Below are 210,000 nucleotides of genomic sequence, written 5' to 3' on the forward strand. Positions count from 1 at the left end.
CTAGCATGGGAAAAGAAGTAATCCTTGGAGCAATTGCTGCAACTCTAATTATCTTAATCTTTTTACGCAATTTCCGAACGACACTCATCGCTGTTGTCAGTATTCCATTATCTATTTTATTAACACTCTTTTTACTACACCAATCTAACATCACACTTAACACTCTAACACTTGGTGGTTTAGCCGTTGCAGTTGGACGTCTCGTCGATGATAGCATCGTTGTCATTGAGAATATTTTCCGCCGGTTACAAAAGGAATCTTTCTCTAAAGATATTATTCTCGATGCAACGAAAGAGGTCGCCGTCGCAATTACTTCTTCCACCTTAACAACGGTTGCTGTTTTTCTACCTATCGGCCTCGTATCAGGAGTAATCGGAAAATTAATGTTACCTATGGTATTAGCGGTCGTATATTCTATACTATCGTCCTTAATCGTTGCACTAACAGTTGTTCCACTTATGGCTTTTTTACTACTCAAAAAAACAAAACACAAAAAGCCAAGTTCTTCACCACGATATACGGCTACATTAAAGTGGGCTCTTTCGCATAAATTCATTATTCTACTTACTTCTTTTTTATTATTCGCAGGATCGATTGCTGCATATGTATTACTACCGAAAGCGAATATAAAATCTGAAGACGACACAATGTTATCTATTAATATGACTTTCCCAGCTGATTACGCTCCTGAAACACAAAAACAAAAAGCCTTTGATTTCGAAAAGAAGCTACTTTCCAATTCAGATGTAACGGATGTTATTTTACGAATGGGATCTAGCACAGAAGATGCACAATGGGGGCAAACGACGAAAAATAATCTTGCCAGTATATTTGTAGTCTTCAAGAAAGGCTCTGATATTGATCAATATATTAAAGAGTTAAAAAAAGAATATAACGCTTTTGAACCCGCTGAACTTGATTATATAAAAACGAGTTATTCAAGCTCTGGCGGCGGCAATAATTTGCAATTCAACGTAACAGCCACTAACGAAACGAATTTAAAAAAGGCTGCTACTATCGTCGAAACAAAACTAAAAGATATGGATGATCTTTCTAAAGTAAAAACGAATTTAGAAGACTCTAAGAAAGAATGGCAAATCCATGTTGATCAAACAAAGGCCGAACAACTAGGATTAACACCAGAATTAGCAGCTCAACAAGTAGCATTCCTTATGAAGAAATCACCTATTGGTGAAGTTTCAATCAATAACGAAAAAACTACTATTATGATAGAACATAAAAAAGAAAGCATTACGAAACAAGAAGACATTTTAAACACAAACATACTATCACCTATTAATGGACCAATTCCTTTAAAAGACATTGCAACTATTTCAGAAAAGCAACTTCAAACAGAAATCTTCCATAAAGATGGAAAAGAAACCATTCAAATTACCGCAGAAGCTTCAAATGAAGATTTAAGTAAGGTAAGCGCAGAAGTGAACAAAGCGATAGCCGACTTAGATTTACCTAGCGGAGCCAAAGTAAATATCGCAGGCGCCACTGAATCTATGCAAGAGAACTTCACAGATTTATTCAAGATTATGGGGATTGCAATCGGGATTGTATATTTAATTATGGTTATTACCTTTGGACAGGCGCGTGCTCCTTTTGCAATCTTGTTCTCCTTGCCATTAGCTGCTGTCGGCGGTATTTTAGGATTAATCATTTCAGGAACACCAGTTGATGTAAATTCCTTGATTGGCGCATTAATGTTAATCGGGATTGTCGTTACAAACGCTATCGTATTAATAGAAAGAGTACAACAAAACCGAGAACACGGTATGGAAACAAGAGAGGCCTTACTTGAAGCAGGTTCCACTAGATTACGCCCAATTATTATGACAGCTATTACAACAATCGTCGCTATGCTACCACTCCTATTTGGTCAATCACAAGCAGGAAGTATGGTATCGAAAAGCTTGGCAGTCGTTGTCATCGGCGGTTTAGCAGTCTCAACTGTCCTTACATTAGTAGTCGTTCCTGTAATGTATGAACTATTAGATAAAATCGGGAGAAAAAGACGCTCTCGTAGAAAAATAAATACTTCTACAGAAACACCTGATATTTAAACGAAAAAGCGTTATCTTCACGAATGAAGATAACGCTTTTTTCTCTACCTACTTATATAATTCATCATTTTTTCTGCATACCGCTCTAGAGGTTCACTAGAATTCACAATAAGATATTCACTATTTAGAGGTCTTTTACTACCATTTAACCACTTTTTAAAAGCTACTTCCGACTCTACCTTTTCAATTTGACTGACCAGACGCTTACGTGTTTGTAGTCTCATATTAATCTCTTCCATATCATTCAGATAACACTCAATATATTTATATTTCACACCATGTTTATTAGACAGCTTAATTCCTTTTTCAACCATCCCTTCATATAAAGTGAAACTTTAATCAGTGGGGTTTGTTCATCCCCACTGATTATTAGTTGAACCAATCGGGCTTTTACGGGCAGTTAATCCCCCACCTAACTTCTTTGCTTTCGCTGAATTTTGAGGTGGGGGTCTTACTGCCCGTTAAATGCGGGATAGACATGGACTATCCAATATCACACTATGTCCTTGTTCTAAATATGAATCAATCAATGCCCATTCAGCATCATACGCAAGTCCACCAATAATCGTTGATTCAATACCTTTCACTTCTAGTGATCTTAACAATGCTGATTTCAAAACGTCATGATCTACAATTATAGCACCTGTTAACTCCCCTATATACTTAGAAACTGTAGATTTTCCCGATCCTGGAAAACCTGACATTTGCAGAAAAAACAAATTAAACCCACTCCCTCATTTTCATCTTTTTATCCCACTATTTGTGAGCAGTAAAACCCCACTGTTTAAAATTTCACTTTATCTATATAACGAATTACAAATTCAACAATCGCTATACCTTTTCCTTCTATATTAAAACGCAAAAAGAACCCCCTACTTATAAATAGAGAGTTCTTCTTTATAACTTATGCCGCTTTTACCTTCTTCGTCGTTTTACTTTTTCTTTTCGCTCCTGTAAAACGTTTGTGCAATATAGATGCTACTAAGCGTGAAATAACATTGAATAGCAATACCATAATAATTAATACAGCTGCAGACTTTGTCGCAATTAACTTCGCATCCGGAATAATTCCTTCAGAATTTAACTTCCAAATGTGAACCGCTAACGTTTCAGCTGGTCTAAATGGGTTTAAAGGATGAGCAGGACTTGAGAAGTCCGCTGCTGAATTTAAAATTGGAGATGTTAAACCCGCTGTATAAATTAATGCCGCCGCTTCACCAAATATACGACCTGCCGCTAAAATAACACCTGTAATAATTTGTGGTAGTGACGACGGAATAATAATACGAGTGATCGTTTGCCACTTTGTTGCACCTAATCCAAGACTCGCCTCTTTCACATTAGAAGGAACCTCTGAAATCGCATTTTCACAAACACGAGTTAAACCTGGCAAGTTTAAAATTGTTAAAGCAAGGGCACCACCCATTACTGTGTATCCCCATCCTGTCATTGTAACGAACACTAACAAACCGAATAAACCAACAACAATAGAAGGTAAAGATGCCATTGTCTCAATACATAAACGAACAAAGTTTAAAAAACGTCCTTGTTTTGCATACTCTGCTAAATATATTCCAGCGCCTAATCCGAGAGGAATAGATATAATAAGCGTTATAACAAGCATATAGAAAGAATTGAATAACTGCGGACCAATCCCACCACCAGCTCTTGTATTACTTGGTTCTCCAAACAAGAAATTAGGATCCCAAAAACCCCATCCCTTTTGTAAAATCTCAAACACTAAGAACACTAGTAAAGCTACAACTAAAGCCGCAACCGCATAAAAGATACCTGTCCAAACTTTATTTACCGTTCTTGCATTCATTATTATCGCTCACCTCTTTGCCCAATTGCTCGAATTACTAAAATAAACAGGAATGAAATAACAAGTAAAATCATTGCTAAAGTCCATAGCGCATTGTTCCAAGCAGTTCCGTTTAATGTATTTGTCATGTCCATTGTCAAAATACCAGTTAACGTTGCTGTCGGGCTATATATGCCTTCTGGTAATTTAACCGTATTCCCAATTACCATTTGAACCGCTAATGCTTCACCAAAAGCACGCGCTAAACCTAAAACAATACCTGTTAAAATCCCCTTTTTCGCAGCAGGAACAATCACTCGGCTAATCGCTTGCCATTTCGTTGATCCTAAACCATAAGAAGCTTCTAAATAATCAAATGGAACAGAGCGTATTGCATCAGAAGCGATACTAGCAATAGTAGGCAAAATCATTATACTTAATACAACAATACCTGCAATTAAACTAAAGCCCACTCCTCCAAACGAATCACGTAATAGCGGTACTAAAATTGTAACCCCTAATAATCCGTATACAACCGAAGGAATACCAACTAATAATTCTAAAACAGGCTTCAATACTTTATTTCCAAACTTCGGCGAAATTAAATTCATGAATATAGCAAGAGCTATAGCAATTGGCGCACTAATAATAACCGCACCTAACGAAACCACCGTTGAACCTACAATAAAAATTACAGCCCCGAAAGTTCCCTCATCAGCATTTGGACTCCATTTTGTCGATGTTAACATTTCAGTAAACGAGATACCACTTTGCGTAAATGATTGAATTCCTTTACCGCAAATAAATGCAATAATAGCTAATGTAACTAAAACAATAAAAATACCACAAAACGTAACAAGTGATCTTCCTATATATTCACTTTTCACGTAATTAATTTGTTTTTTCCCCTTCATCACAGGACAGACCCCACTTCATAAATTGAAATGAACAGGACTGGCCTTGCAGCCAGCCCCATAAATTTTATTACTTATTTAATTTAGACATTGGAATATAGCCCATATCTTCTACTTGCTTTTCAAAATCTTTACCTTTTACATAGTCAATGTAAGCTTTTGTTGCTTCTTTTGCCTCACCTTTCGTTACCATGTACTCGTAAGACCAGAATGGATATTTACCAGACGCAATGTTTTCAACTTTTGGTTCAGCACCATCAATTTTCACTGTTTGTAGCGCACCTTTTTTCTCGCCAACCATGTAAGACATTGCTAAATAACTTACTGAACCTGGAGTAGAGTTAATCGCTTGTTCTACTGCACCGTTAGAATCTTGTGTAGTACCAGTTCCATCATTAATTTTCGCGTCTTTCATAATTGTTTTTTCAAATGTAGCACGTGTACCAGAAGAAGCTGGACGGTTAATTACGTTAATTTTTTCATCTTTCCCGCCTACCTCTTTCCAGTTTGTTACTTTTCCAGTGAAGATATCTTGTACTTGTTGTACTGTTAAATTATCAACTTTTACATCTTTATTTACGACAAGTGCGAATGCAATACCCGCTACCTTGTTATCTACTAATTCTTTCGCCTTATCAGCATCTTTTATTTTATCTGCAGATGGAACATCTGAGTTACCAATTTGGACCGCACCAGAAGCTACTTGGTTAATTCCAGTTCCACTACCGCCACCTTGCACTTGAATAGAAACGTTTGAATTTTTCTCCATAAATTTCTTTCCAGCTTCCTCTGCAAGAGGTTGAAGTGCTGTAGATCCTGCAGCTGCTATCGTACCTGACAATTCTTGTTTTGCATTATCGCTTCCTTTAGCATCTTTACCTGACGTCTCTTCTGCTTTTCCACATCCCACTAATGAACCCGCTACCACTAAAGCTGCTAAAGAAAATTTAATACCCTTTTTCATGACCATGTCTTGTACCCCCATTTGGATTATCACTTTTCACATTTATCTACTTCTTTCGAACACAAATTCATTGTAGGACAATAATATTATGTGAGTGTTAAGCAATTTTTAATTTTAAGTAAATGACGATAATACCCCTTAAAAACTAGGAATCCCAACATTTATAGTTGAAGAACCCAACAAAATCCACACTAATTAGGCTGCAATGTAAATTTATTCTTAACAATGTAAATTCAATGTAAATATTTTTCACTCTTTTTTCCTTTTAGTTAAAGTTACATTTACAATTCCGTTGTATTTTGTTACTTTTACGCGCCTAATTTATGTACATTACACAGAATTTCAGTAATATTTTTTAGTACAACTAAATAAATTGGAACAATTCTAAAAATAAATGAATATTTTTAAAGTACCAATTGACAGCATCATCCAATGTAGTCTACTATATTACTAACAAAAAGTTTACCTAAGGAAACTTTTTAAACTTAAACTAACAATACAGAGATGAGGTAACTTTTATGGTATCGGCTAATAAAAAACCACTTTCCGAATTTAAGACTGGAGAGTTTGTACAAATTGAGAAGATACAATTAGAAGGAACTATGAAACGACGTTTATTAGATTTAGGATTTATCCCCGGCGCAACAATTAAAGTATTACAACGCAGCCCACTTGGAGATCCGGTCGCTTATCAAGTAAGCAACACAACTATCGCACTACGCAAGGAAGAAAGTTCCCTTATTTTCGGGGTATTAATAGGAGATGATTTCAGATGAGCAAATATCGCATTGCTTTAGCTGGCAACCCAAATACCGGGAAAAGTACATTATTTAATACTTTAACAGGTTTAAAACAACATACTGGAAACTGGACGGGAAAAACTGTTTTAAAAGCTGAAGGAGAATATGAACATAACGGTAGTAAATATACATTAATAGATTTACCTGGGACTTACTCACTATATTCAAATTCTGCGGATGAAGAAGTAGCAAGGGATTATATTATATTTGAAAAACCAGAAGTAACTGTAGTTGTTGTAGATGCAACAGCAATGGAAAGAAATTTAAATTTAGCACTTCAAGTGATGGAAATGACGAGTAACGTAGTCATTTGTATTAACTTAATTGATGAAGCTGAGAAAAAAGGCATCGTTATCGATGAAAAAAAATTAGCAAAATCACTTGGTGTACCTGTAGTTAAGATTTCCGCTCGTAACCGAGTAGGCATCGGTCATTTACTAAATGTCATTGCTAAAGTAGCAAATAAAAAGCTAATTCCAGCACCAATTAAAGTTACTTATAGTGAAAAAATTGAAAATATGATTCGAGAATTAGAACCACAAATTTATAAAGTATTCGGTGATACGTATCCAGCACGTTGGATTGCATTACGTATATTAGATGGAGATAAAAATTTCTTAACTGCACTTGAAAAACATCATAACGAACCACTTGTAAGGGAGGTCGTAATCAATGGAATCTCACTCAGCCAGTAAAGCTCTTCCATTAGACTATATTATTCAACACGCTCAAACACTTTCAAAAGAAGATATACGAGATGATATTGTCGGAGATATTTATCGAACATCTGCAAGCATCTGTAAAGAATCTGTTCAATATACAAATACGGATAAATTATATCGTTCTGAAAAACTAGATAAAATTTTCACATCTCCAATATGGGGATTCCCAATTATGCTCGGTATTTTATCTATCATTTTTTATCTTACAATCGCTGGTGCTAACGTACCATCTGATATGATTGCTGAGTTTTTCGGATGGGCCGAAGGATATTTAACTTCTTGGTTCCAAGCAGCACACGCACCTGAATGGTTACATGGCATTTTAATACTTGGTTTATTCCGTGGTATCGGCGCTGTTATTAGCGTTATGTTACCACCTATGGCCATCTTTTTCCCTATGTTCGCACTATTAGAAAACTATGGATACTTACCACGCGTTGCGTTTAATATGGACCGCTTATTCAAACGCTCTGGTGCACACGGTAAACAATCTTTAACAATGGCAATGGGCTTTGGTTGTAACGCTGCAGCTATTATGTCAACACGTATTATTGAATCACCACGTGAACGTATGCTTGCAATCTTAACAAATAACTTCGTACCTTGTAACGGTCGCTGGCCTATGTTAATTTTAATGGCCTCATTATTTATGGCTGCTGGTTATACAGGTAGTATACAAACACTTGTTACTGCCGGCGTTGTAGTTGGAATGGTTGTAATTGGTATCGTTATGACATTAACTGTTTCTTGGGTACTATCAAAAACAGCTTTAAAAGGCGTTCCAACTCACTACACACTTGAGTTACCGCCGTACCGTAAGCCAAAGGTTTGGAATACAATTGTACGCGCAACACTCGATAAATCAGTTTATGTTTTAAAACGAGCTGTTGTTGTAGCTGCCCCTGCGGCTGCATTAACTTGGTTACTAGCTAATATTTTCATCGGTGACACAAGCTTACTTATGTATTTTGTAAATTTTCTAGATCCATTTGCTAAAATGTTAGGACTTGACGGCTTTATTCTAGCTGCGTTTATTCTTGGACTACCAGCGAATGAAATTGTTATCCCGATTTTATTAATGTCTTACTTATCAACCGGGGCTTTAACTGAAATAGATGATTTTAATCAAATTAAAAATTTATTCTTAGAAAATGGTTGGACTTGGTTAACAGCGTTAAACACAATGTTGTTCTCACTTCTTCATTTCCCATGTGGAACGACACTGGTTAACATATATAAAGAAACAAAAAGTGCAAAATGGACATTCTTATCATTTGCAATCCCTACCGTTATCGCCATCGTTGTGACATTCCTCTCTACACAATTGGTACATTGGTTAGGGCTTGTATAAAGCAAAGCATACATAGAAGGTATCCCCTTCACATATGCTTTGCACGAAAGAAACCTGAAATCATTCAGGTTTCTTTTTTTGCACATCAGCATTCCAAGGCTGCGCTCCATACGTTGTGAGTTTCTTATGAATAAAGTATATAGCGCCTGGAAGAATCGCCATTAATATTGTGCAACTAATTCCTAATCCAGTAAACAACTTCCATCACCTTACTTTACTCTTTTTGGTAAAGCTGAACCCGTATGTTCAATTGTTGGATGAACATGAACAGTAACCTCAGCATCACTAAAGTAATTTTCACCTTGATCCCAATTCTTACTTATTTTTTTCCACTCTTTATAATTATGCCGCTTATACACTTCCCCTAATTCTAATACATCTACCTTATATTTTTTTTGAACAAGCTGAACGGATTTTCGGATGCGCGTCTCCATTTCCTTCGAAATATCCTTCTCTAAACGTTTTTCATTCAAGACCTTTTTATGATCACTAAAGTGTAACTCAGCTATTGTACCTTCCAAAAATAAGTGAATATTAAACTTTGGTTTTGTAACATTTGTTGTAGATACTTTAATTTTCCGACGCAACTTATGAATTTCATATGTAATAAGTTGATTCTTTTTGCGGATAGTAAAAAAACCTCCAATTTTTTTACCTACTATATAATTCATTCCTAATGTTTCTTCCCCATTCAAACTACCTACACACTTATTATCCTTCCCACGAAACAACGCTGCCCCGTTCATTTGTACACCTTGCTTTGTTAATTCAAGAATAGGTAATACGAAGCTTCGGCTCGCAATCATCTTTTCCTGAACCTCACCAATTCTTGCAGCCTCAATCATTTGGGCATTTTTCGGAGGATGTTCAGCTAACATATCAATATACTGTGCCGGTAAATTTTCAGGTTTTGCACTCTGTTTTAAAATAGATTCGGCATTCTTCTTCGAAACAAACAAACGAATATTTCTCCTCATTTCATGATCGCGAATATATACATCTAACGTATTTTGCAAAACATACGGATTCGCCAGTAATTCTTCCGAAAAAATAATCACTTGTATATGCGGAAAAAATAATGTTCGACTAATTTTTTTAGCAATAATTCGGATTTGCTCAAAGACACTATCTGCTTTCGCACTCACATTAATATAATTTTCACTATCTCCACCACCTTGTCCCCCTTGTTGCGCTAGCTTACTGGGAAGCACCATCTGATACGTCCCTTTCATAATCGGATTCGATTTCTTTTTTTTCACGATATCATAGGCTGCACCTACTACAAATCCTCTTTCTTCTATTTCTTCTAGCTCAGAACACCCACTGATAGATCCAACTAAAACCATAAGCATTATAATTTTAAGAAGGTGTTTCATTTCTACCATTCCTTCTTCTTATTTTATATACAATAAAAACTAACAAAGGTGCTAACACGACAAACCCCATATCTATCCAAGCTAAATAAGTTCCATAATTTGATAAAGCATTTAAACTACTAGGCATCATATTCACCATAAAAATAATCGGGGCACTTACAAAAATGAAAATATGTTTCTTCACTTTGGGAAACATAGCGCAAAATAATAATGATGCGACATCATAATACATGGCCGTAGTGTTATAAATAGTAATAATCCAAGTTGTAAAAAAAATTGCATCAAATCTTTCTAAAAACCCTCCACCAATTTCAATTTCTTTCCCTAATTCAATTGTTGGGTACGTCAATCCACGAGTTGTCATATACGTAAAAACACTAATACAAGTTACATAAATTAAAATGTACGACAACACATTTACCATTACCGCTTTCGCAACTGCCATTGGTGCTTTTTTTGCCGCCTTATCATTCAGCAACACAGCATAAAACAGAGCTACTTCAAATCCAATAAACGTAAAAATAGAATTTTTAACTCCAACAGCATATTGACTCACTTCCGTTTGAAAGGCTGGTAGTAAATTATTTATTTCCATTAAATTTATATTCAATAAAGAAAGAAGCACTATCGCAATTAAAACAATAGGTAAAAATAGAACATTTAACCTTAATAAAGCTGCTCTAGATCCTGCTATTCCATAAATAACAACTAATAAGAAGAAGAAAGACAGTAGTTGTATTGGTGTATCACTAAACAAATACGTTTGGGAAATAATTGAAATCATTCGCGATTCATATGCTGTCAACGCAGCAAACGTTAATACTAAAACGCTGCTAATCGTGTATGCAACAGGCTTTGTCAAATGCGCACTCGTATATTGAACAAAGTTTTGTTTCGGGAATAAAATAGCTACCCTCGTTACAAACCAACCTAAAACTGCACACACCAATCCACCCAAAAGCAAAATAATCCAACCGTCCGAAAATAAAGTTTGGTTAGCGATATCTCTTGGCATAGACAATGCTCCTATACCAATAATGGTCGAAGATACCGCAAACCCAATTTCCCGAGATCCAATCTCTTCATCGCCATACTCAAATGGTTTCAATTATTCTCGCTCCTTTGGACGTATTGTAGAATCCTTCGTTTGTAAATATTCCGGTCTCTCTTTCAACATTGATTTCGGCAAACGAATAAGCTCTTCTTTCCAATCTTTATAGAATGCGGGAGCAATTGGAGTTGTATACGGCACACCAACACTTGTTAAATTTGTAATATGAACAGCAAGCGCAATAAGAGCTAGAATGATTCCATACAACCCAAAAGCCGTTGCTGCTAATACAAAGACGAAAAGTAAAATTCGAAACGTAATTGTGATGCTATACACTGGAAGTGAAAATGTAGCAATAGCTGTAACCGCAATAATGATAACTAAAAATGGATTTACAATTCCTGCATTCACCGCTGCCTCTCCAATTACAAGACCACCTACAATCCCAATTGTTTGTCCCATCGGTTTCGGCAACCTAATTCCTGCTTCTCGTATTAACTCCATCGTTAATGCCATCATTAACGTTTCAATATAGGCAGGAAAAGGAACACCTTCTCTTGCTCCAGCAATCGAATAAGCCAATTTAGAAGGAATAAGTCCTTGGTGATATGAGACAAGCGCTACATACATCGCTGGCATTAAAATTGCAACTATACCAGAACCCATCCGCAAAATTCTTAATAAAGTCCCTATTACCCAACGCTCATAATGATCTTCCACAGATTGAAAAATATCAACAAACACTAGCGGAGCTATAAGGGCAAAGGGAGATCCATCCACCAAAATAGCTGCCTTTCCTTTCGTTAATGAGGCCACAATATTATCAGGCCTTTCCGTATTCAAAAACTGCGGAAACGGCGACAAATTATTATCTTGAATTAATTGCTCAATTGTACCCGTCTCAAAAACGACATCTGTCACTATGGATTGAAGACGCCGATCTAGCTCTTTTACAATGTAAGGATTAATAATGTCTTCTATATATACTAAAGTCACCTCTTTTTGGGATCTCTTTCCCATAATATAAGATTGAAATCTCAGCTTTGGGTCACGTAAACTACGGCGAATTAATACTTTATTCACGTTAATATCTTCATTTAATCCAATTCTCGGTCCACGTATTAAATCTTCTGTTACTGGCGGTTCTAAACTTCTTTTTTCCCAAGCCCTACTATTAATTACGATAGCGGTTTGAATATTATCAATTAATATAACTGTATCTCCCGCTAAAATCGCATTTATAATATCCGGCAACGTTGTCTTCTTACCAACTTCTGCAATAGAAATAAAGCGATCTAATAATGTTTGAACAACAGCTTCGTCTTTTTGTATCTCTTCATATTGAAGCGTACGAACTACATATTTATAAACGTTATCCTTATCTGTTAACCCACATAAAAAGACAACAGCACAACGTGTAAAACTACCAGCAAGGGCAACTTCCCTAATTGTCAAATCATTAGGCGAACCTAACTCATCTCTAATTTCTCTCATAACTTCAAATAAGTTACCTTTTAGCTTTAACAAATCCCCCACCTAACTTCCTTTTCAACAAGTTTTTAGTTAGATTCCGCTAATAGAAGAAAATATATACAAAAAAAGAGCTATCTCTTTTCAAAGATAGCTCTAGCATACGAATTACTTTTCTACTATTATATTATCTTTCTTTATAGATACATTTTTAGTGAATCCGCTAACGATAAACATCACAATCATATTCATTAACAGCGCGACTATACCTACATTTAAATCTTTTATATATTGAGGGAAACCCGGAAACATCGTAGCTATAGTTGAACCAGATAAAGTAATATACGCAACCACTAATAACCCAATCCCCATCCCGGCAATTGCCCCTTGCTTCGTAATAGTCTGACGTGGAAACAAACTACATACAAGTGCCGGGAAAAGTTGTGTCACTATACTATATCCCATTAAAAGAAGTGCTCCTATCGTTTCTCCACCTTTAAAAGTAAACAAAACAGCTACAAGCGTTACTACAGGAACAAATAATTTCGCTACTTTTGCCACTTGTCGATCCGAGGCAGATGGGACCATTGTTCGGTAAATATTTTTCGCTAATAATGTAGAAGCGGCCATGACAAGCATAGAACCTGGAACTAATGCCGTTAAAACTCCAGCACTACCAATAATCCCAATAAACCAAGGATCAAAAGTTTGAAGAGCCAGACGGAATAACGAAAGGTCTACATCCCCTCCCTTTAATCCAGGAACTTGCAAAATAGCTGCGAACCCTGCAAAGAACACGAAAAGTAAAACTAAAGAGTACAGTGGCATAATGGCCGCATTTTTACGAAATACTTTTTCATTTTTTGCAGAGAAAGCAGAGGCAAATGTATGGGGCCACATATAGAAACCGAGAGCTGTTAATACAATAGTAGAAACAAACCAAGAAATGCTCATTCCTTCATCAGGTAAAGATAAAAATCCTGGTTTTGCTGCTTCTACAGCTTCAAACATCGGCTGAAATCCTCCGTAATAATGGTATGGTAAATATATACCTAAAAACATAACGATAAACAGGATCATAATATCCTTCAAAGCGGCCGTCCAAGCAGAGCCGTGTATACCTGAAACCATTACATATATCGTTATAACAATTGCGCCAATCCACACTGCGATAACTGGTGATACCCTTCCGTAAGACGCTTCCGAAACAATAATTCCTAATCCTTTTAACTGTAAAACAAGGTATGGGATAATCGAAATAACCCCAATGATAGAAACGATAAGGCCAAGTGCCTGACTCTTATATTTCTTCACAAAAAAATCTGGCTGCGAAACTAGATTATGCTCTTTTGCATACTTCCAAACTGGTGGTAATAAAAAATAAGATAAAATATAAGCTAACGCACCATAACCTAAAATATAAAAAGTAGGTGCTCCTTTACTATACGCCCATCCACTTCCACCTAAAAATGTGAATGTCGTATAAATTTCACCTGCCATAAGAAGAAAAACAAAAATAGTACCAAAGCCTCTTCCTCCAACTGACCATTGCTCTAAATTCATATCTTTTCCATGTTGCGCCCGAATTCCCAAAAATAGTGCGAGAAACAAAAATAAAATAATGATAAGTAATGCGGTCATTTTACATCCCCCTTATTAGCAGGATCAAATACGTACACAATCCCCATACAAAGAGATGTAATAAGCACTGATAATAATATCCAAAATAATAAAAATGGCATCCCTAATATGTAAGGAGTAACTGAATTAGCAAATACGGGGCCAACAACTAAACAAAAAACTGGAATAAGCGCTAATACGTGTATTTTCTTCATCTCATTCTCCTTTACTTATGAAATTCATAATCGATGATACAAAGACTTGCACGCCAATTGGTAATGCATCTTCATCAATCATAAAACGAGGATGATGGTGAGGATATATAATTCCTTTCTCTTTGTTTCCTGCTCCGATAAAAAAGAATGTCCCTGGTGCTTTTTGTAAAAACGCTGAAAAATCTTCTCCAGCCATCGTCGGCTGTAAACGAGTAACTCGTTCTCTTCCATAAAGCTGTAATGCTGTTTGCTCAATAATCTCTGTCACTTCATAATCATTTACTACTGGACGATATCCATATTCATAAGAAAACGTATATTTCGCTCCGTAAGCTTCCGTCACATGCTTTACAATCTGTTCAATTCTTTTCTCTGTTTCTTCTCGCAACTCATGTCTTAAACTCCGCACTGTCCCTTCAATCTCCGCTTGTTCTGGAATCACATTATGAGTTGTCCCAGCGTGAAATTGCGTAACAGATACTACAAGAGAATCTAACGGATTCGTGAGGCGAGAGACAATTTGCTGAAGTTGCGAAACCACTTGTGTACCAATTGCAATACTATCAACTGTTTCATGAGGGATTCCAGCATGTCCACCTTTTCCTTCTATTATAATTTTAAAAACATCTGGAGCAGCCATTGCGGGACCATAAATTACACCTACTTTTCCAACCTCTAACGATGCCCAAAGGTGAGCACCAATAATATAATCGACCCCTTCCATTACACCCGCTGCAACCATTTCCTCTGCACCGCCAGGAAAGTTTTCTTCAGCATGTTGGAATAGAAAACGAATCTCCCCTTTAATTTCCTCTCTTGCTTCTACTAACTTATGTACAACTCCAAGTAATATCGCTATATGTCCATCATGGCCACATGCATGCATTACACCCGGATATGTAGAAATAAAGTCAAACTCATTTTCTTCATGAATAGGAAGAGCATCCATGTCAGCACGAACCGCAATGGTTTTACCAGGCTGCTTACCAATTAATCTTGCCATTACACTATATTTAGTAGGTCTTAACACTTCTAAATGTGGAATTTTCCGAAGTATGTCGAACACAAACTGTGATGTTTTTTCTTCTTGAAAAGATAACTCTGGATACTTATGAAAATGCCTTCTCCACTCAATCAATTGATTTTTCGATACAACTAGTTCCTTCGCTACATCCATTTCTCTTCTCCCCTTCTTCACCAAGTTAAATGTTATTATAACGTGAATTGTTAACTTTTAAAAGAATCTTCCGAATTTTCTATCATAAATACTTAAAAATAAAAAGCCATCGAAATGATGACTTTTTCATTATTATAAAATAGTAATCGCTTGTTTCCCCATTTGCTCCCACGCTTTCTCAAACTCTGCTCGCGGAACGGCAAAACGCGGATTATTTTTTAGAGGATCATTTACATATACAAAGTTTTGATCGTATCCAACTACTACTACACTATGCTCAAAATATGTAATTTTCACTTCCCCAGAACTTGTATTCCATGTTTCAAAACTACTTTCAGCTAGCGGCTTAAATGTTGTATTAATAATAACCCATACTGGAGAACCAGAACTAATTACCTTATATAGATCTTTCACATCTCTATCTGTTAAATTAATTACTTTTTCAGAAACATATTTTTCTGCTAAATTAAAGATTGGTTTATTGTATACACCATATCCTGGTTCAGCTTTCGTATAAATATTTCCAACAAATCCCTCATACGGATTTCCACGCAAACCATTTTGTTCAAATGGAACTCGATGAATTTCACTAGCAAGTTGCATCTTATCTACTTGCACACCTTTATATTGTAGCAACATAGCTAAGCTTGTCACTTCACATCCACGAGGTAATTCTGGTAACTGCTTTATAAACGGAACATTTTCAATCATAGCCGCTTCTTTCATTTCAGATAGAAAATCTAAGCGTAGCACTTGTGCCTTTTGTATAATCTTATCCTTCCCTATAAAAAACGCTGCAGCAAATATAATTCCAAAAACAAAAAGATATTTTAACTTTTTCATTTTAAACAAAACTCCATTAATTATTATTTTACAGACATACCCCTTACCATTGTACCTTTCTTCTTGCTAGTTTGCTAGAAAGATTCTGTGAATTATTGTTCATAACTACATCGTTATAAAATTCTAATTATTTTTAATAAAAAGAAAAAACAATATACTTTTTAGCAACATTTTGCTAAAATCAAAATTATTAACATGGTGAAGATATCACCTTGTTAATAAACACATTCTTAGAGTATTTAGTCATAGTTCGTTTTTTTACATACTTCATTCATTTCATAGCAAATAAACTGAGTATGTGTCACATCCCCCACTAATGATTAAAAACTCAGAATGAAAACCAGTTAACACATATAAGAAAATAACGGGGTGAGGGGCATATGAATCAACAAGTAGAACAAACAGATTTAAAACGTACAATGAAAAGTAGACACCTATTTATGATTGCACTTGGTGGTGTTATCGGAACTGGCCTATTTATGGGATCTGGTCAAATCGTCCATAACGCCGGCCCTGGTGGTGCTATTCTTGCATTTTTAGTCGGTGGATTTGTTATGTATTTAACGATGTTATGTCTTGGTGAATTATCCGTAGCTATGCCAGAAGCAGGTTCATTCCAAAGCTATGCAAGCAAATTTATTTCACCTGGTTTTGGTTTTGTTGTCGGTTGGATGTATTGGTTAAATTGGGCTGTTACAGTTGGAGTAGAGTTAACAACTGTAAGTATTTTAATGAAACGATGGTTTCCAGACGTTTCTTCGTGGATTTGGTGTGTTACATTTGCGGCAGCACTCTTTCTTGTAAACGCTTTATCAGCAAAAGCATATGCAGAAGCAGAATTTTGGTTCGCAAGTGTAAAAGTCGCAACTATTGTTGTTTTCATCGTACTCGGTGGTGCAGTTATGTTCGGTCTACTAGACTTTAACGGAAAACCAGCTCCAATGCTTCACAATTTCACTGAAAATGGCGGCCTATTTCCAAATGGTGCATTAGCTGTTCTTCTTACAATGATTACAGTAAATTACTCCTTCCAAGGAACAGAATTAATCGGAATTGCTTCAGGAGAAAGTGAAAATCCTGAAAAAACAATTCCTAAAGCAATCAAAAATACCATTTGGCGCACACTATTCTTCTTCGTCCTAGCAATATCAGTTGTTGTAGGTTTACTCCCGTGGCAAGAGGCTAATCTAGTCGAAAGTCCATTTGTACTTGTATTTGATGTAGCTGGTGTTCCATATGCAGCAGACATTATGAACTTTGTTATTATTACAGCTGTATTATCCGTAGCCAATTCTGGTCTATACGCAAATTCGCGTATGCTTTGGGCGATGGCAAAACAAGGAATGGCAAGTCCAGCATTTACGAAATTAACTAAAAAAGGTGTACCACTAAACGCATTGATTTTCAGTCTAATCTTTGCAAGTCTATCCCTATTAACAAGTGTATTTGCAGCAGATACTGTCTTTTTAGTTTTAACATCTATCGCAGCAATGGCTGCTGTTGTCGTTTGGATGTCAATTGCGGCTTCACAGTTTTTCTTCCGTAGAAACTTCGTGAAAAACGGTGGTGACATAAATGATTTAAAATATCGCACACCACTTTATCCGCTCGTTCCAATTGTAGCGTTCTCACTCAATTTTATTACATTTGTTAGTTTAGCTTTCATTCCAGATCAGAGAATCGCTCTTTATTGCGGCATTCCATTTATGGTCATTTGTTACATTTTATATCAAGTGAAATATAAAAAAATTGTCACATTTGAACAACAACAGACTATTTCACAAGAAATAAACTAAATATACGAAATATTCAGCTATCTTTCTTATGATAAGATAGCTTTTTTCTATTTCTTGGGTATCCTGGTATAACTTTATTTATCTTAAAATTTTCACAATCGCATTTTTCTCTGGAAAATAGTTTACAATGTAATCAAGTTACAAATGATATTCACCTTAAAAAGTGTGCATTTGTGTCTATTTTTTAACAATATCTCAAAAACTATTGCCTTCTATAAATTAATAGGTTTATATTGTTTTATTGGCATAGTTTCAATCCAAGGAGAAAGGAGATTTTCAATCGTGCAACTAAAGAAAGCGTTTTGGAAGTTGGCTTCGCTTCTTCCGTTATCATTACTTCTGTTCCTCGGTGGCTGTGATAAAAAACTCGCAGTATTAAATCCGCAAGGACCTGTTGCAAAAGCACAGTATGATTTAATTGTTTGGTCATTCTTGCTTATGTCATTAATTATCGCAATTGTATTCATCTTGTTTACAGTCATCTTGATTCGTTATCGTGAAAAACCAGAGAATATGGACTATGAGCCACCTGAACAACACGGTAACACATTATTAGAAATCATTTGGACGCTTGTTCCTGTTATTATCGTTATCGCATTATCGATTCCAACAGTAAAAGCAACTTATGCTTCGGAAGAGGTTCCGAAAGAGTCCAAACATATTAAACCAGTGGAGATTTATGTTACATCTGCAAACTGGAAATGGTTATTCAGTTACCCAGAGGAAAAAATTGAAACCGTTAACTATTTAAACATCCCAGCTGGTGTACCAATTCAATTCAAACTGACTTCTGTCGGCCCAATGAATGCTTTCTGGGTACCAGAACTTGGTGGTATGAAGTACACAATGGATGGCATGATTATGGACCTTTATTTACAAGCTGACAAACCAGGTTCTTACCTAGGTCGTAGCGCGAACTTCTCTGGTGAAGGATTTACTCACATGGAGTTCGAAGTTGAAGCAAAAACTAAAGAGAAATATGACAAGTGGGTTAAAGAAGTACAACAAACTGCTCCTAAACTAACAGAAGATAAGTACAACGAAATTGTTAAACCTGGTGTAGTTGGTCGTATGACATTCTCTAGCCATCACTTAAGTTATGTAGATCCAAAATCACTTGAATATTGTGATTACAACTACTACAAAAACAAAAAATAATAGCTATAATTCCAACAGATTGGAGTGAACACAGTGAAGCTTGATGAATTCTTTGTCACAGGTGACCCGATTATTTACGGTGCAGACGCTTCTATCGTTCTTGTGACATTAGCAATCATTTTCGTACTAACTAAGTATAAAAAATGGAAATGGCTTTGGGACGAATGGTTAACAACTGTTGACCATAAAAAGATTGGGGCCATGTATATTATCTCTGCGGTTATTATGTTATTCCGTGGTGGTATGGACGGTTTAATGATCCGTGCACAGTTAACATTCCCTGAAACAACTTATTTAAACGCTGAACACTATAACGGAATCTTCACAACACATGGTACAGTTATGATTCTTTTCATGGCGATGCCATTCGTTATGGGATTAATGAACCTTGTAGTACCATTACAAATTGGTGCTCGTGACGTTGCATATCCGTTCTTAAATGCTTTAAGTTTCTGGTTATTCTTTGTCGGAGCAATGTTATTCAACATCGCTTTCGTAATCGGTGGTTCTCCAGACGCTGGGTGGACTTCTTACTTCCCAATGGCAGGTACAGAGTTTACTTCTGGTGTAGGAAATAACTACTACGCAATTGCATTACAGATTTCAGGTCTCGGTACGTTAATGACAGGTATTAACTTCCTTGTTACTATCTTAAAAATGCGTACACCTGGTATGACTTTAATGAGAATGCCAATGTTTACTTGGTCAATCTTAATTACAACGATTATCATTATTTTCGCTTTCCCAGTATTAACAGTTGCTCTTGCATTAATGACATTTGACCGTCTATTCGATGCTCACTTCTTTACGATGGCGAGCGGCGGTATGCCAATGTTATGGGCCAACCTATTCTGGGTATGGGGTCACCCTGAAGTATATATCGTTATTTTACCGGCATTCGGTATTTTCTCTGAAATCATTAGTACATTCTCACGTAAACGTCTATTCGGTTACAGTGCGATGGTATACTCAATGGTTGCAATTTCTTTACTAAGTTTCGTCGTATGGCTTCACCACTTCTTCACGATGGGTGCAGGTCCAGCGGTTAACTCATTCTTCTCGATTTCGACAATGGCGATTTCGATTCCAACCGGGGTTAAGATCTTTAACTGGTTGTTTACACTGTATAAAGGACGTATTCGTTTTACAGTTCCAATGCTTTGGTCATTGGCATTTATTCCAAACTTCGTAGTCGGTGGGGTTACAGGGGTTATGCTTGGTATGGCAGCAGCTGATTATCAGTACCATAACAGCTACTTCCTAATCGCTCACTTCCACTACGTATTAATCGCAGGTACAGTATTCGCTATGCTTGCTGGATTCACATTCTGGTATCCAAAAATGACTGGTCATATGTTAAATGAACGCCTAGGTAAATGGACATTCTGGATCTTTATGAGCGGATTCAACATCTGTTTCTTCCCAATGTACTTCTTAGGTTTAGACGGTATGACTCGTCGTATGTACACTTACTCTGAAAGTCTTGGATGGGGATGGCTAAACCAAATCGCATCTGTTGGTGCGGTAATGATGGGTATCGGCTTCCTACTTCTTTGCTACAACGTAATTTGGAGTGCTCGTCACGGTGAACGTGACACAACTGGAGATCCATGGGACGGCCGTACACTTGAATGGGCAACTCAATCTCCTGTACAACATTACAACTTCGCGAAACTTCCTGAAATCAAAGAAGCTGATGCTTTCTGGTACATGAAAAAACGCGGAGAAACAGTTACACCAGCAGCAGAAGACATCAAACCAATTCACATGCCAAGTAACTCTGGTGTGCCTATTATTGCGTCTGGATTCTTCGGTCTTGCAGGTTTCGCATTAGTATTTAGCTGGTTCTGGCTTGCAGCAATCGGCGGCATTGGTATTTTAGCTTGCTTAATCTATCGTTCATTCGATTACGATGAAGGTTACTATATTAGTGTTGATGAAATTAAAAAATCAGAACATGTAGCATGAGAGGTGAAATGATATGGCGGCTTTAGATAAAAGCTTACCTTTGGAATATCAATCCGAACAAAGCAGATTGAATATCCTAGGATTCTGGATTTTTCTTGGGGCTGAAATTATGCTGTTCGCAACACTTTTCGCCTCTTATCTAGTACTTGCTGGTCGTACGGCAGATGGCCCAACACCAGCACAACTGTTTGAACTTAAAACGCTTTTAATTCAAACATTACTACTTTTAACAAGTAGTTTCACATGTGGTATCGTGATTCACGAAATGCGTAAGCACAACCAAAAAGCAATGCTTGGATGGTTCGTCCTTACATTACTTTTAGGTGCAGGCTTCCTATTCTTCGAGATTGAAGAGTTCATTATGTATATTGGTGAAGGCGCAACAATTCAAACAAGTGCTTTCCTATCTGGATTCTTCGTTCTTCTTGGAACGCACGGAGCCCACGTAACAGGCGGTATCATTTGGGCAATTTGTGTTATTATCCAAATTTTAAAACGAGGTTTAACACCAGTTACAGCTCGTAAAGTATTCATTATCAGCTTATACTGGCATTTCCTTGATTTAGTTTGGGTCTTTATTTACACACTAGTTTACTTGAACGGGATGGTGGCGTAAATGGGTCAAAATAACAACCAAGCAAACGGGCATGCGCATAGCGGATTCCCTTGGTCACACGTTTTCGGATTTATTTTATCGCTTGCACTAACGTTTCTAGCGTTATACGTGGCACTTTATACAAACCTGCCACTATCAACGATCTTAACTACCATTATCATAATGGCTGTTGCGCAAGCGTTGTTACAATTAATTATGTTCATGCATTTAAAAGAAGGAGAAGGAAGAGTTCAAGTTCTTACTATGATTTACAGTTTCTTCGTTGCAACTGCAACAGTTGGTTTAACTGTATGGATCTTCTTCTCAATGTAATGTACATGAAAAGACTGCTGAGAAATCTCAGCAGTCTTTTTTTATTCCCTCCCCTATTACATCCACATTACGGAATTAACAACAGAATCATGAAAAATATACTTATTATGACAAATGTTAAGAAAACTCTTTCTTTATGAAATCGAATCCATATACGTTGCTTTTCTACCTATTATATGGCTAAATAAGTACTATATTTATTTGAAGGGAGAGAACGCAATGGAACATCACACTTCTGTTCTATCACTTATGGTTGTCGTTGCAATCGCGTTTTTCGTTCCCCTTTTGTTACAACGCTTTAAATTAAAAGCACTTCCTGTCGTCGTTGCAGAAATCATCGCAGGAATCTTTGTAGGTAAAAGTGGGTTTAATATTATTGAGCCAGATATGTGGCTTCAAGTCTTATCGACACTAGGATTTATCTTTCTTATGTTTTTAAGCGGTTTAGAAATTGATTTTTCTATCTTTAAACAAAAAGGGAAAAAGAATACGACAAACGAACCAAACACATTCCAAGCAGCAAGTGTTATCTTCTTATTTATTTTCATCTTATCTTATGCCCTATCATTACTATTCGTATGGTTAGGATTTGTAGATAATGCAATGTTTATGACTTTAATTATTTCAACAATCTCTTTAGGTGTTGTCGTACCAACATTAAAAGAGAATAACCTAGGAAAAACAGCAATTGGACAAATCATTTTATTGGTCGCTGTTATTGCGGATTTAGTTACAATGATTTTACTTGCTGTATTCGTCGGATTAAATTCCGAAAGCGGCCAAAGCATGTGGCTCCTTCTTCTTCTATTCGGCGCTGGTATTATTATTTACTTCGTTGCAAAACGTTTTAAAAACATTCCATACTTAGATAGCTTAAAAGCTGGTAGTGTACAAATTGATACAAGAGCTGTTTTTGCACTCATCTTAATATTAGTTGGGTTATCTGAATCCGTTGGAGCCGAAAATATTTTAGGTGCCTTCTTAGCAGGTGTACTCGTATCATTATTATCACCAAATGAAGATATGGTTGAAAAACTGGATTCTATCGGATACGGTTTCTTCATTCCTATTTTCTTCGTAATGGTTGGTGTAAATTTAGAGGTCTGGTCTATTTTCAAAGAACCTTCTAGCATGCTCATGATCCCAATTTTAATTGTAGGACTCTTTATTTCAAAACTGATACCATCACTCGTTTTACGAAAATGGTATCCACGTAATATCGTACTAGGAAGTGCCATCTTATTAACATCGACACTTTCTTTAGTTATTGCAGCTGCACAAATTGGTGAAAAACTAGGAATCATTAGTCCAAGTTTATCTGCCTCCCTTATTTTAAGCGCAGTTATTACTTGTATTTTCGCACCTATATTATTTAAAAAGATGTTCCCAAAAGTGGAAACACCAAAACCAAAAGTTTCAATTATTGGTGCGAGCAGAATTACCCTTCCGTTATCACTTGATTTAAAACGAGAAGATTATGACGTAACACTATATATGATGCGTCAAAATAAAATAAATGATGAGGAAGCGAAATCGCACGACTTCCCTATTGTGAAATTAGATGACATCACAATTGCATCATTAACCGAACAAACAGCATTTCATGCAGACCGCGTTGTTGTTGCAACAAGTGATGATGAACAAAACTTACTATTAGCAGAACATGCAAAAGAACTAGGTGTTGAACATGTTATTGCAAGTGTAGAAGATCCGCTTCTACAGGAAAAAGCAACACAAGAACATATCGCCGTATTCTCAACCATTAACTCTACACGTATTCTATTACGTGCATTAATTGATAAACCGAGTCTCGTTCGCTTAATTACAACAGCAAACGAAACAGTCCGTGAAGTTGAACTACGAAGCAATAAATATAACGGCGTTGCACTTCGTCGCCTTCCGTTTCTAGGTGATGTACTAGTCATTCAAATTTATCGTGGGAATAAAGCATTAATCCCGCATGGTGATACAAGACTACAACACGGTGACACATTACTTGTAACAGGCTCAAAGGAACATATCGATACACTAAAAAGCATATTAGAATAGAAAAATGCCCCTTACATAATTAAGGGGCATTTTTTCCATTGCATATGGTAAAATGTTACTATCACATATTATGAGGATGGATTACATTATGTCTATTATAACTTTAGCTCTCTTATTATTAGCAGAAATACTCGTTGCCATTATTCTCATCGGTGTTAGTATTGAAATTTGTAGTTACGGATGGAAAAGATCAAATGGAATAAAATACTCTTGCCTCTTACTTTCACTCCTTCTCGGAACCGCTAGTATACTCGGACTTTTCGCCGCACCTGCCTATTTCTTTATACAATTAACAGAAAAAGCCTTATAAGAAAGGATGTTAATATGATTACCGTGAAAAATATTGATGGATCTGAAACTTACGTATTACGTCAAAAAATTTTGCGCCCGAATCAAACATTAGCAGATTGTAAATACCCTTCTGACTATGAAACAGATACCTTTCACTTAGGCGCATTTATAAACGATCAACTTATTAGTATCGCTTCTTTCTCAAAGGAAATGCATCCCGACTTACAAGCAGGTATGCATTATCGTCTACGAGGAATGGCCACATTGCCTGAGTTTCGAAACAACCACGCTGGAAGCTCCTTAATTCAGAAAGCAGAACAAATCTTACAAGAGCGTCAATCAAATATATTATGGTGTAATGGCCGAATTACTGTGTCTGACTATTACAAGCGCTTAGGCTTCCAAGAACATGGTGAAATCTTTGAAATTGAACCAATTGGCCTTCATAAAGTACTGTATAAAAGAATATAAGAAAAGCTTTCCGCAATACGGGAAAGCTTTTCTTATATTTCAATCTTCACTTTTTATCTTTTTCATATATATGTATATAAACAGACTAGGAACTAAAAAACAAGCAAACATAATAAGTCCTGTCATACTAATTTCCTTTATCGAAATATCTGGTGTTACAACGATACAAATAGCTAAAATCCCAATAATAATACTTACAGGAATTAATAATAGTTTCATGAAATAGCTACGTGATACTCCCCCTGTATGCTCATACACTTCCACTGAATTTTTCAGATTTAAAAAGTTAATAACTACAATCCCACCCATAAATACCATTAATAAATCCGAAACACTTTCATATCCTGCATCTTGCAAAACGTAGCGATAAAAAACAATACCTAGTATGAAAATATTTTGTAAGATGAAAACTAATCTAATATGTTTTAACCCCTCAATCATTAAACGTTCATCTTTCACAATTTTCATCGAATCACTCCTTTTCCTCCCAAAACAAATCATTCAAAGTTTTATCCACTGCATAACAAATTTTCAAACATAAATCTAAAGACGGATTGTATTTGCCCTTCTCAATTAAACTAATCGTTTGCCTTGTAACGCCTACTTTTTCTGCTAATTGTTGCTGTGTTAAATCTAACTGAACACGCGCGACTTTTATTTTACTTACAGCCATTCATGTTCCCCCTCCATCCATATCGTAACATATATATTCCATTAAGTAATTTATATTTTGCGTGACTGATTATAGTTTCACTTTATTATACACAAAAAAGGAGCCCCTCATAAGAAGCCCCCTCTCCTATATTATAAGAATAAATGACATCCAAATAAAATTGTAAATAAGTAGAGTAACGGATGTACCTCCATCCCTTTCCCTTTCACAATTTTTAAGACTGGATACACTAAAAATCCAATTGCAATTCCATTCGCAATACTAGACGTTAACGGAATACCAACGAAAATTAAAAATGCTGGTAATGCATCTTCAAATTCATTCCAATTAATATCACGAATACTTTGTGCCATTAAACTACCGACAATAATTAATGAAGGAGCTGTAATAGCGGCTACACTTGATAAAGAAGCAATAACAGGGCTAAAGAATGCCGTTATAATCGTTAGGCCGACTACTACAATACCTGTTAATCCCGTTTTACCACCTGCAGCAATACCAGCTGAAGATTCAATCGTCGCTGCTGTTGGGCTTGTCCCAAAGATAGAGCCTGTAGTACCGCCAATTGCATCCGCAATAAATGCTTTACCAAAACGTTTCTCTGTATTATCTGTAATTAAACCTGCTTGTTTAATTAAACCGAGTAATGCTCCTGTTGTATCAAATAACAGTACAAGTAAAAATGAAAATACAACGCCATATAATCCGTATTCAATTACATCTGAAAAGGCGTTAATTGGATTTGAAACGATAATCCCCTCTGGTAAATGAGGCATCGCAACAATTTTATCCGTAAACTTCAGCTGCCCTGTAAAGAAGGCGATAATTCCTGTCACAATCATACTAATAAATAATGCACCGCTCACACGCAATGTCATTAATACCGCCGCTAAAATCAAACCAATTAAAGTTAAAATAACGGCTGGAGAATGGAAATCACCAATCGTAACTAAGTTAGATGGATGATCAACGATAATTCCAGATAGACGTAATCCAATAAAAGTAATAAATAACCCAATTCCACCTGCAATTGCATGTTTTAAACTATCAGGAATTGCGACAATAAGCTTTTGCCTAAATGAAGTGAAAGATAATAAAAGAAAAATGATACCTGTTACAAATACTGCTGAAAACGCAATGACATATGTAATCCCCTCTGCCTGTTGAACGACAGAATAAGCAAAATACGCATTCATTCCCATAGCTGGAGCAATAACAATTGGATAGTTAGCTAAAAACGCCATACATAGCGTCCCTACAACAGTCGCAATAATAGTTGCCGTAAAAGCTTGATCAAATGGTACACCTGCATCAGATAATATTTTCGGATTGATGACAAGAATATACGCAAATGTAAAAAAAGTTGTGATGCCAGCTAAAAGCTCTTGCTTCACAGAAGTGTTATATTTTTGTAATTGAAACATGGTTATGTACCCTTCCTACATCTGAATTATTATCACACATTCTTTTCTTACTAGTATGTGAGAAAATATAATACTTAATCTTAACAATCAATAAAAAGAAGAGTCAATATATTCGCTAATAGTTCGAATTTTAAGTTTAAGTCTGACAAGTACAGATGTAGTACAGTTAATAATGATTATTTTTGTAGCATAACAGATGGAAATGTTTTATAATTTGAAATAGTTAAATATTTAGTAAACGCATTCAAATATCGTTCACTCTACAAGGGGGATTCTTCTTATGCAGCACACAAACAAATCTGGAACTTTAAACCGAGGTTTAAAAGAACGACATATTACTTTAATGTCACTCGGTTCAGCTATTGGCGTTGGACTATTTTTAGGATCTGCTTCTGCTATTAAACTAGCTGGTCCTTCTATTTTACTAGGCTATATGATTGCTGGACTCGTTATTTTTTTCATTATGCGAGCACTCGGAGAAATGGCAATTGAACAACCTGTTGCTGGCTCTTTTAGTAAATATGCATATGATTATCTTGGACCACTAGCTGGCTATATTACCGGTTGGAACTACTGGTTCTTATGGGTTGTTACTTGCATGGCTGAAATTACGGCTGCTGGCATTTACATGCAGTACTGGTTCCCAGATATTCCGCGCTGGACTTGGGCTTTACTCGCTCTATTATTAATGAGTGCTTTCAACTTTTTATCTGTAAAAGTATTTGGAGAACTTGAATTTTGGTTTGCTCTCATTAAAATTGTCACAATTATCTGTATGATAGTAGTTGGGGCTGGTATTATTTTATTTGGCTTCGGAAACGGTGGTATCGCTACTGGCATTTCAAACCTTTGGTCACATGGTGGCTGGTTCCCAAATGGTTTTTCTGGGTTACTCCTCTCCATGCAAATGGTGCTATTCGCTTATTTAGGCGTTGAATTAATCGGCGTTACAGCGGGTGAAGCGCAAAACCCGAAAAAAACACTCGCAAAAGCAATCGATAACGTATTTTGGAGAATCTTACTGTTCTACGTTGGGGCTCTATTCGTTATGATGGCAATTTATCCATGGAACGAACTTGGTGAGAAAGGAAGTCCATTTGTATTAACATTCCAGCAAATCGGTATCGCAAAAGCAGCAGGGATTATTAACTTTGTCGTATTAACAGCAGCTCTTTCTTCTTGTAATGGTGGTTTATTTAGTACAGGCCGCATGCTGTATACATTAGCTCAACAGAAAAAAGCTCCGGAAAGATTCGGTCGTTTAAATAAAAATGGCATTCCAAGTCAAGGAATTGTAGCAACAGCAATCGTTTTACTCGTTGGTGTTATATTAAACTATCTTGTGCCCGCAAAAGTATTTACATGGCTCACTAGTATTTCAACTTTCGGGGCAATTTGGACTTGGGGTATTATATTAGTCGCTCAAATTAAGTTCCGTAAAAGTTTGCCGACGCAAAACAAACAAAAGTTATCGTATAAAATGCCTTTATACCCATTAAGTTCATATTTCTCACTTGCTTTCCTTGCACTCGTATTATGTATAATGGCGTATTCAGAAGATACAAGGATTGCATTAATTGTTGGACCAATTTGGCTTATCGGTTTAGCTGTCGTGTATTACATGAAAGGTTTTCATAAAATTGATGAAACACCTAATTCAAAAATTAGTTAAGCAAAACATCCCTTCCTTATTACTTGGAAGGGATATTTTTATGCCTATATAAATATTTCTCAACAAATTTCACGGTATTTTTACAAATTTTTAATATTTTTTATGTTTTCCGTCTTTATTTTTACAGAAAAATAAATTACATTATTAAAGCACATATATTTATTATTAGGGGGATTCTTCTATGAAGAATAAAAAATGGATTACATTTTCTTTAGCAACAGCAATTACACTAAGCATAGGGGCTTCGTTCATACCATCTACTTATGCCGAAAGCTCTGTAGACCCAGCTCCTGAAATTGCTGCAAAAGTTGTAAATCAAAACAATGGGAAAAAAGTATTATTCGATAATACACACGGTCAAACTGCCGGGACTGCTGACTGGGTTATCGATGGTGGCTTTTCTGATTTCGGAAACGGCATTGCCCAAAACGGCTATCATGTAAAAGAACTACGTAAATCAACACCGATTACATACGAAGATTTAAAAGACTACAATGTGTTTATCGTTCCAGAAGCAAATATTCCTTACAAAAAATCTGAACAAGATGCTATGTTACAATACGTGAAAAATGGCGGTAGTATCTTCTTCATTGCCGATCATTATAATGCAGATCGTAATAAAAATCGTTGGGACTCTTCTGAAGTATTTAACGGATATAGACGCGGTGCTTGGGATAATCCAGCAAAAGGAATGTCTAACGAAGAAGCCAATTCACAAGCTATGCAAGGAGTAGAAAGCTCTGATTGGCTATCTGACAACTTCGGTATTCGCTTCCGCTATAATGCAATCGGTGATGTTTCCGCTAAAAATATTGTATCACCTGAACAATCATTCGGAATTACAGAAGGGGTTTCATCTGTAGCAATGCATGCTGGTTCTACTTTAGCAATTACAAATCCAAAACTAGCAAAAGGACTTGTTTATCTTCCAGAAAACCCAGCAAAATGGAATAACGCTGTTGATAGCGGTGTGTATAACGGCGGTGGTGTTGCAGAAGGTCCTTATGCTGCTATCGCAAAAGTAGGGCTTGGAAAAGCTGCCTTTATTGGAGACTCTTCTCCTGTTGAAGATGCTACGCCAAAATACGTTCGTGAAGACTCTGGCCAAACAAAGAAAACTTACGATGGATATAAAGAAGAAAACGATGCGATTTTACTAGAAAATATCGTAAATTGGCTATCGAATAAAGAAACATTTACAAGTTTAGACCAAGTAAATGGTTTACAACTTGATTTACCTACCACTTTACAAACATTTGAACAACCAAGCTTATCAACTGAGCCACAACCTGAACCTTGGAGTGCGCCAAATGCAGGTTATCAATGGTTTAATACAAATACTTTTAAACCTGGTTCATATGGCTATAACGGTGCAGTAACAGCAAATGACTACGTAGTTACACACCCTAGCACTCTACCAAACAATGAAGTGTTCCAAATCAAAATTCAAGTAAATAACTTATTACCAAACACAACATACAATAATTATTCTTTAGGTATATTCACTACTGGCGGTACACAAGTAGCAAAAGTTCAAAATACAAACGGCACTTGGCCATCTACTTTCGGATATAGTAGTGCATTTTCTTTCACAACAAACAGCTTAGGTTCTACTGAAAAAATTGTGAACGTACAAATCGATCCAAATACGACTGGACAAGCAACACTTCGTCTACGCCAAAATACGACAGCGAAATATAGTGAGACTGTAACGATTAATAAGAAATAATGAAAAAGGCAATCCGGATATGGATTGCCTTCTTCTCATTTCTCTTCTTTTGAGAAAAACATTCTTGAAATAACGATGCCTATACTTCCTACGATTAAGAATAACACTGCCCTAATCATCATTGAAACTTCTGGTAAGTCTAGAAGAAATAGCTTTCCTATCGTTACGACTAACACGACTAAGCCGGCATATAATATTTCATTCATATTTTTATTCCTGCCAAGCCAAACTGCAAATAATGCATACACCATCCATAATAACGATACAGATACACTTATTATGCTTCCATCTGTGGACAAAACTTCACCGATTCTAGTAATTGTAATAAATACAATCACCATAAACCAATAGAGTGCTATAGAATACATATACTTGCCAAAGCTCGCTAATACTTCTTTCGCTTGTCTCATGCAATAATAGAACGTTCCTATTAAAATAAGATGAGCAACAAAGCCTGCCGAAATAAATTGATCAAACGGGCTAAAAATCGTCTGTATCATTCCAATTGCGTAAACCGTCGCACTAACATACAATTTTATCTGTTGTTTTCCTTTAATAGAAGTAAACATACCGAGGAAGCCTTGTAATAATAGTACAATCGCTGCATTCACTAAACTATACTCATATAAAATCGCTAAACTAAAGGCCCCCATTGCGAAACCAAATAAAAGATTTGTAAATGTAGAATGTCTATTCTTCCTATATTCAAACACGAACATAATAGCGTGCACGAGTGCACTTATCATTAATCCCCATGTTGTAAATTCATGTATTTTTGAAATGGCTAATATAAAGAAGACTGCATTCGCACTAAATATCGCCAAGCGTGGCTCTACTATAAAACTTCTCTCCGTAAACATATGCCAAAATAATAGTAAGTGAATTAAACCATAAACTACTGTTAACTGGACTTGCAAATCCTCTACTAACATTGACATAACAGCAAAGAAGACAAAAAGAACAATAGCAGCAACAACATAAGAAATCATATATAAATACTGATAACGATTTTTCAACGCATACCATAATAAGCTGAGCGTTAGTATCGTCTCATATCCAAAGAAAATATACGGATTAGGAGTTGTACTATTTAATAAGAACGGCACGAAGAAAGCTCCTACCGCTACAAAGATAGTAAGATATTCCGATTGATACCTCTTCGCTATATAAATACCTAAAATGACCCATGCGATATTACATAGAAACGCGACACTCGCTGGAATAAATCCATATAAATAATGTGCCGCAAATGTCGTTAAAACTATACCCGTAATACTTCCTCCTGCTAATACTAACCCTAACGCTTGCCGCTCGCGTTTAATTTGAATATCCCCTATATAATAAAAACCGATTGATAGGACAATACCAAACACAATTCGTATTGCTGGTGTTAATAATCCCGCATCTACCCCTGCTTTAAATAACCAAATTACTCCAAGCAACATAATACCGACAAATATGCGCGGTAACCAGGTTTGGCAAAACTTAATAATATTAAATGGTTCTCGTTTAAAAGCAGATATATCCACTTGTTTTACCTCACGTTCTTGCACAGGTTCTTTTATTGTAACTACTTCTTCTTTTTGTTTTTCTTCCGTCACCGTTTCAATATATTCTTTCTTTTCCTTACTAACATGTTGCTTAGCATTTTCTGCTTCTATTTCTCTTTGTTTGGCTTTCAATTCAAAAAGTGCTTCTTGAATCGTTTCAATTGCCGTTTCGAGTGCTTCTATTTTCTTATTCAAATCCTCCTTCATACGCTCCCCCCTTATCCGTTCAAAACCTATATATTACCAATTACCTTTATCATACTCTTAGTCTATTCATTTTCAATACTATTTTTCCAAAAAAGAAAGGTGTTTTCCGAAATTGGAAAACACCTTTCTTTTTATTTATAATGATACTAACAATTACACTAAGGCAGAAACCTACAAGTGCTGAAGTAATGCTTGCTAAAACAAATTATTACTTTTCATGTATACAAAAGCCTGTTTATCCGCTTATCTTTTATCAATTTTTGCTGCAATCCGATTTCCAATGAATTGGACAGATTGGACAAGAATAACAAGCATAAGTACTGTAACCACCATAACGTCGGTTTGGAAACGATAATATCCAAATCGAATTGCTAAATCACCAATACCGCCTCCTCCAACAACACCTGCCATTGCAGAATAAGAAATAAAACTTACTGTTAAAACGGTTAAGCTTAATACAAGACCCGAACGTGCTTCAACGAGTAATACTTTCCGTACAATTTGAAGCGGCGTTGCTCCCATTGCTTCCGCAGCTTCAATTACTCCTTTTGGCACTTCACGTAATGCCTGTTCTACAAGTCTTGCAAAATACGGAATTGCTGCTACTGACAAAGGAATTGTTGCAGCAATTGGACCAATTGTTGTTCCTAATATGGCTCGTGTAAGAGGTACAAGAGCCACTAATAATATAATAAATGGGAACGAGCGAATAATGTTTACAATCCCGTTTAAAACACGATGAACAATGTTCTGTTCCAGAATTTGTCCTTTACTTGTAAAATATAAAATAACACCTAAAGGAACACCTAAAATAATTGCTGCTCCAACAGAAAGTCCAACCATTAACAATGTTTGCAAAAGTGATGTCCCAATCTCTGGAAGCAATGGGATGATGTTATTGAACATGTGCAATGCTCCCTTCTTGCTCTATGCCTAATAAAAGTTTCGCAATTTCTGAGGTTGGTTTTAATTGTTGATCATACAAATCAAATGATTCAACAACTTCTCCATCTTCCATAATTGCGACTTTATTACAAATTTGTTTAATGACATTCATTTCATGCGTTACGATTACAATTGTAACGCCTAATTCTCTATTTATTTTTTGTAAGAATTGCAAAATAGAAAGTGTTGTTTTCGGATCAAGCGCCGATGTTGGTTCGTCACAAAGTAATACTTTAGGGTTATTTGCTAATGCACGAGTAATTGCTACCCGTTGTTTTTGTCCGCCACTTAATTGTGAAGGAAAATGATGTACTTTATCACTTAAACCAACAATCTCTAAACATTCTCTTACACGATTTTCTCTTTCTTCTTTCGAAACTGATTTTAGCTCTAATGGTAAAGCGACATTATCTAATACATTTTTATTATGAAGAAGATGAAAATGCTGAAATATCATACCAATCGATTGTCTTGCCGTTCGCAAATCTTTCTTAGATAACTTTGTTAAATCATTTCCGTTCACAATGATTGCACCTGAATCTGGATTTTCCAATAAATTCATTGTACGTAACAATGTAGACTTTTCGGCACCACTTAATCCGGCAATCCCGTATATATCATATTCTTCAATTTGCAAAGAGACTGATTTCACCCCGTGAAATAAGCCTTCTTTCGTTTGAAAGGTCTTATTTACATCACGTAATGTTATCATTTCACTCACTCCTTTTCACTTGATTTAAAAGCATCTTCTGCTAGTAACGAAAGCGTTACATCATCCATTGGAGGGTTGTGCAAACCAGCTCGAACATTCAAATAATAGCGGTGTAATGGATTGGTTTCAGATAAGCTTTTAGCCCCTACAATTCGCATCGATTTATCAACAACTGATATCGCTGTATTTGTCGCAATATATTTTGCTGCTGCTAGCTCCGCCTGTAATGATTGTTTATCTTCTACATCATCATATTTTTTTGCGATTTGATATACAAACGTACGAGCTTGTAAGAGTTCTAGCTCTAACTCTCCTACTAACCTTCTAACATTAGGAAGCAAACTAATCGGGTGAGTTAAACTATTCGGTTGATATGATTTTGCAAAATCAATTGCATAATTTCTTGCGGCCTGTGCGATTCCTAAATAGCATGCTGGTATATGAAGTAACCATCCAATTCCTTTTGGTTTCGTCTTTGAATCTTTTATATCGGTTAAATACTTATTAGCAATCTCTACATTTTTTAATACAAGATCATGACTAGCGGTTCCACGCATCGCAACGCTATCCCATGTCTCTTCAATAAAAACGCCTTTTTCATGTCTTGGGATTACAAATTCTCCAATTTCTTCGCGCCCTTCTATGCTGGCTGATATGATGAAATAATCAAGTACAGGAGCCATCGTTGTAAAAGTTTTTCTCCCGTTTATTAGCCACTTATCACCCTTTTGAACAGCTAATGTTTCTGGTTTTCCACCACGCGTAGGACTCCCTGTATTTCGCTCTGTTGCAGCTCGGTTAAAAAGAGCACCCTTTTTTACTTCTTCACAAAGCCAGGAAAACATGTCAGGTTTCCACGACCGATTTTCAGCAAGTTCCTTAATAATTCCAAGATGCCACCCAATTGATAAAGCTGTCGCACCATCTCCTTCGGCAATCTTTTCTTGAAATAAAACAAAATCATATAAAGAAATAGATTCTCCTCCAACATCTTTTGGGAGTGTTAGTTTTGTATAGCCAATATCCTGTAAATCTTTCATATTTTCAAAAGGAAAAGAACCAAGCTCACTTAGTTGATGCTCTCTTCCTGCAAACTGTGGAATTAACTCCTTTAGCTTTTCTAATACAAGCAGTTGTTTTTCTGTTTCTACATACGTGATTGCCATATTGAAGCCTCCTTTTACTTTAAATAATCAGGTAAAACAAAACCGTTAAACTGTTCTTCAGATTCAATCATTTTTTTAAATTCTGGTGAATGATATGCCTCAATTAAATCTTTAACAAACGCTTTCTCTTTATCTTCATCACGAACAGTAACGATGATTCGGTGTTGTGATGGTGTTTTTTCTAATTCAAGCGCCTCTTTTAATTTATGTCCTGATGAAATAACAAGATTTCCGTTAATAATACCGTAATCTAGATCCTTCATAGCTCGCGGGATTTGTGGCGATTCAAGTGGAACCAGTTTGAAATTTTTCTTTTTATACGTCACGTCTTTTTCAGAAACCGTTAAAATATTTACATTGTCCTTTAACTTCACCCAACCAATTCCTTCTAAAATTCGTAATGCACGCTCTAAGTTAACAGGATCATTGGGTACTCCTATTTTCATACCATCTTCCAAATCATCTAATGATTTATGTTTTTCAGAATATACACCTTGGGGTGCTGAAGGGACTTGTATTACCCCTTTAATTTTCGCATTATTTTCTTTTGCGTAAGATTCCATAAAGGCAGTGCTTTGAAATATGTTTGCATCAATATCTTTACTTGTTAACGCTGGATTTGTTTCGTTTGGCGAATTAAACTCAACAATTTTAACTTTATATCCCTTCTTCTCTAAGTACGGCTGTATTGCTTTTTTCACCTGATCACTATACGGACCAGGTGTAAACCCTAAACTAATTTCTTTTTGATCCCCCGTTGTTGTTTGTGTGCAACCTGTAATAACAAACAAACTGCATACAATACTTACAAGTGCTAAAAATAAACGTTTCATCTCTTTTCCCTCCTAAATAAAAAAACAACCTTACATATAAGAAGGTTGTCGTTTTCTCCCTCTTATCTACTCGGAATTAGCACCTTGTTATTTTGTCAGGTTGCTGAAGCTTCATTGGGCCGTTCCCTCCACTTCTCTCGATAAGATTATATTGAATTGTTCCCCCTATTGTGCCACTATTCCGATTTAATTACAAGGTTTTTTTACGTTTTTTTCCATAAAATATAAAAGAACGCATCCAATAAAGCATATTAACCCTACAGGAAAAAGCTTTCTTTATCATTCCAACCTAGTAAATTGTTATACGCACATACACTTTTACCTGTTATTTTGCTTTAATAGTAATAACATCGAGCTATTCACTTTCAATACTATTTTTCAAAAAAGAAAGGTGTTTTCCAAAATAGGAAAACACCTTTCTTTTATTTCTTCTTATTTAATACAACACCAATACAAGCACCTATAATAGCTGGAACAATCCACCCAACACCTTCCATATAAAACGGAATGTATTTCAATACTGATGTCCACTGATTCATCATCACATTTTTATTGAAAATATCAACTGCACTAAACACCGCTACAATTCCAACAGTTACTGTATATACGTATGCATACTTCTCAATATACTTATGGAATAGCCCTAAAATAATAAGCGTTAATGCAACTGGATAAATAAATCCAAGAATCGGTACTGATACTTTTAAAATTTGTGTTAATCCTAAATTAGCTAAAATCATACTAACCAAACTTAATATAAATGCCCAAACTTTATAAGCTACTTTCGGAAATGCACTTGCGAAAAATTGACTACAAGATGTAACAAGTCCGATTGACACACATAAACACGCGATCGTAAAAATAAGACCTAATAAAACGACCCCGCCTTGCCCAAATAATGTAGTCATCACTTGCGCTAACACTTGCGCGCCATTATCAAATGTCCCCAATGAACCACTCATTGAACCGACATATCCAAGTATGACATAAATAATAGATAATAATAGTCCTGCACCAATTCCAGCAATACTCATATATTTCGCTAAACCTTTATCATCTTCAATACCTTTTGCACGAAGAGCATTTGCAATCACAATCCCAAAAATTAAAGCTGCTAATGCATCCATCGTTAAATATCCATCTAAAAACCCTTGGAACATAGGCGCTTGTCCATAATTTCCAGCAGCCTCTTTCACACTACCTACTGATGTAAACATGCTTTTTATAAAGATAAGAGCAATCATACCTAATAATAACGGTGTTAAAACTTTTCCGAACAACCCCATTAATTTAGACGGTGATAAACTTAACCAGTACACAATACTAAAGAAAATAACTGTGTAACATAATAAGACTACGCTACCCGCTTCCGGAAATAGCTGACCCGGTCCCATTTCAAAAGCTAGACTTCCTGCACGCGGAATACCAAGGCCTGGTCCAATAAATACATACACGATACACGGAAAAATAATGGCGAATGAAGAATGAACTCTACCCGCTAGCGTTTGAAAACTTCCTGCTTTTGCAATCGCAATAACTCCCAATATCGGAAGACCTGTTGCTGATATAATAAACCCTACTAATGAAATCCACACATGTTCTCCTGCTTCATACCCAAGAAAAGGTGGAAATATAAGATTCCCCGCTCCAAAGAACATCGAGAATAACATAAGACTAATAAGTAAAATTTCTTTTTTCTGTAACAATTTCATTTCTTTCTCCTTCTTTAATTTCATCTTTTATGAAATCAATTTCACATATAAAAAAGTGCAATAAACCGCTTCTTTACAAAGAAAACATAGTCCATAGTCTAACATAAAAGAAACACTCATTCTATAGCTATATCCCTTTTCCAATTTCTTCTGAAAAATCAACCTTTATTGACTTATAATAGTTAATAAAGTAAAATATTAAATGTACAAAATTATTAACTTTGTTTTTGTTTGTGTCAGGAGGAAAATAACATGGAATCAGCGATACAACTAGAAAGAGAACAACAAAGAAAAAAGAAACATCCTCCAGGTTTATACTTACTCTTCTTTACAGAAATGTGGGAAAGATTTAGTTACTATGGATTACGAGGATTATTAACATTATATTTAACGACAGCTTTAGTAAGCGGTGGTCTTGGGTTTAGTCCTGGATGGGCACTCTCTATTTACGGATTTTACACTGGAGCCTGTTATTTCACACCGATGATTGGTGGATACTTAACAGACCGTTTTCTAGGTAGACGAAAAGCGATCACAATTGGTGGTATAACAATGGCAATCGGTAACCTTACACTATTTGCCTTACAAAACCAAGTCGGCCTATACCTCGGATTAGCGCTTATTATTATCGGTAATGGATTCTTCAAACCGAACATCTCTACACTGGTTGGGGAATTATACGAAGAGAACGATCCAAAACGTGATAGTGCATTTACCATTTTCTATATGGGTATTAATGTCGGATCATTTTTAGCTCCACTCGTTTGCGGATTTTTATCAGAAAATTTATTCAAAACAACGGTTGATGGCGTTGTACATTACGGATTCCGTTACGGATTCTTAGCCGCTTCAATCGGAATGATCATTGGACAAATTTTATTTACAACACTATCCAATCGCTTCCTTGGTGATATCGGTAAAAAACCAACTCGCGATTTACAAACAACAGATGGACAACCATCAGTAGGAGATACACCTTTAACAAAAAAAGAAAAACAACGTACTGCAGTTATCGTCATTTTAACATGCTTCGTTGTCTTCTTCTGGGCTGGCTTTGAACAAGCTGGTAGTTCATTAACATTATATACAAACAAATTTGTAGACCGCTCTGTGTTCGGATGGGAAGTTCCAACATCTTGGTTCCAATCGGTCAATCCATTATTTATTATTTTACTTGCTCCAGTTATTTCGGCATTATGGGCAAAACTTGCAACTCGCAAGCGCGGGGATTTAAAAATCCCAACTAAAATGGGACTTGGTATGATCTTGCTCGGTATCGGTTATATCATTCTCGTTATTGCTACATTAAAAACAGGTAGTGATGAACATAACATTACAGAAAAAGCAAACTTACTATTTATCGTCTTTACGTATCTTTTCCATACGTTAGGTGAGCTATTCTTATCACCTGTTGGACTATCAATGGTTAGTGCGCTTGCCCCAGTAAAACTTGCTTCTTTATTAATGGGAGTATGGTTAGCAAGCTCAGGAATCGCTAACATTTTAGGTGGACAACTTGCAAGCTTCACAACTTCACTTGGATATGCTGAAGTATTTACAGTAATTGGCGCTGTAGCAATTGTATTAGGCTGCGTTTTATTACTAATTTCTAAGAAGTTAGTGAAATGGATGGATTAAAAAAGATGAGGGGAAATCCCTCATCTTTTTTATGCATTCTTACCTTTTTCTATCGCTTGTTCGTACAGATTTTTATGTTCTTTATATTCACTTGGCACAAAATTCTTATAGAAGAATGCAAGCCAACTGTCTCCTTTTTTATATCCTTCTTCTCTAATTTCTGCTGCTTTTTTATTTGATTTAAATCCTTCAATAAACCATTTCTTTAACGATTCATTTTTTTCATATTTAGCAGGAACTTTCAAATCATAGTTTTCAAATGCATACTTATAGCCAGCCTTTTCTACTGCTTTTTTTGTAGATTTATAACCCTTTTCATAAGCTGTTTCATACGCCTTCACGTACACATCTTTCTCTCTATTTCCGGGGTTCTTTCCGGCTAATTCCTTACCTGCCTTTTCCCCTAGTTCAGCTTGCTCTTTTTCAATTTTTTCTGTTCTTTCTTTATTCCCTACTTGGAAACCTTCTGCAAAATTCGGCTTAAACTCTGGAGCAATTTGACTATCTTCCATCGTCTCTTGTGCTAAACCTTGCTCTTTTCCTTTTTCAAAATTCGTTTTCTTCTGCTCTTCTAAAGACCAAGATGCAGCATAAGCAATTTTGAATGCTTCTTTATATGTATCTGATTTTCCAGCTAAATGTGATTCTGCATCATTTTTCCCTGCTTTAAAATCAATCTCTCCATTTTTTTGTCCCTCAAGCTGTCCTTTTTCCATATCAGCTTGACGTTGTGCTTCCTCTCGCTTACGTGCTTCTTCCGCTTTTCTTTGTTCTTCAGCTACACGTTGTCTCTCTGCCTCTGCTTTTCTTTGTTCCTCCGCTACACGTTGTCTCTCTTCTTCAGCTTTACGCTGCGCCTCTGCAGCACGTTGTTTTTCAGCCTCAGCATTGCGCTGTGCTTCTGCTTGTCTTTCAGCTTCTACAGCACCATTATTATTTTGACTAGGAGCTGGACTTGTTGCACCACTACTAGAAGCTGGCTTATTGTGATAATGATATTCCCCGTACTGCAATCCCCATTTTTCACAATTTGTACGACACGTATGTCCCCCATTAGCATCTGTACGTCCTGGATGCGCATAGGCTGAAATTGGAGCTACCAATAACGCTACACTTGTTGTTAAAAGAAGTTTCTTCACCTGTTGTTTCACTCTTATTCCTCCCAAAATCTTGAATTCTAACTTTATTATACATAAATAGAAAAATACTTAAATACCAACTAAAATATTCTATTATTTCTCAACATTAGTAAAAAAGAAGGTCAACTCTTTAGAGAGTTGACCTTCTTTTTTATTTCTTCGCCTTCGTTCCTACTAAATCACCAGCAACAACATAACGTTTAGAATTATCTTTTACAGATACACATGTAATAAGTGTTATCTCATCTTTCCCATGATCTTCAACAACCTCCCATTTATCAGGAGTTACTTCAGATACACCAGTAACCGCATATTCATATTCGTTTTCATTATCATACAAATAAATTTTATCACCTTTTTTTAGAGACGCTATATCACTAAATAAAACACCTTTTTTAGACATGTTATGTCCTGCTAATGCATAATTCCCTTTTCCCATTACTTGATTTTCTTTTACTGTTGCTGCACCTGATAATAGGTTTTTCTCAGTAGAAGACTTTAAAACAGGAAGTTCTAATGAAACACTCGGAATCGAAATACGACCAATTACTTGTTTCTTATCTAAAGATGCGTTCGCTACTTCTGCCAAGTCTGGTTGATTAATTTTCGAAGCATCTACAAATTCTGTCTCATGTTTTTCATAATCCATTTTTTGAACAGCCTGTACATTTTCAGTCTGTTTCTTTTCAGCTTGATATCCATCATAAAATGGTTTGCCGATTAATACACCACCTACAACAAATAGGAGGATTGCTACTATACTATAAATTCTTTGCTTATTCATATACAATTCCTTTCCGTTACAAAATCTTACTCTATTTAAAATGATAAGATAATATTGCTATATGTACAAGTGTAAGCTGAAAAGAAACCTTCTTGCTGATGCAAGAAGGTTTCTTTTTAAGCGATTTTATTTCGATATAAAGATACGTGGAAAATTGTCATTTGAATAAAGAAAATACTAAATGCAATATATATTGGATATGCAGGAACATATAGATTAGCAATTGGAGAAAGCGTTAAAAAACCAACCGCACAAGGCAACACGTACCATAGTGACATAAATGTAGTACGACAAGCCTTTTCTGTAATCGCCTTTTCCCGCTCGTCTTCTTGAGGAAATAACAGTGGAAACATCCAATATGATAGCTCTTTATATTTTTTCTTTTGAATTTTATAAAGAACAGTCGATACAATACCAAATATTAAAAGCAATCCTATTGGCATTAAACTCACCGAAACTTCAAATGGTACCCTCTTCGTTTGAATAAAATTAGCAACTTCGATAGTAAAATAATACAACTCAATAAATGCCCAACCTGCTAATACCATTAAAAGTACATTCAACATATAGGAAAATACAAGTCTATTCATCCTCTTCCCCCTCCTTATTTAAAACAAACACATCTTCCATCTTGAGCTCGAACACATCGCAAATCGTAAGCGCTAATAACAATGACGGAACATAATCCCCTTTTTCAATTGCCGCGATTGTTTGTCTCGTCACTCCAACCTTTTCTGCTAATACACTTTGCGAAAAATTAAACCGAGCTCTTAATTCCTTCACTCTATTTAAAATGGTCAAATTTACCACCTCTCACCATCATTGTATGCTATCCTTAACAAAATGTAAACTCAACTTAACATTATTTTCACAAAAAAATCCAACTTTACGTATTGTAAAGTTGGATTACATATTAATTTAAAATTTTAACTTTAACTGTTCTTCTACCCCACTCATTAGCTTGAGCTGAATTTGGCATTAATAGATCAATGATATGCCCTTTTATTGCACTACCAGTATCTCCAGCAATTGCAGTTCCATATCCTTCTACATATACAGTAGAACCTAATGGGATAACAGATGGATCTACAGCAATTAATTTCATGTTTGGATTTGCAGTTAAATTATGTCCTAACTTAGATTTTACAGTTTCACCCGGTTTATAGCCATTTTCAGATGGATCAGCTGTATAAGCCGTTGCTGTTACGTAAAATTCTTTTCCACCTTGAGCTGGTTTCGTATCAGGCTTAGACTCTGTTTCTGTATTTTTCGCTACAGCTACAGGTTCAGCTGGTTTACTAGCTTTTTCCTGCTTTTGCTTTTCAGCAATTTCCGCTTGCGCTTTTGCTAAAGCTTCTTGTTCAGCCTTTGCAGCTGCCTCCGCTTTTGCACGCTCTTCTGCTGCAATTCTTGCTGCTTCTTGCTCACGAGCAATCGTTTCTTGTACTGCCTTCATGTTTGATTCGATTTTAGCCTTTTCTTCTGCAGCTAAATTAAGTTGGCTTGCAACCTGATTATATTTAGCTTGAACTGTTTGTAAGTTAGCTTGACGCTTTTTCAAGTTATCTTGCAAATCAGCTTGTGCTTTTGCTAATTTTTGTTTGTCTACTACTAAAGATGCTTCTTTTTCGTCAATTGTTTTCTTGTCTGCTTCAATTTGACGAAGATCTTGTTCCTGTAGACGTAAAATTTCTTTATCAGCTTCTAAAATAGTAGAAACTGCGTTCATACGTTGTAAGAAATCTGCAAAGTTTTTTGACTCTACTACAACTTCTACTACTAAACTTGTATTTGAACTGTTTTGAACAGAAACCATACGTTTTCTCATAATATCTTTACGAGCAAGGACTTTATCCTCTAAAACGACAATTTCTTCCTTTTTTTGCTCAATCTGCTTATGTGTTTCATCAATTTTACGTTGAATAGCAGCTTGATCCTCTTTATTTTTTGCAATTGTATTATTTAAATTATGTAGTTCGTTTTCGATACCTTGAATTTCTTTACTAACAGCTTGCTTCTCTTGCTCTTTCTTTTGCATTTCTGCATCGTTTTGCTGCAATTGCTGTTGCATGTTGTTAAGTTTCTCGTCGTTTGACTCTGCTTTAACAGCGACTGTACTAGAAAGACTTATAATTCCTGCTAATACTAGACTACTGATTCGCTTAAAATAGTTCATAATCCGACTCCCTTCTTATACAGTTATACATGATTTATTTTACAGTTTGTTTACAATACCATTAAATACAGTTTATTTTTCATGACGAAAAAAAGGGAATTATGCATAAAATGTAATAGATTCTTAAATATTTAACAATTCCTATATTTAAAAATTATAAAAGATGCTAAAATCCAAATATAGAGAAAATATAACTTCTAAAGGCGGTTGAAATAAATATATGTTTACTAAAAAGAAATCACTCCAACATAAAATTGATCAATTAGAAAGTCGTATACAAGAACTAGAAGCAGAATTAAAACAAAAGGATATCGAACAACAAGAGACTATTTCTTCTATCCACGATCGTGTACAAAGCGTTGTTCAAGAGCATCAACTTGTAAATAACCAGCACAATACACTTCAAAATTTAGTTCAACAATTAAGCTCATGTTTCGAAAATGTTTCAACACGCACGACACATTCCAATGAATTAAATAATGAAATGTTACAAAAAGAACAAAGCTTAATTCAATCTATTGAAGAAATCATTGACTGCTCTAATGAAGGAAAAGAATCTGTTCACCGTTTACTTATTGTAATTAACAAATTAGGCGAACAATCTCAACGTACGTCTAATAGTATGAATCATTTAAGTGAACGCTCAAAAGAAATCGAGCAAATTGTAGAAGTCATTCAAAACATTGCAGCACAAACAAATTTACTTGCTTTAAATGCAAGCATTGAAGCTGCACGTGCTGGTGAACACGGTAAAGGATTCGCTGTCGTTGCCAATGAAGTAAGAAAATTAGCTGAAAGTACAGCTGAAAGTACAAAAAACATTGGCAACTTAACGAAAAAAATTCAAGAAGAAATTGAAAAAGCATACGATAATACAAAAGATAATTTGCATTTAGTCGATGAAGGTGTAGAAATGAGTGCCGATACAAACGCTAGAATTGAAAATATTTTAATTATGATTCAAACGTTACAAAACGGTGCTACTAATGTTATTAAAGCTATTGAAAATCAAAAGTCTTGTAATGATGATATATTACGAGAATTCGCTACTACACAACAAATGTTCCAAAAGTTAAATACTACTATTATGAATCACATTCATGATGCTGAGAAAGTCGATGTTCAATTAACGAAAAGTCTTGAAGAAACAGCAGTTTCTCATTAATAATAAAAATCCCTTATACTGCTATAAGGGATTTTTATTATATTTCGAATATTTATTTCTTCTCAATATTCATCCGTATCTTTGTTATAATGGACAAGTTGTTTCTTTCGACTATTAAACAAGGAGGTTATTATGGAACAATTTTACTACATTTTAAAATATTTAATTCTTGGTCTGTTCCAAGGACTAACAGAACCGATTCCGATTTCTTCAAGTGGTCACCTCGTTTTAGCACAGCATTTGCTAGGACTAAAAATCGAAGGGTTTAGCTTTGAACTACTTGTTAATTCAGCTTCATTATTAGCTGTATTACTTATTTATAGAAATGATTTAATTCGTCTAACGAAGAATGGTCTATCTTATATATTTACAAGAGCAGAAGATGCAAAATCAGATTTCTTCTTTATTATTTACCTTGTTATTGCGACCATTCCAGCAGGTGTTATTGGTGTTTTATTTAAAGATTACATCGATCAATACTTAAAAGGTGTGAAAATGGTTGGGATTTCCCTTCTTATTACCGCTGTCGGTCTTTGGATTATTAGAAACTTGCGTGGACGTAAAAATGATGGCGACCTTTCTATGAAAGATGCAATCATTGTTGGCCTAGCACAAGCTTGCGCACTAATTCCTGGGATAAGCCGATCAGGTGCAACAATCGTAGCAGCGATGTTACTTGGTATGAAGCAGGAAACGGCTCTTCGTTTCTCATTCTTACTATATATCCCTGTTAGCTTAGGTGGTTTATTATTAAGTATTACAGACATTGCAAAAGATCCAAATCTAGATACACTATTCGTACCATATATCGTTGCATTTATCGCAACATTTATCATGACGTATATTTCATTAAAATGGTTTATGAACATTATGGCAAAAGGAAATTTAAAATATTTCTCTTTCTATTGCATTATCGTAGGTGTACTTACTCTTATTTTCTTATAAGGTGAAACTTACAAATCAAAAAGCGAGTCATTCTATTACACTAGAACGACTCGTTTTTTTATGCATATACTTTCTTTTCTTGACAATACAAACGAATAACATGTTTATTTTGTTGAAATACATCATGCGTTAGGCGGATAATAATAAAATTTCGTTTTATTTGATCATCATGAACAAAAATCTGTTCTCCCTCTTGAAAACGCCACGCACTTTCAAAAGTTGTAATATGATTCCCACTTACAGAAAAAAGCTCATATCGCATATCTTGTTCCCTCTTTCAACTTATAATAATCATAATATCCTTATATTAAATTTAGTATAACTTAATTCTATTAAAATTTATAATTTTTTCTATTTCAAAATATTTTAATTTTGTTTTAAGGTTCTTTTAACGTTATAATGGTAAACGAATTTTCATTGAAAGGAGCTTCATTTTGACTGCATATTTATTCCCTGTAAAAACAGCATTTATTTTATTTCCTTTTTTAGCAATGTTTCTATTAATCCCTTTTTTAATATTTAATTATCGAAAGTATGGTTATTTAAATAAATGGCGTTCATTTATTTTATACTCATTATTGCTTTACTTATTAAATGCCTATTTTCTTGTGATTTTGCCGTTGCCACAAACATATGATACTTGTAGCCTACAACCGGCTAATACGCAGCACATGCAACTATCACCATTTTATTTCATACAAGAAATTAGTAATCGTACTTCGGCAATTTTAACGAAACCAGCTACTTATTTCTACCTATTAAAAGAATCTGCTTTTTTACAAGTAGCATTTAACGTTCTATTAACCGTTCCATTCGGTATTTACTTACGGTATTATTTCCGACGTAGTTTCTTACAAACAATTTGTATTTCTTTTTGTCTTTCACTCTTTTTCGAGCTAACACAAGTGACTGGACTATACGGTATATACAATTGTGCGTACCGCTTATTTGATATAGATGATCTGTTTTTAAATACATTAGGCGGCGTAATCGGCTTTATCATTGCACCAATTTTTACGTACTTCCTTCCGAAAGCAAGCGAATTAGATAGTCATATTGATTTGGAAACGAAACCAGTCGGATTCGTTCGTCGCTTTATCGCGATGCAAATTGATTGGATTTTCTTATCCATCGTTGTACCTGTCATTAAAAACAAAGGAAATTCTTTCTTTGTTTCTAATATTCAATCTTACACGAACATATACGAACTCATTTTCATAACGTGTTCGATCTTTATTTACTTTATTATCATTCCATACTTTACGAATGGAAAGACAATCGGTAAAGCATTGCTTCGTATCTACGTGAAAGGACAATCAGATCGTATTACGTTGAAGGAACTATTCATCCGTTATGGTATATTCTATTTCGTTTTAGGTGGAATCAATTATATTCTTTCTAGTAGCTCTATCTTAAATCTTAAAGAGCCTTTAGTATTAGTAGTTATATTATTATTCCAACTCGTAATTAACGGTCTATTTATTATTCATGTTTTATTACATGTATTTAGTCGTGATAAGTTACTATTTTACGAGCGAATTAGTCAAACAAGAAATGCGATCGTACTAAAAAAAGCTGACAAGTAATACTTTGTCAGCTTTTTTTCATAATCGTAAATAACTTTTCTGTGTAAGGATTTGAAAACATTTCTGCTTCATCTAATAATTTCCTCACCTTTAGAAACGAATGTAATTCTGGATATATATTTTGTAATTTTTTGTACGTTAACGTATGCATTTTTCCCCAATGCGGGCGTCCTTCATACTTTAGAAAAATTTTCTCCACCTCACCAAAATAAGCAGCATACTTCATACCTTTATACATATGAACAGCTATATACGCAGAATCTCTTCCATACGCCGGACTGAGCCATATATCATCCCTTTTCACATAACGGCATTCAATTGGGAAGTGCACTTTATACTTTTTCTTTTCAATAAGGTTTGAAATTTCTTCTACAACGGCCTGCATATACTTTGAAGGAACACTATACTCCATTTCATAAAATGGAACTGCACGCGATGTAGCAAATACTTCATAACTCGGACCAATTATTTTTGTATTCGGTACAGCTTTAGCTGATAATCGACTTACTCCTTTACTTATAGAAGGAAACCATTTACATCCTTTAGATAACAAAGAGAACATCTTATTTTCAAGTAACTCTACCTTTAGTTTATGCCATTTCAAATCACTTTTTTTACCCGTTGTTTCGTTTGTAATTTTCACTTGCACTTCATCTGAATAAGGAAAAACAAAAAATTCAAAATGGCGATTCTTGTTATATTCTTCTAGCTTGTTCATTACAGTAGATAATGACTGTTTTTCACTTTTATAAACGAGTGAATAGGCTGGAATAACCTTCAGTTTTATTTTTACAATGATACCTAACATTCCAAGCGACAACTGAAAAGCTCTCCAATATTGTACATTCTCCGTTTCCGAACAAACTATACTCTCACCTGTAGATAAAACTGCGGTAATCTCTATAACTTGTGTTGATAAACTTCCAAAGGTAATACCCGTTCCATGCGTCCCCGTACTAATTGCTCCTGCGATAGATTGCGAATCAATATCCCCTAAATTTTCTTGCGCATAACCTTTTTCCTCAAGTAACTTCCCTAGCTCATGTAACTTTGTTCCTGCCCATATTTCGGCAACCATTTCTTCCTTATCAATATTCACAATTCCCTTCAATTCATCTAAAGAAACTAAAATTTCTTCCGTTTTCACAAGAGGTGTAAACGAGTGTCCTGAACCGACAACGCGAATTTTCTTCCCTTCTTTTCGTGCAAGCTCTACAACTTCTACTACATCTTGTATACTTTCTGGATACATCGTATAATGCGGTGTTCCTTCTACATTCCCTGTCCAATTTCTCCATTTTTGTCCCTTTATAGAAAGCATTGGCCATCCCCCCGATATGTTGAATACTTCCCAATAATCTCTCCTTCTTTCACACGATATAAAAACGGAAACCGCTCACATAACTCTCCAGCTTTACTATGGCGAAACAAAATACAATCTCCTATTTCTACTCGTTCCTCACCGTTATAGAAAATCGGTGTTTGCACTTCACCAGCACCTTCTAAAGCTAATAGTTTGGCACCATCTGGCCTCCAAATCTCAGGTTCTTTATCTTTCCCAATTGCTCCTGAGGCCATATATCCACCACCTAAACAAGTATAAATTGTTGGTGCTGGTTTACGCACAACTGGTAAAGCAAATCCGACAGCTGGATGAAATTGCACCTCTTTATAATAATCAAACAGCTTCGGGGCATAAAAAGCCGAACCTATTGTAATCTCTGAAACTGAATGATCTTGCTCAGTTGTTTTTATACTTCCTGTGCCTCCCCCATTTACAAACCTTAGTTCAATACCTAGATTTTGTATTTCTTTTACGATATGTCCTCTTCTTTCTTTAACTTCTAACACTGATTTCTTCTTTAAATATGAAATCACTTTACTTTTCGCTCGTTGATTCGGTATGTGATCTCCTACCCCAGCAATTTGGGCTTCATATCCCATTACACCATCTAGTATTAAAAATGATGATTCTTTCAACCTTTTTACTATTTTCAAAGCACCTTGCACATCTTTTACCGGTGATCTTTTGACCCCAAAATGGAACTTAAAAAAACGACTACTCATATCAATATCTAAGCAAACACGAAAACATCCTTTAGACTTCTCGGCAATTTTTTCTAAATAAACAATATGATCTTCACAATCCACCATACAAGTTATAATGAGCCCTTGCTTTGTTAGCAAACTTATTTCATGTAACGCTCTTTCATCATAAGCAGGATATCCGAGCAATAAATCATTGAATCCTTGTTCAATTAAAAACAAAGCTTCCCTAGGTGAAAAACACATAATACCTTGAAATCGATCACTTGCAGCCAAAATCCTTTGCATAACCGGAACAGAACGTAACGATTTACTCGCTATACGAATCTTCTTATTTCCACTTAATTCTATAATCGATTGAATATTTCTATCTAAAGCCACTTCATCCAAAAATGCACAAGGTAATGGAACTTCTTTAAAAATTCCTCGATCCACATTTTTTCTCTCCTCTTCTCTATATGTCTTATACATATTGGAAAGAAAGTTGGAATCTCCTCTACAAAATAAAAAAGTTTCTTCCTATTTAAGAAGAAACTTTTTTAGGACTACTTCATAGAAATAGTTGCTGCTACTGGATAATGATCAGAATAATCATCATACGTATATTTTTTGAGCCATGATGTAACAGTCCACTGTGGAGATTTCGGTTGTAACACTTTATTCTCTACAAATGACGGATTCGCATGGTCCTTACTTGCAATAATATAATCTAAATACTCGGCAGGGCTATCAGGGAAATTATATTTTGCAATACTGTTTGTCGTTGCATCCCAAGTTGCTGTATGTCCTGTATAAGATGGAATAGAAGCGTGCAATGTTTTGAACATTGATGCGTATTCTGAGTCACTATTGTTCTCAGCATTTATTTTATTCACATTCATATCACCACCAAATAGGACGTACTCGTCATTTGGTATATTTTTATTTTTAATAAAATCTTGAATTTCTTTTAACTGGTTTGTACGTACAGATGCAGGTGAAGTTTTTCCGCACATACTATCTTCAGCCTGCAAATGCGTCCCAATTACATGAACGAAACGATCATTTTTCTTAATCTTCGTGTATACAAATCCTTTATTCGATAAATTATCCGGCCCGCATCCATTTGCAAATACATATTGAACCTTTTCAACGATCGGCCATTTGCTCACGATTGCAACGCCTCCATCTTCAGGAGTTGCAGATGAATAGCTACCTAACGTTTTATCCCATTCATTTCCGTTGCTACGACCTAATACAGCTGTTTGATTTGGGTATTCTTTCTTCAAATTTCCTAAAAGGCGATCTGAAGCACTATTATCAAACACTTCATTTAATATAACAACGTCTTGATTCTTAATATAATCTGCCGCCCCAATTAAATCAGCACGCTCACTTTGTCCCCAATTCGGATATAAGTTAGTTGATAGCATGTACACGTTATGCGTCATCACTTTCAAAGTATTGTTTTGATCTGTAGACGTATCTGCTTGAGCTGAGGATCCTCCGTATAAAACTCCTAAACCAATCCCAAAGCTAAGTACACCTTTTAGCAATTTACCTTTCACGTTCCATACCTCCATATGTATAGTAATAAAAAGGCCAAATACTCTATTGTGAGATTTGACCTTTTTTAAATCCTTAACGATCTCCGTACGTATCAAACCAAAGCTGAATGTATCCAGCAGTAACACGTTGTGCATCCATTAATCGCTTACCTGTCATTGGCGTAACTTCAGCGCGCCATTTATCTGCATATTCTTGTGACACAGCTGCTTTTACGAACCAATCTTTCGTATTATCATTTACAATTCCAGAGTAATCTTGTTTCGCTACTACTGCCGCTCCATGAATCCACTCTTCTGGATTTGTACCTTTCCAGTTCCAATATCCATTTCCATCCGTCACTTTATAATTATCTTTTATCGTATCTACAAAGTTTTCATATTTAGAATGGAATCCTTGTGGATACGAAAGATTTGTAAAGTTTGCTGCATGCATCGGTTGGTTTACATCTCCTAAATAATGAAGAGATAATCCTAAATAGAAGAATGCTTGTTTCATATCTTTATTTTTATATGATTCACCAGCTAATTTAAAATATTTAGCGCCAGTTTCTTTTGCCTGCTTTGCAAATGGAATATATGTTTTTCCATTGTCTGGATCATAGAAGTGTGAAGCAAATGTGCTATTATCATAATAAGGATTTTCATAGTCAGCAGCATAAATACCGTTCTCTAACTCCGTACGCCATTCATTTAATTGTGCTACTCGATCTTGTTTTACAAGTGTTGTATTGCGAGACATAATATCAATGGCACGGTTTACAATCCATAAATGAGAATTTACGCCTTCTTTATGTTTATCTTCAGCAGACCAGCGGTGAACTATTTTTATTTTACTTCCCCCATCGTTTTCATGAGCAAATGCAACGTTTTGTAAAGGAGCTACTACTGTAATAGCTGCTGCTAAAGCAAGTACTTTCTTTTTCATCTGAAATCCTCCATTTTATAATCGAATTATTGTAAACTTTTTGTTAGGATCCTATGATGTCATCCGGTTAACCTATGACTAGAATATCCCACCTTTCATGAAATTTCTATTACTAAATCAAAATATGCAAATGTTCATATCATTATAACTTTATACACAGTGAATATAATGAATGAATACACTTTCATTTTAATAAACTATTATTAAGGCTTATCTAAACTAATGTAAAAAAAGAGTAAAGCACCCACATGCTTTACTCTTTTTTTCTATTCGATAATATACTCGGCAGTTGTACATTAACTGCCAACTTATGAATAAATCCAAATACTAATCCAATCCCAATAAATATGTATAAGATTGTAAATATCTTCCCAAAATCAGTTTGCGGGCTAAAATTCGCATCACCGACAGTCGTCAGCGTCACAACGCTAAAATACAAAGCATCAAGAGGACGTAATTCTTCAACTGTACTATAAAAAATCGTACCAGATGTTAATGTTAAAAATGTTAATACGAATAATACTTGAAATTCTTTATCTTTCCACGCTCGTAAACAAGCTTTTAGCATTCGTTTCAATGTCAACATAAATGAAAGCATGAGACTTCCCCTTCCAAACAAAATACCTGTAGTTACAGGAAAGTCTATCACCTTTCTGTACAGAAAAAAAGTAGCCCTCTTCTATTTCTAGAAAAGAGCTACTTTTTACTATTCTATATTATTTAGGTGAAACAAGAATTTTCACTTGTGTTTTATCTTTTACAAGTGCTTCAAATCCTTCTTCAACAACTTGATCTACTGTGATTTTTTTCGTAATTAATTTCTCTGCTTGAATTTGACCAGAGCTAATTAATTTAATAACAGCTGGGAAGATATGACGGTATCCTAAAATACCAACCACTTCTTTTTCTTTTAGTACAAGATTGTTTGGAGTAATTGTTGCGTCTTTTTCCCATACACTAACAATTACAGTTTGTCCTTCGAAACTTGTACTTTCAATTGCTTGACGAAGTACAACTTCAACACCTGTTACTTCAAAGCTCACATTTACACCTAAACCATTTGTTAAGTTACGAATTTCTGCTAATACATCTTGAGTAGCTGGATTTAATACGTAATCCGCACCTGCTAATTTTGCTAACTCTTGACGCTCTTTAGAAAGCTCGACTGCAATAACAGGAGTTGCTCCTGCTGCTTTAGCTGCTTGGATAACAAGAAGTCCAATTGGACCACAACCAAATACTGCTACAGCTTCCCCTTCTTTTAATTTACTTTGACGTACTGCATGAACTGCTACAGCTGCTGGTTCTACAAGTGCACCTTGTTCATATGTCATTTCATCTGGAATATGGTGAACCATATCTTCTGGTACTACTGTATATTCAGAGAAACCGCCGCCTTCTCCGCCAAGACCGTGGAAAACAAGTTGTTCACAAACATTGTAATGTCCATGTTTACAAGCTTCACATTTACCACAAGAATAAATTGGTTCTACAACGACGCGGTCTCCCACTTTATGAGATGTAACGCCTTCACCGATTTCAACTACCTCACCGCTAAACTCATGACCTAAAATAACCGGTGCTTTTACATGTGTTAATGGATGCTCTTCTGTCGGAATAAAAATAGGTCCTGCTAAATATTCATGCAAGTCTGTCCCGCAGATACCACACCATTTCACTTTAATCTTAACTGCTCCTGGTTTTACAGTTGGTTCTGGTACTTCTTCTACTCTTACATCACGTTGATTATGCCAAAGTAATGCTTTCATTTTATACATCCCTCTCTATGTATATACTTAACCTGGTGAAGTTTACAAATCTATTATAATACTTCTATCCATATATTTCAAAAAAACAATCTCATTTCCACTAAATTTTAACAAATAACGTTCAATATTTTGTCACTTTGTACTTTTTTCCACATCTGTTAATTCAATTTCATTGCGGTTGAAATTCGCATTATGCCATAATAGCATAGGAGAGGTGAATATCGCTTGAAATATTTTATTTACTTTATTGTTATCGTAGCGTTTCTAGATACGTTTTCACAATTACCTATTATGAGTACGTTCGCTCAAAGTCTTGGAGGATCCCCTCTTATTATTGGGCTAGTTGTCGGCATGTACTCATTCGCTAATATGATCGGTAATATTATTGCTGGCGCTGCTGTCGATAAATTTGGTGCAAAAAAAATACTTTATATAAGCATGGGACTTACGAGTTTCATAGTCTTGTTATACACTGTTGTTCAAAGTGGTGAACAACTATTAGTTGTGCGCTTTATGCATGGCTTTAGTGATGGATTTTTAATTCCTGCTGCCTTTACGTTTTTATCAAAACAAACAAATGCAGCAAGGCAAGGTAAGGCAATGGCTCTATCTGGGGCTGCAGTTGGAACAGCGGCAATTGTAGGACCTGCTTTTAGCGGAATTATGAAAGCAACTGCCGGTATAGAGTGGGTGTTCATTACCATTTCTATTTTAATGGTTCTTGGTACAATTGTATCTCTCTTCTTCTTACCAAATAACGTATCAAGAAAAGATACTTCAAGAACACAAATGATGAACAAAGAAGATATGTTTGAACTATTGAAATCAGAACCGTTATTACAGGCATATATTGGTGCTTTCACACTCATGTTTTCACAAGGAATTGTCACTTATATGTTACCAGTAAAGGTTGAAGCATTAGCCCTTAAAGCATCTACAACAGGCATGATGTTAAGTGTATTCGGCATTACCGCTATCCTCTTCTTCTTACTGCCAACAAATCGTATTTACGATCGATTTAATCGTTCAAAACTAATGTTAATTGGTATTGCAGTAATGGCATTAGCATTATCTTTACTTGGATTATTCGCAACAAAAGGCATGCTCTTTATCGTTATGATGATTTATGGCATTGGATTCGCTATCCTTTTCCCATCGATAAACGCATTACTTGTTGAAAATACGACAGATGATAAACGCGGAAAAGCATTCGGATTGTTTTATGCTTTCTTCTCGTTAGGCGTTGTTGCTGGATCCTTTACAGTTGGAGCAATCGGGGCATCCCCTAGCGTCAGCTTCGTTATTGGAACTGCCTTCTTATTAACATTTGCCGGTATGATTTATGTAAGAAGCAAAGTAAAAGGCAGAGACAAAGTAAAAAAGACAATGATAGGATAATTCCATCATTGTCTTTTTTTAATGATAAACTTCTATTCAACTTTTAACTTTCAATAAGCCGTATTTAATAAACAATATGGCATTATATTTTTCATAGAGATAATACAATGGATAACAAAATAAGAAGAAAATAAGTACAGTTGGTACATCGTCTATAATAGAAAAATACTTTACTAATAATTCCTTAATACTCTCTCCAATTATAATAAACAGTGGGATTATACAAATTGCTGCTAATATTAAGCACGGTGTGATCCTCATTTCTTTTAGCCTCACTTTACAATGTGGACACCTGAATGAAAAAGGATGCGGGAGATCCATAATATGTTGCGCAGTAATATTCCCTTCACACTGTGGACATTCAATTACTTCTTTCATTTTACTCACTCCTTTCTATTCATAAAAAAGAGCACTATCCAAGTAGCGCTCTTTTATTGCCGAATATATTACTTTTGTGTATAGCCAAGTAACAATGTAAATAAATTAAACTGTAATGGCAATACTACAGTTCTTCTTTTACAAAAAAAGTGTATCAATACCAACGATACTTCGACAATTTCCTCGGAAATATTTCCTTTCCCTACATAATTTGATACACTACATATAACCAGACACTTGTATTACATCAGCTAAAATAATAACTTACTGTACAATTTAAAAAGCACACTCTCCATATGAAGAATGTGCTTTTCTGTTATTAACGTTTAATCCAAACAGCGCCTGCTGATTTATCATCTGCCTGTCCAACAACTTGGAATTTAAGTCCAAGATTCGGAACTTTTCTTCCTGCGTCTGCAATTTGGTTGTTACTATATACTTTTGAATCATCAAAAGTTGTAACGCCTTGTAATCCAGAATAGTTAAACTGTCCACGTGTGAATGAATTTACACTCCATGCTGGTGTTTGATCAAATGAAAATGCAGCGTCTGCAATTTGCATACCTGTATTACCGTAAGTTGGTTTTCCGTTTAAATTGCCAACAAGTGCCTCTGGATGCGAATCTACAACACCAAGGAATCCTTCACCTGGATGCACCCCAACCCAGTTATCTTTAAAGCTATCATCTGCATACCAAACGACAAGACCTGTATTATACACTGGACCTTTTCCGGCTTTTAATCCATTATCTGATCCCGCATAGTTTCTCCACTCTAAGTAGTAATAATGAGCTTTTTTCTCTGTTCCATCAGAAACAACGAATCCATTTAACTGCATTTTTGATGTTCCTTCTGCATCATCAGAAAACACTACTTGTCCATCAACTGTTACATTTACATTATCCATCGCGAAACCTTTATACGTTACTGCTGGATCTGTAATATAATCGAATTGCAGTTTTACCTTTTTCCCTTTAAATTGACTTAAATCGTATGACTTATCAATCCATTTCCCATCTGTTGTATCTTTATCTCCTTGGACTACTTTTTCTCCAAGTCTATCAATTAATGTTTTCGTTCCATCTTCTGTTACTGCATGCACTTCAACAAAATCGCACTCTGCTTCTAACTCATAATTTGCTTTATAATCAAACTTTGCATTTGTTCCTTTTGTTAAATCAAAGAACGGTGTTTCTAATGTTGTATGCATATCATCGCCTCTTGTACTATAATATGCATGCTTTCCAAACTCCGGTTTAATTGTTTCAACACTTTTGCCTGGTAAGTTAACACGTACAACACCTGGACGATTTGATTTCGTAACACTTTGATCAATATATGTAGGAACTCCTACACCACGCTTAATTTTATCGTAATCTACTTCTAAAATTTTTGCCCAGTTGCCACCCATATTCTTTTGTAAGAAATCTTTATTTTGTGGTGAAAAACTAGTTGGCTCTGTTCCTGCAATTTTCCCTGTCCAACTTCCCCCACTCATTAATGACCAAGCTTCGACAGGTGAACCGGTTCCAGTATATTTCGTATCATATTCATCTGGTAAGCCAAGGTCATGTCCAAATTCATGCGCAAATACACCTACTGCTCCATCTTCTGGTTCAATTGTGTAATCATGTGCTGCTACTTTTCCACCAAAGTAATCTACCTTTGATTTTGTTCCTTCAATTGCTACTGGATCTACTGCTAATTTTGAACGATGTGACCAAATGGCATCATCGCCTAATTTACCTCCACCAGCTTCTTGACCAACACCAGCATGGATTACCATTAAATGATCAATTACACCGTCAGGCTCATTTTGATTCCCGTCACCATTTGTATCATATCTATCAAACTGATCAAATTGAGATAAATCTAATCCTTTCTCAGCAGCTGCATGTAAAGCTTCTTTCACTAAATCACGTGCACCTTTCGGACCTTTATTATCGTGACCACTGCTACCATCAGCACCGTAGTCAGATGCTTTTCCTGGAACTGTTAGCCACTCCGTTACATATCCATCTGTCGTATAACTACCACCAGACTGCTCTTCGTAATATTGTTTAAATGTTTTTACTTTTGAACCATCAAATAACGTGTACGGCTCATTACCAAATAACATCTTTTGATAATGCTCTCTACTAAAGTCATTCGAATACATATACCCTGGTGTTTGATCAATATTATTATGTTTATAATCACTAAATTCAACGAGTAACACTAATACCTTATCCGTTCGAACAGATCCCTTATACAGCGCTTGCTTTGCTTTAGATGTTGGAACTTGCCCATTTAATTGCTTTTTATTTGGTTCTGGCTTTCGCTCAGGGCTAACGTTTTTTTCAGGTTTCTTTACCTTTTCCTTTTCTTCCATTTTTTTCTCTTTTACTTTTTTCACAAAATCAGATGCCTCTTTAGCAGTATCAGCTGGAAGAATTTCTTTATTTGCCTGATCCCCTTGTTTCTTTTCAATATATTTCTCTACAGCCTTTTTCGTCTCTTCTTTAGAAGATGCTGGATTAATTTCTCCTCTTTCTTTCAGCGCTTCCGCTAGACGATCTTCTTGAATTAAATTGTAATCAATTGGTGTTGTAGACACATTTTCTTTCTCTTTTGCTGGCGTTTCTGCGTATGCTAATGGAGCACTCATTACAGATGTGCATCCGATAATTGCCGCAATTGCTAATGACGATAACACTTTAAATGGCGCTTTTCTTCTCATTTCATTTCTCTCCTTTTATAAAACTTAAAATTCAGATAAAGTGGGATAAATAAGTGCATTTAAATCAAAAGCTCTACTTTCTGACCTCCCTATATAAAGTGAAACTTTAATCAGTGGGGAGTTTGTTCATCCCCACTGATTATTAGTTGAACCAATCGGGCATTTACGGGCAGTTGATTTCCCACCTAACTTCTTTGCCCCAGCTGAATTTTGAGGTGGGAGTCTTACTGACCGTTAATGCGGGATAAAAAGGCATAATTCTATAAACATTAAGCTTTCTGTTATAGAATCATGCCCTCCAGTTTTCTGGTCAGACTCTCTATCTGTCTATATCAAAATATGAAAAATAAAGAGTGATTTGTATATATTAAATAGTTTATATAACAAATTTAAAAGACAATATGCAAAATTGCATAAAAATTCTTTTAAATACAAAAAAAGAATCCTAGTCACTTAAACTAGGATTCTTGATTTTCTATTATTTCTCTTGTGTTTTTTCCCAATCAGCTAAGAATTTCTCAATTCCTTGATCTGTTAGTGGATGCTTCACTAATGAAGCAATTACGTTTGCTGGGATTGTTGCAATATGTGCACCATTTAATGCTGCGTCAGTTACGTGAACACTGTGACGTACAGATGCTGCGATGATTTCTGTTTCGATGCCGTGAATTGCAAAGATTTCTGCGATTTGGCGAATTAAGTCCATACCGTTATGACCGATATCATCTAAGCGACCTAAGAATGGTGAAACGTATGTTGCACCAGCACGAGCTGCAAGTAATGCTTGAACTGCTGAGAACACTAATGTAACGTTTGTACGAATTCCTAAGTCAGAGAACGCTTTTACTGCTTTTAAACCTTCTGTTGTCATTGGAACTTTTACAACAACGTTTGGAGCAATTTTCGCTAACTCTTTTCCTTCTTCGATCATTTTATCTGCTTCTAAGCTAATTACTTCTGCACTTACAGGTCCTTCTACAACGTTGCAAATTTCACGAATGCGCTCGTGGAAGTCTACGCCTTCTTTTGCTACAAGTGATGGATTTGTCGTTACTCCAGCTAATACGCCTAATGCATTTGCCTCTTTAATTTCGTTAATGTTTGCTGTATCAATAAAGAATTTCATTTGTTATTCTTCCTTCCTAATTTTCATTTTATATTTATTTATTTTTCTTAATAAGCTCTAATTCAATCGGAATAGATTTGTCCACTTTTTTACCTTGCGTGATCTCTTTTGCTGTTTGCATCGCCTTCTCTCCGATTAATTCCGGTTTTTGAGCAACTGTTGCAGCCATACGCCCATCGTTAACCGCTTTCACAGCATCTTCTGTTGCATCAAATCCAACAACGACTACATCCGTTTTTCCAGCAGACTTCAATGCTTCAAGTGCCCCTAATGCCATTTCGTCGTTGTGCGCAAACACGGCTTTAATGTCGCTATTCGCTTGCAAAATGTTTTCCATAACAGATAATCCTTTTGCTCTATCAAAATCAGCCGCTTGTTTAGCAACTACTTTTAAAGATTTATCCGCTACGTTATGGAATCCTTTCCCACGTTCACGAGCAGCAGACGATCCAGGGATTCCTTCTAACTCAGCAACGTTTGCTCCTTCGCCGACTAATTCACGAATGTAATCACTAGCCATTTGACCACCTTCGATATTATTAGATGCAATGTGAGAAACAACCTTACCTGAATTCGCAACGCGGTCTACTGTAATAACAGGAACATTTGCTGCGTTTGCTGCACTTACCGCTGAAGCAACAGCATCTGAATCGGTCGGATTAATAACAACTACATCGACACCCTTTTGAATTAAATCTTCAACATCGTTCGTTTGCTTTGCTGCATCATTTTGCGCATCAACAGCAATCAATTCGATGCCACTATCTTTCGCTTTCTTTTCTGCCCCCTTTTTCAAAGTTACAAAGAAGGGGTTATTTAAAGTTGAAACAGAGAATCCAACTTTAATAGTTTTATTTCGACCTTTATCGCTAGAATCCTTTGCCCATTCTGGCGGTTCCATTGAACAACCAGCAGTAATGACCATAATACATGCAACGAGTATAAGTAACCATTTCTTCATGAACTGTCCCTCCATTACGCTTCTTTTCTACGATCAATTAATACAGCTAATAAGATTACAAGTCCTTTTACAACTTGTTGGAAGAAAGAAGATACACCTAATAAATTTAAACCGTTATTTAGTACACCGATAATAAGTACACCGATGAATGTACCAACAATCCATCCTCTTCCCCCAGAAAGACTTGTTCCACCTAATACAACTGCTGCAATTGCATCTAATTCGTAAGAAGTACCTGCAGTCGGCTGTGCAGAATCTAGTCGTGATGTTAAGACAATACCTGCAAGCGCTGCCAAAATTCCGGAAAGACCGTAAATCATTACTTTAATTCTCGTAACATTAATACCTGATAATGCTGCTGCTTCTTCATTTCCACCAATTGCAAATGTACGGCGACCAAATGTCGTTTTCTTCAAAATGAAGTACAGCACTGCGAAAGCAATCATCATTGTAACAGCTGGTACTGGAATACCAAGAAAATAACCGCGGCCAAACATTTGGAACATTAAATGATCACCAAGACCAGTGATCGGACGTCCGTCCATATAAACAAGCGTCAACCCGCGAAAAATAGTCATTGTTGCTAAAGTCGCAATAAATGGGGCTACTTTTCCCTTCGCTATGATGATACCGTTTACAATTCCCATTACAAGACCAGCTAATAATCCAACTGCCATCGCAAGGAACGGGTCCATGCCACTTGCCATCATTCCAGCAACAAGTGCACTTGATAATGCTAAAATAGAACCTACCGATAAGTCAATACCCCCTGTTAAAATTACAAAGGTCATTCCGAATGCAATAAGCGCATTAATCGATACTTGACGCAGTATATTAAATAAATTTAGAATTTCAATAAACGCTGGATTTAAAGCCGTAATTACTACAATAATTAGCGCTAGTCCAATTAAAGACCCAAGTTGTTGTAATACATTCCCCTTCTTAGCCATCCTTACTCTCCCCCTGTAGCTAGTGCCATAATAGACTCTTGTGATGCCTCATCTTTCTCTAAAATGCCGCCGACTTTTCCTTCATGAATAACAAGAACGCGATCACTCATCCCTAAAACTTCTGGAAGCTCAGATGATACCATAATAACGGCATCTCCTTCTTCGGTAAGCTTATTCATAATAGAGTAAATTTCTTTTTTTGCTCCAACATCAACACCCCTTGTTGGCTCATCTAAAATGAGTAACTGCGGGTGGATACCTAGCCATTTTGCAATTACAACCTTTTGCTGATTTCCACCAGAAAGAGATTTTACCGCTTGCTCTCCACTAGATGCTTTCACATTAAGAAGCTTCATCATGTCCGCCGTAAACTGTTGTTCTAGTTCGTTACTTACGACACTCCCCTTTGAAAGACTTTCTAAATTCGTTAAAGCCAAATTTTCCCGAATTGAGAAATCTAACACTAATCCTTCAGATTTTCTATCCTCTGTAATGAAAGCGATTCTTTGTCTAATCGCATCTATCGGACTATCAATCTTTACTTCTTGTCCATTTATAAAAATTTGGCCAGAATCTAAAGGTTCGTATCCAAATATCGCTTTCATAATATCTGTACGGCCAGCTCCCATCAAACCGGCAACACCAAGGATTTCACCTTTTCTCACCTGAAACGATACATTTTCAAACTTCCCTTTTTTCGTTCCATTACGCATCTCAAAAATCACATCGCCAATTTGACTATTTCGTTCTGGGTAACGTTCACCAATGCTGCGCCCCACCATCATACTCACTACTTCATCAAATGATGTTTCTGGAATTAATCTCTTTCCCACGTATTCTCCATCACGCAAAATCGTAATAGCATCACATATTGAGAAAATCTCTTCCATACGATGCGAAATGTACACGAATGAAACACCTTCTTTACGTAACTTATTGATTACTGTAAAGAGCGTTTCGATTTCACGATCCGTCAGTGCCGCAGTAGGCTCATCCATAATAATAACGCTTGCATTTGTCATTAGTGCTTTCGCAATTTCGATAATTTGCTGTTGTCCAACCGATAACTCTCCTGCCAACATAGCTCCTTTTACATGTAATCCTAACTCTGCTAGTTGCTGCTGCGCAATCGCGTTCATTTGGCGCGTACGTAAAATACCTGTCTTCCCATACATTAACTCTTTACCGAGAAACATATTTTCAGCTACTGTTAAATTCGGTAATATGTTCAATTCTTGATGTATAAATGCAATACCGTACTCTTCAGCTTCTTTCGCATTTTTAAAAGTTCGTTCTTGTCCATCAATCGTGATCGTTCCACCATCTCTTTTGTATACACCTGTTAAAATCTTCATGAGCGTTGATTTACCCGCTCCATTTTCCCCCATCAATGCATGGACTTCTCCTGTTTCAATCATAAATTGTGCATTCTTCAAAACAGGATTTCCATTGAACGCCTTTGAAATATTTTTCATTTCAATACGCATTCCCATCACTTCCCTTTATTAAAAAATCACGCCTGCATGTAAAATTACATTGGCATAAGGCGTAGCCTCGCCTGTACGAATAATGGCCTTCGCTTTCTTTGTATGCTCTTTAAATTGTTCATGAGATACATATTCAAACGCTGGCTCTACTAATTTCAGCTCAATCTCTTTATTTATTTCCGCATTATTGTTAATAACCTCTTCTGCTAACGTCACTTTTTCAATTGCCATATCATCAGCTACCACTTGCAATACATCTAAAAAGCTAGGTTTTCCTATTTCAACAGCTAAATCAATTCTTTTTACTCCGTCAGGAATTGGTAAACCGCAATCAGCAATTACAATCGTATCCGTATGCCCAAGTGAAGCAAGGATTGATGCAATCTCACTATTTAATACGCCGTGCTTCTTCATCCGACAATCACCTGCACTTCACGTACTTTATCTCTCGTTGGCATACCGCCTTGCGCCCCAAGTTTCGTTACAGAAAGACCACCAGCAATATTCGCAAAACGAATTGCTTTTTGAAGTATTTCTCCTTCAGAAAGCGCAACTGCTAATGCACCATTAAATGTATCACCAGCTCCAGTCGTATCTACTACATCAACAGCAATGCTAGGAACATGTACAATTTCCGTACCATTATGGAAACGTACACCGTTAGAACCTTCTGTCATCAATAGTTTGTTTGGATATTTAGCCAGTAACTCTTCAATTGGTGATGTGAAATCATCTAATACGATGCGGCACTCATGTTCATTTGGCGTAATATAAGTTGCCTTTTCTAAAATATCTTCTGATAACACTTGTGCTGGCGCTGGGTTTAACATAACCGGGATTTTGTGTTCCTCACAAATAGCTAATACATATTTTACTGTTTCAAGCGGAATCTCTAGTTGAAGCACAACCATATCAGCTTTTATAAGAAGATCTTTTGAACGATTTACAACCGACTCATTGACAAGAGCATTCGCTCCTTGCACGACAACAATACTGTTATCCTCTTCTGCTAAAACGATATGAGCAATTCCTGTCGCCGCATCTGTAACCGGTACCACATAGTCGATAAAAACGCGTTCGTTCTCTAAATTTTTTCTAACTACAGTTCCATAATTATCGTCTCCTACCGCTCCAACCATCGCTACATTTGCGCCTAATCTAGCTGCAGCAACCGCCTGGTTAGCTCCTTTCCCTCCTGGAATTGTATGAAATGCTTCACCAATTACTGTTTCCCCTGTTTTCGGACGTTTTTTTGAAACGGCCACTAAGTCCATTGAAATACTACCTACTACTGCAATATTTGGCATCTATTTCATCTCCTTACTTCGTTGTATTTCGTTCTATAATTTCAATCGGTAAACGATAATGTTTCTCTTCTAATACGTTTCCTTCCATCTGCTCTAACAACAGTTCTGTTGCAATTTTCCCCATTTCATAAATTGGCTGTGCAACAGTTGTAATAGATGGATACATCATCTCTGTTAAAGAAATTCCATCGAATCCGATAATTTGTAAATCATCCGGAATAGAGATCCCCTTTTGAAGCGCAGCCTTTACGATACCTATTGCAATTAAATCATTCCCAGCAACAATTCCATCAATATGCGGGTATTGTTCTAATAGTTCCACCGCTACACGCTCACTATTAGCTGGATCAAATGTACTCTCTGCAATCATATAAGAAAGATTATTTTGCGTAATAACGTCTACAAAGCCTTCAAAACGTTCATTTGCTGTACTTACGTCACGCGGTCCACGAATATGTGCAATATGTTTACAGCCCTTATCTATTAATAACTTTGTCGCTACCTGACTTCCCGCATAGTTATCTGCATACACAGCAGGTATACGCTCATTAAACATACGGTCAATTGCAACGACTGGTACTGACAAGTTCATGTAATTCACACTATTTTGTGGATTTGTCGCTACAATAAATCCATCTACATTATTTTGCCTAAGTACATCAATATATTGCTTTTCTTTCTCTAAACTTTCATCAGAGTTACAAAGTACAACTGTATACCCTTGCTTATGCGCTACATCTTCTACGGCACGTGCAACTTCTGGAAAGAATGGATTCACGATATTTGGAACAACTAAGCCAATTAAACGAGATTTTTTATTATACAGTGAACGCGCTACTGTACTAGGCTTATAGTCTAGCATCTCAATCGCTCGTTCTACTTTCTTTAAAGTATCTTCATGAACATATCCATTTTTATTTAACACTCTGGAAACGGTCGCAACAGATACTCCCGCTAATTTTGCAACGTCTTTAATCGTACTCATTTTCTTTCCTCTCCATTTCATGTAACCGTTTACAGAAAATAATATAACGTATTTCTAGAAATACGTCAATCATTTCTCACGAAAAAGCTTTTAAGGTTATACTCAAAAAAGCACCGCCATAAGGCGATGCTTTTTCATTACGAATAGGATACAGTTTGTTCTTTTTCCTCTGTAGCTGGCTCTTCAGCATCTTTTTTACGATCTGACAGTTTAATCTTCTGTAAGAAAATCGTAAAGATAGCGCCTACTACGATAAATACTAATCCTGTTAAGAATACAGTATGAAGTGAGTCTACTAAAGAGTTTTTCAAAATTGGTACAATGCTATTAGCGAATGCTTCTGGCATTTGTTTTAATGCCTCTGGACTAAATAACATTGAATATAAGCCTTGCGGATCTGTATGAATCATATCTTTAAATTTCGTTACCATTTGTCCCGCTTCTTTTGGGAATGTATCTAATACAGGTACTAAATTTTTTGTTAACGTTGTACCTGAAGTGTTATTCATGATTGATCCTAAAATTGTAATACCAAATGTTCCACCGATTTGACGGAAGAACTGACTTGATGATGTTACGACACCAAGATCTTTTTTCGGGAAGCTTTCTTGTAACGCTAATGTTAATGTCGGCATTACAAGACCCATTCCTAAACCGATAACCATCATATAAGAAGTAGCAGTCAATTTAGTTGTGTGCATATCCATCGTTGTTAATAACCAGAACCCTCCAGCCATTATAAGCATTCCTGTAATAATTTGTGGTTTTACACCAACTTTTAATACAAGTTGCCCGCCAATAATACTCATTACAATCATAGTAATCATCATTGGCGTCATAATTGTTCCTGATTCAGCAGCACTGACTCCTACAATTCCTTGCATGAAGAATGGTACGAACATAATCGCACCGAACATTCCAATACTCATAAAGAATCCAATCGCATTTAGTAATGTAAATGTACGATTTTTAAAGAAATGCATCGGTAAAATGGGTTCTTCTGCTTTCGTTTCAACGATAACAAAGCTAACGATACCAATTAAAGCTAATGCAAATAACCCGATAATTTGCCAAGAATCCCATGCGTAATCTTTTCCACCAAACGTTAATGCAAGTAATAAACTTACAACACCGAGAATCATCGTAAAGATCCCAGCGATATCAATTTTAATTGGTCCTGTTTGTTTATGTGATTTTAATCCCATTGCAATAAAGATTGTTGCTAAAATACCAACTGGCAAGTTAATGTAGAATACCCATCTCCAGTTCACTGCATCTACAATCCAACCACCCACTTGTGGTCCAATTACAGAAGCAAGACCGTATAACGCACCAAAAATACCTTGCCATTTCGCACGTTCTTTCCCCGTGAACATATCTCCGATAATAATCATAGCCATTGGCATCATAATACCGCCACCAAGACCTTGAATACCACGGAAAATAATTAATTCTGTCATACCATTTGCCATACCACATAATGCTGAGCCAACCATAAAGATAACTAGCCCTGTTATATATACGTTACGACGGCCAAGTAAATCCGCTAATTTACCTGCGATTGGTACAACTGTCGTTGATGTTAACATATAAGCTGTTGTTAACCACGTCATTAAGCTTAATCCGCCTAGTTCACCGACGATACGCGGCATTGCTGTACCAACGATTGTTCCATCTAAGGCAGCAAATAGCATCGCAATGATTAAACCGATTAACAACAACTTTCTATTTATATTTTCTTGTTGCTCCATGTAATCTCCTCAATTCCTCTTAGTTATTCTCTTTTTTCTCTTGTGTCCCGCAAATAATTGTTTCTAACTTCTCAAAGAGGCGTAACAAATCTTCTCTTTCTTGTAATTCTAAATGTGAGAAATATTTTGCAATGTGCTCATTACGAGCGGTCATTGCCTCTTCTACTCTAGCTTTCCCCTTTTTGGTTAACTCAATGACGACAACACGACGGTCCTCTTTGTCGTGATAACGCTCTACAAGCTCTTGGTCAATTAAGCGATCGATCATCACTGTAATTGCACTAGGCTTTACATACATCTTTTTTGCTAATTTTGTCGCCCTTGAAGCTCCATAATGATCTAAAATCTTTAAAATATAAAACTGCGGTGGTGTAAGTCCTGTTGCTTGCATTTGTTCTAATAACTCTGTCTGCATTTTCTTTCCAATCGAAAAGGCAAGAGCTTGAATTTTATCGATATGCATCATATCATTTGGCATGTTATCCACCTCTTATTTAAACAATAAAATATTTAATGTATTTAAATATTAATCCGACGAATAAAATCCGTCAACGTTTTTATTTATAAAAACGTTTACATTTTGGTCACAAAGTTGTATAATTTTCGACGAAGTTAATATTGACAGTCACGGAGAATCGGAGTACACGGCTATGAATCATAAAAAAGGAAACTTTTTTATATTTCATGGCCTTTTTATATTCTCTCTGACTTACGACACTTCGAATTAATTTGGGGAGGATTTTCATTTTATGTTTTTCACACAATTCTTTAAACCTGCGCCCCATGCGGAACGCTTACCAGCTGATCGCGTTGATAGTGAATACCGTAAATTACGTTTACAAGTATTTTTAGGTATCTTCATCGGCTATGCAGGTTACTACTTTGTTCGAAAAAACTTTTCACTAGCAATGCCATACTTAATTGAACAAGGCTTTAGTAAAGGGGAACTTGGGGTTATCCTTTCAGCAGTTTCTATCGCTTACGGATTAAGTAAATTTCTTATGGGTATCGTATCCGATCGTTGTAATCCTCGCTACTTTTTAGCAGCTGGGCTATTTTTATCAGGTATCATTAATATTATTTTCGGCTCATTTTCTTTCATTACAACGAGCATTATACTTATGTTTGTACTTCAGTTTTTAAATGGATGGGTACAAGGGATGGGATGGCCTCCTTGTGGTCGTACAATGGTTCACTGGTTCTCTATTAGTGAACGTGGTACAAAAATGTCTATTTGGAACGTCGCTCATAATGTCGGTGGCGCACTTATGCCTTCCCTTGTAACATTAGGGTTATATTTCTTTGCAAATGACTGGAAAAGTATTTTTTACTTCCCAGGTATTCTTTCAATTTTAGTTGGTATTTATGTATTAATTACGATGAGAGATACACCTCAATCTTGCGGATTACCTTCTATTGAAGAACATACTGGAGAATATCCACCAGATGAAAAAGTACAAGATCGCGAACGCGAACTTTCAGTAAAGGAAATTTTATTTACATACGTACTAAACAATAAATTTTTATGGTACATCGCTATTGCGAACGTTTTCGTATATTTCGTACGTTACGGTGTTGTAGACTGGGCTCCTACTTATTTAGTAGAAGAAAAAAGCTTTACTCATAGTAGCTCACGTACAGCTTATGCTCTATATGAATGGGCTGGTATTCCAGGTACACTTCTTTGCGGCTGGATGAGTGATAAACTATTTAAAGGACGCCGCGCACCTGCTGGTATTTTATTTATGGTTGGTGTATTTATCGCCGTTCTTGTGTACTGGCTAAACCCTCCTGGTAACCCAATGGTTGATAGTATTGCACTTGTTGCAATTGGATTTTTAATTTACGGACCTGTTATGTTAATTGGTCTACACGCTCTTGACTTAGCACCAAAGAAAGCGGCTGGAACTGCAGCTGGATTAACTGGCTTCTTCGGTTACTTAGGCGGAGCAGCTTTCGCTAGTGCCGCTATGGGCTTTATCGTCGATGCATTCGGATGGGATGGCGGATTCATCTTATTACTTGTATCTTGTGTACTTGCAATGTTCTTCCTTGCTCTTACTTTAAAGACAGGATCTCCAAAACAAAAGCAAGCTTAAGCACTAATATTATTCTTATCAAAAAAAGAGAGGCTGTTCTTTCCAGAACGCCTCTCTTTTTTCTACATATAATACTTTTTTCTTACAAAAGATTTATTTCCCTCTCTTATATATGTTAGCATTTTCAAAGTACTTCAACTACTTATATACATGCATCCAATCTCTATATAAAAAGATTTTTGAATGTTTTCTCAACTTATGCTTGTCAAACATTGTCAATTTATATTAAAATAACAACAACATACAAAATATTTAGTCTTTTCAGAAAGATGGAGGGATAGCCATGAAGAATCCACTTCTTCGCATTGAAAACTTACAGACTTCCTTTCGCATACAAGATCAATATCATGCCGCAGTTGATGATGTTTCGTTAACTGTCCATGAAAATGAAATTGTCGCGATAGTTGGTGAATCAGGTTGCGGAAAAAGTGCACTTGCCCTTTCCATTATGCGACTGCATAATGAAGCAAATACAAAATTACAAGGGCAGCTTAACTATAGAGATAAGGATTTACTATCTATGTCAGCCGCAGAAATGAATAAAGTACGCGGATCAAACATCGGCATGATTTTCCAAGAACCTCTTACAGCACTCGACCCTCTTATGACAGTTGGAAAACAAATCGAAGAAAATTTAGACTACCACACAAGCCTTTCAAAAGTTGAAAAGAAAGAACGCACCTTAGAACTACTTCATCAAGTTGGTATTCCAAAACCAGAACTTACATATAAACAATACCCACACGAATTATCTGGCGGAATGAGACAAAGAATTGTTATCGCAATTGCAATTGCTTGCAACCCAGCACTTATTATTGCAGATGAGCCAACAACGGCTCTTGACGTAACCATCCAAGCACAAATTTTAGACTTACTAAAATCTATTCAAGAACAAACGAAAATGGGCATTATTTTAATTACTCACGATTTAAGTGTTGTCGCAGAAACAGCTGATCGTATCGTCGTTATGTACGCTGGACAAGTTGTAGAAACAGGAAAAGTTGAAGAAATTTTTAATAACCCTCTTCACCCATATACTCGTTCTCTATTAAACTCTATTCCATCTGCGTATGCTGAAAAGGAAAAATTACATGTTATTCAAGGTGTTGTACCGACATTAGCTAAGTTACCTCGCACAGGTTGTCGATTCCAAGCACGAATTCCGTGGATTAGACCTGATCAACATGAAGAAAATCCCGTTTTACATGAAGTAAAACCAGACCATTGGGTACGTTGCACTTGCTACAAACATTTTAACTTCCAAGATAAGAAAGGAGATGACGTAACTCATGGCACTGCTTAAAGTAGAAGATTTAAAAGTACACTTTCCAATTAAAGGTGGTGTTTTCGGTCGTACATTAGATTACGTTCGTGCTGTTGATGGCGTAAGCTTCGAACTACAACCTGGCGAAACGTACGGAATCGTTGGGGAATCTGGGAGCGGAAAATCAACAACTGGAAAAGCAATTATGCACTTAACAAAAGCAACAGGCGGTAGCATTCATTTTAATAATAGAGATTTAACAAAATTAAGTCGCTCAGAACTAAGAGAGCAACGAAAAGATATTCAGATGATTTTTCAAGATCCTTATTCATCCTTAAACCCGAAGAAACGTGTTATGGATATTATCGCTGAACCACTTCGGAATTTTGAGAAACTCTCACCTGATGAAGAGCGTAGAGCTGTTCAAGATTATCTTGATAAAGTTGGCTTAAATCCAGAGTCTATTTATAAATACCCACATGAATTTTCCGGTGGACAAAGACAGCGGATTGGTATTGCACGCGCACTTACACTAAAACCGAAGCTTATTATCGCAGATGAACCTGTATCTGCACTTGACGTGTCAGTACAAGCGCAAGTTTTAAACTTCTTACAAGATTTACAATCCGAACTCGGACTAACATACTTATTTATTAGTCATGATTTAGGTGTAATTCGCCATATGTGTGACCGTATAGGTGTTATGTATCGCGGACGCATTGTGGAAGAAGCAACTAGTGCTGAAATTTATAATAATCCACAGCACATCTATACGAAGCGCCTAATATCAGCTATTCCTGACATTCGTCCAGAAAACCGCGAACAACAGCGTAAATTGCGCCGTGAAGTAAGCGCCGAGTACGAAAAATCATACGAAAATTATTTCAATGAAAATGGACGTGCTTACGATTTAAAACCAATCTCGCCAACTCACCGGGTGGCATTACCATAAGGGAGTGATAAAACATGTGGAAATTTATATTACGCCGGATTTTAGTTATGATACCGCAATTATTCGTATTAAGCGTACTCGTCTTTACACTTGCTAAAGCAATGCCAGGTGATGCATTAAGTGGCGCTGAACTAGCAAACCCAAAAGCCGATCCAAAAGTAATTGAAGAACAACGTGAGAAACTTGGGTTAAATGATCCTATTCCCACACAATATGTAAGGTGGATTTCAAACGCCGTACAAGGAGATTTCGGTATTTCTTACGCACATAAAATACAAGTAACAGATATTATTGGGGAACGCCTTGGTAATACAGTGCTGTTAGCTCTTCTAATTCTTATTCTTACTTATTTAATCGCCATTCCACTTGGCGTTATAAGTGGGCGTTGGAATGATACGTGGGCTGACCGACTCATTACACTCTATAACTTTTTAGGATTTGGTACACCCCTATTTATTTTCGGATTAGTAATGTTATTCTTATTCGGCTTTTTATACCCGATCTTCCCTACAAGTGGTAGCGTTGATCCACAAGTGGCAGCCGGATCATTTGATTACTATTTAAGTAAATTAAATCATATGATTTTACCAGCTTTATCTGGGGCATTAATTGGCACTGTAGGAACTGTACAATATTTACGAAGTGAAATTATTGATACGAAACATAAAGATTTTGTACGCACAGTAAAAGCAAAAGGTGTACCAGAATCTAAAGTATATTCCAGACATATTTTACGAAATTCATTTTTACCAATTGCAGCATTTTTAGGATATGAAATTACAGGTTTAGTTGGTGGCTCTATTATTCTAGAAAATATTTTCGGCTACCCAGGAATTGGACAACTATTTTTCCAATCTATCACTCAACGTGATTTCAGTGTCGTAACTGCTCTTGTATTATTTACTGGATTCGCAACGCTACTCGGGACTCTTCTTTCCGATATTATTCTAAGCATCGTTGATCCACGTATTCGTATTGATTAATGGAGGTGAAGAAACGTTATGTTAGCAAATCCTGAAAAACAAACTGAGGTCATTCATTACGAAAAGAGCCCTTCTGGTTTCTCCATTATGTGGCGAGAATTTCGTAAAGATAAACTAGCAATGTTTTCCCTATTCTTTTTAGCTTTAATATTAATAGCCGTTTATACAACTTCATTTATTATGAAACAAGAAGATATCGTTCGAGTCGATCTGTTCGCCATTTATGATCCTCCTTCTGCTGAACATTGGCTAGGAACTGATTATGGAGGCCGTGATATTTTCGGACAATTAATTATTGGTACACGTAATTCCTTTACAGTGGGTTTAGCCATCACTCTTTTATCAACTCTTATCGGTCTTACAATGGGACTAATTGCTGGCTATTTTGGAGGAGTTGTCGATAACATCATCATGCGTTTTATCGACTTTATGATGATTTTACCATTCTTAATGATTGTTATCGTATTTATCTCACTCGTTCCAACTTTCAATATTACTACATTTATTCTCATAATGACCGCTTTCTTATGGGTCGGAAAAGCAAGACTTATACGCTCTAAAGTATTAACTGAGAAAGAACTTGATTACGTATCTGCATCTAAAACGTTAGGAACACCAAATTGGAAGATTATCTTCCAGCAAATATTACCTAATTTGAGCTCTATTATTATCGTAAATATTACATTAAATCTTGCTGGTAACATCGGGATTGAATCTAGTTTGACTTACTTAGGCTTCGGTCTACCAGAAAGCACACCGAGTCTTGGTACACTTGTAAGTTATGCAACAAACCCAGATGTATTGCAAGAAAAATGGTGGATTTGGTTACCCGCATCAATCATGATTTTAGTGTTGATGCTGTGTATAAATTTTATTGGTCAAGCGTTAAAACGTGCGGCTGATGCAAGACAAAGAAAAGGTTAAGGGGTGGAGAAGTTATGAACAAACCAAAACTGTACAAAGTATTAAGTACACTTGCTGCTTCAACATTATTACTGTCTGCATGTGGGGGTGCTGATAGCGGTAGTAAAAAGACAAATACCAAAAAAGTAGAAACAAATAAATTTAGTGCTGCTGTAAAAAATGATGCTAAAGAGATTAAAGACGGATCATTAACATATGGACTCGTTTCAAATTCACCTTTTGCTGGTGTTTTAAGTAGAGTACTATATGAAGTTGCTCCAGATTCAGAAATTATGGATTTCTTTGATGAACAATTATTAGCTACAGATAAAAACTGGGAAATTACAAATGACGGTGCTGCAACGTATACAATTTCTGAAGATAAAAAAACAATTACTATTAAGGTTAAAGATAATGTAAAATGGCACGACGGTAATCCTGTAACAGCTGAGGATTTGGAATATTCTTACTTAATTATTGGTAATAGTAAATATACAGGTATCCGTTACGATACACAAATGCAAATGATTGAAGGTATGGAAGAATATCATACTGGAAAAGCTGACAAAATTTCTGGTATTAAAGTAGTCGATCCAAAAACAATTTCCATTACTTATAAAGAAGTAAACCCTTCACTGAAAACTGGTATTTGGACATATCCTACACCTAAAAAATATTTAGGCGATGTACCAATTGAAAAACTAGCTGAATCTGATAAGATCCGTCAAAATCCAATTGGATTCGGACCATTTAAAGTGAAGAAAATCGTTCCTGGTGAATCAGTTGAGTATGAGCGCTTCGATGATTATTGGGCTGGTAAACCAAAGTTAAAAAATGTAACGTTAAAAGTTGTAAATCCATCTATTGTTAGTGCATCTCTGAAAAAAGGTGATATTGATATTGCAGCAATTACTGCTGATCAATATCCGAACGTAAGTAAATTAAAAAATACACAACTAATTGGTAAAACTGACCTTGCTTACACTTATATCGGATTTAAATTTGGACATATGGACAAAGCAAAGAACGAAGCTGTAATGGATAAAGATAAATTCAAAGACGTTCGTTTACGTCAAGCGATGGCACATGCAATTGATAGAGAAAAATTGGCAGAGAAAGTATATCACGGCCTTCGCGTTCCAGCTAACTCTCCAATTCCACCATCTATGCCAAAGTACCATAATAACGATGTTGGTTCATATAACTTAGATGTAGATAAAGCGAAAAAACTATTAGATGAAGCTGGCTATAAAGATAAAAATGGTGATGGATTCCGTGAAGATCCAAAAGGTAATGAATTTAAAATTAACTTCCTAGCTAGTAACGGTAGTGAGACAAGTGAACCACTGGCAAAATTCTATATTCAATCTTGGAAAGATATCGGCTTAAAAGTAGAACTTCTTGATGGACGCTTACACGAATTTAATGCTATGCGTGATATGATTAAAAAAGATGATCCTAAGGTTGATATTTTCTCTGGTGCTTGGGGAACAGGTTCTGATCCTGATCTTTCTGGTCTATGGGGCAAAAATGCTGGATTTAACTATCAGCGCTGGGTAAATGATGAAAATACTAAATTATTAGAAGCTGGATTATCAGAAAAAGCTACTGATGAAAAATATCGTAAAGAAGTATACGATAAATGGCAAAAATTAATTCATGACGAAGCACCGATGATTCCAATTCATTACACATTCGATTTAACAGGTGTTAATAAGCGCGTGAAAGGTTTCAATGTCAACACTGAAGTGAATCAAATAACTTCACATTGGAAAGACGTTACTGTAACAAGTGAGAAGCCAGAAGTAGAAAAATAATCATAAAAATAGCTCTTAGCATCTATATACATGCCAGGAGCTATTTTTTATTTACAACCTTTTTAGTGCTATTAATAACAACCAATTCCTTCCCCACTCTAAAATTAAAAGATTTGATGAATCATCTTTATTACAACAGCTAATGTAACAGATGCAGCAAATCCCCCTAAACAAATAAGACCGACACCTTGGCTATATGATAAATTTTGAAGTGCTTTCATCTTTTTCATCCTCCCTATCTCCCCTTCGTTATTTTTATTTTACCAATGGAATAATTTTCATAACATCGATTTTTCTGACAAAAAACTTACAAATTTGTAAGTTAATATTTTCTAAAACTTATGTATCTATTATGTCCACACTCGCCCCTTTTATACGTCAAAAAAGACCTCGAATTATATCAAGGTCTTGCTTACACTACAAAATATTTCACTCAATTTATTTAATAATCATCACCGGACATTTCACACGCTTTGCTATTTTATGACTGACACTACCAAGCACCATTTCTTGCAGTGTATTTAGCCCTCTACTCCCAGCAATAACAAGATCTATATCTCCTGTATTCACATATTGAACAATCGTATCTCCTGGATCACCATGTAATATCGTAATTTTATAAGAAATGTTCTCTTTCTTTAATAACCCTTCAATCTCTTTCAATTTATCTTTTCGACTAGCCGATATTGTTTCTAAATCCGTTTGACCTTGTATAATATCTGATTTTGCTGTTCTATTATCTACTACGTACACAACTTCAACATTTGCTTCTTCGCTACATTTCGCAATATATGTTGCATGTTCCGCCGCTCGAAGTGCATGTTCAGAACCGTCACATGCTAATATAATTTGTTTATACATATGCTGAATCCCCTTTTCGTTATCCTACTCGTATTATATAATAAAGCCCCCTAAAAAGGAGGCTTCTAACTAGCAATTCTTTTATTATAAGTAGCTAAATTTTTAACAAGTTTTGCACTACGTTCATTTAATCCCGTTATACTTACTTTCACGCCACTTTGTTCATACTTCATGATAACTTTATCAATTGATGCCACTGCTGAATCATCCCATACGTGTGCGTGAGAAAAATTCAACTCAATTTCTTTTACATCTTCCTCAAATGAAAAATTATTTATGAACTCTGCCGTAGATGCAAAGAAAAGTTGACCGTGAATTTCGTATATTTTCTTATTTTCAATATATAAATGTTTCACGTGAATCTTTGCCATATTGAATGCAAATAAAACCGCACTAATTACTGTTCCGATAATTACACCTAATGCTAAATTATGTGTAATTAAGACAATCACAACTGTTACGATCATAACAAATGCATTTCCTTTTGGTACTTTATGAATTGTTGTTACAGAGTTCCAATCAAATGTTCCGATTGAAACCATAATCATAACCGCAACTAAAGCTGCCATCGGAATATGAACAACATAGTCCCCTAAAATGAATAGTAATACGATCAAAAATCCGCCCGCTACAAACGTCGATAATCGTCCACGTCCACCTGATTTAATATTAATAACAGATTGTCCAATCATTGCACATCCTGCCATTCCTCCGAAGAAACCAGCAACAATGTTTGCAATACCTTGCCCACGTGCTTCTTTATGTTTATTACTTTCCGTATGCGTCATATCATCTAAAACTGAAGCTGTTAATAAAGACTCTAGTAAACCGATAATTGCAAGCATAACTGCGTACGGTAAAATAATCCCTAATGTCTCAAGTGTAAAAGGCACGTCTGGAATACTAAAGAACGGTAATTCTTTCGGCAAACTTCCCATATCCCCTACTGTTTTTAACTGTAATCCGCTCATAATTGCAATACTTGTCACAATAATAATGGAAATAAGTGTAGACGGTACAGCCGTCGTAATACGTGGAAATACATATATAATTACAAGTCCTAATGCGACAAGCGCGTACATTTGCCAAGTTGCATTTTTAAAATGTGGCAATTGTGCTGTAAAAACTAAAATTCCAAGTGAATTTAAAAAACCACTCATAACAGATTTCGGAACAAACTTCATAAATGAGCTCAGTTTGAACACGCCAAAAATAATTTGGACAATACCTGTTACTATTGTTGTAGCAAATAAATATTGCAAACCATGATCTTTAACAAGCGTTACCATTAACAATGCCATTGCACCTGTTGCAGCTGAAATCATTCCAGTTCGTCCACCAACAAATGAAATGGTAACGGCAATACAAAAGGCTGCGTACAACCCAACGGTCGGATCCACGCCTGCAATAACAGAGAAAGCAATTGCTTCAGGGATTAACGCTAAAGCAACAACTATTCCTGATAGCACATCCCCTTTCACGTTGGAGAACCAATCATTTTTTATCGTCTGAAACAAAATACCACTCCTCTACTCTTTTACCCCGCTATTTGCCGGGCAGTAAGACCCTACCTCAAAATTCAGTGACAGCAAAGAAGTGAGGTGGGGATCAACTGCCCATAAAAGCCCGATTGGTGAAGGCTAATAATCATTGGGGGATGCCCCCCAATGATTAAAGTTTCACTTTATCATTCGATTTTCTCCATAAGAAAATCTAGCCGACTGCACGAAGGCTATTATATAACGAGTAGAGGATTTTGCGCTATGTAAAAGTTTCCTAAAAAAGACGCTACCTTCATAGCGTCTTCTCTCATTTCATTAATGTCCACCGTGCCCTTGACCACTTTCCTGAACAATTTCTAACCTCTCATCTAGTATTCCTTGCGTTTCAAATGAAATATTTTCAGTATTCCCTAATAAGAATCCATGATTGTACGGGCCAAGTGTTGGGTCATCTTTAAACTTCGGTTGAATAGTAGCAAGGAAATCATACACTGGTTGTGAAGCTTTTCCTTCCTCTAATAAGATAACGGGGGCATGTTTACCCATATGTGAAAATGGTGCTCCTGCAACTGCTAAGTCTGGTGTTTTGCTTGAAACAAATGATACACCGTGACCTGGTTTTGTGAACCCCCATCCAAATTTTGTTTTTTCATCTTTAAACTTTGCAAATGCAATAGAATTCTCTACTGGAGTCTCTCCACTAATACGCGTTACTTTCCCGTATTTGCTTAACTCTTTTTCTACTTCTTTTGAAATGATTTTTTCTGGTCCTAGTACATATATATTTGCTTTATCTTTTCGCGTCTTTAATGCCTCTATCGTCGCTTCTGGCACTTTATTCTTTTCTATATAAAGTAGTGGTTCTGGCATATGAGAAATCCAGTTTACAGCTGGTGTTGTATATAAACGCCCTTCCTCTTCGGATGAGCCGATAATAACACTATTCGGATAACTACCTGTTATATCGGCATATTCTTTATCCACATCTTTAGCAAATGTAGCTGGATCCGTTTCTTTTATTTGCTTTACTTTATACTCTTTTAATTGCTCAAGGATAGATGCATCGACATCCCCCATCACCATAATTTGTGTTCCATCTTTCGTTCCGAGCGGATTTAATCGTTTTATTTCTTTTAATGTCATTTCGGGTACCTTTTCTTTTTCTATAAATAGAATCGGTCCGTTATTCGGATGATGAATAAGGTCTGCACTTGCAATACCTAATTGCCAGTCTTTTACTGGTACTAAAATAACAGCGCCTGGCTGATTCTCTTTATGTGTTGCTGGCCATATCGTCTGCGAAGTTAATACTGCCATTTGAAGAGGATCATTTGTGTTTAATCTCGTTACATTTTTTAAACTTATCGTTAATAAATCATTTGATGCCCCTTTGTTCATTTCTTTCGGCGCAGTTACCTCCTGATTCATTTTCATTTCCTTCTGCTCTGTTTTCTTCGCTTCTTTAGATTCATGATTTTTATGATCTGCATTTGTTTGTCCACACGCCGCAAGACCAACTGCTGTAATTATTGTTATCCCAAAAACTCGGGTCATTTTTTTCACTATACCGCCTCCGTATAAATCATTTTCGAGCCAATATGATTACCTAAAATGGAATTTCAACTTTACAATAACAAGCAATTCTGAAGAAATTATGCAGACGCATTACAATCTGCACCATTTCTTCATGATTTTGCATTACAATTTAAGTAAAGATTATATATGGAGGGCTCTCTATGATTGATATACTGCTCGTAGACGATGAACCGAGAATGCTTGAATTATTAACGCTTTATATTACTCCAATTGGATATAACTGCATATGTGCACGATCCGGAGAAGAAGCGATTTCACATATAGAAAATCAAAACTTTAAATTTATTTTACTGGATATTATGATGCCAAAGATGGACGGATGGGAAACGTGTAAAAAAATCCGCTCATTTAGTAACGTTCCTATCATTATGGTAACAGCTCGTGATCAAACGGTAGATGTCGTCCAAGGATTAAAAATCGGAGCAGATGATTACGTAACGAAACCTTTCCATGAAGAAGAGCTTTTCGCGAGAATTGAAGCTGTTTTAAGGCGAACGAATCAACGGACGCAAATCCAATATCACGGCATTTTATGGGATGAGGCAAAGCATTTCGTTTCTGTCTATAACGAAGAACTTCTTCTTACACCAATTGAATTCTCTTTACTCGGATTATTTTTACGTCATGTGAACTACGTATTAAGCCGCGATCAGCTCATTGAACGAATTTGGGGATTAAATACAAATACAGAAGATAGAACTGTCGATTCACATATTCGTAATTTGCGTGATAAATTACGAAAAGTAAATTTCCCTATTGACGATCATTTAAAAACTGTGTACGGAGTTGGCTATCGATGGGTTGATACTTTAGATTAAGGAGCAAAGCAATGAAGCGAATTTCTATTCAGCTCGGATTTTATTTTTTGATTGTTACACTTTTAATCGAAAGTGTTCTATTTGTCTCGCTTTATTATAGTCTTGTCAACAATAGAGTAAATGAAGAAATGACAGCTTTATTAAAGCGCGGAAATAGTCACAGAGATGTCCTTGAAAAGTATTTTGATAAGCAAACAATCTCTCATGTTGCACTAATGGAATCCGAAGCCGAAACCACTGTTGTTATTACAAATGCAAATAAGGAAGTACTAGCTAAATCCAATGAAATAAATACTACTATAAAAAAGCATATTGAAAAGATGCAAACACGGACAGATCATGACGGAGCAATTATAGAGAATCACTGGAAAACATCTAATTATATATGTACGGTTAGTCCCATCATAGTAGCTGGAAAACATGAGGGGTATGTGTATATGTTTCTTGGGACAGAATCCATTGAAAAGTTGGTGAATGGATTAACAAAACAATTCATTATCGCTGGTGCCATCACGTTTCTACTCACAGTCATTACCATTTTTCTTTTATCTCGGTTATTAACAAAACCATTGTTACACATGAAACATGCCACTGAAAAAATGAGTAAAGGAGATTTATCAGTTTCATTAACGACTACTCGAAATGATGAAATTGGTGAACTAGCATCATCTATTCAAACACTCGCAAATGATTTACATTATATGAAAACAGAGCGAAGTGAATTTCTGGCAAGTGTTGCTCATGAATTACGAACACCATTAACATACGTAAGAGGTTATGCTGACATTGCTTCAAAAGAAGCAACATCTCCTGAGCAACGTTTGCGGTATTTATCTATTATAAAAGATGAGTCTGATTACATCACAAACTTAGTTCAAGATTTGTTCTCCCTTGCACAAATGGAACAACATAACTTTTCTATTCAAGTAAAGGAAGTGCATTTACACACCTTCCTTACGCGTATATGTGAAAAAGTAAACGCCATGTATAAAGAAAGGTACATTACAGTTTCTTTCTCTTGTCCTCCTACACTGCTAGTAAACTTAGATGAACAACGATTCGAACAAGTTGTGGTGAATATTTTAAATAACGCTTATAGACATTCAAAAGAGCATTCTCATATAAACATTTCTGTTACAGAAGAACATAAAAGTATTTCCATTGCAATTGAAGATGAAGGCGAAGGTATTCCGCTTGAAGACCTCCCTCACATTTTCGACCGCTTTTATCGAGTTGATAAAGCGAGATCACGAGCTACAGGCGGAACTGGTTTAGGATTATCTATCGTGAAAGAAATTGTAGAGCTGCACGGTGGGAATATTACTGTAACGAGCGAAGTTGATCACGGATCTTGCTTTATTATTTCATTGCCATCTATACAAAAACACGACTACCATCAGTAGTCGTGTTTCTTTATCATTTTACTTTATAATATAAGTTTACAAATTGCCCAAAACGTTTCGTATCCGTTAAAGTTAAATGAATTTCTGGGTTCTTGTCTTGAAATAACGGAACTCCAGAACCTAATATATGCGGTGTAATCGTAACAACATATTCATCAATTAGATTATTCTTAAAGAACTCTCTCAGTAGACTCCCTCCACCGACCATCCATATTTTAGATCCTTCTTGCTCTTTCAACCTTTTTGTAAACTCCACTACATCTTCATTTACAAACTCCACGTGTTCGTTCGAACCTTTTTCTGAGTTAGAGAAAACATAACATTTTTTATCTACATACGGGAATGTTTCCATATGCTCTACTACATAATCGTACGTTCTTTTTCCCATGATTATCGTATCAATTGTTTCATACATTTCTGTATAACCGTTATCTCCCTCTCCTTCTGTTTCCATTAACCACTCTAAATCATCATTTTCTTTCGCAATATATCCATCTAAGCTCGCCGCAATAAATAAAACTATTTCACGTGACATATCTTTTCCTCCTTGCATCTCATCTTGATAATCATCTTGATAACATATGATGTAAACAATATACTAACAATAAAACATGACAATTTATGTCATGTTAAAAAGAAAAAAGGTGATACATTTGTCAAAAGCTAAACGCTTATTAGATATTCTTATATTTGCTTCTGCCAAAAAGACATTTACAGCGCAAGAAATAGCTGATGAATTTAATATCTCCGTTCGTACTGTCCATAGATACATTTTAGATTTAAGTGATATGGGGTTGCCCATTTACGCAGAACAAGGTCGTAACGGCGGCTATAAAGTATTAACGAATAGAGTCATTCCACCTATCTTATTTACGGAAGAAGAAGCAGTCTCCACCTTTTTTGCTTTTCAATCTTTAAGTTACTATCGAGACTTGCCTTTTAACACAGAAATCAATTCCGTTACACATAAACTGTATAGCTCCCTACAACATGATGCGAAAGTGAAAGTTGATAAAATACGTTCTTACATCGCCTTTTGGAATCCGAAGCGTACAATTGATACACCTCTTTTAAACGAAGTACTAACTGCGGCTATTGAAAATAAAAATTTACAATTTCAATATGAATCTAAATCGGGGATAAAAACAAAACATGTTCATCCTATCGGTGTATATGCTCATGACGGACTATGGTACTTACCATCCTATGACTTCAGTAGAAAAAAAGTATTACTGTATCGCGTTGATCGTATTCTTTCTATATTATCAACGGAAAAAAATGAAAGTACATTCATGAATTTAGCAAAATGGTTTGACTCTAGCTCTAACGTCGTACACATTCCTACGCAGTTACATGTTTTACTGACAAAAGAAGGTGTGCGCCAATGTAAAAGCGTGCCTTACCTTGAAGAATTCGTTGTAGTAAACGAGGACGGGACAGGATATATACATTCAACAATTGATAAAGGTGAAATAAACTTTATTATCCCTTTATTTTATAGACTTGGAAAAGATGCAAAAGTGTTAGAACCGAAAGAATTAATAGATGGTTTACGTATACGTGCGAAAGAAATTTTACATATGTATGAAGACGAAAAAAGCTGCTAGATGTAAGCAGCTTTTTAGTCTCTTTGTTACTATTGACGAATATCAATCCACCAACGATATTCCGCATTCATATTTTCAGTGCCACCATTCCCTCTGTAATGGAAAGCATCAAGGAAGATTGAATCTAGTTTATCCTCATCTACAAAATAACCTAAGTTAACTTTCATGGTTTGTCCTGGTCGGATACTGCCAATATTGTAAAAACTTTTTCCATCTCCGTGAGGTTCTAAATAATCAACTTCACCTGTCATAATACGCGTTGCGTCCATTCCCTCTTCTTTAGCGTATTTCCATGCATTCCCTTCAAATTTAAGCTGTTTTATGGATGGATGCATATAGATTTCTTCTGTCGACTTTTTACCAATATTTTTCACTGTTGTTGTTAAGTAGACAAATTTAACATTAACTAATTTTGAATCTACTAATGTATCAATTGAATCTTTACCATTCCCTAATTTATATTCATCTCGTCTGTACGATAGTAATTTTCCCGTCTGATCTAAAGCCTTATTCTTGCTTAATATCTCTAGGCCAAGTTCATTAAAGTTCTCTTGTTTAAAATCTTTGATTGAATCAAAAACTTCAACTTTTTCTATCACATATTCAATTTGGCTGTTATCCATAGATATCGTTACTGGAACCTTTTGTCCTATATGAAATAGTCGTTTACTATCTTTTTTCAAAGGAATCACCTTATTTTCTTTCGGTTCAGCTGCTTTGGTAAAGCGATTCTCATCATAATCTGCTATATATGATGCCTTTTCTTTTGACGTAGGCTCAAGTGAAATACTCCCTAACACATCCATCATTTGTTCTTCATTTACATCGGATCCAATATAACTTTCTAACATAATCCCTTCTTTCTCAAAAAAGAGAAAGACCTTTCTGTCAAACATTACGTTGTTGTTCCCAGTTTCTTTATGGACAATTACTGCTTTCCTGCCATTTATCTCTTTTTCTTCATAACTTTTTGAATATAAAGTTTGAAAATCCGCATTTTCTCCCACTCTCGAAAGAACGAATGAAAACCCGCCCATTGCGTCGTTATCTTTAAATGAATATTTCATAGCACTATCATCGATTGCTTCCATATTTTCTGGCAATTTACCTATTTTCAGCTTATACCACTTATCAGCCTTTTTCGAGTCCTTATTTGTTACCGAAACATTTACTTCATAATTTTGTTTTTGAACAATCATATTATAGACTTTCACTGCACCAAAAACGGTTGTCGGCATACCAATCAATAAGCAAGCAGCAGCGATTAACATACGATGTTTTTTACGCTTTTTCTGTGGTTGTCCATTTTTCAGCTTCATTTCCTCCATAAACAATTTCTTTTTACGTGTATATGTATGTGAAAATTCATGTTGTTCTTCGAGTTTATCAAAATCATCTAAAGCAATTTTTTCAGCAAGTTCATATATTTCTTTGGAGTTCTTTGAATTCGTCATGTTGTATACCTCCTATCATATTTTGGACTCTTTTTCGAGCACGCTCAAACTGCTTTCGGACATTAGCCTCCGTTATCCCCATGACGCTTGAAATTTCTTGATACGTTAAGTTATAGAAGACTTTATACTTAAACACCTGTTTGTTAGATTCATTTAACTCTTTTAACAATGCATCAATTTGAACCTCGGACATTACACGTTTTTCCCACTCTTCAATATTTTCATCTACTGCTTCTGCTGATTCTCTTTCATATTCTTCTAAAAATGTTTCATGTCGTCTATTTTTCCGGTAGCTATCAATCGCCTTGTTTTTCGCAACCCTCAAAATGTATCGTTTAAGCTCTTCAGTACTCAAGCTATGGAGCTTTTCCAAGTTCTTATAAAGAGTAATAAACGTCTCTTGAACTGCATCTTCTGCCTGCTGAATATTATTTAAAATAGAATAAGCTACATAATAAATCTTTTGTTCATACAACTCATATAGCTCTTCCATCTTTTCATAATCGTTGTTTGTAACTTTCATATAATTCCTCCTCTCACTCTATATAACGAATGAGCACCATACTTTGTGACACTGCAAAATCTTTTTATAGATAAAATTTAATAATAGAATAAACAAAAGCCCAATTTCTCTATTTTAACTGAGAAATTGGGCTTTTGTTTATTAGAATTTTCCTGAAAACTTCTTTAAAACATCCCTCTTACACTTTTTCATTAAGCAGTATTTGCTCTATCGCCCCTTTTAATAAGCGCTTAGTCTCTTCAAAATTATGATTCTGCTTTTCTCCCGATTGTACCGTATAAAATTCAGCAAACGAGCGCTCTTTATATCTTGGTACGACATGCATATGGTAATGTGTTAACTCGTTAAATACTCCACCATTTTGACAAACTGTAACTCCATCTGGTTTATATAATGCCTTAATCGCTTTTGCAATAAGCTTAGAAGCATCCATAATGGATTTTGCTACAACATCATCTAATTCATCTACTTCTACAACATGCTGTTTTGGCACAATTAAAGTATGTCCTGGATAGAAAGGTGCATGATCTAAAAAACATGTTACATACTCATCTTCGTATACTCTGTAAATTTTCTCCTCTTCGTTTGCTAATTTACATCCTAAACATTCCATCATACTTCCCCCCCTCTCTAAAACAGAAAAACGTGAGAGCCGTATTCTCACGTTTTTCTGTTTTACTTTATTAGCTCAATTGTTTCCGTAACTTTTATACTATCCTTTACAGATTGAACAATTGTGCAATTTTTCACTGCAAGCTGCAACGCCTTGTCCAACTGCTCTTCTGTAATGTTTTGTGCTTTAATTTTATAATGCAAATGAACACTTTCAACTGGTTTTGATAAAGCATCACTTCTACCAATTTCCGTTTCAATTGTAAACGTATCGTATGGAATACGTTTCTTTTCTAAAATTGTTCGAAAGACAATTGCACTACATCCTGCGATTGAAGAAATAAGTAATTGTAACGGTGAATACCCGTTTTCTTTTCCAATCGCTAATTGACCATACGATAAATCTGCCTCAATATCATCTTGTTTGATGGTTAGTTTCATTTGTTGTCTCCACCTTCATCGGTTTCTGCCGTTTCTTATTTATATAATAATATATGTAGCAGAAAATTATAAATGGAATACCACAATATAACGCCATTCTTTGTTCTGGAATAAACGCTAAACTAATAACAACGATACTATTTGTAATTAAAGCTAAAATAGGAACAATTGGATATAACGGTGTTTTATATTTTAAGTCCTCTAACTTTCCTCCGCCTTTTATATACTGACTTCTAAAGCGCAATTGCGACAGGGCAATAATGATCCAACTTGAAACAGCTGATAAACCAGCTATAGATAATAAGTACATGTATACTGTATCTTCTGCAAGGAAACTTGTTAATAAAGATAAAGCAGCTACAGCAATTGTTACGACTAGCGCTGTAATTGGAATACCACGCTTATTTACTTTCTGGAAAGACTTTGGTGCCATTCCTTCATTTGCAAGTGACCATAGTATACGAGTTGCCGCATATAATCCTGAATTCGCTACAGATAGTAACGCTGTAATAATAACGAAGTTCATAATATCAGCTGCATATGGAATACCGATTTTATCAAATACAACTACGAACGGACTTTCAATTACGCCAGCTTCTTTCCAAGAAATTAATCCTACTAAAATCGTCATTGTTAAAATGAAGAATAACATAATGCGCCATACTGTATTACGGATTGCACGTGGAATTGTTTTTTCTGGATTTTCACTTTCTCCCGCTGCAATCCCGATTAACTCTGTTCCTTGGAACGAGAAGTTAACTGTAATCATCGTAAGTAATACGGCAGCTAGTCCATTCGGGAATAATCCACCTTCGCTTACAAAGTTAGAGAAAAGAGGTGCTGCTTCTTTTCCGTCATATGATATAAACCCTAGTAACGCACTACCACCAAGAACAACAAAGGCAAGAATGGTAACTACTTTAATACTAGAGAACCAAAATTCTAATTCAGCATAACTTTTCGCCGAAATTGCGTTTGAAGCATATAAAATAACACCGAATACAAGACACCATACCCAAACATCAACATTCGGAAACCATCTTTTCATCATTAAACCGATTGACGTTAATTCTAATCCTACTGTTACTGCCCAGCCAAGCCAATATAGCCAGCCGATCATAAAGCCCGTTCCTGGTCCAATAAACTTCGTCGCATACTTTTGGAAAGAACCTGAAACTGGCATCGCTACCGTTAACTCTCCAAGACAAAGCATTGTTAAATACATAATAAATCCGCCTACTAAATATGAAAGGATGGCTCCCCCTGGTCCAGCCTGATTAATGGTGTAACCTGAACCTAAGAAAAAACCAGTTCCGATTACACCACCTAGTGCGATCATAAATAAATGTCTACTCTTCATCGTACGATGTAATTTCTCATTCGTTGGTTGCTGCATCTAAATCCTCCCCCTACCAATACCCCTATATCTTGTTAAAATTTTCTGATAATAAAAATATACACGAAAGCGATTACATTTTCTATATAAAATTAAAACTTTTCTGATAAAATAATATAAAAAATTGAATTATTGCAAGATTTAGATTCTATTTAGAGGAAAATAAGGAGAAACAAGGAAAAACCCTTACATATATTGTAAGGGTTAACGAAGTTCTAACCTTCTCGATAAAATTGATAAACTATAGTTTACAATAAAGTACATACAAGCTACTACTATAAACGTTGGAATCATATAATTTACATTTTGTCCGCTAATAATTTGAGCATTATGCATAAGCTCTGGGAGTGATATAACGACTGCTAGCGCTGTATCTTTCAGCAATGAAATAAACTGACTGACAAGTGGCGGGACCATTCTTCTTAATGCTTGTGGTAAAATAATGTGCCAAAGTGCTTGCACATACGTTAATCCTGAAGATCTTGCAGCCTCAATCTGTCCTTTTTCAATAGATAATAGGCCACTTCGAACAATTTCAGATATCATTGCAGCTTCAAATATTGTTAAAGCGACAATTACGGCTGTTATAATTTCTAATTTCAAGCCTGCTTCTGGAAGTGCAAAATATGTGAAAAATATAATTAAAAGTAGTGGTAAGTTTCGAATTACTTCAACGATAACTCCTAATATTTGTGAGAAGACGGGTATTTTTGTGTACCGTACAATCCCTATTACACTACCGATAATAAAGCTAAGTACAATTGCTACGAGCGCTACCTCTAATGTGATGAGTAATCCTTTTAATAAAAAGAGAATATGATCTCCTGTAATTGCTCCCTTAAAATCCATTTACACCGCCTCCTTTGCTAAGCGTTTTTCTAAATAACGCACTAGCATACTGAGCGGAATTGTTAATATTAAATAAAACATCCCGACAAATATATACACATCGAACGTAACAAACGTCTTCGTTGAAATTAAATCTCCTTGATACATTAAATCAGCACCAGCAATAATTCCGAGTATAGAAGAGTTTTTTACTAAATTGAGAAATTGATTTCCTAAAGGAGGGATTACGATTTTCATCGCCTGGGGCAAAACAATATAATACATTCCCTGTACATACGTCAATCCTGAGGAACGTGCTGCCTCCATTTGGCCTTTCGCGACTGATAAAATACCAGCTCGAATGACTTCCGCAATAAACGCTGCAGTATATACGGTAAGCGTAACTGTTCCTGCTACAAAACCATTTAAAGTAATTCCTACTACAGGTAAAGCGAAATAGAATATAAATGCAATTAATACGAGCGGAATATTTCTTACAAATTCTACAATAGCAGCTCCCAACCAATTTAAAATGCGAATTGGTGCAATACGCATTACCGCCAAAATTACTCCTAAAATAAAGCTTCCTATCAATGCAAGTACACTAGACATAACTGTATACTTAAAGCCTTCTAAATACATATCAATGTTATTCGTTAATATAGAAAAATCAGGCACATATTCTCCCCTCTTTCTTTACAAGAAGAGGATGAGTACTCTCATCCTCTCACTTTTACTATTTATCACTTTACTTCTCTGGTTTCTGCCCAATCCATTTCTCATATAATTTGTCATACTCTCCGCTTGCTTTCATGTCTTTAATTAAATTATTAATCTCTTTCGTTAAATCATCTGCACCTTTTTGCACTGCGATTCCGTACGGTTCATCCGTAAAAATTTTCCCTACCACTTCATAATTTGAATCTTGTTTTGCCATACCGTAAAGAATTGCATTATCTGTCGTTAAAACATCACCTTTTCCTGCTTTTAACGCTGTAAATGCCTCACTGTAATTTTCAAATTCTAATACAGTCGCTTCTGGTGATTTTTGGCGAATGTTATTTGTCGATGTTGAGCCTTTTACTGCTAACACTTTTACGCCCTTTTTCACATCATCAATACTTTTAATATCGCTTCCTTTTTTCACGAGTAACGATTGCCCTGCTTTAAAATATACATCTGAAAAATCGACCTCTTTTTTACGTTCTTCTGTAATTGTCATTGTTGCAATAATTGCATCAATGTCACCATTTTTCAGGAGTGGAATACGCGTTTTAGATGTTACCTCTTTCAACTCTAGTTTCTTTTCATCCCCAAGAATCTTTTTCGCAAGCGCCTTTGCAACATCAACATCAAATCCTTCTACCTGCCCTGTCGAAGGATTTTTCAATCCAAATAAGTTCGTATCATTCTTCACCCCAACTACTAACTTCCCTCGCTTCTTAATTTGTTCAACAGCACCGCCTTGCTTCGTGTTCGTTTCTTTTGCCTCATCTTTTTTACTTCCACATCCAGCAACGACAAGTACGAATAGACATGAAAATACGATTAACGTAAACAACTTTTTCATTTTAAGCATAAAACTCCTCCTTTAATGGTTTAACACTCGGCTTAAAAATAGACGCGCTCTTTCTTGTTCAGGACTCGCAAAAAATTGCGCCGGTGTTGTATCCTCAATAATCTTGCCATCATCCATAAATAAAATCCGATCGGCTACCTCCCTTGCAAATCCCATTTCATGCGTGACAACGACCATCGTCATCCCTTCTTTAGCTAGCGTTTTCATAACATCAAGTACTTCCCCGATCATCTCTGGATCAAGAGCAGACGTAGGCTCATCGAATAGCATAATTTCCGGCTGCATCGCAAGTCCTCTAGCAATTGCCACCCTTTGCTGTTGTCCACCAGATAATTGATGTGGATATACACTGGCCTTCTCCGGAATTCCTACTTTCTCTAAATAAAACATCGCCGTTTTCTCTGCTTCCTCTTTTGAAATTTTATTTACTTTAATAGGTGCTAGTGTAATATTTTGAAGAACCGTTTTATGTGGATATAAATAAAAATGTTGAAAGACCATTCCGATATTTCGGCGTAATTCATTCATATCTGTTTTCGCATTGTGTACCTCCGTATTTTGTACAATTAACTCTCCATCTGTAATTGACTCTAACTGGTTTATACACCGAAGCAACGTGCTTTTTCCTGATCCTGAAGGCCCAACAACTACTACCACTTCACCTTTTTTCACTTGTACATTAATATCTTTTAAAACTTGAAAGTTACCATAATATTTATTTACATTACGAAACTCTATCAACATACTCCCCCCTTCCCCTAACAAAGCATGTACATTCTTTTTATATTCAAAAATAAGCAAAAAAATAACTTTGATCCTCATTTCACCCATAAAAAAAGCAAAGGGGTTTCCCCTTTGCTTTTTCATCTCTATTCCATTACGATACTTCTTCTTTCTTATCTTTTCCGTATTCATGCTCCCAGAAATCAGCATTTTTAATTCCTAATGGCCCTGGATCGAATACTGGATCTTTTCCTTCTTTTTTCTGCTTTTCATAATCCTTTAATGCAACTAATGCAGGTTTTTGTAATAGTAAAATCGCAATGATATTTACCCATGCCATAATTCCTACACCGATATCGCCTAAAGCCCAAGCCGTTGCTGCTGTTTTGATACAACCGTAGAATACAGCTCCTAAAAAGACAAACTTTAGTACCATAGACAGCCAAGGGCGGTCTTTATCACGGTTTAAGTACGCGATATTCGTTTCTGCAATGTAGTAATACGCCATAATTGTTGTAAATGCAAAGAATAGTAACGAGATTGCAACGAAACCGTTTCCAAATCCAGGGAAAACAGATTCTACTGCTGCCTGTGTATATCCCGGTCCTGGCTGTGCACCATTTAATTTATTTACGATAAAGTTTTTTCCGCTTGCATCAAATACGTTATACATGCCTGTAATAATCATCATAAATGCTGTTGCTGAACAAACAAATAATGTATCAATGTAAACGGAAAATGCTTGCACTAAGCCTTGCTTAGCTGGATGTGATACTTCTGCTGCTGCCGCTGCATGTGGCCCAGTTCCTTGCCCTGCTTCATTAGAATAAATACCACGTTTTACCCCCCAAGAAATTGCTAAACCGATAATACCACCAAATGCTGCTTCTAATGCAAACGCACTTCTTATAATTAACATAAATGCTTCTGGCAGTTTTTCAATATTCATAGCGACAATAACACAAGCTACTAAAATATACCCAACTGCCATAAACGGTACGACAACTTGCGCTACGTTAACAATACGCTTTACTCCACCGAAAATGATAAGAGCTAATACAACAACTAATAAAGCCCCTGATAATGTAGTGTTAATTCCAAAAGCTGTCTCTAAACTTACAGCAATACTATTTGCTTGCACGCCCGGTAATAAAAGCCCAGTTGCAAGAATTGTCGCTGCAACGAATACTAAAGCATACCATTTCACACCTAGACCTTTTTCGATGTAATAAGCAGGTCCACCACGAAACTGTCCTTGATGCTTTGTCTTATAGATTTGCGCGAGTGTTGATTCTACATAAGCTGATCCTGCTCCTAAAAAGGCTACTGCCCACATCCAAAATACAGCCCCTGGTCCACCGAAGGCAACCGCTGTAGCTACCCCAGCGATATTCCCTGTCCCAACGCGCCCTGATAACGAAAGTGCTAACGCTTGGAATGAAGAAACACCAGCCTCTGATTTTTCTCCTTTAAATGTCAGCTTCACCATTTCTCCTACGTGCCTTACTTGTAAAAACCTCGTTCGAATAGAAAAATATAAACCTGCTCCTAAACATAAATAAACAAGTGCTGGACTCCAAACAATATTATTTAACCAATTTACGAAAGCTTCCAATATTCCCCCTCCTTTTTATCAAGAATATTCAGAATATATAAAAATTATAAGTGTATACCGAATCTATGACAATATTATTTTAATAAAACAAACATATTTTTGTATAAAAAAACAAAGTATATATTTGTTTTATATACTTTGTTTTGAACAGAATGTATTATATATTCACAATTGCTTCTTTTTTTATAATTCTTTCGTATAGCTCTTCTGATAACTTTCGGAAATTATCTGGCATATCTTTCCCTTTAAATTTCTTTTGGAGCGTACCGTATAGACCTATGTCACGCAAACGTAAAAATAGTGGTAATGATTCATACCAGCTATCCGCCAGTCTGTGCTCATACTCATAGCCTTTCCGTAACACTTGTAACTGTTTACGAGCAAAGTCTGTCTTCTCTTCCGCTGTCCACGTTGTAAATAGAACAGAGTAATAAAGAACCATTGCTAAATCGTGTATAAAGTAATTATAAGCCGCATCATCAAAATCAAAGATTGTTAGCTCTTTTCCATCATAATGAAAATTACCTGGATGAATATCCCCATGCATAAGGCCGAATGTTTCTCTTTCAATTGGAAGAGCCTTTATCTCATCCATTAATACCGCAGCGATCTTTTTCACTTGATCATCTTCTAATCCATTAACAATCCCACTCTCATCTTCTTCCCACGTATCACGGTAGTCTGTTTTAGGATAATCCATTGTAAGGCGATGCAGTTGTCCAATCGCTTTTCCCCATGCTTCAAAGTAAGCGTCTCCCCAATAAGGCGATTCCGCTCCTTTTACTTGCTCACCTTTTGCATATGTAAATAAAGAAGCGAAAAAGAAAGTTTCATCCTCTGCTCTGATGTCTTCTACAAGATTTTGAGATGCTGAATAAAGGGGGCCTGCTACCTTTGCCCCATTCTCCGCAACATATCGTAAAAAATCTAGTTCAGCCTCTACCTCTTGTTTAGAGCGATGAGAAGAATGTGTTAAACGTAATACGTAATCTTCATCATTATCACCCTTCGCCTTAAAAATATAATTCTCAAAATCTCCAAGCGGCTTTTCGTCCACTGTTACATGAAACAAACTCGCTGCTCTTTTTAAAATCTCTTTCGTAAAAATACGTTCTACAGCTATTTCCATATGTATCCCTCCTATATATCTTCTTAATTCGACATAAATGTGAGAAGTACTGCTATGAAATTGAATAATGCGTGGGCAATCATAGCCGATAAAATAGAATTTGTTTTCTCATATAACCAAGCAAATACTACCCCACTTAAAAAATTCACCGGTAATGTGTTATATGTTGGAATATGGACAACAGTAAATATTATGGAACTGATAAACATACCGCCCCGCATGCCATATCTATTACGAAAAAATGTATAAAAAACACCTCGATATAAAATCTCTTCATAAATTGGTGATATAATTGCTGCTCCAATTACCGCGATACAGAACGAATATATTGATTTATCATTTTGGACCGTCTCCGTTTTACTATTTTCAAAAGAAATACCCATTTTCTCCATTATCATTAATACAGCAATACTAACTACAATTAAGGTAATCAATGCTATAACTGTCCATAAAAAATCTTTCCATGAAAGTTTTCGAATTCCAATATCTTTCCACGAGAGTTTATATCTTTTGATACAAAAAAGATAAACTACAGTAGTAAATATCACTGCCATTATAAAGCCCATTAATACTCCAGCATATAGTGAGTTACCTATTACTTCTAAAATATATTTATAAAAAAGGGATTCGACAGTTACTGGAACAATAACAAATACAAACATAAATAAATATAAAACTTCTTTCCATCCCCACATATACCTCAAAGTCATTTATATCATCCCCTATATCCTATTTTCTATAGTATAAAAGATGACGTAACGTAACTTTCAAGCTACTTTGTCAAAAATAATCCAAGCATAAATTTCTCACAAAAAGCAAAAATTAACAGAAGTAACTTTATCTAAAAGAGGTGGAAATTATGACAGAGCAAAAAGAACAACAAAAGAGTACGGATCAAAAGCATATGTTTCCATCACTTCCGGAAAATATTAATTACATTGAAAATAAGCTATGTCACTCAGATGATATAAAAAAATTAGATGTCCCATTCCAAAACTGCAAAGGAACAATCTTATATATCGAATCTTTAGCAGATTTAAATTTAATTCACCAATTAGCTCTTGAGCCTTTATTAACTCGGTCGGATTTGTCTTTAGATAAAGCTTTTGCCACATTAAGTATGAAGAAAGAAACAAATTTAAATTACGGTGTGCAACTTTTATTACAAGGCAAATCATTATATTTTCATGAACAAGTCGACAGTTTTTGTATTTTCGAAACAGCTTTATCTTTAAAGAGAGATATAGCAGAGCCTGATAATGAAGGCATTGTACGTGGACCACATACTGGTTTTGTAGAAGATTTAGCAACCAATTTAGCTTCCATTCGTAAACTCATAAAAAGTCCAAATATCGTCGTTAAATATTTCACACTTGGTGAAGAAATGCATACGAAAGTGGCAATTGCTTATATGCAAAACATAGCGAATGACGATTTAGTTACAGAAGTAAAAAGAAGGTTAGAAACGATTAAGACAGATGCACTTATGCCTCCGGGATATATACAAGAATTTATAGAGGATACGTCTTTCTCACCATTTCCGCAGCAATTAAATACAGAGCGTCCAGATAGAGTCGCAGCAAATTTAATGGAAGGACGAGTGGCTATTTTATCTGATGGAGATCCAACAGCGCTTATCGTTCCTGTTACGTTATTTGCTTTCTATCAATCACCAGATGATTACAATAACCGCTGGATTGTCGGTTCCTTCGTCCGAATGATTCGCTTAGTGAGTTTCTTGATTGCTTTTCTCTTACCAGCTATCTATATCGCAACCGTAGCCTTTCACCCTGATGTATTGCCGCTTGAACTTGTGTATACAATTAAAGCTTCATTAGAGAAAGTACCACTTCCTCCTATTTTTGAAGCTCTCTTAATGGAGCTAATTTTCGAGTTATTACGGGAAGCTGGTATTCGTTTGCCGAGCAGAGTTGGACAAACAATCGGTATTGTAGGTGGTTTAGTAATTGGTGATGCAATTGTAAATGCTGGACTTGTTTCTTATACGATGATCATCGTCGTAGCTTTAACTGCCATCTCATCTTTTCTCGTTCCATCAAACGATATGAGTTCAGCTGTTCGAATTCTTCGTTTTCCATTAATGCTCCTTGCTGCGATATTTGGATATGTAGGAATATCATTGGGTCTAATTATAACTTTCGTTCACCTATGTCAGCTTCATTCTTTTCATACACCATATCTTTCTCCTGTTGCACCAATGCGGATCAAAGATATGAAAGATTCTTTTGTCAGACTACCAATTTGGTCATTTTGGGAACGACCACATGATCCAAAACCGAAAAAAATGCAGCGCCAACATGTAACGAGAGAGGATGAGGACGGTGACAAACACGCAAAGTAAAATTTCGCTCGTTCAATTTACCTTTTTCGTTATCCAATGCCAAATTGGAGTGGGGATACTTTCCCTGCCTAACCGTCTTCACCCAATAGCAAAAGGTGGTGGATGGATTTCCGCGCTCATCGCCGGGCTTGCGATTCAGCTTATTATTTTACTTATGTGGCTTTTCTTAAAACGATTTCCTGATGCAGATATGTATGAAAGTGTTTGTATGCTATTTGGTAACAAGTTTGGAAAACTATTAGGCTTTGCTTATGTTTTTTATTTTACCCTTATCGGTATGACAGTTATGTTAAATGCTTGTAATGTCATTAAAGTTTGGATATTACAAGCTACTCCTTGGTCTGCCATTCTCATGCTATTTACAATAGCTTGTTGTTATGTAGCTTATAACACCTTTAAAGTCATCGTACGATTTTATGTCATGGCCTCTATCCTCATTATTCCAATGGCCCTTTTAATTGCCCTAGGGCTTTCCCGAGCTGATTTCTCTTATATTTTTCCCATTACAGAAGCCGGCTGGTGGAATGTAATTCAAGCATCCAAGGAAACAATTACAGCCATGTATGGTTTTGAAATCATTCTTATCGCTTTTCCAAAAGTAAATGGCAGTTCTGTCGCAAAACTAAAGGCAATTTCTATTGCGAATGGATTTGTAACCCTTTTTTATACTTTTACTGTTTGGATTTGCTTTATCGTATTTAGTCCAAAACAAATTGAGCTTATTCCAGAACCAGTTGCTTACTTATTACGATCCTTGCATATCGGGATTATAGACCGAACTGATTTACTATTCATACCAATTTGGATGATAACAGTTGTAGCTTCTATCGCTAGTTATTACTGCGCTGCTTCTATAGGAATTGGACATATATTCAATCTTGGTAATCATAAAAAGGCTGTCCCAATCGTTGGTATTATTGCTTTTAGTATAGCCCTATTTATCGATACACCTGAAGAATTAAAAGTGATTGCAACTTTCACAGATAAGTTCACCTATATTTTCATCGTTGTCCTCCCTCTTTTATTTCTACTTTATTCAGTAATAAGAAATAAGAAAGGAGAACAGTATGTTCAAAAAAAGAGTTAAATTACTTTTTGTATTATGCACTAGTGCATTCCTTGCTGGCTGTTGGGATCAAGAACCATTAAGGGAAGCAAGGTTAGCTTATAGTATTGGATCTGATATTACGGAAGAGAATCAACTCCAGCAAACAATTGAGCTCGTAAAAAGTTCAAGCGGCGAACAATCTTCATTCGAGAATGAAATACATTCAGCAACCGGGCATAACATAAGAGATACAAGCGATGCACTGAAAAAAAATGTAACGGGAAACATTCGTTATTTTAAATATGGTGTTCAATTACTAGGAACCAAAATTTTAAAAAAAGGTATACTACCTTATTTAGATGTCAGCTTTCGGGACCCAACAAACCCAACTGCTTTAGTAAAACTTATTGCAGTAGATGGTGAAACATCCGAGATACTAGAAAAAAAGAAAGTAGGAAATTTACTAATTGGAGATTTTCTAAAGAAAAAAGTGAAAAGCTTAGAAGATATGAGTGTATTTCCAAAAGAAACTTTAGAAACAGCTGCTACAAAAATGTTAGATCCCGGTAAAGACTTTACCCTCCCTTCTATAAAAATAAAAGGAAAAGAAGTAATTACAAACGGGTTAGCTTTATTTAACAATGATAAATTAACTGGGCATTTACCTTTGAAACAATCTGTTTTATTCGTATTATTAACTGGAAAAATGGGAACAAGTGCCCGTATAACTCAAAAACTTACTAGCGATGAATCCAAGAAGACATCTGATTATTTAACAATGGAAGTGAGCAATCGGAAATTAAAACGAGACTTAAAAATAACAACAGATAAAAAAGGAAATGTTTATGCTCACATTAAGCTTCAATTAAAAGTTATAGCCCTTGAAGCTCCGAGAGATAATCTTTACAAAATGGATGAAAGAAAAAAGCTAAATAAAGAATTATCAAAGCAACTTACAAAAGAAGCGAAAAAAATAACGAAAAAGTTACAAAAGGCAAATTGTGATGCTTTCGGAATTGGTAGACATCTTATCGCTTATCATCCTGACCTATGGAAGAAAAAAAATTGGAATAAAGATTATGCAAAAGTAAAATTTAAGCCTGAGGTAGAAGTAAGCATTTTGTATAGTGGTGTCTTAAAATAAAAGGTTGTATGCCACGCAGGCATACAACCTTTTATTTCGTATATCGATATATAATTGATTCATATGGTCTTAAGTCAAGGTTTGTAATATCCTTGCTGGAATCTTTATAATTCGACAGTAATACTTCTTGTTTCATTCCATCTAATTGAACGTGCGCTGGTACAGAGTACGTTATTTCCTCTCCATAGAAGTTATTGATAACAAGTAGCACTTCACTTTCTGTAGTACGAGTATATGCCCAAATTTTAGGATCATTTTCATCCAAAATAGCATATTCTCCTTCTGTAATTACATCATACGTTTTTCGAAGTTCAATTAATTTTTTATAATAATAAAATACAGATTCCTTATCTTCTAGTGCCTTCTCTACATTTATTTCTTTAAAGTTTTCAGCCACTGAAATCCAAGGTGTACTTGTTGTAAAGCCACTATTCATCTCTTCATTCCACTGCATTGGAGTTCGGGAGTTGTCACGAGATTTTTGTTTTAAAATCCCAATAATCTCTTCTTTTGATAATCCTTCTTCCAGCTTTATATCGTATATATTTAACGATTCTACATCGCGATATTGCTCAATAGACTCGAATTTAGGATTCGTCATACCGATTTCTTCACCTTGATAAATGTAAGGTGTCCCCTGCAACATATGCATAGCTGTCGCTAACATTTTCGCAGATTCATTTCGGTACTCTTTATCATCACCAAAGCGTGACACAATACGAGGCTGGTCATGATTACACCAGAATAACGCATTCCATCCCCCGCCCTTTTGCATTTCAATTTGCCAATTAGACATAATCTCTTTTAATTTAATAAAATCAAAATCAGCCTTCGTCCACTTATCACCATTCGGATAATCAACTTTTAAATGATGGAAACTAAACGTCATACTTAATTCATTACGCTCAGGGTTTGAATATTTAATACAATTATCAATTGTCGTAGATGACATTTCTCCAACTGTAATTACATCTTTCCCTTCAAAAACATTTCGGTTCATTTCTTGTAAATATTCATGAACACGTGGGCCATCTGTATAATATTTACGGCCATCGCTTGTCGCCGTACTTCCATTATCATTTAAGAACTGTTGATCTTTTGAAATTAAATTAATAACATCTAATCGGAATCCAGTTACCCCTTTATCAAGCCAAAAGCGCATCATATCATATACTTCTTCACGAAGTTTTTCATTTTCCCAGTTTAAATCTGCTTGTGTCTCATCAAATAGATGTAAATAATATTGCTCTGTCTTCTCATCATATTTCCAAGCAGACCCACCAAACTTAGATTGCCAATTATTTTTTTCATCACGCCAAATGTAATAATCTCGATATGGACTATTTTTATCTTCCTTCGCTTCTTTAAACCACTTATGCTCCGTCGAACTATGATTTACAACGATATCAAGCATAATTTCAATGTTACGTGCTTTTGCTTCTTCTAAAAGCTCTTCAAACTCTTCCATCGTTCCGTAAGATGGATCAATATTGTAGTAATCACTTACATCGTATCCATTATCATTTTGTGGCGATTGGTATATCGGTGTTAACCAAATATAATCTACTCCGAGTTCTTTTAAGTAATCTAGTTTTTCTGTAACCCCTTTTATATCACCGGTTTCTTTATTGTAATAGCTATTAAAGCTCTTCGGATAAATTTGATAAACTACACTTTTATGCCAATCCTTCATGTTTAACTTCCTCCTACTTCTGTTTTACTCGTTTTGCAAATAACCACGTTAACGTAAATGGGATGACAACTGCGATAACCATTCCTACAATAAACATTGGAATCGATTTGGGAATGATAGAAATAAATGCTGGTAATCCACCAATTCCGATAGCAGGTGCTAATACACCATTTAATGTAATGAATATCGCCGCCACAGCCGATCCGATAATCGCTGCATAGAACGGGAATTTATTTCGTAAGTTTACACCAAACATAGCTGGCTCTGTAATACCGAAATATGCCGAGATTGCTGATGTCGATGCCATACTTTTATCATTTTGATTTTTAGAAATCCAGAACATCGCAAGTGCCGCACTACCTTGTGCAATGTTAGAAAGAGCAATCATCGGCCAAATGAATGTACCACCGTGTTGTGCAATTAATTGTAAATCGATAGCAATAAACATATGATGCATACCTGTAATTACAAGTGGTGCATACAATGCTCCAAATAATACTGCTCCAACTACTGGTACTGTTTCATATACACCTACTAATCCTACTGTTAATAAATCTCCAATATGACGTGTAACCGGACCAATAATCCCTAATGCTAATACACCTGTCACAACGATTGTTGTAATTGGTACAACTAATAATTGAATTGCATTTGGTACATGTTTCTTTAAAAAGATTTCTACTTTACTTAATACAAATGCTGCTACTAAAACCGGCAAGATTTGTCCTTGATATCCTACCTTCTCAATTTGGAACAGCCCTAAAATATTGAAGTACTCAATCTTTTGACCATCTAAACCAGTCGCTGCTTTTCCATAGTCCCAGGCATTTAATAAGGCCGGATGCACAAGCATTAATCCCATAACAATCCCTAGTATTGGACTACCACCAAAACGTTTTGTTGCTGACCACCCGACAAGTGCCGGTAAGAATACGAATGCTGTATTCGCCATCATATTAATTAAATCCCAAAGCCCGCCTAAGTTTGGATACACATCTAATAAATTTTTTCCATCAAAAAATAAGTCCTTTGCGCCTAATAGATTATTAATACCCATTAATAAACCAGCTGTTACGATTGCTGGTAATATCGGCATAAATACATCTGAAAATACTTTTACAAACTTTTGAGCTGGATTTAACTTTTGGTTTCCAGAATCTTTTACATCAGCTACTGTCGCTTCCTTCATACCTGCAAGCGTTATCAATTCAGCATATACTCGATCAACATCTCCTGGACCAATTACAATTTGAAATACCCCAGCGTTATGAAACGCTCCCTTCACTAATGAAACAGACTGCAATTTATCGTTATCTATTTTACTTTCATCCTTTAAAGCGATACGGAGTCTCGTTACACAGTGCGCAGCTTGTTCAATATTGTCTTTCCCGCCAATATACTGCAACACTTCCTCTGCTGTTTTACGATAGTCTTTCCCCATATTCCCGTCCCTCTTTTCTTTTTTTGATACCGTTTACAATTACATATTAACTCGTATATATAAGTTAGTCAACACTCGTATATACGAGTTTTTCATTTTTTTATAAAAAAAGAGATGAAACATTACGTTCCATCTCCTTATTTTCTCCGCGCCACATCCGAAAAATGAAAAATATCTAAGCGGTGGCGGGATTCTGTATATTCGAACTGACTTCCATCATACAAATGCGTAAAGTTTTTCACGACAACAACATAATCTGTTCCATTTAAATCTAAATACTTTCTATCGTCCTCTGTACATTGTTGCACTTCAATTACTCTCTGTGAGTAACTAATATGAAGACCTAGTTCTTTCTCAATATATTTATAAATGGACCCCGCTGCAATCTCACTCGTTAATCCAGGAATATATTCCGATACAAAATGATTAATATCCAAAATTACTTTTTCTCCATCAATATTTCGTACGCGTTTAATATGATCTATGTCTGTTTTCTCTTTCACATTTAATAGCTTTGCAACCTCTTTTGTCGCTTTTACTTTCTCCATTTCCACGACTTCTGTAATACAATGGCGTCCTAAACGTTCATTTTCTTCTTGGAAACTTACAATACCACCAAAGTTGAATTCAATGTTTTTTCGCTTTAAAACAAAAACACCTTTTCCGTGTATTTTTTGAACATATCCACGTTCTTGTAATAAATCTACAGCTTTTCTTACAGTACCGCGGCTCGCTTCATATTGCTTCATTAATTCAGTTTCTGATGGGATTTTGCATCCCTCTTTTAATTGCCTATTATCAATAGAATTACTGATTTCTGTATAAATTTGTTCATACTTACTCATCATCTACAATAGCCCCTTGTCACCTTCTAGTTCTATATGTATTATACCATGCTACACTCTTCTGCCAATCTCTCACTTATTTTCCAGTATAGGAAAAATAAAGGTAAATATTTAATCTCTAAAACGTATTTTTATAAAAATTTTTATATTTTTCTTTTCATTCAAAAAAACATGTAGTATACTAACTTCAAAATCAGAGGAGAAAGGGAGCAAAGAACTATGCTTACTTATACAACAATTGTAGTTACATTTGCACAAAAACATCATCATCATACGTAACCCTTGAAACCTAGCGGAAAAATTACGCGTAGGTACAAGGGTTATTCCCGTTGTACCTACGCTTTGGCGAAGAGCCATGTAGGTATTTTTTATCTACATGGCTCTTTTTTTATTGCCAAAAAGCTAGTAAAAAATGATGTTTAAGCAAATATTACTACAAAGGAGTTAACAAAAATGGAAACGAAAAAATGGGGATTATGGGTTTTAACAGCTTTTGTTATCGGGAATATGGTTGGCGGTGGCGTATTTATGCTCCCAGCAAATTTAGCACAAGTATCAGGTCCAATGGGTTCTACACTTGCATGGAGTATTACAGGACTTGGCGTATTTATGATTGCACTCGTATTTGGAAATTTAGCAATCCGAAAACCAGAATTAAAAGCGGGGCCACAAAGCTATGCTCAAGCGATGTTCCCTTCAAAAAAAGCGGGTAAAGTTGCAGGCTATAGTATGGCATGGGGATATTGGGCTGCGAACTGGGCTGCAACAGCATCTGTTATTATTTCCTTTGCTGGATATTTATCAACATTCTTTCCAGTTTTACAAAGTAAGCAAATTCTCTTTTCAACGAACGGATTTTCACTAGAACTTGGAAAAGGATTAACGTTCCTCGTATGTAGCCTTATGTTATGGGGAATTCAATATATTCTTTCTCAAAATATTGATCGTGCTGGAAATATGAATCTTCTTGCTACTATTGCAAAAATTATTGGATTTACAATGTTTATTGTAATCACATTATTCATTTTCAATGCCTCTAATTTCGGAGACGGGCAAACATTTATGAATGAAGCAGGACAATCCATTTCTTTAGGTGGACAAATCAATTCAGCTGCTATTGCAACACTTTGGGCGTTTATCGGTATTGAATCGGCTGTCATGCTTTCTAATCGTGCAAAATCTCAGCGCGATGTAAAAAAAGCTACCATTTTTGGATTAATTATCGCTCTTCTTATTTACATGTCAATTACTCTACTTACAATGGGCGCTCTCCCGCAAGATGCTTTAAAAGAGTCTCAAAAACCATTAGTAGACGCATTAAATTTAGCAATTGGCAATAAAGGCGCATATATCATGGCTCTACTTGCACTTGTATCTTTATTTGGATCTACAGTGGGCTGGATTGTTGTTAGTTCAGAAGTACCTTACCAGGCTGCAAAGAACGGACTTTTCCCTAAGCTTTTCGCGAAAACAAATAAAAAAGGTAGTCCTTCAAAATCATTATTTATTACAAATGTGATGACGCAAATTTTCTTATTCTCAACGATTTCTGGTACCGTATCAGAAGCTTATAATTTCGCTATCGTTGTAGCAACATTAGCTTATTTAATTCCATACCTTGTTTCTACACTGTACCAATTCAAATTAGTTATTACAGGAGAAACGTATGATATAATGCCTGGCTCTCGAATAAAGGACGGCATCATTACTACATTAGCATTCATATATTCTATTTGGGTTATCAAAACGGGAACTGCTGATTTAAAAACGTTCTTCTTAGGAATCGGATTGTTCGTATTAGGTCTTATTCTTTATCCTGTACTAATGAAAGACTCACAAAAAATGAATTAAAAAAGGAGAAGCTTCTGGCTTCTCTTTTTTATTAGAAGTCTATAATTAACTTTTCCTTTAACTCTGCTACAGATAAAGGTTTTGCATAATAAAATCCTTGTACATAATCACAGCCCATCGATTTTAATAAGCTTTCTTGCTCTACTGTCTCTACCCCTTCAGCAACTACTGCTAAATGTAAGCTATGGGCAATTTCAATAACAGATTTTACAATCGTTCGCTCTGGCTGTGCATGATCATAATGAAATTCACGAATAAAATTACGATCAATTTTTACTATATCCAGCGGTAGTTGTTTTAAATAATATAAGGAAGAATAACCCGTTCCGAAATCATCTAAAGCAATTAAAATACCCATATTTCTTAATTCTTGTAATGTAGCAATAATATAATCAAAATGACGAACAGCAATGCTTTCCGTTATTTCTAAAATTAAACGATTTGCAGGAAATCCAGTTCTCCTTAAAATGCTACGTACAGATAAAATAAAACGCTTTTGCATTAATTGTTGTATGGATAAATTCACAGATAACTTTAGTCCTTCTTCATACTCTGGCAATGTTTTAAACAAGCGACATGACTTTTCTAATACCCAGTCTCCTAATTTTATAATAAGTCCAGATTCTTCAGCTACTGGGATAAATTCGCTTGGTGAAATAGGTCCTTCTTCTGTCGAACAACGCGCTAAAGCTTCAATACCAGTATATTTCTTCGTTTTCAAATCAATAATAGGCTGCAGTGCCACATCTAACTCTTCATCACGAATTGCCTTTTGCAAAGCAAATTCAATTTTCATTCTACGATTTATTTTCGCACGTAACTCATCTGTAAAGAAACACGCTGCATTTCTTCCCTGTTCTTTCGCACTATACATAGCTAAATCTGAATTCTTCAATAGAGTTTCTACATCTTGTCCATCTTGCGGATATGAGCACAGTCCTAGACTAGCTGAAATGTATACTTCATGACCTTCAAGTATAAATGGCGCCTGAAAGCATGACAACACAGATGTCGCTAGCTGCCTCATCTCATCTTGTGTATGATTTTTTGTTAACAACACAAATTCGTCGCCACCCAGCCTAGCCAAAACATCTTTCTCTCCTAGCACATAATGCAGCCGTGAAGCAACTTCGCTTAAAAGTAAATCTCCTATCATATGACCTAGCGTATCGTTTACTAATTTAAAACGATCCAAATCAAAATAAATCATACCAAACTCTCTTTTATCTGCAATTAATTCGTTAACAGTCGTTATTAATTGTAAACGGTTCGGTAAACTCGTTAAAGCATCATGATACGCAAGCTCCCTATAACGACTTTCGCTTAACCGTAACCTCTGTTCTGCTTCTTTCCTACTACTAATATCATTTCGGATCGCAATAAATTGATATGGCTCTCCTTTTTCATTTAAAAATGGAACAATTGTTGTTTTAACCCAATAATATGTACCATCTTTTGCTTGATTTCGAATCTCCCCTCTCCATACTTTTCCGCTCAAAATACGCTTCCATAGCATTTGAAAAAATGTTTTCGGATGATGTCCTGAATTTAAAATACGATGATCTTTCCCTATTAACTCTTCTCGTGTATATTTGGAGATTTCACAAAACTTATCATTTACATATGTAATAAGACCCTTTCGGTCTGTAATCGCAACAATTGAAGACTCATCTAATGCTAACTTTAAATCTCGCAATGAAGATTCATATAATGCATGACCTCTTTGTTCTAGCATGCGCATCTCTCCTTGCTTCCTATCTGACTAAAACACAACTTGTTTCTTTTCATAGAAATAGAGATATTTCATTTCCTAATAATCGTTCTTTACATACATCACGTTTTGAAATATGTCGATTAAAATAACATAATATTATTTGTAATAAAAAGCAATATAATACCGTTTCGATTATAAATAGTAGTTTTTGAATTATAATAACAAAATATTAACATATTTTCACCTTGATTTTGGAAGAATTTTATAAATAAATACTGTATTAAACAAAAAAGAGGATATCCTCTTTTTTGTTTAATACGGATATGGTGTTGGATATGGCGCTGAATAAGTTACTGGGTACGGTGCTGGATATGGCGCTGGATAAGTTACTGGGTATGGTGCTGGATAGTAGCCTCCACCTGCTGCACCCGTTAATGCGCCAGCTGTAAGCCCACCTAACACACCTCCAGCAAAACTTCCAGGGAAAAATCCACCGCCCCATGAGCCGCCACCCCAGCCCCATCCACCTCCGTGATGGTGATGATGATCATGGTGATTGTGCCCACCATGGTGGTGATGTCCGCCGTTATGATGGTGCCCTCCATGATGATGATTACGATAATACAATCCGTTATTTTCTATATAACTCATATTTCCCCTCTCCTTTTCCATTTTCTCATCTTAATAGGTATTGTAAGAATAATATGGATCTTGTTGGTAACCTGTATAATAAGAATAATCCGAGTAATACGGATAACCATATCCGCCATAACCAAATCCAGGGCTGAGTAATGCTCCTGCTACAAACCCTGGAAAGAAACCTCCACCAAAAAATGGTGAATGTCCAAAACCACCATGAAAACCTCCGTGACCAAATCCTCCAATTGGACGACCATACATTTTATTCACCTTCCTTTTCTCTTTAAAAACGTAACAATACACTGTATGTAGGACAAATGCGGAAAGTATGGGGGAAATACCTACATTTTGTAAAAAACAGAAAACACTTTATAATAAAGTGAAACTTTAATCAGTGGGGGGCTTACTGCCCATTAAAGTGGGATAAAAATGTCACATTACATCCGCTATTTAGGAAGTCTATATTGAAGAAAGATTAGAGGAATTATATAGAAATGAAGAAACCTATTGTCCAATTACTATTAATATTTACAATTGTATCTATCGTTCTTTTCCTATTAAATACATCGTATATTTCGTTATATACATTTGTCGGCGTTCTCTGGTCCATCACAATTGTAGGAATTTCATTCGTTATTTTTATCGAAAATAGGTCTCCGCAAAGTACCTTAGCGTGGTTTTTAGTATTAGCACTTCTTCCCGTTGTAGGTGTACTTTTATACTCTATTTTCGGGCGTAGCCGTTGGAGAAGAAAAAAGCATCTCCATCGTTCAGAAGAACAAAGAAAATTATTCCGTGAAATATTAGAAGGAAAACGACTAGAGTTATCACTCAAAGTCCCATTAAGTGAACGCTCTACCCATTTAACAGAAGTTGTACAAAAATTTGGAGGCGGGCCTGCCGCAGATAGAACAACTACAAAACTTTTAACAAACGGAGATCAAACATTTTCAGCAATTTTGCAAGCTATCGAGCAAGCAAAACATCATATACATATTCAATACTATATTTATAAATCTGATGAGATTGGTACAAAAGTTCGGGATGCTTTAATAAACAAAGCAAAAGCTGGTGTTATTGTACGCTTCCTTTATGATGGATTAGGAAGTAATACGTTAAGAAGACGCTTTTTAAAACCTATGAAAGAAGCTGGGATTGAAATTGTTGAATTTGATCCTATTTTTTCAGCTTGGTTACTTGAAACCGTCAATTATCGTAACCACCGTAAAATCGTCATTGTAGATGGAGAAATCGGTTTTACTGGAGGACTTAACGTCGGTGATGAATATCTTGGCCGTTCAAAAAAGTTTCCCGTTTGGCGTGATAGTCATTTAAAAATCGAAGGAAAAGCGTTATATAAATTACAAGCAATTTTTCTAGAGGACTGGCTCTATGCATCTAGTGGTTTGAAAACCTATTCTTGGGATCAATTTATGAATAGACAATACTTCCCAGGTAAAGAAATTTCAAGTGCAGAAGGTGCCGTGCAAATTGTAGCAAGCGGGCCAAGCTCAGATGATAAGAGCATTCGCAATACATTATTAGCTGTTATGGGCTCGGCAAAAAAATCTATTTGGATTGCTACACCATACTTTATTCCAGATCAAGAAACTTTAACATTATTACGTTTAAGTGCAATATCTGGCATAGATGTACGCATTTTATATCCTGGTAAAAGTGATAGTATTATTAGTGACCAAGCATCTCAGTCCTACTTCACTCCACTTTTAAAAGCTGGTGCCTCCATTTATAGTTATAAAGATGGCTTTATGCATGCAAAAATTGTACTTGTTGATGATAAAATTGCAACAATCGGAACAGCAAATATGGACGTACGCAGCTTTGAATTGAATTACGAAATTATTAGCGTACTGTATGAATCAGAAACTGTTCATGATATTAAACGTGATTTTGAAGATGACTTTAAGCATTCTACTGAAATTAAATGGAACGCTTTCCAAAAGAGAAGTATCAAAAAACGAATATTAGAGTCTTTTATGAGGCTCATTTCTCCTTTACTATAAGCAATCAATGTACTATTGATTGCTTTTTCTTTTATATTTGTCCCCTCTCTTTTTCTTTGCATACCATATTAAAACAAGTTATCATAAGATGTATTACTTTATGAAAATAATGTTAGGTGGGACATACATGTTAGAACAATTTCATATACATGCTGATTTAAAACAGCAACTTTCTACAATTCACGAAAAGAATAAACAAGAAGCTGGTGAAAATGCACATTTAATCGGTACAAAAATATATAAAGCATCTGATAATAGCATTATCGAAGATGCCATTACAGCACTTCTTCTTGGCAAAAATATTCTATTAAAAGGGCCGACTGGTAGTGGTAAAACCGTACTAGCTGAAACTCTTTCTTCTTTATTCCAAAAACCAATGCATAGCATTAACTGTTCTGTCGATTTAGATGTAGAAGGTATTTTAGGATACAACACACTACAAACGAAAGATGGCGCATCTGAAGTTACATTCGTTAACGGTCCTCTTATGAAAGCAATGAAGAACGGCCATTTCCTATATATTGATGAAATCAATATGGCAAAACCTGAAACGTTACCACTTCTTCACGGTGCATTAGATTACCGTAAAATGATTACAAATCCATTTACACAAGAAGTTGTATACGGTGATGATGAGTATCGTGTAATCGCAGCAATTAATGAAGGCTACGTTGGAACAAGTGAACTAAACGAAGCGTTAAAAAACCGTTTCGTTATTATTGAAGTTCCCTACATCCAAGGTGATACATTAAAAGAACTATTATTAGCAGAATCAAAACTAAAAGACACTGCAACAATTGAAAAGTTCGTTGCATTTGCAAGCGATCTTATGCCTTTAGCTCGTGATGGCCGCGTAAGTGAAGAAGCAGCAAGTATTCGTGGCATTATCGATGCATGTGATTTAGGTGTATATATTCCCGTTATGCGTGCAATTGAACGTAGTATTATCGCAAAATTAAACGATGAAACAGAACAAATGACTGTCCGTGAATTAGCAGAAAGTTATTTCTTTGAGGGATAATTTATGAGACAAATTTTTAGTGACAAAAAAATTGATGCGTCGCTGTTTCTACAAATGGAAAACTTAATGTATGCCCTTCTCAAAGAAGATGATGCCTACCTTGAGTATGGCTATAAAGCATACTACGACGAAATTGAAAAAAAGGTTGTCATTAGTCACTTTTGGGATGATCGAAAAGAAGAGGATACAGTAATCGGATTAAAAAGCGAAGTGTTTTTAAAAGCACTTGGTAATAAACATTACTCGGACATGACTTTAATTCGTTCTTATGCAATTGAATTGCAAGAATCACCCTTAAAAAAGTTTTTAACACAATTATTTGTTCTATTAGAAGATTTACGTGTTGAGGAAATCGTAAAAAACTTACGCCCTGGCACAAAGCATGTTTTTAAAAGAAGAAAAGAAATGTATCGCAATTACTTTAGCTCACAAAATGAAATCAATCGTGTTCGTAACTATCACGGTGATCGTCTATTTTGTCTATGCTATCTTTCATTAACGAGCGATAAATATGAAATGTTTAATAATGAATATTTCGAGCAAATTGAAGCTATTTTGCATGAAACATTCCAAGCTCGTAATACGGAAGATATTATGTATATCGTTGAGAAAATTCGCTATCGCTTAGAGGAGCTTCTTGAAAGTGATATGCTGAACAACTATTTCGGGCATGCACCGCTTTATTTATCTGTCATTGCAGATGAAAAAAACTGTCGCGTCGAAGATTTAGCAAACGATGATACGCAGCTCATAGATGACGATGAAAATAAAAACAAAATGGATGAAAGCTTCTCAACATGGCACCGTGAAAATAAAAACAATGAAAACGAGAACTTTTTACGCTTTGAATTAGAAAGCGGAACAAAAACAAATATGATGGGTGACACTGCTCGCGAATCAGAAGATGGCGACCAAGCACTTGGCTCTGTACAAGGTACTTCTCAAAAAAGTACACAATCTAACTTTGATGGTGCTGACACAAAAGAAGCAAGAGCTTCTCACGCTTCTAGTCAAAATGATGGTGCATATGGTAAATATAACACTGGCGCTTCTCATACATTTAAAGAAGCACGTAAACCAAATCCTGATGAGAAAAAGGATTACCAAGCTATCAAATCAGTCGTTAATAAAGATGTAAAAGAATTAAAGAAAATTATCGAAAAAACGATTGAAAATAAAACGAATGCAAATAGTGATAAATATTACGGAAGACTTCGTAAGAAATTCCTTCGTATTTATACTGAAAAGCAGCCTCGCATGTTTTATAAAAAAGGGCAAGAATCACAAGAGCTCGACGTTGCATTCCAACTATTAGTAGACTGCTCTGGTTCTATGTATAACAAGATGGAAGAAACGAAAAAGAGTGTGGTCCTATTCCATGAAGCGTTAAAATCTTTAAAAATCCCGCACGCTATTAGCGGATTTTGGGAAGATGCTTCTAGTGCTAAACCTGAAGATAAGCCGAACGTTATCCATGAAGTTGTAACGTATAAAAACTCAACGTTACCAAACGTTGGTCCAGAAATTATGCAGCTTCGCGAAGAAGAAGATAACCGCGACGGATATATCATTCGGATCGTTTCTGAAAAGCTTGCAAAAAGACCAGAAAAACATAAATTCTTACTTGTCTTCACAGACGGTGAACCTTCTGCGCTAGACTACCAACAAGACGGTATTTTAGATACGCATGAAGCTGTCAAACTTGCTCGTAAAAGTGGTATGGAAGTAATCGGAATTTTCATCGAAGAAGGCGAAGCGAAAGAAGCAACTTATCAATTAATGAAGAACATTTATAACCATCACTTCTTAGTTGCAAATCACGCTGAAGATTTACGTCTGAAGATTAAACCACTATTGAAAAAGTTATTACTGAAGACGATTGAATAGAAAAACAGGAGCTTTGCGCTCCTGTTTTTTCTATTCAATCACTTTGTTTCTGGTTGAAACTTATATGGAATGGCTACTTCTAATAATGAATCGAATCCTCCATCGTAGAATGGGAATCGTTCATTTGCAATTGCTCTGTCCACCCACTCCATTGCGGAAATTTCTCCTTCATCTGCTGCAACAAGTTCACCTTTTACTACATGCGCTCGAAATGTAAATAATAGCGCATGATTCCCTGGCTCTTCAAAGAATTTTTCATTAATCGCAACAAGTCCACCTGCCACAGCAGTTAAACCTGTCTCTTCTTTTACTTCCCTTACTAAAGCTTCCTCTAACGTTTCACCCTTTTCAACAGCCCCACCCGGCAATGACCAAACATTTTGTTCTACATTATGTACCATTAATATTTTATCTGTTTCTTCGTCATGTATTAGTGCGTATACGACATCAACCCTTTGCATGTTCCTTTTCTCCTTCAATTAACTCATCCATTGTAAATAAAGAATGTAGCTGTAAGCCATCTTCTAATAAGTTTTCTCTTCCCTCTTTTGTTCGTTCAATTACGCCTAAAACATTATGTACCTTCGCACCTAGTTCTCTTAAATCTTTCGTGCTTAATAATATTTGACCACCTGTCGTAATAACATCTTCAACAACACAAACATTTTTCTCAGTAATATTAACGCCTTCTGCTAACTTACATGTACCGTACTTCTTCGCTTCTTTTCTTACAAATACAACTGGTATACCCGTTTGTAAAGATAATGCTGTTGCTACTGGAATTCCTCCCATCTCTAAGCCTGCGAGCACTTCTGTCTCAGGAGGAATGAGCTCTTTCAATTGCTTAGCAATTTCTACTAACAATGCTGGATTAGATTCAAATAAGTACTTATCAAAGTATTGATTTGATACTTGTCCTGATCGAAGCTTAAACGTTCCCGTTAAACGTGACGTATTATAAATTTCTTTTGCTAACTCCCATTTCTCCATTTCCTGTCTCCCCTTTACACACAAATTAACTCATTCTATCACACTTGTAATTATTTGTATATTCCTAAAATACAAATAAAAAGAGTCGATTCCTAAGAATCGACCCTTCCTATTAATTCATTACTAACTCAGCTGTGAGCTTTTTTTTTAACTTAGCCAACATGTCCGTTGTCATTTTGTCTAAATCGTATTCTGCTTTAAAGCCCCACTCTTTCATTGCTGCTGTTGCATCAATAGAGTTTGGCCAACTATCAGCGATTGTTTGACGAGCTGGATCTACAGCGTAGTCCATTGTAAACGTCGGAATGTGTTTACGAATTGATGCTGCGATTTGCTCTGGCTCAAAGCTCATTGCTGTAATATTAAATGCATTTCTATGCACTAACTTACTTGGATCAGCTTCCATTAATGAAATGATCGCTTGTAAAGCATCTGGCATGTACATCATATCCATGTATGTTCCTTCTGCAATGTATGAGGTGTATGTGCCTTTTTTAATCGCCTCATAATAAATTTCAACTGCATAGTCAGTTGTTCCGCCTCCTGGAGGAGCTACGTAAGAAATTAAACCTGGGAAACGTACACCGCGCGTATCAACGCCAAATTTTTGATGATAATAATCACATAATAATTCCCCTGCTACTTTGTTTACCCCATACATCGTAGTAGGACGTTGAATTGTATCTTGTGGTGTATTATCTTTCGGTGTTGATGGACCGAATGCACCGATAGAACTTGGCGTGAAAAACTTACAGTTTAATTCACGAGCTGCTTCTAATGCATTTACAAGTCCGCCCATATTTAAATTCCATGCAAATAACGGATTTTTTTCTGCTGTTGCTGAAAGTAAAGCTGCTAAATGAATAATTGTATCTACTTCATTGCGCTTTGCGATATCATGTAGTTTTTGTCCATCTGTTACATCTAACGTTTCAAATGGACCAGACGTTACTACTTCACTATCTGTTTCACGAATATCTGTTGCAATAACATTTGATGCGCCGTATACATCACGAAGTTTCATTACTAGTTCAGAACCAATTTGCCCTAAAGAACCGGTTACTAGAATTTTTTTCATTTTCCCCACTCCTCATTTGCAAGCTATTCAAAAGATGTCGTTACTTAAATGATGCCCATTTCTTTCCCTACTTTTTCATACTTACGAATTGCTTCATCTAACATTTCTTTCGTATGAGCTGCTGTTGGCATATTACGAACACGTCCTGTTCCTTTAGCTACAGTTGGGAACACGATAGATTTTGCATATACGCCTTCTTCATTTAGACGTTTACTAAATTCTTGTGTTAATACTTCGTCACCAATAATACAAGGTGTAATTGGCGTTTCACTTTCTCCGATGTTAAAGCCAAGTTCTTTTAACCCTTGTTTTAAATAGCGACCATTTTCCCATAAACGATCGTGCAACTCTGTGCTTTCCATTAAGATTTCAATTGATCTCATGCAAGCTGCAGCATCAGCTGGTGTTAATGCTGTAGAGAATAAGAATGGACGTGAACGAACTTTTAACCAGTCAATTAAGTTTTGTTTCCCTGCTACATATCCACCAATTACCCCAATTGCTTTTGATAATGTACCAATTTGGAAATCAACTTTATCAGACAGACCAAAGTGCTTTACAGTTCCTGCCCCTTTACCAAGTACACCTGAACCGTGTGCATCATCTACGTATGTCATTAAATCTAATTCTTCCGCAATCTCAACAATTTCTGGTAGTTTTGCAACATCTCCATCCATTGAAAAGACACCGTCTGTAATTACCATTAATTTATTGTAAAGTCCTGATTCTTTCGCTGCGATTGCTTTTTGGCGTAAATCTTCCATATCAGAATGTTTATAAACAATAATTTTTGCTTTTGATAGACGACTACCATCAATAATAGAAGCATGGTTTAACTCGTCTGAAAGAATCGCATCATTTTTATCCATAACAGCTGAAATCGCTGCCATATTACAATTAAATCCTGATTGATAAGCAATTGCTGCTTCTGTATGTTTAAACTTTGCAATTGTTTCTTCTAATTTAATATGCAAATCTAAAGTACCGTTAATTGTACGAACCGCTCCTGCTCCAACGCCGTACTTATGAATTGCACCAATTGCAGCTTCTTGCAAACGGCTATCTGTTGCTAATCCAAGATAGTTGTTTGAAGATAAGTTAATATATTCTTTTCCGCCAATTGTAATGATCGGTCCATTTGAACTTTCGAGCGGATCAATTACGTTATAAAGCCCCTTTGATTTTAAATCCTCTAAATTTTCTTCTAAAAATTTCGCAAGTGTTTTACTAGACATCGTGAAGCCTCCCATCGTTCATGTAAGCGAATTATTGTCTTAATAGTTCTAATAATCCCTCTACTAGCTTAACACGTTTTCAGAATTTATTATAGAAAAATAGTTTAAAGTAACCGCTTACAATTCTAGATTATATATGATTCATTACAAGAAATCTATCATTTACTTTTCATATTTGGTAGAATAAAAAAAATATGTAAGGGGGCTTCAATCATGGCATTTACTGAATCTGATGTATATAATAACGAAGCGTTTTTTGAACAATATATGAAACGAAGATACCGAGAAAATAGCCCAAATGAATCACTTGAAAAACCAGCCTTCTTTCAACTCATTGGTGATGTGAAAGGAAAGAAAATTCTCGATTTAGGCTGTGGGGACGCAAAATTTGGCAAGGAATTATTAGAAAAAGACTGCCACTCTTACACCGGTATTGAAGGTTCCGAACTTATGTATGAAAAAGCTAAAAAACAACTAGAAAACAAAAATGGCGCCGTTCATTTTTTAAACCTCAAAGACTACACATACCCTCCTTCTACTTTTGATTTAGTAACATCTAGACTCGCCTTACATTATATCGAACATCTTACTATCATTTTTCAAAATGTGTACGAAACTTTAAAGACAAATGGAACCTTTACTTTTAGCGTTCAACACCCTATTATTACCTCTTCATTTGAAAGCTTGCAAACGAGCGGAAAAAGAACGAGTTGGCTTGTCGATGATTACTTTAAACTAGGCAAACGGGTTGAACCTTGGATTGATCAAGAAGTTATTAAATATCATCGTACAACGGAAGAATATTTTACACTATTACAACAGGCTGGATTTACAATTACAAATTTAAAAGAAGCTACACCAGATCAAACTTATTTTCAAAGCGCGGAAGAATATGAACGTCGTTTACGTATTCCCCTCTTTCTCTTATTCTCTTGCCGAAAATAAAAAAGACGATGATTTCCTCATCGTCTTTTTCTTTATCTCATTGCATGAGCAACTTCTTTACGTACACGTCTTCCTTTTCCATGCGGAATACAAAGTGGCGTCCCAAATAACGGATCCGTACTAATTTGACATTCCATTCGGAATACATCACGTACTAGCTTCTCATCTACTACTTCTTCTGGCTTACCTTGTGCATATATTTGTTTATCTTGAATGGCTACAATATTGTCTGCATAACGGCAGGCCAAATTTAAATCGTGTAGTACCATAACAATTGTTCTTTGTTCTGTTTCATTTAATTCGAATAATAAATCTAGCACTTCAATTTGGTGAGTCATATCTAAATAGGTAGTAGGCTCATCCAATAAAATAATATCTGTATCTTGCGCAAGCGTCATTGCAATCCAAGCACGTTGTCGTTGTCCACCTGAAAGAGCATGCACATCACGCTCAGCAAATTCTGTCATACCTGTTGCTGCAAGTGCTTTCTGTACCATTTCCTCATCTTTTTCTGACCATTGCTTCAGCCATGTTTGATACGGATAACGTCCTTGCTTTACAAGTTGCAATACTGTAAGCCCTTCTGGCGCTTGCGGTCCTTGCGGTAAAATTGCCATTTGACGAGCGATTTGCTTCGTTTGCATATTTTGAATGGCTTGACTATCTAACAAAATGTCACCAGCTGTTGGTTTTAATAATCTAGCTAGTGAACGTAATAAGGTCGATTTCCCGCAACCGTTAGAACCGATAAAGATGGTAATTTCACCTTTTGGAATTTCTAAATTCAACTCATCAATAATAATTGTTTCACCGTAAGACAACGTCAAACGTTTCGTCTCCAATGCTTTTTGCATATTCATCTTCCTTTATGAATTCCGACTTTTATAAAGTAAATAAATAAAATAAGGTGCACCAATTGCTGATGTAAATACCCCTGCTGGAATTTCAAGTGGGGTGAAAACTGTACGCCCAATTAAATCTGCAGCAAGTACTAAAATTGCACCGACAATAGCCGCAACCGGGAGTAATGCACCGTATAAAGAACCAACTAGTCTTCGTGAAATATGAGGTGCCATTAAACCGACAAATCCAATTCCACCAGCAAAGGCAACTGCTCCACCAATTAAAGCTGTACTAAGTAATAACATAAATATGCGTGACTTTGTTAAAGGAACACCAAGCCCTACCGCAATATCATCCCCTAGCTCTTGCGCATTTAAATGTCTAGCAGCTATAAATGATATTACCGTTAAAATGAGAACCCACGGCGCAAGTACCATGACGTTTTGCCAAGAAGAACCGTAAACAGTGCCTGTAATCCATACATTCGCTTGACTCGCTTGGTAAATTGGCGCTAACAACATAAACAAAGTCGTTGCCGCTTTCGTTAATGCCCAAAAACCAACACCAATTAAAACAAGACTAATCGGTGATAATCCGTCATTTCTCCATGCAAATAAATATACAAAAAGTGCTACAATCGTTGCCCCAATAAAAGCTGCTAACGGCATATAATGAATGCTTACAGTTAGCGCATTATTTTTATCACTAAATATAGCTAAAAATAATACCACTGCAACACTTGCACCACCTGTAATCCCGATGATATCCGGAGAAGCAAGTGGATTTCGAACGAGCCCTTGTAAAATACATCCTGCTACAGCAAGTGCGATTCCTACAAGGATAGCAATTAAAATACGCGGCATACGAAACTTATTTACAACCATATTGGACATCGCATCGCCATTTCCAGTAATCGCTTGCCATACATCATAAGGAGCAATTTTCATGTCTCCCATACCTGCACTCGCAAAAAATAATCCTATTAAAACAACTAGTAAACTGAATAAGACGAGACAAGCTCGTTTATACATTAAAAACGAGAGCCCGCCTTTTCCTATACGAAACGGAATATACTTCTTCATTTGCTAAGCCCTCTCTTACGTGCAATATAAATAAAGAACGGCGCACCAATAAATGCTGTCATAACCCCTACTGGTACTTCTTGTGGCATAATGACATATCTTGCTGCGATATCAGCTAAGATCAATAGTATTGCACCTAATAAGCCGCTATACGGTACTCTCCACCTATGATCTACTCCAACAAGAAATCTGGCAAAATGCGGGGTAACAATACCAATAAACCCAATAGGACCTGCGACCGCAACTGAACCACCGGATAACAGGACAATAATAAGTAGTACGAATGATTTCATTAAAATCGTTCTTTGACCAAGTCCTTTTGCAACGTCTTCCCCCATCATCAATGTATTTACTTTCCCTGCCATCATAATAGATGCAATCCAGCCTATTAATAAATACGGGAATACTGATTGTAAAATTTCTAACTTTCTTCCTTGCACAGATCCGGCAAGCCAAAATAATACTTCTTCAAGCGCCTTTTCATTTAACACAAGTAATCCTTGTGTTAATGATGAAAATAACGCACTAATTGCGACCCCTGCTAATGTTAATTTAAGAGGCGTTGTCCCCTCTTTTCCTAAAGAACTAGAAGCAAATACAAGTACAGCTGCAATTGCTGCCCCTAAGAAGGCAATCCATGTGAAAGCTGATAATGATGTCACGGAAAAAATAACAATTGCTACAACGATGAAGAAAGCAGCACCTGAATTTAATCCAATAAAATCTGGAGAAGCAAGTGGATTCTTCGTTAAAGTTTGCATAAGACAACCTGCAATGGCTAAACTAGCACCAACACTTGCTGCAATTAATGCCCTTGGTAGACGCACATTTTGAATAATAATATGTTCATTGGAACCATTAAAATGGAAAAAAGCATCTAACGCTAATTTCCAACTCGTATTTGTATATCCAAAAATGATACTTCCCCAAATACAAGTAATGACTGCAATGATCCCAACAAATAATCCAACCCATTTTGCTCGATTTGTTTTTAATAACATGCAGCGTTTCCCCTTCAATGTATAATGATACGTTGTAAGTGTATTTCAACTTAATTCTCATTGTCAACGGAAATGAGAATTATTTTCAACCGTATGTATTGACAATCTAAAGATAAAGGCTTAATATCATGCTTGCTATTGAAAAAAATTCTCACTATGTAGGGGGTACATAATGAATTTCATGCGAAAGAAATCGTTTACAGTATTTGTATTTTTATTAGCCTTTTCACTACTTTTAAGTGCTTGTGGAAAATCAAATACGAAAGAAGAATCAAAAGAAGATACGAAAAAAGAAATGATTCCTGTGGAACATGCAATGGGTAAAACAGAAGTTCCTGCTAATCCAAAACGTGTAGTCATTTTAACAAATGAAGGTACTGAAGCTTTACTTGAATTAGGTGTTAAACCAGTTGGGGCTGTAAAATCTTGGACTGGTGATCCATGGTATCCACATATTAAAGATAAAATGAAAGATGTAAAAGTTGTTGGTGATGAAGGACAAGTGAACGTAGAAACAATCGCTTCTTTAAAACCAGACTTAATTATCGGTAACAAAATGCGTCACGAAAAAGTGTACGAGCAACTAAAAGCAATTGCACCTACTGTGTTCTCTGAAACATTACGTGGTGAATGGAAAGATAACTTCAAGTTTTATGCGAAAGCATTAAATAAAGAAAAAGAAGGCGAAAAGGTTTTAGCTGATTACGATAAAAGTATGAAAGATTTAAAAGCTAAACTAGGCGATAAAGTAAACCAAGAAATTTCTATGGTTCGCTTCATGCCTGGTGATGTTCGTATTTATCATGGTGATACATTCTCTGGTGTTATTTTAAAAGAACTTGGATTCAAACGTCCAGGCGATCAAAATAAAGATGACTTCGCAGAGCGTAACGTATCTAAAGAACGTATTTCTGCAATGGATGGCGATGTATTATTCTACTTCACATTCGATAAAGGAAATGAGAAAAAAGGCTCTGAATTAGAAAAAGAATATATCAATGATCCACTATTTAAAAACTTAAATGCAGTGAAAAATAATAAAGCATACAAAGTTGACGATGTGATTTGGAATACTGCTGGCGGTGTAATGGCTGCTAACCTACTATTAGATGATATCGAAAAACGCTTTGTTAAATAGTATTTCCCTAACCAGCTCCCCTTCTATGGAGCTGGTTATTTTTCAATTCACTTAAATGTCACATTATTTCATTTTGTATTTTTATTCCCAATATGTTATATTATAAAAGTAAATAGAATATATTTTCTCTATATCAGAATAAATATTTTAATCTAAATTTTCTGATTAATCACTATTTTATTTTCTTTTAGAATTCAATTATTACATTTGAAAACGCTTATCATCTTGTTTTCAGGGCAAAATACAGTAACGGTCGAAGTAAAATAGAACTTTTTTAGAAATTTTCTTTCTATTTCCATATAATTCTATTGACTTCTAAATATTTTGTAAATTAAAATGATTACATAAATATCCGTTATACAGGATTAGGGGGAAACAAAAATGGATGCAGCTTTAAAATTAGACAAAGCTGGAGAGCAACAATCACCAAAAAAACATCCACCAGGGTTATACTTGTTGTTCTTTACAGAAGCATGGGAAAGATTCAGTTATTACGGAATGCGTGGCTTATTAGTTCTTTATTTAACAACGAGCTTAGTAAGCGGCGGTTTAGGATTTGATAAAGCAGTTGCAGTTCAAATTTACGGTATTTTCACAATGTTAGTATACTTCACACCGATTATCGGTGGTTGGTTAACTGACCATTTCATTACGAAGCGCCATGCTATTACTATTGGTGGTATCATCATGGCAATTGGTAACTTTGTACTATTCTCAATGAACACAAAAACTGGACTATTTTTAGGATTAGGATTATTAGTTATTGGTAACGGATTCTTCAAACCAAATATTTCGACTTTATTAGGTCAATTATATAGCGAAAACGATTCTCGTCGTGATAGTGCCTTCACTATCTTCTACATGGGAATTAACTTAGGTGCTCTTATCGCTCCATTCATTTGCGGTTACTTCGCAGACTATAGATACGGTTTCTTAACAGCTTGTATCGGTATGATTATTGGACAGCTTGCCTTTAATTTCTTAGCACCTCGTTACTTAGGGTCTATCGGAACAACTGTTGTAGGGAAAAAATCTAAAGAAAAAAATGCAAAAGCAATCGAGAAAAAACCTTTAACAACACAAGAGAAAAAACGTACTGCTGCAATTTTAATTTTAACTTGTTTCGTAGTATTCTTCTGGGCAGGATTTGAGCAAGCAGGTAGTTCTTTAACACTTTACACAGATAAGTTTGTGGATCGTACAATTGGTGGATTTACAATTCCAACACCTTGGTTCCAATCTGTAAACCCACTATTCATTATCTTACTAGCATTACCTGTTTCTGCATTATGGATTAAACTTTCGAAAACAAAAAATGGTGATTTAAAAATCCCAACAAAAATGGCATTTGGTATGATTTTACTAGGGATTGGATATTTAGTTCTAACTTTAGCTGTATTAAAAACTGGTAGCGACGAAGGTAACATTACCATGAAAGCAAACTTACTATTCATTGTATTCACTTACATGTTCCATACAATTGGTGAATTATTCTTATCACCAATCGGATTATCTATGGTAAGTGCAATCGCTCCTGTTAAATTAGCATCATTATTAATGGGTGTATGGTTAGCTGGTACTGGCTTCGCAAACTTATTAGCAGGACAATTAGCTGCTTTCACTCAATCTTTAGGATATTTAGAAGTATTCGCAAGTATCGGTATTATCGTAATCGTACTCGGATTAGTACTTCTTATGTTCTCTAAGAAAATTGCACATATGATGGAATAAGAAATAAAAAGACGCTTCTAAACATTTAGAAGCGTCTTTTCTATTACTTCTCCTCTAAAGCCGTCACGTTCACGTGGACGCTTTCTCCAGGATTAGATACATCATACACTTGAGCAACCCCACTCTGCTCGTCACAGCTCTCAATCCATACTGGTACACCTTCATATGTAACGTCGATTCTACTTGAAGAAGATAAAATTTGTTTCACACGTTTTACATCCATTCTACTATCCCTCCTTTTACTTATTACACTCCTTTCTATCTTTTCTTTTCCTTTTAGAATATATTCCATATAGCAACATTTTAATGGTTAGCCTTTTTTCCTTACATATTAACATTCTTTCTCATATCACCTTCTAACAAATAAAAAAAGACGTAGATCCCACACGTCTTTTTCCATAATATTCAAATTTTAAGAAAATAATGTTTTTACTACTTCACTTACTTTATCGTTATGAATTTGATAATACACTTCCAGTCCTCGTCGTTCAAAGCGTACTACTTTATTTTGTTTTAATTTCGTTAAATGTTGCGAAACTGTTGATTGCGGAATTTCTAACACTTCCTGTAATTGTGTTACGTTACATGTTCCACGTTGCATTAGTTCCATTACTAGGCGTAGACGCAACGGATGCGCTAACGCTCTTAACATTTGTACATCTTCTTCTGAAATACGACATTCGAATTGATTTTGGCTCATAAAGTTCCCCTCATTTTCGTTTTTATTTTCTTTTTATTTATTTATATATCTGTTCTTATATTTCCTGTTACGACATAACTTTATCAACCTATAAAGCTGAAAATTTTTTCCACCTTAACCAGCAAAGGACTCAGGAAAAATTCCTTGCTGATTTTGAATATTATACTATACGATATAACGAAAAAGCAAAATAACGGGCTGCAAATACTTTGCTTGCAAACGTTGTTTTATCAGGCTTTTTGTTATATTTTTACCTCATTGCAATGTGCAGTAATGATATTGTAAAATACCGTCTATAATTGATAACCTATCGTAACGTATTTGGGTTATATTTAACCTCTTTGTTACGCTAAAAGGAATTTTCAGTAAAAAGAGCTGCCGTAACATTAAATATTAACTTATTACTTTTTAATTCATATTCACTAGCTTGAACTATGATGGAATACTTCCTATTAAATACATTTCCTGTCCCACTCCTAACTTGATCAAATAGGGCAAGCGGTACATTCTGCAGCTCTATATTTAATACAAAGACGGTCTCTATTATAGAGCTGTAGGATCAATAATGTATAAACAACTATAAGAAAAGAATATGTAAATCATTTATCTCACCCACTCAAATAGATTTGAGTGGGCTTTTTGTCTACTTTATGAACAAAGCATTTCTTTTAACACTATTATGGAATAATTATACTTTTTTACGTTGACAATAGTGTTGAAGGAGAATATACTAAGCATGTAAGTTGATTGTGAATAGTTTCACAAATAATGTGAATTTCTTCACATAAAATAGATAGGAGTTGTCATTATTATGAGTACTTGGACACAAATTTATGACCCATTAAACAATATTTGGTTATCTGCTCTAATCGCAGCACTTCCAATTTTTTGCTTCATCATTTGTTTAATGGGACTGAAAATGAAAAGTTATATCGCTGGGCTTTATAGTGTGATTGTCGCTATTATTCTTGCTATATTCGTTTATAAAATGCCAGCAACAGTAGCTGTAGCATCTGCCGGATTCGGTATTTTATCCGGATTTTATCCAATTTGTACTATCGTTATCGCAGCAATTTTCCTTTACAAATTAACTGTTAAAACAGAACAATTCAACATCATTCGTGATAGCATTTCAAGTATTACAAATGATCAACGTTTACAAGTATTATTAATTGCTTATTCTTTCGGTGCTTTCTTAGAAGGCGCAGCTGGTCTAGGTGTTCCAGTTGCTATTACAGCTGCACTACTTGTAGGTATGGGCTTTAATCCATTAAAAGCAGCAGGTATTTGTTTAGTAGCAAACATCGCTGGTGGTGCTATGGGTGCTATGGGTATCCCAGTTACAGTACCAGCACAATTAACTGAATTAGATGCATTAACTATCGGTCGTCAAACTGTTCTTATTCTACCATTCATTAGTATTGTATTACCTTTCTTACTTGTTTCAATGGTCGATGGAATTAAAGGTATTAAAGAAACTTGGCAAGGTATTCTTGTAAGTGGTATTTCTTTCGCAATTACTCAGTTCGTTGTAACTTACTTCTTAGGTGCAGAACTTACTAATATTTTCGCAGCCGTTGTAAGTATGATCTCTCTTGCATTATTCCTACGTGTTTGGCAGCCAAAATCTTCTGCTAAAGAAGAAAAACAAGAAGAAAAAGAATCTCATACATTCAATCAAATTTTATATGCTTGGTCTCCATTCGTATTCTTAACTGCATTTGTAACAATCTTTAATTTAAAACCAATTAAAGCTTTATTTGCTCCGGATGGTGCACTAGCAAACTTAGTATTTAACATTCAATTCCCTGGTCTTCATAATGCTGTTATGAAAACTACACCAATTACAAAAGCTGATACACCTTTCGCAGCTGTTTTCAAATTTGATGTATTCTCATCTACAACTACTGCAATTGTATTAGCAATTATCGTTTCACTTATCGTGTACCGCGTTAAAGGTAAAATGGTTAAAGAATTAATGGTTGAAACAATGAAAGAGCTAAAAGCTCCAGTATATACAATCTGTAGCGTTATCGCGTTAGCTTACGTAGAAAACTACTCTGGTATGTCATCTACACTTGGACTTGCATTCTCTTCTACTGGTAATGCATTCCCAATTCTTTCTCCAATCTTAGGATGGATCGGCGTATTCATTACAGGATCAGTAGTATCAAGTGGTTCATTATTCGCACCGCTTCAAGCAGTAACTGCAGATCAATTAAACATCGTTCCTTCTACTCTTGTTGCCTTAAACGTAGTAGGTGGTACAATGGCAAAAATGGTTTCACCTCAATCTGTAGCAGTTGCTTGTGCAGCAGTTGGACTAGTTGGTAAAGAATCTGCCTTATTTAAAACAGCAATGAAATACAGTTTAATCTTCTTAGCTATCATTAGCTTACTTCAATTAAACGCTGTATTTAATATCTTTTAAAATAAAACACCGATCCAAATGGATCGGTGTTTTTTACATTACATCTTCTTATTCTTTAGTAAAGAAGCTCCAGCAATTTCAGGATGCGTCATTTCGAATGGATCTAAAATAATATCCAATTCTTCTTCTGTCAGTACACCATGTTCTAAACATAACTCCCGAACAGATTTTCCTGTTTCAATTGCTTCACGTGCAATACGTGATGCTGCTTCATAACCAATATGAGGGTTAACTGCTGTAATAATTCCAACACTTTTCTCAACATATTGTTTCAGCAGTTCTTCATTTGCTGTAATTCCTTTAATACAATATTCACGGAATACACGGAATCCGTTATTCATAATACTAATAGATTGAATTAAATTAAATACAAGCACAGGCTCCATTACGTTGAGCTCCAGTTGTCCTGCTTCTGACGCTAAGCAAATTGTATGATCATTACCAATTACTTGGAAAGCGACTTGATTAATTACTTCTGCCATAACAGGATTTACTTTACCTGGCATAATAGATGAACCTGGCTGACGAGCTGGTAATTGAATTTCCGCCAATCCAACACGTGGACCAGATGCCATAATACGAAGGTCGTTCGCAATTTTAGACATATTCATCATACATACTTTTAACGCTGCAGATACTTCTGTGTATGCATCTGTATTTTGTGTTGCATCAACTAAATGCTCTGCACCAACAAGTGGGAATCCGCTAAATGTTCGTAAGTGTTTAACCACTTGTTCAATGTAGGTAGGGTTTGCATTTAATCCCGTACCAACAGCTGTCGCCCCCATATTCACTTCATATAAATGTTGGCGAGATTGTTTAATTCTTTTTATATCACGCGCAAGCACTCTGCTATACGCTTCAAATTCTTGTCCAAGACGAATCGGAACAGCATCTTGTAAATGCGTACGTCCCATTTTAATGACGTGATCGAACTCGTTTGCTTTTGCACGGAAAGCAGCATGAAGTTCTTCCATTGTAATAAGAAGTTCTTCTAACATCATAAGAGTTGCAATATGAATTCCCGTTGGGAACGCATCATTCGTTGACTGAGCCATGTTTACATGCGTATTTGGGCTAATTTTTGCATACTCGCCTTTTTCATATCCCATACGTTCTAACGCTCGATTAGCAATTACTTCGTTTGTATTCATATTAATAGAAGTTCCAGCACCGCCCTGAATTGGATCTACGATAAATTGATCATGGAATTTCCCATCAACAATTTCTTGCGCTGCCTCCGCAATTTCATGTCCAATGTCTTTCGCCAAGTAACCAGTATCGATATTTGCAAGTGCCGCCGCTTTTTTCACAATTGCCATTGCCGTAATGAGTGACGGATGGATGCGATATCCTGTAATCGGGAAGTTTTCTACCGCACGTAATGTTTGTACACCGTAATAAGCTCTACTTGGTACTTCCTTTTCACCTAAAAAATCTTTTTCTATACGTATATCCTTCGTTGCTATCATTTTCATCACCTATACTTTTCATTCTAAATCCCTATTTAAAAAATTCGCCCTCTAAAAATACGAGTATCATTCAGAAGAATTTTTCAGTGTCCACCTTCACTATATAGCACCTTTTTTGAAAGCGCAAACATTTAATTTTCTATATATACCTTTTATAGAAAATCATTCTTCTCCCTTCTTTATTTCCACTCGTTTAATTTGATGCATATCTTTTTCCAGAACTTTAAAAGAAAAGCCGTGTTTTTCAATAATATCTCCTTCAGCAACGATTTGCTTTTGTACCATAATCCATCCACCAATTGTATCTACATCATCAGCGATTAAGTGTATGCCAAATAAATCATTTACTTCACTAATAAGCACTTTCCCCTCTACAATTTTACACCCTTCACTTATATGCTCTATAGGCGGGTGTTCATCTTCATCGTATTCATCTCGAATTTCCCCAACAATTTCTTCTAAAATATCTTCTAATGTAACAATCCCAGCTGTACCACCATATTCATCATACAACACAGCTAATGGAATGTGTTTTCTTTGCATTTGTAATAGTAAATCATGAATTGGAATATTTTCTAGCACTTCAATGACCGGCCTTGTATATGGCATAATCGAGCACTCCTCGTCCCGATTACCATCCATATAACGAATAAATAAATCCTTTACATTTACCATTCCAATGATTTCATCTTTATCTTCACCAAATACAGGATACCTCGTATATTTTTCTTGTGCGATTATTTTAATATGTGTTTCAAATGGTTCGTCCTCATATAAACCTACAACTTCCGTACGAGGCACCATAATTTCCTTTGCCACTCTATTATCAAATTCAAAAATATTATTTACATATTTAAATTCCCTTTGATTAATCTCTCCGCTCTCATAACTCTCAGATAAGATTAATCGTAATTCTTCTTCCGAATGAGCAACTTCATGTTCAGAAGCCGGATGTAATCCGAATAACCCTGTTACAAGCCTTGCTGAACCATTTAAAGCCCAAATAAACGGATACATTACTCTGTAAAAGTAAATAAGTGGCTTCGATAATAATAAGCTAACTTGCTCTGCTCTTTGTATGGCGAACGTCTTAGGAGCAAGTTCACCAATAACAACATGTAAAAACGTAATAACTGCAAAAGCAATAATAAATGAAACGGTACTTGCAATTGCAGAAGATAGGTGTAGTTTTAAAAACAACGGCTCTAGTAAATGTTTTATAGTCGGCTCGCCTAACCACCCAAGCCCTAAAGCGGTAATGGTAATACCTAACTGACATGCTGATAAATATTCATCTAAATTTGAAGTTACTTTTTTTGCTGCCAATGCTCCTCGTCGTTTCTCACTAACGAGTTGGTCAATACGACTGCTACGCACCTTAATAATTGCAAACTCAACAGCTACAAAAAAACCTGTTAATGCAATAAGAATGACTACCATCAGTAATTTTAAAATATCCACATATATCCTTTAGCTTTCTTAGCTAAAGTGACACCTCCTTTAAAAAAGAAGTTTCACTTTAGTTTCTTCATTTACTCAAAAGCAACCCTATATAAAATTCACCAATTTCAAACCTCATACAATTCTAAAGGTAAACCATCCGGATCTTGGAAAAAAACAAATTTTTTCCCGGTTATCTCATCAATACGTATCGCCTCAGTTTCAACACCACATTGACTTAAATGTTGCACGGCTTCTTCTATATTTGTAACAGCAAATGCTAAATGCCTAAGTCCAGACGCTTCTGGAAAACTCGGGCGCTCAGGCGGACTAGGGAATGAAAATAATTCAATTTGATACTCTCCCCCTACACATAAATCTAACTTATAAGAATCTCGTTCCTTTCTATATACCTCATTTACCTCTTCAAAACCTAATATCCTAGTATAAAAATCTTTTGACACATCATAATTTGAACAAATAATTGCAACGTGGTGTACTCTACATATATTCATACTCTCTCTATTCCTTTCTTTACCAAAGATGCATATTCTCCCTTGAAATGAAAAATATATATAGCAGAATATCTCTTTTAGGGGGCTTACTATGAAATTTATTACCTTTTTCTTAGGACTTATCGTCGTCTTCTTCCTTGCTTATATCGCTAGTAACAATAAGAAGCATATTAAATTTAAACCTATTTTCATCATGCTTCTTATACAGTTAATTTTAACCTATTTATTATTGAATACAGAAATCGGTCTCATACTTATTCGGTTCATCTCCAGTTTGTTTACAAAGCTACTCGAGTATGCTGCTGATGGTATAAACTTCGTATTTGGCGGCCTTGCCAATAAAGGTGAAATGCCCTTTTTCCTTACTGTCTTATTACCAATTGTCTTCATTTCCGTCTTGATCGGTATACTGCAACATTTCAAAATACTACCATTTTTCATTCGTTGGATCGGTTACTTCCTCAGTAAAATAAATGGTCTTGGGAAATTAGAATCTTACAATGCTATCGCATCTGCCATTGTCGGCCAATCAGAAGTTTTTATTACGGTCAAAAAACAATTAGCTCAAATTCCAAAACACCGTCTTTATACACTTTGCGCATCTGCTATGTCAACTGTATCTATGTCTATCGTAGGTGCCTATATGACAATGATCGAACCTAAATATGTAGTAACCGCACTCGTTCTCAATTTATTTAGCGGTTTTATTATCGTACTGATTATTAACCCCTACGACGTGAAAGATGATGAAGATATTTTAGAAATAAAAGGCGAAAAGCAAAGCTTTTTTGAAATGCTTGGAGAATACATTCTAGATGGCTTTCGAGTAGCTATCGTTGTCGGTGCTATGCTTATCGGATTCGTCGCATTAATGAGCTGCATTAATGATCTATTCCTCATTATATTCGGCATTACTTTCCAGCAATTAATCGGCTACGTCTTTGCACCAATTGCATTTCTTATTGGTGTACCAAGTTCTGAAATTGTCGCGGCTGGTAGCATTATGGCAACGAAGCTTGTAACGAATGAATTTGTAGCAATGATGGATCTTAGTAAAATTTCTAATAGCCTTTCTCCTCGTACAGTTGGTATTATTTCTGTCTTCCTCGTCTCTTTTGCCAACTTTTCTTCTATCGGCATTATTTCAGGTGCGGTAAAAGGATTAAACGAAGAACAAGGAAACGTCGTTGCCAGATTTGGCCTTAAATTACTATACGGAGCGACTCTCGTTAGCATTTTATCTGCAATTATCGTAAGCATTATGTTGTAATTAGGTAAAATTTTATCATTTTCTTATCCCTATCTTTTGTATACAATAACGAATAGATGTCTTTATAAATAATCAAGACATCTATTTTTTATACATGTACAATCGCTTTTATTTAGCGTACAATATTTTTTATGTGTTTAAATGCGCTTCTAGATGTATATACTTTGATAGTTTTAAAGGAGAAAAAATGATGAAATCCGATATGCACAAAGATACTCGAGCCAAAAAGGGACGCTCAAAGAAAAAACGTCTACTTTGGTTCCTTCTTATTCCATTACTGATTATAGCACTTGGAGCAGGAGGCTACTCCTTCCATATATACAGTAAAGCAAAATCAATTCTAAGTAATGCCTATTCTGAACTTGGTCGCGGAGACAAATCCAGCAAACGTGAAAAAGCCGTTAAACCTATGACTGACAACATTTCCGTACTTATTATGGGTGTTGATGAAAGTGATATTAGGGACAAAAATTATGGGAAAGCAACTCGTACAGATGCACTATTACTTGCAACCATTAATAAAAACGATAAATCTGTTAAGCTTGTCAGTATTCCACGTGATTCACGTGTCTATATTAAATCACGTGATAAATACGATAAAATTACACATGCGCACGTATTCGGTGGTGTAGACAGCACGATTGATACAGTTGAGAATTTTTTAGATGTTCCAGTTGATTACTATGTAAAATTCAACTTTAAATCCTTTATCAAAATTGTTGATTCCCTTGGTGGCATTACTGTAGATGTTCCAGTGGAGTTCACAGAACAAAATAGTAAAGATGAAGCAGATGCAGTTCACCTTAAAAAGGGACGTCAACATTTAAATGGAGAAGAAGCACTGGCACTAGCGAGAACTCGTCATATCGATAGTGATTATATGCGCGGTCAACGACAACAGCTTGTTTTAGAAGCTATTGCTGAAAAGGCATTATCTCTGAATTCCATTAATAAAATCGGTGGTTTATTAGACGCTGTTGATAAAGACTTAAAAACAAATTTAACTTTTGATGATATGATGACAATTGCGAAAAATTCAATGGGTTCAAACTTAAAAATGGACAAATTGCAAGTAGAAGGTACTGATAAATATATAGGTGGTATTTATTATTACGTTCCAAACGAAAAAAGCGTCGATAATATTTCGACAACACTACAAGATCATCTCGGTGTTACGAATAAAAATGAACATAAAAAATTATAATAAAAAGGCTGCTAGAACTTTCTAGACAGCCTTTTTATTATAATTTTCAACATATTTTTCGTACACATTGTGACAAAAAGAGACAATTATTACAACAGTGTAACATATTTTATAAAAACATTACACGCACAGTGAAAATAATAGTATACTAGTACGTACATAATGTTATTTTCATCATTTTTATACAAAAAATGTAATACATATATTTATACAAAAATTTCTGGGGGGAAATAAATGAAGCTAAGTAAAATACTGATCGGTTCTGCAATTGCTGGAGGCATATTACTTTGTGTTGGCGGTGTTGGCGGATATCAATATGTATCCAAACTAAATAATCAATTAGATACTACTGCATTACCCAATACTACATTTGAAGGTATTTCTCTCGATGGAAAAAATAAAAAAGATATTCAAGCTATTATTAATCAAAAAATCACTGAATTAGATCAAAAATCACTTACGTACATATTCCAAAACGATAAACAAACTTACACATGGAAAGATTTAGGGATAAATTATAAAGAAAAAGATATTATCGACAAAATCTTTAAAGAACAAGAAGGCAACGCAATAAATCGTTACAAAATGCGGAAACAAGCTGAGAACGGTGAATTAAAACGTGACTATAAATTAACACCTCAATTAAATACAACTACTTATAAAAGCTTTATGAAGGATAAATATAATGAAACATTAAAAAATCCTGTTAATGCAGAATTAAGTATTGAAGGCACTACAGTAAATATTAGCCAGAGCCAAAATGGAGAAAAAATCGATAAAGAAAAGTTAACTGATTTAACGCGGCAAGCCATTACTTCTGGCACATCTGACGTTACATTACCCGTTACACTATTAAAGCCTGAACGTTCTACAGAAGATATACAGAAAATGGGGATTAAAGAAGTAATTGCTGAATATTCAACTCCAATGGCTGGCCGTAATGGGAATCAATCCTTTAACGTAAATAAGTCAGCTAATACTTTAAGTGGAGTGATTGTCGCACCTGATGAAACATTTAGTTTTAATGGCCGCGTTGGCGTAACGGATGCTGCTCATGGTTATAAATCCGCAGCTGTATATTCACAAGGGAAAGTTATACAAAGTGCAGGCGGAGGCGTTTGCCAAGTGAGTAGTACTTTATATAGCGCAGCTTTAAGAGCAGATTTAGGAATTGTTTCTCGAAGCAACCATTCTATGCCCGTAAATTATTTACCACTTGGGCAAGATGCAGCAGTAGCAGATTATGGTCCAGATTTAAAATTTAAAAACAATACAGGCAATCATATTTATATTCAAGCATTTTCAAATGGAGGTAGTATTACTACACGTATTTTCGGCACAAATACTGGTAAAAATGTTGAAGTTTCTTCTCAAGTAATTAGTAGGACTAATGATAAAATAACAGCAGTTACATATAAAAAAGTTACACAAAACGGTGAAGTAATATCTAATGGGCAAATTTCAAAAAGCGTATATAAAAGCGCTCCAAAACAATAAAACACTATTAAACGAACGAATTCCAAAAAGAAAAAGGCGTGAGTAGATCACGCCTTTTTCTTTTGCAATAATACTAAAAAGGTTGCAAGATGGTCTTTCGTTTCTTCTAACGACCACATACGATTTCCTTGCTTCGCAGCTAGTACGCACGCCTCTTCCCAAGCATCCTTTTTCTTCATATATAATAATTCATCGCGTAATTTCAAAACAATTTCTTCGTCTTCTTGCTCTATAAACTCTTCCATCACGCCTACTATTTCATCTTCATGGATACTTAACGTACAATACGATTTGAAAAAATATTGTAATGTCGTATACATATTTACTCCCCCTTCTTATTTATCAGATGGATAAGAAGTAATGATCTTATATCCTAAATCCCCTGACTTATCTCTCGCTAAAACAGTAACAGTTTTGACTAACTTGTCTTTTACATTCATATTTTTCTTTATTACCGTTTTTCCAACCGGGAATGAATGTGTTGTATTTAATACGAGACGAGCCTCTTTAGAATTTTTTAACCAATCTTGAATTTCCTTATCATGCTGCTTCAAACTATCTTTTACAGCTTTCGTTGCCGTTTCCTTGTCATAGTATGTACTTGCTGCTGATACTTTATCTGTCTTCAAGCGATTCTTCAAATCTTCTTCTGATTTGCCTACATGTCTTTCAATCGTATGACCATTTTTAGGTGGCCCTTCCATTTCGTCTAAAATATTATCACTAATTTTTTCTACTGATGCCGATTGATTCCCTGTTTGTTTCTCTGTTTTTTGTTCTTTTCCTGCACATCCACTTAAGATCAGCATGAGTGCCAATAAACTACTCACGAAAAGACTACTTATTCGTTTCATCATATCACCTCTTTCATGATTATTATCGTAACTTCACTAAAAGTCAATTTCACATCGAAAAAACATACACATTTTTCAAACTCCTCATCTATTTTGCCAAATTACCACCCGTTTTTCATAAAACCGCTATTTTCGCCCTTACATAAATATACCCCTATGTTTTTATGATTATTTCCCGAGTTAAACCTCCCCCTAAAATCATCTATTAACCTTTTAAATAAAGGTTTTATTTGTATTTTTTTAAAAAGTAAAATATACCCCTTACTTCATATACCTAATACCCATATAAGGTATAATAATGGTGTTTTTTAACGTTTTTCTACATTATGTAAATTTGTACTTGCCTACACAATGGAAATATGGTGTAATGCAAAAAAAAGATAAAGGATTTTAAACAATGGCTGAAACAATTCAAAACTTCTTAACAGACTATTATTCAATCGCAATTCCACTTAGTATCTTAATCAACATAGTCATTAGCCTTTTAGGTGTTATCCCTAGTATTTTTTTGACCGCTATTAACATACAGCTCTTTGGTGTAACAAACGGAACCCTTATTTCGATCGCAGGTGAGGCATTAGGGGCTATTATCTCGTTTTATATTTATCGTATAGGCCTTCAGAAATTCACTCACAGCAAAGTAAATAAGTATCCAAAGGTAGAACGCCTACTTTATGTAGAGGGTAGAGAGGCCTTTCTACTCGTCCTATCGTTCCGCCTCATTCCTTTCATTCCGTCTAGTATCGTGACTTTATTTGCAGCTCTAGGCAAAATGTCATTACTATCCTTCAGTATTGCCAGTACGATAGGGAAAATACCGGCTTTGTTAATCGAAGTATATTCGGCCTATCATGTCATGAACGGAACAAATGAAGCGAAGTGGATTGTAACAATCGCGGGCACTATTGGATTGTTTTATTTGTGGAAAAAATGGAGAAAAAAATAAAGAAGGAGCCTATGCTCCTTCTTTATTTTTGAGGTATTTTATTAATAGCTATCTATCCTTTAGATCGTTAGTTAATACCAACAGCACTAAATGATTGCTTAACTGCATTTACTTCAGCAGAGTTCGCACCATATAAATCAGCTGCAGCTTGTACTGCACCAGCACGCGCTTGACTAAATGTAGTAGATTGCGTGAAATATTGTGTGTTTGCACGGTAATAAATTGCACCTAGCTTATCTTTACCAATACCAGTTACAGTTACACCGTAATGCGTACCGCCATTTGCTAATAAATAAGCTTGTTTGTTAATAATACCACTGTTCGTATGAACCCCACCGTTATCACTAGTACCAGTGTAACGCTTAGAATAATGATCTGGATCACCATATTTCGTTGGATCACTCATAGAGCGAAGCGCATCTCCTGCTTTACCAGGCGTATAAATATCTTCACCAATTTCCCAATCTGGGTTACGGTTATCATAGAATTCTACTAAAGTACCAAAAACATCTGAAATAGCTTCATTTAATGCCCCTGATTCATTTTGATAGATTAAATCTGAGCTATACTCTGTAACAGCATGCGTTAATTCATGGCCAATTACATCAATTCCACCAGACAATGAAGTGAATGTTACACCATCACCATCTCCGTATACCATTTGAGAGCCATTCCAGAACGCATTATTATATCTACTTCCATAATGAACTGTTGATTTTAATGGCGCTCCTGCATCATTAATAGAGTTTCTATTAAAAGTAGCTTTATAGTAATCATATGTTTTACCCGCATAGTAATGAGCATCTACCGCTGCTGCATCATACGCTGCATTGAAAACATTATCTGCATCTACCCATAATGTTCCTGGCAATGTAGTACGATTTTTCGCATCATATGTGAAAATCGTTGCTCCGCGCGTATTATCTTGTAAGTAGTAAGATGAGCCAGATAACGTTGTATTAAGCGACTTCGTATCTCCTAATACACCTTTACCAGTACCCACTGCATTTGTTCCTGTTACAGGCTTTACAGCTGGTTTCGCTTCCTGTTTAGGTGCCTCTTGCTTAACTGGTGATTTATCTTCATTTGCTACATGATCAAGTTTATTATATTTATTTAACACTTTACCGCTGTCTGCTTCAATGAAATAGTAGTAGTTTCCTGGACTCGGGTCTAAGAAGTTTAAATTTACAACGTATGCATATGTTGTTTCTTCACCGTTTTGATATACATATAAGTCCGCTTTTGGTTCTACCTCATATTTAGGTGTAATCCCTAAATCTTTTTGCGCAATTTCAATTGCTTTTGCGCCTTCGATCTTATTTTTATTTTTCAATTTTTCTTTTTTGTCTAAATCAGGCGCAACTGTTCCAGACAATACTTTTAAAGAACCATCTTTACTTACGTGAGCTACTTGCGTAGACCCCCATACAGGTACTCCTTCATATACTTGTTGCAAACGTAATACTGTTGAATCAGTTACAGCATCTTTCTTCACTTGTTTCACTTTGAAAGAATCTTGCGCACTCTTTTCCCCTAACTTGTAATCACCTTTTGCTGCGTTTAAGTAATCAAACACAACAGATTCTGCTTTCTTACCAGTTGCCCCAGTTAGATCCCCAGAAACAAACTCCGGTGACTGTACTGTCTCATTGTACTTCTTCGTAGAGAGCACATTTTTAGAATCTGCAAATGCAGAGCCTGTCCCTCCGAACGTTGTAACTGCCATTCCTGTCGCTAACACTAATGCTAAACTTTTCTTTTTCATGAACCTTCCCCCTAATAAATTATTTTTTGAAAAAGAGTAGTTTCATATTAGCATTATGTTTCCACTATTAATATACTAAAAATTCAATTAATTTTTTTCTCAAGTTTTGTAGAATTTTGAGGAACAAATATTGAAAAACCCCTTTCCGGTTGGAAAGGGGGTTTTTCATTACGATTCAATTGTTTCAACTATTTGTTGTGTTCCTTGCGTCAAAACATCTGGTCTTGATGAATACTGTTCAATAAACTGTGTCAAGAATACAACCCCAATTACCATACCTAAAAACATCAACTTTTTCATATTATTTCTCCTCCCCTTTTTCCAGTAATGAAATAGTTTCTTTATAGTAGCGACTACTCTCTTCGAAGTTACGAATCCCTTCGAAATAATGTGCAATTTCTAAATATACTTGTTTTAAATACACTAAATTACCTTCACTTTTAAAAAATGGTATAGCTTCTAATTCTAGAAATTTCTTATATTCATCCGATGTACGGAAATATTTATATTGTAAAATAATTAATAAATATAATACCCTTTTATGCTTTTCATGGCGCTGAGCAATAGAGATACCTTTTTCTATCCACTGGTTTGCTTCATCCATTTGTTTTAAATGAATGCACTGTAATGCTGTATGATATAAAGTATCTAAGTAATTATCATCTTCATGTTGATGATATTGCAAACTTTTCAAATAATATTCCTTAGCCTTTTCATATTGTTTTTGGTTACCATAGACTTCGGCAATATTACTTAATGCGATACTCATAATTACCTCATTTTCAGAAAACGAACTCGCTTCACGTAAAATACTATTGTACATATCCAAAGCCTCTTTGTACTGCCCTTGCCTTACAAAACAAATTGCAATAATAAATTGACAGTTTATCACATTACGGAATTTATATTCACTACGGAATCCCTCTATTGCAATGTTAGCAAAATGCAGAGCTTTATACGGATTTTCTAAATGACTATACGCTAATGCTAAATTATAATAAATACCATTCTCATGATAATTTAGCTCTTTCGCCATTTTTTCTGTTTCAATTAAACTCTCTAATCCTATCTTCCATTTGTTTTGTAAACAATTCAACAACGAAACATTATATGTGAATAACATTTTTTGAAACGGGGATAATTTTTTATACCCTTTTTTTAATTTATTTAATCTTTCCACTCCGTTATCAATATCACGTTTAATCATAAGATAACGTACATATAATAGCTCATAATAATTCATAATTTCAAAATCCGTTACTTGCTCCATTTGTTCTTGTAAATCAGCATATATTTGCTCAATGCGTTCTCTTTCTAAATGGACGATAGCTTTATGCCAATCCTCCAACTTCCCCTTCACATCTTCTTCTACATCTCTCAAATCCGTCACGGCAATTTCTAATCTTGCGCAGAGCAATTGTAGAATCTCTTCTGATGCTTCGATTTTTCCATTTTCGATTTTACTTAAGTATGAGACAGAACAAATGCCCTGACATAATTCTTCTTGTGTCATTTTTTGCTGTAGCCGTTTGTAAAAGACTTGTTTGCCTATTTTTTCTAATGTTTGTTGCATTGTCCTCCTCCATTCTCATTTACCCCCATTACTTTAATAATACATAAAATCTTGAGAAATATAAATTGATAAATGTTAATTTTCTAAAAAATATGCAATATTTCATTTTTTTCCCTCTTGACTATACTTTCATATCTATTCTTTGCTACGATCCGTGAAAAATTGGTATACTATAACCAAATTATGGAGGTGTTTTCGCGATGACTTATTATAAAGACGATAGCTATGCCTTACATACAGATTTATATCAAATTAATATGGCTTATACATATTGGAAAGATGGTATTCATAACCGCCGCTCGGTGTTTGATTTATACTTTCGAAAACTTCCATTCGAGAACGGTTATGCTGTTTTTGCTGGCCTTGAAAAAATTGTAGAGTACATAGAAAACTTCAGCTTTACCGAAAGCGATATCGCTTATTTAGCAGAATTACAATTTGAAGAAGAATTTCTTCAGTATTTACAAAATATGAAATTCACCGGGACGATTCGAAGTATGCAAGAAGGTGAAGTTGTCTTTAATAACGAGCCTTTATTACGTGTCGATGCACCGCTCGGGGAAGCACAAATTATTGAAACCGCCCTGTTAAACATTGTGAATTACCAAACATTAATTGCAACGAAAGCAGCTCGTATGAAGCACGCTGCAAATAACGATGAACTTTTAGAGTTCGGAACAAGACGTGCCCACGAGTTCGATGCAGCCCTTTGGGGTACACGTGCTGCCTTTATCGGTGGTTTCTCATCTACGAGTAACGTACGGGCTGGAAAACGCTTTGGGATACCTGTAGCCGGCACACATGCGCACTCTTTTGTTCAAGCTTATCGCGATGAATATGTTGCTTTTAAGAAATACGCTGAAACTCATAAAAAGTGTGTCTTTCTCGTTGATACATATGACACATTAAAATCTGGTGTTCCAAATGCAATTCGCGTGGCAAAAGAGTTCGGGGATCGCATCGATTTTTATGGCATTCGCCTCGATAGTGGTGATATGGCTTATTTATCTAAAAAGGCAAGAAAACTACTAGATGAAGCCGGGTTTACAAATACAAAAATTATTGCTTCTAGCGATTTAGATGAATACACCATTATGCATTTAAAATCTCAAGGAGCAAAAATTGATGTATGGGGCGTTGGAACAAAATTGATTACGTCCTTTGAGCAACCAGCATTAGGGGCTGTTTATAAACTCGTTGCGATTGAAGATACTGATGGAAAGTTAAATGATACAATTAAAATTTCATCTAACCCGGAAAAAATCACTACTCCAGGACTGAAACGAATTTATCGCATTATCAACCGAGTTAATGATCATGCAGAAGGCGATTATATTGCATTAGATTGTGAAGAACCAGGAAAAGAAGAACGCTTAAAAATGTTTCACCCTGTTCACACGTATATAAGTAAATTTGTAACAAACTTTGAAGCGCGCGAACTGCATAAAGACATTTTCGTTAACGGTGAAAGAACATATGAACTACCTGACATATTGGATATTCAAAAATACAATGAACAGAGTCTCGCGTTATTTTGGGAAGAGTATATGCGAACTTTAAATCCTGAAGAGTACCCTGTCGATTTAAGTCAAGAATGCTGGGATCATAAAATGAATTACATTCAAACTGTTCGAGAACAAGTTGAAAAAAATATACAAAAATAAAACAGAGAAGCTGCTCCTTCTCTGTTTTCTTCAATGCTATATATCTTTGTAAAAAATATATTAAAATAACAAGACAAATATTTTTTTATTTGTAAATTTTAATATTACGTTATTTATTTTAAAAATAATATTTGTTATTATTTTATTGAGTCAATTTCAACAGAATAACCTAAAAAAGAGGACGCAGGTTGCGTCCTCTTTTTTATCCCGCATTAACGGGCAGTAAGACCCCCAAAATTCAGCAAAAGCAAGGGCGTTAGATGGGGGATCAACTGTCCGTAAAAGCCCGATTGGTGAAGGCTAATAATCAGCGGGGGATGAAGCCCCCCACTGATTAAAGTTTCACTTTATAAATCTTTCACTCGTAGTACACGCATTGCATTTAACACTGCCAGTAGTGTCACACCAACATCTGAGAAAACCGCTTCCCACATTGTTGCAATACCGAAAGCACCAAGTAGTAAAACTAATCCTTTTACCCCTAATGCAAAGATAATATTTTGCCATACAATGCGTCTTGTACGTTTTGCAATGTTTACAGCTGTTGCAATTTTTGAAGGCTCATCAGTCATAATAACGATATCTGCTGCTTCAATTGCTGCATCTGATCCTAAACCACCCATTGCAATACCAACATCGGCTCTTGCTAATACCGGTGTATCATTAATACCATCACCAACGAAAGCAACTTTTTCTTTTCCATGCTTTGCTGCATCAATTTTTTCAATCTCTTCTACTTTTTGTTGCGGTAATAGTTCTGCGTGAACTTCATCTAAACCTAACTCTTTACCAACAGCTTCACCAACTGGTTTTGCATCACCAGTTAACATGACTGTTTTCTTAATACCTAGTTCTTTTAATTTTTGAATTGCTTGTTTTGAATCTTCTTTTACTTCATCAGAGATAACGATATAACCTGCATATTTTCCATCTACAGCAACGTGAACTAATGTACCTACTGTTTCTGGTTGCTTAAATGTAATGTTCTCTTTTCTCATTAATTTAGCATTACCTGCAAAAATTTCTTTTCCTTGTACTTTTACGACTGTACCGTGACCAGAAATTTCGTTATAATCATCGATTATTTTTTCATCAACTGATTTTCCATATGCATTTCGAATCGATTGTGCAATTGGATGGTTAGAATACACTTCAGCAAATGCTGCATACTCTAATAACTCTTCATTTGTAATACCTTCGCTCGGTTCCATTTTTGTAACTTTGAAGACACCTTTTGTTAATGTGCCTGTTTTATCAAAAACAATATATTTCACATCATTTAAAGCTTCTAAATAGTTACTCCCTTTTACTAACACACCACTTTTAGATGCACCACCGATACCTCCAAAGAATCCAAGAGGAATAGATACAACTAACGCACACGGACAAGAAATTACTAAGAACACTAAAGCTCGATAAATCCAATCCGAGAATGTAGCTCCTTCTAAAATAAGTGGTGGAATAAACGCCATGATCGCTGCTGTAATTACTACAACTGGAGTGTAGTAACGCGCGAACTTCGTAATAAAGTTTTCTGTTGGCGCTTTTTTACTGCTTGCATTTTGAACTAAATCTAAAATTTTTGATACAGTTGATTCACCAAATTCTTTTGTAACTTCAATTGTTAATACACCATTTTGGTTCACAAAACCACTTAATACATCATTTCCAATTTCAACTTCACGTGGTACAGATTCACCAGTCAATGCTGAAGTATCTACCATTGATGTTCCTTCAACTACTTTTCCGTCTAACGGTACTTTCTCACCAGGTTTCACGATAATATAATCGCCGATTTGTACATCTTCTGGTGATACTTGTTTCGTTTCATTTCCAATCTTTACATTCGCGTAATCAGGACGAATATCCATTAATGAAGTAATTGATTTTCGAGAACGGTTTACCGCAATACTTTGGAATAGTTCTCCTACTTGATAGAATAATATTACTGCAACCGCTTCTGGGTATTGTTGAATTGCGAAAGCTCCTAGTGTTGCAATTGCCATTAAGAAGTTCTCATCAAACACTTGGCCACGAGTTATGTTTCTTACTGCTCTCCAAACGATATCTCCACCAATTAATACATACGCAAGGACGAATAACGGAATTGTGATCATTTGTGGTAAGCCAGCTAATGCAGCAATTGCTGTCAAAATTCCTCCAACCACTAATCGTCCTACCATTTTTTTCACATTTGCTTCTCCATGATCGTGACTATGTCCATGGTCATGACCACCCTTTTCTTCACGAACAACTTTCACATCTGGTTCTAACTTTTGAACGACATTTGTTATATTGGCTACAGTCGTTTCTAATTCTCTTTTATTCGCTACTTCAATTCGTAATTTCTTTGATACGAAATCAACAGTTGCTGCTGAAACCGTCGGCATTTCCTTAACTTTATTTTCAATCTTCATCGCACAATTTGCGCAATCTAAACCTTCTAATATAAACACTTCTTTTGCCATTTTTGTGTTTTTTTCTTCTTGCACTTTAATGTGCGGTTCTAATTTTGTAACGAGTTGTTTTGCTTCTGTAACAACTTCGCTTTCTTTATTTTGCGCTGTTTCTAAAACCATTGTTTTTGTCGCGAAATTTACAGAGCAAGAATTTACTCCTTCTATATTCCCAACGCCTTTTTCAATTTTCATTGCACAGTTTGCACAATCTAAACCTTCTAACATCAGTTTCTTTTTCACTAATGCTTCAGCCATCGTTCTCCCTCCTCGCGTTCTATTTATTCTTCCTCGTTTACGTGTTCAAACGCTTGCTCGAAGATATGAATTACGTGTTGGTCAGCTAACGAATAATAAACGACCTTTCCTTCTTTACGATTCTTTACAAGTTTCGCTTGCTTTAACACACGAAGCTGATGTGAAATAGATGATTGTGTCATTCTTAATAAATACGCTAAATCACAAACACACATTTCAGCTTCAAATAACGCATGTAATATTCTTGTACGTGTACGATCGCCTAATACTTTAAATAATTCTGCTACTTTACTTAAACTTTCATCCGTTGGAATTGTTTGTTTTACTTGCTCAACAACTTCTTCATGAATTATCGTTTGAGAACATGTCTCTTGTGGTGTTTCTACTTTATTTCCAGCCATTATAGCTCACCTCTTTATTTGAACATATGAACAATCATTCATATATCTTATACCTTTATTATATGAGCGTCTATTCATATGTGTCAATGAAATCTCATACATTTTTTTGAACATTTCGTTCACATTTTAAAAAGATCTACACATATTTTCCGCATCCATTACATTCTCATACAAAAAAGAATATACACTTTACACAAAAGAAAAAGCCTTGCGCGTTCCCTAGACGCACAAGGCTTACTATACTTATATCCCTTTTAACTAAGCTTTTAATTAGCTTGTTCTAAATTATCCTGCGAACTTCCATCGTCTTTTAAATGACTATGTTTTTTCGAATAAACAAAGTATACAACTACTCCAATTGCTAACCAAATACCGAAGTAGATCCATGTTGTTAATGGTAGGTTAAACATTAAGAATAGACAACATGCGATTGAAATAAGCGGTAGCGTTGGTACAAGTGGTACCATAAAGCCACGTTTTAAGTTCGGATGTGTTTTACGAAGAATAATAACTGACACACCTACCATCGCAAATGTTAACAATGCTCCAATATTCGCTAAATTCGACAATTCTTTTAAATCGATAAATCCAGCAATTAAAGCACTACCAATACCTGTTAACCAAGTTGAGAATACTGGCGCTTCTGTTTTCTTATTAATTTTCGCAAATGATTTTGGTAATAAACCATCACGGCTCATCGCGAAGAATACACGTGTCGTTGCATAAATGTAAGCAAAGATTACAGCCATAATACCAATTACAGCTCCAACTGCGATTACACCCGCTACTTTATCTTGTCCTACAACTTCTAATACATATGCCATAGCTTCTGGTACATCTAATTCTTTATAAGAAACCATACCTGTCATAACGAGACATACTACAACATAAATAATTGTACAAATAACTAATGAAGCAATAATACCAATCGGTAAATCACGTTGTGGATTTTTTACTTCTTCAGCAGAAGTTGCTAATGCATCAAATCCTAAGAAAGCAAAGAATACTGCTGCTCCGCCGGCAAAGATTCCGCTAATACCGTATGGTGCAAATGGTGTCCAGTTTTCTGGTTGTACGTAAAACGCACCAACTGCAATGAATAAAATAACAATACCAATTTTAATTAATACCATTATGTTATTCACACGCTTACTTTCTTTCGTACCTCTTGATAGTAACCAAGTTAAAACTAATGTAATGACTACTGCTGGTAAATTCACGATCCCACCTTGTGATGGAATCTTTAACAACTCTGTTGGAATTTCTAATCCGAATCCACTCACTAAGTTATTAAAATAACCTGTCCATCCACCAGCTACTGCGGCAGTTGTTACGACATATACAGATAGTAATGTCCATCCCATTAGATGGGCAATAAACTCACCAATTGTCGCATATGAATATGTGTACACACTACCTGAAACCGGAAGTGTAGATGCAACCTCTGCATAACACAACGCTGCAAATCCACAAACAATCGCTGCAATCATGAATGAAAAGATAACTGCTGGACCAGCATCTCTTGCTGCTACTAATCCTGTTAATACTAGTACTCCTGTACCAATTATCGCACCAATCCCTAGCATTGTTAGGTCAAATGCCCCTAGCGTTTTCGTTAAAGTTTTACTTTTACTTTCCCCTAACAATTGCGTAACGGATTTCTTTTTAAATAGGTTGGCCACGATGTATGCCCCCTTTTGCCAAGAAGAGCTAAGAGATATTCACTCTTAGCTCTTATCATGTTGGTTTATATATTGTTCGATTTTGTTTTGTATAATGCTTGTATTAGCAAGATACTGTTTCTGCTTCTAATAATTCTTTAGCACCTTTGTACTCTACACCGTGAGCTTCTGCAACTGCTTCGAATGTTACATAGCCATCTAATGTGTTAATACCTTTTAGTAATGCAGAGTTGCCTAAGCAAGCTTCTTTGTAGCCTTTGTTAGCAATTTGTACTGCGTATGGTACTGTTACGTTTGTTAATGCAAGAGTTGATGTACGTGGAACCGCACCTGGCATGTTTGCAACTGCATAATGAACAACGCCGTGTTTTTCGTAAGTTGGGTTATCATGAGTTGTAATACGGTCAGTTGTTTCGAAAATACCACCTTGGTCAATCGCGATATCTACAACAACAGAACCTGGTTCCATTGATTTAATCATTTCTTCTGTTACAAGTTTTGGCGCTTTTGCACCTGGGATTAATACTGCACCGATTACAAGATCAGACTCTTTTACAGCTTCTGCAATATTGTACGGATTAGACATTAAAGTTTTTACTTGGTTTCCGAAAATGTCATCTAATTGACGAAGACGTTCTGCACTTAAGTCGATGATTGTTACATCCGCACCTAGTCCAACTGCAATTTTAGCAGCATTTGTACCAGCTTGTCCACCACCGATGATTGTTACTTTACCACGTTTAACCCCTGGAACACCTGCAAGTAAAATTCCTTTACCGCCTTTGTTCTTCTCAAGGAATTGTGCACCAATTTGTGCAGCCATACGACCAGCTACTTCACTCATAGGTGCAAGTAATGGTAGAGAACGGTTTTCTAATTGTACTGTTTCATATGCAATAGAAACAACTTTCTTTTCGATTAATGCTTTTGTTAATTCTGGTTCTGGAGCTAAGTGTAAGTATGTGAATAAAATTAAACCTTCGCTGAAGTGTTTGTATTCGCTTTCAATTGGTTCCTTAACTTTCATAACCATTTCCATGTTCCAAGCTTCTTCAGCTGTATCAACAATTTTCGCTCCCGCTTCAACATACTGAGCATCTGTGAAACCAGATCCTAAACCTGCACCCTTTTGAATGAATACTTCGTGATTGTTACGAATTAAATGTACAACACCTGCTGGTGTCATTGCCACACGGTTTTCGTTGTTTTTAATTTCTGCTGGTACCCCAATACGCATAATGAAATGCCCCCTTATAATTAACAGAAAAAAGAAAGTCTTTTTTCTTTTTGTAATAATTAATAACTTATGTCCTTATTCTAGCATAACTTAAAAGTTATGAAAACGCTAACATACCATATTTTTAAAGTTTATATATTTAGAATAGTGTAAATATATAAAACATTGATTCTATTAGCCTCGTTGTTCCATCTCATTATCTATCACTCTATTTTTATTATACTCCTTTAAAATAAGCAGCAATCATTTATTATTCGACAATAATGTAACAATGTAAGAAATACCAATGATGCCGTATACATATACAGTTATAAGTTTAAACAATACTTTAGGGATATATTCTTTCCCTAAAAAAACAGCTGCTAGCATTTAACTAGCAGCTGGATAACTTATAAATAACTTGGAAAATAAATCATCTGTTGTTTCCGTAATTTTATCAAACAGATCACTTTCTTCCTCTTCTTGCTCTTTTAACATCTTAATTGTTTCACGTGCCGATTCAGGATAATCGGTAATGATACCATCTACGTTCAATTTATAATATCCCTTTAAACTTTCCATATCATTTACCGTCCATACGTAAATTGGTTTATTTAACTTCCTTGCTTCTTTTACTAATTTCTTATTTAACATGTATTCTTCCGCTACATAAAAATCAGCCTTTACATTCTTTAAGTGAGCTCTACTTGCATATAATATATATCCTACTTTTATATTTGGATTTGCACGCTTAAACTCTTTTATAAGCGGATAATGTAACGTTTGAATAACACATTGCTTCTCAAATTCATTATCTTTAATCGTTTTTAATACTTTGTTTACAAAGTCTTTTTCGCCCCCATGAAGCTTCACTTCAATATTGAGTTTGATTTTACCCTTTGCCAACTTAATGATTTCATCCAGCGTACTGATTTGTCCTGAAAAACCATCTTGACTAAGGGTAAGCTGCCTTAACTCTTCCATCGTTAAATCCGAAACATGAACGTTAGCATTGGCAAGACGTTTCAACTTCAAATCATGTATAACTGCTAGTTCACCGTCTTTTGTTTGTAATACATCTATTTCAGCGTAGTCTGCTTTCGCATCAATAGCTCCCTGCACAGCTTCTTTCGTATTTTCTACACCTTTTGAAATATAACCGCGATGAGCCATAATAATCGGTTCTTTATATGTGTTTGTAATAAAGGTCACAATGAAAGCAACAACCATTCCCGCCGTAATAATTCCTACAATATATACACCAATAAATTTCCAACGATGTTTTTGGAAGAAACATTTATCTGCCTTCGTCTTTGAATAATCTAATCCTTCTTCTAATAAAACATCTTCGACTGGAACCTTTTGTAAATACAATCTTGTTAACGCCATAATATAGAACGGCGTCATAATAAAGCTAAATAGATACAATGTACTTGTTAGGAAAACTGAAATAGTTGACTCTGCTAGTAGTGCAAATGTCCCTTCTGGGTTTGTAAATTCATATACTCCCCACAGACAAAGTAAATAAACTCCTACACATAAAAGAAAAACAATTCCTACAGATATGAAAAAACCTACTAAAAAGAACAAAACTTTAAAGAAGCTTTCTTTTACTAAGTTTGCGCTTTTGCGTGCTGCCGTACGGAACGGCTTCTCCTCTAAAACGATAATAGGTAAAACAAAAATCCAACGAAGGTTCAAATAGGCAACTACAGCAAAGAAAGTATAATATCCAACTTGCCCCATTGTTGTCTTAAATAGTTCACCTGTAATAAAATTAGGAATTTGAATTTCAGGAATCAATGCAGATTTATATCCCATACTTAATAGTGGTAATAGTACAACTGCATACAAAACAAAGCCAGGTAAGCAATATGTAAACAGAGAAGGTAAATACGTTACTGTTTTATATAAAATCGGACGTAATCTCACCTTTTGCCTTTTATGAGCGAAGTACGAAATGATAATAAGTACTGCAAACTCTGTAAAAATCAGGAACAATGCCAATATAGATAAAATTACGATCGCCAAAATCCCGTATGGGGTTTTCAAAAATGCTAATAACTCATCATTTGTTGCGTTTGCATACCCACCAAAGTACAACAACTTATTGAAAATAATACCGAAAAGTGGGATAAACACAATCGCTGCTAACAATTTATAAGCAAGTTGGAATGTTAACACATTCCAAAAGGCAAATCTAACAGTTTGAAAGGAATGTCTCATTACTCCTGGTATAGATAGTCTTTTACGGTGTTGCATATATTCCTCCACATTCTAAAACGATATTTGAGATGGATTCCACATTTCCATTTCTAACCCATCCCTTTAATAATAATATATTCCGCTTAACATGAACACTCTTATACATACAATGAAAAAAGTGATGGCTACTTCCCATCACTTTTCACTTACTCTATTTTTTCTCTAACCCTTGTCCAAATGCTTTCAAAAAGCTAAATCCGAATGTGATGGCTCTATTGATATCTGGATCTTTTAACACTTTAAAGAAGTCCATCACTTTTGTTTTTTTACCACTCTTTAATTCATCTGTTGCAAATTGCAATCCAGTGACTAAACTCGATGTGATTTGCTTTGTTACTTCTGGGTCAACTGAGGACAGTGCTTCCCCCGCCCCCATCATGTTGTTAAGTGCATTTTTAACTGGTTCACGATTTAATTGCTCCACAGCGATTTTTGAAACATCTTCCTTAGCAGCAAGTAAACTAATCGCCGCATCTAATATTCCAGCCTTCTGTAACTGCGCTAACAGCTGCATCGTTTCTTCTACTGCTTCACGATTATTAGATAGCTCATTTAGAAGTTCATCTGCTACTTGCTGTTTCTGTTCTTCCTCTGTTACAACTTTCTTTTTAATTAAAGTAATCTCTTTCGCCACTATCTCCGCCCCCTAGTCCACGAGTGATACGTATTGTTTTCTTTGCCATTTTTGCTCGATTTCAACACCATTTTGCGGATTACGCTTTTTATCTCGCGGGTTTGAAGATGGTAACGGACGATTTCCTTTTTCACGTAATACACGCATTTTCACCATCGTTTGTTTGTACGCCGGTGTACACGTATAAAGGTCTGTTGCCGTCCCAGTTAAAATATTGATCGCTTCTTCATTTATCGTTGCATGCATCGGTAAGTATAGCTCTTTCCCCGTTACGCGCTCAGTAATAAGCGCTTGTACTTTAATTTTGCCAAATGGTGATGCTAATTCTACAAGACCACCATCTTTCACATTGCGCTCTATAGCAAGCTCAGGTGAAATTTCAACGAACACTTCAGATACTTTAGATAAAATACCAGCCGACTTATTCGTCATATTCCCTTCATGGAAATGTTCTAGCATACGTCCATTATTTAAAAGTAAATCATACTCATCTGGCGCTACAACTGGTGGTATCCATTCATCTAATGATAAACGAGCTAGTTTATCTGGGAAGTTAAATCCGTCTACATATAATAGCGGTGTATCACTACCATCATGACTACCCCAACATAAACTATTCCATCCTTCTAGACGATCGTACGTTGCTTGAGAGTATAACGGTGCAAGCGATGCGATTTCGTCCATAATTTCACTTGGACTTTCGTAATTCCAATCCCCACCGAGTGCACGAGCAACTTTTTGTAAAATCCACCAATCTGGTTTTGAATCACCTAGTGGTTTTAATACTTCATATAATCTTTGAATACGTCGCTCTGTATTCGTAAACGTTCCTTCTTTTTCTAAGCTTGGTGCCGCTGGTAAAATAACATCAGCAAAACGAGCTGTTTTTGATAAGAACATATCTTGAACAACGAGGAAGTCTAAATTCGCTAAAATATGTTGCACATGGTTCGCATTGGAATCGACTAAAGCCATTTCTTCCCCCATGACATACATACCACGTAGTTTTCCTTCTTCTGCCGCAAGTAACATTGCGATATTATTTAATCCTGGTGCTTTCGGAATCGTTGTGCCGTATGCTTTTTCAAACTTAGCACGAAGCGTATCATCCGATACTGCTTGATAACCTGGAAGCCAGTTTGGTAATGTCGCCATATCACAAGCACCTTGTACATTATTATGCCCTCGTAATGGATATGCGCCTGCACCAGGACGACGATAGTTCCCCGTAACAAGCAGTAAATTGGAAATGGCAGCAGATGTTGTACTTCCTCCTGTATTTTGCGTTACACCCATTCCCCAAAGTATACAAGTTCCATCTGCTTCATATACCATACGAGCCATTTCTTTCAGGTTTTCTTTCGAAATTCCCGTAATTTCTTCTGTATAATCAAGCGTATACTTTTCTAACATTGTGCTATATTCATCAAAGTTCTTCACATTTTCAGCTATGAACTTTTTATCATGCCAATCTTGATCAATAATATATTTCGTAATACCAGCAAGCCATACGTAATCTGTACCTTGGCGCGGATGAATAAATAAATCCGCACGCTCTGCCATTTCATGTTTACGAAGATCTGCTACAATCAGTTTTTGCTCGTGTAATTTATGAGCACGTTTTACACGCGTCGCGAGTACAGGATGTCCTTCTGTTGGATTCGCACCAACGATAATGACAAGGCCTGCTTCAGCTATATCTTTCACTGTTCCAGCATCGCCGCCCATACCGACAGTTTTAAATAAACCATCTGTTGCTGGAGATTGGCAATAACGCGAGCAGTTATCTACATTATTTGTTCCATATATTTGACGAGCTAGTTTTTGCATAAGATAATTTTCTTCATTCGTTACTTTCGAAGAAGAAATAAATCCAAATGCATCGCTGCCGTATTCTGATTTAATATGTTGCATGTTAGAAGCAACAACTTCTAACGCTTCTTCCCATGAAGCTTCAACAAACATATCTCCTTGGCGAATTAATGGCTTCGTAATTCGATCTTCACTATTTACAAAGTCCCATCCAAATTTACCTTTTACACATGTGGAAATACCATTAACCGGTGCATCTGAAACAGGTTGCACTTTTAATATATGGCGATCTTTCGTCCATACTTCGAATGAACAACCGACACCACAAAATGTACAAACTGTTTTTGTTTTATTCACTTTCGTCTTACGCATCGCAGCCTCTACTTCTGAAACCGCTAAAATACTACTATATCCAGGCTCTACATCCTTTACAAAATCAATCATCGGATCTAACACATCTGGTTTTAACCCTGTCATGAATCCAGCTTCACCTAACATTGATTTTTCCATTAACGCATTACATGGACATACTGTTACACACTGCCCACAACTTACACAAGATGAGTCATTTATACTTACACCATGATCCCATATAACACGCGGACGATCTAAGCTCCAGTCTATCGATATCGTTTCATTAACCTGTAGGTTTTGACATACTTCTACACACTGTCCACAAGCAATACATTGATTTGGATCATACCGATAAAACGGATGTGACATATCCACTTCACAAGCACTTACTTTCGGCTCATACGGATATTTCTGTTCTTCAATTCCCATCATGTGTACTGTATTATGAACCTTACAATTACCGTTATTGTTATCACATACGGTACAATACAATAAATGATTCTCTAATATTCGATCCATCGCCTCAGTCTGCGCCTCTTTCGCACGCTGTGACTGTCTTTCAATATGCATACCATTCTCTATTTGCGTTGAACAAGCACGCATTAACTTCCCATCTACTTCTACAATACACGTATCACAAGTTTGAATTGGATCTACTTCTGGTACATGACAAATTTGAGGATGTTCCAAATTACTCTCGTTAAATAATTGTAGTATCGTCTTTTCACCTGATGCTGAAAATTCTTTACCATCTACGGTTACACGGACTGTCTGTTCTGCCATAGTTTCCCCTCTCCTTACAACCAACTGTACAACACACTTGTGAATCCGTTTTCACAAATGAATTACTGTACATATTTTTGAAACGCCCTGCCTAAATACTTTTCTTATGAAGTCGATTCTAGATGTTTATAAGGTATCACTACGAAAGCTTGAAAATTTCACTATTCTACATTTCTATTATATCGTATATATACAATAATAACCAAAATAATCTGATACCTTCCTTCTAATAGATGTTTTTATTTTTTCAATGTTTTATGATGAATGTGGGAGAAAATACATATAAAAGGGGAATTTCATATGGGACCTACGCAAGAGAGTTATACAATTGTACGCTATCACTCTGGTACATTTTCAAAACAAACTGATGAGATTGTTACAGAATCTCCTATTACTATTAAATTGAATGGTGAAGAATATGTAACAGTCGTATGTACACCAAATTATATTGAAGATATGGTAATTGGTTTTTTAATTTCTGAGGGGATTATTTCTTCCTATAAAGATATTGAAGAACTATGGGTTCAAAAAGATAACGGAATTGTCCATGTAACATCATCAAAAATAAATCCGCTCTATCAAAATTTATATAATAAACGATACATCACTTCCTGCTGCGGAAAAGGTAGACAAGGTTTTATTTTCGCTAACGATGCAGCAAAAGCAAAAGATTTACATGATATACATGTAAAAATTACTCCTGAAGAATGCTTTTACTTAATGAATACTTTACAACAATCTTCTACTACCTTTCGCCAAACCGGCGGTGTTCACAATACCGCGCTATGTGATCGAAACAATATCCTCCTATCAAGAATGGATATTGGAAGACATAATGCATTAGATAAAATATATGGACATTGTTTACGCAACGATATATCTGTTAAAGGAAAAATCATTGCATTTAGCGGGCGTATTTCATCCGAAATTTTACTCAAAGTTTCAAAAATCGGATGTGAAATTGTTCTATCTAAATCCGCTCCAACAAAACTAGCATTGCAACTCGCTCACGATTTAGGCATTACAGTCGTAGGATTTATTAGAAATGACTCTTGTAATATTTACACGCATCCAAATCGAATTGATGGTTATCAATCAAATAACTAAAATAACTCCTCAATCGAGGAGTTATTTAGTTATAAAAATGTAATATATTAAACACTTGAATAGTTAATAAAGTTAATATATAATTTCATTACATATTAAAAAACAAAACATTGTAGCATATATCTTTTCATTCTTTTACAAATTAAAAGAGACTGCTCACAAAACACATACACAATCTTATAAAAGGTTCACTTTATTTGAAATCGACCAAGGAGGTTACAACGATGGAAATTCGCTTATTAACGACAGAGGACGCAGAAATATATTTAAAAGTTTGTATGGAAGGTTTAACGAAGAACCCGGAAGCTTTTAGCTCTTCTTATGAAGATGTTCTTAAACATGAGGATCCTGTAGCTGCTATGGCAAAACGATTAAGCAATCCGGATAAGTATACTCTAGGTGTCTTCAAAGATAACGATTTAATCGGCATTGCTACTTTAGAAACAAAGCCTTTCATTAAACAAGAACATAAAGCAAAAATCGGTTCCGTTTTTGTTTCCCCTAAAGCACGTGGCCTTGGAGCAGGACGAGCTCTTATTAAAGCAATTATTGAAAATGCCGATAAATTACATGTAGAACAACTTATGCTCGATGTTGTAGTTGGTAACGATGCAGCAAAAAAATTATATGAGTCATTAGGTTTCCAAACTTACGGCGTACAAGAGCGTTCATTAAAACATAACGGTCAATATTGGGACGAAGAACATATGGTTCTATTCTTAAATGATTAATACTTCAATCTAGTTTTCCAAAAGCATCTTTTTATTAAGAAAGATGCTTTTTTCATTACAACAATGTAATCTTCATGTCACCTTTATCGATCGTACCAAACCTTTCCATTCATTATACTAAAAATATAAAGTGAAACTTTACTCAGTGGGGAACTACATCCCACGCTGATCGCATGTACTTGATATGTAGAGGAGAATGTGACATGAAACAAAACAAACGAGCTATGCTTTTAATATTTACTACAGCAATTGTAACTTCTGGATTAGCAATTTTACCTTGGTTTATTATATAAAAATACTCCCTCTAACAACGAAAAAAGCTTATTGCTTCTTAAGAAGCAATAAGCTTTTTTTATATTATAAAATCCCCAAAATTTTATTTACACAACTTATAATAATAACCATAGATACGGCAACGCACATGACAACCGTATTACGATCTTGCTTTTCTTTTTTTGAAATTTCTTCTTTTGGATTCATGTGTATGATCTCCTTTTAAAAAAAGTGTGAGATAGGAAATTTTTCTTATCCGATGCGAGGTGAATACGAAAACCCTCTCTATCTCACATACACAATAGAATGGAATTGTCATTTTATAAATAAAATGACATGACGTTATGTCGCAACATAGGGTATTTTGTGTCGCTACGTTTTCTATTATAAAAAATAGTTGTGCAAAACTAGTGCATTTTTTATGTCAATTACTCTGAGCGAGAAATCACTCTTCCACTCAATCACATAAAAAGAGTTTTTTATCATTTTCATGTAAACTATACAAGTAGAATGAACAGTTTGGGGTGCACAAGATTATGGTAAAAATTTTATTAGTAGACGATGAAGAACGTATGTTACGATTATTAGATCTGTTCTTAAGTCCGCGTGGCTATTTTTGTATGAAAGCTACCTCTGGCCTTGAAGCACTAAAGTTAATAGAACAAAAAGACTTCGATATTGTTTTGTTAGATGTAATGATGCCAAATATGGATGGATGGGATACTTGCTATCAAATCCGTCAAATTTCCAACGTTCCAATCATTATGCTAACAGCTCGTAATCAAAATTACGATATGGTAAAAGGCCTTACGATCGGCGCAGATGACTATATTACAAAACCATTTGATGAGCATGTATTAGTTGCACGAATTGAGGCTATATTACGCCGTACAAAGAAAGATGGATTTGTTAGCTTCAATGGTATTGAGTGGGATAAAACGAAACATACTGTCACAGTGTATGATGAAAAAATCTCACTGACTCCTATCGAATTTTCGTTACTTGGACTATTTTTACAAAATACAAACCGTGCTTATAGCCGAGATGATTTAATCGAAAAAATTTGGGGTTATGAAACAGACATTGAATATAGAACAATCGATTCACATATTCGCAATATCCGTGATAAATTACGTAAAAAAGGATTTCCAGTTGAAAATTACTTAGAAACTGTTTATAAGGTCGGATATAAATGGAAAAGTGAATAATTACTTCGGTCAGTGGAAACTAGTATACCACTGACCCTTTATTATGAATAAGGTATGGTGAGAAAATGAGTAAACTTTCACTTAAAATCGGGACATACTTTTTAATATTAGCTTTATGCATTGAAACAATTGCTTTCGTATCTTTTTACAAAAGTATTTCTAAAATGCGCATTGAAGAGGAAACACTCGCTCTTTTAGAAAAAGGTAATCGCTATAGTAACAAAATTACACAACGCGCAAAGTGGAGTGCATTTGCTAAAGAAAAGAAACACGGCGAACGCGCTGAATACAATAAAAATCCTAAGCGTCCTATATACCCAGAGTTCGATATCGCTGATGAGGCTGAACACTTAGTTGAATCAGAATCAATTGCTAACTCTGATATAGCTATCATTATAACGGACAATAATGGAAAAATTATTTCCACTTCAGAACCTGTAACAAAAGCAATGCAAAAACAGCTTACATGTAAAACAGAACCTATTCCAGCAAACGGATTGGTTGTCGAAAAGAACTGGAAAAAATCAAAATTCATCACAACTGTAAGCTCACTTAATACAGCAGAGTTTCAAGGAAAGTTATATATGTTATTAAAAACATCTTTCTTAGAAAACATGTTACTTAAACTCATGAACCAATTTCTTATCATTAGTGTTTTGACTGTTATTTTAACGACTATTTCTGTCTTTGTTTTTTCTCGTGTTATTACAGAACCGCTTATAAAAATGAAGAGGGCAACAGAAAAAATGTCAAAATTAAATAAGCCAATTCAATTAGGTATTAAACGGAATGATGAACTTGGAAGCTTAGCAAAAACGATTGAAGATTTGTCCAGTGAACTAACTTATATGAAAAAAGAACGCAATGAATTTCTTGCTAGTGTCGCCCATGAACTATTAACTCCATTGACCTATATGAAAGGTTATGCGAAAGTAGCAAAGAGAGACACTTTAACGAAAGAAGAGCGAGAAGAATACTTGCAAATCATCGAGGATGAAACAGATAGTGTAACTGACCTCGTCCAAGATTTATTTATGCTTGTACAATTAGAACAACACCAGTTTGTTATAAAAAAACAAAAAGTACTTCTTAGACCATTTTTAGAACGAATGGTTGAAAAAACAAAAACAACATTAACAAATAAACAAATGCAACTTCATGTATATTGCAAAAATGATTTAGAAGTTTGCATAGACGAAAGACGTATGGAACAAGTTATGTTAAATTTATTACACAATGCTTATCAACACTCACTAGAAAACACTACTATTACGATACGCGTACTCGCAGAAACAAATTCTTTTACAATAAGTGTACAAGATGAAGGTGAAGGTATTCCTGAAGAAGATATTCCGCATATTTTCGATCGTTTTTATCGTGTTGATAAATCTAGAACGAGAGCTACTGGGGGAAAAGGTATCGGGCTAGCTGTTGCTAAAGAAATTGTGGAATTGCATAACGGTGCCATTCTAGTAACAAGCAAATTAGGGGTAGGAACTACCTTTATAATTGAGCTACCTTTTGAATAATATGTGTGTGAAAACACCAGTAATAGTAAAAACTACTGGTGTTATTTTGTTCATAAAATCAGCTTATATAAGCTAAGCTTTTGAAATTATTCTTATTTCAATATAAAATAAAGATACATTTGTCAAAGATTTGGAGGGTGATATAATTGGATATCCATGTATTAACAAAAGACGAAGCGGAAATTTACTTAGAACTTCGTGTAGAAGGATTAAAGCAAAACCCTGAGGCTTTCAGCTCTTCTTATGAAGATATTATTAATAAAGAGTGTGCGATTGAATATAAAGCACAAAAATTAGCACAAGATGAAAACTATACGCTAGGTGCATTTAAAGATGGAAAATTAATCGGGGTTGCAACGCTGGAAACGAAACCATATGTAAAACAAGAACATAAAGCTAAAATCGGTTCTGTATATGTATCTCCAAAAGCACGCGGACTTGGAGCAGGAAAAGCACTTATTAAAGAATGTCTTGAACTTGCTAAATCTTTAGAGGTGGAACAAGTTATGCTTGATGTTGTTGTTGGCAACGATGGAGCAAAAAAACTTTATGAATCATTAGGATTTAAAACATTCGGTGTGCAAGAACGTTCATTAAAATATAACGGACAATATTGGGACGAAGAGCATATGGTCTTATTCTTAGATGAAAATAAATAATAAAAAACATCCTCTCGTGTATGAGGATGTTTTTTTATTTTTTTCGAAACCACGCTGTATTTAATAGTTGAATCGCTTGCGCAATTTCTTCTTCTGATAAAATCGCAAAACCAAGTAAAACTACATTTTCAGGTGCAGTATCGTCTTTGTAGTACGTAGAAACAGGATATATTTTAATACTATATTTTGCAGCTTCTTTAATTAGTTCTTCTTCTCGCATTCCATTATGCACTTTTAATAAAATGTGTAATCCCGAATCTTCCCCTATTACCTCAACACGATTAGAGAAATACTTTCCTATTTCAAAAACGAGTCGATCCCTCTTTTTCCGATAGACGACACGCATTTTATGAATATGTTTTTCCCAATAACCTTCATTTAAAAACTTTCTAATCACTTCTTGGTCCATTCTTGAAACACTTTGTGTATAAAACAAATATTCCTTTTGATACTTTTTAATTAAATTCTTCGGTAATACTATATAGCTCATCCGTAGTGAGGGCAACAAAGCTTTTGATAACGTCCCCATATAAATAACTTTCCCATCTGTATCTAACCCTTGTAGTGCCGGAATTGGCTTTCCTGAATAACGAAATTCACTATCGTAATCATCTTCAATAATATACCTATCTTCTTCTTTCTTTGCCCATTGTAAAAGCTGCGTCCTTCTTGTAATAGGCATAATCATTCCATATGGAAACTGATGAGAAGGAGTTACAAATACAACATTTGCAGTGCTATTTTCTAAATCTGCCATACAAATTCCGTCCCTATCTAAAGACAACATTTGAACCTTCTTTTCTCCCTGTTCAAAAACGACCATTTTCCTATGGTACCCTGGATTTTCAACAGCGTAATTACTTCCCTTCAACAATTGAAAAAGTAACTTCACTAATATTTGTGTTCCCGCACCTAATACAATTTGACTAGCTGAACAACGTACACCTCTAGATTCATACAAATAGTTCGCAATTTCCTCTCGTAAGCTTAATTCTCCTTGAGGGTGTCCAAGAAAAAGTAAATCATTATTACGCGGCTGCCATACATCATTTATAAGCTTGCGGTACATAGTGAATGGAAAAGTTTTTGTATCAACCCCTGTTTGTGTGAAATCAAATGTATAGTTCTCCTCCCGAAACGATACTTCTTCTACTTTCGCTTCGCTTCCTTCTACATCCATCATTTGTTCAAATTTACATACAAAATAACCTTTTCTTGATATCGACTCAATGTAACCTTCTGCAAGTAATTGCTCGTAAGCCGCTTCTATTGTATTCTTACTCACTTGTAAATAGCTCGCCAGCTTTCTCTTTGCGGGTAATTTTGTAAAAGCGGAAATCGTTCCATCCTTAATCTCTTTTTTTATATACTCATACAATTGCACGTACAATGCCTTTTTACTATTCATATTTAAATTAGGCGTTAATTCTAACATAATATCTGACCCCTTAATAAAACTAAAATCTGATACTTTTTACAGTACCAGAAGTTATATATAATTCCTTTTATCATGTCACACATAAAAAATCAAATACTCGAGAGGAGATGCATGATTATGAACAATAGTAGACGGATTGGACTCATTATGATTATTACAGGAGCTACCTTATGGGGATTATCTGGCCCGATGATTCAGTGGCTATTTCAACATACTAACGTATCATCAATTGATTTTTTAACAATTCGCTTGTTGCTTGCGGGATTATTTATTTTATCTTTTTTACTTATAAAGAAACAAAACATATTTCAAATTTGGAAACACTCTAGACATTCTATACAACTTATTATTTTCTCTATTCTCGGCATGCTCGGTGCGCAATATGCCTTTATCGAAACAGTTCATATTAGTAATGCGGTCACAGCGACATTATTTCAATTTCTAGGTCCTGTTTTTATTACCATTTATGTCGCATTTGGACAAAGAAAATTCCCTGCTTCTATGCAACTACTCGCAATTATTACTGCACTAACGGGAACGTACTTTATTATTACAAACGGTTCAATTGAAAATATTGTTTTATCGAAAGAAGCTATTATTTTTGGCCTATTAACAGCAATTGGATTTGCATTTTATACCCTCCATCCAGCTTCTCTTATTAAAGAATGCGGAACAACCATAGTAATTGGCTGGGGGATGCTAATCGGCGGCATTGCCCTGCTTATTTTTAATCGCTCGTTTGGATGGAGTCAACTTTCACAAACCTTTACACCAAAAACTTTTTCTATGCTTATCCTTATCATTATAAGTGGCACTCTTTCTTTCCTTCTTTATATCGGTAGTCTGAAATATTTAGCAGCAACAGAAACGAGCATTTTATCTAGCATTGAACCACTTGTAGCAGCTATCGTTTCAATCGCTTGGCTAAATGAATCATTTGGAGCGTATCAATTACTAGGCGGGGTATGTATCGTTCTTTCTGTTATTTTCTTAACGATGCCTCAAAAAGAACGAGAACCAACCTTTTCAACTGAACAAATATAAAAAATGTCAAAAGAGGTCGTACAAAACTTACGACCTCTTTTTATACTTTAAAGGAATTGTCCCTCTTTCTGGCAAATACAATTACACTAACAGTAAAAATTAGGAGTGTGACACCATGAAAAAAATTGGAACTATGCTACTTTTCTCCTTTCTCATCACTGGATGCTCGCAAGCTCAACCCGATTCCGAAGTACCTAAAAAAGAAGCTGTCACAACATCATCCAATCAAGTTAATGCACCTTCCTTCTTTCATCTTAGTGTTTTAAAAGATGTGAATTGGGAAGAAGCTCCATCCTTCGTAGATGGAAAAATACCTTTAAAAGGCATCGAAGGAAAAATCGCAATGGCTGATACCTCTATTATCTCAAATGAACAAAATGAAATAATGTGGTACTTTTTAGATCCTGAAATGCCAACTGGAAAACTATCTATTATTGCACTAAAACAAGGATCAGTAACCCCAACACCCGTACTCTTTCAACAAGAAACTTCTAAACCAACTTGGACTACTTCAAATACAATTGATTCTACTACAACCGAACTCCCACTCACTATGTCACTACCTTCATCTGGATTATGGGTATTAAATATATACGTGAATGAAAAATATTATGATCAATTTGTAATTACTACTGAGTAAAGTGACAGAACTAAAATAGTTTCTTACAACAATGTAATTTCCACGTCATATACTTCGATAGTTGAAGTCTCTCTCTTCTCTTATACTTAAAGTAAGAAATAAAACGAGGAGAGATGAGAGATGAAAAAAATGATAGAAGTGATCGTAGCAGTAACTGAGGTTTTAGTAAATGGTAAACAAGTTGCAATGGAATTAAATAAATAGTGAAGAAACATAAATAAATAATTTTACACTTCTTCATTATTTTGATTTCTTATCTCAAAAAAAGCAGTGCCTTTTAGGCACTGCTTTTAGCTATTAATAACTTGGTATTTTCGTAATTTGCGCCACGCCTGAATCAATAGCTGCCTTCGCCACAGCTTCAGCAACACTTGGAACAACTCTTTTATCTAATGGATTCGGGATTACATAATTCGCATTACGTTCTTCGTCCGTAATGATGTTAGCGATCCCATACGCTGCCGCTAATTTCATTTCTTCTGTAATATCAGTCGCGCGCACATCTAACGCACCGCGGAATATTCCTGGGAACGCCAATACATTATTTACTTGATTCGCATAATCTGAGCGCCCGGTTCCTACTACAGCTGCCCCAGCCTTTAATGCATCCTCTGGGAAGATTTCTGGAATTGGATTCGCCATAGCGAACACAATTGCTTTCTCATTCATCGTCTTTACAAGCTCTTTCGTTAGTACATTAGGAGCAGATACACCGATAAAAATATCAGCTTGATAAATCGCTTCTTTTAACGTTCCACGTACATGTTCTCGATTTGTCTTTTTTGAAACCTCAATTTGCGCTTCGTTCATCCATGCTTCACCTTCACAAACAATACCTTCTAAGCTAACTAACGTAATGTGCTTTGCACCAGCCTTTAATAATAATTTTCCAATTGCAATTCCTGCCGAACCAGCACCGTTAATAACAATTTTCACATGATCCATTTGTTTGCTAACAACTTTTAATGCATTAATAACAGCTGCTAAAACGACAATAGCCGTTCCATGTTGATCATCATGGAATACAGGAATACTTGTTTCTTCTTTTAATCGTTTTTCAATTTCAAAACAGCGTGGTGCCGCAATGTCTTCTAAGTTAATTCCTGCAAACGTAGGCTCTAAATTTTTCACAAGGGTAACGATTTCATCCACATCAGTCGTACCTAAACATAATGGGAAAGCATCTACATTCGCAAATTTCTTAAATAAAATACTCTTCCCTTCCATAACAGGCATAGCTGCTTTCGGTCCAATGTTCCCTAAACCGAGTACCGCTGTTCCATCTGAGACAACTGCTACCATATTACCGCGTGCTGTATAGTCATACACTGTTTCTTCATCTGCTGCAATTGCTTTGCAAGACTCCGCTACACCTGGTGTATATGTCAGACTTAGATCATCCGCTGAATTTACTTCTACTTTACTTGTAATTTCAATTTTTCCTACTAATTCTTTATGCAATAACAATGATCTTTCATTAATTTGATTTTCTAACATACTTATAATCTCTCCTTAATTTGACAAGCTAGCTATATGAATATAGCTAGCTTGTTTGATCATGAAAACATTTTTAATAAAATTGTCGCTGTTACAACCATTGCTGCCCCGCCTAAACGAGTCGAAATTTGCGCAAACGGCATTAATTCCATTCGATTTGAAGCTGATAAAATAGCAACATCTCCAGTTCCACCTAAACCACTATGACATCCAGTTACAATTGCTGATTCAACCGGATACATTTTCATCACTTTCCCTACAAGGAAACCTGATGCTACCATTGTAAGAACAACTGATGCGCACACGACAACATATCCTACTGAAAGAACTGCTGCTACGTCTTTTAGCGGAATATATAGTAATCCTAGTCCAACCATTAAAGGCCAAGTTAAATTCTTCGAAATGAATTTATATAGATGGAATGCTCCTTGCTCCATCTTTGCTGGCATTAATTTAAAGTATTTCACAAGTGCTGCTGAGAAGATCATAATGATTGCCCCAGGAATACCGATGAACTTAGAAGCAAATCCTCCGAAGATGAAGAATGTACACGCAATTAATAAACCTGCTCCCATTAATGAGAAGTCAATTGGCTTCTCTGTATTTTGTTCTTTTAATAACTCGGCTTGATTATCTGTTTTTACTAATACACCGTTACCACTAAGCTCCGGTTTCTTCTCACCTAAACGCTTCATATACCCTGCACTCACAATAGCGAACATATTTCCAATAATAGCCGCTGGAATAAGCTGTGATACAAATGTTGCTGATGATTCATTTAAAATATCACTATAAGCTAGCGACAATGGTAAAATCCCTTCCCCGATACCACCACTCACAATTGGTACGATGATAAAGAAGAATGTTTGCTTCATTTCAAATCCAAATAGTGAACCAACCAATAATCCTACTACTACAGAAGCTAACGTCCCTACCACTAAAGGTATAAACATACGAACGAAACCTTGCACTAATACTTTACGATTCATTCCTAAAATACTTCCGACTACTAAACAAGAAATATATAAATATAAAAAGTTCGATTTTTTCATTAACATAGTCGCAGCTTCCATTGAAGCTGGATTCATCCAGTTAAAAAATACAAGTAATGATGGAATAAACAACGAAAGTATTGCTGGACCACCGATATTTTTTAAAATTGGAATTCTCATCCCAATGTCTCCTAAGAAAATACCCATGATCATAATAACTGCAAATCCACCAATCATATCTGCTGGCAATTTATTATATACAGATGCCCCATAAATAATAGCAGCCAATACTACATATAACGGTAAAGGTATAACACCGATTTTCACATTCATAATTTTAGAAGCGAAAGATTCTCTTTGTACTTCATTTCCTTCAGAAAATGATACCGCTTCCACATTCTTTTGAATTCCCATATGGCACCCCCTTGTTTTCTTAATAACAATATTAAAACGCTTTCAATAGTAAAAATAGTTTTTGTAAGTTTTGTAATTGATTTTGTAATTAAAAAAAGTATAAGCGACTTATAATAAGTCGCTTATACGTAAAACTCTATTTTATTTTGGTCAATACATCTTAATTTACTCACTGGTCTCCCTACATGTTGATACACCATTTCGTTTTCTAACACTCCAATTTCAGTCAAAAACATTACATACTTTCGAATAGAAACCCTTGAAACACCAACTAATTGCGCCATTTCCTCTGTTGTAAATGCTTGTCCATTTAGCGACTCGATCTTCCGCCAAATTAATTGCATCGTTTGCTTCGTTAATCCTTTCGGAAGCTCTTTCGTGACAGTAGGTTCTCTTTTTTCTTTTTGCAAAATTAACGAATCTAATTCCGATTGACTAATTTTTTGTTGTTCTTTCATGAAAGTAAGTTTTTCTCGATATATAGTTAACGCCTCTTTAAATCGTTCAAATGTAAATGGCTTAATTAAATAATCTACTACGCCATATTGTAATGCTTTTTTAATACTCCCCATATCATGTACAGCTGAAATCATCATAATATCGATTTCTTTTTCTTGGTTCCGAATATGCATTAAAAGCTCAAATCCAGTCTCTTCAGGCATAAAAATATCAAGTAATACTAAATCTACTCTTGATTCCTCTAATACTTCTATCGCCGATTTTACCGAATTAACTGCTTGAACAAGTTCAAACCCTCCTACTTGCTCTAAATAATGCGTATTTAACATTGCTACCATCGGGTCATCTTCTACAATTAAAACTTTAATCATATTTGCCTCTCATCCCTACCTTTAGGTATTTCAATTGTTATCGTTGTTCCCTTTCCTACTAATGAATACACATGAATTTCCCCATTTATTCGCTGTATACTTTCTGTTACAAGATACAAACCATAACCACGGTTATCTCCCTTTGTGGAATAACCTTTCGTAAATAATGCCCCTATTTCTTCTTCTTGCATACCTTTTCCCGTATCTTGTACTGTAATAATTAGTGTATCCCCATATTGTATCTTAACTTCAACTTGCTTCTTTTCACAATTTGCCACTGCCTCTAATGCATTATCAATTAAATTTCCTACAATCGTAATCAGTTCATGAGTAATACTTTCATCCTCTATTTCCGGCATGTAAGAATCTTCACTTATAATTAATTTTATATTCTTCTCTCTAGCATAGCTAAGTTTCCCGAGTAAAAAACCAGCAAATACTGGACTTTTTATTCTTTTCATAATCCCACCAATTTCATATTGATGCTCTGATACCATACCGCTTATATATTTCTGTAACTCTTCATACTGCTTCATGTGTGTAAGCCCTAATACGACATGCATTTTATTCATAAATTCATGCGATTGTGCCCGTAATGCTTCCGCATATAACCTAATACCAGTTAATTCTTCTGCTAATTTTCTAATCTCTGTTTTATCACGAAATGTTGCAATCGCACCAACTATTTCTCCTTTTACATATAAAGGAACACGATTCGTCACAATCGTAATTCCATAAATATTTTGTTCTTCGTTTAATTGTACTTCTCCCGTTTGTAATACTTCTTTTATACGTGAATTAGGCATATACAACTCAACATCTTTACCAATAAAATCTTCTTCAAGACCACTTTTCTTAAACAATCGTTTTGCCTCATTATTTATTAAAGTTACATTGGCCTCTTTATCTACAGCAATAATACCTTCCTTTACAGATTGTAACATCGTATTTCTTTCTTCGAGAATTTTCGCTATTCTGTGAGGTTCAAGACCGAATAAACTTTTCTTTATATGTCTAGCTAGCAATATTGCTCCTATAATTCCGACTAGTACTCCAACTCCGACACCAATATAAATGATATGTCTACTTTCCTTAACTCTCTCTTTTACATTATCTGCTGAAATACCAACGGCCACCGCTCCAAGCTGTTCACCTGTTTCAGAAAATACAGGTACAAACACTCGCATTGAAATACCTAAAGTTCCTTCTGCCAGCGATACATGTTCCTTTCCTTTCAATGCAGGCCCTTCATCTCCCCCAATAAAATGATGACCTATTTTTTGAGGATTTGGATGTGATTTTCTTATTCCATTCATGTCCATAACTACAATAAATTGAACACCTGTGTTTTTTAATATTCTATTTGTATACGTTTGGATTGCAGCAGTATCCGCTTTCCCAATTAAACCATCGATTACAATCGAATCATTCGCCACAATGTGTGCAATTGTTTTTGCTTTCTCTGCTTGGCTATCCTCCGTTGTCCGTTCTACATTATGACTAATTAATATATCTGTCATAAGTAAAGAAAAAATTACAACTGTACAAACTAACAATGTAATCGTTTTCCATAAATTCCATAGTCTTTTTCTTTTTTTCATCCCATTAATGACTCCCCTAATTGCTGAATAGAAAAATAAGTAAGGTGATATTATTTTCACCTTACTTATCTGCTGTTATTATACTTTAAATTTACTAGTCATCGCTTGTAGTTCTTCGGCCATCTCAGCTAAATTTTGTGAAGCTGAACTAATTTCTTTCATTGAATTCATTTGTTCTTCTGTCGAAGCAGCAACACTTTGTATACTAGCTGTATTTTCTTCTGCAGCCGCTGCAATTTCATCAATAGCATTTGTCACTTCATTTGCATCTCCAGCAATTCTCTTCGTTGTTTCTACCATTTGATTCACTTGAGAAACAATATGTGTAGTAGAACTTAAAATTTCCGTAAAACTTACTTTCGTTTTTGTTACAACATCAAGGCCTTGTTGGACTTCCCCATTCACATTATCCATCGCCTTAACAGTCTGTTCAATATCAGCCTTAATTTCTGCAATTAAATTCGCAATCTCTCCAGATGATTCTCCTGATTGCTCCGCTAATTTTCTAACCTCATCTGCTACAATAGCAAACCCTCGGCCCTGTTCACCTGCTCTTGCTGCTTCAATAGCCGCATTTAAAGCTAAAAGGTTCGTTTGAGTAGCGATATTTTGAATTGCTTCAGAAATAGCTCCTACCTGCTTTGATTTCTCATCAAGAAGTTTAATAATGGCATCTGACTCGGATACCGACCTAGAAATAGACTGCATTTGTTTTGCTGTTTGTTCAACCAATTCCTCCCCTTCTTCAGCTCTTTCTCTCGCATGCAATGAGGAGATAGAAATTGATTCTGCACTTCCAGTTACATCTTGAATTGCTGTATTTACTTGTTGTAATGTAGCCGCACCTTCTTCAACACCTTGACTTTGTGATTCAGCCCCACCTGATACTTGTTCCATTGCAATTGTAATTTGATCTGTCGCATCATTTGCTTGCTGTACGCTCGCTGTTAACTCTTCAGCCGATGCCGCCACATGTTCTGCTGAAAAACTAATTTGAGTAACCACATCTTGTAAAGAGGCAGACATTTCATTAAAGGAATTCCCTAATTTCCCTATGTCATCCTTGGAATAGATTGTAATTTTCTCTGTTAAATCTCCCTTACTAATTTTATGTGCCGAGTCAGCTATTTTTCTTAATGGTCTTGTAATAGACTTTGTAATGAAATAAATTAATACACTACCAAATACAATAGCGATAGCAATAACAATAAAAGTCTTATAAAATACTGGATTCGCAGCTTGGGTAATTTCTTCATCAAACATAACTCCAACTACTTTCCAGCCCGTTTTCTCATTTGTTGCAAAGATTAAATTCTTTTTATCATCTTGTTCTGTATAAGAGACATTTCCTTGTTTTTCTTCATAAATCGGTTTAATCCAAGGGTCAGTAACTTTTGCACCTGGTTTTCTAGATGGATGACTAACAATTTGCTTATTTTGATCTAAAATAACTGCATAACCTTTTTCACCAATGTTAATCATTTTGGAAATTTTCAAGATGTTATCTAAATTTAAGTTAATTCCTATAACACCTTTACCATCTTTTACTTCTTTTGCAATTGTCACTACCATATTTTTTGTAGATGCTGATTGATATGGTGCAGTAACAATTACTTTCCCTTTATTTTCATGTGCTTCTTTATACCAAGATCTATCTGTTGGATTATACCCATCATCCATTTTGATAAATGGTTCTCTTATAAACTTTCCTGTCTGCGTTCCAATATAAATACCTTCTACTTCTGGATGAAGTTTTATATATTGCGCTAATTTCGTTCTTACTATTTCTTCTTGTCCGTTTGGATATGTATCCTCTGTTAAGATGTCCGCAAAGTATGCTGCATCAACAAATTTCTCTTCTATATTTTGAGAAATAACAGTATTTAAAATCGAAATATTTTCCTTTGCTTTACCTGTGATTTGTTGTTCAAAATTTGTTTTGGCAGTTTGATATGAAACACCACCGATAATAAGTCCTGGTATAGTTAAAATAAGAAAAAATGAAATGATTAATTTTTTCTTGATACTCATACATTTAACCCAGTTAAATATTTTTTGCATAATAAGCCTCCTTTATGGAATGTGAATACTTGTGTAATTTTATACAAACGACATATATAAAACAATATATAATGATAACATGTAATATTTTTGTCAATTATGCATTTTTACATATTCACTCCTTCTAAAGATTTAATCATAAAAAATAAGAGAACTTCAGCTTATTATATATGCTGAAGTTCTCTTATTTCGTAACAAAAAGCCCCCACAAAAACTCCTCTTACAATTCCTTACATCCCTTTCCTTACTAATTGCTTTTCACATAACTAATCGCCTGACTCCCCATTTGCACCCATGCCTGTTCAAAGTTTTCTCTCGGTACTTTTACATCTAAACTATCACTTAGAGGATCTCGAATGTATACAAATTCCTTATCATATCCAATAAGTACTACACAATGTTCATTATACGTAATAGAAACATCTCCACTATTTGTTTCCCATGTAGTAAATTCATCTTCATCTAATGGCGCAAATGTTGCATTTGTAATCATAACTACCGGTTGTCCTGATTTTACACTCTTATAAAGTTCTCCTATACTCTTCCCTGTTAAGTCCACAGCTTTGTTAGGTAAATACTTTTTCGCTAATTGAAAAAGTGGTCCATGATATACACCATATCCTGATTCAGAAAAGGTATAAATATTTCCTACGAATCCTTCATTCGGATTCCCACGTACACCATCGTTCATAAAATCAACTTTCTTTATTTCGTTTGCTAATTTCATCTTATCCACTGTAATACCTGCGTATTGTAACATCATCGCTAAGCTCGTCACTTCACAGCCTCTATCTAACTCTGGTAACTGCTGAATGAAAGGTACATTTGATAAGATGACCTTTTCACCATTATTACTAAACTCCGCTTCTTTTTCACTTTGTATATTGAAGAATGTTAACTTTTCCATATACTTTGTAATTCCATTTGTATATACATTCCATACTGCTATAGCTAGTAATGCTATGCATATATACCACTTAAACCTTCGTATCACTCTCACGCCCTTCTTAGTTCGTTAAATAAGAATAAAACGCGTCAGCATCCGTGCGAATCACCGGTACAAAATTTAGTTCTTTTCCTTTTTCAGGCTGATCTTTTTTTATTTTTTCTGCTAGTTCTTGAGTGTTCATATTCGTTTTATCCATATTAAGCTCATCTGCCATTTGTAACACCTTTTGTTCATTAATTTCGCTTAATACTTGATATATATCTTTACCATATAAATCAATATGATATTTTTTTGCCTCTTCTTGCACTTTTTGTTCGTATACTTCTTGTGCTAACTCTTCTATCTCTTTTCCTTTTTGTGAAATACCTAACTTCCCTGCTTCCTCTCTTACTTTCGCTCCATAGATTTCTTCCGCAATGTCCTCTATTTCTTTTTCATTTGTCGAAATACCTAATTTATCCGCTTCATCGTTAATTTTAATCGTATTAATTTGATTAATTAAATTTACAATCGTTGTATTCTCTATAGATATGCCTAGCTTTAACGCTTCTTGCTTTATTTTCGTTTCATAGATTTCTTCTGAAAGAGTTCCAACGTCTTTTCCTTCAATCGAAATTCCTAACTGTTCTGCTTCCCTTCCTACTTCCGTCTCATGGATTTCTTTTTCTAGCGTAATTTGTTCTTTCCCTACCGTTTCAATCCCTAAATTCTCCGCCTTTTCTTCTGTATGCACAGCATGTATCTTTCCATTGTTTAATTGTTCTTTGCTGCGCTGTGTGTAATCTGTCTTTCCTTTTGATGTTTCAGAAGGAGAGGCACCCCCTAATATACTTAAACTCATTACTCCAATAGTGAATACCATCATCATTTTCTTTTTCAAAATTAATTCCTCCCTCTTACACTTTCTTTTCCATCATTCCCTATTCATAATCGAAATAACATTATGATCGATATAATCTACTCAAATACCTTTTTATAATCGCTTCTTTTTATAGGGCGAACTTTTCTGTATATAATACATGTTAAAAATAGTTTCTTAACTTTCCCTTAAAAAAAGACGACCTTGTAAAAACAAGATCGTCTTCTCACTTATATTCTTTGGTGTTTAGGGAAAATCACTTCAAAACAAGTGCCCTCTTCCCATTTGCTCTCTACTGATATTTTTCCGTAATGTTTTTCTACAATCCAATTTGCGATTGAAAGACCTAATCCAGCTCCTTCTGACGTACTTCTTGCTTTATCCCCTTGATAAAAACGATCAAATAATTTCGGAATATCTTCTTCTTTCACTCCTATCCCGTCATCTTTCACTTGTATACGAATTGAACTACTCGTTTGCGTGCAATTGATTTGAATATGACCGCCTTCGTTCGTATACTTCATCGCATTATCTAACAGTATGACCATCATTTGATGAATCCGCTCTCTATCACCCATAAAAGATACGCCACGTTCTACTTTTAATATCATTTCTTTTTCTTGATAAGAAGCAATCTCCTTATATGGAGCTACTATTTCTTCTAACAATTTATCGAGTTCAAACGTTTTCTTATCCATCTCAATTTGATTAGAATCAGAGCGTGCTAGCAATAATAAATTACTAACGAGTTTTGATAACCGCCTACATTCTTTTGAAATTGTAGAAATATCCATCGCTTTTTCTTCTATCGTAGCGGATGGTGACTGGAATAAAACATCTGTTTTTGATTGAATAACTGCAAGCGGTGTCCTTAGTTCATGTGACGCATCAGAAACGAATTGCTGCTGTTTTTCCCATGAATTTTGAATAGGTACGAGTGCCCTGCCAGCTAAGAAAAAGCCGATTCCTATTGCACATAAACTTCCTACGCTACAACCTATTACAAGAATTAAAAATAAAGTATGTAACATTTCTTTTTCAGCTGTTATATCCCTTGCAATTTGAACTATTTTTGCATCTTTTTGAAATGAAAATATTCTAAAATATTGTCCTTGTACTTCTATATCTTGCAAAGTTCCTAATTTCTTTGGAGAAAACTTCTCCAAATTGTCTTCAAAAATAAAACGACGTTTGCCGTTTTCAATATCTATCTCCACCGTGTTTCCAAGCCAAGTTAACTCCATTATCCTTGGATCCCCAATTGGAGGATATCCTCTAATTTTTTTAGTTAGTTTTTTATCATCTGCATTCTTTCTATGTTGAACGGCTTTTTCTATCGATTCATTTACTCCACTATAAATACGCTTATATGTGTAAGAATAAATGATACTACCTAATACGCCTATCAAAATGATAAATACTAATGAATTCAATATAGTCAATCGAATACGCGTCTTCTGAAACATACTTCCCTTTTTCATTGTTCTTTTAATATATATCCAATACCTCGAACGGTTTGAATATCTTTCTGATAACCGAATGGCTCTAATTTTTTACGTAAATGATGTACATACACTTCTACAATTGCCACTGTCGTATCTGAATCAAATCCCCAAACACGATCAAAAATTTGTTCCCTCATTAAAATCTTTCCGCTATTTTGAACAAGGTACTCTAGAAGCTCATATTGTTTTAATGTTAGCTTCATACTTTGTCCATCTACTTGAACATCTTTATCTTTTCCGAACAGTTCAATTCCTTTATATCGAATAGTCTGCTTTGTTGTTAAACTACCACTTCTGCGTAGTAAAGCACGAATTCTCGCTTTTAATTCAGGGGCCTGAAATGGCTTAACGATATAGTCATCTCCACCAAAGTCCAATCCCTTCACCCGATCTTCTAAAGAATCTCTCGCTGTTAAAAACAGGACTGGTGTTTCAATCTTTTCATCACGTATTCTTTGAATTACTTCAAAACCATCCATCTCTGGCATCATCACATCAAGCAAAATTGCATCATATATATTTTGTAACGCTAGAAATAACCCCTCTTCTCCATTCAATGCTGTATCTACTTCAAATTCATCACGCAAAATTTGTACGATAGACTCTAATAACGAAGCATTATCTTCTACTACGAGTAAGCGCATATTCTCACCTTCCACCATATCGTTCGATTCTATTTATAATCACATTCCTGCTTTTCCTAACAAAAGAATATCATTATATTTTGTAACTTCATTTTTAATTCGTTCTTTCTACACTTTTTCTTGATACAGAATTTTAAAGATTAATTATAAAGACTCTTTCTTAAATTTAGCTTAATAAAAAATTGAAAGAAATAAGATTTCCCTTATCTCTTTCAATTTTTTACTACATATACCTTTTTACTTGGCAATTCCAAACAATTTAGCTGACCACCATACACAGCCCCGCCATCAATTCCAATAATTCGATTACTACCAAAATACACGCCACAATTCTCACTACCGTGAAGCGTTTTTGTTTCCGTATGGCCAAATACAACAACCTTTTCGCCACTATATCCATTATGAAACTCATTACGGATCCACATTAACGTATATGGTTCACATTCAGAAACTCGTTTCATAGGCTCAACACCAGCATGTACAAATATGTACTCTTCTGTTTCAATGTAATGATCTAATTCTTGAATAAACTTTACATGATCTTCTAAAACATGCGATTGTAAAATTGGTTTTTGGAAGTCTTCCTCATTAACTACAATATCTTCTTCTACAAATCCATAGCTATATAATGTCTTATCTCCACCATTCCTTTTTACCCAATGGTTCCATGAACGTTCCTCATCAGTCGTTAACGCCTTAATCATCATATCTTCATGATTTCCCTTTAGAACGAGGGCTCCATCTTCTTTTAACTCTTTTACCCTTTCAATTACTGCACGTGCATTTGGACCACGATCTACATAATCCCCTAATAAAATTAGTTGATCCTTTTTTGCATCGTATTGAGCTTCTTCTAATAACTGTTCGAACTTTTTTATTTCTCCATGAATATCACTAATAACAAGAATTCTTTTCATATTATCACCCCTTTTTCTAATTATAGTTCAAAACAACAGAAACTTCAGAATTGCAATTTAAAACCGTATTTATTACAGATACAACGATTATCCTTACAACAATGTAAGTCTCTTGTCATCCAATTCGATAGTTGCGATTGCTATATTTCCTTATACTAAAAGTAAGAAATGAAACAAAAAACAAGGAGAGATGAGAAATGAAAAAAGTGATGGAAGTTTTAGTAGCAGTGGCAGAGGTTTTCGTAAATGGTAAACAAGTTGCAATGGAGTTAAACAAATAATGAAAAGAACAAGATTCATTCTAGACCCTTTACTCATATAAAAGAGATAAGACTTCTTCATTTTTTTGATCCCTTATCTCCTAAAGAAAGCCGTATCCTTTTTCGGATACGGCTTTCTCTTATTTTTGACTCGTACGAGCTGAAATGCTAATTGCTCTATCTGTCGCTTTGACAGCTTCATCTAACGCTTCTTTACTATTCTTTCCGTCATACATTGCTTCTAATGCTTTTACAACTGCATCTCGTGATTCTGGGAATACACTAATTAAAGCACCTTGTGTTGCTGGAGATTGTTTCGTCGCTTGCAATTGATCTACTGTTACTTTTAACTGTGGATATTTTTCATATTGCTCTTTTACTAATGGTTCATTATATGCATCTGGATTAATAGAGAAATAACCTGTTGCAGTATGCCATTTTGCTTGTACGTCTGACTTCGTTAAATATTTCATAAAGTCCCAAGCACCTTGTTGTGTTTCTTCTGAAACCATATTCGTCATCCATAATGATGCTCCGCCAATAACAACACCATTTTGTTTCGAATCCTCTGGATATGGAATATATGACACGCCTACATTAAACTTAGATGCATCAATTAAGTCGCGAACACCAGCTGAAGAATCTAAATACATAGCAACTTGTCCAGACTGGAACGCGGCACGAATATCATCCCAACTTGCTCCATACTTTCCTAGTGCACCAGCTTTATTTAACTCATCTAGCATCCCAAATACTTTCTGTCCTTCTTTACCGTTAAATACAGCTTTCTTTGCAGCATCTTTACGACCATTTTCATTATCTACATATAAAGCGCCTTGTGTCGCTAACAATTCTTCAAAGAACCAACCATAATTCAGCATTGAAAATCCATATTGTTTTACATTTCCGCCTTCTTTAATCGTTAACTTTTTCGCTGCTTCTTGCAATTCCGCATATGTTTTTGGAGCTTTCTCTGGATCTAAGCCCGCCTTTGCGAAAGCATCTTTATTATAAATTAATACTGGTGTAGATGAATTAAATGGCATAGAATACATTTTTCCATCAACTGAATAATAATTTGTAATTGCTTTTTCCAACTTTGAAGTATCATACTTATCTTTTTTTATCCAACTATCAATTGGCGTAATCTTTTTACTATCAATCATATATTTTGTTGTAATTTCACTCGACTGAACAAGAGCTGGCGCTTCTTTCGTAGCAGACATCGTTCTAAATTTCGTTAAAGACTCTTCATATGTCCCTTGGAACTCTGGCTTTATCTCGTATTTATTTTGTGACTTATTATAGTCCGCAACAAGTCCCTCTAATATCCCTTGTGTTTTTCCACCCATCGCGTGCCAAAAACGAATTACAGTTTTATCACCATTTTTTTCAACTGGTGCTACTTTTGCCTGTGCTTCAGGTTTTCCCTCTGTTTTACTATTTGAACAAGCAGCACTAGATAATGCCATTGTTGCTACCATTAATAGAGCAGCACCTTTTTTAACTAGACTCATTTTAATCTCACCTTCTCTTAGTTATTTAATTGCACCTTTTGTTAATCCTTGTTGTAATTGCTTTTGTCCTAAAAATAATAGAATCAATGTTGGTATAACGATAACCGTAACGCCAGCCATTACGCTTCCCCAATCAGTTGCAACTTCTTGAGATTGAAGCTGCTTCACACCAATTTGAACTGTTCTTACCTTTTCATCAGTGGTCACTAAAAGTGGCCATAAGTACATATTCCATGTTGTTAAAAAACTATATACGCCAAGCGTAATAAAACTCGTTTTACAATACGGAATTACAACGCTGAACAAAAATTTTACATTTCCAATCCCTTCAATAAAAGCAGCTTCTTTCAGTTCATTCGGAAGTGTCATAAAATGTTGGCGTAACAAGAAAATACCGAAAGCTGTTGCAAAAAACGGCACTGTCATCCCAGCGAAACTATTGATCCAGCCAAAGTTTTGAATCGTTAAAAAGTTAGGTACCATCGTCGCTTCCCACGGAATAAGCATCGTTGAAATAAACAGGAAAAAAATAAGATTTCTTCCCTTAAACTGAAGAAAGACAAAAGCATACGCCGCTAAGCTTGACACGATAAGTTGTCCAATCATAACAACTGTCGATACAACTAAGCTGTTATATAAATATGTAAAAAGTGGTACTTTCTGAAAAATATTAATGAAATTATCAAAAGTAAATTGAGTTGGAAATATCCTTCTCATTTGAATATCGTCTGGTGTCATAAAGCTTATTAAAAACGCATACAGCACAGGAAAAAATACCATTACTGCACTAATTATGAGCAGCATGTATAGCAGGAAATTTTGTTTCCACTGTTTAACGATCATTTATAATGCACCTTTCTCTCAGCAAACTTAAATTGAAGTAATGTAGCAATGAAAATGAAAACAAATAGTACCATCGCTTGTGCACTTGCTGTCCCAAATTGATGATTCACAAATGCCTCTTTATAAATCGAATATACAATTAAATTTGTTGCATCATTTGGTCCACCGTGCGTTAAAATATCAATCTGTCCAAAGCTTTGGAACGCACTAATTAACGTTACTGTCACGATAAAGAATAAAGTTGGTGATAGCATCGGTAATGTAACACGACGAAGCTTATATAAATAGCTAGCACCATCTATAGATGCACTCTCATATAAAGACGTATCAATATTTTGTAAACCACCTAATATAACTAAAAATGCAAATCCTGTATTCACCCAAACCGTTGTAACTGATACAGAGAATAGTGCCCAGTCCGGACTCGTTAACCATGCAATTGCAGGAAGATTCATAGAAGCTAATATATTATTGAATAACCCGACACTTGGATGAAATAAAAATAACCAAATCACTGCACTAGCAGCTACTGATATTCCCATTGTCGAAGAAAACAGAACTCGAAATAACCCAATACCTCTTACCTTTCCGTTTGCAATCAATGCAAGAAATAAAGCGAGTATAATACTCGTAGGCACTGTATATACAACAAATAATAAAGTTGACTTTATGCTTTTGTAGAAAGCAGGATCAGAAAATAAGTATTGATAATTTTCTAAGCCAACGAAAAGATTAGCTTCTCCGTGTATATCTGTTAAATAAAAGCTATAGTAAATCGTCCTAAATAATGGATAAAAAAGAAAAATCGAGAACAATAAAATAGATGGCGCTAAAAATAATAATCCTATTCTTAAATCTTTCGTTCTACTCCATAAATTCTTCTTTTTTGCCACCTTTGCTTGGGCTGGTAACTTGCCTACTTCAATCATTATTTCGCCACCACTTTCAACTCTTCTTCAGCTACCACTTTTAATCGTTCATTCGTATTTTGATGAAAGAAGCATAACTTATCTTGTGAGAATAATAATTTTACTTTGTCACCTTTGTTCAGGATTAGCTGTCCAATGACTTTTGCACTCCAAGTTGTTCCATTTATTGCGAAGTTTAATATAGATTCGTTGCCTAATACTTCTACAGATTGTAGCGTAACTTCTTGTCCTTCCTCAGACAGGGCAATATGCTCAGGACGCATGCCTATGCGAATTATTCCTTCTGGTAATTGCTTTAATTGTCCAATAGATAACGGAATTTGCAATTGCCCTATATGTAATACACCTTTTTCTTTGTTTACTTCTCCATCATTTATATTCATCGAAGGAGACCCTATAAAACTTGCAACAAATTCATTTGCTGGTTCGTTATAGATGTCAAGCGGTGTTCCAACTTGCTGTATGCTTCCTTTATTTAAAACCATGATGCGATCTCCCATAGTCATCGCCTCTATTTGATCATGAGTAACGTAAATCATTGTAATTCCTAAACGCTGCTGAATTTCTCTAATTTCAATTCTCATTTGCGCACGTAATTTCGCGTCTAAATTCGAAAGTGGTTCATCCATTAAACAAATCGGTGCTTGGCTCACAATCGCTCTAGCAAGCGCAACACGCTGTCTTTGTCCACCTGATAATTGACCTGGTTTCATTTTCACATACTCTTTCAGCCCTACCATTTCAATAGCTTCCATTAATCTCTTTTGCCGCTCTTCTTTTTGTACTTTCCTTACCTTAAGTCCAAATAAAATATTTTCTTCTACAGATAAGTGTGGGTATAGTGCATAATTTTGAAATACCATTGATAGATTACGATCTTTCGGCTCTAAATCATTTGCAACACGTTCATTAATAATTAAATCCCCCGAAGAAATTTCTTCTAGGCCAGCGATCATTCGTAATAATGTGCTTTTCCCACATCCTGAAGGCCCAACTAAAACAAAAAACTCACCCTTTTTAATGTGAACCGATACCCCCTTAACCGCTGTCTCTTCTGCATTTTTATATACCTTTGAAACATTTTTCAATTCAATCACAAAGTTGCACTCCTTTTTTCTTCTTGTATCCATACTTCATAATGACTCGTTGAAATTGCACTTGCGCCTGCACGAATAGCAATTTCCGCATCTTCTCGTGTTTGAATCAGTCCGCCTGCAATGATAGGAAATTCTATTTCCTCTGCTAACTGCTTAATAATGGAAGGCATAATACCAGGCATAATCTCTACTGCATTCGGTTTAGTCGTTTTACAATTTTCAATTGATTTTGTAAGAGATAAAGTATCGACAATAAAAATACGTTGGATTGTTTTTAATCCAATTTTATTGGCATTTCGAATTGTCGATCCTTTTGTTGAAATAATACCTTGTGCTCCGATAACGTCTTGAATATACAAAAGTGCTTCCTCTGTATTCGTATTTAAACCTTGTATAAAATCACAATGAAGAAAGACATCATGTCCATGTTTCTGTAATTCATATACACGCTCTGGTAACTCCAGCATTGAACCCGTCATAAGAAAAACTGTTTTCGGTAATTTTTTGTATGTGTTGTATCCTTTCCAATCCTTTATCATCGCAATATAAGGTTCTTTAAACATTCATTCCACCTAGCTTTTCTGTTTTTATCCAAACTAAAAACACCTACTTACATAGAACACCTTTCTCCTTATTTGAACTCTAGGGAATAGAGCACACCTAAGAAAGTGGCACGTTATATGTAAGCGGGTGTTCTCAAATGTTCTCTACCCTAGTTATTTTGTTACCTTTACTATAGTATGCATTTATTAAGTCAGTTTTGATAGATTGTTAATTAGCTGTTAATCGAATGTTAATATTCACCATATTTTCTTAACGTTAATCTAGATATACGAATAACCCCCAACAGCAAACAACTATCTTTAAAATTTAAGTAATATGCAAATTCATTCCATAGTTAATCAATTTTAGTTTTCTCGCAACTTCTTGTGAGGCATAATTATCCCAAGAAGTACTATAAAGTGAAATGCGGTTTTCTTCTTGTATTGATATCGCCCAGGCTGTAACAACATCAGTACCATACCCATTCCCTTGAAACTCCGCTAAAGTTTCCACACTCGCCTCAGCAGCTACAGGTGTACTCCTAGCACTGCAACATATAGAAACTACCTTTTCATTTTTTACAATTGCAAAGTAAGGTTGCCTCCACTCCATCTGTTCTATTAGATTAGGAAAATTTTCTCGCAAAAGCTCTTTATTCTTCTCTGTTATCTGTATTGTTCTAGTTGGCTTATGTAAATTATTAGAGAACATGAAAGCAGGGCCCATCAAATATTTTTTACTGTTCTTTCTTCATTTAATACATGGATAATCTTTGCTATCTCTATATGATTTGAAGGTTCTCGAATTAATTTCTCAATCTTACCTACCGTTTCATCATCCAGATCACAATGATATCTCGTTATACTCCCTTCACGAGTTCTGCCAAGAAAACAGCGTGGTGCTTTCGGATTTCCTTGTTCATTTACATATTTCATTTTTCCTACTTGATTATGAACAAATAAAACCTCTACCTGAATTGCTATTAAATCAAGTTCTGAGAGCCTCATTTATATTCTCCTTAGTTACTCCATATACCATTCATAATCTATTTTTCATGCCCAAAACAAAAATCCCATTTACATACACATTACTGAATCCATCATACTCAATGACTTCTTCATTCTGTCTATCTAAATGGGATTATTTCATACTTGTTATTCTACCGGTTGCGGTTGTGGCTGTACTACTTCATTCGCTCCAGCTACCCTCAACATATTTGCAATATCTTTAAAACCTCTTTTTTCAGCATATTGCAGTGGCGTAATATTTTCCTTATTGGCCATATTTACATCTGCCCCGTGGTCAATAAGCATTTGAATTACTTTCTTGTGATTTTCACTACCATTTCCTAATACAATTGCTTCTACTAAAGCTGTTCCACCACGAGCATTTTTATAATTCACATCAATATCTGTATGCTCTAACAATTCTTTTACGACCTCTACATGGCCACGCTCAGATGCAGAAATAAGGGCTGTTCCACCTGACTTAGTCGTTTCTTTCGTATTAACTCCTGCATTAATTAATACTTTTACAATATCCGTATAGCCTTCTCTACTCGCATAAAGAAGTGGATTACTTTGTTTCTCATCTTTAATTTCAATATTAGCACCTGCACCAATTAATGCTTTCACTGTCTCTACATGATTTTGGTACGTTGCTGCAAGGACAGGTGTTTCTCCGTTGTCACCTTCTACATTTATATTCGCTCCATCTTGGATCAACTTCATAGCTGTTTCTGTATCTCCAAGAGTTGCAGAAAGTAGCAACTGTTTGTCCATTAAATTTATACTTTTTTCTTCTTTAGATTCTTCCTGTTCTTTATGCTTCTCTTGTTTCTTTTCGTTTTTCACATGAACCGGTTTCGATTCTGGCTCTTCTTGCTTATCGCAAGCCACTACCGTCATTAAAAGTCCTAATAACATACATAATAAAATTTTTTGTTTTCTCACAACTACAGCTCCTATGAAAGATAATGTTTTCTTAACCATTCCTCCATCACATACAATAACTCTTCTTGAGTACATTTATCCATAAGCACTTTATATTCCTTCTTTAATTGGATTATCTTAAACTTATATGATGTTTCTCAACCTATTGGAATGATACGCCTGCTGGCCTCATCATTAGCATTATGAAGCAATTAGTTTAGCACGTTTTCACCGCATTTGTATACATTTCTAAAAAGTACATACATGGTTGCTTTAGGTCACTACATTCCATTGTAACCGTTCTTCTAAAAATTTTACACCTTTTCTATATTTGCACCTGAATAATACTAGAAAAAGACAACTATGCAGTTGTCTTTTTCTAGTATTAATGATGCCCACCGTGATTTCCCTTTTTCGTGTTCCCCATCATTTCTTTATTCATTTCCCATTTATGCTCTGCTAGCTCTTTATACGAGAGAACTTTCCCCTTATAGTTAGATACAAAGCTCTTTGCATCTTTTTTGTTTTTAAATGAAATGACATTATAAGCCATTGGTGTTGTAATTGTTTTATCATATACATAAGTAGCATCTTCTAACGAAACCCAATCTTTCGAATCATAATCTCGAACAAATTTTTCTTTCGTCTTTTCACCTGGATTAATCTCCATCCATTTATACATACAACCGATATCATCAAACTTTAATGCTTTTCCATTTTCTAAAATGATTTCTGTTGCAAATTGATTATCCATTACCCCAATTTGGCAAATATCACACTTATCATGCTTCTCATCAATTGCCACAGCCTCTGCTTGTTTCTTACCACATCCTACAATTGTAAAGACAAAGAATAAGCATATAGCAAGCATCACATACTTTGTTCTCATTGTATTTCCTCCCTAACCGTATCTTCTACAAGGAGCATATCAAAAACTTGTGTGCGATTTGTGAAAAAATGATGTGTCTTTTGTAATATATGGAACAAAAAAGATGTGTAGTCCTCTCTACACACCTCTCATCATTCACAACCTGTAATTACTAAATCATCTTCTATTTTAATTAATAATGTATCTGTATGAATTTGCTGCCCAACAACTACATTTACTAATCTTATATTTCCACTGATGCCGACTGCAACCTTTTCAAGTTCACCGTTATTTTTTCGGATCATCATTAATTTTTCCCACTCATATACGTAAGAAGATTCATTAACAAAAATCTCTTCTACTTTTCCTTCATAAGAACTACAAATCTCTTCCATTCTTGTTTTCATATAAAATCTACTCCCTATTTCACACTTCAATATTGTCATCTTATTCTACCATTCTTATGGAGAGCAGCTTACTTTTTAAAAATTCAAATTAACTCCCGTGAACAAAATGACCAAAATAAAAATTATGCTTCTAATGATGTTATTTTTCAAATTATTTACCATTCAAATAGATGCTTTTATGATAAACAAAAAACCTTTTTCTGAATTTTTATTTTTTTGAAAGCGCAATCATTTTTGAGGGGGAGATTACATGTTAGCACTACTTGGATTTGCAATGGTATTTGTCTTTATGTTTTTAATTATGACAAAACGTATGTCAGCACTAGTAGCATTAATATTAATTCCAATTACGTTCGCATTAATTGGAGGATTTTATGCAAACATGGGACCTATGATGTTAGAGGGCATTCAAAAACTAGCACCTACTGGTATTATGCTTATGTTTGCTATTTTATATTTTGGAATTATGATTGATAGCGGTTTATTTGATCCTGTCATTAATAGGATTTTGAAATTTGTAAAAGGAGATCCTTTAAAAATTGTTGTTGGTACAGCGATTCTTACAATTATCGTTTCATTAGATGGGGATGGAACGACAACGTATATGATTACTGTTTCCGCAATGTACCCACTATATAAACGCCTTGGAATGAATCCACTTATATTAGCTGGGGTTGTTATGTTAGGTGCAGGCGTGACAAATCTTACACCGTGGGGTGGACCGACAGCTCGTGTTATGAGTGCACTTGGACTAGACGCATCAGAGCTCTTTACACCACTTATACCAGGAATGATTGCTGGTGCACTTTGGGTAGTTTTCGTTGCTTACTATCTTGGAAAAAAAGAAAGAAAACGTTTAGGAATTATGGATATACAATATTTAAAACAAATGCAAACAACAGATGAGCAAGCTGCAACAGTAGAAGCTGCTGTTCATAAGCGCCCTAAACTTCTATGGATTAACTTTTTATTAACTGCTACCTTACTTGTCTGTCTTATACTAGAAGTTATGCCATTACCTGTTTTATTTACAATCGCTTTCGCTATTGCTGTTATGATTAACTATCCGAACTTAGATCAACAGAAAGAGCGTATTGCTTCTCACGCAGGAAACGTATTAGCAGTTGTTTCTCTCGTATTTGCCGCTGGGATTTTCACTGGAATTTTATCAGGAACAAAAATGGTAGATGCAATGGCTAAAAGTGTAGTAACTCTTATACCAGACGCTCTTGGCCCACAACTACCAATTATTACAGCTCTTCTTAGTATGCCATTCACATTTTTCATGTCCAATGATGCATTTTACTTCGGAGTATTACCTATTTTGACAAAAGCTGCTGCTACTTATGGAATTAGTGCAGCTGAAATGGGACGCGCTTCCTTACTGGGACAACCTGTTCACTTATTAAGCCCCCTTGTTGCATCCACTTATTTATTAGTTGGGATGGCAAAGGTTGATTTTGGTGAACATCAACGTTTTACTTTATTGTGGGCGGTTGGAACGACAATGGTCATGTTGATTACTGGAATTTTAATTGGGGTTATTCCAATATAAAATAAAAAAACAGTAGCGGACATATATCCTCTACTGTTTTTTATTATGAAGGAATAAGAAAATATCTTCTTTCTGGTCTCCCAACACTCCCATATATAAGCTCCGCATGAACTTTCTTTCCTGATATTAAATATTCTAAATAACGCCTCGCTGTCGATCTGCTTACTCCGACCATTGAGCTTAGCACTTCCGCAGTAATACCTTCTTCATTCACTGTTAACATATGCTTTTTTATTTTTGCTAAAGTTAAGGGGTCTATACCTTTCGGGGCATATTCTATTTCATTTCCCTTTACGCCTCTTTGAGACCATAAATGTTCTATTTGTTCGATAGATAATTGGTTATTTTTCTTTAACTGCACAAGCTTTTTTTGGTAATTTTCCAAACTTGTTTTAAATCGATCAAACATAAGTGGCTTTACGATATAATCTGTTACTCCACCTCGCAGGGCGTGCCTCACTACATCTGTTTCCGATGCAGCTGTAATCATAATAATATCTGTATCATGTAAATTATGTCTAATATATGTGACAAGTTCCGTTCCTTGCATATCAGGTAAGTACACGTCTAATAAAACGAGCTGTGGCTTCACAAGATCTAGCCATTCTTTCGCTTGTTCCCCAGTCGTCGCTGTTCCAATTACTTTAAATCCCTCAATCTTTTCAGTAAAACGACGATGAATGTCTGCAATTCGAATATCATCTTCTACAATCAATACTTCAATCTCCTCACCCATTACAATTCGCCTCTCTCTTTTGGTAATGCAATAATAAACAATGCACCACCTAAATCCCCTTTTTCGATTGCGATACTTCCATTTAAATCTTCTACTAACTCTTTCACCTTTGCTAATCCATATCCTCGCTTCTCGCCTTCTTTCGTCGAGAAGCCTTTATAGAATATGCTAGTAATGACCTCATCATGAATCCCTTGTCCTGAGTCTTCCACTTCAATGACTATTTCTTCTCCGATATCAGTCACAAACATTCTTACTTTCTTATCATGTTCTTCATTTCTTTCAATCGCTTCAAATGCATTCGTAATTAAATTTCCTAAAATAGAAACGACATAATTACTCTCAATATGCGGGCTTAATTTGTCTAAGCTACTCTCTCTATCTAGCATAAAATCAATCTTCAACTCTCTTGCTCTATTATAGAATCCAATTAAAATCCCACCTAACCATGGATTTTGAATTCGTTTCATAATAAATTGAACAAAATCTTGATATACCGCTGTTTCCTTATGAATAAGCTCCAAAGCATCTTCATATAATTCTAGCTGGATAAGACCTGAAAGCGTATACAACAAATTGTTATATTCATGCGTTTGCGCTCTTAATGCCTCTGTATATTGCTTCGTCTGAGATAATTCTGCTGTTAACTGATCCATTTCAGATTTCAAACGTAAGCTCGATACAACGCCAGTTACTTTATTCTTTACTTTAATGGGTAGACGGTTCGCAATAACAGCCTGCCCTTTTATATTTAATTGGCGGTCAAACTGTTCTTCACCAGTTTGAAGTACATCTAATATCGTTGAATTAGGAATTATATCTAAAATAAATTCTCCAATAATATTTCGTTGTTCATCTAGCGAAAGAATATCATAGGCTGCTTGATTAACTAAACTAATTATGCCATGTTGATCAATGACAATAATCCCCTCACGTACAGATTGAATCACTGTACTATGCTCTTCATATAAAGATGAAATTTCTTCTGGCTCCATCCCAAACATCATTCTTTTTATACTGCCAGCTAAATATATAGAGCCGATTACTCCAATTAATAGACCTATTATTGTAATCCAAAACACACGCTTTCCATACACTTCTACCGCTCCATGAATATCATCCATTGAAAATCCAACAGATACCACACCAATGATTTCATTTTCCTGATTATGGATTGGAACTTTTCCGCGTAATGAAGGGCCTAATGATCCAGTTGCTTTCGAAACATAAGATTTCCCTTCTAATAAAACTCCTTTGTTATCTCCGCCAACCATTGCTTCTCCTATTTTATCTTTCCTAGGATGTGCATAACGAATCCCTTCTTTATTTCCAACTACAATAAAATCAGCATCTGTATCAATTCGAATTTTTTCCGCAATCGGTTGAATAATAGAAGCTGGATTTTCTGTTTGAAAAGCTTCCTTGATTTCTGGTATAGCAGCAACTGTTTTCGCAACATGCAAAGCTCTTTTGCCAATTTGCTCTTCTACCGTTTCAGATAATATGTAATAAAATAAATAACTCGTTAGCATAAGTACAACAAGAATAAGTGTACTAATAGTTAATGTGATTCTCGGTTGGAGTTTTAATTTTTTAAATTTCAAAACCATTCCCCTAACATGATTAAAGATAGAATTTAAAGAATATACAGTCTCTTTAATTATACTTAATCATAACACGGTTACTCTATATTTCTTTCTTTTTCTCTTCATAAAAAAGAAACGAAGTAAAATTATTACCTCGTTTCTTAACAATCATTATTACACTTTAAACTTACCAATCATCTCCTGTAATTCCTCTGCCATTTGTGATAAATGAACTGCTGCTGCATTGATTTCATCTACTGAAGCTAATTGTTCTTCTGAAGAACCAGCAATATTTTGAACGCTTGCTGCATTTTCTTCAATCGTAGCTGCAATTTCATTAATTGATGCACTAACTTGTTTTGCATCTACTGTCATTTGCTTCGCTACTTCTACCATGTTATCAATTTGTACAACTGTATCATCTGTAGATTTCAGTATTTCAGCAAAGCTTTGCTTCGTTTCATTTGCAACTACAAGCCCTGATTGTACTTCTGTCCCAACTTGCTTCATAGAACTTACCGTTTCCTTGATATCAAATTGGATCTCTTTCACTAGTTTTCCAATTTCCGTAGAAGACTGTCCTGATTGCTCAGCTAATTTTCGTACTTCATCTGCTACAATTGCAAATCCTCTTCCTTGCTCTCCAGCTCTTGCAGCCTCAATTGCCGCATTTAACGCTAATAAATTAGTCTGCTCTGCAATGTGTTGAATCACCTCAAGAATTGCTCCAATTTGTTTTGATTTATCATCTAACAAAACAATAACTTTATCTGATTGTGAAACAGACTCATGGATTAATTGCATTTGATTCACAGTTTGTTCAACTAACTTTCCACCATCTTCAGCCTTTTTCTTCGTATACATAGATGCTGTGGATACTAATGAAGAACTATCTGCAACACGCTGAATTCCTTCTGTAACTTCTTCTAATAATGTTGCGCCTTCTTCAACTTCTTTCGTTTGTATTTCAGCCCCGCTCGACACTTGCTCTATTGCTTGTGTAATTTGTTCCGTCGCTTCACTTGTCTGCTTCATACTAGCTGTTAATTCTTCTGAAGATGCCGCTACGTGACTTGCTGAAGTATTTATATTGGAAATGACCTGATGTAATGATGCCGCCATCTCATTAAAACTTTCTCCTAGCTGTCCAATTTCATCTTTAGAATGAACTGTAATTGTTTCTGTTAAATCGCCTTCACTAATCTTTTTCGATGATATAACAAGTTGTTTTAACGGACTAATGATAGAAGCAATTATGAAGTAAATTAAAATCCCACCAATTATTAATGAAATACCAATAACAGTTAGCGTTTTATAGAAAATAGGATTAGCTGCTTCAATAATTTCTTTTGAAGGCATAATTCCTGCTATTTTCCATCCAGTCTGCTTATTTGTTATAAAGGTAATATTGCGATCATCACCATCGAGTTTGAATTTAAAATCACCTGTTTCCTGTTTGTACAATTCCTTCTCAAGTTTTTCTTCTATTTTGTCACCCGGTTTCATCGTCGGATGTGCTATTACATGTTTAGATTGGTCGAAGATTGCTACATATCCTTTTTTGCCGATATTGACCATTTTTGAAGTATTTACAATATCATTAATAATTAAATCAATACCGAGAACACCGCTCTTATCCTCATTTTGTTTTGCTATTGTAATAACAATATTCCCTGTTGTACTTGACTTATATGGAGCTGTGATAACCACTTCTCCGCTTTTTTTCGCTGCTTCTTTATACCAATCTCTTTCGGTAGGATTGTATCCATCTGGCATTTGAATAGACGGTGATTGAATAAATTGTCCCGTACTAGATCCCGTATAAATTGCTTCTATTTCTGGATGTAATTTATTATATTCTTCTAATTTATTTTGCACATTTTGAAGCTGATCAGTTCCGTAACTTACTCCGTTAAATAACTTTGTAAAATATACTGCGTCTACCTTTTTACTGTCTATCTCTTTATTAATAACATTATTTAAAATCTTTACGTTATCTTCCGCTGATTGTAAAATTGTTTCATTAAAATTTGTCTTTGCTTGCTGATAAGACGTCCAACCAATTACAATACTTGGAAGAATTAAAACAATAACAAATGATACAAGTAACTTTGCTTTTAAACTAGTTCTCCTTAATTTCCCTTGAAGCATATTTCTACCCCTCCATACCGTTTTAAATGTAATTACCTTACATTTAATTTCTTTATATAAATTATACGATTAAAATGTATCAACTCTTTATCTCTTTTTCTATTAAAGAATTAATACATACCCTTTTCATTCTATATAAATTAAATAATTAAAACAATATATTAAAATGTATATTATTCGAATAATTCACAGAAGAACCTCTAGTATCTCACTTACTAGAGGTTCTTCCCACTATACTATTCTTTATCTTTTTCTACTTCGTTTTTCTCATCTTCTACTACAGATACAACCGGTTTATCGTTTGATAATTGTTGTACTGCTCCTTTTCCAGCAAACCCTTCTAATAACTCTTTTAAATCAATACCAGAAGAAGCTTTTAATGTTTCTTGCATCGTTGCCATTAAATCAGTCGCATAACCTGCAACTTTTCCGGCGCCGCTATTTTTACCACCGCCGCCTGTATCGACAACTGTAATTTTATCAATGTTACTAAGTGGGCTTGCAACTTCCTTCGCATAACTTGGAAGCATTTTAAGTACCATATCCATAATTGCCGCTTGGCCATATAACTCAAATGCCTCTGCAATTTTTTGTTTCGCTTCTGCTTCTGCTAAACCTTTTAACCTAATAACATCTGCTTCCGCCGTACCTTGTGCTTTTTGTACTTCCGCTTTTGCTTGACCTTGCGCTTTTTCGATTTCCGCCTTCGCTAAACCTTCCACACGTACTTCTTCCGCACGTGCTCTCGCTTCAGCTTCAATCTTATATTGATCCGCATCTGCCTTTTTCATTTGTTTTACTTTTTCTGCTTCCGCTGATTGCTCAACAGCATAGCGATCTGCATCTGCTTTTTTCTTTACTTCTGCATCGTATTGCTTTTCACGACGCGCAATCTCTTTTTCTTCTAATTCAATTTGTTTCTCACGCTCAATGATTTTAACGCGCATTTGCTCTTCTGTAACACCTTGTTGTGCTTTCGCTTGTTGTAATTCGTAAGAAAGATCTGCATCTGCACGAGCTTGTTCTTGCTCTCTCTTATAAGATTGTACTTTTAATTCTTTATGTTTTTCAGCTTCAGCGATTTGGGCATCACGTTGGTATTCAGCCTCTTTCGCTTCTTTCTCAGCACGAGCTTTTTCAATACGCGCTTCCTTTTCACGCTCTGCATTTGCAATTGTTGCATCACGCTTAACCGTCGCAATTTGCGGCTGACCAAGTGCATCTAAGTAACCGTTCTTATCCATAATTTCTTTAATTGTAAAGGAAACGATACGAAGACCCATTTTCTTTAAATCTGTAGAAGCTACTTCATGCACCTTTTGAGCAAATTGCTCTCTATTACTATACGCATCTTCTACTGTCATAGAAGATAAAATCGCACGTAAATGACCTTCTAAAACTTCTTTCGCTTCTACTTTTAACTCTTCTGTTTCTTTTCCTAAATATTGCTCAGCTGCTGTCGATACTTCTTCAATTGTAGAACCTACTTTAATAATAGAAACACCATTTACTGTAACTGGAACACCTTGCTTCGTATACGTATCGCGTGTGCCCACTTCTAACTTGTAATTTAGTAAGCTTAAAGGTTCTGCTCTTTGCATGATTGGCACTACGAATGTACCGCCACCGCGAATAATCTTAATCTTCTTTCCATCATCAGTGGTCACTACATTTTTCCCACCACCAAGCCAGTTCCCTGTCACAATTAACGCTTCATCTGGTCCAACTGTTCGATACTTCGTAATGAATACTAAAATGAGTAGAATTAAAATTGCGAGTAAAACTCCACCAATAATTAATGGAATCGTCATGTGAATTCCCCCTTATAATTTTGGTTTTTTTAAAGAATAAGCGATGTTTTGTACAAGCAAAACACCATCTTGGACTCCCTCAATAATAACCTCAGTTCCTTGTGAAATATCTTTTTTCCCAATTGTTTTAGCTGGAATTGCATTACTTCCAAATTGGGAGGATATTAATACTTCACCAAATCCTTCTGTAGGAATTGTCGTAATGACTTCTCCCTTGCAACCAATGAATTCATCCATACGTTGCACAGTATTTTGTTCAGCCTCTGCAATCGGCTTTAAAATTAATATTTTCATTATGAATACACCAATAAAGGATATAGCAAATGCAGCCACGAAAATAAGAATACTATTAAAGGAAAATAAATATTCTCCTATATAACTAAGTCCACATAACATAGCGAAAAAACTAAGTAATAAAGTAACAACGGATACAGATCCGCCTCCAAAACTAAATATGGATTCAAATATATCCCCAAAAAAGATATAAATCACAGTGAGTATAGTAGCAATAATAAATCCGTATAAATAAATTGTCTCAAGTGGATAACCAAACAAAACCATTTCTTATCCCCCTCTCTTAAACAATCCCTTTTTTGTTATGTGTATGCCCCACCTCTTTCAAAGATTATTGTTCTTAATTTTCAGTTATTTACTCTTTAAAGAAAAGCCTGCAGTACAGGCCTCTAAAAAAGAACAGGAGAAGCCTATTGTGACAGGCTCCTCCTAGAAAATAACCGATATATTATATATCTATATAATATACTATTTTCCACAAAAAGTAAAGTTAAACATACATTGGAAAAGCACTTATTTTACTGATAATTCGTATGTTCCATCGCCATTATCATATTTATATACATACAAGTAATATTTACCTGGTTTTGCATTAAAGTTTGCCTCTATATGATTGCCATTTGCTTGACCGTAAGCAGCATAATTTTGCATATCTGATTCATGGTGAAGTACCCATGTCATCCCGATTCCATACTCATTTAAAACGGAAATATCAATATTTTTCGCTGATGCTACACTAAATGTATAAACATCAGTGTGATCCCCGCCGATAAGGCTACCTTTTATCGTAGTGTTTAGTCCAATACGATTTGCTTCCTCCGGGCGATTATTTGGTTCTGATTCTGTTAAACTTCCATCTTTAACCGTAACCGTTGTTTCGCTTCTACTCTCTTTCCCTTTATCATCTTTTACTATTAACGCTACTTTATATGAACCTTCTCTTTCATATACATGTACTGGATTTACTTCTGCACTTGTGCTTCCGTCTCCAAAGTCCCATAAATAAGAAACGATTTTTCCATCTTCATCTTTTGAGCCGTCGCTTTTAAATTGAATACCTTCTTTTACAAGTCCATTATAAGGGCCATTTATATTAACCGTTGGAGCTTTATTTTCTCCGTCATCTTTTGCGATACCGTGGAAGACTACATCATATTCAAATTCATTTGAGCTATTTACACGATAATTGACGAAATATGCTGTAACAGTTTTGTAGCCACTCCATTCTTTTTGCGCAAGTTGTTCCAAAACTTCATTTACTTTCTTACTCATTGCGTTCCAATCTTCTGACTCACCTTTTGTTACACTACCTGTATACGTACCTTCTAATGTAAATGTATTAAAGAATTGGGAGCTATGTTTTGTCATTTTTGCATCTTTCATCGGCAACGTTTCAGTCATTTCTTTCTCTACTGCTGTTAATGATTTTGGGGCATGTTCAGCTAAATAATCATCTGCTACTGCCGGTACATTATATTTATCTTGATTATCGATTAGCTGCTGCATATACTCTTGATACTCTTTATTTAACTTAGGATCTTTACTTAGATTTTCACGATATGCATCATAATTTTTCACGTCATTCGCACGAATCAAATCTTGAATTTTATCAAATGTTTCAAACTGATGCGTATATAAGTAAGACTGCAATGCGAACGAGTAATTATAGAAATCCCAAGAACCGTATTTAGCAAATAATGTACGCTCTGCTGTATAACGACTTGCAGGATCAGATGATAATCCACTAATGATGCTCTTTCTCGGTACTACATTATTTGTTCGAGTAGACCCTGCGAAAAACTCTGCATTTCCTTCTTGGAACCAAGTTAACCTTTCATTTTGATACATATCTCCTCTTCCGAATAAACCTGGCACTTCATATCTCCCTTGAAGATAATGGGTAAACTCATGGCGGAATAATTCTTCTAAACTATAAATACTTTGTTCTGGCGTGCGTTCATATGTAAAGAATGTTCCTGTTTCTTCAATATAAATTCCACCGTTGTTCGTTTCATATCCATACAGTTGTCTATTTAATTGGTACTCTTCTGGACTGTTATAAATTACGATCGTTAATATATCATCTGCATTGCCCGGCTCTAACGCTTTATCATTCCCAATTACACGATGATACTGCGCTTTTACTTCCTTTGCAGCCCAGTATAGTCTCTTAATTTTTTCTTCCGATACTTTATCTCCTGTTTTAAATACGATAGATCCATCATCAAATGTATACGTTTTTGGTAAGTACTGTTCTTTTCCTTCTTTACGTATTTTCTCTAAATCTACTGTATTCCCGCTATAATCTTTTCCGTTATAATTTGTTGTAATTTGTTCTACTGCGACAAAATACGGCTCACTTAAACGTGGATACATATGCATTGCCTGTGTCACAACTTCTAATCCTTTATTTGGATTGCTATGAAACTTCCCTAAACGACTAGCAAAGTAAATTCCATTATTAACGAGCCACTTATTTTCTGGTGTTACTTCATTTAGAAGAGCAATACGATTTATTTCATTAATAAACCCATCTACTTTTCCATACCACATCGTTTCATTCGCTTCTTTACGAGCCTCAATTAAGTAAGACTGTATATCATAGTCAATCCCTTGCATAATATCGTATACAGCTTGTCCTTTCATACGATCGTCTACATACGTATGAAGATTATCATTATATTGTTTTAAAATATTAGCTGCGTATTGAACCGTTTCAACATCACTTGAAGCGTTACTAATCAATTTTCCGTATGCAGATACGACTGTATCTTGTTCAGCTGTACCAAGCTTAAAGTTTGGATTTTTTGCGATAGATTTTAAAGCAGGTAAACATTTGTCCTGGAAACTTCTTTCATTTAATTCACTTAATTCGTTATTATAAAATGCCAGATAAAAAGCTGAACGTAGCACTTCCGTAAACGTTTGAATTCCTTTTGAATCATCTTTCGTAAATGTACTACCCCGATGAGCTAATTCATCTATAACGACTTGCATTTTCCCTTTATCTTTATAAAAAGCTTTTGCATCTTCATTAAACTGGAATAAGTCTGTAATTTGGTGCCACTTAATACTACCTAACGTTTCGACTAATTCTTGATCATTCATTTTGTTTAAATCAGCCATTGAATAGCTTTCTTTAACTTGCTTTACTGCCGCTTTGTTCGGAATAGATGCTGGTCGTTGTGAAAAGTCTCCTACTTTTAACCGTTCTTGAAACGATAATGTTTCCTCCGCTTTAGAAACGTGTCCAATCTCATCTACTGGCTTTTCAATTCCTACTGGTTTCGAATGCAATACATTATATGGCACCTTTTCTTCTGCTGATGCATGAGTTTGAATTGCCCCCAGCGATAGAGCCATTGTACTAATGCTAAGCATCACTTTATTGATCTTTGATTTCTTGTTCATATCCTTGCCCCCTATTTTAATATTCCATCCAAGAATTTAACATAAAATCTAGATACAACAATATAAAATGCAATATTTCATATTATTTCTTCTTACATTTTGTACATATCGTGAACAACCTCCCCACTATCTAGCCACCAATAGTTATGAATCTTTAGCGATTAAACAGTCCTTTTACACATGTTAAAAATCGAATTTTTTGACAATTCACCTTTCAATTGTTATGATTAATATAATTGTTAACTTTATTAAACAAGGGTGGGATTCTGTGATAAAAAAAGAAAACAGTGTATTCTATATCTCCATCTTGCTAACAACATTATTCATCATATGGGGAATTACCCCGGCAAGTTGGATACAAGGCTATGATTTACAAAGCGTTACATCTTCTTTAAACTCATTTATCCTCAATAAATTTGGATGGTTTTACTCTCTACTTATGACTGCAATGATTATTTTAGCCACGTATTTAGCATTCTCTAAATACGGTTCTATTCGTCTTGGTAAAGATGGAGAAAAACCAAAGTATAGTTATCCATCTTGGCTATCCATGTTGTTTGGAGCAGGAATGGGAATTGGACTCCTCTTTTATGGAATCGCTGAACCGATTTCACATTTTACAAATCCATTAACAGGAAAAGCAGGTACAGAGGAAAGTGCCAAACTCGCTATGCAATATTCATTTTTCCACTGGGGCCTCTTTCCATGGGCACTATACGCAATGGTTGCTTTAACAATTGCATATTTCACATTCCGCAAACAAAAAGGTAGCACAATTGGGGCTACAGTTACTCCATTATTTAATCGATCGAAAAATTCTCCTATCGGAAAAACAGTCGATATTTTAGCTGTTTTAGCCACAGTATTTGGTATTGTGCCATCTGTTGGGATTGGTGCTCAACAAATTGCTGGAGGATTAAGCTATTTATTCCCTTCTATTCATAACACTTTACTTACACAGCTCGTACTTATCGCTATCTTCGCTGTTTTATATTTAACAAGTGCACAAACAGGCTTAGATCGTGGGATTAAATATTTGAGTAACTTAAATTTCTCTCTTGCAGGTATATTACTCGTCTCCTTCTTACTTTTAGGACCAACTGTATTTATTATGAAATATTTCACATCTACACTCGGTTCTTATATTGGAGCTTTACCTAGTATGGGATTAAATTTAGGAGCATTTAATGAAAAATCTTCTTCTTGGATAGAAAACTGGACTATTTTCTATTGGGGATGGTGGATCTCTTGGTCCCCATTCGTCGGTACATTCATCGCCCGTATTTCTAAAGGACGCACAATAAAAGAATTTATTTTTGGAGTTGTATTAGTCCCAACTCTCATCTGCACATTTTGGTTTGCAGTATTTGGCGGTACCGCTATCCATATGGAAATGTTCCAATCGCTTGGTATAGCTGATGAAATCGCAAAAAATGGTACAGAGATTGGATTATTTGCTGTTATTTCACATCTACCGTTCTCTACATTTTTAACAATTATCGGGTTAATTTTAGTAGCCACATTTTTCGTTACTTCTGCTGACTCGGCAACATTTGTCGTTTCTATGCAAACGAGTAACGGAAGCTTATCACCAAAAAATAGTTTAAAACTTATATGGGGATTAACAATCGCGATTATTGCAGCTATTTTATTACAAGCTGGAGGATTAAATGCACTGCAAATTGCAGCGATCATCGCAGCACTACCATTTTCTATCGTAGTCGTCCTTATGGTTACTTCACTCTTTAAAGAGCTACGAAAAGAAGATGTTAATTTGCAAACGAAAGAAGTTCCGAAAAAAATAAAAAAGGTTATGTAGCGATTGGCACCTCAAATTATTTCTAAATCCATGATAAATGAGGAAAAAAGTAAATTAAAAAACCCCATTCGTATGAAATATAATTTTCATACGAATGGGGTTTTTTACTCTATTATATAGTGTTGTAAACATGCCTTCTCCTCAAAACCTACTTTCTTGTACAACTTCATCGCACGATCATAATTCGTATTCAAACATAGTTCTACCTCTCTCATCCCTTGGAAGGAGAAAATATATTGAATTGAAGCTTGTAATAACCGCTCTCCGACACCTTTTCCATTTATCTCCTTCTAAAAAAGACATCATCATAAGCATATTTCAAAATGAAATCGCCATGATAATGTCTTCTTAAAAACTCATATAATCATATTACATTATAATAAAATAAAACGTTTTTTATTTCTTAAATAATCTCTTTCTAAATACAAACATACTCAATGCTGAAAGAACTAACGCTATGCCTGAAAGTAATATTGAGGTATTCTCTTGTCCACCTGTTGCTCCTAATGATTTCTTACTTTCTTCTTGCTTATTAACAACTGGTTTATTTTCTTTCACAACTTGATTATTCACGTTTTGTTCTTGGACTACTGTGGATTGATTTACTGCGTCTTTTGAACCTTCAATTTCTTTTCCTGTTCCTTTTATCTCAGCTTTCGCCCCTTCAACTCCTGTTGTTGGCTCGTCCACTTCTTCTTTTACCTCTTCAACTTCTTTTATTGGCTCTTTTACTTCCTCTTGCTCTTCTTCAACTTCTTTTATCGTTTCTTTCACTTCTTCTTTTGTTTCTTCAACTTCTTTTATCGTTTCTTTCACTTCTTCTTTCGGTATTAATTTTTCTACTATATTCTGCATGACGATGCCACTATATAATATGCCCGTCTCATAATGATCTGCATCCAAGTCAAATTCATATATTTTTTCTCCTAGAGTACTCCAAATGATTCCCTCATCAGTAAGCATTCCACCTGCACTCTTTAACGTAATCTTTTCAATTCGTTCCCCTTCTAAATCATATACAGGTATTTTCACTTCTTTATTTATTTCTGCATCATCCAAAATGACCTTTTGCCTTCTAACATCAATTGTTCCCCACTGGCCTAATTGTATTAACGGCCTTACATCACGAATCTTATTTTCAGCTAATTTTAAACTAAGTAAGTCTAACATTGATCCAAGAACTGACACATCTTTAATACGATTATCTGTAAGATTTAACCATTGTAAATTTTTTAATGAAGATAATGGAGTAGTATCTTCAATTTGATTATGAGATACATTCAAATTATTCAATTGTTTCATGTTTAAGATGAACTCAATATTTTTCAGACCTACTCCTTCCAAAGTGAGTTTTTCTAAGTTCATCATGTATTCTAAGCCTGTTATATCTTTTATCTCTTTTCCTTTTTCTTTAAGGATCTCTAATTTTTTAATCTGTAATAAATCTTCTTTTGTGATAGGAGCGTTTAAATTCTCTCTACCTAAATTCTCTTTATTAATATGTTGTTGTAAAGTTTTATCGAGAATTACATTTTCCTTTTGTTCATTATCCTCTTTTATTTCATCTAACCTTTCAACAACATTTTGAATTACTGTTCCATTAAACTTAATACGATTTTCTTCTGGCTTTATATCTAATATAAATTCATATGTTTTTTCACCGGTAGTACTCCATTTAACAGAACCATTATTAACTATTCCATCTCCATTCTTTAATTGAATAGTATCGAGTGGCTCGCCTTGTAAATTATAGATAGGTATTTTAACTTCCTTATCTTTTTCTACATCATCTAAAAAGATTTTTTGTCTTTGAACGTCAATGTACATTCTTTTTCCTAACTCTTGAACCGGTCTAACATCACGAATTTCATTTGACGCTAGCTTTAAATCATATAAACCTGTTAATTGACTAAGTGGTGTTATATCTGAAATATAGTTTTCTTCTAAATTAAGTGATTGTACAGTAGACATTCTTGATAAAGGTTCGATGTTTTCTAATTCATTTTTAGAAAGGTCTAACTCTACTAATTTTTTCATTGGTGTAATATGTTCAATATTAGTAAGTCCATTGTTACTTAAAGATAAACTCTTCACATTCTTCAGTTGCTCAATCCCAGCAAGATTAGCATTACTAATTTGATTATTTGCTACAGTCAAAGTCCTTAAAGATTTCGCTGTAAATAATGGTTTAATATCTTTTATATAATTACTATTTAAATCTAGCAATTTAATCTTCTTCATTTGACTTAGTGGGCTTAAATCTGAAATTTTATTATTTCTCAAGCTTAAACTCTCAATATGTTCTAACTCAGCCAAAGGTCCAATATCTTCAAGTTCGCCATAGGTTATACTTAATGATTTCAATTGCCTCAAATTCGAGATAAATTTTATATTTTCTAACTTAACTTCTTCCAACGTTAAGTTTTCTAAGTTCTTCATATATTCTAGACCGCTTACGTCTTTTATTCCTTTACTTTTAGCTTCAACGACTATTAAAGATTTAACTTTTAATAAATCTTCCTTAGTTATTGGGGTATCTAAATTTTCTCTATTCAAGTTATATTTATTAATATGCTTTTGTAATTGCTTATCTAATATTACATTTCCATTTTCATCTTGTTGATCCACTTTATCCTCTTTATTTTCCTTTTGTGCTTCTGGAACATTATTTTCTAAATTCAATGTATTTACTTCAAACTGTACTTGATACTTATTGTCATAAGCCATTGTCGGAATATAAATATGCATTTGCATATTATACCTTTTTCCTAATTCCCCTACTTCAAACTGAATCACTTTCGTTCCATTTTTCTTTTTATCTTCTGATATTACTTTCACATCATGAAACACACCAGGAGTATGTATATCCTCTGTTTTCAAGTATTGAAAGAAATCACTATCACTTAACGTTGCTGTTACAATTTTCTTTCCGTTCTCAACTGTTAATTTCGGATTTTTTATATAAACAGCTGCCATAGACTCTTCATTTGTTTTATCTTTATACGCTTTAATAACAGCGTCATATGTACCATCTTCTAAACCTTGTCCCGTTTTATTCGCCTCAATTGCTACTGCCGCTAAAGCAGGTGTTGAATAAACAGCAAACGGAAGTGATAACGTCGCCGCTATAATCATTGCATTTATATGTTTTCTTTTATTTCTTTTCAACTTGACATCTCCTCCAAAATATATAAGTTAAAATGTAATCATTTCTCGAATAATTGATAATGATTTTCATTATCAATGTCAACTAAAAAAATAAAAAGTTTACAAAAAAATAACCCCTCAAAAAGGGGTTATGCCATTTTCTCTCCTGATTCTTCTCTAAAAAAGCTCTTCATCGCATGGAATACATCTGCTTTTTGCTTTAAAATATAATATCTGAAGTTTTCATCTTTAATATTTTTATAGGCTGACATAAGTGTACTGTGGCGATTGTACTGATTCACTTCCCCATATCCAAACATATTACACTTCTTCATTAATTCTTCAACAAGTTTTACACATCTAGCATTATCTGATGTTAAATTATCACCGTCTGAAAAATGGAATGGATAAATATTATAGCGGTCTGGTGAGTATTTATTATCAATTAGCTCGAGTGCTTTTTTGTATACAGAAGAACAAATTGTTCCACCACTTTCTCCTTTTGAGAAAAACTCTTCCTCTGGAACTACTTTTGCCTCCGTATGATGGGCAATAAATTCAATATCTACTGTTTCATACTTTGTGCGTAGAAATCTCGTCATCCAGAAAAAGAAGCTCCGTGCCATATATTTCTCCCATATTCCCATCGATCCACTCGTATCCATCATCGCTAATACAACAGCTTTTGAATCTGGCTTTAATACTTCATTCCAAGTACGGAACTTTAAATCTTCTTGATGAATTGGATGAAAAGATGCTTTACCACGCATCGCATTTCGTTTATATGCGGATATCATCGTTCTTTTCTTATCGATATTGCCCCATAATCCCGTTTTTCTAATATCATTAAATTCAACATGTTCAATCTTGTTTTCATCCATTTCTTTTCTCTTTAAATTAGGTAATTCTAATTCTTTGAAAAATGCTTGCTCTAATTCCAAAATAGAGACTTCAGCTTCATAATAATCTTCTCCAGCCGCATCCCCTGCTCCTTGCCCTTTTCCTGGTCCTTTTTGCTTTTGACCACCTGATCCATCTCTCGCAACGACATCACCAACTTTGCTGTCACCATTTCCTTGCCCAACGTGTTTGTTTTTATCATAATTGTACCTAATCTTATATTCATCTAAAGAACGAATCGGTATTTTTACAACATCCTTACCATTAGACATAACAATGCTTTCTTCTGTTACAAGATCGGGTAAATTATTCTTAATTGCCTCTTGTACTTTCTCTTGATGGCGTTGTTGGTCGTCATATCCTTTGCGATGGAGGGACCAGTTTTCCTGTGAAATCGTATAATTTGGTTGGTTTTCTTCACCCATTTCTTTCCCTCCTTACTGTAATTGTCTTCCTATATGAACAGCAAGCTAGAAATTTTGTTTTATACTGTACCAGCTAGAATGAAAGGTAACTGCCCATCGAAAATCATCCCATAAACATATATAACGTTTTTCATATAATACTCCGAGCATCCTAAACAAAATTTTGCCACTCACATACTAGAAAAGAATCATTCAGCCTTTGATAAGAAAGAAACACAATGCATAGTTGCACACATTTACACTTTGCAACATATTGTATTGTGTTGGCTTTTTTCGTATGAATGGTTGGTTACTCTATCATATGCATATTGTAAAAATAATTGACAATAAATTCATAAAATTGCATCTTAATTTATTGCATTTGGACAAGGTATGACACCTTACACATATGACTGGATAATAAAACGCTGTCCCGCAAAATACAAGAGACAGCGTTTTGTTATCAAACTATCGGTTTAGCAGACTACCTACATAGCGTAATAATTCATTTGCTGAAGAAGAATTATAGCCGTGCTCATCAATTAAACGTGCAACAACATCATTAATTTTCTTCAGCTGATTTTCGTCTGGTGTTTTCGTTGATGTTGTAATTTTCACTATATCTTTTAAATCAGCAAATAGCTTCTTCTGAATCGCTTCACGAAGACGTTCGTGCGAATTATAGTCGAAGCGTTTTCCTTTACGTGCATAAGCAGAGATGCGAATTAATATTTCTTCCCGGAATGCTTTTTTAGCATTTTCTGAAATTCCAATTTGCTCCTCAATCGAGCGCATTAACTTTTCATCTGGGCTCATTTCTTCACCTGTTAACGGATCACGTAATTTCGACTTATTGCAGTACGCCTCAACGTTGTCTAAGTAATTATCCATAAGTGTCTTAGCGGATTCTTCATACGAATAAACAAACGCTTTTTGTACTTCTTTTTTAGCAATTTCATCATATTCTTTTCTTGCTAATGAAATGAAGTTCATATAGCGCTCTCGGTCTTCATTACTAATCGATGGATGCTGATCCAATCCATCTTTTAAAGATCTAAGCACATCTAGAGCATTAATAGATGGTACCTCTTTTCGAATAATTGTAGAAGAAATGCGGTTAATAACGTAACGAGGATCAATACCTTTCATACCTTCATCTTGATATTCGCGTTGCAACTCCTCTACATCAATCGCATTATAACCTTCTACCGTTTCTCCATCATACAAACGCATCTTTTTAATTAAATCAATATCTGGACGCTTCGGATCTTTTAAACGAGTTAAAATCGTAAACATTGCTGCAACCCGAAGTGTATGCGGTGCAATGTGCACATCGGACACGTCACTTTCACGAATCATTTTTTCATAAATATGTTCTTCTTCACTCACTCGTAAATTATATGGAACTGGCATTACAATAATTCTTGAGTGTAATGCTTCATTTTTCTTATTTGCTATGAAAGAGCGATACTCTGTTTCATTCGTATGCGCTACAATTAATTCATCTGCTGAAATAAGTGCAAATCTTCCCGCTTTAAAATTCCCTTCTTGTGTAAGCGATAATAAATGCCATAAAAACTTCTCGTCGCATTTTAACATCTCTTGGAATTCCATCATCCCACGGTTTGCCTTATTCAATTCTCCATCGAAGCGATACGCTCGTGGATCTGATTCTGAACCATATTCTGCAATTGTAGAAAAGTCCAAGCTACCTGTTAAATCTGCAATATCTTGTGATTTAGGATCAGAAGGGCTAAATGTACCAATACCAGTTCGGCGATCTTCAGAGAAGAAAATACGCTCCACAACTACATCTTCAATTCTCCCACCATATTCTTGCTCTAGGCGCATAACGTTGAGTGGTGATAAATTCCCTTCAATTCTTACTCCATACTCATCAAAGAAATCATCTCGTAAATGATGCGGAATTAAATGAAGTGGATCTTCATGCATTGGGCACCCTTTAATTGCAAAAATTGCTCCTCGATCTGTTCTTGAATATGTTTCTAATCCTCGTTTCAACATCGTAACTAATGTTGATTTACCTCCACTAACAGGACCCATTAATAATAAAATACGTTTTCTAACATCTAATCGTTTTGCAGACGGATGAAAATATTCCTCTACAAGACGTTCTAAAGCATCCTCTAACCCAAATAGCTGATTACTAAAGAAGTTATACTTTCTTCTACCATCAACTTCTTCAATTCCAGCATCTTTTATCATATTGTAAATGCGAGAGTGTGCTGTTTGAGCCACCCATGGTCTTTCCTTCACAAGCTCCAAATACTCCGCAAACGTACCTTCCCATTGTAAGCGTTCTTCTGCTTCTCGATGCTGTTCAATTTTTTTTAGAATATCCATTATAGCTCCTCCCCCATCTCCTTGTTCAATCGGATTATTATAAAAGGTATGCTAGGATGTCCTTAAACATTCTTTAAATCAAAATGAAATATACAGTAGTGTTATAAAATTCTCTCCAAAATTCAAAGAAAATTCTGTATAATATAGGTATTAAAGTTTTTACATCTCTATTCATTTTAAATAAATTCTTTTCTTCCAAGAACATTACATACATTTCGATTCATATTTCAGATTCGTAAACTGAAAAAATAGGAGGGATATTAGTATGAAATTATTATTAATTTTAGGTGTATCACTCACATTTCTTACAGCTATTTTTACATCTGGTTACAATGATAAACCCGGTACACATAAAAAGTGATGTGCTTCTTAGCACATCACTTTTTTTATCGATTATTTATAATACACATTTTCCACATCATATTTTGATAAAGGGCGGCTATAATAATAACCTTGTACAAACTTCACATTCTTTTCCTTCAAAAATTGTATTTGTTCCGCTTTTTCTACCCCTTCTGCAATTACATTCAATTCCAACGTATGAGCTAGATGAATAATTGCAGCCGTAATATTCGTATCGCGTTCATCTACATGTATACCTTCCATAAAAGAACGATCAATTTTCAAAGTATCAATTGGATACGTTTTTAAATAACTCAAAGATGAATACCCTGTACCAAAATCATCTAAATGAATCTTTAAATTTTGTTCTTTTAATTGTAGCAATACTCTTTTCGATATATCTTTATGTATAAGGGCTCCTTCTGTAACCTCTATCGCTAATAAATGAGCTGGTACATTGTACTTATGTAAAGCTCGTGTAATCATCTCTATTAATGTAATAGAGCGAAAATGCCTGGCTGAAATATTAACTGCAATTGGGACAACTTCATATCCTTTATTTAACCATTCGCGTATTTGTCGACACACTTCATTTACTACCCATTCATCAAGCTTAATAATAAATCCTGTTCTTTCTGCTAGCGGAATAAATTGATTGGGAGAGACAAATCCTAATTCTTTATTCTCCCACCTTATTAAAGCCTCCATACTAGCTATTTTTTTCGTTTCAATATTAATTTGCGGCTGATAATATAAGAAGAATTCATTTTTTTCTATAGCACGATGTAATTGGTTTTCTATTATAAATCTTTGTTCACGCTCACAATCTAACCCACTGCAATAAAAATGATAATGCCCTTTTCCTTTTTCTTTTGCTTTTTCCAAAGCAGCATCAACTCTTTGGAATAATATCTTTTCATCTTCTCCATCTGTTGGAGCCATTACAATTCCGATTGAAGCACTTAAATACACGTCCTCTTCTTCGATTACAAAATGTTCACTAATCCTTTTCAGTATGTTTTTGGAAACTCCCTCTACACGTTCTTTCGTTATATTTTCTATTAACATAACAAATTGATCATCGTGTTCTCTAAATAAGTGTATACCGGGTATTTGAAAACTGCTTAAACATTCTGTAACTTTTTGTAACACTTTATCTCCTTCTTTATGACCAAACGTATCATTAATAAGGTGAAATTCATCTAAATCTATAAAGATAAACGCAAAAGCTACCTTCTCATTTAAAAAATCATTTAACTTATTTGTACATGAAATTCTATTCATTAATCCTGTTAGCTGATCATAATAAGCTAAATATTCCGTTCTCATTTCATTTAATATTTGCTTTGTAACATCCCTTGTAACAATATATACTCCAACAATTTCACCATTTACAATAATCGGGATAGTTCTCAAGGAAATATAGAGCTCATACCCTTCTTTATGAACATATTTCTTTGAAACAATTTGCTTTGCCCTTCCTTGCATGGCTTCTTTAAATATAATTTGAAAATCTTTTTCATATTCTTTATTAATAAATTCAAAAATAAACTTATTATTTAATTCTTCAAATCGGTATCCAAATATTTCATACGTTGCTGGATTTGCATATGTAATTCTTCCTATAGAATCTATAGATATGATGGAGTCATTATTATATTCTAGTAATGACTTAAACAGCATTTGTTTTTCCTCTATCTCCATCTTCTCCTCTATTTGAGCTGTGATATCCCTTGTAATACAAATAATAAACTGACATACTCCTTCTTCATCAAATACAGGATTAAGTGAAGATTCATAATGTAAATTACCAGTTGGTAAACTAACTACATCACAAAAGGTATGTGCTTTCGCTTCGCTCGCTACTTTTGCATATTGCACTTGCAATATTTCCGCCGTATCTTCCGGTAATACTTCTGCAAAAGTTTTTCCATAACATTCTTCACTTAGCTTCGCATAATCCATACCTAACTTATTTACATAAATATATGTAAATGTTTCATCATCAATAACTTTCACAATAAATACTAAATCTTGAATAGCATGTAATAATCCTCTTCTTATTAAATCCATATCTATCATACTTAAAAAGGTATTTTGATTACTATATTGTTCCTTCATATTTATCTCAACCCGTCTGATCTATTTTTATTCATATATCCCATTTTATATGAATATGTATCCTTTTTTAAATGTATGATTACATATTATTTTTATTTTTAGAAAAAAAGTCGCCATATGGCGACTTTTAATAAACAATTTCTAAATCTAATCCTGGATAATTTTGTTGACGGAATGCTTCATAAATTAAAATAGCTGCTGTATTAGATAAATTTAATGAACGCACTTTATCAGTCATTGGAATACGTAAACAATGATCGAAATTTTCTTCGATTACATTAGCTGGTAAGCCGTTCGTTTCTCTTCCAAATACAAAATAGTAATCCTTCTCACGTTTGCTATAATCAAACGCTGTATGAGCTTTCTCGCCATACTTTGTTAAATAGAAGAATTCACCGTCTTTATTTTTCTCATAAAACTCTTCAATTGAATCATAATACGTAATTTTCACGTGCTGCCAATAATCTAATCCTGCACGCTTTAACATTTTATCATCCGTTGAAAATCCAAGCGGTCTAATCAAATGTAATTCTGTTCCAGTTGCTGCACAAGTACGAGCAATATTCCCTGTATTTGCTGGAATTTCTGGTTGATATAAAACAACATGTACTCCCACGCGATATTCACCTCTGTTTTTTGTCTACTACGTATTATACCACTTGAGCGAAAAATCTCTACCCATTAATAATATGAAAGAATTTATATTTCATTTGTGGTGTATATTTACTAGAATCTTCATAGTTCCAATAACGCCGACGGCTATTCGCTGAATGTGCATTTACAAGTGGCATACCATCTGCGTCTTTTGCTACTACAATCGTCGTATGGTTCCACCTACCATCATCCTCGAAATCATAAGCGATGACATCACCAAGAATAAGGTCCTCTGGCCTTTCTACAGCTTCAGCTCGAAGTCCTGATGTAGCACCTGACAAATACCAATAAAAAGAGTGTGCAACAGCCCAGCTCCAACTCCACTGATTCTCCCTTTGCCACCATCCTTTACGAATATTAGGATATCCATTCATTGGTACTTCTCCAGTATGAAGACATTGAGAAATAAAATTCGTACAATTATCAGGGAAATTACGATATGCAGGGTTTCGATCATCCCACCAACGCTCTGCATATTTAACTGCCTCTAAACGGTTGTACTGATAGGAACCGTACTTCTCTTTTGTAACTTCCCTTTCTAATGTCTCACTCATTCCAACTGCTTCTGGCACTTCAATAGCATAATCACCTATTATCCGGCTATTATTTAAACAAACTCTTCGTTTTAATTGTTCCTCTTCAATATAAAATAATTCTTTATGCTTAATTAAATATTTAAAATGTATTTGATAATCAATTTCTTGATGATTGCTATTATTTAATTGCCTCATAAAAGAAACATCCGCAGTTGCTTTTACTATCTCTGCATTACGCTTTTGAAATAATTGTTTCTTTCTCTTTGCTATTTGCAATAAATCTTCAGCAATACCATCTACATTTGTTCGTTTCTCTGTTATATATGCTAAAAAGTGTTGGACTTGCTTTTCAATATTTATTTTTACAACCATTTCGTCTCCCTCCCATATTACAATATGAAAAAGGGAGATATTATCTACTCTTTTTTCTGCGCTAACAGTTCAAGTCCGCGATTCATTTCATGAAGAACCTCTTCGTCTTTCTCACGTTGCATCGCTTTTTCAATAGCTTCGCCCACGCCGTCTCCACCAATTTTTCCAAGCGCCCACGCTGCCGTCCCGCGAAGCACTGGTCTTGGATCATCTTTCATAACACCTATTAAATCTGGAATTGCTGATGCTTCTTTAAAATGTGCAAGTGCCAAAATTGCATTTCGTTGCAACGGTTTTTTACCTCTCCATGAACCAGACATAATTCCATATTTCTCTTTAAAGTCACGATTGCTAATTGTTAAAAGCGGTGTTAATAACGGTTTAACTAACTCAGGATCTGGTTCCATCTCAGGGTGATTATGAAAATCCATTCCTTTATTTTTCGGACAAACTGTCTGACACGTATCACATCCATAAATACGATTACCTATTTTGTCGCGATACTCTTCTGGTAGGAATCCTTTCGTCTGTGTTAAAAATGCTATACACTTCTTCGAATCTAACTGTCCTCCTTGTATTAAAGCACCTGTAGGACAAATATCAATACACTTTGTACAGCTCCCGCATTGATCTTCTATCGGCTGATCTGGTGGGAATGGAACGTTTGTAATCATTTCTCCTAAATATACATACGAACCAAATTCAGGTGTAATAATAGAGCAGTTCTTACCGCTCCATCCAATACCAGCACGCTCTGAAACAGCTCGATCACTTAATTCACCCGTATCAACCATTGACTTAACTTCTATATCGGGAAGTTTTTCGATTAAATATGCTTCTAATTTCTGCAAACGATCTCGTAAAACTAGATGATAATCTTGTCCCCAAGAAGCACGACAAAAAATCCCACGGCGTTCTCCACGCTTACTTAATGGTGCATTTTTTAATTTTGAAGGATACGCTAATGCAATCGCAATAATTGATTTTGCACCAGGTAATAGAAGCTGTGGATTCGTTCTCTTTTCTATATCAGGCTCTTCAAATCCAGATTGATAATTTAATTGTTGCTGCTGGATTAACCGCTGCTTTAATTCTTCAAATGGTGAAGCACTAGCAAAGCCTATTTTATCTATACCAATCGTTTTACTATACGCAATAACATCTTGCTTTAATTGTTCAAAATCCATTCCTAATCGCCTCCTCAGATGAATCCATCCTTTATGTAACGATCTATTAGTTAGCAATTCACTTTCGGAATACTATTCTTTACTTCTATTTTCGCATACAATTACGTTTTCCAAACATTAAAAAACGCAATGCCTCGTTTATCTCGGAAACGAAACACTGCGTTGATCACAATTTATAGAAAAACATTTAATAAAATTTGGAGCGGGTGAAGAGAATCGAACTCTCGACCAGAGCTTGGAAGGCTCTTGTTTTACCACTAAACTACACCCGCAAATATGAAATACATATAAGATATTAGAATAACTTATGTAAAGTAGTATAGCATGTAAAAAAAGCGGAAGCAAGAATTTTATCGAAAAAAGTCGAAAAAGTGATGAGTAGCTCATCACTTTTTCAATTCTTTATCAATCGCCTTCTTCATACTATCGAAATCAGGGTTTGCAAGATTTCCGTTTATATATACTGAAGGAGCACCTTGAACTTTTAATTTTTGAGCACGATCTGAATCTTTACGTACTTTTTCTTTTATTTCTTTACTGTGTAAATCTTTCTTAAATTGATCTACATCAACTTTCGGAAGCTTCTCTTTCACAATGTTAAGAAGTAATTCTTCTGTAATCCATTCTTCCGTATCTTTCTTTTGACTTTGATAAATCTCATCATAGAAAGTCCAGAATGAATCTTTATCTTGTTTATAAATTGCTTCACCAGCTGCTGCACCTAAATCAGAGTCTTTCCCAATAAACGGAAAATTAATAAAGTATAACTGCACTTTACCTTTATCAATATACTCTTCTTTTAATCGTGGCAATACTGTTACATCCCAAGTACGACAAGCGGGACATTTGAAGTCTCCAAATTCAACTACCTTAACCGGAGCATCATCTTTCCCTAAAGATTGTTGTGTGGAATAAGCAAACATCTCATTCCCTTTATCTTTTTTGTCATTTATGATGCTATACGCAATCGTTCCGATCACAATCAATACTGCAATGGAAAAAACTATACCAAGAGCCATGAGTTTGTTCGATGATTTCATATACATTCCTCTTTAATTTCATATTCTGTATACAGCATTGTACACAATACACATAATATCAACACTTATATACGTCACGCAATGAACACGCTCACATAAATTACAAAAACACAATAATTGTGACGATATTGTGTCACGATTTGTCACAATTTATTCAAAAAAAGAAGCTCCTATGTAGGAACTTCCATTAGCTTACTGCTTTTTCACGAGCACTATTTAACATCGACTGCTCTGTTTTTATATCATGACGAATGACTAACTTCTCACTAACTGCTTGCACATACTCATCATGATTGATATAGCCTTCTTTCTCCATCAATCTCAAAACGACATTTCGTCTCTCTACGGCCTTATCATAATTTTGTGCCGGTGAGTAATAAGCAGGTGCCTTTACTACAGCAGCCATCATTGCACTTTCAGCCAATGTTAATTGGCTCACCTTTTTACCGAAGTATAGGTTTGCTGCTTTTTCAATTCCCCATGCTCCTTCTCCGTAATAAATATTGCTTACATACAATTTTAAAATTTCATCCTTCGTAAATGTACGTTCAATTTTTTTCGTATAGAAAATCTCTTTCCACTTACGAGAAAATGTACGTTCATTCGTTAAAAAAGCATTTTTAGATAACTGCTGTGTAATTGTGCTTCCGCCTTGCACAACACCACCAGCTTTTATATTTTCAACAGACGCTCTGACAATCGCTATATAATCTAAACCGTTATGATGATAAAACCTTTTATCTTCTGTCGCAATAAATGCATGTGTCAATGATTCTGGTACCTCTAACTTAGCCGGTACATGTAATTTACTAATATCACTTTTCTCAATCATTACATTTCCAATGAATAATAACGTAAAACTTAACAATAATAATAAAATAATGGCTTTATAAAAAAACTTAGTCATTGGATTTAATGCAACTTTTTGATGATAATTCACCCTAGATAATACTCGTTCTTTCATCTTAAACACCTCTTTTCCACATAGCGTATAACTCTTACTTTAAGAATACCTTGTTGTAAAAAAATATCCCATCGATTTCTCTTACACGTACCTTACATCATTGTAAGGTATAAATTGAAACTTTCATCAGACCCCCACCAATCTGGCTGCCCGGCAAATAGCGGGATAAAAAAGTATTGTATCACAGTCCTTTTTTATCTACTATTCATCTGAAATATTGAATATAGATTATGCTAAATCAATAGCAGATTAGATCTTAAGGCTATTATACTTTCTCTATTAAAGCGCCCTATTTTCATTATATCATCTACCAATATATATACTTTTGAGTATCTAGTAATCTAAATGTACATAATATATCATATATTATACAGAACAAACGTTCTTCAAATCAATACTAACGCTATTATTATTTTGACCTTTTTCTTAAACAGTATACAAAAAAGAGTAGTGATTTGACTGTATCTCAAATCGGCTACTCTTTTCTTTACAATCTTCCTATTAAGTTATACGGCTGCACTTCCCACGTTTCATACGGAATGAAATGGGTTGCTCTCATCGCATCAAGCGTTCTGGATTTCATATGAGGACGCGTTATATACTCATTTATGTTCTCTTCGTTTAAAGCTACAAATTTAGCCTCTTGTATTTCTTCATGTTGAATTTTTATTTCACCGCTTACATATACTACTTTAAAAACGACAGCTAAAATGTTCATGGAAGCATTATAATAAACTCCTGTAACTCCAAGCGGCTTCACAGTTAAACCCGTCTCCTCAAGCATTTCCCTACAAACAGCTTGATCGAGTGCTTCCCCTTCTTCTACCTGTCCTCCTGGTAACTCCCACGTATCAGCTCGCCAGTGTACCTTTGCTAATAACACTTCATCTTTTTCATTTGTTAAATAGCCTGCTACAGCAACGATATGTTTTGGTGTTTTTTGTTCCATGTTAAGCCTCCTAGCAATAATGAATATTTCATATATCCCTATAAGCATATTCCCTGTTTACAATAAAATACCTTTATTAAAAAAGCCCCTATTCGTTAAACGAACAGGGGCTTTTATCGTATTATTCTCCTAAGTCTACGTTGTGATAAACTTGTTGTACATCTTCTAAATCTTCTAATGCATCAACCATTTTTTCAAATTGTGCTTGTGCATCTTCAGGAAGTGTTACATCGTTTTGTGCAAGCATTGTTAATTCGGCAACTGTAAATTCTTCAACACCCGCATCTTTAAGAGCAGATTGTACTGCATGGAATTGATCTGGTTCAGCATACACGATAACAGCATCTTCTTCTTCAAGTATGTCACGTGCATCCACATCTGCTTCCATTAAAATCTCAAGAACTTCATCTGATGTTTTCCCTTCAAGGCCGATAACAGCTGTTGCATCAAACATGTAAGCTACAGAACCGTTTACACCCATGTTACCACCGTTTTTGCTAAATGCAGCTCGTACATCTGCTGCAGTACGGTTTACGTTGTTTGTAAGTGTATCTACAATTACCATAGCTCCATTTGGTCCGAATCCTTCATAACGAAGCTCGTCATAATTTTCTTCTGAACCACCTTTTGCTTTTTCAACTGCACGATCGATAATTGTTCTTGGAACATTGTATGTTTTCGCACGTTCTAATACAACTCTAAGCGCTTGGTTTGATTCCGGATCTGGCTCGCCTTGTTTTGCCGCTACATAAATTTCACGTCCAAATTTCGCGTATATACGGCTAGTATTTGCATCTTTTGATGCTTTTTTATCTTTAATATTATTCCATTTACGACCCATACTTTCCACTCTCTTTCCCGTTTTAAATCTACATAAAAATATTAATATGAAATATCATGTGTGTTCAACACATTTTTAAAAGAAATATAAAAAGTTCATTTTTGATTCATATTACAGACATAATATAAATCACTATCATTTTGTTCTTTCGACAAGTTATATTATACATGAATTCCTACGTTTATTACGAATTTTAGAAGCACATAACATAATTTAGCAAAAAAATTCTACCATTTCACCAACACACTATTTATGCTTATTTTGTAGTGTGATGAAAATATAAAAAGACTCTACACATTTGGTGTAGAGTCTTTTTATTACGCCGTTCGTGATACCGATGGTCGGGGTCGAACCGACACTCCCGAAGGAACACGATTTTGAGTCGTGCGCGTCTGCCAATTCCGCCACATCGGCACAAAAGAAAAGGCGGCAACCGGATTTGAACCGGTGATAAAGGTTTTGCAGACCTCTGCCTTACCACTTGGCTATGCCGCCATATAAAATTTTACTGGAGCGGAAGACGGGATTCGAACCCGCGACCCCAACCTTGGCAAGGTTGTATTCTACCACTGAACTACTTCCGCAAAAATGGCTGGGCTAGCTGGATTCGAACCAGCGCATGACGGAGTCAAAGTCCGTTGCCTTACCGCTTGGCTATAGCCCATCGAATTCTTACTTAATTATATGTAAGTATCCATTAGATTATTTATAATTTTTAAAATAAAAATGGGGCGACTGATGGGAATCGAACCCACGAATGCCGGAGCCACAATCCGGTGCGTTAACCACTTCGCCACAACCGCCATGTTGTGTAAATATATTTGGCAGGGGCAGTAGGAATCGAACCCACACTGGAGGTTTTGGAGACCTCAGTTCTACCTTTAAACTATGCCCCTATGTAAATGGTGGAGGGGGGCAGATTCGAACTGCCGAACCCGAAGGAGCGGATTTACAGTCCGCCGCGTTTAGCCACTTCGCTACCCCTCCGAAACTTACATGGTGCCGGCTAGAGGACTTGAACCCCCAACCTACTGATTACAAGTCAGTTGCTCTACCAATTGAGCTAAGCCGGCGTATTTTATTAAAGTAAATGGTGGCTCGGGACGGAATCGAACCGCCGACACGAGGATTTTCAGTCCTCTGCTCTACCGACTGAGCTACCGAGCCTTATTAAAATGGCGGTCCCGACCGGGGTCGAACCGGCGATCTCCTGCGTGACAGGCAGGCATGTTAACCACTACACCACGGGACCATTTGGTTGCGGGGACAGGATTTGAACCTGCGACCTTCGGGTTATGAGCCCGACGAGCTACCGTGCTGCTCCACCCCGCGATAATATTATTCATATAGTTTATATGGTGGAGGATGACGGGATCGAACCGCCGACCCCCTGCTTGTAAGGCAGGTGCTCTCCCAGCTGAGCTAATCCTCCAAAAGTGGTGACCCGTACGGGATTCGAACCCGTGTTACCGCCGTGAAAGGGCGGTGTCTTAACCACTTGACCAACGGGCCAAATATTATAAATCCTATGGCGGAGAGCAAGGGATTCGAACCCTTGATACGCTTGTGACGTATACACGATTTCCAATCGTGCTCCTTCGGCCAACTCGGACAGCTCTCCAATGGCTCCGCAGGTAGGAATCGAACCTACGACCGATCGGTTAACAGCCGATAGCTCTACCGCTGAGCTACTGCGGAATAATATTGCCTGGCAACGTCCTACTCTCACAGGGACAAGGTCCCAACTACCATCGGCGCTAGAGAGCTTAACTTCCGTGTTCGGTATGGGAACGGGTGTGACCTCTCTGCCATCATTACCAGACATTATTCTTTTGAGACAATCATTATTATAACTTATTTTCTTTAAAAGTCAACAAGTTTTTTATGTTCTCTCAAAACTAGATAACATTGCTACATATTATATGGTTAAGTCCTCGATCTATTAGTATTCGTCAGCTCCACATGTCACCATGCTTCCACCTCGAACCTATCAACCTGATCATCTTTCAGGGATCTTACTAGCTTACGCTATGGGAAATCTCATCTTGAGGGGGGCTTCATGCTTA

Annotated in this window: 179 protein-coding genes, 16 tRNA genes, 2 rRNA genes, 7 pseudogenes and 1 riboswitch (2 of these 205 only partly in view); of the genes and pseudogenes, 53 read left to right on the forward strand and 151 right to left on the reverse strand. The window is 35.3% G+C overall.

From position 1 onward, the window contains the following. Positions 1-2,072 carry the 3' portion of an efflux RND transporter permease subunit gene (locus tag QCI47_RS24445; protein WP_309422357.1) on the forward strand. The gene continues 973 nt to the left of window position 1, outside the view, so the window shows 2,072 of its 3,045 coding nt (coding positions 974-3,045); its start codon lies beyond the left edge, outside the window; it ends in the stop codon at positions 2,070-2,072. Between the two features lie 44 nt (positions 2,073-2,116). Here QCI47_RS24445 and QCI47_RS24450 read toward each other — a convergent pair. The 5 genes and pseudogenes from QCI47_RS24450 to QCI47_RS24470 form a co-directional block, all read right to left on the reverse strand. Beyond that, positions 2,117-2,398 (reverse strand): annotated as a pseudogene (locus QCI47_RS24450) (AAA family ATPase); the annotation flags it as partial. Between the two features lie 150 nt (positions 2,399-2,548). Then, positions 2,549-2,791, reverse strand: a pseudogene (locus tag QCI47_RS24455) (P-loop nucleotide/nucleoside kinase family protein); the annotation flags it as partial. Positions 2,792-2,976: 185 nt separating this feature from the next. Further along, entirely contained in the window at positions 2,977-3,897 is a 921-nt protein-coding gene (pstA, locus tag QCI47_RS24460) for a phosphate ABC transporter permease PstA (protein ID WP_000994142.1), read from the reverse strand. Between the two features lie 2 nt (positions 3,898-3,899). Then, complete coding sequence (pstC, locus tag QCI47_RS24465) at positions 3,900-4,790, reverse strand: phosphate ABC transporter permease subunit PstC (protein ID WP_000676680.1); 891 nt, start codon at positions 4,788-4,790, stop codon at positions 3,900-3,902. A 70-nt stretch (positions 4,791-4,860) separates the two neighbouring features. Next, positions 4,861-5,760, reverse strand: coding sequence for a phosphate ABC transporter substrate-binding protein PstS (locus QCI47_RS24470; RefSeq protein WP_000245119.1), 900 nt, complete (start codon positions 5,758-5,760; stop codon positions 4,861-4,863). Positions 5,761-6,272: 512 nt separating this feature from the next. Here QCI47_RS24470 and QCI47_RS24475 point away from each other — a divergent pair. The 3 genes from QCI47_RS24475 to QCI47_RS24485 are packed head-to-tail and all read left to right on the forward strand — an operon-like array spanning position 6,273 to position 8,627. After that, positions 6,273-6,530, forward strand: coding sequence for a FeoA family protein (locus tag QCI47_RS24475; protein WP_000252986.1), 258 nt, complete (start codon positions 6,273-6,275; stop codon positions 6,528-6,530). Next, positions 6,527-7,249: a FeoB small GTPase domain-containing protein gene (locus QCI47_RS24480; RefSeq protein WP_000049870.1), complete on the forward strand. Its 723-nt coding sequence runs from the start codon at positions 6,527-6,529 to the stop codon at positions 7,247-7,249. Before QCI47_RS24475 ends, QCI47_RS24480 begins: the two co-directional genes overlap by 4 nt. Further along, entirely contained in the window at positions 7,227-8,627 is a 1,401-nt protein-coding gene (locus QCI47_RS24485) for a nucleoside recognition domain-containing protein (protein WP_000443598.1), read from the forward strand. Before QCI47_RS24480 ends, QCI47_RS24485 begins: the two co-directional genes overlap by 23 nt. Before the next feature lie 60 nt (positions 8,628-8,687). On the opposite strand, the gene QCI47_RS24490 is transcribed toward QCI47_RS24485, so the two are convergent. The 8 genes from QCI47_RS24490 to QCI47_RS24525 form a co-directional block, all read right to left on the reverse strand. Beyond that, positions 8,688-8,825, reverse strand: coding sequence for a hypothetical protein (locus tag QCI47_RS24490; protein ID WP_071742034.1), 138 nt, complete (start codon positions 8,823-8,825; stop codon positions 8,688-8,690). 11 nt (positions 8,826-8,836) lie between these two features. Beyond that, on the reverse strand, positions 8,837-10,003 hold the full coding sequence (locus QCI47_RS24495; protein ID WP_000681624.1) for a Ger(x)C family spore germination protein: 1,167 nt from the start codon (positions 10,001-10,003) through the stop codon (positions 8,837-8,839). Next, positions 9,987-11,111: a spore germination protein GerLB gene (gene gerLB / locus QCI47_RS24500; RefSeq protein ID WP_000802025.1), complete on the reverse strand. Its 1,125-nt coding sequence runs from the start codon at positions 11,109-11,111 to the stop codon at positions 9,987-9,989. The genes QCI47_RS24495 and gerLB overlap by 17 nt, the downstream gene beginning before the upstream one ends. Then, positions 11,112-12,590 (reverse strand): spore germination protein GerLA, encoded by a 1,479-nt coding sequence (gene gerLA / locus QCI47_RS24505; RefSeq protein ID WP_309422355.1) that lies wholly within the window; start codon positions 12,588-12,590, stop codon positions 11,112-11,114. It abuts the gene before it with no gap. A 102-nt stretch (positions 12,591-12,692) separates the two neighbouring features. Continuing rightward, positions 12,693-14,165 carry a sodium:solute symporter family protein gene (locus QCI47_RS24510; protein WP_000125920.1) on the reverse strand — a complete coding sequence of 491 codons (1,473 nt, stop codon included), beginning with the start codon at positions 14,163-14,165 and terminating at the stop codon, positions 12,693-12,695. Continuing rightward, the gene (locus tag QCI47_RS24515; RefSeq protein WP_000719858.1) at positions 14,162-14,359 is read right to left on the reverse strand and encodes a DUF3311 domain-containing protein; all 198 of its coding nucleotides are present in this window, start codon (positions 14,357-14,359) and stop codon (positions 14,162-14,164) included. The genes QCI47_RS24510 and QCI47_RS24515 overlap by 4 nt, the downstream gene beginning before the upstream one ends. 1 nt (position 14,360) lies before the next feature. Further along, positions 14,361-15,536 carry an amidohydrolase gene (locus tag QCI47_RS24520; protein ID WP_242231513.1) on the reverse strand — a complete coding sequence of 392 codons (1,176 nt, stop codon included), beginning with the start codon at positions 15,534-15,536 and terminating at the stop codon, positions 14,361-14,363. A gap of 132 nt (positions 15,537-15,668) precedes the next feature. Beyond that, the gene (locus QCI47_RS24525) at positions 15,669-16,379 is read right to left on the reverse strand and encodes a C39 family peptidase (protein ID WP_000734470.1); all 711 of its coding nucleotides are present in this window, start codon (positions 16,377-16,379) and stop codon (positions 15,669-15,671) included. 380 nt (positions 16,380-16,759) lie between these two features. On the opposite strand from QCI47_RS24525, the gene QCI47_RS24530 reads away from it, so the two are divergent. The 8 genes from QCI47_RS24530 to QCI47_RS24565 all read left to right on the forward strand — a co-directional run bounded on the left by QCI47_RS24530 (position 16,760) and on the right by QCI47_RS24565 (position 25,040). Further along, on the forward strand, positions 16,760-18,175 hold the full coding sequence (locus QCI47_RS24530) for an amino acid permease (protein ID WP_001076078.1): 1,416 nt from the start codon (positions 16,760-16,762) through the stop codon (positions 18,173-18,175). A gap of 282 nt (positions 18,176-18,457) precedes the next feature. Beyond that, entirely contained in the window at positions 18,458-19,333 is an 876-nt protein-coding gene (locus QCI47_RS24535) for a cytochrome aa3 quinol oxidase subunit II (protein ID WP_001176167.1), read from the forward strand. 33 nt (positions 19,334-19,366) lie between these two features. Further along, entirely contained in the window at positions 19,367-21,301 is a 1,935-nt protein-coding gene (qoxB, locus tag QCI47_RS24540) for a cytochrome aa3 quinol oxidase subunit I (RefSeq protein WP_000762372.1), read from the forward strand. A 13-nt stretch (positions 21,302-21,314) separates the two neighbouring features. Continuing rightward, positions 21,315-21,917, forward strand: coding sequence for a cytochrome aa3 quinol oxidase subunit III (gene qoxC / locus QCI47_RS24545; RefSeq protein ID WP_000729317.1), 603 nt, complete (start codon positions 21,315-21,317; stop codon positions 21,915-21,917). Next, entirely contained in the window at positions 21,918-22,229 is a 312-nt protein-coding gene (gene qoxD / locus QCI47_RS24550) for a cytochrome aa3 quinol oxidase subunit IV (RefSeq protein ID WP_000531380.1), read from the forward strand. Between the two features lie 219 nt (positions 22,230-22,448). Beyond that, on the forward strand, positions 22,449-24,278 hold the full coding sequence (locus tag QCI47_RS24555; RefSeq protein WP_000399992.1) for a monovalent cation:proton antiporter family protein: 1,830 nt from the start codon (positions 22,449-22,451) through the stop codon (positions 24,276-24,278). Between the two features lie 52 nt (positions 24,279-24,330). Beyond that, positions 24,331-24,588 (forward strand): DUF4022 family protein, encoded by a 258-nt coding sequence (locus QCI47_RS24560; protein WP_001996702.1) that lies wholly within the window; start codon positions 24,331-24,333, stop codon positions 24,586-24,588. Between the two features lie 14 nt (positions 24,589-24,602). Then, positions 24,603-25,040, forward strand: coding sequence for a GNAT family N-acetyltransferase (locus tag QCI47_RS24565; RefSeq protein WP_000633750.1), 438 nt, complete (start codon positions 24,603-24,605; stop codon positions 25,038-25,040). A gap of 39 nt (positions 25,041-25,079) precedes the next feature. Here the strand turns inward: QCI47_RS24565 and QCI47_RS24570 are convergent, their stop codons facing one another. The 3 genes from QCI47_RS24570 to QCI47_RS24580 all read right to left on the reverse strand — a co-directional run bounded on the left by QCI47_RS24570 (position 25,080) and on the right by QCI47_RS24580 (position 27,137). Then, positions 25,080-25,508, reverse strand: coding sequence for a hypothetical protein (locus QCI47_RS24570; RefSeq protein WP_061131328.1), 429 nt, complete (start codon positions 25,506-25,508; stop codon positions 25,080-25,082). 4 nt (positions 25,509-25,512) lie between these two features. Next, positions 25,513-25,713 (reverse strand): helix-turn-helix transcriptional regulator, encoded by a 201-nt coding sequence (locus tag QCI47_RS24575; RefSeq protein WP_000301182.1) that lies wholly within the window; start codon positions 25,711-25,713, stop codon positions 25,513-25,515. Positions 25,714-25,844: 131 nt separating this feature from the next. Then, positions 25,845-27,137 carry an NCS2 family permease gene (locus tag QCI47_RS24580; protein WP_242277407.1) on the reverse strand — a complete coding sequence of 431 codons (1,293 nt, stop codon included), beginning with the start codon at positions 27,135-27,137 and terminating at the stop codon, positions 25,845-25,847. Between the two features lie 280 nt (positions 27,138-27,417). Between QCI47_RS24580 and QCI47_RS24585 the strand changes: the two genes are divergently transcribed. After that, the gene (locus tag QCI47_RS24585) at positions 27,418-28,809 is read left to right on the forward strand and encodes an amino acid permease (RefSeq protein ID WP_001164906.1); all 1,392 of its coding nucleotides are present in this window, start codon (positions 27,418-27,420) and stop codon (positions 28,807-28,809) included. Between the two features lie 181 nt (positions 28,810-28,990). Beyond that, complete coding sequence (locus QCI47_RS24590) at positions 28,991-30,538, forward strand: DNA-binding protein (protein ID WP_071742041.1); 1,548 nt, start codon at positions 28,991-28,993, stop codon at positions 30,536-30,538. A gap of 35 nt (positions 30,539-30,573) precedes the next feature. Here the strand turns inward: QCI47_RS24590 and QCI47_RS24595 are convergent, their stop codons facing one another. The 6 genes from QCI47_RS24595 to brnQ1 form a co-directional block, all read right to left on the reverse strand. Next, positions 30,574-32,295: a DUF2339 domain-containing protein gene (locus QCI47_RS24595; RefSeq protein WP_076875257.1), complete on the reverse strand. Its 1,722-nt coding sequence runs from the start codon at positions 32,293-32,295 to the stop codon at positions 30,574-30,576. Positions 32,296-32,538: 243 nt separating this feature from the next. Then, a complete protein-coding gene (locus tag QCI47_RS24600; RefSeq protein WP_000482880.1) occupies positions 32,539-33,201 on the reverse strand; it encodes a methionine ABC transporter permease in 663 nt (220 codons plus the stop codon). Then, entirely contained in the window at positions 33,191-33,952 is a 762-nt protein-coding gene (locus tag QCI47_RS24605) for a methionine ABC transporter ATP-binding protein (protein WP_353811974.1), read from the reverse strand. The genes QCI47_RS24600 and QCI47_RS24605 overlap by 11 nt, the downstream gene beginning before the upstream one ends. Positions 33,953-33,957: 5 nt before the next feature. Beyond that, entirely contained in the window at positions 33,958-35,118 is a 1,161-nt protein-coding gene (locus QCI47_RS24610; protein WP_001018851.1) for an acyl-CoA dehydrogenase family protein, read from the reverse strand. A gap of 14 nt (positions 35,119-35,132) precedes the next feature. Beyond that, on the reverse strand, positions 35,133-35,951 hold the full coding sequence (locus tag QCI47_RS24615; protein WP_000825291.1) for a MetQ/NlpA family ABC transporter substrate-binding protein: 819 nt from the start codon (positions 35,949-35,951) through the stop codon (positions 35,133-35,135). A gap of 59 nt (positions 35,952-36,010) precedes the next feature. Then, a riboswitch (SAM riboswitch) is annotated at positions 36,011-36,098 on the reverse strand. Between the two features lie 275 nt (positions 36,099-36,373). Further along, a complete protein-coding gene (gene brnQ1 / locus QCI47_RS24620; protein WP_000771680.1) occupies positions 36,374-37,663 on the reverse strand; it encodes a branched-chain amino acid transport system II carrier protein BrnQ1 in 1,290 nt (429 codons plus the stop codon). 252 nt (positions 37,664-37,915) lie between these two features. Between brnQ1 and QCI47_RS24625 the strand changes: the two genes are divergently transcribed. Continuing rightward, positions 37,916-39,301: a peptide MFS transporter gene (locus QCI47_RS24625; protein WP_000443153.1), complete on the forward strand. Its 1,386-nt coding sequence runs from the start codon at positions 37,916-37,918 to the stop codon at positions 39,299-39,301. Between the two features lie 29 nt (positions 39,302-39,330). Here QCI47_RS24625 and QCI47_RS24630 read toward each other — a convergent pair whose 3' ends face one another. The 5 genes from QCI47_RS24630 to QCI47_RS24650 all read right to left on the reverse strand — a co-directional run bounded on the left by QCI47_RS24630 (position 39,331) and on the right by QCI47_RS24650 (position 43,400). After that, positions 39,331-40,452 carry a YHYH domain-containing protein gene (locus QCI47_RS24630; protein WP_000813415.1) on the reverse strand — a complete coding sequence of 374 codons (1,122 nt, stop codon included), beginning with the start codon at positions 40,450-40,452 and terminating at the stop codon, positions 39,331-39,333. Between the two features lie 139 nt (positions 40,453-40,591). Then, complete coding sequence (locus tag QCI47_RS24635; RefSeq protein ID WP_001041721.1) at positions 40,592-41,224, reverse strand: class A sortase; 633 nt, start codon at positions 41,222-41,224, stop codon at positions 40,592-40,594. A gap of 116 nt (positions 41,225-41,340) precedes the next feature. Next, positions 41,341-41,814: a hypothetical protein gene (locus QCI47_RS24640; protein WP_001081111.1), complete on the reverse strand. Its 474-nt coding sequence runs from the start codon at positions 41,812-41,814 to the stop codon at positions 41,341-41,343. Further along, positions 41,807-42,025 carry a helix-turn-helix transcriptional regulator gene (locus QCI47_RS24645; RefSeq protein ID WP_000154009.1) on the reverse strand — a complete coding sequence of 73 codons (219 nt, stop codon included), beginning with the start codon at positions 42,023-42,025 and terminating at the stop codon, positions 41,807-41,809. Before QCI47_RS24645 ends, QCI47_RS24640 begins: the two co-directional genes overlap by 8 nt. Before the next feature lie 112 nt (positions 42,026-42,137). Beyond that, positions 42,138-43,400 carry a 3D domain-containing protein gene (locus tag QCI47_RS24650; RefSeq protein ID WP_061131325.1) on the reverse strand — a complete coding sequence of 421 codons (1,263 nt, stop codon included), beginning with the start codon at positions 43,398-43,400 and terminating at the stop codon, positions 42,138-42,140. A 631-nt stretch (positions 43,401-44,031) separates the two neighbouring features. Between QCI47_RS24650 and QCI47_RS30315 the strand changes: the two are divergent. Both QCI47_RS30315 and QCI47_RS24660 read left to right on the forward strand, forming a co-directional pair. Beyond that, positions 44,032-44,565 (forward strand): annotated as a pseudogene (locus QCI47_RS30315) (methyl-accepting chemotaxis protein); the annotation flags it as partial. A gap of 132 nt (positions 44,566-44,697) precedes the next feature. Then, positions 44,698-45,510, forward strand: a complete 813-nt coding sequence (locus tag QCI47_RS24660) for an undecaprenyl-diphosphate phosphatase (RefSeq protein WP_000434782.1) — start codon at positions 44,698-44,700, stop codon at positions 45,508-45,510. A 58-nt stretch (positions 45,511-45,568) separates the two neighbouring features. Here the strand turns inward: QCI47_RS24660 and QCI47_RS24665 are convergent, their stop codons facing one another. Next, positions 45,569-45,772 carry a hypothetical protein gene (locus QCI47_RS24665; protein ID WP_001268337.1) on the reverse strand — a complete coding sequence of 68 codons (204 nt, stop codon included), beginning with the start codon at positions 45,770-45,772 and terminating at the stop codon, positions 45,569-45,571. Positions 45,773-45,944: 172 nt separating this feature from the next. Here QCI47_RS24665 and QCI47_RS24670 point away from each other — a divergent pair, with 172 nt between their 5' ends. Continuing rightward, positions 45,945-47,096 carry a VanZ family protein gene (locus QCI47_RS24670; RefSeq protein WP_061131323.1) on the forward strand — a complete coding sequence of 384 codons (1,152 nt, stop codon included), beginning with the start codon at positions 45,945-45,947 and terminating at the stop codon, positions 47,094-47,096. Between the two features lie 7 nt (positions 47,097-47,103). Here QCI47_RS24670 and QCI47_RS24675 read toward each other — a convergent pair whose 3' ends face one another. From QCI47_RS24675 to bdhA, 6 genes are all read right to left on the reverse strand, one after another. Further along, a complete protein-coding gene (locus QCI47_RS24675; protein ID WP_061131322.1) occupies positions 47,104-48,417 on the reverse strand; it encodes a D-arabinono-1,4-lactone oxidase in 1,314 nt (437 codons plus the stop codon). After that, the gene (locus QCI47_RS24680; RefSeq protein ID WP_061131321.1) at positions 48,405-49,577 is read right to left on the reverse strand and encodes an amino acid deaminase/aldolase; all 1,173 of its coding nucleotides are present in this window, start codon (positions 49,575-49,577) and stop codon (positions 48,405-48,407) included. The genes QCI47_RS24675 and QCI47_RS24680 overlap by 13 nt, the downstream gene beginning before the upstream one ends. A 110-nt stretch (positions 49,578-49,687) precedes the next feature. Then, entirely contained in the window at positions 49,688-50,704 is a 1,017-nt protein-coding gene (sph, locus tag QCI47_RS24685) for a sphingomyelinase C (protein ID WP_001996694.1), read from the reverse strand. Between the two features lie 58 nt (positions 50,705-50,762). Continuing rightward, the gene (gene cerA / locus QCI47_RS24690; protein ID WP_061131320.1) at positions 50,763-51,614 is read right to left on the reverse strand and encodes a phospholipase CerA; all 852 of its coding nucleotides are present in this window, start codon (positions 51,612-51,614) and stop codon (positions 50,763-50,765) included. A gap of 253 nt (positions 51,615-51,867) precedes the next feature. Continuing rightward, entirely contained in the window at positions 51,868-52,212 is a 345-nt protein-coding gene (locus QCI47_RS24695; RefSeq protein ID WP_000948232.1) for a potassium channel family protein, read from the reverse strand. A 118-nt stretch (positions 52,213-52,330) separates the two neighbouring features. Beyond that, on the reverse strand, positions 52,331-53,383 hold the full coding sequence (bdhA, locus tag QCI47_RS24700; protein WP_000645822.1) for a (R,R)-butanediol dehydrogenase: 1,053 nt from the start codon (positions 53,381-53,383) through the stop codon (positions 52,331-52,333). 225 nt (positions 53,384-53,608) lie between these two features. On the opposite strand from bdhA, the gene QCI47_RS24705 reads away from it, so the two are divergent. Beyond that, on the forward strand, positions 53,609-54,781 hold the full coding sequence (locus QCI47_RS24705) for an MFS transporter (RefSeq protein WP_000873241.1): 1,173 nt from the start codon (positions 53,609-53,611) through the stop codon (positions 54,779-54,781). A gap of 36 nt (positions 54,782-54,817) precedes the next feature. Here the strand turns inward: QCI47_RS24705 and QCI47_RS24710 are convergent, their stop codons facing one another. The 11 genes from QCI47_RS24710 to QCI47_RS24760 all read right to left on the reverse strand — a co-directional run bounded on the left by QCI47_RS24710 (position 54,818) and on the right by QCI47_RS24760 (position 66,923). Beyond that, a complete protein-coding gene (locus QCI47_RS24710; protein WP_061131319.1) occupies positions 54,818-55,159 on the reverse strand; it encodes a hypothetical protein in 342 nt (113 codons plus the stop codon). Positions 55,160-55,478: 319 nt separating this feature from the next. Continuing rightward, positions 55,479-57,878 carry a M6 family metalloprotease immune inhibitor InhA2 gene (inhA2, locus tag QCI47_RS24715; RefSeq protein WP_061131318.1) on the reverse strand — a complete coding sequence of 800 codons (2,400 nt, stop codon included), beginning with the start codon at positions 57,876-57,878 and terminating at the stop codon, positions 55,479-55,481. A gap of 478 nt (positions 57,879-58,356) precedes the next feature. After that, on the reverse strand, positions 58,357-59,004 hold the full coding sequence (gene fsa / locus QCI47_RS24720) for a fructose-6-phosphate aldolase (RefSeq protein WP_000667661.1): 648 nt from the start codon (positions 59,002-59,004) through the stop codon (positions 58,357-58,359). Positions 59,005-59,038: 34 nt separating this feature from the next. Beyond that, the gene (gene rbsB / locus QCI47_RS24725) at positions 59,039-59,965 is read right to left on the reverse strand and encodes a ribose ABC transporter substrate-binding protein RbsB (RefSeq protein WP_000758976.1); all 927 of its coding nucleotides are present in this window, start codon (positions 59,963-59,965) and stop codon (positions 59,039-59,041) included. 14 nt (positions 59,966-59,979) lie between these two features. After that, the gene (locus QCI47_RS24730; RefSeq protein WP_309422354.1) at positions 59,980-60,915 is read right to left on the reverse strand and encodes an ABC transporter permease subunit; all 936 of its coding nucleotides are present in this window, start codon (positions 60,913-60,915) and stop codon (positions 59,980-59,982) included. Positions 60,916-60,917: 2 nt separating this feature from the next. Next, positions 60,918-62,402: a ribose ABC transporter ATP-binding protein RbsA gene (gene rbsA, locus QCI47_RS24735; protein WP_001217681.1), complete on the reverse strand. Its 1,485-nt coding sequence runs from the start codon at positions 62,400-62,402 to the stop codon at positions 60,918-60,920. An 18-nt stretch (positions 62,403-62,420) separates the two neighbouring features. Continuing rightward, a complete protein-coding gene (gene rbsD / locus QCI47_RS24740; RefSeq protein ID WP_000716155.1) occupies positions 62,421-62,816 on the reverse strand; it encodes a D-ribose pyranase in 396 nt (131 codons plus the stop codon). After that, positions 62,813-63,709, reverse strand: a complete 897-nt coding sequence (gene rbsK, locus QCI47_RS24745; RefSeq protein ID WP_061131317.1) for a ribokinase — start codon at positions 63,707-63,709, stop codon at positions 62,813-62,815. The genes rbsD and rbsK overlap by 4 nt, the downstream gene beginning before the upstream one ends. 13 nt (positions 63,710-63,722) lie before the next feature. Further along, positions 63,723-64,694, reverse strand: coding sequence for a ribose operon transcriptional repressor RbsR (gene rbsR / locus QCI47_RS24750; protein ID WP_000104044.1), 972 nt, complete (start codon positions 64,692-64,694; stop codon positions 63,723-63,725). A 137-nt stretch (positions 64,695-64,831) separates the two neighbouring features. Continuing rightward, the gene (locus tag QCI47_RS24755) at positions 64,832-66,445 is read right to left on the reverse strand and encodes an MDR family MFS transporter (protein WP_000437635.1); all 1,614 of its coding nucleotides are present in this window, start codon (positions 66,443-66,445) and stop codon (positions 64,832-64,834) included. A 19-nt stretch (positions 66,446-66,464) separates the two neighbouring features. After that, entirely contained in the window at positions 66,465-66,923 is a 459-nt protein-coding gene (locus tag QCI47_RS24760) for a MarR family winged helix-turn-helix transcriptional regulator (RefSeq protein ID WP_001132356.1), read from the reverse strand. A gap of 271 nt (positions 66,924-67,194) precedes the next feature. Here QCI47_RS24760 and glpT point away from each other — a divergent pair, with 271 nt between their 5' ends. From glpT to opp4A, 6 genes are all read left to right on the forward strand, one after another. After that, on the forward strand, positions 67,195-68,544 hold the full coding sequence (gene glpT, locus QCI47_RS24765; protein WP_000466372.1) for a glycerol-3-phosphate transporter: 1,350 nt from the start codon (positions 67,195-67,197) through the stop codon (positions 68,542-68,544). A 283-nt stretch (positions 68,545-68,827) separates the two neighbouring features. Further along, positions 68,828-69,847, forward strand: coding sequence for an ABC transporter ATP-binding protein (locus QCI47_RS24770; RefSeq protein WP_061131316.1), 1,020 nt, complete (start codon positions 68,828-68,830; stop codon positions 69,845-69,847). After that, positions 69,834-70,760: an ABC transporter ATP-binding protein gene (locus QCI47_RS24775; protein ID WP_001196379.1), complete on the forward strand. Its 927-nt coding sequence runs from the start codon at positions 69,834-69,836 to the stop codon at positions 70,758-70,760. Before QCI47_RS24770 ends, QCI47_RS24775 begins: the two co-directional genes overlap by 14 nt. A gap of 14 nt (positions 70,761-70,774) precedes the next feature. After that, a complete protein-coding gene (opp4B, locus tag QCI47_RS24780) occupies positions 70,775-71,743 on the forward strand; it encodes an oligopeptide ABC transporter permease (RefSeq protein WP_000265445.1) in 969 nt (322 codons plus the stop codon). Positions 71,744-71,761: 18 nt separating this feature from the next. After that, a complete protein-coding gene (locus QCI47_RS24785) occupies positions 71,762-72,667 on the forward strand; it encodes an ABC transporter permease (RefSeq protein ID WP_000880733.1) in 906 nt (301 codons plus the stop codon). A 14-nt stretch (positions 72,668-72,681) separates the two neighbouring features. Beyond that, a complete protein-coding gene (gene opp4A, locus QCI47_RS24790; RefSeq protein WP_061131315.1) occupies positions 72,682-74,463 on the forward strand; it encodes an oligopeptide ABC transporter substrate-binding protein in 1,782 nt (593 codons plus the stop codon). Between the two features lie 104 nt (positions 74,464-74,567). On the opposite strand, the gene QCI47_RS24795 is transcribed toward opp4A, so the two are convergent. From QCI47_RS24795 to QCI47_RS24810, 4 genes are all read right to left on the reverse strand, one after another. Then, on the reverse strand, positions 74,568-74,693 hold the full coding sequence (locus QCI47_RS24795; RefSeq protein WP_000738299.1) for a DUF4027 family protein: 126 nt from the start codon (positions 74,691-74,693) through the stop codon (positions 74,568-74,570). A gap of 208 nt (positions 74,694-74,901) precedes the next feature. Then, positions 74,902-75,324 carry a universal stress protein gene (locus tag QCI47_RS24800; RefSeq protein ID WP_048558052.1) on the reverse strand — a complete coding sequence of 141 codons (423 nt, stop codon included), beginning with the start codon at positions 75,322-75,324 and terminating at the stop codon, positions 74,902-74,904. A gap of 65 nt (positions 75,325-75,389) precedes the next feature. Beyond that, a complete protein-coding gene (locus tag QCI47_RS24805; protein ID WP_061131314.1) occupies positions 75,390-76,841 on the reverse strand; it encodes a SulP family inorganic anion transporter in 1,452 nt (483 codons plus the stop codon). A gap of 300 nt (positions 76,842-77,141) precedes the next feature. Further along, complete coding sequence (locus QCI47_RS24810) at positions 77,142-78,389, reverse strand: cell wall-binding repeat-containing protein (RefSeq protein WP_061131313.1); 1,248 nt, start codon at positions 78,387-78,389, stop codon at positions 77,142-77,144. A 173-nt stretch (positions 78,390-78,562) separates the two neighbouring features. Between QCI47_RS24810 and QCI47_RS24815 the strand changes: the two genes are divergently transcribed. Together QCI47_RS24815 and QCI47_RS24820 are read left to right on the forward strand one after the other, a co-directional pair. Continuing rightward, positions 78,563-79,240 (forward strand): response regulator transcription factor, encoded by a 678-nt coding sequence (locus QCI47_RS24815; protein WP_353811975.1) that lies wholly within the window; start codon positions 78,563-78,565, stop codon positions 79,238-79,240. An 11-nt stretch (positions 79,241-79,251) separates the two neighbouring features. Then, positions 79,252-80,643 carry a sensor histidine kinase gene (locus tag QCI47_RS24820; protein WP_000822577.1) on the forward strand — a complete coding sequence of 464 codons (1,392 nt, stop codon included), beginning with the start codon at positions 79,252-79,254 and terminating at the stop codon, positions 80,641-80,643. 13 nt (positions 80,644-80,656) lie between these two features. Here QCI47_RS24820 and QCI47_RS24825 read toward each other — a convergent pair whose 3' ends face one another. Further along, positions 80,657-81,178 (reverse strand): dihydrofolate reductase family protein, encoded by a 522-nt coding sequence (locus QCI47_RS24825; RefSeq protein ID WP_000085793.1) that lies wholly within the window; start codon positions 81,176-81,178, stop codon positions 80,657-80,659. 76 nt (positions 81,179-81,254) lie between these two features. On the opposite strand from QCI47_RS24825, the gene QCI47_RS24830 reads away from it, so the two are divergent. Then, positions 81,255-82,250, forward strand: coding sequence for a helix-turn-helix transcriptional regulator (locus QCI47_RS24830; RefSeq protein WP_353811976.1), 996 nt, complete (start codon positions 81,255-81,257; stop codon positions 82,248-82,250). A 29-nt stretch (positions 82,251-82,279) separates the two neighbouring features. Here QCI47_RS24830 and QCI47_RS24835 read toward each other — a convergent pair whose 3' ends face one another. The 12 genes from QCI47_RS24835 to QCI47_RS24890 form a co-directional block, all read right to left on the reverse strand. Beyond that, entirely contained in the window at positions 82,280-83,704 is a 1,425-nt protein-coding gene (locus tag QCI47_RS24835) for a DUF4367 domain-containing protein (RefSeq protein WP_061131311.1), read from the reverse strand. Next, complete coding sequence (locus QCI47_RS24840) at positions 83,670-84,227, reverse strand: RNA polymerase sigma factor (RefSeq protein WP_000869279.1); 558 nt, start codon at positions 84,225-84,227, stop codon at positions 83,670-83,672. The genes QCI47_RS24835 and QCI47_RS24840 overlap by 35 nt, the downstream gene beginning before the upstream one ends. Before the next feature lie 178 nt (positions 84,228-84,405). Further along, positions 84,406-84,843, reverse strand: a complete 438-nt coding sequence (locus QCI47_RS24845) for an HIT family protein (RefSeq protein ID WP_000969618.1) — start codon at positions 84,841-84,843, stop codon at positions 84,406-84,408. Positions 84,844-84,902: 59 nt separating this feature from the next. Next, positions 84,903-85,280 carry an OsmC family protein gene (locus tag QCI47_RS24850; RefSeq protein WP_000778858.1) on the reverse strand — a complete coding sequence of 126 codons (378 nt, stop codon included), beginning with the start codon at positions 85,278-85,280 and terminating at the stop codon, positions 84,903-84,905. Beyond that, positions 85,255-86,676, reverse strand: coding sequence for an amino acid permease (locus tag QCI47_RS24855; RefSeq protein ID WP_001187115.1), 1,422 nt, complete (start codon positions 86,674-86,676; stop codon positions 85,255-85,257). The genes QCI47_RS24850 and QCI47_RS24855 overlap by 26 nt, the downstream gene beginning before the upstream one ends. Positions 86,677-86,880: 204 nt before the next feature. Beyond that, positions 86,881-87,525: an amino acid ABC transporter permease gene (locus QCI47_RS24860; protein WP_000345989.1), complete on the reverse strand. Its 645-nt coding sequence runs from the start codon at positions 87,523-87,525 to the stop codon at positions 86,881-86,883. Further along, positions 87,526-88,182 (reverse strand): amino acid ABC transporter permease, encoded by a 657-nt coding sequence (locus QCI47_RS24865; RefSeq protein ID WP_001112694.1) that lies wholly within the window; start codon positions 88,180-88,182, stop codon positions 87,526-87,528. Between the two features lie 70 nt (positions 88,183-88,252). Continuing rightward, on the reverse strand, positions 88,253-89,083 hold the full coding sequence (gene glnH, locus QCI47_RS24870; RefSeq protein ID WP_000916479.1) for a glutamine ABC transporter substrate-binding protein GlnH: 831 nt from the start codon (positions 89,081-89,083) through the stop codon (positions 88,253-88,255). A gap of 12 nt (positions 89,084-89,095) precedes the next feature. Then, a complete protein-coding gene (locus tag QCI47_RS24875; RefSeq protein ID WP_074564835.1) occupies positions 89,096-89,824 on the reverse strand; it encodes an amino acid ABC transporter ATP-binding protein in 729 nt (242 codons plus the stop codon). 136 nt (positions 89,825-89,960) lie between these two features. Further along, positions 89,961-91,421 (reverse strand): alanine/glycine:cation symporter family protein, encoded by a 1,461-nt coding sequence (locus tag QCI47_RS24880; RefSeq protein ID WP_000387151.1) that lies wholly within the window; start codon positions 91,419-91,421, stop codon positions 89,961-89,963. Positions 91,422-91,578: 157 nt separating this feature from the next. Then, positions 91,579-92,550 (reverse strand): phosphotransferase enzyme family protein, encoded by a 972-nt coding sequence (locus tag QCI47_RS24885; protein ID WP_061131309.1) that lies wholly within the window; start codon positions 92,548-92,550, stop codon positions 91,579-91,581. 23 nt (positions 92,551-92,573) lie between these two features. Then, positions 92,574-93,260 carry a CPBP family intramembrane glutamic endopeptidase gene (locus QCI47_RS24890; protein WP_061131308.1) on the reverse strand — a complete coding sequence of 229 codons (687 nt, stop codon included), beginning with the start codon at positions 93,258-93,260 and terminating at the stop codon, positions 92,574-92,576. Positions 93,261-93,409: 149 nt separating this feature from the next. Between QCI47_RS24890 and gerKA the strand changes: the two genes are divergently transcribed. From gerKA to gerKC, 3 genes are read left to right on the forward strand one after another with little or no spacing between them, the layout of a single operon-like run. Further along, entirely contained in the window at positions 93,410-94,912 is a 1,503-nt protein-coding gene (gene gerKA, locus QCI47_RS24895; protein ID WP_353811977.1) for a spore germination protein GerKA, read from the forward strand. Then, positions 94,893-95,999: a GerAB/ArcD/ProY family transporter gene (locus QCI47_RS24900; RefSeq protein ID WP_309422345.1), complete on the forward strand. Its 1,107-nt coding sequence runs from the start codon at positions 94,893-94,895 to the stop codon at positions 95,997-95,999. The genes gerKA and QCI47_RS24900 overlap by 20 nt, the downstream gene beginning before the upstream one ends. Beyond that, positions 95,980-97,104: a spore germination protein GerKC gene (gerKC, locus tag QCI47_RS24905; RefSeq protein ID WP_074544149.1), complete on the forward strand. Its 1,125-nt coding sequence runs from the start codon at positions 95,980-95,982 to the stop codon at positions 97,102-97,104. The genes QCI47_RS24900 and gerKC overlap by 20 nt, the downstream gene beginning before the upstream one ends. Before the next feature lie 31 nt (positions 97,105-97,135). Here gerKC and treC read toward each other — a convergent pair whose 3' ends face one another. The 3 genes from treC to treR all read right to left on the reverse strand — a co-directional run bounded on the left by treC (position 97,136) and on the right by treR (position 101,086). After that, the gene (gene treC, locus QCI47_RS24910) at positions 97,136-98,797 is read right to left on the reverse strand and encodes an alpha,alpha-phosphotrehalase (protein ID WP_262718406.1); all 1,662 of its coding nucleotides are present in this window, start codon (positions 98,795-98,797) and stop codon (positions 97,136-97,138) included. A 13-nt stretch (positions 98,798-98,810) separates the two neighbouring features. Then, positions 98,811-100,238: a PTS system trehalose-specific EIIBC component gene (treP, locus tag QCI47_RS24915; RefSeq protein ID WP_000513947.1), complete on the reverse strand. Its 1,428-nt coding sequence runs from the start codon at positions 100,236-100,238 to the stop codon at positions 98,811-98,813. A gap of 137 nt (positions 100,239-100,375) precedes the next feature. After that, entirely contained in the window at positions 100,376-101,086 is a 711-nt protein-coding gene (gene treR, locus QCI47_RS24920; RefSeq protein ID WP_061131305.1) for a trehalose operon repressor, read from the reverse strand. A 450-nt stretch (positions 101,087-101,536) separates the two neighbouring features. On the opposite strand from treR, the gene QCI47_RS24925 reads away from it, so the two are divergent. Continuing rightward, on the forward strand, positions 101,537-102,934 hold the full coding sequence (locus QCI47_RS24925) for an amino acid permease (RefSeq protein WP_061131304.1): 1,398 nt from the start codon (positions 101,537-101,539) through the stop codon (positions 102,932-102,934). 31 nt (positions 102,935-102,965) lie between these two features. Here QCI47_RS24925 and QCI47_RS24930 read toward each other — a convergent pair whose 3' ends face one another. From QCI47_RS24930 to QCI47_RS24940, 3 genes are all read right to left on the reverse strand, one after another. Continuing rightward, complete coding sequence (locus QCI47_RS24930; RefSeq protein ID WP_000893367.1) at positions 102,966-104,669, reverse strand: putative bifunctional diguanylate cyclase/phosphodiesterase; 1,704 nt, start codon at positions 104,667-104,669, stop codon at positions 102,966-102,968. Positions 104,670-104,960: 291 nt separating this feature from the next. After that, entirely contained in the window at positions 104,961-105,299 is a 339-nt protein-coding gene (locus QCI47_RS24935) for a hypothetical protein (RefSeq protein WP_061131303.1), read from the reverse strand. Positions 105,300-105,329: 30 nt separating this feature from the next. After that, positions 105,330-105,548, reverse strand: a complete 219-nt coding sequence (locus QCI47_RS24940; protein WP_000274348.1) for a hypothetical protein — start codon at positions 105,546-105,548, stop codon at positions 105,330-105,332. A gap of 233 nt (positions 105,549-105,781) precedes the next feature. On the opposite strand from QCI47_RS24940, the gene QCI47_RS24945 reads away from it, so the two are divergent. From QCI47_RS24945 to QCI47_RS24955, 3 genes are all read left to right on the forward strand, one after another. Further along, a complete protein-coding gene (locus QCI47_RS24945; protein WP_000743044.1) occupies positions 105,782-107,311 on the forward strand; it encodes a cardiolipin synthase in 1,530 nt (509 codons plus the stop codon). 127 nt (positions 107,312-107,438) lie between these two features. Further along, complete coding sequence (locus QCI47_RS24950) at positions 107,439-108,332, forward strand: ATP-binding protein (RefSeq protein ID WP_000892977.1); 894 nt, start codon at positions 107,439-107,441, stop codon at positions 108,330-108,332. Positions 108,333-108,335: 3 nt separating this feature from the next. After that, on the forward strand, positions 108,336-110,219 hold the full coding sequence (locus QCI47_RS24955; RefSeq protein WP_001248871.1) for a vWA domain-containing protein: 1,884 nt from the start codon (positions 108,336-108,338) through the stop codon (positions 110,217-110,219). Between the two features lie 38 nt (positions 110,220-110,257). Here QCI47_RS24955 and QCI47_RS24960 read toward each other — a convergent pair whose 3' ends face one another. The 4 genes from QCI47_RS24960 to QCI47_RS24975 all read right to left on the reverse strand — a co-directional run bounded on the left by QCI47_RS24960 (position 110,258) and on the right by QCI47_RS24975 (position 113,522). Beyond that, positions 110,258-110,680 (reverse strand): NUDIX hydrolase, encoded by a 423-nt coding sequence (locus tag QCI47_RS24960; protein WP_001189954.1) that lies wholly within the window; start codon positions 110,678-110,680, stop codon positions 110,258-110,260. After that, on the reverse strand, positions 110,667-111,209 hold the full coding sequence (gene pyrE / locus QCI47_RS24965) for an orotate phosphoribosyltransferase (RefSeq protein ID WP_242231524.1): 543 nt from the start codon (positions 111,207-111,209) through the stop codon (positions 110,667-110,669). The genes QCI47_RS24960 and pyrE overlap by 14 nt, the downstream gene beginning before the upstream one ends. A 112-nt stretch (positions 111,210-111,321) precedes the next feature. Next, complete coding sequence (locus tag QCI47_RS24970) at positions 111,322-112,287, reverse strand: L-threonine 3-dehydrogenase (protein WP_000723139.1); 966 nt, start codon at positions 112,285-112,287, stop codon at positions 111,322-111,324. 44 nt (positions 112,288-112,331) lie between these two features. Continuing rightward, on the reverse strand, positions 112,332-113,522 hold the full coding sequence (locus QCI47_RS24975) for a glycine C-acetyltransferase (RefSeq protein ID WP_000095906.1): 1,191 nt from the start codon (positions 113,520-113,522) through the stop codon (positions 112,332-112,334). Between the two features lie 213 nt (positions 113,523-113,735). Between QCI47_RS24975 and QCI47_RS24980 the strand changes: the two genes are divergently transcribed. Then, positions 113,736-114,467, forward strand: coding sequence for a class I SAM-dependent DNA methyltransferase (locus QCI47_RS24980; protein ID WP_000885946.1), 732 nt, complete (start codon positions 113,736-113,738; stop codon positions 114,465-114,467). Between the two features lie 32 nt (positions 114,468-114,499). Here the strand turns inward: QCI47_RS24980 and QCI47_RS24985 are convergent, their stop codons facing one another. From QCI47_RS24985 to QCI47_RS24995, 3 genes are read right to left on the reverse strand one after another with little or no spacing between them, the layout of a single operon-like run. Continuing rightward, complete coding sequence (locus QCI47_RS24985; protein ID WP_001167951.1) at positions 114,500-115,321, reverse strand: ABC transporter ATP-binding protein; 822 nt, start codon at positions 115,319-115,321, stop codon at positions 114,500-114,502. A 12-nt stretch (positions 115,322-115,333) separates the two neighbouring features. After that, the gene (locus QCI47_RS24990) at positions 115,334-116,392 is read right to left on the reverse strand and encodes a FecCD family ABC transporter permease (protein ID WP_000760066.1); all 1,059 of its coding nucleotides are present in this window, start codon (positions 116,390-116,392) and stop codon (positions 115,334-115,336) included. Further along, positions 116,389-117,393 (reverse strand): FecCD family ABC transporter permease, encoded by a 1,005-nt coding sequence (locus QCI47_RS24995; RefSeq protein ID WP_000925236.1) that lies wholly within the window; start codon positions 117,391-117,393, stop codon positions 116,389-116,391. Before QCI47_RS24995 ends, QCI47_RS24990 begins: the two co-directional genes overlap by 4 nt. 172 nt (positions 117,394-117,565) lie before the next feature. On the opposite strand from QCI47_RS24995, the gene QCI47_RS25000 reads away from it, so the two are divergent. Together QCI47_RS25000 and QCI47_RS25005 are read left to right on the forward strand one after the other, a co-directional pair. Next, positions 117,566-118,531: an ABC transporter substrate-binding protein gene (locus QCI47_RS25000; RefSeq protein WP_076868458.1), complete on the forward strand. Its 966-nt coding sequence runs from the start codon at positions 117,566-117,568 to the stop codon at positions 118,529-118,531. Between the two features lie 381 nt (positions 118,532-118,912). Next, on the forward strand, positions 118,913-120,262 hold the full coding sequence (locus QCI47_RS25005; RefSeq protein WP_000338308.1) for a peptide MFS transporter: 1,350 nt from the start codon (positions 118,913-118,915) through the stop codon (positions 120,260-120,262). A gap of 43 nt (positions 120,263-120,305) precedes the next feature. On the opposite strand, the gene QCI47_RS25010 is transcribed toward QCI47_RS25005, so the two are convergent. Beyond that, on the reverse strand, positions 120,306-120,485 hold the full coding sequence (locus QCI47_RS25010; protein ID WP_000382683.1) for an acid-soluble spore protein H: 180 nt from the start codon (positions 120,483-120,485) through the stop codon (positions 120,306-120,308). A gap of 189 nt (positions 120,486-120,674) precedes the next feature. After that, positions 120,675-120,962: an ArsR/SmtB family transcription factor gene (locus QCI47_RS25015; protein WP_000081429.1), complete on the reverse strand. Its 288-nt coding sequence runs from the start codon at positions 120,960-120,962 to the stop codon at positions 120,675-120,677. Between the two features lie 811 nt (positions 120,963-121,773). On the opposite strand from QCI47_RS25015, the gene QCI47_RS25020 reads away from it, so the two are divergent. After that, on the forward strand, positions 121,774-123,393 hold the full coding sequence (locus tag QCI47_RS25020; protein ID WP_070805198.1) for an L-lactate permease: 1,620 nt from the start codon (positions 121,774-121,776) through the stop codon (positions 123,391-123,393). A 38-nt stretch (positions 123,394-123,431) separates the two neighbouring features. Here QCI47_RS25020 and aspA read toward each other — a convergent pair whose 3' ends face one another. The 3 genes from aspA to gloA2 all read right to left on the reverse strand — a co-directional run bounded on the left by aspA (position 123,432) and on the right by gloA2 (position 126,820). Further along, complete coding sequence (aspA, locus tag QCI47_RS25025; protein WP_000562151.1) at positions 123,432-124,865, reverse strand: aspartate ammonia-lyase; 1,434 nt, start codon at positions 124,863-124,865, stop codon at positions 123,432-123,434. A 162-nt stretch (positions 124,866-125,027) separates the two neighbouring features. Continuing rightward, on the reverse strand, positions 125,028-126,326 hold the full coding sequence (locus QCI47_RS25030; protein ID WP_000353305.1) for a hemolysin family protein: 1,299 nt from the start codon (positions 126,324-126,326) through the stop codon (positions 125,028-125,030). A 107-nt stretch (positions 126,327-126,433) separates the two neighbouring features. Next, complete coding sequence (gene gloA2 / locus QCI47_RS25035; protein WP_001017666.1) at positions 126,434-126,820, reverse strand: SMU1112c/YaeR family gloxylase I-like metalloprotein; 387 nt, start codon at positions 126,818-126,820, stop codon at positions 126,434-126,436. 91 nt (positions 126,821-126,911) lie between these two features. Between gloA2 and QCI47_RS25040 the strand changes: the two genes are divergently transcribed. The 3 genes from QCI47_RS25040 (at position 126,912) to QCI47_RS25050 (ending at position 130,791) form a co-directional block, all read left to right on the forward strand. Beyond that, complete coding sequence (locus QCI47_RS25040; RefSeq protein ID WP_000668836.1) at positions 126,912-128,090, forward strand: NupC/NupG family nucleoside CNT transporter; 1,179 nt, start codon at positions 126,912-126,914, stop codon at positions 128,088-128,090. A 190-nt stretch (positions 128,091-128,280) separates the two neighbouring features. Beyond that, a complete protein-coding gene (locus tag QCI47_RS25045) occupies positions 128,281-129,294 on the forward strand; it encodes an LCP family protein (protein ID WP_483299106.1) in 1,014 nt (337 codons plus the stop codon). Between the two features lie 234 nt (positions 129,295-129,528). After that, positions 129,529-130,791 carry a VanW family protein gene (locus QCI47_RS25050; RefSeq protein ID WP_071742055.1) on the forward strand — a complete coding sequence of 421 codons (1,263 nt, stop codon included), beginning with the start codon at positions 129,529-129,531 and terminating at the stop codon, positions 130,789-130,791. Between the two features lie 47 nt (positions 130,792-130,838). On the opposite strand, the gene QCI47_RS25055 is transcribed toward QCI47_RS25050, so the two are convergent. Both QCI47_RS25055 and QCI47_RS25060 read right to left on the reverse strand, forming a co-directional pair. Then, positions 130,839-131,111 carry a hypothetical protein gene (locus QCI47_RS25055; RefSeq protein ID WP_046198932.1) on the reverse strand — a complete coding sequence of 91 codons (273 nt, stop codon included), beginning with the start codon at positions 131,109-131,111 and terminating at the stop codon, positions 130,839-130,841. 15 nt (positions 131,112-131,126) lie between these two features. After that, on the reverse strand, positions 131,127-131,645 hold the full coding sequence (locus QCI47_RS25060; protein ID WP_000822717.1) for an RNase A-like domain-containing lipoprotein: 519 nt from the start codon (positions 131,643-131,645) through the stop codon (positions 131,127-131,129). 397 nt (positions 131,646-132,042) lie between these two features. On the opposite strand from QCI47_RS25060, the gene QCI47_RS25065 reads away from it, so the two are divergent. Then, the gene (locus QCI47_RS25065) at positions 132,043-132,591 is read left to right on the forward strand and encodes a TVP38/TMEM64 family protein (RefSeq protein ID WP_074544159.1); all 549 of its coding nucleotides are present in this window, start codon (positions 132,043-132,045) and stop codon (positions 132,589-132,591) included. Positions 132,592-132,658: 67 nt separating this feature from the next. Here the strand turns inward: QCI47_RS25065 and QCI47_RS25070 are convergent, their stop codons facing one another. The 3 genes from QCI47_RS25070 to QCI47_RS25080 all read right to left on the reverse strand — a co-directional run bounded on the left by QCI47_RS25070 (position 132,659) and on the right by QCI47_RS25080 (position 135,932). After that, positions 132,659-134,359 (reverse strand): M4 family metallopeptidase, encoded by a 1,701-nt coding sequence (locus QCI47_RS25070; RefSeq protein ID WP_000730398.1) that lies wholly within the window; start codon positions 134,357-134,359, stop codon positions 132,659-132,661. A 168-nt stretch (positions 134,360-134,527) separates the two neighbouring features. Continuing rightward, positions 134,528-134,659, reverse strand: coding sequence for an NprX family peptide pheromone (locus QCI47_RS25075; protein WP_000735750.1), 132 nt, complete (start codon positions 134,657-134,659; stop codon positions 134,528-134,530). 1 nt (position 134,660) lies between these two features. After that, positions 134,661-135,932 (reverse strand): tetratricopeptide repeat protein, encoded by a 1,272-nt coding sequence (locus tag QCI47_RS25080; RefSeq protein WP_061131298.1) that lies wholly within the window; start codon positions 135,930-135,932, stop codon positions 134,661-134,663. Positions 135,933-136,132: 200 nt separating this feature from the next. Between QCI47_RS25080 and QCI47_RS25085 the strand changes: the two genes are divergently transcribed. Then, positions 136,133-137,596, forward strand: coding sequence for a nicotinate phosphoribosyltransferase (locus tag QCI47_RS25085; RefSeq protein WP_000222900.1), 1,464 nt, complete (start codon positions 136,133-136,135; stop codon positions 137,594-137,596). Between the two features lie 347 nt (positions 137,597-137,943). Here the strand turns inward: QCI47_RS25085 and QCI47_RS25090 are convergent, their stop codons facing one another. The 7 genes from QCI47_RS25090 to fdhF all read right to left on the reverse strand — a co-directional run bounded on the left by QCI47_RS25090 (position 137,944) and on the right by fdhF (position 149,457). Continuing rightward, a complete protein-coding gene (locus QCI47_RS25090) occupies positions 137,944-140,310 on the reverse strand; it encodes a heavy metal translocating P-type ATPase (protein ID WP_353811979.1) in 2,367 nt (788 codons plus the stop codon). 23 nt (positions 140,311-140,333) lie between these two features. After that, positions 140,334-140,711, reverse strand: a complete 378-nt coding sequence (locus tag QCI47_RS25095) for an ArsR/SmtB family transcription factor (protein WP_309422426.1) — start codon at positions 140,709-140,711, stop codon at positions 140,334-140,336. A gap of 266 nt (positions 140,712-140,977) precedes the next feature. Continuing rightward, positions 140,978-142,393, reverse strand: coding sequence for an amino acid permease (locus tag QCI47_RS25100; protein ID WP_001284877.1), 1,416 nt, complete (start codon positions 142,391-142,393; stop codon positions 140,978-140,980). 103 nt (positions 142,394-142,496) lie between these two features. After that, positions 142,497-143,630, reverse strand: coding sequence for an alanine dehydrogenase (gene ald / locus QCI47_RS25105; RefSeq protein WP_001219742.1), 1,134 nt, complete (start codon positions 143,628-143,630; stop codon positions 142,497-142,499). Positions 143,631-143,999: 369 nt separating this feature from the next. Then, positions 144,000-145,871 carry a glycerophosphoryl diester phosphodiesterase membrane domain-containing protein gene (locus tag QCI47_RS25110; protein ID WP_001164743.1) on the reverse strand — a complete coding sequence of 624 codons (1,872 nt, stop codon included), beginning with the start codon at positions 145,869-145,871 and terminating at the stop codon, positions 144,000-144,002. A 154-nt stretch (positions 145,872-146,025) separates the two neighbouring features. Then, on the reverse strand, positions 146,026-146,508 hold the full coding sequence (locus QCI47_RS25115; RefSeq protein WP_001040528.1) for a helical membrane plugin domain-containing protein: 483 nt from the start codon (positions 146,506-146,508) through the stop codon (positions 146,026-146,028). 12 nt (positions 146,509-146,520) lie between these two features. Further along, a complete protein-coding gene (fdhF, locus tag QCI47_RS25120; RefSeq protein ID WP_000840655.1) occupies positions 146,521-149,457 on the reverse strand; it encodes a formate dehydrogenase subunit alpha in 2,937 nt (978 codons plus the stop codon). A 300-nt stretch (positions 149,458-149,757) separates the two neighbouring features. On the opposite strand from fdhF, the gene fdhD reads away from it, so the two are divergent. Both fdhD and QCI47_RS25130 read left to right on the forward strand, forming a co-directional pair. After that, positions 149,758-150,564, forward strand: a complete 807-nt coding sequence (gene fdhD, locus QCI47_RS25125; RefSeq protein ID WP_061131295.1) for a formate dehydrogenase accessory sulfurtransferase FdhD — start codon at positions 149,758-149,760, stop codon at positions 150,562-150,564. 224 nt (positions 150,565-150,788) lie between these two features. Beyond that, positions 150,789-151,295, forward strand: coding sequence for a GNAT family N-acetyltransferase (locus QCI47_RS25130; protein WP_000405875.1), 507 nt, complete (start codon positions 150,789-150,791; stop codon positions 151,293-151,295). A gap of 357 nt (positions 151,296-151,652) precedes the next feature. Here QCI47_RS25130 and QCI47_RS25135 read toward each other — a convergent pair whose 3' ends face one another. Then, positions 151,653-151,775, reverse strand: a complete 123-nt coding sequence (locus QCI47_RS25135; protein WP_001068392.1) for a hypothetical protein — start codon at positions 151,773-151,775, stop codon at positions 151,653-151,655. A gap of 329 nt (positions 151,776-152,104) precedes the next feature. Here QCI47_RS25135 and QCI47_RS25140 point away from each other — a divergent pair, with 329 nt between their 5' ends. From QCI47_RS25140 to QCI47_RS25150, 3 genes are all read left to right on the forward strand, one after another. After that, the gene (locus tag QCI47_RS25140) at positions 152,105-152,776 is read left to right on the forward strand and encodes a response regulator transcription factor (protein WP_000238954.1); all 672 of its coding nucleotides are present in this window, start codon (positions 152,105-152,107) and stop codon (positions 152,774-152,776) included. Between the two features lie 65 nt (positions 152,777-152,841). Continuing rightward, positions 152,842-154,305, forward strand: coding sequence for a sensor histidine kinase (locus tag QCI47_RS25145; protein WP_309422428.1), 1,464 nt, complete (start codon positions 152,842-152,844; stop codon positions 154,303-154,305). Between the two features lie 146 nt (positions 154,306-154,451). Beyond that, positions 154,452-154,964 (forward strand): GNAT family N-acetyltransferase, encoded by a 513-nt coding sequence (locus QCI47_RS25150; protein ID WP_000351212.1) that lies wholly within the window; start codon positions 154,452-154,454, stop codon positions 154,962-154,964. 34 nt (positions 154,965-154,998) lie between these two features. On the opposite strand, the gene pdxR is transcribed toward QCI47_RS25150, so the two are convergent. After that, positions 154,999-156,399, reverse strand: coding sequence for a MocR-like pyridoxine biosynthesis transcription factor PdxR (gene pdxR, locus QCI47_RS25155; protein WP_240814446.1), 1,401 nt, complete (start codon positions 156,397-156,399; stop codon positions 154,999-155,001). Positions 156,400-156,519: 120 nt separating this feature from the next. Here pdxR and QCI47_RS25160 point away from each other — a divergent pair, with 120 nt between their 5' ends. Further along, positions 156,520-157,446 carry a DMT family transporter gene (locus tag QCI47_RS25160; RefSeq protein WP_001066056.1) on the forward strand — a complete coding sequence of 309 codons (927 nt, stop codon included), beginning with the start codon at positions 156,520-156,522 and terminating at the stop codon, positions 157,444-157,446. Positions 157,447-157,561: 115 nt separating this feature from the next. Beyond that, positions 157,562-158,086, forward strand: a complete 525-nt coding sequence (locus QCI47_RS25165) for a DUF4871 domain-containing protein (protein ID WP_061131292.1) — start codon at positions 157,562-157,564, stop codon at positions 158,084-158,086. A 297-nt stretch (positions 158,087-158,383) separates the two neighbouring features. On the opposite strand, the gene QCI47_RS25170 is transcribed toward QCI47_RS25165, so the two are convergent. From QCI47_RS25170 to QCI47_RS25260, 20 genes and pseudogenes are all read right to left on the reverse strand, one after another. Further along, the gene (locus QCI47_RS25170) at positions 158,384-159,583 is read right to left on the reverse strand and encodes an NAD(P)-dependent malic enzyme (protein WP_000892425.1); all 1,200 of its coding nucleotides are present in this window, start codon (positions 159,581-159,583) and stop codon (positions 158,384-158,386) included. 59 nt (positions 159,584-159,642) lie between these two features. Then, on the reverse strand, positions 159,643-160,989 hold the full coding sequence (locus QCI47_RS25175) for a 2-hydroxycarboxylate transporter family protein (protein WP_000512726.1): 1,347 nt from the start codon (positions 160,987-160,989) through the stop codon (positions 159,643-159,645). Between the two features lie 122 nt (positions 160,990-161,111). Beyond that, on the reverse strand, positions 161,112-161,819 hold the full coding sequence (locus tag QCI47_RS25180) for a response regulator (protein ID WP_000598675.1): 708 nt from the start codon (positions 161,817-161,819) through the stop codon (positions 161,112-161,114). Further along, entirely contained in the window at positions 161,816-163,420 is a 1,605-nt protein-coding gene (locus QCI47_RS25185; protein ID WP_353811980.1) for a sensor histidine kinase, read from the reverse strand. Before QCI47_RS25185 ends, QCI47_RS25180 begins: the two co-directional genes overlap by 4 nt. Before the next feature lie 78 nt (positions 163,421-163,498). After that, entirely contained in the window at positions 163,499-164,446 is a 948-nt protein-coding gene (locus QCI47_RS30320; protein WP_446661241.1) for a methyl-accepting chemotaxis protein, read from the reverse strand. Continuing rightward, positions 164,438-165,481: pseudogene (locus QCI47_RS30325) on the reverse strand (HAMP domain-containing protein); the annotation flags it as partial. The pseudogene QCI47_RS30325 and the gene QCI47_RS30320, both read right to left, overlap by 9 nt. Before the next feature lie 247 nt (positions 165,482-165,728). Continuing rightward, complete coding sequence (locus QCI47_RS25195; protein WP_061131289.1) at positions 165,729-166,475, reverse strand: C39 family peptidase; 747 nt, start codon at positions 166,473-166,475, stop codon at positions 165,729-165,731. A gap of 13 nt (positions 166,476-166,488) precedes the next feature. Further along, positions 166,489-167,310: a transporter gene (locus tag QCI47_RS25200; RefSeq protein WP_074544165.1), complete on the reverse strand. Its 822-nt coding sequence runs from the start codon at positions 167,308-167,310 to the stop codon at positions 166,489-166,491. A gap of 209 nt (positions 167,311-167,519) precedes the next feature. After that, on the reverse strand, positions 167,520-168,770 hold the full coding sequence (locus QCI47_RS25205; RefSeq protein ID WP_309422431.1) for a sensor histidine kinase: 1,251 nt from the start codon (positions 168,768-168,770) through the stop codon (positions 167,520-167,522). Further along, a complete protein-coding gene (locus QCI47_RS25210; RefSeq protein ID WP_001238633.1) occupies positions 168,767-169,438 on the reverse strand; it encodes a response regulator transcription factor in 672 nt (223 codons plus the stop codon). Before QCI47_RS25210 ends, QCI47_RS25205 begins: the two co-directional genes overlap by 4 nt. A gap of 212 nt (positions 169,439-169,650) precedes the next feature. Beyond that, positions 169,651-170,355: a metallophosphoesterase family protein gene (locus QCI47_RS25215; protein WP_000821992.1), complete on the reverse strand. Its 705-nt coding sequence runs from the start codon at positions 170,353-170,355 to the stop codon at positions 169,651-169,653. A gap of 400 nt (positions 170,356-170,755) precedes the next feature. Beyond that, positions 170,756-172,132, reverse strand: coding sequence for an ABC transporter substrate-binding protein (locus QCI47_RS25220; RefSeq protein WP_309422433.1), 1,377 nt, complete (start codon positions 172,130-172,132; stop codon positions 170,756-170,758). A 21-nt stretch (positions 172,133-172,153) separates the two neighbouring features. Continuing rightward, positions 172,154-172,975 (reverse strand): carbohydrate ABC transporter permease, encoded by an 822-nt coding sequence (locus QCI47_RS25225; protein ID WP_000635930.1) that lies wholly within the window; start codon positions 172,973-172,975, stop codon positions 172,154-172,156. Beyond that, the gene (locus QCI47_RS25230; RefSeq protein ID WP_000573563.1) at positions 172,972-173,904 is read right to left on the reverse strand and encodes a carbohydrate ABC transporter permease; all 933 of its coding nucleotides are present in this window, start codon (positions 173,902-173,904) and stop codon (positions 172,972-172,974) included. The genes QCI47_RS25225 and QCI47_RS25230 overlap by 4 nt, the downstream gene beginning before the upstream one ends. Further along, on the reverse strand, positions 173,904-175,001 hold the full coding sequence (locus QCI47_RS25235) for an ABC transporter ATP-binding protein (RefSeq protein ID WP_000571386.1): 1,098 nt from the start codon (positions 174,999-175,001) through the stop codon (positions 173,904-173,906). Before QCI47_RS25235 ends, QCI47_RS25230 begins: the two co-directional genes overlap by 1 nt. Next, positions 174,998-175,564 carry a glycerol-3-phosphate responsive antiterminator gene (locus tag QCI47_RS25240; RefSeq protein WP_000472009.1) on the reverse strand — a complete coding sequence of 189 codons (567 nt, stop codon included), beginning with the start codon at positions 175,562-175,564 and terminating at the stop codon, positions 174,998-175,000. Before QCI47_RS25240 ends, QCI47_RS25235 begins: the two co-directional genes overlap by 4 nt. A gap of 307 nt (positions 175,565-175,871) precedes the next feature. Further along, a pseudogene (locus QCI47_RS25245) lies at positions 175,872-176,551 on the reverse strand (GNAT family N-acetyltransferase). 147 nt (positions 176,552-176,698) lie between these two features. Next, complete coding sequence (locus QCI47_RS25250; protein ID WP_002163759.1) at positions 176,699-177,571, reverse strand: ankyrin repeat domain-containing protein; 873 nt, start codon at positions 177,569-177,571, stop codon at positions 176,699-176,701. A gap of 289 nt (positions 177,572-177,860) precedes the next feature. Next, positions 177,861-178,364, reverse strand: coding sequence for a nitrous oxide reductase accessory protein NosL (locus tag QCI47_RS25255; protein WP_001259405.1), 504 nt, complete (start codon positions 178,362-178,364; stop codon positions 177,861-177,863). A gap of 131 nt (positions 178,365-178,495) precedes the next feature. After that, positions 178,496-178,750, reverse strand: a complete 255-nt coding sequence (locus tag QCI47_RS25260) for a hypothetical protein (RefSeq protein WP_000857644.1) — start codon at positions 178,748-178,750, stop codon at positions 178,496-178,498. A 250-nt stretch (positions 178,751-179,000) separates the two neighbouring features. Between QCI47_RS25260 and QCI47_RS25265 the strand changes: the two genes are divergently transcribed. Then, positions 179,001-180,305: a CitMHS family transporter gene (locus tag QCI47_RS25265; protein ID WP_074544169.1), complete on the forward strand. Its 1,305-nt coding sequence runs from the start codon at positions 179,001-179,003 to the stop codon at positions 180,303-180,305. Between the two features lie 43 nt (positions 180,306-180,348). On the opposite strand, the gene QCI47_RS25270 is transcribed toward QCI47_RS25265, so the two are convergent. The 7 genes and pseudogenes from QCI47_RS25270 to colA form a co-directional block, all read right to left on the reverse strand. After that, positions 180,349-181,041 (reverse strand): response regulator, encoded by a 693-nt coding sequence (locus QCI47_RS25270; protein ID WP_000503455.1) that lies wholly within the window; start codon positions 181,039-181,041, stop codon positions 180,349-180,351. Beyond that, the gene (locus tag QCI47_RS25275; protein WP_073536204.1) at positions 181,041-182,651 is read right to left on the reverse strand and encodes an ATP-binding protein; all 1,611 of its coding nucleotides are present in this window, start codon (positions 182,649-182,651) and stop codon (positions 181,041-181,043) included. Before QCI47_RS25275 ends, QCI47_RS25270 begins: the two co-directional genes overlap by 1 nt. A 150-nt stretch (positions 182,652-182,801) precedes the next feature. Next, the gene (locus QCI47_RS30330; protein ID WP_372465826.1) at positions 182,802-183,749 is read right to left on the reverse strand and encodes a methyl-accepting chemotaxis protein; all 948 of its coding nucleotides are present in this window, start codon (positions 183,747-183,749) and stop codon (positions 182,802-182,804) included. After that, positions 183,741-184,778, reverse strand: a pseudogene (locus QCI47_RS30335) (HAMP domain-containing protein); the annotation flags it as partial. The pseudogene QCI47_RS30335 and the gene QCI47_RS30330, both read right to left, overlap by 9 nt. Positions 184,779-185,014: 236 nt before the next feature. Next, positions 185,015-186,589: a flotillin lipid rafts scaffold protein FloT gene (locus QCI47_RS25285; RefSeq protein WP_242231532.1), complete on the reverse strand. Its 1,575-nt coding sequence runs from the start codon at positions 186,587-186,589 to the stop codon at positions 185,015-185,017. 12 nt (positions 186,590-186,601) lie between these two features. After that, on the reverse strand, positions 186,602-187,150 hold the full coding sequence (locus tag QCI47_RS25290; protein WP_000242441.1) for an NfeD family protein: 549 nt from the start codon (positions 187,148-187,150) through the stop codon (positions 186,602-186,604). 246 nt (positions 187,151-187,396) lie between these two features. Further along, the gene (gene colA, locus QCI47_RS25295) at positions 187,397-190,294 is read right to left on the reverse strand and encodes a collagenase ColA (RefSeq protein WP_073536203.1); all 2,898 of its coding nucleotides are present in this window, start codon (positions 190,292-190,294) and stop codon (positions 187,397-187,399) included. A gap of 268 nt (positions 190,295-190,562) precedes the next feature. On the opposite strand from colA, the gene opuD reads away from it, so the two are divergent. Next, positions 190,563-192,113, forward strand: a complete 1,551-nt coding sequence (opuD, locus tag QCI47_RS25300) for a glycine betaine transporter OpuD (RefSeq protein WP_309422440.1) — start codon at positions 190,563-190,565, stop codon at positions 192,111-192,113. Positions 192,114-192,217: 104 nt separating this feature from the next. Here the strand turns inward: opuD and QCI47_RS25305 are convergent. The 30 genes and pseudogenes from QCI47_RS25305 to QCI47_RS25450 all read right to left on the reverse strand — a co-directional run. Beyond that, positions 192,218-192,388 (reverse strand): annotated as a pseudogene (locus QCI47_RS25305) (GNAT family N-acetyltransferase); the annotation flags it as partial. Positions 192,389-192,509: 121 nt separating this feature from the next. Continuing rightward, complete coding sequence (locus QCI47_RS25310; protein ID WP_353811981.1) at positions 192,510-195,281, reverse strand: NEAT domain-containing protein; 2,772 nt, start codon at positions 195,279-195,281, stop codon at positions 192,510-192,512. 128 nt (positions 195,282-195,409) lie between these two features. Further along, the gene (gene yhbH / locus QCI47_RS25315; protein WP_000503505.1) at positions 195,410-196,585 is read right to left on the reverse strand and encodes a sporulation protein YhbH; all 1,176 of its coding nucleotides are present in this window, start codon (positions 196,583-196,585) and stop codon (positions 195,410-195,412) included. 447 nt (positions 196,586-197,032) lie between these two features. Further along, complete coding sequence (locus QCI47_RS25320) at positions 197,033-198,928, reverse strand: PrkA family serine protein kinase (protein ID WP_000353279.1); 1,896 nt, start codon at positions 198,926-198,928, stop codon at positions 197,033-197,035. Positions 198,929-199,321: 393 nt separating this feature from the next. Further along, a complete protein-coding gene (locus QCI47_RS25325; RefSeq protein WP_000664307.1) occupies positions 199,322-201,391 on the reverse strand; it encodes a sensor domain-containing protein in 2,070 nt (689 codons plus the stop codon). A 127-nt stretch (positions 201,392-201,518) separates the two neighbouring features. After that, positions 201,519-202,007 (reverse strand): tRNA (uridine(34)/cytosine(34)/5-carboxymethylaminomethyluridine(34)-2'-O)-methyltransferase TrmL, encoded by a 489-nt coding sequence (gene trmL, locus QCI47_RS25330; RefSeq protein WP_000538147.1) that lies wholly within the window; start codon positions 202,005-202,007, stop codon positions 201,519-201,521. Positions 202,008-202,065: 58 nt separating this feature from the next. Then, positions 202,066-202,953 carry an amidase domain-containing protein gene (locus QCI47_RS25335; RefSeq protein ID WP_000260539.1) on the reverse strand — a complete coding sequence of 296 codons (888 nt, stop codon included), beginning with the start codon at positions 202,951-202,953 and terminating at the stop codon, positions 202,066-202,068. Between the two features lie 44 nt (positions 202,954-202,997). Further along, positions 202,998-204,140: a tRNA epoxyqueuosine(34) reductase QueG gene (queG, locus tag QCI47_RS25340; protein ID WP_000345218.1), complete on the reverse strand. Its 1,143-nt coding sequence runs from the start codon at positions 204,138-204,140 to the stop codon at positions 202,998-203,000. Between the two features lie 198 nt (positions 204,141-204,338). Then, positions 204,339-204,412: transfer RNA gene (locus QCI47_RS25345), tRNA-Gly, on the reverse strand. A gap of 114 nt (positions 204,413-204,526) precedes the next feature. Next, on the reverse strand, positions 204,527-205,180 hold the full coding sequence (locus QCI47_RS25350; protein ID WP_000842720.1) for a DsbA family protein: 654 nt from the start codon (positions 205,178-205,180) through the stop codon (positions 204,527-204,529). A 187-nt stretch (positions 205,181-205,367) separates the two neighbouring features. After that, entirely contained in the window at positions 205,368-206,144 is a 777-nt protein-coding gene (locus tag QCI47_RS25355; RefSeq protein ID WP_000664704.1) for a transglycosylase domain-containing protein, read from the reverse strand. Positions 206,145-206,631: 487 nt separating this feature from the next. Beyond that, complete coding sequence (locus QCI47_RS25360) at positions 206,632-207,093, reverse strand: NUDIX hydrolase (RefSeq protein WP_074544172.1); 462 nt, start codon at positions 207,091-207,093, stop codon at positions 206,632-206,634. A gap of 121 nt (positions 207,094-207,214) precedes the next feature. Beyond that, on the reverse strand, positions 207,215-207,934 hold the full coding sequence (locus tag QCI47_RS25365; RefSeq protein ID WP_000532946.1) for a YebC/PmpR family DNA-binding transcriptional regulator: 720 nt from the start codon (positions 207,932-207,934) through the stop codon (positions 207,215-207,217). Between the two features lie 332 nt (positions 207,935-208,266). Further along, positions 208,267-208,348: transfer RNA gene (locus tag QCI47_RS25370), tRNA-Leu, on the reverse strand. 10 nt (positions 208,349-208,358) lie between these two features. Further along, positions 208,359-208,429, reverse strand: a tRNA-Cys gene (locus QCI47_RS25375). 14 nt (positions 208,430-208,443) lie between these two features. Further along, positions 208,444-208,518 (reverse strand) — tRNA-Gly (locus tag QCI47_RS25380). Positions 208,519-208,523: 5 nt separating this feature from the next. After that, positions 208,524-208,598 (reverse strand) — tRNA-Gln (locus tag QCI47_RS25385). Between the two features lie 63 nt (positions 208,599-208,661). Continuing rightward, positions 208,662-208,737, reverse strand: a tRNA-His gene (locus QCI47_RS25390). 19 nt (positions 208,738-208,756) lie between these two features. Further along, positions 208,757-208,830: transfer RNA gene (locus QCI47_RS25395), tRNA-Trp, on the reverse strand. A gap of 7 nt (positions 208,831-208,837) precedes the next feature. After that, positions 208,838-208,921 (reverse strand) — tRNA-Tyr (locus QCI47_RS25400). A 10-nt stretch (positions 208,922-208,931) separates the two neighbouring features. Continuing rightward, a tRNA-Thr gene (locus QCI47_RS25405) sits at positions 208,932-209,007 on the reverse strand. Positions 209,008-209,025: 18 nt separating this feature from the next. Next, positions 209,026-209,101: transfer RNA gene (locus QCI47_RS25410), tRNA-Phe, on the reverse strand. A gap of 9 nt (positions 209,102-209,110) precedes the next feature. Continuing rightward, a tRNA-Asp gene (locus QCI47_RS25415) sits at positions 209,111-209,186 on the reverse strand. 3 nt (positions 209,187-209,189) lie between these two features. Further along, a tRNA-Met gene (locus tag QCI47_RS25420) sits at positions 209,190-209,266 on the reverse strand. A 24-nt stretch (positions 209,267-209,290) separates the two neighbouring features. After that, positions 209,291-209,366 (reverse strand) — tRNA-Val (locus QCI47_RS25425). Positions 209,367-209,371: 5 nt separating this feature from the next. After that, a tRNA-Glu gene (locus QCI47_RS25430) sits at positions 209,372-209,446 on the reverse strand. A gap of 17 nt (positions 209,447-209,463) precedes the next feature. Next, positions 209,464-209,555, reverse strand: a tRNA-Ser gene (locus tag QCI47_RS25435). Positions 209,556-209,557: 2 nt separating this feature from the next. Then, a tRNA-Asn gene (locus QCI47_RS25440) sits at positions 209,558-209,632 on the reverse strand. 8 nt (positions 209,633-209,640) lie between these two features. Further along, positions 209,641-209,756 (reverse strand): 5S ribosomal RNA (gene rrf, locus QCI47_RS25445). 100 nt (positions 209,757-209,856) lie between these two features. Next, positions 209,857-210,000 (reverse strand): 23S ribosomal RNA (locus tag QCI47_RS25450); it runs 2,778 nt beyond the window's last position.

The sequence above is a fragment of the Bacillus cereus group sp. RP29 genome (assembly GCF_040459765.1).
Lineage (GTDB): Bacteria > Bacillota > Bacilli > Bacillales > Bacillaceae_G > Bacillus_A > Bacillus_A paranthracis.

Bases quoted from the DNA above. Each gene is read 5' to 3' on its own strand.
- pstA (WP_000994142.1), bottom strand. From the start codon at position 3,897: ATGAATGCAAGAACGGTAAATAAAGTTTGGACAGGTATCTTTTATGCG.
- pstC (WP_000676680.1), bottom strand. From the start codon at position 4,790: ATGAAGGGGAAAAAACAAATTAATTACGTGAAAAGTGAATATATAGGA.
- QCI47_RS24470 (WP_000245119.1), bottom strand. From the start codon at position 5,760: ATGGTCATGAAAAAGGGTATTAAATTTTCTTTAGCAGCTTTAGTGGTA.
- QCI47_RS24475 (WP_000252986.1), top strand. From the start codon at position 6,273: ATGGTATCGGCTAATAAAAAACCACTTTCCGAATTTAAGACTGGAGAG.
- QCI47_RS24480 (WP_000049870.1), top strand. From the start codon at position 6,527: ATGAGCAAATATCGCATTGCTTTAGCTGGCAACCCAAATACCGGGAAA.
- QCI47_RS24485 (WP_000443598.1), top strand. From the start codon at position 7,227: ATGGAATCTCACTCAGCCAGTAAAGCTCTTCCATTAGACTATATTATT.
- QCI47_RS24495 (WP_000681624.1), bottom strand. From the start codon at position 10,003: ATGAAACACCTTCTTAAAATTATAATGCTTATGGTTTTAGTTGGATCT.
- QCI47_RS24510 (WP_000125920.1), bottom strand. From the start codon at position 14,165: ATGACCGCATTACTTATCATTATTTTATTTTTGTTTCTCGCACTATTT.
- QCI47_RS24515 (WP_000719858.1), bottom strand. From the start codon at position 14,359: ATGAAGAAAATACACGTATTAGCGCTTATTCCAGTTTTTTGTTTAGTT.
- QCI47_RS24520 (WP_242231513.1), bottom strand. From the start codon at position 15,536: ATGGATGTAGCGAAGGAACTAGTTGTATCGAAAAATCAATTGATTGAG.
- QCI47_RS24525 (WP_000734470.1), bottom strand. From the start codon at position 16,379: ATGAAAAAGTTAAAATATCTTTTTGTTTTTGGAATTATATTTGCTGCA.
- QCI47_RS24530 (WP_001076078.1), top strand. From the start codon at position 16,760: ATGAATCAACAAGTAGAACAAACAGATTTAAAACGTACAATGAAAAGT.
- qoxC (WP_000729317.1), top strand. From the start codon at position 21,315: ATGGCGGCTTTAGATAAAAGCTTACCTTTGGAATATCAATCCGAACAA.
- qoxD (WP_000531380.1), top strand. From the start codon at position 21,918: ATGGGTCAAAATAACAACCAAGCAAACGGGCATGCGCATAGCGGATTC.
- QCI47_RS24555 (WP_000399992.1), top strand. From the start codon at position 22,449: ATGGAACATCACACTTCTGTTCTATCACTTATGGTTGTCGTTGCAATC.
- QCI47_RS24560 (WP_001996702.1), top strand. From the start codon at position 24,331: ATGTTACTATCACATATTATGAGGATGGATTACATTATGTCTATTATA.
- QCI47_RS24565 (WP_000633750.1), top strand. From the start codon at position 24,603: ATGATTACCGTGAAAAATATTGATGGATCTGAAACTTACGTATTACGT.
- QCI47_RS24570 (WP_061131328.1), bottom strand. From the start codon at position 25,508: ATGAAAATTGTGAAAGATGAACGTTTAATGATTGAGGGGTTAAAACAT.
- QCI47_RS24575 (WP_000301182.1), bottom strand. From the start codon at position 25,713: ATGGCTGTAAGTAAAATAAAAGTCGCGCGTGTTCAGTTAGATTTAACA.
- QCI47_RS24580 (WP_242277407.1), bottom strand. From the start codon at position 27,137: ATGTTTCAATTACAAAAATATAACACTTCTGTGAAGCAAGAGCTTTTA.
- QCI47_RS24585 (WP_001164906.1), top strand. From the start codon at position 27,418: ATGCAGCACACAAACAAATCTGGAACTTTAAACCGAGGTTTAAAAGAA.
- QCI47_RS24590 (WP_071742041.1), top strand. From the start codon at position 28,991: ATGAAGAATAAAAAATGGATTACATTTTCTTTAGCAACAGCAATTACA.
- QCI47_RS24595 (WP_076875257.1), bottom strand. From the start codon at position 32,295: ATGAAGGAGGATTTGAATAAGAAAATAGAAGCACTCGAAACGGCAATT.
- QCI47_RS24600 (WP_000482880.1), bottom strand. From the start codon at position 33,201: ATGTTCAATAACATCATCCCATTGCTTCCAGAGATTGGGACATCACTT.
- QCI47_RS24605 (WP_353811974.1), bottom strand. From the start codon at position 33,952: ATGATAACATTACGTGATGTAAATAAGACCTTTCAAACGAAAGAAGGC.
- QCI47_RS24610 (WP_001018851.1), bottom strand. From the start codon at position 35,118: ATGGCAATCACGTATGTAGAAACAGAAAAACAACTGCTTGTATTAGAA.
- QCI47_RS24615 (WP_000825291.1), bottom strand. From the start codon at position 35,951: ATGAAACGTTTATTTTTAGCACTTGTAAGTATTGTATGCAGTTTGTTT.
- brnQ1 (WP_000771680.1), bottom strand. From the start codon at position 37,663: ATGAAATTGTTACAGAAAAAAGAAATTTTACTTATTAGTCTTATGTTA.
- QCI47_RS24625 (WP_000443153.1), top strand. From the start codon at position 37,916: ATGGAATCAGCGATACAACTAGAAAGAGAACAACAAAGAAAAAAGAAA.
- QCI47_RS24635 (WP_001041721.1), bottom strand. From the start codon at position 41,224: ATGAATAAGCAAAGAATTTATAGTATAGTAGCAATCCTCCTATTTGTT.
- QCI47_RS24640 (WP_001081111.1), bottom strand. From the start codon at position 41,814: ATGAATAGACTTGTATTTTCCTATATGTTGAATGTACTTTTAATGGTA.
- QCI47_RS24650 (WP_061131325.1), bottom strand. From the start codon at position 43,400: ATGAACTATTTTAAGCGAATCAGTAGTCTAGTATTAGCAGGAATTATA.
- QCI47_RS24660 (WP_000434782.1), top strand. From the start codon at position 44,698: ATGGAACAATTTTACTACATTTTAAAATATTTAATTCTTGGTCTGTTC.
- QCI47_RS24665 (WP_001268337.1), bottom strand. From the start codon at position 45,772: ATGCGATATGAGCTTTTTTCTGTAAGTGGGAATCATATTACAACTTTT.
- QCI47_RS24675 (WP_061131322.1), bottom strand. From the start codon at position 48,417: ATGCTTTCTATAAAGGGACAAAAATGGAGAAATTGGACAGGGAATGTA.
- sph (WP_001996694.1), bottom strand. From the start codon at position 50,704: ATGGAGGTATGGAACGTGAAAGGTAAATTGCTAAAAGGTGTACTTAGC.
- cerA (WP_061131320.1), bottom strand. From the start codon at position 51,614: ATGAAAAAGAAAGTACTTGCTTTAGCAGCAGCTATTACAGTAGTAGCT.
- QCI47_RS24695 (WP_000948232.1), bottom strand. From the start codon at position 52,212: ATGCTTTCATTTATGTTGACATTGAAACGAATGCTAAAAGCTTGTTTA.
- bdhA (WP_000645822.1), bottom strand. From the start codon at position 53,383: ATGAAAGCATTACTTTGGCATAATCAACGTGATGTAAGAGTAGAAGAA.
- QCI47_RS24710 (WP_061131319.1), bottom strand. From the start codon at position 55,159: ATGAAAGAAGTAATTGAATGTCCACAGTGTGAAGGGAATATTACTGCG.
- inhA2 (WP_061131318.1), bottom strand. From the start codon at position 57,878: ATGAGAAGAAAAGCGCCATTTAAAGTGTTATCGTCATTAGCAATTGCG.
- fsa (WP_000667661.1), bottom strand. From the start codon at position 59,004: ATGAAATTCTTTATTGATACAGCAAACATTAACGAAATTAAAGAGGCA.
- rbsB (WP_000758976.1), bottom strand. From the start codon at position 59,965: ATGAAGAAATGGTTACTTATACTCGTTGCATGTATTATGGTCATTACT.
- QCI47_RS24730 (WP_309422354.1), bottom strand. From the start codon at position 60,915: ATGGCTAAGAAGGGGAATGTATTACAACAACTTGGGTCTTTAATTGGA.
- rbsA (WP_001217681.1), bottom strand. From the start codon at position 62,402: ATGCGTATTGAAATGAAAAATATTTCAAAGGCGTTCAATGGAAATCCT.
- rbsD (WP_000716155.1), bottom strand. From the start codon at position 62,816: ATGAAGAAGCACGGCGTATTAAATAGTGAGATTGCATCAATCCTTGCT.
- rbsK (WP_061131317.1), bottom strand. From the start codon at position 63,709: ATGCCAAATATTGCAGTAGTAGGTAGTATTTCAATGGACTTAGTGGCC.
- rbsR (WP_000104044.1), bottom strand. From the start codon at position 64,694: ATGAGTACGATTAAAGACGTTGCAAAATTAGCGGGAGTATCTGTTGCG.
- QCI47_RS24755 (WP_000437635.1), bottom strand. From the start codon at position 66,445: ATGGAGCAACAAGAAAATATAAATAGAAAGTTGTTGTTAATCGGTTTA.
- QCI47_RS24760 (WP_001132356.1), bottom strand. From the start codon at position 66,923: ATGCCAAATGATATGATGCATATCGATAAAATTCAAGCTCTTGCCTTT.
- glpT (WP_000466372.1), top strand. From the start codon at position 67,195: ATGTTTTTCACACAATTCTTTAAACCTGCGCCCCATGCGGAACGCTTA.
- QCI47_RS24770 (WP_061131316.1), top strand. From the start codon at position 68,828: ATGAAGAATCCACTTCTTCGCATTGAAAACTTACAGACTTCCTTTCGC.
- QCI47_RS24775 (WP_001196379.1), top strand. From the start codon at position 69,834: ATGGCACTGCTTAAAGTAGAAGATTTAAAAGTACACTTTCCAATTAAA.
- opp4B (WP_000265445.1), top strand. From the start codon at position 70,775: ATGTGGAAATTTATATTACGCCGGATTTTAGTTATGATACCGCAATTA.
- QCI47_RS24785 (WP_000880733.1), top strand. From the start codon at position 71,762: ATGTTAGCAAATCCTGAAAAACAAACTGAGGTCATTCATTACGAAAAG.
- opp4A (WP_061131315.1), top strand. From the start codon at position 72,682: ATGAACAAACCAAAACTGTACAAAGTATTAAGTACACTTGCTGCTTCA.
- QCI47_RS24795 (WP_000738299.1), bottom strand. From the start codon at position 74,693: ATGAAAAAGATGAAAGCACTTCAAAATTTATCATATAGCCAAGGTGTC.
- QCI47_RS24800 (WP_048558052.1), bottom strand. From the start codon at position 75,324: ATGTATAAACAAATTATATTAGCATGTGACGGTTCTGAACATGCACTT.
- QCI47_RS24815 (WP_353811975.1), top strand. From the start codon at position 78,563: ATGATTGATATACTGCTCGTAGACGATGAACCGAGAATGCTTGAATTA.
- QCI47_RS24820 (WP_000822577.1), top strand. From the start codon at position 79,252: ATGAAGCGAATTTCTATTCAGCTCGGATTTTATTTTTTGATTGTTACA.
- QCI47_RS24825 (WP_000085793.1), bottom strand. From the start codon at position 81,178: ATGTCACGTGAAATAGTTTTATTTATTGCGGCGAGCTTAGATGGATAT.
- QCI47_RS24830 (WP_353811976.1), top strand. From the start codon at position 81,255: ATGACAATTTATGTCATGTTAAAAAGAAAAAAGGTGATACATTTGTCA.
- QCI47_RS24835 (WP_061131311.1), bottom strand. From the start codon at position 83,704: ATGACGAATTCAAAGAACTCCAAAGAAATATATGAACTTGCTGAAAAA.
- QCI47_RS24840 (WP_000869279.1), bottom strand. From the start codon at position 84,227: ATGAAAGTTACAAACAACGATTATGAAAAGATGGAAGAGCTATATGAG.
- QCI47_RS24845 (WP_000969618.1), bottom strand. From the start codon at position 84,843: ATGATGGAATGTTTAGGATGTAAATTAGCAAACGAAGAGGAGAAAATT.
- QCI47_RS24850 (WP_000778858.1), bottom strand. From the start codon at position 85,280: ATGAAACTAACCATCAAACAAGATGATATTGAGGCAGATTTATCGTAT.
- QCI47_RS24855 (WP_001187115.1), bottom strand. From the start codon at position 86,676: ATGCAGCAACCAACGAATGAGAAATTACATCGTACGATGAAGAGTAGA.
- QCI47_RS24860 (WP_000345989.1), bottom strand. From the start codon at position 87,525: ATGGATTTTAAGGGAGCAATTACAGGAGATCATATTCTCTTTTTATTA.
- glnH (WP_000916479.1), bottom strand. From the start codon at position 89,083: ATGCTTAAAATGAAAAAGTTGTTTACGTTAATCGTATTTTCATGTCTA.
- QCI47_RS24885 (WP_061131309.1), bottom strand. From the start codon at position 92,550: ATGGAAATAGCTGTAGAACGTATTTTTACGAAAGAGATTTTAAAAAGA.
- QCI47_RS24890 (WP_061131308.1), bottom strand. From the start codon at position 93,260: ATGACTTTGAGGTATATGTGGGGATGGAAAGAAGTTTTATATTTATTT.
- gerKA (WP_353811977.1), top strand. From the start codon at position 93,410: ATGACAGAGCAAAAAGAACAACAAAAGAGTACGGATCAAAAGCATATG.
- gerKC (WP_074544149.1), top strand. From the start codon at position 95,980: ATGTTCAAAAAAAGAGTTAAATTACTTTTTGTATTATGCACTAGTGCA.
- treC (WP_262718406.1), bottom strand. From the start codon at position 98,797: ATGAAGGATTGGCATAAAAGTGTAGTTTATCAAATTTATCCGAAGAGC.
- treP (WP_000513947.1), bottom strand. From the start codon at position 100,238: ATGGGGAAAGACTATCGTAAAACAGCAGAGGAAGTGTTGCAGTATATT.
- treR (WP_061131305.1), bottom strand. From the start codon at position 101,086: ATGATGAGTAAGTATGAACAAATTTATACAGAAATCAGTAATTCTATT.
- QCI47_RS24925 (WP_061131304.1), top strand. From the start codon at position 101,537: ATGGAAACGAAAAAATGGGGATTATGGGTTTTAACAGCTTTTGTTATC.
- QCI47_RS24930 (WP_000893367.1), bottom strand. From the start codon at position 104,669: ATGCTAGAACAAAGAGGTCATGCATTATATGAATCTTCATTGCGAGAT.
- QCI47_RS24935 (WP_061131303.1), bottom strand. From the start codon at position 105,299: ATGAGTTATATAGAAAATAACGGATTGTATTATCGTAATCATCATCAT.
- QCI47_RS24940 (WP_000274348.1), bottom strand. From the start codon at position 105,548: ATGTATGGTCGTCCAATTGGAGGATTTGGTCACGGAGGTTTTCATGGT.
- QCI47_RS24945 (WP_000743044.1), top strand. From the start codon at position 105,782: ATGAAGAAACCTATTGTCCAATTACTATTAATATTTACAATTGTATCT.
- QCI47_RS24950 (WP_000892977.1), top strand. From the start codon at position 107,439: ATGTTAGAACAATTTCATATACATGCTGATTTAAAACAGCAACTTTCT.
- QCI47_RS24955 (WP_001248871.1), top strand. From the start codon at position 108,336: ATGAGACAAATTTTTAGTGACAAAAAAATTGATGCGTCGCTGTTTCTA.
- QCI47_RS24960 (WP_001189954.1), bottom strand. From the start codon at position 110,680: ATGCAAAGGGTTGATGTCGTATACGCACTAATACATGACGAAGAAACA.
- pyrE (WP_242231524.1), bottom strand. From the start codon at position 111,209: ATGGAGAAATGGGAGTTAGCAAAAGAAATTTATAATACGTCACGTTTA.
- QCI47_RS24970 (WP_000723139.1), bottom strand. From the start codon at position 112,287: ATGAAAAAAATTCTAGTAACCGGTTCTTTAGGGCAAATTGGTTCTGAA.
- QCI47_RS24975 (WP_000095906.1), bottom strand. From the start codon at position 113,522: ATGTCTAGTAAAACACTTGCGAAATTTTTAGAAGAAAATTTAGAGGAT.
- QCI47_RS24980 (WP_000885946.1), top strand. From the start codon at position 113,736: ATGGCATTTACTGAATCTGATGTATATAATAACGAAGCGTTTTTTGAA.
- QCI47_RS24985 (WP_001167951.1), bottom strand. From the start codon at position 115,321: ATGCAAAAAGCATTGGAGACGAAACGTTTGACGTTGTCTTACGGTGAA.
- QCI47_RS24990 (WP_000760066.1), bottom strand. From the start codon at position 116,392: ATGAAGAAGTATATTCCGTTTCGTATAGGAAAAGGCGGGCTCTCGTTT.
- QCI47_RS24995 (WP_000925236.1), bottom strand. From the start codon at position 117,393: ATGTTATTAAAAACAAATCGAGCAAAATGGGTTGGATTATTTGTTGGG.
- QCI47_RS25000 (WP_076868458.1), top strand. From the start codon at position 117,566: ATGAATTTCATGCGAAAGAAATCGTTTACAGTATTTGTATTTTTATTA.
- QCI47_RS25005 (WP_000338308.1), top strand. From the start codon at position 118,913: ATGGATGCAGCTTTAAAATTAGACAAAGCTGGAGAGCAACAATCACCA.
- QCI47_RS25010 (WP_000382683.1), bottom strand. From the start codon at position 120,485: ATGGATGTAAAACGTGTGAAACAAATTTTATCTTCTTCAAGTAGAATC.
- QCI47_RS25015 (WP_000081429.1), bottom strand. From the start codon at position 120,962: ATGAGCCAAAATCAATTCGAATGTCGTATTTCAGAAGAAGATGTACAA.
- QCI47_RS25020 (WP_070805198.1), top strand. From the start codon at position 121,774: ATGAGTACTTGGACACAAATTTATGACCCATTAAACAATATTTGGTTA.
- aspA (WP_000562151.1), bottom strand. From the start codon at position 124,865: ATGATAGCAACGAAGGATATACGTATAGAAAAAGATTTTTTAGGTGAA.
- gloA2 (WP_001017666.1), bottom strand. From the start codon at position 126,820: ATGAATATATGTAGAGTACACCACGTTGCAATTATTTGTTCAAATTAT.
- QCI47_RS25040 (WP_000668836.1), top strand. From the start codon at position 126,912: ATGAAATTTATTACCTTTTTCTTAGGACTTATCGTCGTCTTCTTCCTT.
- QCI47_RS25045 (WP_483299106.1), top strand. From the start codon at position 128,281: ATGAAATCCGATATGCACAAAGATACTCGAGCCAAAAAGGGACGCTCA.
- QCI47_RS25050 (WP_071742055.1), top strand. From the start codon at position 129,529: ATGAAGCTAAGTAAAATACTGATCGGTTCTGCAATTGCTGGAGGCATA.
- QCI47_RS25055 (WP_046198932.1), bottom strand. From the start codon at position 131,111: ATGTATACGACATTACAATATTTTTTCAAATCGTATTGTACGTTAAGT.
- QCI47_RS25060 (WP_000822717.1), bottom strand. From the start codon at position 131,645: ATGAAACGAATAAGTAGTCTTTTCGTGAGTAGTTTATTGGCACTCATG.
- QCI47_RS25065 (WP_074544159.1), top strand. From the start codon at position 132,043: ATGGCTGAAACAATTCAAAACTTCTTAACAGACTATTATTCAATCGCA.
- QCI47_RS25070 (WP_000730398.1), bottom strand. From the start codon at position 134,359: ATGAAAAAGAAAAGTTTAGCATTAGTGTTAGCGACAGGAATGGCAGTT.
- QCI47_RS25075 (WP_000735750.1), bottom strand. From the start codon at position 134,659: ATGAAAAAGTTGATGTTTTTAGGTATGGTAATTGGGGTTGTATTCTTG.
- QCI47_RS25080 (WP_061131298.1), bottom strand. From the start codon at position 135,932: ATGCAACAAACATTAGAAAAAATAGGCAAACAAGTCTTTTACAAACGG.
- QCI47_RS25085 (WP_000222900.1), top strand. From the start codon at position 136,133: ATGACTTATTATAAAGACGATAGCTATGCCTTACATACAGATTTATAT.
- QCI47_RS25090 (WP_353811979.1), bottom strand. From the start codon at position 140,310: ATGGCTGAAGCATTAGTGAAAAAGAAACTGATGTTAGAAGGTTTAGAT.
- QCI47_RS25095 (WP_309422426.1), bottom strand. From the start codon at position 140,711: ATGGCTGGAAATAAAGTAGAAACACCACAAGAGACATGTTCTCAAACG.
- ald (WP_001219742.1), bottom strand. From the start codon at position 143,630: ATGCGTATTGGGGTACCAGCAGAAATTAAAAACAACGAAAACCGTGTG.
- QCI47_RS25110 (WP_001164743.1), bottom strand. From the start codon at position 145,871: ATGCAACACCGTAAAAGACTATCTATACCAGGAGTAATGAGACATTCC.
- fdhF (WP_000840655.1), bottom strand. From the start codon at position 149,457: ATGGCAGAACAGACAGTCCGTGTAACCGTAGATGGTAAAGAATTTTCA.
- fdhD (WP_061131295.1), top strand. From the start codon at position 149,758: ATGGGACCTACGCAAGAGAGTTATACAATTGTACGCTATCACTCTGGT.
- QCI47_RS25130 (WP_000405875.1), top strand. From the start codon at position 150,789: ATGGAAATTCGCTTATTAACGACAGAGGACGCAGAAATATATTTAAAA.
- QCI47_RS25135 (WP_001068392.1), bottom strand. From the start codon at position 151,775: ATGAATCCAAAAGAAGAAATTTCAAAAAAAGAAAAGCAAGATCGTAAT.
- QCI47_RS25140 (WP_000238954.1), top strand. From the start codon at position 152,105: ATGGTAAAAATTTTATTAGTAGACGATGAAGAACGTATGTTACGATTA.
- QCI47_RS25145 (WP_309422428.1), top strand. From the start codon at position 152,842: ATGAGTAAACTTTCACTTAAAATCGGGACATACTTTTTAATATTAGCT.
- pdxR (WP_240814446.1), bottom strand. From the start codon at position 156,399: ATGTTAGAATTAACGCCTAATTTAAATATGAATAGTAAAAAGGCATTG.
- QCI47_RS25160 (WP_001066056.1), top strand. From the start codon at position 156,520: ATGAACAATAGTAGACGGATTGGACTCATTATGATTATTACAGGAGCT.
- QCI47_RS25165 (WP_061131292.1), top strand. From the start codon at position 157,562: ATGAAAAAAATTGGAACTATGCTACTTTTCTCCTTTCTCATCACTGGA.
- QCI47_RS25170 (WP_000892425.1), bottom strand. From the start codon at position 159,583: ATGTTAGAAAATCAAATTAATGAAAGATCATTGTTATTGCATAAAGAA.
- QCI47_RS25175 (WP_000512726.1), bottom strand. From the start codon at position 160,989: ATGGGAATTCAAAAGAATGTGGAAGCGGTATCATTTTCTGAAGGAAAT.
- QCI47_RS25180 (WP_000598675.1), bottom strand. From the start codon at position 161,819: ATGATTAAAGTTTTAATTGTAGAAGATGACCCGATGGTAGCAATGTTA.
- QCI47_RS25185 (WP_353811980.1), bottom strand. From the start codon at position 163,420: ATGAAAAAAAGAAAAAGACTATGGAATTTATGGAAAACGATTACATTG.
- QCI47_RS30320 (WP_446661241.1), bottom strand. From the start codon at position 164,446: ATGTCTGCCTCTTTACAAGATGTGGTTACTCAAATTAGTTTTTCAGCA.
- QCI47_RS25205 (WP_309422431.1), bottom strand. From the start codon at position 168,770: ATGAAAAAGGGAAGTATGTTTCAGAAGACGCGTATTCGATTGACTATA.
- QCI47_RS25210 (WP_001238633.1), bottom strand. From the start codon at position 169,438: ATGCGCTTACTCGTAGTAGAAGATAATGCTTCGTTATTAGAGTCTATC.
- QCI47_RS25215 (WP_000821992.1), bottom strand. From the start codon at position 170,355: ATGAAAAGAATTCTTGTTATTAGTGATATTCATGGAGAAATAAAAAAG.
- QCI47_RS25220 (WP_309422433.1), bottom strand. From the start codon at position 172,132: ATGAGTCTAGTTAAAAAAGGTGCTGCTCTATTAATGGTAGCAACAATG.
- QCI47_RS25225 (WP_000635930.1), bottom strand. From the start codon at position 172,975: ATGATCGTTAAACAGTGGAAACAAAATTTCCTGCTATACATGCTGCTC.
- QCI47_RS25230 (WP_000573563.1), bottom strand. From the start codon at position 173,904: ATGATTGAAGTAGGCAAGTTACCAGCCCAAGCAAAGGTGGCAAAAAAG.
- QCI47_RS25240 (WP_000472009.1), bottom strand. From the start codon at position 175,564: ATGTTTAAAGAACCTTATATTGCGATGATAAAGGATTGGAAAGGATAC.
- QCI47_RS25250 (WP_002163759.1), bottom strand. From the start codon at position 177,571: ATGTACTCAAGAAGAGTTATTGTATGTGATGGAGGAATGGTTAAGAAA.
- QCI47_RS25255 (WP_001259405.1), bottom strand. From the start codon at position 178,364: ATGAGAACAAAGTATGTGATGCTTGCTATATGCTTATTCTTTGTCTTT.
- QCI47_RS25260 (WP_000857644.1), bottom strand. From the start codon at position 178,750: ATGAAAACAAGAATGGAAGAGATTTGTAGTTCTTATGAAGGAAAAGTA.
- QCI47_RS25265 (WP_074544169.1), top strand. From the start codon at position 179,001: ATGTTAGCACTACTTGGATTTGCAATGGTATTTGTCTTTATGTTTTTA.
- QCI47_RS25270 (WP_000503455.1), bottom strand. From the start codon at position 181,041: ATGGGTGAGGAGATTGAAGTATTGATTGTAGAAGATGATATTCGAATT.
- QCI47_RS25275 (WP_073536204.1), bottom strand. From the start codon at position 182,651: ATGGTTTTGAAATTTAAAAAATTAAAACTCCAACCGAGAATCACATTA.
- QCI47_RS30330 (WP_372465826.1), bottom strand. From the start codon at position 183,749: ATGGCGGCATCATTACATCAGGTCATTTCCAATATAAATACTTCAGCA.
- QCI47_RS25285 (WP_242231532.1), bottom strand. From the start codon at position 186,589: ATGACGATTCCATTAATTATTGGTGGAGTTTTACTCGCAATTTTAATT.
- QCI47_RS25290 (WP_000242441.1), bottom strand. From the start codon at position 187,150: ATGGTTTTGTTTGGTTATCCACTTGAGACAATTTATTTATACGGATTT.
- colA (WP_073536203.1), bottom strand. From the start codon at position 190,294: ATGAACAAGAAATCAAAGATCAATAAAGTGATGCTTAGCATTAGTACA.
- yhbH (WP_000503505.1), bottom strand. From the start codon at position 196,585: ATGGGTGAAGAAAACCAACCAAATTATACGATTTCACAGGAAAACTGG.
- QCI47_RS25320 (WP_000353279.1), bottom strand. From the start codon at position 198,928: ATGGATATTCTAAAAAAAATTGAACAGCATCGAGAAGCAGAAGAACGC.
- QCI47_RS25325 (WP_000664307.1), bottom strand. From the start codon at position 201,391: ATGAAGGAACAATATAGTAATCAAAATACCTTTTTAAGTATGATAGAT.
- QCI47_RS25335 (WP_000260539.1), bottom strand. From the start codon at position 202,953: ATGGTTGTAAAAATAAATATTGAAAAGCAAGTCCAACACTTTTTAGCA.
- queG (WP_000345218.1), bottom strand. From the start codon at position 204,140: ATGGATTTTGAACAATTAAAGCAAGATGTTATTGCGTATAGTAAAACG.
- QCI47_RS25350 (WP_000842720.1), bottom strand. From the start codon at position 205,180: ATGAAATCATCGAACAAACTCATGGCTCTTGGTATAGTTTTTTCCATT.
- QCI47_RS25355 (WP_000664704.1), bottom strand. From the start codon at position 206,144: ATGAAAGAACGAGTATTATCTAGGGTGAATTATCATCAAAAAGTTGCA.
- QCI47_RS25360 (WP_074544172.1), bottom strand. From the start codon at position 207,093: ATGGAACAAAAAACACCAAAACATATCGTTGCTGTAGCAGGCTATTTA.
- QCI47_RS25365 (WP_000532946.1), bottom strand. From the start codon at position 207,934: ATGGGTCGTAAATGGAATAATATTAAAGATAAAAAAGCATCAAAAGAT.